The 230,686-nt window shown below is 63.3% G+C and carries 200 protein-coding genes, 3 tRNA genes and 1 other RNA gene (2 of these 204 cut by a window edge); 52 read left to right on the plus strand and 152 right to left on the minus strand.

What is annotated here, in order from left to right; genetic code table 11:
• Nucleotides 1–278: the start of a hypothetical protein gene (locus ACNKU3_RS06425; RefSeq protein WP_418258589.1), read on the minus strand. Its footprint begins 556 nt before the window's first position; the window shows 278 of its 834 coding nt (coding positions 1–278); the start codon lies at nt 276–278; its stop codon lies off the left edge, out of view.
• 357 nt (nt 279–635) lie between these two features.
• On the opposite strand from ACNKU3_RS06425, the gene ACNKU3_RS06430 reads away from it, so the two are divergent.
• Nucleotides 636–878, plus strand: a complete 243-nt coding sequence (locus ACNKU3_RS06430; RefSeq protein WP_418258590.1) for a hypothetical protein — start codon at nt 636–638, stop codon at nt 876–878.
• Between the two features lie 325 nt (nt 879–1,203).
• On the opposite strand, the gene ACNKU3_RS06435 is transcribed toward ACNKU3_RS06430, so the two are convergent.
• The 12 genes from ACNKU3_RS06435 to ACNKU3_RS06490 form a co-directional block, all read right to left on the minus strand.
• Nucleotides 1,204–1,277: transfer RNA gene (locus ACNKU3_RS06435), tRNA-Cys, on the minus strand.
• 26 nt (nt 1,278–1,303) lie between these two features.
• Nucleotides 1,304–1,379, minus strand: a tRNA-Gly gene (locus ACNKU3_RS06440).
• Nucleotides 1,380–1,507: 128 nt separating this feature from the next.
• Nucleotides 1,508–2,074: a CDP-diacylglycerol--glycerol-3-phosphate 3-phosphatidyltransferase gene (gene pgsA, locus ACNKU3_RS06445; RefSeq protein WP_418259026.1), complete on the minus strand. Its 567-nt coding sequence runs from the start codon at nt 2,072–2,074 to the stop codon at nt 1,508–1,510.
• A gap of 2 nt (nt 2,075–2,076) precedes the next feature.
• Nucleotides 2,077–3,918: an excinuclease ABC subunit UvrC gene (uvrC, locus tag ACNKU3_RS06450; protein ID WP_418258591.1), complete on the minus strand. Its 1,842-nt coding sequence runs from the start codon at nt 3,916–3,918 to the stop codon at nt 2,077–2,079.
• The gene (murB, locus tag ACNKU3_RS06455) at nt 3,915–4,943 is read right to left on the minus strand and encodes a UDP-N-acetylmuramate dehydrogenase (RefSeq protein ID WP_418258592.1); all 1,029 of its coding nucleotides are present in this window, start codon (nt 4,941–4,943) and stop codon (nt 3,915–3,917) included. Before murB ends, uvrC begins: the two co-directional genes overlap by 4 nt.
• Complete coding sequence (locus ACNKU3_RS06460) at nt 4,924–5,415, minus strand: low molecular weight protein-tyrosine-phosphatase (protein ID WP_418258593.1); 492 nt, start codon at nt 5,413–5,415, stop codon at nt 4,924–4,926. The genes murB and ACNKU3_RS06460 overlap by 20 nt, the downstream gene beginning before the upstream one ends.
• Complete coding sequence (gene kdsB, locus ACNKU3_RS06465; protein ID WP_418258594.1) at nt 5,408–6,172, minus strand: 3-deoxy-manno-octulosonate cytidylyltransferase; 765 nt, start codon at nt 6,170–6,172, stop codon at nt 5,408–5,410. The genes ACNKU3_RS06460 and kdsB overlap by 8 nt, the downstream gene beginning before the upstream one ends.
• 13 nt (nt 6,173–6,185) lie before the next feature.
• Nucleotides 6,186–7,166, minus strand: coding sequence for a tetraacyldisaccharide 4'-kinase (gene lpxK / locus ACNKU3_RS06470; RefSeq protein WP_418258595.1), 981 nt, complete (start codon nt 7,164–7,166; stop codon nt 6,186–6,188).
• Nucleotides 7,163–9,004, minus strand: coding sequence for a lipid A export permease/ATP-binding protein MsbA (gene msbA / locus ACNKU3_RS06475; RefSeq protein WP_418258596.1), 1,842 nt, complete (start codon nt 9,002–9,004; stop codon nt 7,163–7,165). The genes lpxK and msbA overlap by 4 nt, the downstream gene beginning before the upstream one ends.
• Nucleotides 8,997–9,425: an ExbD/TolR family protein gene (locus tag ACNKU3_RS06480; protein ID WP_418258597.1), complete on the minus strand. Its 429-nt coding sequence runs from the start codon at nt 9,423–9,425 to the stop codon at nt 8,997–8,999. The genes msbA and ACNKU3_RS06480 overlap by 8 nt, the downstream gene beginning before the upstream one ends.
• Nucleotides 9,422–10,045 (minus strand): MotA/TolQ/ExbB proton channel family protein, encoded by a 624-nt coding sequence (locus ACNKU3_RS06485; RefSeq protein WP_418258598.1) that lies wholly within the window; start codon nt 10,043–10,045, stop codon nt 9,422–9,424. The genes ACNKU3_RS06480 and ACNKU3_RS06485 overlap by 4 nt, the downstream gene beginning before the upstream one ends.
• Before the next feature lie 70 nt (nt 10,046–10,115).
• Nucleotides 10,116–12,428 carry a DNA internalization-related competence protein ComEC/Rec2 gene (locus tag ACNKU3_RS06490; protein ID WP_418258599.1) on the minus strand — a complete coding sequence of 771 codons (2,313 nt, stop codon included), beginning with the start codon at nt 12,426–12,428 and terminating at the stop codon, nt 10,116–10,118.
• 135 nt (nt 12,429–12,563) lie between these two features.
• Between ACNKU3_RS06490 and ACNKU3_RS06495 the strand changes: the two genes are divergently transcribed.
• Nucleotides 12,564–13,112, plus strand: a complete 549-nt coding sequence (locus tag ACNKU3_RS06495; RefSeq protein WP_418258600.1) for a DUF2062 domain-containing protein — start codon at nt 12,564–12,566, stop codon at nt 13,110–13,112.
• Here the strand turns inward: ACNKU3_RS06495 and ACNKU3_RS06500 are convergent.
• From ACNKU3_RS06500 to ACNKU3_RS06555, 12 genes are all read right to left on the minus strand, one after another.
• Nucleotides 13,093–14,337: a lipoprotein-releasing ABC transporter permease subunit gene (locus ACNKU3_RS06500; RefSeq protein ID WP_418258601.1), complete on the minus strand. Its 1,245-nt coding sequence runs from the start codon at nt 14,335–14,337 to the stop codon at nt 13,093–13,095. The genes ACNKU3_RS06495 and ACNKU3_RS06500 overlap by 20 nt on opposite strands.
• A complete protein-coding gene (locus ACNKU3_RS06505; protein WP_418258602.1) occupies nt 14,334–15,014 on the minus strand; it encodes an ABC transporter ATP-binding protein in 681 nt (226 codons plus the stop codon). The genes ACNKU3_RS06500 and ACNKU3_RS06505 overlap by 4 nt, the downstream gene beginning before the upstream one ends.
• Nucleotides 15,007–16,269, minus strand: coding sequence for a lipoprotein-releasing ABC transporter permease subunit (locus ACNKU3_RS06510; protein ID WP_418258603.1), 1,263 nt, complete (start codon nt 16,267–16,269; stop codon nt 15,007–15,009). Before ACNKU3_RS06510 ends, ACNKU3_RS06505 begins: the two co-directional genes overlap by 8 nt.
• A 15-nt stretch (nt 16,270–16,284) precedes the next feature.
• A complete protein-coding gene (gene nqrM, locus ACNKU3_RS06515) occupies nt 16,285–16,530 on the minus strand; it encodes a (Na+)-NQR maturation NqrM (RefSeq protein ID WP_418258604.1) in 246 nt (81 codons plus the stop codon).
• 27 nt (nt 16,531–16,557) lie between these two features.
• Nucleotides 16,558–17,652: an FAD:protein FMN transferase gene (locus ACNKU3_RS06520; protein ID WP_418258605.1), complete on the minus strand. Its 1,095-nt coding sequence runs from the start codon at nt 17,650–17,652 to the stop codon at nt 16,558–16,560.
• Nucleotides 17,636–18,859, minus strand: coding sequence for an NADH:ubiquinone reductase (Na(+)-transporting) subunit F (nqrF, locus tag ACNKU3_RS06525; protein ID WP_418258606.1), 1,224 nt, complete (start codon nt 18,857–18,859; stop codon nt 17,636–17,638). The genes ACNKU3_RS06520 and nqrF overlap by 17 nt, the downstream gene beginning before the upstream one ends.
• 15 nt (nt 18,860–18,874) lie before the next feature.
• Nucleotides 18,875–19,483 (minus strand): NADH:ubiquinone reductase (Na(+)-transporting) subunit E, encoded by a 609-nt coding sequence (nqrE, locus tag ACNKU3_RS06530; protein WP_418258607.1) that lies wholly within the window; start codon nt 19,481–19,483, stop codon nt 18,875–18,877.
• 1 nt (nt 19,484) lies between these two features.
• A complete protein-coding gene (locus ACNKU3_RS06535; RefSeq protein ID WP_418258608.1) occupies nt 19,485–20,147 on the minus strand; it encodes an NADH:ubiquinone reductase (Na(+)-transporting) subunit D in 663 nt (220 codons plus the stop codon).
• Nucleotides 20,148–20,149: 2 nt separating this feature from the next.
• Nucleotides 20,150–20,926: a Na(+)-translocating NADH-quinone reductase subunit C gene (locus ACNKU3_RS06540; protein ID WP_418258609.1), complete on the minus strand. Its 777-nt coding sequence runs from the start codon at nt 20,924–20,926 to the stop codon at nt 20,150–20,152.
• Complete coding sequence (locus ACNKU3_RS06545) at nt 20,913–22,106, minus strand: NADH:ubiquinone reductase (Na(+)-transporting) subunit B (protein WP_418258610.1); 1,194 nt, start codon at nt 22,104–22,106, stop codon at nt 20,913–20,915. Before ACNKU3_RS06545 ends, ACNKU3_RS06540 begins: the two co-directional genes overlap by 14 nt.
• A 3-nt stretch (nt 22,107–22,109) precedes the next feature.
• Nucleotides 22,110–23,453, minus strand: a complete 1,344-nt coding sequence (locus ACNKU3_RS06550) for a Na(+)-translocating NADH-quinone reductase subunit A (RefSeq protein WP_418258611.1) — start codon at nt 23,451–23,453, stop codon at nt 22,110–22,112.
• A 271-nt stretch (nt 23,454–23,724) separates the two neighbouring features.
• Nucleotides 23,725–25,197 carry a glyceraldehyde-3-phosphate dehydrogenase gene (locus ACNKU3_RS06555; RefSeq protein WP_418258612.1) on the minus strand — a complete coding sequence of 491 codons (1,473 nt, stop codon included), beginning with the start codon at nt 25,195–25,197 and terminating at the stop codon, nt 23,725–23,727.
• Nucleotides 25,198–25,466: 269 nt separating this feature from the next.
• Here ACNKU3_RS06555 and ACNKU3_RS06560 point away from each other — a divergent pair, with 269 nt between their 5' ends.
• The 3 genes from ACNKU3_RS06560 to ACNKU3_RS06570 all read left to right on the plus strand — a co-directional run bounded on the left by ACNKU3_RS06560 (nt 25,467) and on the right by ACNKU3_RS06570 (nt 32,539).
• On the plus strand, nt 25,467–27,860 hold the full coding sequence (locus tag ACNKU3_RS06560) for a TonB-dependent receptor (protein ID WP_418258613.1): 2,394 nt from the start codon (nt 25,467–25,469) through the stop codon (nt 27,858–27,860).
• Between the two features lie 177 nt (nt 27,861–28,037).
• The gene (mfd, locus tag ACNKU3_RS06565; RefSeq protein WP_418258614.1) at nt 28,038–31,484 is read left to right on the plus strand and encodes a transcription-repair coupling factor; all 3,447 of its coding nucleotides are present in this window, start codon (nt 28,038–28,040) and stop codon (nt 31,482–31,484) included.
• Nucleotides 31,484–32,539 (plus strand): CsiV family protein, encoded by a 1,056-nt coding sequence (locus tag ACNKU3_RS06570; protein WP_418258615.1) that lies wholly within the window; start codon nt 31,484–31,486, stop codon nt 32,537–32,539. The genes mfd and ACNKU3_RS06570 overlap by 1 nt, the downstream gene beginning before the upstream one ends.
• 31 nt (nt 32,540–32,570) lie before the next feature.
• Here the strand turns inward: ACNKU3_RS06570 and ACNKU3_RS06575 are convergent, their stop codons facing one another.
• Entirely contained in the window at nt 32,571–33,314 is a 744-nt protein-coding gene (locus tag ACNKU3_RS06575; protein ID WP_418258616.1) for an S-methyl-5'-thioinosine phosphorylase, read from the minus strand.
• A gap of 304 nt (nt 33,315–33,618) precedes the next feature.
• Between ACNKU3_RS06575 and ACNKU3_RS06580 the strand changes: the two genes are divergently transcribed.
• Complete coding sequence (locus ACNKU3_RS06580) at nt 33,619–33,936, plus strand: DUF6763 family protein (RefSeq protein WP_418258617.1); 318 nt, start codon at nt 33,619–33,621, stop codon at nt 33,934–33,936.
• A gap of 494 nt (nt 33,937–34,430) precedes the next feature.
• Entirely contained in the window at nt 34,431–35,036 is a 606-nt protein-coding gene (lexA, locus tag ACNKU3_RS06585) for a transcriptional repressor LexA (RefSeq protein ID WP_418258618.1), read from the plus strand.
• A gap of 78 nt (nt 35,037–35,114) precedes the next feature.
• On the opposite strand, the gene ACNKU3_RS06590 is transcribed toward lexA, so the two are convergent.
• The 4 genes from ACNKU3_RS06590 to ACNKU3_RS06605 all read right to left on the minus strand — a co-directional run bounded on the left by ACNKU3_RS06590 (nt 35,115) and on the right by ACNKU3_RS06605 (nt 39,156).
• Nucleotides 35,115–35,369, minus strand: a complete 255-nt coding sequence (locus ACNKU3_RS06590; RefSeq protein ID WP_418258619.1) for a hypothetical protein — start codon at nt 35,367–35,369, stop codon at nt 35,115–35,117.
• A gap of 96 nt (nt 35,370–35,465) precedes the next feature.
• Nucleotides 35,466–35,933 (minus strand): DUF6586 family protein, encoded by a 468-nt coding sequence (locus tag ACNKU3_RS06595; RefSeq protein ID WP_418258620.1) that lies wholly within the window; start codon nt 35,931–35,933, stop codon nt 35,466–35,468.
• Between the two features lies 1 nt (nt 35,934).
• The gene (topA, locus tag ACNKU3_RS06600; protein ID WP_418258621.1) at nt 35,935–38,583 is read right to left on the minus strand and encodes a type I DNA topoisomerase; all 2,649 of its coding nucleotides are present in this window, start codon (nt 38,581–38,583) and stop codon (nt 35,935–35,937) included.
• Nucleotides 38,584–38,712: 129 nt separating this feature from the next.
• Nucleotides 38,713–39,156, minus strand: coding sequence for a hypothetical protein (locus ACNKU3_RS06605; protein ID WP_418258622.1), 444 nt, complete (start codon nt 39,154–39,156; stop codon nt 38,713–38,715).
• Nucleotides 39,157–39,508: 352 nt separating this feature from the next.
• Here ACNKU3_RS06605 and ACNKU3_RS06610 point away from each other — a divergent pair, with 352 nt between their 5' ends.
• Nucleotides 39,509–39,943 carry a universal stress protein gene (locus tag ACNKU3_RS06610; RefSeq protein ID WP_418258623.1) on the plus strand — a complete coding sequence of 145 codons (435 nt, stop codon included), beginning with the start codon at nt 39,509–39,511 and terminating at the stop codon, nt 39,941–39,943.
• A 1-nt stretch (nt 39,944) separates the two neighbouring features.
• On the opposite strand, the gene ACNKU3_RS06615 is transcribed toward ACNKU3_RS06610, so the two are convergent.
• The gene (locus tag ACNKU3_RS06615; protein WP_418258624.1) at nt 39,945–40,166 is read right to left on the minus strand and encodes a glutaredoxin family protein; all 222 of its coding nucleotides are present in this window, start codon (nt 40,164–40,166) and stop codon (nt 39,945–39,947) included.
• A 107-nt stretch (nt 40,167–40,273) separates the two neighbouring features.
• Between ACNKU3_RS06615 and ACNKU3_RS06620 the strand changes: the two genes are divergently transcribed.
• The gene (locus ACNKU3_RS06620) at nt 40,274–41,050 is read left to right on the plus strand and encodes a TrmH family RNA methyltransferase (RefSeq protein WP_418258625.1); all 777 of its coding nucleotides are present in this window, start codon (nt 40,274–40,276) and stop codon (nt 41,048–41,050) included.
• A 10-nt stretch (nt 41,051–41,060) separates the two neighbouring features.
• Here the strand turns inward: ACNKU3_RS06620 and ACNKU3_RS06625 are convergent, their stop codons facing one another.
• The 11 genes from ACNKU3_RS06625 to ffs all read right to left on the minus strand — a co-directional run bounded on the left by ACNKU3_RS06625 (nt 41,061) and on the right by ffs (nt 49,809).
• Complete coding sequence (locus ACNKU3_RS06625) at nt 41,061–42,236, minus strand: vWA domain-containing protein (protein WP_418258626.1); 1,176 nt, start codon at nt 42,234–42,236, stop codon at nt 41,061–41,063.
• Nucleotides 42,237–42,252: 16 nt separating this feature from the next.
• Nucleotides 42,253–43,098, minus strand: a complete 846-nt coding sequence (locus ACNKU3_RS06630) for an AAA family ATPase (protein WP_418258627.1) — start codon at nt 43,096–43,098, stop codon at nt 42,253–42,255.
• A 35-nt stretch (nt 43,099–43,133) separates the two neighbouring features.
• A complete protein-coding gene (locus ACNKU3_RS06635; protein WP_418258628.1) occupies nt 43,134–44,669 on the minus strand; it encodes a VWA domain-containing protein in 1,536 nt (511 codons plus the stop codon).
• On the minus strand, nt 44,669–45,040 hold the full coding sequence (locus ACNKU3_RS06640) for a hypothetical protein (RefSeq protein WP_418258630.1): 372 nt from the start codon (nt 45,038–45,040) through the stop codon (nt 44,669–44,671). Before ACNKU3_RS06640 ends, ACNKU3_RS06635 begins: the two co-directional genes overlap by 1 nt.
• Nucleotides 45,041–45,052: 12 nt before the next feature.
• Complete coding sequence (locus ACNKU3_RS06645) at nt 45,053–45,490, minus strand: YcgN family cysteine cluster protein (RefSeq protein WP_418258631.1); 438 nt, start codon at nt 45,488–45,490, stop codon at nt 45,053–45,055.
• Nucleotides 45,483–45,755 carry a YcgL domain-containing protein gene (locus ACNKU3_RS06650; RefSeq protein ID WP_418258633.1) on the minus strand — a complete coding sequence of 91 codons (273 nt, stop codon included), beginning with the start codon at nt 45,753–45,755 and terminating at the stop codon, nt 45,483–45,485. The genes ACNKU3_RS06645 and ACNKU3_RS06650 overlap by 8 nt, the downstream gene beginning before the upstream one ends.
• Nucleotides 45,752–46,870, minus strand: coding sequence for a ribonuclease D (gene rnd, locus ACNKU3_RS06655; RefSeq protein WP_418258634.1), 1,119 nt, complete (start codon nt 46,868–46,870; stop codon nt 45,752–45,754). The genes ACNKU3_RS06650 and rnd overlap by 4 nt, the downstream gene beginning before the upstream one ends.
• 10 nt (nt 46,871–46,880) lie before the next feature.
• The gene (gene recR / locus ACNKU3_RS06660; protein ID WP_418258636.1) at nt 46,881–47,480 is read right to left on the minus strand and encodes a recombination mediator RecR; all 600 of its coding nucleotides are present in this window, start codon (nt 47,478–47,480) and stop codon (nt 46,881–46,883) included.
• A gap of 15 nt (nt 47,481–47,495) precedes the next feature.
• The gene (locus ACNKU3_RS06665) at nt 47,496–47,816 is read right to left on the minus strand and encodes a YbaB/EbfC family nucleoid-associated protein (RefSeq protein ID WP_418258637.1); all 321 of its coding nucleotides are present in this window, start codon (nt 47,814–47,816) and stop codon (nt 47,496–47,498) included.
• 10 nt (nt 47,817–47,826) lie between these two features.
• Complete coding sequence (dnaX, locus tag ACNKU3_RS06670) at nt 47,827–49,614, minus strand: DNA polymerase III subunit gamma/tau (RefSeq protein WP_418258639.1); 1,788 nt, start codon at nt 49,612–49,614, stop codon at nt 47,827–47,829.
• A gap of 98 nt (nt 49,615–49,712) precedes the next feature.
• Nucleotides 49,713–49,809: signal recognition particle sRNA small type (gene ffs / locus ACNKU3_RS06675), an RNA gene on the minus strand.
• 442 nt (nt 49,810–50,251) lie between these two features.
• Between ffs and ACNKU3_RS06680 the strand changes: the two genes are divergently transcribed.
• Nucleotides 50,252–50,770 (plus strand): nuclear transport factor 2 family protein, encoded by a 519-nt coding sequence (locus tag ACNKU3_RS06680; protein WP_418258640.1) that lies wholly within the window; start codon nt 50,252–50,254, stop codon nt 50,768–50,770.
• A 3-nt stretch (nt 50,771–50,773) separates the two neighbouring features.
• Here the strand turns inward: ACNKU3_RS06680 and ACNKU3_RS06685 are convergent, their stop codons facing one another.
• From ACNKU3_RS06685 to ACNKU3_RS06695, 3 genes are all read right to left on the minus strand, one after another.
• The gene (locus ACNKU3_RS06685; RefSeq protein WP_418258642.1) at nt 50,774–51,925 is read right to left on the minus strand and encodes a sulfotransferase family protein; all 1,152 of its coding nucleotides are present in this window, start codon (nt 51,923–51,925) and stop codon (nt 50,774–50,776) included.
• A 306-nt stretch (nt 51,926–52,231) separates the two neighbouring features.
• Nucleotides 52,232–53,797, minus strand: coding sequence for an acetolactate synthase large subunit (locus ACNKU3_RS06690; RefSeq protein WP_418258643.1), 1,566 nt, complete (start codon nt 53,795–53,797; stop codon nt 52,232–52,234).
• Between the two features lie 40 nt (nt 53,798–53,837).
• Nucleotides 53,838–55,280, minus strand: a complete 1,443-nt coding sequence (locus tag ACNKU3_RS06695; RefSeq protein WP_418258644.1) for a coniferyl aldehyde dehydrogenase — start codon at nt 55,278–55,280, stop codon at nt 53,838–53,840.
• Nucleotides 55,281–55,411: 131 nt separating this feature from the next.
• On the opposite strand from ACNKU3_RS06695, the gene ACNKU3_RS06700 reads away from it, so the two are divergent.
• The gene (locus ACNKU3_RS06700; protein WP_418258645.1) at nt 55,412–56,803 is read left to right on the plus strand and encodes an FAD-binding oxidoreductase; all 1,392 of its coding nucleotides are present in this window, start codon (nt 55,412–55,414) and stop codon (nt 56,801–56,803) included.
• Between the two features lie 16 nt (nt 56,804–56,819).
• Here ACNKU3_RS06700 and hisC read toward each other — a convergent pair whose 3' ends face one another.
• The 4 genes from hisC to ACNKU3_RS06720 form a co-directional block, all read right to left on the minus strand.
• Entirely contained in the window at nt 56,820–57,884 is a 1,065-nt protein-coding gene (gene hisC / locus ACNKU3_RS06705) for a histidinol-phosphate transaminase (protein WP_418258646.1), read from the minus strand.
• Between the two features lie 170 nt (nt 57,885–58,054).
• Nucleotides 58,055–58,130: transfer RNA gene (locus tag ACNKU3_RS06710), tRNA-Glu, on the minus strand.
• An 89-nt stretch (nt 58,131–58,219) separates the two neighbouring features.
• On the minus strand, nt 58,220–59,467 hold the full coding sequence (locus ACNKU3_RS06715) for a putative porin (protein ID WP_418258647.1): 1,248 nt from the start codon (nt 59,465–59,467) through the stop codon (nt 58,220–58,222).
• A gap of 125 nt (nt 59,468–59,592) precedes the next feature.
• Nucleotides 59,593–59,715 (minus strand): hypothetical protein, encoded by a 123-nt coding sequence (locus tag ACNKU3_RS06720; RefSeq protein WP_418258648.1) that lies wholly within the window; start codon nt 59,713–59,715, stop codon nt 59,593–59,595.
• A gap of 118 nt (nt 59,716–59,833) precedes the next feature.
• Between ACNKU3_RS06720 and ACNKU3_RS06725 the strand changes: the two genes are divergently transcribed.
• Nucleotides 59,834–59,995, plus strand: coding sequence for a toxin-antitoxin system HicB family antitoxin (locus ACNKU3_RS06725; RefSeq protein WP_418258649.1), 162 nt, complete (start codon nt 59,834–59,836; stop codon nt 59,993–59,995).
• 78 nt (nt 59,996–60,073) lie between these two features.
• On the opposite strand, the gene pstB is transcribed toward ACNKU3_RS06725, so the two are convergent.
• The 24 genes from pstB to ttcA form a co-directional block, all read right to left on the minus strand.
• The gene (gene pstB / locus ACNKU3_RS06730; protein ID WP_418259027.1) at nt 60,074–60,820 is read right to left on the minus strand and encodes a phosphate ABC transporter ATP-binding protein PstB; all 747 of its coding nucleotides are present in this window, start codon (nt 60,818–60,820) and stop codon (nt 60,074–60,076) included.
• Between the two features lie 160 nt (nt 60,821–60,980).
• On the minus strand, nt 60,981–62,267 hold the full coding sequence (pstA, locus tag ACNKU3_RS06735; RefSeq protein WP_418258650.1) for a phosphate ABC transporter permease PstA: 1,287 nt from the start codon (nt 62,265–62,267) through the stop codon (nt 60,981–60,983).
• A 12-nt stretch (nt 62,268–62,279) separates the two neighbouring features.
• Entirely contained in the window at nt 62,280–63,668 is a 1,389-nt protein-coding gene (pstC, locus tag ACNKU3_RS06740) for a phosphate ABC transporter permease subunit PstC (protein ID WP_418258651.1), read from the minus strand.
• An 80-nt stretch (nt 63,669–63,748) separates the two neighbouring features.
• Nucleotides 63,749–64,870: a substrate-binding domain-containing protein gene (locus ACNKU3_RS06745; RefSeq protein ID WP_418259028.1), complete on the minus strand. Its 1,122-nt coding sequence runs from the start codon at nt 64,868–64,870 to the stop codon at nt 63,749–63,751.
• Between the two features lie 167 nt (nt 64,871–65,037).
• Nucleotides 65,038–65,760, minus strand: a complete 723-nt coding sequence (phoU, locus tag ACNKU3_RS06750; protein ID WP_418258652.1) for a phosphate signaling complex protein PhoU — start codon at nt 65,758–65,760, stop codon at nt 65,038–65,040.
• 14 nt (nt 65,761–65,774) lie between these two features.
• Nucleotides 65,775–67,043: a phosphate regulon sensor histidine kinase PhoR gene (phoR, locus tag ACNKU3_RS06755; protein ID WP_418258653.1), complete on the minus strand. Its 1,269-nt coding sequence runs from the start codon at nt 67,041–67,043 to the stop codon at nt 65,775–65,777.
• 21 nt (nt 67,044–67,064) lie between these two features.
• Nucleotides 67,065–67,766 carry a phosphate regulon transcriptional regulator PhoB gene (gene phoB, locus ACNKU3_RS06760; protein ID WP_418258654.1) on the minus strand — a complete coding sequence of 234 codons (702 nt, stop codon included), beginning with the start codon at nt 67,764–67,766 and terminating at the stop codon, nt 67,065–67,067.
• 205 nt (nt 67,767–67,971) lie between these two features.
• Nucleotides 67,972–69,024, minus strand: a complete 1,053-nt coding sequence (locus ACNKU3_RS06765) for a 2-oxoacid:ferredoxin oxidoreductase subunit beta (protein WP_418258655.1) — start codon at nt 69,022–69,024, stop codon at nt 67,972–67,974.
• Between the two features lie 4 nt (nt 69,025–69,028).
• On the minus strand, nt 69,029–70,894 hold the full coding sequence (locus ACNKU3_RS06770; RefSeq protein ID WP_418258656.1) for a 2-oxoacid:acceptor oxidoreductase subunit alpha: 1,866 nt from the start codon (nt 70,892–70,894) through the stop codon (nt 69,029–69,031).
• Nucleotides 70,891–72,678, minus strand: coding sequence for an FAD-dependent oxidoreductase (locus ACNKU3_RS06775; RefSeq protein ID WP_418258657.1), 1,788 nt, complete (start codon nt 72,676–72,678; stop codon nt 70,891–70,893). Before ACNKU3_RS06775 ends, ACNKU3_RS06770 begins: the two co-directional genes overlap by 4 nt.
• A 147-nt stretch (nt 72,679–72,825) precedes the next feature.
• Nucleotides 72,826–73,434: a transglycosylase SLT domain-containing protein gene (locus ACNKU3_RS06780; RefSeq protein ID WP_418258658.1), complete on the minus strand. Its 609-nt coding sequence runs from the start codon at nt 73,432–73,434 to the stop codon at nt 72,826–72,828.
• On the minus strand, nt 73,431–75,464 hold the full coding sequence (gene ligA / locus ACNKU3_RS06785; protein ID WP_418258659.1) for an NAD-dependent DNA ligase LigA: 2,034 nt from the start codon (nt 75,462–75,464) through the stop codon (nt 73,431–73,433). The genes ACNKU3_RS06780 and ligA overlap by 4 nt, the downstream gene beginning before the upstream one ends.
• 11 nt (nt 75,465–75,475) lie before the next feature.
• Nucleotides 75,476–76,693 (minus strand): cell division protein ZipA, encoded by a 1,218-nt coding sequence (gene zipA, locus ACNKU3_RS06790; RefSeq protein ID WP_418258660.1) that lies wholly within the window; start codon nt 76,691–76,693, stop codon nt 75,476–75,478.
• A gap of 12 nt (nt 76,694–76,705) precedes the next feature.
• Nucleotides 76,706–80,203 (minus strand): chromosome segregation protein SMC, encoded by a 3,498-nt coding sequence (smc, locus tag ACNKU3_RS06795; protein WP_418258661.1) that lies wholly within the window; start codon nt 80,201–80,203, stop codon nt 76,706–76,708.
• Nucleotides 80,204–80,366: 163 nt separating this feature from the next.
• Entirely contained in the window at nt 80,367–81,575 is a 1,209-nt protein-coding gene (gene ccmI / locus ACNKU3_RS06800; RefSeq protein ID WP_418258662.1) for a c-type cytochrome biogenesis protein CcmI, read from the minus strand.
• Nucleotides 81,572–82,033, minus strand: a complete 462-nt coding sequence (locus tag ACNKU3_RS06805) for a cytochrome c-type biogenesis protein (protein ID WP_418258663.1) — start codon at nt 82,031–82,033, stop codon at nt 81,572–81,574. Before ACNKU3_RS06805 ends, ccmI begins: the two co-directional genes overlap by 4 nt.
• Entirely contained in the window at nt 82,030–82,566 is a 537-nt protein-coding gene (locus tag ACNKU3_RS06810) for a DsbE family thiol:disulfide interchange protein (protein WP_418258664.1), read from the minus strand. The genes ACNKU3_RS06805 and ACNKU3_RS06810 overlap by 4 nt, the downstream gene beginning before the upstream one ends.
• Nucleotides 82,550–84,529, minus strand: coding sequence for a heme lyase CcmF/NrfE family subunit (locus ACNKU3_RS06815; RefSeq protein ID WP_418258665.1), 1,980 nt, complete (start codon nt 84,527–84,529; stop codon nt 82,550–82,552). The genes ACNKU3_RS06810 and ACNKU3_RS06815 overlap by 17 nt, the downstream gene beginning before the upstream one ends.
• Entirely contained in the window at nt 84,526–84,975 is a 450-nt protein-coding gene (gene ccmE / locus ACNKU3_RS06820) for a cytochrome c maturation protein CcmE (RefSeq protein ID WP_418258666.1), read from the minus strand. Before ccmE ends, ACNKU3_RS06815 begins: the two co-directional genes overlap by 4 nt.
• Complete coding sequence (gene ccmD / locus ACNKU3_RS06825; protein ID WP_418258667.1) at nt 84,975–85,172, minus strand: heme exporter protein CcmD; 198 nt, start codon at nt 85,170–85,172, stop codon at nt 84,975–84,977. Before ccmD ends, ccmE begins: the two co-directional genes overlap by 1 nt.
• 9 nt (nt 85,173–85,181) lie before the next feature.
• The gene (locus tag ACNKU3_RS06830; RefSeq protein WP_418258668.1) at nt 85,182–85,925 is read right to left on the minus strand and encodes a heme ABC transporter permease; all 744 of its coding nucleotides are present in this window, start codon (nt 85,923–85,925) and stop codon (nt 85,182–85,184) included.
• 57 nt (nt 85,926–85,982) lie between these two features.
• Nucleotides 85,983–86,669 carry a heme exporter protein CcmB gene (gene ccmB, locus ACNKU3_RS06835; RefSeq protein ID WP_418258669.1) on the minus strand — a complete coding sequence of 229 codons (687 nt, stop codon included), beginning with the start codon at nt 86,667–86,669 and terminating at the stop codon, nt 85,983–85,985.
• Nucleotides 86,666–87,256: a cytochrome c biogenesis heme-transporting ATPase CcmA gene (gene ccmA / locus ACNKU3_RS06840; protein ID WP_418258670.1), complete on the minus strand. Its 591-nt coding sequence runs from the start codon at nt 87,254–87,256 to the stop codon at nt 86,666–86,668. The genes ccmB and ccmA overlap by 4 nt, the downstream gene beginning before the upstream one ends.
• A 23-nt stretch (nt 87,257–87,279) precedes the next feature.
• Nucleotides 87,280–88,125: a tRNA 2-thiocytidine(32) synthetase TtcA gene (gene ttcA, locus ACNKU3_RS06845; protein WP_418258671.1), complete on the minus strand. Its 846-nt coding sequence runs from the start codon at nt 88,123–88,125 to the stop codon at nt 87,280–87,282.
• Nucleotides 88,126–88,791: 666 nt separating this feature from the next.
• Here ttcA and ACNKU3_RS06850 point away from each other — a divergent pair.
• Both ACNKU3_RS06850 and ACNKU3_RS06855 read left to right on the plus strand, forming a co-directional pair.
• The gene (locus tag ACNKU3_RS06850) at nt 88,792–89,772 is read left to right on the plus strand and encodes a malate dehydrogenase (RefSeq protein ID WP_418258672.1); all 981 of its coding nucleotides are present in this window, start codon (nt 88,792–88,794) and stop codon (nt 89,770–89,772) included.
• A gap of 288 nt (nt 89,773–90,060) precedes the next feature.
• The gene (locus tag ACNKU3_RS06855) at nt 90,061–90,681 is read left to right on the plus strand and encodes a TetR/AcrR family transcriptional regulator (RefSeq protein WP_418258673.1); all 621 of its coding nucleotides are present in this window, start codon (nt 90,061–90,063) and stop codon (nt 90,679–90,681) included.
• Between the two features lie 13 nt (nt 90,682–90,694).
• Here the strand turns inward: ACNKU3_RS06855 and ACNKU3_RS06860 are convergent, their stop codons facing one another.
• Complete coding sequence (locus tag ACNKU3_RS06860) at nt 90,695–93,166, minus strand: ABC transporter permease (protein WP_418258674.1); 2,472 nt, start codon at nt 93,164–93,166, stop codon at nt 90,695–90,697.
• 7 nt (nt 93,167–93,173) lie between these two features.
• A complete protein-coding gene (locus ACNKU3_RS06865) occupies nt 93,174–93,839 on the minus strand; it encodes an ABC transporter ATP-binding protein (protein WP_418258675.1) in 666 nt (221 codons plus the stop codon).
• Here ACNKU3_RS06865 and ACNKU3_RS06870 point away from each other — a divergent pair.
• Both ACNKU3_RS06870 and bioA read left to right on the plus strand, forming a co-directional pair.
• The gene (locus ACNKU3_RS06870) at nt 93,838–94,464 is read left to right on the plus strand and encodes an arylesterase (protein WP_418258676.1); all 627 of its coding nucleotides are present in this window, start codon (nt 93,838–93,840) and stop codon (nt 94,462–94,464) included. The genes ACNKU3_RS06865 and ACNKU3_RS06870 overlap by 2 nt on opposite strands.
• On the plus strand, nt 94,461–95,756 hold the full coding sequence (bioA, locus tag ACNKU3_RS06875) for an adenosylmethionine--8-amino-7-oxononanoate transaminase (RefSeq protein ID WP_418258677.1): 1,296 nt from the start codon (nt 94,461–94,463) through the stop codon (nt 95,754–95,756). The genes ACNKU3_RS06870 and bioA overlap by 4 nt, the downstream gene beginning before the upstream one ends.
• Here the strand turns inward: bioA and ACNKU3_RS06880 are convergent.
• Nucleotides 95,743–96,546: a PhzF family phenazine biosynthesis protein gene (locus ACNKU3_RS06880; RefSeq protein WP_418258678.1), complete on the minus strand. Its 804-nt coding sequence runs from the start codon at nt 96,544–96,546 to the stop codon at nt 95,743–95,745. The two genes, bioA and ACNKU3_RS06880, sit on opposite strands and share 14 nt — an antisense overlap.
• Before the next feature lie 88 nt (nt 96,547–96,634).
• On the opposite strand from ACNKU3_RS06880, the gene ACNKU3_RS06885 reads away from it, so the two are divergent.
• The 5 genes from ACNKU3_RS06885 to ACNKU3_RS06905 all read left to right on the plus strand — a co-directional run bounded on the left by ACNKU3_RS06885 (nt 96,635) and on the right by ACNKU3_RS06905 (nt 103,756).
• Complete coding sequence (locus ACNKU3_RS06885) at nt 96,635–97,516, plus strand: ion transporter (RefSeq protein WP_418258679.1); 882 nt, start codon at nt 96,635–96,637, stop codon at nt 97,514–97,516.
• 66 nt (nt 97,517–97,582) lie between these two features.
• Nucleotides 97,583–98,272: a winged helix-turn-helix transcriptional regulator gene (locus ACNKU3_RS06890; protein ID WP_418258680.1), complete on the plus strand. Its 690-nt coding sequence runs from the start codon at nt 97,583–97,585 to the stop codon at nt 98,270–98,272.
• Between the two features lie 125 nt (nt 98,273–98,397).
• Nucleotides 98,398–98,766, plus strand: a complete 369-nt coding sequence (locus ACNKU3_RS06895; protein ID WP_418258681.1) for a DsrE family protein — start codon at nt 98,398–98,400, stop codon at nt 98,764–98,766.
• 230 nt (nt 98,767–98,996) lie between these two features.
• Nucleotides 98,997–101,477 (plus strand): TonB-dependent receptor, encoded by a 2,481-nt coding sequence (locus ACNKU3_RS06900; RefSeq protein ID WP_418258682.1) that lies wholly within the window; start codon nt 98,997–98,999, stop codon nt 101,475–101,477.
• Between the two features lie 143 nt (nt 101,478–101,620).
• A complete protein-coding gene (locus tag ACNKU3_RS06905) occupies nt 101,621–103,756 on the plus strand; it encodes a YgiQ family radical SAM protein (RefSeq protein ID WP_418258683.1) in 2,136 nt (711 codons plus the stop codon).
• 5 nt (nt 103,757–103,761) lie between these two features.
• Here the strand turns inward: ACNKU3_RS06905 and hrpB are convergent, their stop codons facing one another.
• On the minus strand, nt 103,762–106,317 hold the full coding sequence (hrpB, locus tag ACNKU3_RS06910) for an ATP-dependent helicase HrpB (protein ID WP_418258684.1): 2,556 nt from the start codon (nt 106,315–106,317) through the stop codon (nt 103,762–103,764).
• A 370-nt stretch (nt 106,318–106,687) separates the two neighbouring features.
• On the opposite strand from hrpB, the gene ACNKU3_RS06915 reads away from it, so the two are divergent.
• Together ACNKU3_RS06915 and ACNKU3_RS06920 are read left to right on the plus strand one after the other, a co-directional pair.
• Nucleotides 106,688–108,151, plus strand: a complete 1,464-nt coding sequence (locus ACNKU3_RS06915; protein WP_418258685.1) for an HAD-IB family hydrolase — start codon at nt 106,688–106,690, stop codon at nt 108,149–108,151.
• 134 nt (nt 108,152–108,285) lie between these two features.
• Nucleotides 108,286–109,167, plus strand: coding sequence for a lysophospholipid acyltransferase family protein (locus ACNKU3_RS06920; protein ID WP_418258686.1), 882 nt, complete (start codon nt 108,286–108,288; stop codon nt 109,165–109,167).
• A 71-nt stretch (nt 109,168–109,238) separates the two neighbouring features.
• On the opposite strand, the gene ACNKU3_RS06925 is transcribed toward ACNKU3_RS06920, so the two are convergent.
• Entirely contained in the window at nt 109,239–109,733 is a 495-nt protein-coding gene (locus ACNKU3_RS06925) for a DUF1772 domain-containing protein (RefSeq protein ID WP_418258687.1), read from the minus strand.
• Nucleotides 109,734–109,868: 135 nt separating this feature from the next.
• The gene (locus tag ACNKU3_RS06930) at nt 109,869–110,069 is read right to left on the minus strand and encodes a DUF1289 domain-containing protein (RefSeq protein ID WP_418258688.1); all 201 of its coding nucleotides are present in this window, start codon (nt 110,067–110,069) and stop codon (nt 109,869–109,871) included.
• Nucleotides 110,070–110,414: 345 nt separating this feature from the next.
• Here ACNKU3_RS06930 and ACNKU3_RS06935 point away from each other — a divergent pair, with 345 nt between their 5' ends.
• The gene (locus ACNKU3_RS06935) at nt 110,415–112,895 is read left to right on the plus strand and encodes a cation-translocating P-type ATPase (protein WP_418258689.1); all 2,481 of its coding nucleotides are present in this window, start codon (nt 110,415–110,417) and stop codon (nt 112,893–112,895) included.
• Nucleotides 112,896–113,127: 232 nt separating this feature from the next.
• Here ACNKU3_RS06935 and ACNKU3_RS06940 read toward each other — a convergent pair whose 3' ends face one another.
• The 3 genes from ACNKU3_RS06940 to ACNKU3_RS06950 all read right to left on the minus strand — a co-directional run bounded on the left by ACNKU3_RS06940 (nt 113,128) and on the right by ACNKU3_RS06950 (nt 115,284).
• Nucleotides 113,128–113,379 carry a DUF1272 domain-containing protein gene (locus tag ACNKU3_RS06940; protein WP_418258690.1) on the minus strand — a complete coding sequence of 84 codons (252 nt, stop codon included), beginning with the start codon at nt 113,377–113,379 and terminating at the stop codon, nt 113,128–113,130.
• A 56-nt stretch (nt 113,380–113,435) separates the two neighbouring features.
• Nucleotides 113,436–113,633 carry a CPXCG motif-containing cysteine-rich protein gene (locus ACNKU3_RS06945; RefSeq protein WP_418258691.1) on the minus strand — a complete coding sequence of 66 codons (198 nt, stop codon included), beginning with the start codon at nt 113,631–113,633 and terminating at the stop codon, nt 113,436–113,438.
• 259 nt (nt 113,634–113,892) lie between these two features.
• Nucleotides 113,893–115,284: a M20/M25/M40 family metallo-hydrolase gene (locus tag ACNKU3_RS06950; RefSeq protein ID WP_418258692.1), complete on the minus strand. Its 1,392-nt coding sequence runs from the start codon at nt 115,282–115,284 to the stop codon at nt 113,893–113,895.
• A 233-nt stretch (nt 115,285–115,517) separates the two neighbouring features.
• Between ACNKU3_RS06950 and ACNKU3_RS06955 the strand changes: the two genes are divergently transcribed.
• Both ACNKU3_RS06955 and ACNKU3_RS06960 read left to right on the plus strand, forming a co-directional pair.
• On the plus strand, nt 115,518–116,390 hold the full coding sequence (locus ACNKU3_RS06955; protein WP_418258693.1) for a helix-turn-helix transcriptional regulator: 873 nt from the start codon (nt 115,518–115,520) through the stop codon (nt 116,388–116,390).
• Between the two features lie 4 nt (nt 116,391–116,394).
• Nucleotides 116,395–116,781: a YkvA family protein gene (locus tag ACNKU3_RS06960; protein ID WP_418258694.1), complete on the plus strand. Its 387-nt coding sequence runs from the start codon at nt 116,395–116,397 to the stop codon at nt 116,779–116,781.
• Nucleotides 116,782–116,793: 12 nt separating this feature from the next.
• On the opposite strand, the gene ACNKU3_RS06965 is transcribed toward ACNKU3_RS06960, so the two are convergent.
• Together ACNKU3_RS06965 and ACNKU3_RS06970 are read right to left on the minus strand one after the other, a co-directional pair.
• Nucleotides 116,794–117,966 (minus strand): DUF3089 domain-containing protein, encoded by a 1,173-nt coding sequence (locus tag ACNKU3_RS06965; protein WP_418258695.1) that lies wholly within the window; start codon nt 117,964–117,966, stop codon nt 116,794–116,796.
• Nucleotides 117,967–118,049: 83 nt separating this feature from the next.
• Nucleotides 118,050–118,952 (minus strand): neutral zinc metallopeptidase, encoded by a 903-nt coding sequence (locus ACNKU3_RS06970; protein ID WP_418258696.1) that lies wholly within the window; start codon nt 118,950–118,952, stop codon nt 118,050–118,052.
• Nucleotides 118,953–119,058: 106 nt separating this feature from the next.
• Between ACNKU3_RS06970 and ACNKU3_RS06975 the strand changes: the two genes are divergently transcribed.
• Nucleotides 119,059–120,513 (plus strand): helicase HerA-like domain-containing protein, encoded by a 1,455-nt coding sequence (locus ACNKU3_RS06975; RefSeq protein ID WP_418258697.1) that lies wholly within the window; start codon nt 119,059–119,061, stop codon nt 120,511–120,513.
• A gap of 6 nt (nt 120,514–120,519) precedes the next feature.
• Here ACNKU3_RS06975 and ACNKU3_RS06980 read toward each other — a convergent pair whose 3' ends face one another.
• The 5 genes from ACNKU3_RS06980 to ACNKU3_RS07000 form a co-directional block, all read right to left on the minus strand.
• A complete protein-coding gene (locus tag ACNKU3_RS06980) occupies nt 120,520–121,449 on the minus strand; it encodes a DUF808 domain-containing protein (RefSeq protein WP_418258698.1) in 930 nt (309 codons plus the stop codon).
• Nucleotides 121,450–121,512: 63 nt separating this feature from the next.
• On the minus strand, nt 121,513–123,681 hold the full coding sequence (gene ppk1 / locus ACNKU3_RS06985; protein WP_418258699.1) for a polyphosphate kinase 1: 2,169 nt from the start codon (nt 123,679–123,681) through the stop codon (nt 121,513–121,515).
• 204 nt (nt 123,682–123,885) lie between these two features.
• Entirely contained in the window at nt 123,886–124,284 is a 399-nt protein-coding gene (locus ACNKU3_RS06990) for a hypothetical protein (RefSeq protein WP_418258700.1), read from the minus strand.
• Between the two features lie 472 nt (nt 124,285–124,756).
• The gene (locus tag ACNKU3_RS06995) at nt 124,757–125,626 is read right to left on the minus strand and encodes a universal stress protein (protein WP_418258701.1); all 870 of its coding nucleotides are present in this window, start codon (nt 125,624–125,626) and stop codon (nt 124,757–124,759) included.
• A 64-nt stretch (nt 125,627–125,690) separates the two neighbouring features.
• On the minus strand, nt 125,691–126,719 hold the full coding sequence (locus tag ACNKU3_RS07000; RefSeq protein ID WP_418258702.1) for an AraC family transcriptional regulator: 1,029 nt from the start codon (nt 126,717–126,719) through the stop codon (nt 125,691–125,693).
• A 126-nt stretch (nt 126,720–126,845) separates the two neighbouring features.
• Here ACNKU3_RS07000 and ACNKU3_RS07005 point away from each other — a divergent pair, with 126 nt between their 5' ends.
• Nucleotides 126,846–127,943, plus strand: a complete 1,098-nt coding sequence (locus tag ACNKU3_RS07005) for a PA0069 family radical SAM protein (RefSeq protein WP_418258703.1) — start codon at nt 126,846–126,848, stop codon at nt 127,941–127,943.
• Between the two features lie 36 nt (nt 127,944–127,979).
• On the opposite strand, the gene ACNKU3_RS07010 is transcribed toward ACNKU3_RS07005, so the two are convergent.
• From ACNKU3_RS07010 to ACNKU3_RS07025, 4 genes are all read right to left on the minus strand, one after another.
• Nucleotides 127,980–128,480 (minus strand): PspC domain-containing protein, encoded by a 501-nt coding sequence (locus tag ACNKU3_RS07010; protein WP_418258704.1) that lies wholly within the window; start codon nt 128,478–128,480, stop codon nt 127,980–127,982.
• Nucleotides 128,477–128,737 (minus strand): envelope stress response membrane protein PspB, encoded by a 261-nt coding sequence (pspB, locus tag ACNKU3_RS07015; protein ID WP_418258705.1) that lies wholly within the window; start codon nt 128,735–128,737, stop codon nt 128,477–128,479. The genes ACNKU3_RS07010 and pspB overlap by 4 nt, the downstream gene beginning before the upstream one ends.
• 72 nt (nt 128,738–128,809) lie before the next feature.
• Nucleotides 128,810–129,487, minus strand: a complete 678-nt coding sequence (gene pspA / locus ACNKU3_RS07020) for a phage shock protein PspA (RefSeq protein WP_418258706.1) — start codon at nt 129,485–129,487, stop codon at nt 128,810–128,812.
• A gap of 13 nt (nt 129,488–129,500) precedes the next feature.
• Complete coding sequence (locus ACNKU3_RS07025) at nt 129,501–129,683, minus strand: hypothetical protein (protein WP_418258707.1); 183 nt, start codon at nt 129,681–129,683, stop codon at nt 129,501–129,503.
• A gap of 227 nt (nt 129,684–129,910) precedes the next feature.
• Between ACNKU3_RS07025 and pspF the strand changes: the two genes are divergently transcribed.
• Both pspF and ACNKU3_RS07035 read left to right on the plus strand, forming a co-directional pair.
• Complete coding sequence (pspF, locus tag ACNKU3_RS07030) at nt 129,911–130,924, plus strand: phage shock protein operon transcriptional activator (RefSeq protein WP_418258708.1); 1,014 nt, start codon at nt 129,911–129,913, stop codon at nt 130,922–130,924.
• Between the two features lie 122 nt (nt 130,925–131,046).
• Nucleotides 131,047–132,510 (plus strand): NAD-dependent succinate-semialdehyde dehydrogenase, encoded by a 1,464-nt coding sequence (locus ACNKU3_RS07035; RefSeq protein ID WP_418258709.1) that lies wholly within the window; start codon nt 131,047–131,049, stop codon nt 132,508–132,510.
• A gap of 602 nt (nt 132,511–133,112) precedes the next feature.
• On the opposite strand, the gene ACNKU3_RS07040 is transcribed toward ACNKU3_RS07035, so the two are convergent.
• Nucleotides 133,113–134,969: a beta-ketoacyl synthase gene (locus ACNKU3_RS07040; protein ID WP_418258710.1), complete on the minus strand. Its 1,857-nt coding sequence runs from the start codon at nt 134,967–134,969 to the stop codon at nt 133,113–133,115.
• A 105-nt stretch (nt 134,970–135,074) separates the two neighbouring features.
• On the opposite strand from ACNKU3_RS07040, the gene ACNKU3_RS07045 reads away from it, so the two are divergent.
• The 3 genes from ACNKU3_RS07045 (at nt 135,075) to ribB (ending at nt 138,788) form a co-directional block, all read left to right on the plus strand.
• Nucleotides 135,075–136,097, plus strand: a complete 1,023-nt coding sequence (locus tag ACNKU3_RS07045; RefSeq protein WP_418258711.1) for a GlxA family transcriptional regulator — start codon at nt 135,075–135,077, stop codon at nt 136,095–136,097.
• Nucleotides 136,098–136,437: 340 nt separating this feature from the next.
• Complete coding sequence (locus ACNKU3_RS07050; protein WP_418258712.1) at nt 136,438–137,619, plus strand: thiolase family protein; 1,182 nt, start codon at nt 136,438–136,440, stop codon at nt 137,617–137,619.
• Between the two features lie 53 nt (nt 137,620–137,672).
• Nucleotides 137,673–138,788, plus strand: a complete 1,116-nt coding sequence (gene ribB, locus ACNKU3_RS07055; RefSeq protein ID WP_418258713.1) for a 3,4-dihydroxy-2-butanone-4-phosphate synthase — start codon at nt 137,673–137,675, stop codon at nt 138,786–138,788.
• A 66-nt stretch (nt 138,789–138,854) separates the two neighbouring features.
• On the opposite strand, the gene ACNKU3_RS07060 is transcribed toward ribB, so the two are convergent.
• The 4 genes from ACNKU3_RS07060 to ACNKU3_RS07075 form a co-directional block, all read right to left on the minus strand.
• Nucleotides 138,855–139,916, minus strand: coding sequence for a hypothetical protein (locus tag ACNKU3_RS07060; protein ID WP_418258714.1), 1,062 nt, complete (start codon nt 139,914–139,916; stop codon nt 138,855–138,857).
• 236 nt (nt 139,917–140,152) lie between these two features.
• Nucleotides 140,153–140,551, minus strand: coding sequence for an MAPEG family protein (locus tag ACNKU3_RS07065; RefSeq protein ID WP_418258715.1), 399 nt, complete (start codon nt 140,549–140,551; stop codon nt 140,153–140,155).
• A gap of 32 nt (nt 140,552–140,583) precedes the next feature.
• Entirely contained in the window at nt 140,584–141,279 is a 696-nt protein-coding gene (locus ACNKU3_RS07070; RefSeq protein WP_418258716.1) for a nitroreductase, read from the minus strand.
• A 31-nt stretch (nt 141,280–141,310) separates the two neighbouring features.
• Nucleotides 141,311–142,063: a transporter substrate-binding domain-containing protein gene (locus ACNKU3_RS07075; protein ID WP_418258717.1), complete on the minus strand. Its 753-nt coding sequence runs from the start codon at nt 142,061–142,063 to the stop codon at nt 141,311–141,313.
• 143 nt (nt 142,064–142,206) lie between these two features.
• On the opposite strand from ACNKU3_RS07075, the gene ACNKU3_RS07080 reads away from it, so the two are divergent.
• Nucleotides 142,207–142,677: a YbjN domain-containing protein gene (locus ACNKU3_RS07080; RefSeq protein ID WP_418258718.1), complete on the plus strand. Its 471-nt coding sequence runs from the start codon at nt 142,207–142,209 to the stop codon at nt 142,675–142,677.
• A 12-nt stretch (nt 142,678–142,689) separates the two neighbouring features.
• On the opposite strand, the gene ACNKU3_RS07085 is transcribed toward ACNKU3_RS07080, so the two are convergent.
• The 6 genes from ACNKU3_RS07085 to ACNKU3_RS07110 form a co-directional block, all read right to left on the minus strand.
• Nucleotides 142,690–143,421 carry a hypothetical protein gene (locus ACNKU3_RS07085; RefSeq protein WP_418258719.1) on the minus strand — a complete coding sequence of 244 codons (732 nt, stop codon included), beginning with the start codon at nt 143,419–143,421 and terminating at the stop codon, nt 142,690–142,692.
• A gap of 131 nt (nt 143,422–143,552) precedes the next feature.
• Nucleotides 143,553–146,354, minus strand: a complete 2,802-nt coding sequence (locus ACNKU3_RS07090) for an immune inhibitor A domain-containing protein (RefSeq protein WP_418258720.1) — start codon at nt 146,352–146,354, stop codon at nt 143,553–143,555.
• A 212-nt stretch (nt 146,355–146,566) separates the two neighbouring features.
• Nucleotides 146,567–149,698 carry a bifunctional proline dehydrogenase/L-glutamate gamma-semialdehyde dehydrogenase PutA gene (putA, locus tag ACNKU3_RS07095; protein WP_418258721.1) on the minus strand — a complete coding sequence of 1,044 codons (3,132 nt, stop codon included), beginning with the start codon at nt 149,696–149,698 and terminating at the stop codon, nt 146,567–146,569.
• A 96-nt stretch (nt 149,699–149,794) separates the two neighbouring features.
• Entirely contained in the window at nt 149,795–150,670 is an 876-nt protein-coding gene (gene purU, locus ACNKU3_RS07100; protein ID WP_418258722.1) for a formyltetrahydrofolate deformylase, read from the minus strand.
• Between the two features lie 140 nt (nt 150,671–150,810).
• Nucleotides 150,811–151,044, minus strand: coding sequence for a hypothetical protein (locus ACNKU3_RS07105; protein ID WP_418258723.1), 234 nt, complete (start codon nt 151,042–151,044; stop codon nt 150,811–150,813).
• Nucleotides 151,045–151,184: 140 nt separating this feature from the next.
• Complete coding sequence (locus tag ACNKU3_RS07110; protein WP_418258724.1) at nt 151,185–151,772, minus strand: NUDIX domain-containing protein; 588 nt, start codon at nt 151,770–151,772, stop codon at nt 151,185–151,187.
• Nucleotides 151,773–151,955: 183 nt separating this feature from the next.
• Between ACNKU3_RS07110 and ACNKU3_RS07115 the strand changes: the two genes are divergently transcribed.
• Together ACNKU3_RS07115 and ACNKU3_RS07120 are read left to right on the plus strand one after the other, a co-directional pair.
• Nucleotides 151,956–152,873 carry a hypothetical protein gene (locus ACNKU3_RS07115; protein WP_418258725.1) on the plus strand — a complete coding sequence of 306 codons (918 nt, stop codon included), beginning with the start codon at nt 151,956–151,958 and terminating at the stop codon, nt 152,871–152,873.
• A 133-nt stretch (nt 152,874–153,006) separates the two neighbouring features.
• Nucleotides 153,007–153,567, plus strand: coding sequence for an outer membrane beta-barrel protein (locus tag ACNKU3_RS07120; protein ID WP_418258726.1), 561 nt, complete (start codon nt 153,007–153,009; stop codon nt 153,565–153,567).
• Nucleotides 153,568–153,662: 95 nt separating this feature from the next.
• Here ACNKU3_RS07120 and ACNKU3_RS07125 read toward each other — a convergent pair whose 3' ends face one another.
• A complete protein-coding gene (locus ACNKU3_RS07125; RefSeq protein WP_418258727.1) occupies nt 153,663–154,517 on the minus strand; it encodes a hypothetical protein in 855 nt (284 codons plus the stop codon).
• Nucleotides 154,518–154,900: 383 nt separating this feature from the next.
• Between ACNKU3_RS07125 and ACNKU3_RS07130 the strand changes: the two genes are divergently transcribed.
• Nucleotides 154,901–155,635 carry a hypothetical protein gene (locus tag ACNKU3_RS07130; protein ID WP_418258728.1) on the plus strand — a complete coding sequence of 245 codons (735 nt, stop codon included), beginning with the start codon at nt 154,901–154,903 and terminating at the stop codon, nt 155,633–155,635.
• Between the two features lie 19 nt (nt 155,636–155,654).
• On the plus strand, nt 155,655–156,146 hold the full coding sequence (locus tag ACNKU3_RS07135) for a hypothetical protein (protein WP_418258729.1): 492 nt from the start codon (nt 155,655–155,657) through the stop codon (nt 156,144–156,146).
• Between the two features lie 121 nt (nt 156,147–156,267).
• Here ACNKU3_RS07135 and ACNKU3_RS07140 read toward each other — a convergent pair whose 3' ends face one another.
• From ACNKU3_RS07140 to ACNKU3_RS07170, 7 genes are all read right to left on the minus strand, one after another.
• Nucleotides 156,268–157,563 carry a TRAP transporter large permease gene (locus ACNKU3_RS07140; RefSeq protein ID WP_418258730.1) on the minus strand — a complete coding sequence of 432 codons (1,296 nt, stop codon included), beginning with the start codon at nt 157,561–157,563 and terminating at the stop codon, nt 156,268–156,270.
• A complete protein-coding gene (locus ACNKU3_RS07145; RefSeq protein WP_418258731.1) occupies nt 157,560–158,045 on the minus strand; it encodes a TRAP transporter small permease in 486 nt (161 codons plus the stop codon). Before ACNKU3_RS07145 ends, ACNKU3_RS07140 begins: the two co-directional genes overlap by 4 nt.
• Complete coding sequence (locus ACNKU3_RS07150; RefSeq protein WP_418259029.1) at nt 158,042–158,983, minus strand: TRAP transporter substrate-binding protein; 942 nt, start codon at nt 158,981–158,983, stop codon at nt 158,042–158,044. Before ACNKU3_RS07150 ends, ACNKU3_RS07145 begins: the two co-directional genes overlap by 4 nt.
• Before the next feature lie 72 nt (nt 158,984–159,055).
• Nucleotides 159,056–161,188, minus strand: a complete 2,133-nt coding sequence (locus ACNKU3_RS07155; protein WP_418258732.1) for a glycoside hydrolase family 2 TIM barrel-domain containing protein — start codon at nt 161,186–161,188, stop codon at nt 159,056–159,058.
• Between the two features lie 13 nt (nt 161,189–161,201).
• Nucleotides 161,202–162,644, minus strand: coding sequence for a mannitol dehydrogenase family protein (locus tag ACNKU3_RS07160; RefSeq protein ID WP_418258733.1), 1,443 nt, complete (start codon nt 162,642–162,644; stop codon nt 161,202–161,204).
• A 7-nt stretch (nt 162,645–162,651) separates the two neighbouring features.
• The gene (gene uxaC / locus ACNKU3_RS07165; protein ID WP_418258734.1) at nt 162,652–164,070 is read right to left on the minus strand and encodes a glucuronate isomerase; all 1,419 of its coding nucleotides are present in this window, start codon (nt 164,068–164,070) and stop codon (nt 162,652–162,654) included.
• 10 nt (nt 164,071–164,080) lie between these two features.
• Entirely contained in the window at nt 164,081–164,770 is a 690-nt protein-coding gene (locus ACNKU3_RS07170) for a FadR/GntR family transcriptional regulator (RefSeq protein WP_418258735.1), read from the minus strand.
• A gap of 190 nt (nt 164,771–164,960) precedes the next feature.
• Here ACNKU3_RS07170 and ACNKU3_RS07175 point away from each other — a divergent pair, with 190 nt between their 5' ends.
• Together ACNKU3_RS07175 and uxuA are read left to right on the plus strand one after the other, a co-directional pair.
• On the plus strand, nt 164,961–165,869 hold the full coding sequence (locus tag ACNKU3_RS07175; RefSeq protein WP_418258736.1) for a sugar kinase: 909 nt from the start codon (nt 164,961–164,963) through the stop codon (nt 165,867–165,869).
• Nucleotide 165,870: 1 nt separating this feature from the next.
• Nucleotides 165,871–167,049, plus strand: a complete 1,179-nt coding sequence (gene uxuA / locus ACNKU3_RS07180; protein WP_418258737.1) for a mannonate dehydratase — start codon at nt 165,871–165,873, stop codon at nt 167,047–167,049.
• Between the two features lie 49 nt (nt 167,050–167,098).
• On the opposite strand, the gene ACNKU3_RS07185 is transcribed toward uxuA, so the two are convergent.
• From ACNKU3_RS07185 to ACNKU3_RS07250, 14 genes are all read right to left on the minus strand, one after another.
• Nucleotides 167,099–167,413, minus strand: coding sequence for a zinc-binding dehydrogenase (locus ACNKU3_RS07185; RefSeq protein ID WP_418258738.1), 315 nt, complete (start codon nt 167,411–167,413; stop codon nt 167,099–167,101).
• Nucleotides 167,414–167,517: 104 nt separating this feature from the next.
• Nucleotides 167,518–168,663 carry a hypothetical protein gene (locus ACNKU3_RS07190; protein WP_418258739.1) on the minus strand — a complete coding sequence of 382 codons (1,146 nt, stop codon included), beginning with the start codon at nt 168,661–168,663 and terminating at the stop codon, nt 167,518–167,520.
• 63 nt (nt 168,664–168,726) lie between these two features.
• A complete protein-coding gene (locus ACNKU3_RS07195; protein WP_418258740.1) occupies nt 168,727–169,494 on the minus strand; it encodes an SDR family NAD(P)-dependent oxidoreductase in 768 nt (255 codons plus the stop codon).
• A gap of 52 nt (nt 169,495–169,546) precedes the next feature.
• Entirely contained in the window at nt 169,547–170,011 is a 465-nt protein-coding gene (locus ACNKU3_RS07200) for a hypothetical protein (protein ID WP_418258741.1), read from the minus strand.
• A gap of 34 nt (nt 170,012–170,045) precedes the next feature.
• Entirely contained in the window at nt 170,046–170,810 is a 765-nt protein-coding gene (locus tag ACNKU3_RS07205) for an SDR family NAD(P)-dependent oxidoreductase (RefSeq protein WP_418258742.1), read from the minus strand.
• Nucleotides 170,811–170,849: 39 nt separating this feature from the next.
• Entirely contained in the window at nt 170,850–172,094 is a 1,245-nt protein-coding gene (locus ACNKU3_RS07210; protein WP_418258743.1) for a cytochrome P450, read from the minus strand.
• 344 nt (nt 172,095–172,438) lie between these two features.
• On the minus strand, nt 172,439–173,086 hold the full coding sequence (locus ACNKU3_RS07215; RefSeq protein ID WP_418258744.1) for a TetR/AcrR family transcriptional regulator: 648 nt from the start codon (nt 173,084–173,086) through the stop codon (nt 172,439–172,441).
• A gap of 372 nt (nt 173,087–173,458) precedes the next feature.
• Nucleotides 173,459–174,301 (minus strand): glutathione S-transferase family protein, encoded by an 843-nt coding sequence (locus ACNKU3_RS07220; protein WP_418258745.1) that lies wholly within the window; start codon nt 174,299–174,301, stop codon nt 173,459–173,461.
• Nucleotides 174,288–175,625 carry an MFS transporter gene (locus ACNKU3_RS07225; RefSeq protein WP_418258746.1) on the minus strand — a complete coding sequence of 446 codons (1,338 nt, stop codon included), beginning with the start codon at nt 175,623–175,625 and terminating at the stop codon, nt 174,288–174,290. Before ACNKU3_RS07225 ends, ACNKU3_RS07220 begins: the two co-directional genes overlap by 14 nt.
• 9 nt (nt 175,626–175,634) lie before the next feature.
• Nucleotides 175,635–177,080 (minus strand): aldehyde dehydrogenase family protein, encoded by a 1,446-nt coding sequence (locus tag ACNKU3_RS07230; protein WP_418258747.1) that lies wholly within the window; start codon nt 177,078–177,080, stop codon nt 175,635–175,637.
• Nucleotides 177,081–177,156: 76 nt separating this feature from the next.
• On the minus strand, nt 177,157–178,914 hold the full coding sequence (locus ACNKU3_RS07235) for a thiamine pyrophosphate-binding protein (protein WP_418258748.1): 1,758 nt from the start codon (nt 178,912–178,914) through the stop codon (nt 177,157–177,159).
• A 39-nt stretch (nt 178,915–178,953) separates the two neighbouring features.
• A complete protein-coding gene (locus ACNKU3_RS07240; RefSeq protein ID WP_418258749.1) occupies nt 178,954–179,850 on the minus strand; it encodes an NAD(P)-dependent oxidoreductase in 897 nt (298 codons plus the stop codon).
• Between the two features lie 106 nt (nt 179,851–179,956).
• Complete coding sequence (locus ACNKU3_RS07245; protein ID WP_418258750.1) at nt 179,957–182,293, minus strand: TonB-dependent receptor; 2,337 nt, start codon at nt 182,291–182,293, stop codon at nt 179,957–179,959.
• 247 nt (nt 182,294–182,540) lie between these two features.
• Nucleotides 182,541–183,392 (minus strand): enoyl-CoA hydratase/isomerase family protein, encoded by an 852-nt coding sequence (locus ACNKU3_RS07250; protein WP_418258751.1) that lies wholly within the window; start codon nt 183,390–183,392, stop codon nt 182,541–182,543.
• A gap of 289 nt (nt 183,393–183,681) precedes the next feature.
• On the opposite strand from ACNKU3_RS07250, the gene ACNKU3_RS07255 reads away from it, so the two are divergent.
• Entirely contained in the window at nt 183,682–184,341 is a 660-nt protein-coding gene (locus ACNKU3_RS07255) for a TetR/AcrR family transcriptional regulator (RefSeq protein ID WP_418258752.1), read from the plus strand.
• Between the two features lie 31 nt (nt 184,342–184,372).
• Here the strand turns inward: ACNKU3_RS07255 and ACNKU3_RS07260 are convergent, their stop codons facing one another.
• Nucleotides 184,373–185,308, minus strand: coding sequence for an alpha/beta hydrolase (locus ACNKU3_RS07260; RefSeq protein WP_418258753.1), 936 nt, complete (start codon nt 185,306–185,308; stop codon nt 184,373–184,375).
• 176 nt (nt 185,309–185,484) lie between these two features.
• Here ACNKU3_RS07260 and ACNKU3_RS07265 point away from each other — a divergent pair, with 176 nt between their 5' ends.
• The gene (locus ACNKU3_RS07265) at nt 185,485–187,029 is read left to right on the plus strand and encodes a hypothetical protein (RefSeq protein ID WP_418258754.1); all 1,545 of its coding nucleotides are present in this window, start codon (nt 185,485–185,487) and stop codon (nt 187,027–187,029) included.
• A 91-nt stretch (nt 187,030–187,120) separates the two neighbouring features.
• Here ACNKU3_RS07265 and ACNKU3_RS07270 read toward each other — a convergent pair whose 3' ends face one another.
• From ACNKU3_RS07270 to ACNKU3_RS07315, 10 genes are all read right to left on the minus strand, one after another.
• On the minus strand, nt 187,121–189,112 hold the full coding sequence (locus ACNKU3_RS07270; protein ID WP_418258755.1) for a TolB family protein: 1,992 nt from the start codon (nt 189,110–189,112) through the stop codon (nt 187,121–187,123).
• 236 nt (nt 189,113–189,348) lie between these two features.
• Nucleotides 189,349–190,224 carry a tyrosine-protein phosphatase gene (locus ACNKU3_RS07275; RefSeq protein ID WP_418258756.1) on the minus strand — a complete coding sequence of 292 codons (876 nt, stop codon included), beginning with the start codon at nt 190,222–190,224 and terminating at the stop codon, nt 189,349–189,351.
• A gap of 30 nt (nt 190,225–190,254) precedes the next feature.
• Entirely contained in the window at nt 190,255–191,100 is an 846-nt protein-coding gene (locus ACNKU3_RS07280; RefSeq protein ID WP_418258757.1) for an HpcH/HpaI aldolase/citrate lyase family protein, read from the minus strand.
• 3 nt (nt 191,101–191,103) lie between these two features.
• Nucleotides 191,104–191,685 carry a cysteine hydrolase family protein gene (locus ACNKU3_RS07285; protein WP_418258758.1) on the minus strand — a complete coding sequence of 194 codons (582 nt, stop codon included), beginning with the start codon at nt 191,683–191,685 and terminating at the stop codon, nt 191,104–191,106.
• Between the two features lie 45 nt (nt 191,686–191,730).
• Nucleotides 191,731–192,936 carry a CaiB/BaiF CoA transferase family protein gene (locus tag ACNKU3_RS07290; RefSeq protein ID WP_418258759.1) on the minus strand — a complete coding sequence of 402 codons (1,206 nt, stop codon included), beginning with the start codon at nt 192,934–192,936 and terminating at the stop codon, nt 191,731–191,733.
• Nucleotides 192,933–194,114, minus strand: coding sequence for a CaiB/BaiF CoA transferase family protein (locus ACNKU3_RS07295; RefSeq protein WP_418258760.1), 1,182 nt, complete (start codon nt 194,112–194,114; stop codon nt 192,933–192,935). The genes ACNKU3_RS07290 and ACNKU3_RS07295 overlap by 4 nt, the downstream gene beginning before the upstream one ends.
• 19 nt (nt 194,115–194,133) lie before the next feature.
• Nucleotides 194,134–195,342 (minus strand): FAS1-like dehydratase domain-containing protein, encoded by a 1,209-nt coding sequence (locus ACNKU3_RS07300; protein WP_418258761.1) that lies wholly within the window; start codon nt 195,340–195,342, stop codon nt 194,134–194,136.
• Nucleotides 195,343–195,577: 235 nt separating this feature from the next.
• Nucleotides 195,578–196,507 carry an SMP-30/gluconolactonase/LRE family protein gene (locus ACNKU3_RS07305; RefSeq protein ID WP_418258762.1) on the minus strand — a complete coding sequence of 310 codons (930 nt, stop codon included), beginning with the start codon at nt 196,505–196,507 and terminating at the stop codon, nt 195,578–195,580.
• 51 nt (nt 196,508–196,558) lie between these two features.
• A complete protein-coding gene (locus ACNKU3_RS07310; RefSeq protein WP_418258763.1) occupies nt 196,559–197,461 on the minus strand; it encodes an NAD(P)-dependent oxidoreductase in 903 nt (300 codons plus the stop codon).
• A gap of 74 nt (nt 197,462–197,535) precedes the next feature.
• The gene (locus ACNKU3_RS07315) at nt 197,536–198,393 is read right to left on the minus strand and encodes an FAS1-like dehydratase domain-containing protein (protein ID WP_418258764.1); all 858 of its coding nucleotides are present in this window, start codon (nt 198,391–198,393) and stop codon (nt 197,536–197,538) included.
• 268 nt (nt 198,394–198,661) lie between these two features.
• Between ACNKU3_RS07315 and ACNKU3_RS07320 the strand changes: the two genes are divergently transcribed.
• On the plus strand, nt 198,662–199,306 hold the full coding sequence (locus ACNKU3_RS07320; RefSeq protein ID WP_418258765.1) for a GntR family transcriptional regulator: 645 nt from the start codon (nt 198,662–198,664) through the stop codon (nt 199,304–199,306).
• A gap of 13 nt (nt 199,307–199,319) precedes the next feature.
• On the opposite strand, the gene ACNKU3_RS07325 is transcribed toward ACNKU3_RS07320, so the two are convergent.
• On the minus strand, nt 199,320–200,540 hold the full coding sequence (locus ACNKU3_RS07325; RefSeq protein WP_418258766.1) for a CaiB/BaiF CoA transferase family protein: 1,221 nt from the start codon (nt 200,538–200,540) through the stop codon (nt 199,320–199,322).
• A 76-nt stretch (nt 200,541–200,616) separates the two neighbouring features.
• On the minus strand, nt 200,617–202,185 hold the full coding sequence (locus tag ACNKU3_RS07330) for a sodium:solute symporter family protein (protein WP_418258767.1): 1,569 nt from the start codon (nt 202,183–202,185) through the stop codon (nt 200,617–200,619).
• A gap of 253 nt (nt 202,186–202,438) precedes the next feature.
• Between ACNKU3_RS07330 and ACNKU3_RS07335 the strand changes: the two genes are divergently transcribed.
• On the plus strand, nt 202,439–203,920 hold the full coding sequence (locus ACNKU3_RS07335) for an aldehyde dehydrogenase (protein WP_418258768.1): 1,482 nt from the start codon (nt 202,439–202,441) through the stop codon (nt 203,918–203,920).
• A 54-nt stretch (nt 203,921–203,974) separates the two neighbouring features.
• Here the strand turns inward: ACNKU3_RS07335 and ACNKU3_RS07340 are convergent, their stop codons facing one another.
• The 6 genes from ACNKU3_RS07340 to ACNKU3_RS07365 form a co-directional block, all read right to left on the minus strand.
• On the minus strand, nt 203,975–204,856 hold the full coding sequence (locus ACNKU3_RS07340) for an acyl-CoA thioesterase (RefSeq protein ID WP_418258769.1): 882 nt from the start codon (nt 204,854–204,856) through the stop codon (nt 203,975–203,977).
• 56 nt (nt 204,857–204,912) lie between these two features.
• Entirely contained in the window at nt 204,913–205,836 is a 924-nt protein-coding gene (locus ACNKU3_RS07345) for an oxidoreductase (protein WP_418258770.1), read from the minus strand.
• 72 nt (nt 205,837–205,908) lie between these two features.
• Complete coding sequence (locus ACNKU3_RS07350; protein WP_418258771.1) at nt 205,909–206,694, minus strand: SDR family NAD(P)-dependent oxidoreductase; 786 nt, start codon at nt 206,692–206,694, stop codon at nt 205,909–205,911.
• 46 nt (nt 206,695–206,740) lie between these two features.
• Nucleotides 206,741–207,508 (minus strand): SDR family NAD(P)-dependent oxidoreductase, encoded by a 768-nt coding sequence (locus ACNKU3_RS07355; protein ID WP_418258772.1) that lies wholly within the window; start codon nt 207,506–207,508, stop codon nt 206,741–206,743.
• Nucleotides 207,509–207,553: 45 nt separating this feature from the next.
• Nucleotides 207,554–208,015 (minus strand): hypothetical protein, encoded by a 462-nt coding sequence (locus ACNKU3_RS07360; RefSeq protein WP_418258773.1) that lies wholly within the window; start codon nt 208,013–208,015, stop codon nt 207,554–207,556.
• A gap of 128 nt (nt 208,016–208,143) precedes the next feature.
• Entirely contained in the window at nt 208,144–209,466 is a 1,323-nt protein-coding gene (locus ACNKU3_RS07365) for a cytochrome P450 (RefSeq protein WP_418258774.1), read from the minus strand.
• Nucleotides 209,467–210,183: 717 nt separating this feature from the next.
• On the opposite strand from ACNKU3_RS07365, the gene ACNKU3_RS07370 reads away from it, so the two are divergent.
• From ACNKU3_RS07370 to ACNKU3_RS07405, 8 genes are all read left to right on the plus strand, one after another.
• Entirely contained in the window at nt 210,184–212,232 is a 2,049-nt protein-coding gene (locus ACNKU3_RS07370; RefSeq protein WP_418258775.1) for a TonB-dependent receptor, read from the plus strand.
• A gap of 220 nt (nt 212,233–212,452) precedes the next feature.
• Entirely contained in the window at nt 212,453–214,684 is a 2,232-nt protein-coding gene (locus ACNKU3_RS07375; RefSeq protein ID WP_418258776.1) for an arylsulfatase, read from the plus strand.
• Between the two features lie 176 nt (nt 214,685–214,860).
• Nucleotides 214,861–216,336, plus strand: a complete 1,476-nt coding sequence (locus ACNKU3_RS07380) for an acyl-CoA reductase (RefSeq protein ID WP_418258777.1) — start codon at nt 214,861–214,863, stop codon at nt 216,334–216,336.
• A 107-nt stretch (nt 216,337–216,443) separates the two neighbouring features.
• Complete coding sequence (locus ACNKU3_RS07385; protein ID WP_418258778.1) at nt 216,444–217,799, plus strand: hypothetical protein; 1,356 nt, start codon at nt 216,444–216,446, stop codon at nt 217,797–217,799.
• Between the two features lie 120 nt (nt 217,800–217,919).
• Complete coding sequence (locus ACNKU3_RS07390; protein ID WP_418258779.1) at nt 217,920–218,510, plus strand: TetR/AcrR family transcriptional regulator; 591 nt, start codon at nt 217,920–217,922, stop codon at nt 218,508–218,510.
• A 352-nt stretch (nt 218,511–218,862) separates the two neighbouring features.
• The gene (locus ACNKU3_RS07395) at nt 218,863–220,545 is read left to right on the plus strand and encodes a class I adenylate-forming enzyme family protein (RefSeq protein ID WP_418258780.1); all 1,683 of its coding nucleotides are present in this window, start codon (nt 218,863–218,865) and stop codon (nt 220,543–220,545) included.
• Between the two features lie 78 nt (nt 220,546–220,623).
• Nucleotides 220,624–222,705 (plus strand): FAD-dependent oxidoreductase, encoded by a 2,082-nt coding sequence (locus tag ACNKU3_RS07400; protein WP_418259030.1) that lies wholly within the window; start codon nt 220,624–220,626, stop codon nt 222,703–222,705.
• A gap of 10 nt (nt 222,706–222,715) precedes the next feature.
• Nucleotides 222,716–223,606, plus strand: a complete 891-nt coding sequence (locus ACNKU3_RS07405; protein ID WP_418258781.1) for an LLM class F420-dependent oxidoreductase — start codon at nt 222,716–222,718, stop codon at nt 223,604–223,606.
• A gap of 31 nt (nt 223,607–223,637) precedes the next feature.
• On the opposite strand, the gene ACNKU3_RS07410 is transcribed toward ACNKU3_RS07405, so the two are convergent.
• The 7 genes from ACNKU3_RS07410 to ACNKU3_RS07440 all read right to left on the minus strand — a co-directional run.
• Nucleotides 223,638–225,281 carry an FAD-dependent oxidoreductase gene (locus ACNKU3_RS07410; protein ID WP_418258782.1) on the minus strand — a complete coding sequence of 548 codons (1,644 nt, stop codon included), beginning with the start codon at nt 225,279–225,281 and terminating at the stop codon, nt 223,638–223,640.
• 61 nt (nt 225,282–225,342) lie between these two features.
• Nucleotides 225,343–225,930, minus strand: coding sequence for a carboxymuconolactone decarboxylase family protein (locus ACNKU3_RS07415; protein WP_418258783.1), 588 nt, complete (start codon nt 225,928–225,930; stop codon nt 225,343–225,345).
• A complete protein-coding gene (locus tag ACNKU3_RS07420; RefSeq protein ID WP_418258784.1) occupies nt 225,930–226,376 on the minus strand; it encodes a hypothetical protein in 447 nt (148 codons plus the stop codon). Before ACNKU3_RS07420 ends, ACNKU3_RS07415 begins: the two co-directional genes overlap by 1 nt.
• Before the next feature lie 87 nt (nt 226,377–226,463).
• Entirely contained in the window at nt 226,464–227,228 is a 765-nt protein-coding gene (locus tag ACNKU3_RS07425; RefSeq protein ID WP_418258785.1) for an SDR family NAD(P)-dependent oxidoreductase, read from the minus strand.
• Between the two features lie 45 nt (nt 227,229–227,273).
• Nucleotides 227,274–228,548 (minus strand): cytochrome P450, encoded by a 1,275-nt coding sequence (locus ACNKU3_RS07430; RefSeq protein ID WP_418258786.1) that lies wholly within the window; start codon nt 228,546–228,548, stop codon nt 227,274–227,276.
• A gap of 74 nt (nt 228,549–228,622) precedes the next feature.
• Nucleotides 228,623–229,387, minus strand: a complete 765-nt coding sequence (locus tag ACNKU3_RS07435) for an SDR family NAD(P)-dependent oxidoreductase (protein ID WP_418258787.1) — start codon at nt 229,385–229,387, stop codon at nt 228,623–228,625.
• A 291-nt stretch (nt 229,388–229,678) separates the two neighbouring features.
• Nucleotides 229,679–230,686 carry the 3' end of a TonB-dependent receptor gene (locus ACNKU3_RS07440; protein ID WP_418258788.1) on the minus strand. It continues 1,161 nt past the right edge of the window, so only the last 1,008 of its 2,169 coding nucleotides appear in the window; the start codon falls outside the window, past its right edge — the gene reads right to left on this strand; the stop codon is at nt 229,679–229,681.

Here is a 230,686-nt window from a genome sequence, read left to right on the forward strand (position 1 = left end):
AGTTGCCCGAGGCTGAATATCTGTGCCTCCAGTTGGATCATCAGAAAGTGCGCAAGTAGAAACAGGCTCAGTGCAACCAGCAAAGCCATACGCGCAAGATTGGAAAAGCTTGCAAGGATGAATAGGCTTGCAGCGGTCAATACTGCCGACAAAGCTATCGGGGCACTGAAACCCGCTACATCGACACCCAATGTGATGAACAGGAAATAAATGCAACAGCTGAAAAAAGACGCACAAAGAAGCGCAGGAGAAAATCTCTTATCCGGCAATGTAACCATAGAATGACTCTGTCCTATGGAAATTTTGCTATTGGGAAAGACCGCCAAGGCCAGCTATATCTCGAAAGTTGGCGCTCAGGAAAGAGTAGACCAAATTCTCGCAATTAGGCGAAACCGGTCTTCCGCAAATTACTTGCGTCTGGGATGTGGCAGGTGGCCGCTGTCACCTCAAGGGGGACTCAACATTTCTATAGTGAAGACGCCATTACGCAGTCGCGTACCAGCTGGAAGTAACTCCATAGACAGAAACCCCCAAGCAATACTCCAACATACCGATGCCTCGATCCGAGCGAGACGCTCGCACCGAGACAAAAGGCATGTAGAGCCATCAATGCCCCGGAAACCAACTACCCGGGGATGGAACGCAGCTACATGACTTCTGCCGGCCAGATGACCTTGCTGCTTGAATTGGTGGATGCCACCACGGGGGATGTACTCGCGAGAATCATCGACCCCCAGGCAGACGCCGACGACAACATGTTGACCTGGACCAACAGCGTGACCAACAAGGCGGATGCTGACAGGATCCTGCGGCGTTGGGCGAAAGAATTGCGCGAGGGGCTGGATAAAACCCGCCAATTGCCACCGAGCGGTTCCTGATAGCCCTGGAAGGAGTGCTGCCGTTTCGGCTCGCCCCAGCTGACCAGGCCGGCTGCTCACAAGGGTTTAACAGTACGCAGGGGGCGCATGAGCGTTAGCGCTTCCTGCATACTGGTTTGCAGCTGGTTCTGCACGGCATTCAGAGACAGGCCGGAAGCATCAGTGATCACGCTTGCCGGAAGGTTGTCGCTATTCCACCTCCAGCAAAAGAGACTTGAACTCCTTGTGCGTTGCTCAGGTCGCTGCATTAGCGACGGTGCCCTGTTTGCCTATAAATAACGGGTATTCGAGGAAAAGTTTGGGAGAGGTAAGTATTTGATACGATTGGAGGCTCGGGTCGGAATCGAACCGGCGTACACGGAGTTGCAGTCCGCTGCATGACCACTCTGCCACCGAGCCTTTTGACTGGAACCAGTCGAGGAAGTTGGAGCGGGAAACCGGGTTCGAACCGGCGACCTCAACCTTGGCAAGGTTGCGCTCTACCAACTGAGCTATTCCCGCTTAAGAAGACTGCTGCTTCGCTACTTCTCACTTCCCGATGCGCGGCTGCACACTCGAGAGGCGCTCATTGTATTCATCCGTGGATTAGTGTCAACAGGTATTCCAAAAAAATCTTCCAAGCGCCTGAATCAGAAGGTCTTATCCCGTTCGCGGATGACGATCCAGGCGGCTTTCAGGTACACAAACATGGACCACAGGGTCAGCGCCGCGGCGATGTAGAGCACCACGAACAGCAGAGCCGTTAACCAGTTGCCATCCCTGCTGGGGTCGACGGCCAGCAGGCCGGTAATGGCGACCATCTGGAAGGCGGTTTTGACCTTGCCGATGTAGGACACGGCGACCGAAGTGCGCTCTCCCAGTTCTGCCATCCACTCGCGCAGGGCGGAGATGACGATCTCCCGGCCGATGATCACGCAGGCCGCCAGGGTGAACAGGATGGTGTCGTGGCGTTCCACCAGCAGCACCAGGGCCACCGACACCATCAGCTTGTCGGCCACCGGGTCGAGGAAGGCGCCGAAAGCGCTGGTCTGGCCGAGGCGCCGGGCGAGGTAGCCGTCCAGCCAGTCGGTAATCGCCGCCACGGCGAAGATCACGGCGGCCACCAGCAGGTGATTGCGGAACGGCAGGTAGAAGACCAGTACCAGGACAGGGATCAGGCAGATGCGCAGCATGGTCAACGCATTCGGGATATTCAATTTCACCTGGGTCCTGTCTCCGCCTCTCCTGTGGTATGCAGGTAATCATATATCTGCGCGGCCATTGTGGCACTGATACCGGTAATTTTTCGCAGCTCCTCGACACTGGCGTTCGCCACGCCCTGGGCGCTGCCAAAGTGCCGCAGCAGTTCCCGCCGCCGCTTCGCACCCACCCCGGGGATGTCCTCCAGCAGCGAACGCTGGCGGGACTTGGCCCGGCGCGCGCGGTGCCCGGTAATGGCGAAGCGGTGCGCCTCGTCGCGCACCTGCTGGATCAGGTGCAGGGCCGGGCTGTCGCCGGGCAGCTGGCGCTCCCGGCCGTCCGCGCCTTCCACCAGGGTTTCGAAGCCGGCCTTGCGGGTCACCCCCTTGGCCACCCCGACCACGCGGATGCCGTCGATCTGCAACTCCTCCAGCACCGCCATCGCCTGGGCCACCTGTCCCTTGCCACCGTCGATCAGCAGGATATCGGGCTGCGCCCCCTCCCCGCTCTTCAGGCGCCGGAAACGGCGTGTCAGGGCCTGCTGCATGGCGGCGTAGTCGTCGCCCGCGGTGATGCCCTCGATATTGAACTTGCGGTAGTCGGACTTGCGCGGGCCCTCCTCGTCGAAGACCACGCAGGAGGCAACTGTCGCCTCACCGTGGCTGTGGCTGATATCGAAGCACTCGATGCGCCGGGGCCGGTCTTCCAGCGCCAGCACCTCTTGCAGGGCCGTGAAGCGCCCCTGCACCGTCTCGCGGCCTGCAAGGTGGGCCTTCAGGTTGGTCTCGGCGGTTTGCAGGGCGAGGCGCAGCCAGCGCGCGCGGGCATCGCGCACCTTGCTGCGCAGTTTGACTTTTTTCCCGGCCTGCACCGAGAGCGCCTCCGCCAGGGTCGCACTGTCCTCGGGCGCCTCGTTGACGATGATCTCCCCGGGCACCGGTCGTGCACCACCCAGGTAGTACTGGGGCAGGAAGGCCTCCAGCACCTCGGCCGGGGTGGTCTCCAGTTTCAGTGGCGGGTGGTAGGTCTTGCTGCCCAGCACCCGGGCGGCGCGCACAAACAGCACCTGTACACAGGCGCGGCCGGAATCCACGGTTGCGGCGAGGATATCGAGGTCGCCCTGTACGCCCTCGATTCCCTGTACCGCCTGTACATGCTGCAGTTGGCTGATCTGGTCGCGATACTGGGCCGCCTTCTCGAAGGCCAGTTCGGCGGCGGCCTTTTCCATGTCGTCGGCCAATCGCACCATCAGCTCCTGGGACTTGCCGGCCAGGAACAGCTGGGTGCTGTCCACCTGCCCCGCATACTCGGCCTCCGAGACCCTGTCCACGCAGGGCGCGGTGCAGCGGTCGATCTGGTATTGCAGGCAGGGCCGGGAGCGGTTGTTGAAGTAGCTGTTCTCGCACTGCCGCACCTTGAAGACCTTCTGCAGGAAGTGCAGGGATTCGCGCACCGCCACCGCGCTCGGGTAGGGGCCGAAGTAGCGGCCCTTGCCCTTCTGCGCGCCCCGGTGCAGCGAGATGCGCGGGTATTTGTCGGCGGACACGTAGATATAGGGGTAGGATTTGTCGTCCTTGAGCAGGATGTTATAGGGCGGCTTGTGGCTCTTGATCAGGTTGTGTTCCAGCAACAGCGCATCGACTTCCGTGGTCGTCACGGTGATCTGGATATCGTGGATGCGCGCCACCAGCGCCATGGTTTTTTCGGTGAGGCCGCTGGCGCGAAAATAACTGCCCACGCGGTTCTTCAGGTTGCGGGCTTTGCCCACGTACAGCAGTTTGCCCGCCTCGTCGTACATCTGGTACACGCCGGGACGGGTGGTAAGGTTCTTTAAAAATGCCTTGTGATCGAAGGGGTTCACGGGCGCTTGCCGTAGATACGCGGCTCCATTTCCAGGGTGACTGCGAAGCGTTCACGGACAGACTGCACCACCTGTGCCGCCAGTTGCAACAGCCCCTCGCCACTGTCGCCACCGTAATTGACCATTACCAGTGCGTGCTCGGGATGAATACCGAACTGCCCCTCCCTGTGCCCCTTCCAGCCGGCCTGCTCGATCAGCCACGCGGCGGCCAGTTTTACCCGGCCATCTGCCTGCGGGTAGCGCGGAAGCCCCGGGCACTCGGCTGCCAACGCGTCTGCCCTGCCAGCTTCGACCAGCGGGTTCTTGAAGAAACTACCCGCGTTGGGCTCCCGGGCAGGGTCCGGCAGGCGGCGTCGGCGCACCGCCACAACCGCGTCGAACACGTCCTGCGGCGTCGGCGCCACCACGCCGCGGGCCTCGAGTTCGGTCGCCAGGGCGGGATAGCGGCACTCTGCCGCCGGAATCCTCGGCAACCGGAAATCAACGGCGGTGATAATGACCTTGTCGCGCAGGCGGCTCTTGAACACGCTGTCGCGGTAGCCGAATTCGCAGGCGTCCCGCTCCAGCAGAAGTTTTTCGCCGCTTTCGACAGCCACGGCGTGGACGGCCTCGACAAAACGCTCCAGCTCGACCCCGTAGGCGCCGATGTTCTGCACCGGCGCCGCACCCACCGTTCCCGGAATCAGGGCGAGGTTTTCCAGGCCGTACCAGCCCTGCTGCAGGCTGCGCGCGACCAGTGAATGCCAGTTCTCGCCGGCGCTGACCCGCAGGCGCACGGACTCCGCATCCCCGGCGAGCACGCTCCATCCCGCGGCGTGCTGGTGGATCACCAGGGCCTCGAGGTCGCCGGCAAATACCACATTGCTGCCCTCGCCCAGCGGCAGCGGCGGCAGGCCCTCTGCCCGTGCCCAGGCCAGCGCCTCAGCCAGTTCCGCCTCACCCGCAACCTCTACCAGTGCGGTGGCGCGGGCTTCCAGGGCGAGGGTGTTGAAGGACCTGAGGGATTCAGCGCGCCGTATCTGCACCCAGGATCTCCCGCAACAGGCCTGCGCTGGCATTCTCGACCAGGTCGAGGACATGGTCGAAGCCGTCCTCGCCGCCATAGTAGGGGTCGGGCACTTCCCGCTCCGCCACCTGCTGCGCAAAGTCGAGAAACAGGGAGAGGACGCCATCGAAATGCGCCGGGCGCATCGCCTCCAGGTCGGCCAGGTTCTGCGCGTCCATGGCGAGCACGTAATCGAAGGCGTCGAAATCCGCGGGAATGACCTGCCGCGCCCGCAGGTGGCTCAGGTCATAGCCGCGCCGCGCGGCGGCCGCCGCGGCACGCCGGTCCGCGGGATGACCGATGTGCCAGTCACCGGTGCCGCAGGAGTCGATCTCGATACGTTCGTGGAGCCCCCTCTCGCGCACCATCTGTTCGAAAACACCGTGGGCGGTGGGGGAACGGCAGATATTGCCGAGGCAGACGAACAGGACACGAACCGGCTGGTTACTCATGGCCGGCCTCCACCCGTGCGCGCACCGCGTCGAGGTCCGCCTGGGTATCCACGCCCGCCGGTACGGCCTCGCAGGCCCGGGCGACGTGGATGCGCTCGCCGTTGTACAGCGCGCGCAGTTGCTCCAGTTGTTCCAGCTGTTCCAGCGGTGCCGGCTGCCAGGTCACGTAGCGGTGGAGAAAGCTGGCGCGGTAGGCGTAGATACCGATATGACGGAACCAGCTGCCCTGCGGCATGTCACCGCCACCCGCCGCAAAGGCGTCCCGCGGCCAGGGAATGGTGGCGCGGCTGAAATACAGCGCCAGGCCGTTTATATCGGTCACCACTTTCACCGCGTTGGGATTGGTCAGTTCCTCGTGATCGCTGATCGGCACACACAGGGTGGCGATGCTCGCCTGGGGGTTGCCCTGCAGGTTGTCCGCCACCTGGCGGATCAGCGCCGGCGGGATCAACGGTTCGTCGCCCTGTACATTGACGATGACCTGCTCCCCAGTCCAGCCGCGCTGGGCGGCCACTTCCTGCAGGCGATCGGTACCGGAGGGGTGTTCCGGCGAGGTCATCGCCACCGCCGCGCCAAAGGCCTCGCAGGCCGCCTGGATGCGCGTATCGTCGGTGGCCACGATCACCTCGCTGGCGCCGGCCTGCATCGCGCGTTCCCACACGTGCTGCACCATGGGTTTGCCGGCGATCTCCAGCAGGGGTTTGCCCGGCAGGCGGCTGGAGGCGAAGCGGGAAGGAATGACTACGGCAAAGGACATCGATTGTTCCTGTTCAGGACGTGTTGACGGCGAGCGCTGCGGCCGCCGCGACCAGGTCGTCCGGCAGGGAGGCATCGATACACAGGTACCAGGCATCGTCTCCCGCCAGCGCGCTGCATTTTACCGCGTCTTTTTCCGTCATGAGAATTGTGTGTCCGGCCATCCCGCTAAAATCGCCGGCGCCGAACTGGTGATGGTCGGGAAAGGGATGGGGCCTGAAGGCGATGCCCAGGGCTTCCAGGCTGGCAAAAAACTGCGCGGGCTGGCCGATGCCCGCCACCGCGTCGACCTCCCCCACCCCACTGAACGCAGTCAGCGGCCGCCGTTCAGCGCTGCGGATATTCACCCAGTCGCGGGATTGGTAACTTACGCCGTCGCGCGGGCTATCGCTGCCCCGGTACAGTACATGGTCCACACTGCGCAGGCGCGAACGCGGTTCGCGCAGGGGCCCGGCCGGCAGGCAGAAGCCATTGCCGAGGCCGCGCTGGCGGTCGATGAGGACGATTTCCAGATCGCGCTGCAGGGCGTAGTGCTGCAGGCCGTCGTCGCAGACCACGATATCCACCGGCGCCGACAACAACAGCGCGCGCACCGCTGCGGGGCGGTCGGGATCGATGACCACGGGCACACCGGTGCGCCGGGCGATCAACAGGGGTTCGTCGCCGCACAGTCGCGGATCGCTGCCCGCGTCGACCCGGCGGGGAAACTCCCCGTCCGCGGCGCCGTAGCCCCGGCTAACCACACCGGGCCGCAGTCCGCGGGCCTGCAGCGCTTCGACCAGCGCGATGACCACGGGCGTCTTGCCGGTGCCGCCGACAGTAATGTTGCCCACCACGACGACGGGCACAGGGGCGCGGTAACTGGACAGCAAACCGCTGCGGTAGAACTGGCGCCGCAGCGCGGTGGCGGCGCGAAACAGCAGTTCGAGGGGGCGCAGCAACCAGAGCCAGCCGGCCCCGCGATACCAGGCCGCTACCAGCCCTCGCTCGCTCATGTCGCGGTGAATTCCTGCTGGTAGAGCTGGGCGTAAAGCCCGCCGGCAGCCAGCAGCTCGGCGTGCGGGCCGGTCTCCACGATGCGCCCGGCGTCCATCACCACGATACGGTCCGCGTGCTCCACCGTCGACAGGCGGTGGGCGATGATGATCGTGGTGCGCCCGCTGGAGATGGTTTCCAGGGATTTCTGGATGCGGAACTCGGATTCGTTGTCGAGGGCGGAGGTCGCCTCGTCAAACACGATGATCGGTGCGTCCTTGAGCAGCGCCCGGGCAATGGCGATACGCTGGCGCTGCCCGCCGGAGAGCCCGCCGCCATCGTCGCCCAGCCGGGTCTGCAGGCCCTCGGGCATGGCGCCGATGAAATCCTGGGCATAGGCGGCTTGCACCGCCTTCTCCACCGCTTCCGGGGAGGCGTCGGCGAGGTCGCCGTAGGCGATATTGTTGTAGACCGTATCGTGGAACAGGGTCACCTGCTGGGAGACCATGGCGATCTGCGCGCGCAGGTTGGCCAACCGGTAATCCTCGATGGGGACTTCGTCGAGCAGGATGCTGCCGCTGGAGGGCAGGTAGAAACGCATCAGCAACTGCACGAGGGTGCTCTTGCCGCTGCCGGAGCGCCCCACCAGCGCCACGGTCTCGCCGGGGGCGATTTCCAGGTTGAGGTGCCGCAGCACGTCGACCTCGCTGCCCGGGTAGGCGAAGCTGAGATCGCGCAGGCTGATCCGGCCCTGCGCCCGCGTCACGCTGTAGGTACCGGTGTCGTTTTCAGATTCCATATCCAGCTGGGTGAAAATATCCTCCGCCGCTGCGAGGCCGCGCTGGATCTCGCTCTGGATACCGGTCAGCGAACGAATGGGCTTGCTCAACTGGGCGGCGGCGGTGAGGAAGGCCACCAGCGACCCGGCGGTAAAGCCCGCCATCCACTCCGGCTGCAGGGCGAGGTAGACCAGCATGGCCATGGCCACCGCCAGCAGGGTCTGCACCACCGGCGTACTCAGGCCGTCCAGCAACGCGAGCTTGAGGCTTTGGGCGCGGTTGTAGCCGCTAGCGCGGCGAAAACCCGCCTGCTGCTGGTACTGGCCGCCGTAGATGCGCACCTCGCGGTAGTTGCCGATGCTCTCGTTGGACACCTGGGTCACATCGCCCATGGAGGCCTGGATACGCCGGCTGTAGCGGCGGAAATGCTTGCCGACCACCGACACCACCAGCCCCAGCAGCGGCGCCACCGCAAGGAACACCAGGCACAGGCGCCAGTTCAGGTAGAACATGTAACCGAGCAGGCCTATAACGGTCAGCCCCTCCTGCACCAGGGTGCGCAGGGATTTGGTGACGGCGCCGGACACCTGCTCGACATTGAAGGTGATCTTGGAGATGAGCGCGCCCTGGCTGTGGCGGTCGTAGTAGGCGCTGGGCGCCGCGAGCAACTTGTCGAACAGTTCGCAGCGCAGTTCGTGTATCAGGTTGCGCGCCACGTGGCTCATGAAATAGTTGCCGACGAAATAACCCATGGCCCGCAGGAAGGCCAGCACCACGAGGCAGATGGGAAAGGCAATCCGGGTGAATTCCAGGCGGTCGGTGCCCGGCTCGTAGAACAGCGCGTAGACCGTGCGCGACACCAGCCCGGCGTCCTGGCTGGTCGACTCCCCCAGGGCATCGAGCAGGAACTGCATCATGTCCGCCGCCAGTACGTTGCCGGCGGAATAGACAATGTAGCCCAGCACGCTGAGCAGGAATACCCACCAGTAGGGGGCGATGTAACCCAGCAGGCGTTTGTAGAGCTGCCAGTCGCTCATGTTGCCCTGGCGGTTCACCGGGTTGGGCCTGGCCCTAGCCATCGGAGGCGTCCGAGGGCAGGCGGGTGGTGATGGAAAGGTGCACGAAACCCATCTGGCCGGCGGCATCCATCGCCCGCACCACGTCCTGGTGGGCGGCCTGGGCATCGGCGGTGATGATCAGCGGCATGGTGGTATCGCCGGCGGACAACTTGTAGATGGCCGCCTGCAGGGTGCGCATGCGCGAGTCCACCAGCGCCTGGCCGTTGATGCGGTAGGTGCCGGATTCATCGACCAGGATCTCGATTTCGTCATCGCGGGTTTCCGAGGCCTGGCCTTCGGCCTCCGGCAGGTCGACGCTGAGCTGGGTCTCGCGGGTAAAGGTGGTTGAAACCATGAAGAAGATCAGCAGCAGGAAGACCACGTCGATCAACGGCGTCAGGTTGATATCGACTGCGCCGAGGCGCTGGCGGCGGAATTTCAAGATTTGCCTTCCACGTTGTCTTCACTGTGCAGGGCGTCGACGAGCTTGATGGTCTCCTGCTCCAGTTCAACCACGATGGCGTCGATCTTGCCGGTGAAATAGCGGTGCATCGCCAGCGCGGGGATAGCCACCGTAAGCCCCGCGGCGGTGGTGATCAGCGCCTGGGAGATCCCGCCCGCCAGCACACTGGCGTTGCCGGTGCCCTGGGACATGATCTCGGCGAACACGCGGATCATCCCCACTACCGTGCCCAGCAGGCCGATCAGCGGCGCCACCGCGGCAATCGTGCCGAGGGTGTTCAGGTAGCGCTCGAGGTCGTGGACCACGTGCTCGGCGGCCTCCTCGATACTTTCCTTCATCACGTCGCGGCCGTGGTAGGCATTGGCGAGGCCCGCAGCGAGAATCCGCCCCAGCGGCGAAGACTGTTTCAGGGTCTTCAGCCGGGAGGCATCCATCTCCCCGGCCTTGAGCTGTTTCCACACCGTCGCCAGCAGGTGCGGCGGCGCGATTTTTTTCGGGTTGAGGACGTAGAGACGTTCGATACAGATAGCCAGTGCGACGATGGAACACAGTACCAGCAGTACCATCAGCCATCCGCCAGCGAGCAATAAATCCAGCACAATTACACCGATTCCAGTTATAGTGGCTCAATTATACGCACAGCCCGCAAGCCTCAGGAACCTGGAAAGTTCACTTCCACCAGGTTTTCCCCTCGCCCCGCCAGGACACAACTTCCAGCTCGCCATTTGCCGTTGCGCGCAGGGAAACAGCCCCGTCCAGCGCCGACTGCCGCAGGCTCACTCCCTGCTGTTCGAGCCGCGCCACCACCGCGGGATGGGGATGGCCAAAGCGGCTGGCGTAGCCGGCGCCGATCAATACCACCTGGGGGTCGACAAAGTTCAGCCAGGACTGCGAGGTCGAACTCGCGCTGCCGTGGTGGCCGGCCAGCAACACGTCGCTCTCCAGTGCCCCACCCCAGCGCTGTATTAAGCGGCGCTCCTGCGCCTGGCCAATGTCTCCCGGTAGCAGTATGCGCACTCCCCCGGTGTCGATCTGCAGCACGCAGGAGCGGTCGTTATCGTCTCCGGGAGCGCCATCCAGTGGCGACAACAGGCGAAAGCGGGTACCCCCGGGCCACTGCCAGGCCAGGCCGGCGCGACAGGGCAAAGCCGGACGCGACAGGGACACACCGCCGCCGGTCCACAGCCGTTCCACCGGCAGCGCGTCGATCACATCCGCTGCGCCGCCGCTGTGGTCGTAATCGCCATGGCTGACTATGAAGTCCGCGAGCCTGTCGATGCCGTGATAGCGCATCCAGGGCAGCACCACACTCTGGGCGAGACTGGCGCCAGCGGGATTGCCGCCGCCCGTGTCGTATAACAGGGCCCTGCCGCCGGCGGTAAACACCACCGCGGTGCCCTGCCCCACGTCCAGCAGGTGCAGGGTGGGCCGCGGAGCCAGCCGGTTGGCTGGCTGGCCGAGGGGGAGCAACAGCAGGAGCAGCGCGACCCGTGCGCAATGCCCAACAGGCAGGAACGCGAGGGCGAGAGCGAGAAAACCCAGGGCCGCCGCGGCGCCCCCGCCTGGCAACTGCAGGAAAAGATCCTGCCTCATCGCCACTGCCGCGGCCAGCGATACGCTGGCGTCCACCGGCCAGGCGGCTACCTGCCAGGCACTGTCGGCACCGGGCAGGCCACACCACCACAACAGGGCGCCCAGTAGTGCCAGGGGTACGACCACAATGGCAAACAGGGGCACCAGCACCAGATTCGCCAGCAGCGCCACCGCGCTGGCGCCGCCAAACCACAGTGCCCCGGCCGGCAACATCAGCGCGGCCATCGTCCCGTGTGCCCGCAGCGCACGCCCTGGAGCGGTGCAGTGTCGTCGCCACTGGTCCTGCCACAGCAAGCCGCCGACCGCACCGAAGGACAACCAGAATCCACTGCCCAGCAGGGCCAGCGGCTGCAGGGCGAGCACCAGCGCAGCGGCCACCAGCAGGCCGGTAGCCGCAGCGCTGCGCCGCCAGAGCGAGCGCGCGAGGAGAACCACCGACAACATGCACAGGGCGCGCTGGGCGGGCAGCGCGAAGCCCGCGAGTGCGGTATAGGCGGCCGCCCCGGCCAGCGCCGCCAGCGCCGGCAACGACCGGGCTGCGCGACTGCAGCCGCGCAGTTGCAGGGCATGTGCCGGAATCCGCGCGCCCACCAGCCCGAGCCCGGCCACCATCGCAACGTGCAGTCCGGAGATCACCAGCAGGTGATTGATGCCCAACTGCTGGCAGAGGGTCCACAGCTGGTGGTCGATACCGCTCTTGTCGCCGACGCTGACCGCGCGCAGGACGGCGGCCCCGGGGACGGACAGGGGCGCAGACTGGATCGCCCGGGACAGTTCCTGGCGCAGGTGCCCGATTCCGGAACCAAGGGCCTGCTGAAACAGCCGGCCCTCCCCGGCCACGGCACCGGTGGCGTGTACCGCGGTTACGGCATACCAGCTTTGCACATTGAAGGATCCGGGGTTGGCGAGGCCCCAGGGGTGCCGCAACCGCACCTCGAATTGCCAGCGCTGTCCCGGCTCGATGTCGGCGCTACCGTAGTAGGACAACAGGATGTTGCGCGGCCCCGCGCATGAACCCGGATGCAACGACGCCACCGCGAAATTGAAGCGTTGGCGAGCGGCGCCACCTTCAAGAAGGGTGCGCGCCGGCAGCGACATGACTTCACCGACGACGGTCAGCGGCGCCCGGTTGCACTCGACCGGCAGGCGGGCAGCCAGCAGGCCATGACCGCGCAGGCCACTGCAGGCGAGCGCAAGCAGCAAACCCGCAAGCAGGGCCAGTGCCGGCCGCAGCGACGCGCAGCGGGCAAGCGGCGGGACAGGCAGCGCCAGTAACGCAAGCGCCGCTCCCCCCGCGCCGCAGGCCCAGAGCCAGCTTCGCGACGGCAGGGCCGGCAACACGGCCACCAGCACCATTCCCAGTAACCAACCGGCCATTGCTGTGCGCATCTGGAGAACCTGAGAGCATGGCGGCATAATACCGCCCGGTTTACCACCGCACCGGCCTGCTGCTCAGCGCGGCGCCAGCCCCCAGTGAAACACAGGCCGGGTGTCGCTCAAACGTCAGAAATGGTCACCGGGTCAATGCCGAAAAAAACCCTGAAATCCATGATGCCCACGCCGGAACGCCTGCGTGAAATCAAGTCCCTGGGCATCCTGGGCGATTGGATCTATGCCAACAACCTCTGGCATATCAATCGTTATTCTGCGGCAATGGCGTTTTTCGTCGGGCTGTTTGTGGCGTTCATGCCGATTCCCGGGCAGATGGTACTGGCAGCCGCGCTGGCATTACTGCTGAGCTGTAACCTGCCGATTTCGGTGGGGCTGGTCTGGATCACCAACCCGCTGACCATGCCCGCGATCTACTACCTCGCCTACCGGCTGGGCGCCGCCATCCTGCGCCACCCGGTGAAATTCGTCCACTTCGACCTGAGCATCCACTGGCTCACCCACCAGCTCAGCGAGATCTGGCAGCCCTTCCTGCTCGGCTGCCTGCTGATGGGCCTGTTTTTCGGCTCAATGGGTTATTTCATCATCAATCTGCTGTGGCGAATCCGGGTAAAACGGATGTGGCACCACCGAAAACACCGACGCGCCGCGCGCGACGGTCGCGTCAGCTCCGGTCCTCGCTGAGCACCGCCGCCGGCGCCAGCCTGGCCGCCCGGCGGGCGGGATAAATGGCCGCCAGCAGGCACATCAGCCAGGCGACACCGCCCACGACCAGAAGGTCGCGCCACTGCAGGTCCACCGGCAGGAACGACACCGGGTAGACATCCGTGTTGAGAAAGTGGAAGCCCAGCAGGCGTTCCAGCGCGCTCACCAGTGGCGGCACCACCTGGCTGAGCCCCGCCCCCAGCAGGCTGCCCGCAATCACCCCGACCAGGCCGATCAGGCAGCCCTGCAGGATGAACACCCAGGCGATGTCTGCACGGGAACTGCCGAGGGTGCGCAGGATGGCGATATCACCGCGCTTGTCGAACACCACCAGCACCAGCGAGGACACCACGTTGAAGGCCGCGACGGCAATGATGGAAAACAATAGCAGGCTGACCAGTTCCCGGGAGAGCTGGATCGCCGAGTAGAGATTGCCGTGGGTCATCATCCAGTTGGTGGTGAAATACCCCGGCGGCAGGTCCGCCACCAGTTGCCAGGCCAGTCGAGAGGCGTTGAACAGGTCGTCGGTACTGAGCCGCAGGCCGCTGACCGCGCTACCCAGTCCGGCCAGGTTCGAGGCCGTCGCGAGGTGCAACAGGGCCACCGATTCATCGAGCTCCGTGCCTGAGCGGATCAGTCCCGCCACCGGCATCGCCTGGAAATGGGTCGGGCCATTCTGCCCGGCCAGGCCGTTGCCGGGTACGATGAGGGTGACCTGGTCTCCCGGCCCCACGCCGAGGCGCTCGGCGATGCCGGCGCCCAGTAACACGGAGTCCGCCTGGGTGACGAAGCGCTGGCGCTGCTGCGCTGCGACGTTATCCAGCAGGCGGGCATTTTCCGGGGCGTCCACGGCGATACCGATACCCTTCGCTGTCTCGATATCCTGACCGCGCATGAACAGCGCGTCGAACTCGGTAAAAGGGCTGGCGCTGGTGATCCCCGGCCTGTCCAGCACATGGTGCGCGAGGGAGGTCCATTCCTGCATCGGCTCGTGGCTGTAGAGCGTGATGTGCGGCACCAGGGCGAGAATGCGCTCGCGCATCTCCCGGTCGAAGCCGTTCATCACCGACAGCACGACGATCAGCAGCGCGATCGCCAGGACCAGTCCAAGCATGGACAGCGACGACAGGAAGGTCGAGAGGTGCCCCTGCCCGTGGGCGAAGGTATAGCGCAGGGCGACCCGGCTACGCTCGCCCCAGTTCATTCCCGGGCTTCCAGGCGCCCGTCGCGCAGTTCGAGGGTGCGGTTCATATGCGCAGCGATATCCGGAGCGTGGGTGACCACAATAAACGCGGCACTCGACGCGCCCAGTTCGTCGATCAGGGCCAGGACCTGCTGTGCGCTGTGGGGGTCGAGGTTGCCGGTGGGTTCATCCATCAGGACGCAGGCCGGTTCGGTGACCAGCGCCCGGGCGATGGCAACCCGCTGGCGTTCGCCGCCGGAGAGCTGCGCCGGGCGATGGTCGAGGCGCTGCTCGAGCCCGACCCGCTGCAGCACCCGGGCGGCGCGTTCCAGTGCCGCCGCCCGGCCCTCACCGCGAATCAGCAGCGGCATGGCCACGTTTTCCCGGGCGTCGAACTCCGGCAGCAGGTGGTGAAACTGGTAGACAAAACCCAGCTGCCGGTTGCGCACAGTGCAGAGCTTGCGCTCGGGCAGCGCCGCCAGGTCTTCGCCGCACAGCAGCACCCTGCCAGAACTGGGCCGGTCGAGTCCGCCGAGCAGGTTCAGCAGGGTCGACTTGCCGGAGCCGGAGGCGCCGACGATGGCAATTTTTTCTCCCGGGGCGAGGTCGAGATCGACACCGGCCAGCACCTGGACCACCCGGCTGCCATCCGCGTAACTGCGCGCCAGGCCCTCGCAGCGCAATACGGCCTCACTCATAGCGGAGCACCTCGGCCGGCGCCACGCGCGCCGCCCGCCAGGCGGGATACAGCGTCGCCAGCAGGCTCAGCACCAGGGCGGCGGCCATCACCGCCGCCACGTCGCCCCACTGCAGGACCGAGGGCAACTCGGTGATGAAATACACGCTCGGGTCAAAAATCCTGGTCCCCAAAAGATCCTCCATAAACCGCGTCACCGTCGAAATATTCTGCGCCAGCAGCACCCCCAGGACCGCCCCGGCGGAGATCCCCACCATCGCCAGGGCCAGGCCGTGGCAGATAAAGATCTGCATCACCGCCCCCGCACTGGCGCCCATGGTGCGCAGCACCGCGATATCGCGGCGCTTTTCCGCCACCGACATGACCAGCGTGGAGACGATATTGAATGCGGCCACGGCGACCACGCTCAGCAACAGCAGGCTGACCATGATTTTCTCCATCTTCACCGCCCGGAACAGGGAACCCTGGGTCTGGCTCCAGTCGCGCACGCGCAACTGGCCGGGCAGCGCGTCGGCGGCGGCGTGCAGTATCCCTGGCGCCTCGAACAGGTCGCGGGTGCGCACCTGCAGGCCATCTACCGCGTGGCGCGGACCGAGCAGTCTCTGCCCGGCGGCCAGCCCGATATAGGCCTGGTAGCTGTCCGGCTGCGCGCCCACCTGGAACACCCCGGTGACCAGCAGGCGCTTGCTGCGCGGGAAGGCGCCCAGCGGGGTAACGGTAATCCGCGGCACGGTGACTTCCACGCTGTCACCCACGACGACGCCGAGCATGCGTGCCAGCGAAGTGCCGAGCACGACGTTAAAGTCATCCCCGGCCAGCGAATCCAGGCTGCCCTGCTGCATGCTGCCGGCGATTCCGGACACCGCGGTTTCCAGTTGCGGATCGATCGCGGTCAGTTGCCCCCCGCGCAGGCTGCGGCTATTGGCGAAGATCACCTTGTCACTGATATAGGGCGCCGCGGCCTCCACACCGGGAACCTGCAACAGCGCAGCGGACTGCTCGCGCCAGTCAGCCATACCCCGGGGGCCGGCATCGACATAACCGTGCGGGACGAGGGAGAGAATGCGCTGGCGCAGTTCGCCGGAAAACCCGTTCATCACCGAGAGCACGGCGATCAGCGAGGCGACGCCGAGCACCATGCCGAACATGGAAACCAGGGAAATCAGGGCGGCGAAGCGGTTGCGCTTGCGGCTGAAGCTATAGCGCAGGCCGATAAATGCGGCAAAGCTCCGCTGCGAGTGGCCGCTGGCAGTCAACGCGCGGGCGCCGGATCAGGAACGGCGATCGGCTGGGTAGAAGGAAGCCTTTGCCGGCTCCGGGGATGATTTGCCCTCGCGGGTCTCCTCTTCGCAGCGCTGGGGGTTGCCGCCGCAAATTTCACAGGCCTGGTCGATACCGAGTGCGCCAAGCCCGCCACAGGAACCCTTGATCGGAGCGCGCCCAAACAGCACGCCCACAGCCATGATCGTGATTACCAGGCCGATTACCACTGCACTGATCAGAAATGTCATCATCATTGCGTTCCCGCAAGCCCGCTGCGGGGCTTACTCCGTTGCTGTGAGGTAGGTTTCGAACGCGCTGGTATAGCGGCTCTCAAAACCCTCCCCCTTCCGTTGGATGAAATATACCGCCAGTCCCTGTGCCTGCGCCACTTGCCAGGCTGCATCGGGGCCGAGCACGGTCAGGGCGGTGGCCCAGCCATCCGCCACCATGGTACTAGGGTGGACAACAGTGACCGACACGAGTTCATGGGCCACCGGGTAGCCGGTGCGCGGATCGATACTGTGCGAGTAGCGCACCCCGTCCAGCTCGAAGAAATTGCGGTAATCGCCGGAGGTGGCGACCCCCGAATTACCCGGTTCGATCATGTTGGCGATGTCGAAATGCTCGCTGTCCGGTTGCTCGATGGCCACTCGCCAGGCGTCATTGCGCGGGCTCCTGCCGGCCACCCGCAGCTCGCCGCCCACTTCCACCAGGTAGTCGTGGATACCCTGCTGTTCCAGCCATTCGCAGACCCGGTCCACCGCGAAGCCCTTGGCGATGGAGGAGAAGTCCAGGTAGAGGTCGGCGGTTTTACGCAGTGCACCGCTGTTGCGATCAAATTCGAGCTTGTCCTGCCCCATGCGCTGTGCGGTCTGCGCGATGACCGTTTTCTCCGGCGGGCCATTGACCGGCCCCTGCGGACCGAAACCCCAGAGGTTCACCAGGGGGCCGACAGTAATATCGTAGGCGCCCCTGCTCTTTTCACCGATATCCAGCGCCGCAGCCAGCACCGTGTCGAAATCCGCATCCGGCTTGAACCATTCGCCGACCGGCGACTGGTTGAACCGGGAAATGGTGGAGTCTTCCCGGTAGGTCGACATGCTGTCGTTAACCGCTTCGAGTAGCCCAGCGATGCCGCTGGAAAGTCCGCTCTCGTCGTAGCCGGCACCGTCGTGACTGACCAGGGTAGCGTGCCAGGTGGTGCCCATAGTCGCGCCTTCGAGGCGATAGACTGCGGGCGTGTCGCCGCAGGCGGCAAGCAACGCCAGCAGCGCGCCGAACAGGCACCAGCGCAGGCAAAAAAGCCACTCCGGGGAGTGGCTTTTGCGAGCTGCGCGAGCGCCGTGCGCCACGCGGGGATCAGCCGCCGAAGTCATCGAGCAGGATATTCTCGGGCTCGACACCCAGGTCGGAGAGCATCTGGATCACTGCCGCGTTCATCATGGGCGGTCCGCACATGTAGAACTCGCAGTCCTCCGGCGCCGGGTGATCCTTCAGGTACTCCTGGTAGAGCACGTTGTGGATGAAGCCGGTGAGGCCGGTCCAGTTGTCCTCGGGCTGCGGGTCGGAGAGCGCCACGTGCCAGCTGAAGTTGGGGTTCTCCGCGGCCAGCTGGTCGTATTCCTCCGCGTAGAACATCTCGCGCAGCGAACGTGCGCCGTACCAGAAGGAGATCTTGCGCTTGCTGGAAAGCCGCTTGAGCTGGTCGAAGATATGCGAGCGCATCGGCGCCATACCGGCACCACCACCGATGAAGACCATCTCTGCGTCGGTGTCCTTGGCGAAGAACTCACCGAAGGGACCGTACACCTTCACCTTGTCGCCGGGCTTCAGGTTGAACACCCAGGAGGACATGATACCCGGGGGGATGCCCTGGCTGCCGGGGGGCGGCGTGGCGATACGGATGTTGAACTTGACGATGCCCTTCTCTTCCGGGTAGTTCGCCATCGAGTAGGCGCGGATAGTGGTGTCCTTGACCACCGACTGCAGGTCGAAGAACTTGAAGCGTTCCCAGTCGCCGCGGTATTCCTCGTCGATGTCGAAGTCGCGGTAGTTCACGGTGTGCGGCGGGCATTCCAGCTGCACGTAACCGCCGGCGCGGAAGTCCACATTTTCGCCTTCCGGCAGGCGCAGGGTGAGCTCCTTGATGAAGGTCGCCACGTTGGGGTTGGACTCAACGGTACACTCCCACTGCTTCACGCCGAAGACTTCTTCGGGTACTTCGATTTTCAGGTCCTGCTTGACCGCGGTCTGGCAGGACAGGCGCCAGCCCTCAGCGGCCTCGCGCTTGGTGAAGTGGGTTTCCTCGGTCGGCAGCATGGAGCCGCCGCCCTCATTAACGATGCACTTGCACTGGGCGCAGGTGCCGCCGCCGCCACAGGCGGAGGCCAGGAAGATGTTTGCTTCAGACAGGGTCTGCAGCAACTTCCCGCCGGCGGGAACGGTAATGGTCTTCTCGCCGTTGATCTCGATATTGACGTCACCGCTGCTGACCAGCGCCGACCGGGCGAAGAGGATGATGAACACCAGTGCCAGCACGATGGCTGTGAACATGCCGACACCGAAGACGATGGTTAAATCCATAGTTACTGCTTCCGCTTACAGGTCGATACCGCCGAAGGACATGAAGCCCAGGGACATCAGTCCGGCGATGATGAATGTAATACCAAGGCCCTGGAGGCCGTCGGGCACATCGGAGTACTTCAGCTTTTCGCGGATTCCCGCCAGCGCGACGATTGCCAGCGCCCAGCCGATGCCGGAACCGGCACCGAACACGACGCTCTCGGCGAAACCGTACTCGCGCTCGACCATGAACAGGGAGGCACCCATGATGGCGCAGTTCACGGTGATCAGCGGCAGGAACACACCCAGCGCGTTGTAGAGCGCGGGCACGAACTTGTCGAGGAACATCTCCATGATCTGCACGATCGCGGCGATTACCCCGATGTAGGACAGCAGGCCGAGGAAGGACAGGTCCAGGTTCGGCAGGCCGGCCCAGGCCAGCGCGCCTTCCGCAAGCAGGTAGTGATAGATCAGGTTATTGACCGGAACCGTGATGGTCAGTACCACGACAACCGCGATACCCAGGCCCACCGCCGCGTCGATCTTCTTGGAGATCGCGAGGAAGGTACACATACCCAGGAAGAACGCCAGCGCCATATTCTCGATGAAGATGGAGCGGACAAACAGGCTCAACAGCGCTTCCATGTTACACGCCCTCCTTTACGACAGTGTGCTTGGCGATGACGAAATCGGGCTTTTCAACCTGCTCTTTCTTGACGCTGCGCAGTACCCAGATAAAACCACCGATCAGGAAGAAGGCGCTGGGGGGCAGCAGCAGCAGGCCGTTGGGCACGTACCAGCCACCCTCGGTAACCAGCTTGAAGATCTCGAACCCGAACAGTTTGCCGGAACCGAACAGCTCGCGTACGACGGCCACGCAGATCAGTACCACGGAGTAGCCGAGGCCGTTGCCGATGCCGTCGATGAAGCTGGGCAACGGCGGGTTCTTCATGGCGAAGGCTTCCGCGCGACCCATCACGATGCAGTTGGTGATGATCAGGCCGACGAACACCGACAGCTGCTTGCTGATGGCGAAGGCGTAGGCTTTCAGCACCTGGTCGACCACGATCACCAGCGAGGCGATGATGATCATCTGTACGATGATGCGGATGCTGCCGGGAATGTGCTTGCGGATCAGCGACACGCCGAGGTTGGAGAAGGCGGTTACCGAGGTCAGCGCGATACACATTACCAGGGTGACCTGCAGGGACGAGGTCACCGCCAGCGCGGAGCAGATGCCGAGGATCTGCAGCGCAATCGGGTTGTTCTTGAAAATCGGGCCAGTCAGGGTGTCTTTTACAGAATCCACGATCATGCCTCCCCGGATTTCAGGTTGTGAAGGAAAGGTTCAAAGCCGTTTTCGCCCAGCCAGTAGCGGACCAGCTGGTTGACGCCACGGGTGGTCAGGGTGGCGCCGGCGAGCCCGTCGACGCGGTGCTCGGCATTCGGCGCGGACGGATCGACCGTACCCTTGATGACCTGAATGGCGACATCGTTACCGGTATAGACTTCCTTGCCGTGCCACAGGGACTTCCAGCGCGGGTTGTCCACCTCGCCGCCGAGTCCGGGGGTTTCCTTGTGCTCGTAGAAACCGATACCCGCCACGGTGTTGGCGTCGCCGTTCAGCGCGATAAAGCCGTACAGGGTGCCCCACAGGCCGTAGCCGCGGATCGGCAGGATGATCTTGTCCACTGCGCCCGAGGCGTCCTTGGCCACGTAGACCACCGAATAGTCTTCACGGCGGAAGATCTTCGCCGGGTCTTCCTCCGGGGACAGCGCGGTTGAGCGCTTCGGGTCCTTGGCGGCTTTCAGCTGGTTGTAGCTGTCGGCGCTGACCTCGTCGGTGAACTTGCCGGTGCGCAGGTCGACCACGCGGGCCTCGATGTGCGAGAACTGCTCATCGATACTCTGGCCGGGCACCAGCATGCCCGCTGCGGCGAGGATGTTGCGCTTGCGGTCGAGGGCCTTGTTCTGTTCCTGTACCGGCTTCAGCACCACCGCGGCGGTGGAGACGATGACCGAACAGACGATACACAGCGCCAGGGCGACGATCAGAGTCTTGGAAGTGCTGTCATTAGACACGGGCAAGCCTCCTCTTGATATTCGCCTTGACCACGAAGTGGTCGATCAGCGGTGCAAACAGGTTAGCAAACAGGATGGCGAGCATGATGCCCTCCGGGAACGCCGGGTTAACGACACGGATCAGGACGGTCATGACACCGATCAGGATACCGAAATACCATTTGCCGGTATTGGTCATGGACGCGGACACCGGGTCGGTCGCCATGAACATCATGCCGAAGGCGAAGCCGCCGGTCACCATGTGCCAGTACCAGGGCATGTCAAAGGCCGGGTTGCTGTCGGAACCGATAAAGTTGAACAGCGAGGACAGCGCCAGCATGCCGAGGAACACGCCGGCAACGATACGCCAGGCGGCGATCCGGGTGATCAGCAGCAGCGCGCCGCCGATAAAGATCGCCAGGGTCGAGGTCTCGCCAATGGAACCGGGGATGCGGCCGACGAAGGCGTCCCACCAGGTCAGCTGGCTCTGCAGCGCAGCCATGCCCTGGGAGGCAACCACAGACAGCGGGGTCGCCGCGGTGTAACCGTCAACCGCCACCCATACCGAGTCACCGGACATGGAGGCCGGGTAGGCAAAGTAGAGGAACGCGCGGCCGGTCAGGGCCGGGTTGAGGAAGTTCTTGCCGGTACCGCCGAAGACTTCCTTGCCGATCACCACACCGAAGCTGATGCCGAGGGCCACCTGCCACAGGGGAATATCCGGGGGACAGGTCAGCGCGAACAGGATGGAGGTGACGAAGAAGCCCTCGTTGACCTCGTGGCCGCGCTTGGAGGCGAAGAGAATCTCCCAGGCGATACCCACCACAAAGGTGGTGATGTAGATCGGCAGGAAGTAGACGGCGCCAAACCAGAAGCAGTGCCAGAGGTTGCCGGCGTCATAGCCGCCCAGCAGCCCGATCAGCCAGCCGTGCCAGCCGGCGACGCTGGCGCCGGCGGCCATCGCGGAATTGGCCTGGAAGCCCAGGTTCCACATGCCGTAGAACATCGCCGGGAACGCGGCAAGCCACACCGTGATCATGATGCGCTTGAGGTCTACGCCATCGCGCACATGCGCGGTGGAGCGGGTCACCGACGAGGGTGAATAAAACAGTGTATCGATCGCCTCGTAAAGCGGGTAGAGACTCTGCAGGCGACCACCTTCCATGAAGTGGTGTTCTACATCGTCAAGCATCTTGCGCAGGCCCACGAATTAACCCTCCTTCTCTATGCGGGTGAGGTTGTCCCGCAGAATCGGCCCATATTCGTACTTGCCTGAGCAGACATATGTACACAGTGCGAGGTCTTCCTCCTCCAGTTCGAGGCAGCCGAGGCTCTGGGCCATCTCGGTGTCGCCGACAATCAGCGCCCGCAGCAACTGGGTGGGAAGGATATCCAGCGGCATCACCTTTTCGAAGTTCCCGGTGGGCACCATGCCCCGCTCCGAGCCGTTCGTATTGGTGGTCATCGCTATTGGCCTGGAGCCGAAGAAGCTGGAGAGGTAGATGCCGAGGCTGGAATGCTTGTTCGCGCCCGGCGACAGCCAGCCCATGAACTCGCGGTGGCGCCCTTCGAGCAGTACCGACACCTGGTTGTGGTAGCGGCCGAGGTAGGCGGTGCCGGTGGCAACGCCGCGTCCGCCGAGGACCGAGCCGGAGATAATCCGGTTGTCGCCGCCTTTCAGTTCACCGGCACACAGCGCCTGCAGGTCGGCGCCCATGCGGGTGCGCAGCAGGCGCGGGTTTTCCACCTGCGGGCCCGCCAGGGCGACCACCCGGTCAGTGTACAGGCGGCCGTCGAGGAACAGGCGACCGATGGCAATCACGTCCTGGTAGCCGATCTGCCACACCACGCGGGAGAGGCTCGCGCCTTCCAGCATGTGGATGTGGGTACCGGGCAGTCCCGCGGGGTGCGGGCCGCTGAAGGCGGCGGCCTGGATATTGGCGGCCTCGCCCAGCGACAGCTCGACGCCGGCCTCGTGGCAGACATACAGCTTGCCGCCGGTCAGCCTGGCCAGCAGGTCCTGGCCCAGGGCGAAGGCCTCGGGCTGCTCGGCAATGATCGCAGCGGGGTCTGCAGCCAGCGGGTGGGTGTCGATGGCAGTGACGAAGATCGCCGCGGCTTCGCTGTCAGGCGCCGGCACCTTGCTGTAGGGCCGGGTGCGCAGCGCGGTCCACTGGCCGCTTTGCACCAGCTGGTCGCGAATCGTGGCGGGGTCCAGCGCGGCAGCCTCGGCGGCGCTGTAGGCGCCGAAGGATTCCGCGGCGTCGCCGTCGACCTCGATCACCACCGACTGCAGCACCCGGCGGGCGCCGCGGTTGACGGCGGCGACCACACCGGACGCAGGCGCCGTGTAGCGCACGCCTTCGGTTTTCTTGTCGGTGAACAGGAGCTGGCCAAGGCTGACGCGATCGCCCTCCTTGACCTCCATGGTTGGCTTCATGCCGACATAATCAAAGCCCACCAGGGCGACTGCGCGCGCTGCCGGGGCATTCTCGATAAATTGCCGGGGTGCTCCCTGGATAGGAATATCCATACCCCGTTTGATCTTGATCATACGATCTGCCTACAGAAACTAGAATTTGGGTGGGCAGGAGACGACTTGCAACAACGAGTTCCGGGCGATACTCCGGAACATCTGCTTACTCGAGGGAGCCGCGTCTGCCGTGATCCGGAGGCTGGCGCCAGTGCCGGACTTCAAGACGCGCGCATTATAGGGGAATCACTTGTAAAACGCTACAAAACCTCCGGGCATGACCATGATTTTGCAGCGTTTTATTGGGTGCCGGGTGTAAAATTCACACCGGCACCACTGGAGCAACGGCGTATCAGCCTTCCTTCGGGTAGACGGCGTAGTTAATACCGGCCATCTGCTCGAGGATGCGGTGCACCTGGCAGCTGTAGCCAAACTCGTTGTCATACCACAGGTAGAGGACTGCCTGGTTGCCGTTGACGATGGTGGCCTGGGCATCGAAGATGCAGGCGTGCCGGGAACCGACGAAGTCGGTGGACACCACCTCCGGCGAATTGGAGAAGTCGATCTGCTTGCGCAGCGGCGAGTGCAGCGCCTGGTGACGCATGAACTCGTTGACCTCCTCGGCGGTAGTTTCGCGATCCAGGGTCAGGTTGAGGATCGCCATGGAGACATTCGGCGTGGGCACGCGAATGGCGTTACCGGTCAGCTTGCCCTGCAGGACCGGCAGTACCTTGCCCACCGCGGTGGCGGCGCCGGTCTCGGTCAGTACCATGTTCAGCGGCGCGCTGCGGCCGCGGCGCGAGGCCTTGTGGTAGTTGTCGATCAGGTTCTGGTCGTTGGTATAGGCGTGCACGGTCTCGACATGGCCGGCCTTGATACCGAACTCCTCGAACATCGCCTTCAGCGGCGGCGCGATCGCATTGGTGGTGCAGGACGCCGCGGAAATGATCTGGTCGTCCGGGTCGATGATGCTGTGGTTGATGCCGTGCACCACGTTCTTCAGGTCGCCCTTGCCGGGGGCCGTCAGGATGACCTTTTTCACACCCTTGCTCTGCAGGTGCTTGGACAGGCCTTCCGCGTCGCGCCACACGCCGGTGTTGTCCACCACGATGGCGTCGTTGATGCCGTATTCGGTGTAGTCGATGCTGTCCGGCGAGTCGGCGTAGATCACCTTGACCTCATTGCCGTTGGCCACGAAGGACTGGCGCTCCTCATCCACCCGGATGGTGCCGTCGAAGGCGCCGTGCACCGAGTCCCGGCGCAGCAGGCTGGCGCGCTTGACCAGGTCGTTGGGGGCCTTGCCCTTGCGCACCACGATCGCCCGCAGGCGCAGGCTGTCGCCGCCGTCGGTCTTGTCGATCAGGATGCGCGCCATCAGGCGACCGATGCGGCCAAAGCCGTAGAGCACCACGTCCTGGGGTTTTTCCAGGGGCTGCACGGTGGAACCGATGGCCTCGCCCACTTCCTGGCGCACGTACTCCTCGATGGAGAGACCTTCGCCCTTGCCCTTGTCGTAATAGTTGACGGTGATGCGACCGATATCGATATGCGCGGGACCGAGGTCGAGGCGGGCGATCTCCGAAAGCACCGGGAAGGTTTCTTTCTCGGAGAGTTCATTGCCTTCCACCTGGCGCACGTAGCGATGGATTTTCATCAGCTCGAGCACCGAGCGATTTACCAGGGATTTGCCGTAGATGTAGATTTTGACGTTCTTTTCGCGGGCAAGGGTTCCCACAATGGGGATCATGCCTTCAGCCAGGGCTTCGCGTTGCTTCCAGTCCTTGAAGTAGTCGTCAGGTCGATTGCGCTTGCGGTCGTTCGCCATTACTCCGGGTCCTTCGGGGCCATTTTGGGGGCGCGTATTATCGTCCGATGCCCCGCGCCGTGCAAGCCGCGTATGGGTGAGCCCCCGGCCCGTCCGGGCCTGAGATGATCGTCACATTTTGGCACATATGAATTGACCGCCCCCGGACCGCGTCACTAGCATGACAGCGCACTGACACCAAATGCACTGTCACGCACATCAGTAATGCTCCGGATACCGGGGCGACTACAGGGAAGCGACGCCCCGGCGCCGCACGACAAGGAGAGAACATGAAAAAGAAAAGTGCCAGATTCCTCATCAGTACCGCCATCCTCGCCGCCAGTGGAGCTGGCACCCAGGTCACTCTCGCCCAGGAGCGCATCATGTCCCTCGACGAGGTGATCGTGACCGCGCAGAAACGCGAACAGAGCCTGCAGGACACCCCGGTGGCGGTCACCGCACTCTCCGGTGAGGCGATCAGGGTCAACAAGATCATCGACGTCAACGACCTGTCCGGTCTCGCACCCAACCTGTCGGTGCGCCCCGCGGTAGGCGGCGTCAGCCTGCCGGCCTTCTCCATGCGCGGCATCACCAGCTACGGGGTCGTGGCGGGGTCCGACAAGCAGATCTCCATCTACCTCGACGGCGTCTATATCGGCTCGCCGCGCGCCTCGATTTTCCAGCTTCCGGACATCCAGCGGGTGGAAGTCCTGCGCGGTCCCCAGGGCACCCTGTTCGGGCGCAACGCCACCGGCGGCGCGATCAGCATCACCACCCGCGACCCGGAGGGCGAATTCGCTGCGCGCCAGGCGCTGGGTTACGGTAACCGCGATTACTTCCGCTCCGAAACCTCCGTGGACATGCCCACCATTGGCGATTTCAGCGCCTATTTCTCCTATACCACTGAAGAACAGGACGGCGACATCGACAACCTCGGCGGCGGGACCACCTGGGACCGGACAGCCTTCAACTATGGCCGCGGCACCTCGCCAAAGACCCTCGGCGAAGTCGACACCGAGGGCTTCTTCCTCTCGGCCCTGTACGAACCCACCGACACCCTCGAACTCAGCTACAAGTTCGACTACAGCAAGGACAATGGCTCGCCGCGTGGCAACGCCATCCTCAGTGACTTCGATACCGGCACACTGCCCGTCGAAGGCGCGATCCTGCTCGACCTGTTGTCCCAGGCCAACCCGGACCTGCTGTGGGATGGCAAAACCACCCGGCCGGACGCCGTATCCAACCCCTTCACCCAGTCCCGCGACCAGAAGGTGCGCGGGCACAACTTCACGGTGCTGTGGGAAATCAGTGACGACCTGAGCCTGAAGAACACCCTCGCCTACCGCGAGTCCGACGTGTTCAGTTCCGCCGACATTTCCGGCACCAGCGGCTGGGTAGTAGGCCCGGTAGTCGGCGCAGCGCTCGGCCTGGCGGCCGACACGCCCTTCTGCTATGTCTGTACCGATGCGGTCGGCTACAGCGAACAGTGGAGCAATGAACTGCAGCTGACCTGGGACGGAGAACTCGCCACCATCACCAGCGGCCTGTTGTATTTCGAGTCCGAGGACGAATCCGGCAGCCCGCGCGGCGGCGTGAATACCTACACCTTTGCGATGACCCCCGGCCACGTGCTGCCCCTCGCCCAGGACCTGCTGCCCCAGGGCGCCGAGCAAAGCTACTCGCTCAATGACGCCGAGTCCTACGCCGCCTACGGCCAGGCGGAAATACACATCACCGACGACCTCGACCTGCTGCTCGGCCTGCGCTATACCAAGGACGACAAGTCCGGCAGTTACGTCAACGGTACGCTGGACGCCCCGACCTACCGCAAATTCTCCTACGACGACGACAACCTGAGCTACCTGCTCGGCTTCTCCTATGCGGTCAACAGCGACCTCATGGTCTACGGCAAGTACTCCACGGCCTTCGTTTCCGGCGGTTCCGTGGCGGGCTTCGGCTTCGACCCGGAGGAAGCCGAATCCTGGGAATTCGGCACCAAGGCGGATTTCATGGACGGCCGCCTGCGCGCCAACCTGGCGCTGTTCGACGTGACCTATGACCACCTGCAGTTCGCCCAGTCCGGCACCCTGGTTCCCGGCGCCGAGGGCATCGACGTGCTGGTGGTCGACGGCGGCACCCTCGAGGCCCGGGGCATGGAACTGGAGATGACCGCCCTGCCGCTGGAGGGCCTGACCCTGCAGGCGACGCTCGGCTACCAGGACGTCAAGTTCGCCAAGTACACCGACCTGGTGGCCGCTGGCGCCAACGCCATCGGCCCGGATGCCTACCCGAACTCCTCCATCGAACCGACCCTGGTACCGGAGTGGAACGCCTCGCTGGGCGCCTACTACGACACCAAACCGCTCTTCGGGTCGACCTACCTGTCGCTCGGGCTGACCGGAATCTGGCAGGATGACATTCGCCTGGAGCCCAACCCGGGCCGCGCCGACGCCACGCCCTTCGGCGTCATGGAATTCATTCCCGCCAACTGGGAACTGAACGCCCGCGCCTCGCTGAAAAACATCATGGTCGGCGAGAACTGGAACGGCGAACTGGCGCTCTGGGGCCGCAACCTGACCGACAGTGACGAAATGTCATTCGCCACCAACTTCGGCGCCTTCCCCTCGGGGAGCTTCCAGGTCTCCCGCAGCTACGGCGTGGACCTGATCCTCAACTACCGCTGAGCGCGCGGCTGCCCCGGGGCAGCGCACGCATCCGGCCTTCGTGAAGCGCCCCCTGTGGGCGCTTTTTCTTACCCCTGGGATCGGCAACGCCGGCAAATAAGCGGGCCGCAACTGGCAGGCGGACAAGGGGCCACGCTACAATGCGCGACCCCCGAGCCAGCAAACACTTTTCCATCCATGTTCGAATCCCTGGTAGCAGCAACCCAGTGGCCCGCGACACGCGGCAGCCGCAGCAGTCTCGGCCCGCTCCACGGGGCCAGCGATGCGCTGTGCATCGCCGAACTCGCCAGCCCCGGCCAGCTGCTGCTAGTGATCACCGCAGATACCCACGCAGCGCAGGTGCTGGAGCGCGAACTGCCCTTCTTCCTCGGGAAGGACATCGACATCCTCGGCTTCCCGGACTGGGAAACCCTGCCCTACGACAATTTCTCGCCGCACCAGGACATTATTTCCGAGCGCCTGGCCACCCTGCATCGCCTGCCGCGGGTACGCGGCGGCGTGCTGATCGTGCCGATCCCCACGCTGATGCACCGGCTGCCGCCCACCCACTTTGTCGCCGGCTCCAGCCTGGTGCTGGAAGCGGGCCAGCAACTGGATATCACCGCGTTCCGCCGGGACCTGGAGCGCAACGGCTACCGCAACGTGGAAACCGTCTACGAGCACGGCGAGTTCGCCCTGCGCGGCGCGCTCTTCGATATCTACCCGATGGGCTCGGCGCTGCCCTATCGCATCGACCTGCTCGACGACGAGGTCGACACCCTGCGCACCTTCGACCCCGAGACCCAGCGCACAGTGGAAAAAGTCGAGCGTATCAGCCTGCTCCCGGCCCGCGAGTACCCGCTGGACCCACAGGCCATCAACCGCTTCCAGATGAACTGGTACGAGAGCTTCGACGTCGACCCGGACCAGTGCCCGACCTTCACCGAGGTCAGCGCCGGGCGCAGCCCCGGTGGCTGCGAGTACTACCTGCCCCTGTTCTTCGAACAGTGCGCCTCGCTCCTCGACTACCTGCCCGACAACGTCGCGCTGGTCACCTGCGGCGACCACCACGGCGCTGCGGATCACTTCTGGCAGGAGGTCTGTCGGCGCCACGAGGAATACGGTATCGATCCGCGGCGCCCCCTGCTGCCGCCGGCGCGCTGCTTTACCCCGGTGGAAGAACTCTACCAGCAGCTCAAGTCCTTCGCGGTCCTGGAACTGCGCCAGCGCGCGGACGCGCCGGTGCACCAGCAGGCCAGCACCCTGCCCCCACCGCAGCTTTCCGGCATCAATGGCCTGCAGGCTTTTATAGATGAACACAAGGGACCGGTACTGCTCTGCGCGGAAACCGCCGGCCGCCGCGAGGTCCTGCTGGAATCCCTGCACGAGATGGGGCTGGCCCCGGAGCTGACCGCCGACTGGCACAGTTTCCTCGCCGCCCGCTTGCCTTTCGCGATAGCCACGGCGCCGATCGATCGCGGCCTCTATTTTGGCGCAGGCCTGCCGACCATGGTCTGCGAGAGCCAGCTCTTCGGCAACCGGGTAGCCCAGCGCCGGCGGCGCAAGACCACGGTACAGGGCGCAGCCGAGGCCACTGTCTACCGCGACCTCAACGAACTGCGCGAAGGCGTACCGGTGGTGCACCTCGAGCACGGCGTCGGCCGCTACGTGGGACTGCAGACCCTGGAGGTGGACAACCAGCAGGCGGAGTTCCTCACCCTGGCATACGCCCGCGGCGCGAAACTGTATGTGCCGGTGGCCTCGCTGCACCTGATCAGCCGCTACTCCGGCGCCGACCCGGAGGTGGCGCCGCTGCACAGCCTGGGTTCCGACCAGTGGGAAAAAGCCCGGCGCAAGGCCAGTGAAAAAGCCAACGACGTCGCCGCCCAGCTGCTGGAGGTCTACGCCCGCCGGGAGGCGCGCAAGGGTTTCCAGTTCAGCAACGACGAGGCGCTGTACGCGCAGTTCGCGGCCACCTTCCCCTTCGAGGAAACCCCGGACCAGGAAGCGGCCATCGAGGCGGTACTGGAAGACATGTGCAACCAGCGGGTCATGGATCGCCTGGTCTGCGGCGACGTCGGTTTCGGCAAGACCGAGGTGGCCATGCGCGCCGCTTTCGTCGCCACCCAGAACCGCAAGCAGGTGGCGGTGCTGGTCCCCACCACCCTGCTGGCGCAACAGCACTACAACTCCTTCGCCGACCGCTTCGCTGACTGGCCGGTCAACGTCGAGGTGATTTCCCGCTTCAAAACCGCGGCGGACGTGAAAAAACTCAGCGAGCGGGTCGCCGCCGGCAAGGTCGACATCCTGGTCGGCACCCACAAGCTGTTGCAGACCGATTTCAGTTTCCGCGACCTCGGCCTGCTGATCATCGACGAGGAACACCGCTTCGGGGTGAAACAGAAGGAAGCGATCAAGGCGCTGCGCTCCGAGGTGGACATCCTCACCCTGACGGCGACGCCGATCCCGCGCACACTGCACATGGCACTCGGCGGCATGCGCGACCTGTCGATCATCGCCACGCCCCCCGCCCGCCGCCTGTCCATCAAGACCTTCGTGCGCGAACACAATGTAGCGATGATCAAGGAAGCCGTGCTGCGCGAGACCCTGCGCGGCGGCCAGGTCTACTACCTGCACAACGAGGTGAAATCCATCGAGGAAAGCGCGCGCAAACTGCGCGAACTGCTGCCGGACCTGCACGTGGCGGTCGCCCACGGGCAGATGCGGGAAACCGAACTCGAGCGGGTGATGTCGGACTTCTACCACCAGCGCCACCATGTGCTGGTCTGCAGTACCATCATCGAGACCGGCATCGACATCCCCAACGCCAACACCATTATCATCGAGCGCGCGGACAAGTTCGGCCTGGCCCAGCTACACCAGCTGCGCGGGCGGGTCGGCCGCTCCCACCACCAGGCCTACGCCTACCTGCTGACGCCGCCGCGCTCGGCGATTACCACGGATGCCGGCAAGCGGCTGGAGGCCATCGAGGCCGCCGGGGACCTCGGCGCGGGTTACATGCTGGCTACCCACGACCTGGAAATCCGCGGCGCCGGCGAATTGCTGGGCGAGGAACAGAGCGGGCAGATCCATACCATCGGCTTCAACCTGTACATGGACATGCTGGAGCGGGCGGTAGCCGCCATTCGCCGCGGCGAGGTGCCCGACGCGGACGCCCCGCTGGATGCCGGGACCGAGGTCAACCTGCACCTGCCCGCGCTTATTCCCGAGGACTATCTGCCGGATATCAACACCCGGCTGGTGCTCTACAAACGCATTGCCGCCGCCGCGAGCGCCGAGGCACTGAAGGAGCTGCAGGTGGAAATGATCGACCGCTTCGGCCTGTTGCCGGAGCCCGTGGGCAACCTGTTCCTGCTGGCGCGCCTGCGGCAAAAGGCGGAGGAACTGGGCATCCGCAGCATTGATGCGGGTCCCGAGGGTGGTAATATCGACTTCAAGGAAACCACCCGCGTCAACCCGCTTTCACTGGTGCGCCTGGTCCAGGGCGACCCCAGGGGCTATAAACTGGCCGGCGCCACGCGCCTGCGCTTTACCCGGGAACTGGCTGCAAAACAGGAGCGACAACAATTTATCGACGAGCTGCTCAGCACCTTCGCCCGGGAATCCGCGGAGGCCGCCGCCTGATGTCCCCGTACCGACACTTGTTCAAAGGAGCGCTGCTCGCAGCGCTCGGCCTGTACACCTGCGCCGGTTTCGCGCAGCACGAATCGCGCTGGTACAAGGTCGAGCTGATGGTGTTCACCCACGAAGGCGCCGCAACCGATGAACGCTTCGACCCGACACCGGCGCTCGAGTACCCGCAGCAGTACCGCTTCCTGCTGCACCCGGAGCAGATCCGGGCGCTGGCGGAGCAGCACGACGGCAAGAGCGAACTGGACGACTACGGGCGCCTGACCCTGCTGCCCAACCTGCCCCCGCCGGAGCCGGACACCCCGGACATTCCCTACCGCGACCCCAACGATGCCGCGGTGGCCACAGAACTGCCGTTAACTGCGCCAGCCGTGGACGAGGAACCGGCGGCGGATGAGCCCGCAGCACCGCGGCCGACCCCGTTCATCGCCCTGCCCGCGGCACAACAGGAGTTCCGCGGCAAAGCCGCCTACATGGCGCGGACGGGCGAGTACCGGATCCTGTTCCACGAGGCCTGGGCCCAGCCGGTGATGGGCGAGAACGACGCCATCCCGATCGTGCTCGACCGCTCCGGTGACACCGGCGACTGGCCGGAGCTACAGGGCAGCATCAAGCTGCACGTGGCCCGCTACCTCTACCTGGAAACCCGCCTGTGGCTGAATACCGCCGGCACCTACCTGCCCGGCGACTGGCGCATGCCCGCCGCGCCGCTGGGACCGCCCTCGGTCATCACCGTGGAACCGCCACCCGACCCCAACGAGATTGTCGCCGGGGAAGAATCCAGCCTGGCCGGGGTCACGGTCTATGAAACGGAAGCGCTGCTGGAGCCGGTCGAAGAAGAAGTCCTCGAGCCGCTGTCCCCCTGGCGCCATGCCGTCCTGCTGGAACAGAAGCGGCGGATGCGCAGCCTGGAGGTGCACTACCTCGATCACCCGCTGTTCAGCGTGGTGGTTCGCCTGGAGCCGCTGAACGATGAACAGCTGCGGGCCATGGCGGAGGCGGAGGAACCCCTGCTGCCCGAGGAAGAGGACCCGCTTTCCCTGAATTGACGGCCGCGCCGCACCCCGCGCGGCAGCAGGGTCAGGGCGTTTCCACCACCAGCGCGGCGAGCATGCGAGCGAATGCCGCCGTACAGCCGGCCAGCGCATCGCGCATCGACTCCAGGGTGATCAGCTCGTCACCGAGCCCCGCCGCCGGATTGACCACCATACAGACACTGGCGTAGCGCATACCCAGCTCCCGGGCCAGCGCCGCCTCCGGCATGCCGGTCATGCCCACCAGGTCGCAGCCATCCCGGGCCAGGCGCCGCACTTCCGCGGCCGTTTCCAGCCGCGGCCCCTGGGCGACACCGTGCACACCGCCGTCCACCAGGGACACCCCGGCGTCGCTGGCCGCCTGGCGCAGCGCGGCGCGCAAGGCCGCGTCGTAGGGCTGGGTAAAATCGATATGCTGCAGGTGGCCGCCCGCCCCCTCATCGACCGTGTGCTCGCGGCCCCAGGTGTAATCGATCAACTGGTCGGGCAGCACCAGGGCCCCCGTCACCATCGCCGGCGTGATACCACCCACGGCGTTCAGGGCCACCACCGTATCCACGCCGAGCGAGCGCAGCGCCCAGAGATTGGCCCGGTAATTGATGAGGTGCGGCGGAATGGCCCGCGGCGCCCCGTGGCGCTGCAGGAAAAACAGGCGATGGCCGTGAAACTGTCCTTCATCGATAGGCCGCGACGGCTCTCCCCAGGGGGTCTCCAGCGCATGCCGGTCGACGATTTCCAGGCCCTCGAACTGGTCGATGCCGGTACCCCCGACCAGGGCCAGCACACTCACGGGGTGTCTCCGGCGCGGCAGTCACGCGCGAAGGGGTTTGCAGTGACCCTGAAGGGTGATTTTTTAGACAATTTTTTCATCTGAAGACTTCCGTCACTTACTCGCTGGCTATAAAAAGCCGCCGCGCCGCCCAAGTTACCTGTGCCAACTTTCCGCAAGCTGCTGATCTCTTTTGAAAAGTATTGCACGAAATAAAATTGGAATTTGGACCCGCGATTTTAGACCGATTTCACATAATGGACAGCCCCTGCCAGCGTGATATGTTGGCTCGGCACAGCAGCGATAACAGATTGAGGACCCACTGATGAAAATGCAGAGCCCCGTTATTGGCGCGTGGTACACGGACCGGCAAACCGGCAACCTGTTTGAAGTGATCGACTGGGACCCGACGGCACTGCTGATCGAAATCCAGTACCTCGACGGCGAGGTATCGGAATTTGATCTCGATGCCTGGCGGGAACTCATGCCGGAGCGCGCCGCAGCCCCGGAGGACTGGCGCAGCCCCTTCGAACTGGACGACGAGGACATGCAGGACCCGGACCTGCCGATGCATCCCGAGGACTGGTCCAACCCCCTGAGCTATATCGAGCCCGACGCCATGTATGGCGTGGAAGACCTCTAGTTCACTGCGTACCCGCCCTGTAACGGTGGTAATCACCCCATCCCGTTGATCTGGTGGCCGATTCGCCGAGCGTGAAGCTGTTTCGGTCTGAGGCTGTGGTGGTTCTATCGCCGAGCGTAAGACCGCATCAATCCGCTGGAGCCCTGTCGCGACATGGACGTCCGCATGATCTTCAGCCCATCCTGCACGCAACCCCTGCCAACCCTCCGACCGGCTCCGTTTACCCCCAGGTTTGAACCTTGCACAGCAGGTAGAGCGTGAGGCGGTTTCTGCCCGCTGGAACCGTGTGGCGACATGGAAGTCGCCACCCGAGCCTGCACAGGGATGTGCGCTTTTTGGCGTGTTCCAGCGGGCAGAAACCGCATCGCGCTCGGGAAGCTCCCTGCAAATCCAAACCAAGCCCAAGCCCAAATATCTGTACCACACTGATTGTCTTATCAAACAAAGGCTGTATATAATCACAGCATCTGTATAAACATCCAGCGGAGGGGTGCATGGAAAAGCTGACCGCGCGACAACAACAGGTGCTGGACATTGTCCGGCAGCACATCGACCAGACCGGTTACCCGCCCACCCGGGCCGATATCGCCCAGGAACTGGGCTTCAAATCCGCCAACGCGGCCGAGGAGCACCTCAAGGCGCTGGCCCGCAAGGGCGCAATTGAAATGATTCCCGGCGCCTCCCGCGGAATTCGCCTGCCGGAGACCAACTCCGGCATCCCGATCGTCGGCCGCGTCGCGGCGGGCAACCCGGTACTGGCGGAGGAAAACATCGAGGATTACTGCGAGTTGCCGGCGGAGTTTTTCCACCCGCGGGCGGACTACCTGCTGCGGGTCACCGGGGACAGCATGATCGATATCGGGATTTTCGACGGCGACCTGCTGGCGGTACACAGTACGCCGGTGGCCAATGATGGCGATGTGATCGTGGCGCGTATCGAGGATGAAGTGACCGTCAAGCGGCTGCGCCGCGGAGGTCGCAAGCACATCGTCGAACTACTGCCGGAAAACCAGGACTACGAGCCCATCCGTGTCGACCTGCGCGAGCAGGCCTTTGCCATTGAGGGACTCAGTGTGGGGGTGCTGCGCAGGGGCGTTTGAATGGCGATCCCTCCCCTGTGGCGCCCTGAATACGGGGCGCCCGAAATTCTGCAGTAACGCTGGCGGCCAGATAGCCCGTCAGTGCAGGGTGCGCGAAGCCTCGGTGTAGGACCCGGTTTCGAAACCCTGCTCTTCATCGTCTGCCAGCAGTGCTACTGCTTCGATACCCGCCTGGATCATCACTTTCGCGACCTCCAGGCAGTTATCCATCATGTGACGTTGTGACGCCTCGGAAAAACGTATGGTAAGCAGGGGCTCGGAGCCCTCGTCTGCCGGTTGCAGTACGATTTCACCATCGCCCAGATCTACGATTTCCAGTAAGGATGCGGACACTCAATCAACCTCGATTAGCTGTGGCTGCGATTTCATTCTAACAGCACCCGGCGCTGGTAGATAGGGAACGGCTCATGGGCCGGAAGAAAGGGATGTTCAATACTCGTCGAGGGAGTTGCCCATTCGCTCGAACAGGCCCTGCAGTGCGTTGCACCAGGCTTCCACCTGCTGCGGCGAGGCCTCTGCGGGTGTGCTGGCGAGGTTGTCGGCGTGACGGTTCACGGCCAGCGGCTGCTCGCCCGCGCTGAGCATCTCGGCCAGCCAGCCGTCGCGCTCGAGTTGCTGGCACTCCCGGATCTCACCGGGCAGGACCTTGCCCGCGGGCCGCGGCGGCAGATCGGCACAGTTTCCCGGCGGTAGCGCGGGCAGCGGTTCCTGGCGGGTGATATCGAGCAAAAACCAGCCGTATGCCGCCTGCAGGTGCATCCGCACCGCCGGCAGGTAAGCCTGAGCCAGGGTGCTGGCCGCCACGGACTGGGCGTCGCTGTCGCGACGCCAGGCGGCGCCCAGGATGCGCGCCAGGTACAGGCAGTGATTGGCCTGGCCGCGAGCGGAATACGCCATGTTATTTCGGGGCCCTGCCCCGGCCCTGCTCCACGTCCCAGCGACCGCCGCGATAGAACGCCTTCCAGCCGGTGGCCTTGCCGTCCTCCTCGGTCATCAGGTACTGCTCCTTGGTCTTGCGGCTGTAGCGCACCTGGACCCGGTTGCCGTCGCTGTCCTCGACTGGCGCGGAGAACAGGAAGGCGTACTTGGGGTCGATTTCCTTCTTGTGCGGCAGGATCTCGTCGATGAACGGCGCACGGGTTTCCCGGTTGCGCGGGAACTGGCTGGCGGCCAGGAACAGGCCGGCGGCGCCGTCGCGCAGCACGTAGTGATCCTCGACTTTCTCGCAGGCGAGTTCCGGCATGGGCACCGGGTCCATCTTGGGCGGCGCCGCCTCACCATTACGCAACAATTTGCGCGTGTTCTTGCATTCTTCGGCGGTGCAGCCGAAATACTTGCCGAAGCGCCCGGTCTTGAGCTGCATCTCGGCGCCACACTTGTCGCACTCGATCACCGGGCCATCGTAGCCCTTGATCTTGAATTTACCGGTCTCTATCTCGAAGCCATCGCAGTCCGGGTTGTTGCCGCAGACGTGCAACTTGCGGGTCTCGTCGATCAGGTAGCTGTCCATCGCCGAATTGCACTTCTTGCAGCGATGCCGCTCCAGCAGCTGGCGCGACTCCGCCTCGTCATCGGCGTCCTCGCGGATCGCCTCGTCGCCGGGCACCAGGTTGATGGTGTGCTTGCAGCGCTCCTTGGGCGGCAGGGCATAGCCGGAACAGCCGAGGAACACCCCGGTGCTGGCGGTGCGAATCTGCATCGGCCGCCCGCACTTGGCACAGGGGATGTCGGTCATGGTCGGCTCGTTGGCCTGCATCCCGCCGGGATAGGGCTCCCCCGCCTGTTCCAGCAGCTCGCTGAATTCCGCATAGAAGCTGTCCAGCAGATCGCGCCAGTCGCGCGCGCCCTCGGCCACCTGGTCGAGGCGCTCCTCCATGGAGGCGGTAAAGCCGTAGTCGAGCAGCTCGGTAAAACACTTCTGCAGGCGGTCGGTGACGATCTCGCCCATCTTCTCCGCGTAAAAGCGCTTGTTCTCCAGGCGCACGTAGCCGCGGTCCTGGATGGTGGAGATGATCGAGGCGTAGGTGGACGGCCGGCCGATGCCGCGCTTTTCCAGTTCCTTCACCAGGCTGGCCTCGCCGTAGCGCGGGGTCGGCTTGGTGAAATGCTGGGCCGGGTCGAGCTTTTGCAGGCTCAGTGTGTCGCCGGCTTTCATGTCCGGCAGCACGGTATCCTCGGACTTGCTGCGCCCCGCCGGGGACTGGACCCGGGTATAGCCGTCGAAGCGGATGATCCGGCCCTTGGCGTTGAGCTCGTACTCCCCCGCCTTGACCGTCACCGTGGTGGACAGGTACTGGGCCGGGGGCATCTGGCAGGCCACGAACTGGCGCCAGATCAACTCGTAGAGGCGCTCTGCATCGCGCTCCATCCCGGAGAGGGAATTCTGCGTCACCTTGACGTCGGAGGGGCGGATCGCCTCGTGCGCCTCCTGGGCCCCTTCCTTGGCGCTGTAGCGGTTGGGCGCCTCGGGCAGGTATTTGGCCGGGAAATTCGCCTTGATGTACTCGCGGCAGGCGCCGACCGCCTCGTCGCTGAGGTTGGTGGAATCGGTACGCATGTAGGTGATGTAGCCCGCCTCATAGAGGCGCTGGGCCAGCATCATGGTTTTCTTCACCGAGAATCCGAGGCGGGTGCTCGCGGCCTGCTGCAGGGTCGAGGTGATAAACGGCGCCGGCGGTTTGGAACTGGTCGGCTTGTCCTCGCGCCCGCTCACGGTATAGCTTTGCGCGCCCAGTTCGGCGGTGGCCTTGCTGGCATCCGCCTCGTTGTCGGGACGGAAGTTTTCGCCGTTGTGCTTGCGCACCTGGAAGCGCACGTCCTCATTGCCGCCGGTTTGCAGGTCCGCGTGGATCTCCCAGTACTCCTCGGGGATAAACGCGTGGATTTCCCGCTCGCGCTCGACAATCAGGCGCACCGCCACCGATTGCACCCGGCCCGCGGACAGGCCGCGGGCGATTTTCGCCCACAGTAGCGGCGAGACCATGTAGCCCACCACCCGGTCGAGGAAGCGACGCGCCTGCTGGGCATTGACCCGCGCCTGGTCGAGCTGGGCGGGTTTCTGGAAGGCCTCGGTGATCGCCTTCTTGGTGATTTCGTTGAACACCACGCGCTGGAAACGGGAGTCGTCGCCGCCAATGGCTTCCTTGAGGTGCCAGGCGATTGCCTCCCCCTCGCGGTCAAGGTCGGTTGCGAGGTAAACCGAATCGGCCTTGCTGGCCAGCTTTTTCAATTCCTCGACCACTTTTTCCTTGCCGGGCAGCACCTGGTAATCGGCCTTCCAGCCGTTTTCCGGGTCGATACCCATGCGCCGGACCAGTTGTTCGCGGGCCTTCTTTTTCTTGTGCTCGGCTTTTTCCTCGGGGCTCATTTTGCGGGTGATCGCCGCCTGCGCCGCCCGTTCTTTCGGGTCGGTCGTCGTGCCGCTGCCTGCCGTTGGCAGGTCGCGGATGTGGCCGACACTGGATTTGACAACAAAATCCGATCCCAGATACTTGTTGATGGTCTTGGCCTTGGCCGGCGATTCGACGATTACGAGTGATTTGCCCATTGTGCCCTGCTGATCAATATTTCACCGAGGTCCATCCCTCAACCCCGGTGCCGGAAAAGTGGCATATATAAGTCCCGGCGCGGTCAGGGTCAAGGGCGAATACAGAATCTGGCCGAATCAGTTTGCCCCTCAGGCCGCTTTTTCGACCCCGCTCCAGGCCTCCAGCGCAGCGACGATTGCCGCCACATCGGCCTCTTCGCCGTCCTCTTTCCAGTACGCGCCGCAGCTGCCTTCGTCCTCGCTACAGGCCAGTATCTGCGCGGGAAACCCTTCGGTTGCGGTGGGCACAGGATCGCGGTGACCGGCGCCGCGCCAGTGGCCCGCACCGCCGATCCAGGCCCGCTGGCGGCGCGGTTCGCCCCGCGAAGCGGGCAGGCGCTTGCCGTAATAAATAACCTGCTCGGCGCGCTCGCCTTCCCGCGCCCCCGGCAGGTTGCGGAATTCCACGAACAGGCCGTGTACGGCAGCGTATTCGCGCAGGCGGGCGAGTTGGCGCTGACGCTTGCTGGGCAGGAAGTGGGTCAGTGGCGCCAGGGCCAGGGCTACGACGAAAAGGATTATCAGGTATTTCAACAGATTTGGTTCCATTTCATGGATATTGTGGGCCATCTGTCCGCGTGCACAATTATAGTGGCTGTTCCATTTGATTGAGTTCCGGATTCGCGAGCAATTCCGCCGAACGTGAAGAGTATGCCCGCCGGAACACGTCAAAAAGCGCACATCCCTGTGCAGACTCGGGCGGCGACTTCCATGTCGCCGCACGGTTCCAGCGGGCATACTCTGGCTCACGCTCTACCAGTGGCACGTAATTCAGATCGCGATAGCGATGTATTTCATTTTGTCTTGATCAAGGTCAACTTCACCCCGTTCCCCGGCAGCCGAACTATGCTATAACTTATGCGAAAGTCATAGCCGGAGGCTGAAAATGGCCCACTACAAAAAAATCCTGATTGCCGTTGATCTCAGTGACGAATCCGACCTGGTGGCGCAGCGCGCCCGTGCCGTCGCCGAGGGCGGCGACAACGAACTGCACGTGATTCATGTTATCGAGCCGCTGAGCTTCGCCTACGGCGTGGACATTCCGATGGATTTTTCCGGGTTGCAGGATGAAATCCAGACTCAGGCCAGGCAGCAACTGCAGCGCTTCGGCGCGAAACACGGTATCGACGAGTCACACCAGCATATCGTGCTGGGCCGTCCGGAAGTTGAAATCCATGCCGCCGCCGAGGAGATCGAGGCGGACCTGATCGTGGTCGGCAGTCACGGCCGCTACGGCCTCGCCCTGCTCATGGGCTCCACAGCCAACGGTGTGCTGCACGGCGCCAAGCGCGATGTGCTGGCGGTGCGGGTCGGCGACTGATTCAACCGGCGGCGAGAAACTCCCCCAGCAGGGCTGCGTCGAAGGGCCAGTTGAGTTCGCCGCCGTCCTCCCGCTGCAGCACCGGGATAGTCAGCCCGTAGCGCTCGAACAGGACGTCGGATTCGCTGATATCGACCTCCCGGTAAGGCGCGCCGCTGGCGTCCAGCAATTCTGCGGCCAGTTCGCACAGGTGGCAGGCGGCGGTGCCGTAGAGTGTGAGCATGCGGCTCTCTCCGCTGTTTGATTGGATGATCCCGCGCGGTTGGAACCCGCGCGCCACGGCGCTACCATAGCGCCGCCCAGCGACTTTGCAAGAGCCACCAGCCCCCGATGAACGAATCCAGTGACAGCTACCGCGAGAAAAAAGCGTTCTTTGACCGGGTGCTGACCATCTACGGCCGCAAACCGGTGCTGGAGGCGCTGCGCGACGCCGACCTGCAATGCCATCGCCTGCACCTCGCCGACAGCAACCGCCAGGGCGGGATCGTCGGCGAACTGCTGGCCGAAGCGCGGCGCCGCAATGTGCCGGTCAGCCACCATTCCCGGGACGAACTGGCCCGCATCTCGAAAAACGGCAAGCAGGACCAGGGCGTCGCGCTGGATATCCTGTGCCCGGAGTTTCGCGGCCTCGACGCCTACCTGGCGGAACTGCCCGGGTTACCGCGCCAGCGCATCCTGGCGCTGGACGGCATTACCAATCCGCAGAATCTCGGCATGATCCTGCGCTCGGCCGCCGCCGGCGCCATCGACGCCGTGCTCTGGTCACGCAGGGGCAATGCGGCCCTCGGGCCGCTGGTGATCAAGGCCAGTGCCGGCACCGTGTACAAGGCGCCGCTGGTGCTCTGCGACGCCCTGCCCCAGGCCCTGGAAATGTGCGCCGGGCAGGGTTGCGAAATCCTCAGCCTGCGGGCGGATGCGGTCGAGTCGCTGTTTGGCTACCGCCCCGCGGGACACGCGATCTATGTGCTGGGGAACGAAACCAGCGGGGTTTCCGCGGCCGTTGGGAAACTCGCCAGCCGCGGGCTGGGTATTCCCATGCAGCGCGGCGTCGAATCGCTCAACGTGGCGGTAACCGCGGCGCTGATCGCCTACGCGGAAAACCCCTGAGACAGGCGGATTATTTCGAGAGGTAGCCCATCGCATCCTCAAGGCCCTTCAGGGTCAGGGGATACATGTGCTCTTCCACCAGTTCCCGCACCACACCCACGGACTGGGTGTAGTGCCACTCATCCCGGGGCACCGGGTTGATCCAGGCCACCTTGTCGTAGACCTCGCGCAGGCGGGTCATCCACACCGCCCCGGCTTCCTGGTTCCAGTGCTCCACGGAACCACCGGGCTGCAGGATTTCATAGGGCGACATCGAGGCGTCACCAATGAAGATCACCTTGTAGTCGTGGCTGTACTTGTGCATCACATCCAGTAGCTGGGTGCGCTCGTTGTGCCGGCGGATATTGTTCTTCCACACGCTTTCGTAAATGAAATTGTGGAAGTAGAAGTACTCCATGTGCTTGAACTCGGTGCGGGCCGCCGAGAACAGTTCCTCGCAGACTTTCACGTGGGGGTCCATGGAACCGCCGACATCGAAAAACAGCAGGACCTTCACCGCGTTGTGCCGCTCCGGCACCATCTTGATATCCAGCAGGCCGGCGTTGCGGGCGGTGGAGTGGATGGTGTCGTCCAGGTCCAGTTCATCGGCGGCGCCGGTGCGGGCGAACTTGCGCAGCCGGCGCAGGGCGACCTTGATATTGCGGGTGCCCAGTTCGACGCTGTCGTCGAGGTTCTTGAAGTCGCGCCGGTCCCAGACTTTCACCGCCCGCTGGTTGCGCCCGTTGGGGCCGACCCGGATGCCCTCGGGATGGTAACCCTCCTGGCCGAAGGGCGAGGTACCGCCGGTCCCGATCCACTTGCTGCCGCCCTGGTGGCGCTTTTTCTGTTCCTCGAGGCGTTTCTTGAATTCCTCGATCAGCTTTTCCAGCCCGCCGAGGGATTCGATTTTCGCCTTCTCCTCCTCCGACAACTGCTTGAGGAATTCCGTGCGCAGCCAGTCGTCGGGGATCAGCGCTTCGATGACATCGTCGAGCGCCTCGAGGTTCTTGAAATGCAGGCCGAAGGCGCGATCGAAGCGGTCGAAGTATTTCTCGTCCTTGACCATGCAGGCGCGGCTGAAATAGTAAAAGTCATCCACCGAACCGAACACCACGTGGCGCTGCAGGCCCTCGATCAGGTCGAGCAGTTCCCGTGTGGTCACCGGGACGCCGGCGTCGCGCAGGCCCTGGAAAAAATTGACTAACATGGCGTATCAGGCACCACTAGCGCATTTCGCGGCGGTGCATGAAAGCCAGGCGCTCCAGCAGGTGCACGTCCTGCTCGTTTTTCATCAACGCGCCGTAGAGGGGCGGGATGGCCTTGGTGGGATCGCGCTCCTTGAGGATCTCGTCGGGAATCTCGTCCGCCATCAGCAGTTTCAGCCAGTCGATCAGCTCGGAGGTGGAGGGCTTCTTCTTCAAGCCGGGAATCTCGCGCAGGTCGAAGAACACATCCAGCGCCTCGGCGACCAGGTCCTGGGCGATACTCGGGTAGTGCACGGCGATGATCTCGCGCATGGTGTCGCGGTCGGGGAAATTGATAAAGTGGAAAAAGCAGCGGCGCAGGAAGGCGTCGGGCAGTTCCTTTTCGTTGTTACTGGTGATGATGATGATCGGCCGCTGCTTCGCCTTGATGGTTTCGCCGGTCTCGTAGACGAAGAACTCCATGCGATCCAGCTCGACCAGCAGGTCGTTGGGGAACTCGATATCGGCCTTGTCGATCTCGTCGATCAGCAGCACCACCTGCTCGTCCGCCGCAAAGGCTTCCCACAGCTTGCCGCGCTTGATGTAGTTGGCGATATCGTGGACTTTCTCGTCGCCGAGCTGGGAGTCGCGCAGGCGGGACACCGCGTCATACTCGTACAGCCCCTGCTGGGCCTTGGTGGTGGACTTGATATGCCACTGGATCAGGCGCTTGCCCAGCCCCGCCGCCACCTCTTCCGCCAGCAGGGTCTTGCCGGTGCCCGGCTCGCCCTTGATCAGGAGCGGGCGCTGCAGCGCGACCGCCGCGTTGACCGCCATCCGCAGGTCATCGGTAGCGACATAGCGCTCGGTGCCTTCAAATTTCATGGTGTACATCCCGTGCTAGAACAAAAGTACAAAGGTTACTGAGTGGCAGGGCCCGATTCAAGCGAGGCGCTGTCATTGGCCGGCTGAGCGGCGGACAGGGCCGCCCGCCGCAGTGCGGGATCGGGAGTGGCGCGCAACTGCTCTGCCCGCCTGCGCCAGATCTCCAGCTTGCGCCGCTGGCGCCTGCGCAGGACCAGCCAGAGCAGGCCCAGGCCGGCCGCACTGCAACTGCCGAGCAACAGCAGGGGCAGGCGGAAACCGTCGTATTCCGGGGCGTCGCCCCGGGTCACCAGGGTCGGTTGGCCATCGGCAGAGACCATCTCGAGGAACAGCGGCAACTGCCGGCGAATGTCTCCCGCGGCAAAGTCGACCAGCACCCGGTATTCCCCGGGGGTCTCCAGGGCGGGCAGCACGACGCGATAGCCGCCGTCAGCAGACGCTTCGATCGCCTGGTCCTCGATGCGGCGCAGGGTATCATCCGGGCCGGAAATTACGATATCCACGCGCGGCGCTGCCCCGGGAAATGCCGGGGCCGGCGATTCGCCGGAGGCCGCGAGCTGCAGGCGCAGCGCTACGCTCGCCCCCGCCGCCTGGCGCGAGCCCTGCTCGGGCAGCGCATCCAATTGCAGGCCGGCGCGCAGCAACACCTGGGCCCGGTCACGCTCTGCGACCGCCAGCTGCCAGGTTCCCGGCGCCGGAGCATCGACCGTGACCAGGGTAATGTCCCCACTGTGAATCACCTCGGCGCCCGCTTCAGCTGATACCAGGCTGATGCGCTTCCCCGCCGGGTCGCGCAACGCATCGCCACTGTCGCGTTCACCGCGCAGCAAGAGGCTGATACGCGTCGTCTGCTCATCGACCACAAAGCCGTCGTCCGCGAGCGGCAGGCGGTTAATGTCGGCCGCACGGGTGAGCACCCGCAGGATGTCATCGGGCAGGGTCGCGGCGGTGTCGGCGTGCACTGCCACTCCCCCGGTGGATGCGGCCAGCGCCTGCAGGAAGCTGCCATCCACCTGGTCGGCAAGCGCGATGGTATGCACCGAAATACCCTTTTCATCGAGTTGCGGCGCCAGTTGCTCGAGGACCTCGCGGGCGGCGGCCGCGTTCAGCATGGGGGACCGGGCGACCGTCACCCGCCCGTCGGTCAGCAACAGGAGGCTGGTGCGACGGGTGTTATCGAGTGTGTCGAGATCGAACAGCGCCGCCTGCAGGGCGGCGGGGATATCCCGCTGGCTGCCCCCGGGATGAGCCGGGTAGGCAGCCAGCGCGGCCTTCGCCCGCCGGCGCCAGGCGTCGTCCACACGCCCGTAGGGAACCAGCTCGCTCACCGTATCCGCAAATAGCCAGACACCCGCGCTGGCGCCATCCGGCAGCAGCGCCAGGCCGAGTCGCAGCGCATCCCGGACCTGCTGGCCATCGGGATCCGAGTCGCGCATATTGGCGGAGGCATCGACCAGCAGGCGCAAATCGGCGGCTGCGATAACCGGAGGTGCCCCCGCGGCAACGGCACTGGAAAGCAACAGGACAAGCAGCGCGGGAAGCAGGCTCGGGAAGCCGGCGCGGTGCCGCATCAGCCGCCATCCTCCCCGGCCCCGGGGGCAGTGGACTGGCGGGCACGCCGTAACACGGTGAAACGCAGCAGCACCGCGAGCAACAGTGCGACCAGCGACGCCGCAACCAGCGGCCGCAGGGCGTGTTGGGCGGCCTCCGCGCCGGCGGTCATATACTGGAAGGCCGCCACCACCAGCGCCGGGGCGAAAGTGGTAACGCCTTCCTTGGGGTAGGCGGGGGTCAGCAACAGGGCGGCGCTGAGCAGCACCAGCAGCAGGCTGGGGAAACCCGGCCAGCGGCGCAGCAGCCACCACGCCAGCAGCAATACCGCGAGGGCACCGGCACCGAGGTAGACCGCCATGGCGGTATGGTAGGAACTGTCACTCAGCACTTGTCATCACTCCTATTCCACCCAGGTCACGATGAGTTCCTCGTAACTGTCGGGGTGCACGTTTTGCTCCGGCAGGGTTCGGCCGCGGATCGAAATACCCGCCGAGTGCACCGTTTCCCGCGAACCCGACACCAGGTGATGCCAGTCCGGCAGGCGCTCGCCGCGGGCGCGCAGGCGATAGGCACAAGTGGAGGGCAGCCAGTCGAGATCACCGACCATGTCCGGCACCAGGGTTATACACTCGGGCACCAGCTGCGAGCGCTTGCGGTAGTCGCTGCAGCGGCAGGTCGCTGCATCCAGGAAACGGCAGTGCACCCGGGTATAGAACACTTCACCGCTATCCTCGTCTTCCAGCTTGTGCAGGCAGCAGCGGCCGCAGCCGTCACACAATTCCTCCCACTGCTGCGGGTTCAATTCCGCCAGTGACAGCTCGTGCCACCATTCAGTCACCGGCCTTCTCCCGGCGCAGCAGTTCCTCTGGCGTCGGCGGTATTTGCAGGTAGTAGCCCCGGGCCTCGATCTGCGCCAGCACCTCGGCGGCGTCTGCGCGCGCCAGTTTGCGTCCAGGCTCCAGCATCAACAGCATGATGCTGCGCGGCTCGCCGAACTGCTGCATCAGGGCTTCTGGAATGTCCTCGAAGCCTTTGGCCCGGTCCACGTAGAGGTACATCTCCGCGCGCCGGGAGCTGCAGAAAATTTCCACCAGTCGTTTCACGCGGCAAGCTCCCGCAGGTAGTTGCACAGGGGTTCGATCACCCGCGGCTGGCGCCAGCCCTGCCACTGCGGCGGCTTTGCCGCCCCATCGCGCAACAGTTGTTCGAGGTCCCGGCTGGACAGCAGCATTTGCGGGGCGATGCCGAGGTCCCTGCCGATGTGCTCAAGGCGCTGCTTGAGCTGCTTCAGCTGATCGCGCTGGCGCGCCGCGAGGGGTTCCGGCAGCGTTTCGGGCAGCTGCTCCGGGGACAGGTGATCCTGGGCGGCTACCAGTTCGAGCAGGGCCTCGCCGTGGCGGCGCAGGACCCGCGGGTGCATTTCGACCTTGCCGCGCAGCTGGCCCATGTCCCGCGGTTGCAGCCGGGCCAGTTGCATACAGGCCTGGTCGTCGATGATCCAGCTGCGCGGGCGATCCTCATCCCGCGCCACCTGGTCGCGCCAGTCGCAGACCGCAATCAGGGTCGCCAGCTGCCGCGGGGCGAGCTTCCAGGCCTGCTTGATTCGCAGGTAGTAGCCGCCGACGTCCGAGGCGAGCCCGTTGCAGGCGGCTGCGCCCTCTTCCAGGACCCAGTCGAAGCGATCCTGCTCGCGGCAGCGCTGTGCGAGGATGTGGTAGACCTGCAACAGCCAGATCACGTCCTGCGCGGCGTAGTGGCACTGGGACTCGGTGAGCGGCCGCTGCAGCCAGTCGGAGCGGGTTTCCCCCTTGGGCAGGTCCTCGCCGCACAGTTCCAGCACGGTGTTACGGTAGCCGAGGCCAAAATCCATGCCCACCAGCGCCGCCGCCTTCTGGGTGTCGAACAGCGGTGCCGGCAGGACGCCCAGCCAGCGCTGAAAGACCTCGAGATCCTCGCTGGCCGAGTGCAGTACCTTGACCACGCGGGCATCCTGCAGCAACGCGCGCAGGGGATCCAGTTCGGTGACCTTCAGGGGATCGATGAGCCACGCGGTACCGGCGGCGTCACAGTCGTCAAAGCACAGTTGCAGCAGTGCCACCTGCGGGAAAAAGGTGTTGCGGCGCATGAACTCGGTGTCGACCATCACCGCGCTGCAGCCCTCGGCGCGCGCCAGCAGGCCGGCGAGCGCAGCGTCGGATTCGATTAATTGCCAGTCCATCCAGTTCTTCCTATTCCAGCGGACGGCGGCCGGAGAAGGCATGCGCCAGCGTCGAGCCGTCCACGTATTCCAGTTCGCCACCCAGCGGCACCCCGTGGGCGATCCGGCTGACCTTGATGCCGCGGCTGCGCAGCGCATCCGCCAGGTACCAGGCTGTCGCCTCGCCCTCGACGGTGGGGTTGGTGGCGAGGATAACCTCGGTCACGCCCTCCTCCAGCACCCGCTTCTGGAAGTGATCCAGGCCCAGTTCCTCGGGGCCGATGCCGTCGATCGGCGAAAGGTGCCCCATCAGCACGAAGTACTGCCCGCGATAGCTGCCACTGGATTCGACCGCCAGCACATCCGCCGGGGTCTCCACCACGCAGACGGTCGCCGCATCGCGGCGGGGGTCGGCACAGATTTCACAGACCTCCAGTTCGGTGAGGTTGCGGCAGCGGCTGCAGTGGTCGATGCGCTCGATAGCCTCCTGCAGCCGGCGGGCGAGTTCACCGGCGCCTGCGCGATCGCGCTCCAGCAGGTGCAGGCTCATGCGCTGGGCGGATTTCGGACCCACACCGGGCAGGCAGCGCAGGGCCTCGATCAGGGCCAGCAGGGCGGGACTGAATTGCATGTGTGCGCGGCAACCTCAGAAGGGAAACTTCATGCCACCGGGCAGGTTCAGCCCGGAGGCGAGGCCGGACATCGCCTCGCGGTTGTGCGCCTCGACCTTGCGTACCGCGTCGTTGACCGCGGCGGCCAGCAGGTCTTCCAGCACTTCCTTGTCCTCCTGCAGTACGGAAGGATCGATGGTCACCCGCTTGACGTCGTGGCGGCCGGTCATGACCACGCTGACCAGTCCCGCGCCCGCCTCGCCACGCACTTCGGCATGGGCGAGATTTTCCTGGGCTTTTTGCATGTCCGCTTGCAGTTGCTGTGCCTGCTGCATCAGGTCTGAAAGATTTTTCATTGCTGTGTCCTCACGAATCCAGCGGCGCGATCGAGCTGTGATCCAGCCGCCCGTCAAAACGTGCCATCAGCCCCTGCAGGCGCTGATCCTTTTCGATTTCCTCTACCGCCTGCTGCTGGCGCTCTCCGGCCAGGCGCAGGCGGCGCATTGCGGGGGTCTCCGCGTGCGGCTGGCCGATCTCCACGGTAACCGACAGTTCGCGCTCAAAGTAGTTCTGCAGGGCCAGGCGCAGCTTGGTCTCGTGGCTCTCGTTGAACAGTGCCGCATTACCGGCGTCCAGCACGAAGCGCAGCCGGTTGTCGTTGACGTGGGCCAGGGCCATGTTGCTGGCGACGCTGTGCACCACACCGACCAGCCCCAGCCGGTCGATCAATTCGACCCATTGCTCCGGCGCCACCATCGCCTGCCCTGCGCCCGCTCCCGGGCTGCTGCGGGAGGGCGTTGCCGCCGGCTGCTGCGCCGGCTGCACCGGTGGCGGCGCTGTCGGCCTTGCCAGCTCCGGTACCGCGGGAGGCTGCGCTTCCACAGCGGTTTCGCGCGCCGCCACGGGCGGTTCGGGAACCCGGACCGGCGCGGGCTCCGCCTGTGGCTCAGGGGACTTTTTTAGCGGTTCCGGCGCCTCCCTGGTGGCGGCGCGGGCAGTCTCGGCATTATCACCCTGCGGTGCTGCCGCGGGTCCGGGTTTAGCGGAACCGCCGGGCGCTTGTGCTGCCGACGCGGGACGGAAGGCCAGCATCCGCAGCAGCAGCATTTCGAAACCGGTGCGCGGTTCCGGCGCCAGGCCCATGTCGCGCTTTCCGTTGATGGCGATCTGGTAGTAAAGCTGGGCGTCCTCCGCGGTAATCGCGGCGGCCAGGGCGCTCAAGGCCTCGGCATCCCCCCAGTTGTTGTCTACCGTATCCGGCACCGCCTGCGCCAGGGCGACCCGGTGCAGGAGGGAAATCAGTTCGTCGACACTGTTGTCGAAGTCGGCGCCGTGTTCCGCCATTCTCGCCACAGCGTCCAGCACCGGCCGGGGTTCCCCGGCGGCAATTTTTTCCATGACCTCGTGAATGAAGCCGAGGTCGACACTGCCGAGCATGGCGCGGACATCAACTTCCAGCAGTTTACCCGAACCGAAGGCGATGCCCTGGTCGGTCAGGCTCAGGGCATCGCGCATACTGCCGGATGCGGCGCGCGCCAGCAGCCACAGGGCCGGTTCCTCGAAGCTGATCATCTCCTTGTCGAGAATGTTCGACAGGTGGCCGACGATCTGCTCCGGCGGCATGTTCTTGAGGTTGAACTGCAGGCAGCGCGAGAGCACGGTGGCCGGGAGCTTCTGCGGGTCGGTGGTGGCGAGCAGGAACTTGACGTGGGGCGGCGGCTCCTCGAGGGTTTTCAGCAGCGCGTTGAAGCTGCTGGTCGAGAGCATGTGCACCTCGTCGATGAGGTAGACCTTGTAGCGCGAATTGGTGGGCGCGTACTGGACGTTTTCCAGCAGTTCGCGGGTGTCTTCCACCTTGGTGCGCGAGGCCGCGTCCACTTCCAGCAGGTCGACGCTGCGGCCCTCGGCAATTTCCCGGCAGGCGCCGCACTCGCCGCAGGGCTCGGAACTGACGCCGCGCTCGCAGTTCAGGCACTTGGCGAGGATACGGGCAATGGTGGTTTTACCGACCCCGCGGGTGCCGGTGAACAGGTAGGCGTGGTGCAGGCGGTCGTGGTCCAGGGCGTTGATGAGCGCGCGCAGCACGTGCTCCTGGCCGACCATTTCCCGGAAGCTTTTCGGCCGCCATTTGCGCGCGAGGACCTGGTAGGACATACCCTGTTATCTATTTAACCCAAAGGGTCTGAGGATACACCACCGCCCGCGAGACAGAAACTCCGGCGAGCCGGCAGTGGGCCCTGAAATGGAGATGGCCCAGACAGCCACACCCCGGCACACGAGTCGATAATTACCGTTGCTCCCTTCCGGGCCTGGCGGGGTTCACTACCTATCGTTGCGGGGGGACCGCCTGGGCCACCACAGAACCTGCGCCTGAAATTGCCGGTTGAGGGCCCACCGGCGCAGAGGGCGCGTATTGTGATGGAATCGACCGCGGGCTGCAAGCCGTGAACGCCAATCAAGGAGATAGTGGCTGGATTTGGACCTGGTTGTGGGGTACTCGCCGAGCGTGAAACGGCTCCTGCCTGCCGGAACACGCCAAAAAGCGCACATCCATGTGCAGGCTCGGGCGGCGACGTCCTGTCGCCGCACGGTTCCAGCATTCAGGAGCCGTCTCACACTCTACCCGCGGCACATGAACCACCATTCGACAGTAACTCCGCCAGGGCCTCAGCACTTGACGACGAAGCAATTGACCCCCATTGTAAAACCCGCTTTCTATATTTTGGTGGCTCCGTAAACTGCCACCAGCTCACAAAATAACAAGGGCCGCAGGCCCCGGGAGCCCCAGAGCATGTCGCACGCAGACATCAGCGAAATCACCCAGATCATCAACCTCTACGGTTTCGCCGTGGACAGCCAGCGCTGGGACCTGTTCGACCGGGTATTTACCGAGGACGTGGAGGCTGACTTCAGCGAGCCCGCCCACTGGTACGACCGGGAGAGTTTCAAGCGCGACTTCGGCGCCTTCCACGATCCCTTCGACAGCACCCAGCACAGCATGATGAATCACCTGGTGGACGTGCGCGGGGATACTGCCACCGCGCTCACCAACGGTACCTGGCGGCTGGTGCGCAAGGCCACCGACGGCAACCCGCTGTGGGACGGCAGCGGCTGGTACGACGACCAGCTGGTGCGCACTGCACAGGGCTGGCGCATAAAACGCCGGGTCTGCCGCATCGTCTGGTGGGTGGGCAACCCCAGGGTCAACGAGACCATTCCGGGGGTCGCCTTCGAGCTGGACACGACGGTGTTGCGCCGGGAGGCCGAGGCCCGGCGGGTCAGCTTCCTCAACGCATTGCTGGAGGACTGATTCTCAGCGCGCAGCCGCGATGCCGAAGCGCTGGTTGTAGAACGCGAAGCGCTGCGCCAGTTGCGCGAAATCGATGCCGAAGGTCTCCGGCGGCGTGCGCTCGATGGTGAACTTGTCCCGGGCGTTCTCGCGCCGCCAGTCCTGCATGCGCTCGCGGGTCTCCACAGTGAATTCCTCGCCGAGAAACTCGTAGAGCGCCGCCATTGCCGGGAATGGGTCTTGCTGGAAAGGCGCGAAATGGATATCGAAGAAGCGCGCCTCGTTACCCGCGTCGCGGAAGGCGATCATCCGTCGCATGCCCAGTTCGCAGAAATCGGTCACCTCGGCGCCAATGGCGTGAAGATCGACGTTGTCGCAGCCGTTGCGGCGCAGCTCGAAATACAGGTCCGCCACCGAGGGAATTACACTGCCGATGTCGCGGTGGGTCATCCAGAAGCGCGCGTCGGGAAACACTGCGTCCAGGGCGTCGATAAACAGCGAATGCGAGGGGTTTTTCAGTCGCCAGTTGGTCGGCGGGCAGCGCCACTGCAGGAGCTTGAGCACGCGTTTCACGTAGCGGTAGGTCGACACCAGGTCAGCCTCGTGATTGAGCCAGTGCACGTAGCCGGGGATGTTGCCGAAGGCCTGGAAAATCTGCGACTTGAAATCGAAGCCCATTAAATTCTGGCACTCCATGGGCCCCGTCGCCGTACTCGGCAACATGGCCTTCATCCGCGGGAAATGCTCGTCCCGACGGCGCATCATCTCTTCCGCCCGGGCAATACGTGGATCGTCGTGCTGGGTGGCAAGTTCGGGCGGCGGGCAGGGTTCGTTGGATTCCCAGTTGCGCAGGTAGCGAATCGCCGGGTCTTCCGCCAGCAGGCAGGACAGCGCCGTCGACCCGGTGCGCGGCAGCCCCAGGCCGATCAGGGGCGCGACAATTTCCTGCTCGTCGATTTCGGGGTGCCGCGAATACCAGTCTTCGATCCGCAGGCGATTGCACAACAGGCCGACAATCTGCATGTCGAAGCCCATCTTTCCCGCCGGATTGAAATCGGCCTCCGCGTCAGCCGAGGCGACCAGCCGTTCCAGTCCCTCGCGGAAACTGTCCTCACCGAAATTGTTCAGCCCCGTTGCATCCCGGGCCTGGCCCAGCAACTGCTCTACCCTGTCCACCTGTTGTTGTCCTTATGTCGATGTTTAGCGGAGGACCATGCTAATCCGCGCTCGAAAAAGGCGCAAATCAACCGCGTATGGGAAGTGGCCCATATTGAATCCTCGACGCCGGAGTACTTTACCCGAGCGTGAAACGGGAACTGCCTGCTGGAACACGCCAAAAAGCGCACATCCATGTGCAGGCTCGGGCGGCGACATCCATGTCGCGGCACGGTTCCAGCAGTCAGTTCCCGTCTCACACTCTACCTCTGGCACAAGATTTAAATTGCGCAGCAACTCAGCCTTTACCTGGACTCCGGGATCAACTCAACCCAGCGCCAGTGGCGGCACCCGCGCATCGATCAGGAAAGGCCCGGGCGATGCCAGCGCCCCGGCGAGCAGTGCGTTGAACTCCTCCGCCGTGGTGGCGACGCCCGACGCCACCCCCATGCTCTGCGCCATCGCCGCGAAATCCAGCGCGGGGGAACCGATGTCCAGCAGGCTGGCGGCATTCGGCCCGGGTTTGCCGCCGCGCGCGCCGGTGCGCAGGAATTCCAGTTCCAGGATGCTGTACTTGCCGTTGTTGAGAAGCACCACGGTGATATCGAGCGCCTCCCGGGCCATGGACCACAGCGACTGGATGGTGTACATCGCGCTGCCATCGCCCTCCAGGCAAATGACCTTGCGCTGCGGACAGGCAATGGCGGCTCCGACCGCGACCGGCAGGCCGAAGCCGATGGAGCCGCCGGCTTCACTGAGCCAGTCGTGGGGGCGCGCATTGGCAGTGGCCGGGAAACAGGCCATGCCCGCCGTTATGCCTTCGTCCACCACGATGGCGTCCTCGGGCAGGTAATGCGCCAGCGACTGGGCGATGCTGCCGGCGTCCAGCGGCCCTGCCGGCGGCGGGGGCAATTCCAGGCCGTGGCAGGCCGCCAGCGCACCTTCCGCGTGGCAGGCTGCGGCCAGCGCTGCCAGGGCGCCGTCGATATCCTCCTCCGGCGAGGCCAGTTGCAGGGTCTTGCAGGCGGGCTGGGTGAGTTCGCTGGGAACGCCAGGGTAGGCGAAGAAACCCACCGGCGGCCCGCAGCCCACCAGCAGCACGTGCTGGTAGTCGCGCAGCACGTCGATTGCCATTTCCGCGAGGTAAGGCAGGCGCTCGATGCGCGCCGTACCCGCCCCGCGGCGCACCCGGGCCGGGAAGGTCTCGGTCATCAGGTGCGCGCCGGTCGCCGCGGCGATACGCCCCAGCAGCATGCCCTGCTGCGCGGAGACCTCTCGCCCCCCGGCCATGATCAGCGTGGGTTTGCCGGAACGCAGCAGCGCCGCGGCCTGTTCGATCCGTGCGGCGGGCACGGCAGCGGGCGGTGTGGCCTCCCCGGCCGCATCCGCGCCCCCGGGGTTGTCGCCCCAGGAAACATCCGCCGGCAGAATCAGCGTGGCGATGCGCCCGCTACCCGCCTGGCGCACGGCTTCGGCGCCATCCCGGGCGATATTCGCGGGAGCGACGGAGCTGTGCACCCAGTGCGACACCGGCGCGGCGAGGCCGGCGATATCGGAGGTCAGTGGCGCGTCGAACTGCTGGTGGTAGGTGGCATGGTCCCCCACCACGTTGACCACCGGCAGGTGCGCCTTGCGGGCATTGTGCAGGTTGGCGATGGCGTTGCCGAATCCCGGCCCCAGGTGCAGCAGGGTACTGGCGGGTTTGCGCGCCATCGAGGCATAGCCGAGCGCGGCGCCGCTGACCACGCCTTCAAACAGGCACAGTACGCAGCGCATGCCCGCCACCTCGTCGAGCGCGGCGACGAAGTGCATCTCGGAGGTTCCCGGATTGGTAAAGCAGACTTCCACGCCGCTTGCGACGAGGGTTTTTATCAGGCTCTCGGCGCCGTTCATGGCAGCCTCCTGTCTTCTTGCATGCGGATAAGCCGCCAGTTCAACTCTTCAGTTTCAGCATCAGGCCGAGCAGTTTCTGCGCCAGCCCCTTGTAGGGCGGCATCAGCAGGTCGAGCGTCCTGATCGGTCCCTGGTAGAACACCGGCCGCAGCTTGGAGAAGGTGATGAAGCCCTCGCGGCCGTGGTAATGGCCCATGCCGCTGTTGCCGACGCCGCCGAAGGGCAGGCTGTGCACCGCGGAATGCAGCAGGCCGTCATTGACGGTGACGCCGCCGGACATGGTGTTGTCGATATACCACTGTGCGAGTTCCCGGTCGTTGGAGTACAGGTAAAACGCCAGCGGTCGATCGCGGCCGTCGATATAGTCGATCACCTCCTGCGCCTCGCGGTAGGTTTTGACCGGCAACAGCGGCCCGAAGATTTCCCGCTGCAGGATCTGCATGTCGTCGCTCGCGTCGAGTACCAGGCGCGGCGCCATGATACGGCGCCCGGCGTCGGCGCTCTGCCCCTCGAGTAAATCGACGATGCGTGCGCCCTTGTCCCGGGCGTCCTGCAGGGTCGCCTCGAGACGGTCGAAGGCGCGTTGGTCGATGATGGCGGTGTAATCGCCGTTGTTGATCTGCGGATAGCGGCGCGCCGCCACCCGCTTCGCTGCGGCGACAAACTCGTCGAGTTTGTCTTCCGGCACGAACAGGTAGTCGACAGTGATGCAGATCTGCCCGGCGTTGAACATTTTTACCCACATGATCCGCTCGGCGGCCTTGCGCATGGGGTAGTCCGGCGCCACCACCGCGGGGGACTTGCCCCCCAGTTCGAGGGTAACCGGCGTCAGGTTGCGGGCGCAGTTGGCCATCACCGCCCGGCCCGTGGCGGAAGAACCGGTAAAGAACAGGTGGTCGAAAGGCATACTGGTGAACGCCGGCCCGCGGCCGCCGCCGTCCTCGAAGAATGCCAGTTTGCCCTCGGGGAAATAGCGCGGGCTGATCTCCCTGAGCAGGTGCGCGAGGGTATTCGAATTTTCCGACAGCTTGACCATGGCGGTGTTGCCCGCGGCGAAGATACCGGTCAGCGGTGCGAACGCCATGGAGATGGGAAAATTCCACGGCGCCACCACGCCGACCACCCCGAGCGGCTGGGGCAGCAGGCGGGCCTTTGCCAGCGGGTACTGGGTGGGGTCCAGCGAGCGCTTCTGCGGCCGCATCCAGTTACCGACCTGCTTCGCCGCGTCGAGCAGGCCCTCCTGGTTCATCAGCAGTTCCGCCATCAGGGTTTCGAAGCGGGCGCGGGTGCCGTAGTCGGCATTGACGGCTTCGACCAGCGCCTCGCGATTTTCCACCAGCATGCGGTGCAGGGTTTTCAGGTCCGCCACCCGCTCCTCGCGGCCCGGGTTGCGGTGGGCCCGGTACCAGGCCTGCTGGGCGGTAAAAACCCGCTGGAATTCCTCGGGGATAACGGGATTGTCCGGGGTAAATGGCTGGTTCATGGCATACCCTTCCTGTTACTGCGGGGCCGGCGTGAGCGCCCAGAGTACTACAATAGACCTGCTCCGGTCCGCTGTGTAATGCTGGCGAATCAGCAGGACACGCAGACCACACCCTGCCGGAGGAAAGGCCCATGGACATAGTCGCGCAACTGCGCGCACTGATCGGCGACAATGCGGTACTGGACGCCACCCAGCTCGCCGACCGCAGCGCGGGCATCTGGCGACAGGATCACCTGCGTGCCCTGGCCCTCGCCCGCCCCGCCAGCACCGAAGAGGTGGCCGCAGTCCTGCGCTGTTGCCAGCAGCATCAGCACAGCGTGGTCACCCAGGGTGGCCTCACCGGGCTCGTGCACGGCGCCGACGCCGCTGCCGCGGAGGTGATTCTTTCCACCGAGCGCCTGCGCGCCATCGAATCCATCGACCCGCAGCAGCGCTGCGCCACGGTGCAGGCCGGCGTCACCCTGCAGGCCCTGCAGGAGGCCGTGGAGGATCACGACCTGATGTTCCCGCTGGACCTCGGCGCCCGCGGCAGCGCCACGCTCGGCGGCAACGCCGCCACCAACGCCGGTGGCAACCGGGTGATCCGCTACGGCATGATGCGCGACATGGTCCTCGGGCTGGAGGTCGTGCTGGCGGACGGCAGCGTGTTGTCGAACATGAACCGGCTTATCAAGAACAACGCGGGCTACGACCTGAAGCAGCTGTTCATCGGTTCCGAAGGCACCCTCGGAGTCATCACCCGGCTGGTGCTGCGCCTGCGCGAGGCGCCGCGAAGTCACGACATGGCGCTGGTGGGCGTGGAATCCTTCGACCAGGTGGCCGCGCTGCTCAAGCACGTGGATCGCGGGCTGGGCGGCAGGCTTTCGGCCTTCGAGGCTATGTGGCAGGACTTCTACCGGCTGGTGAGCTCGCCGCCGGCGCAGGGCCGCCCGCCCCTGCCCCAGGACTACCCCTACTATGTCCTGCTGGAATCACAGGGCGCGGAACCCCAGGGCGACCGGCAACAGTTCGAGCAGGTCCTGGAGTCCGCGCTGGTCGAGGGCCTGATTGCCGATGCGGCGCTGGCCAATTCGCAGGCCGACTGCGCGGCGTTCTGGGCCCTGCGCGACGACGTGGCGCAGGTCTTCAACGGCGGAACGCCGCTGATCTACGATATTTCGCTGCCGATCGCGGAAATGGAAAACTACGTCGCCGGGCTCACCGGGGCCCTGGCTGCCAGCGTGCCAGGCCATCGGCTCTGGGTGTGGGGACATCTCGGCGACGGCAACCTGCACCTCGCGGTGCAGCTGCCCGCAAACCAGGCCGAAAGCCTGCGCCCGGCGGTCGAACGCGCGGTGTACACGCCGCTGGCGGAATTCCGGGGCTCGGTTTCCGCCGAGCACGGCATCGGCCTGGAGAAGCGCCCCTGGCTGCCGGTCAGCCGGACGCCGGAAGAACTGCGGGCCATGCACTGCCTCAAACAGGCCCTCGACCCACAGGGCGTTCTCAACCCGGGAAAAATACTCGAACCCGGCCCGGCGTGAGGAATCCCGCTGCCCGCTAGCGCGGCGCGAGAATTCCGGACAGCGCCGAGAGCAGTTCCTGCATCTGTTCGTCGGTGCCGATGCTGATGCGCAGGAACTCGCTGATCCGCGGCTTGTTGAAATAGCGGACGATGATGCCGCGCTCCCGCAGTGCAGTGAACAGTGCCTCGCCGGCGTGATCCGGGTGCCGCGCCAGCACGAAATTGGCCGCCGACGGCAGGACCTCGAAACCCAGTTCTTCAAGCCCGCGCACGGTGAAATCGCGCGTCGCCATCACCCGCCCGCAACAGTCGCGGAACCAGGCTTCGTCCTGCAGCGACGCCAGCGCGGCCTGCTGGGCAATAGTGTCCAGCGGATAGGAATTGAAGGAATCCTTGACCCGCACCAGCGCCTCGATGAGCTCGGCGTGCCCGTAGGCCACGCCCACCCGCAGCCCGGCCAGGGAGCGGGACTTGGACACCGTCTGCACCACCAGCAGGTTGTCGTACTCGGGAATCAATGCCACCGCGGATTCGCCGCCAAAATCGATATAGGCCTCATCGACCAGGACGACCGCGTCGCGGTTGGCGTCCAGCAGCCGGCGAATTTCCGCCAGCGGCAGCAGGACACCGGTCGGCGCATTGGGGTTGGCGATAAGAATAGCCCCGTTGCCGGCGCGATAGTCATCCACCGCTACGCTGAAGTCCTCGCGCAGCGGCACCGGTCTGCACTCGACGCCGTAGAGTTCGCTCCACACCGGATAGAAGCTGTAGGTCACATCGGGGAACAGCAGCGGTGTTTCGTGCTTGAGCAAAGCGGCGAAGGCGTGGGCCAATACCTCATCGGAACCGTTGCCGATAAACACCTGCTCCGGTGACAGGCCTTCGCGGACGGCACAGGCCTCGCGCAGTGCGCTGGAGTCCGGGTCCGGGTAGCGGCGCAGCTGGTCGCCGGTCACCGCCGCAATCGCCGCCAGCACACCCGGGGCCGGGGGATAGGGATTTTCGTTGGTGTTCAGTTTCACCAGGCGCGTTCCCCGGGGCTGTTCACCCGGCACGTAGGGCGTCAGGCGGGACGCCAGTTCACTCCAGAAACGACTCATCGGGGCAACGCCCTCCTCCAGCGAAATGCTGCGCGCAGTGTAACCCGGAACGCCCGGCCAGCAGGAGCCCGCAGAGCGCGGCGCCTGCGAAGCGGAATGGACCAGCCGTCATTTCCCGCCGGATTTTTCCCCGGGCATAAAAAAACCCGGCCTGAGCCGGGTTTTGAATGTGGCATCCCCTAGGGGGTTCGAACCCCTGTTACCGCCGTGAAAGGGCGGTGTCCTAGACCACTAGACGAAGGGGACGCAGTGGTCTGGCCGTTGCCAGAAGCGCGCATTATAAGGAACCAAATCCGCTTTGCAACACCTGTAAACAAATTTATCGCACGAGGGCCTCAATACTTGAATTGGGTATCGACGATAAAGCGATCATAGGACAGTGCGCCACCGCGATCGGCGCGATTCACCTCGCCCGCCTCGTTGTTCAGGTACCAGGTAAAACCGAGCGACCACTGCTTGTTGATACCCATGTTCCCGGTGATGCGCTGGCCCTTGCCATCGGTACCGCCGCCGGCGAAGTCGGAGTCGCTGAGCAGCCCCAGAACCGCATCGGCCTCCAGGTCCTGGTAGGCGTAGCCCACGTCCCAGCTTCCCCAGCCGCCCAGCTTGCCGAGCACGATGCCCGCCTGCCAGCCGTTTTCATGGTCGCTGACATCCTGGTTCTGGACCACGTCGGCATAGATTGTCAGCGGCAAATCCGCCACCGACAGCGACAGTTCCGCGATGGCTTCAATCACCTCGTAGTTGTAGAGGTAGGTGTCGTTGACCGAGCTGTTGCCGTAGAAACTGTCGTCGTAGAACGGCCCGTTGCCGGCGGTGGGAAAATCGAAGTAGCCCAGCGCAGTCGTCAGGCGAGCATCGCCGATCCCGAACACGGTGCCGCCCTGCAGGCCCCAGGCAAACTCGTCGTTACCCGTTGCGCTGTCGCTCTCCAGCCAGTCGCCGAGGAAGTTGACGAAGATACTGTCGTGGCGCCAGGTCGCGGCAATCCCTTCGGGGCGCCAGTCACCGTCCCACATCAGCGCGGAGTCCTCGGGGCGATACAGGGGGTTGCTGAACTTGCCGCCGATGAGCGCGAAGTCCTGCGTGAGGTTCCACTTGGCGTAGGCCTTGTCGAGACGGATTTCCTTGCGGCTGCCACCGCCGCCGAGGGTCTGGTTGCCTGAAACCGGATCATCGCCACCGGTGGACAATCCGAAGCCGACATCCACGTCATTCGGCAGCGCGGCGTTGAGCGAGAGTCGTGCACGTATGCGGTAGCGCTCGCGCCGGTCCACATCCTCGACATCGATGCTCTCGTAGCGGTAGCGGAAATCGCCCTTCATGCCGATGGATTCGGTCCAGGAGGACTGCCGGGCCTCCTCGATACTGGCGACGCGGCCCTGCAACTGCTCGAGATCCTCGACCGGTACGCTGGCATGATCGCGCAGGCGGGCATTTTCCGCCTCCAGCGTCTGCACCCGGGCCTCCATTTCGAGGAACTTCTGCTTGAATTGCTCCCACTCCACATCGGACACGGCGTAAGAGGTACTTGAATAAACCAGGGCGGCACAGGCCGCGAAGACTGCTTTGCGTGCAAACATGATATTCCCCCGTTGAGTGAAACCGCCCGCTTTTCGGTTATTAAATGATCAGGCGTATTACAGGGGGTGCAAGTATTAGCATGGCCGACCGTTCAGTCAACCGAGTAAAAAGGTCGGATTTGGCCTTATTCGACCAGGTTGACGAGCAGCAGCGTCACCAGCAGAAGACCCACCGCTTCCAGCACCAGCAGTTGGACGCCCACTTTCGGTGGCTCACCAAGTTCGTTTTTAGCAGCACGCAGATTCATAGGGAACCCGTTCGCGATATTGGTTGTATATACAAAATATAGACAAAGACAGCCGTGTTTTCAATGTGTATACATGTGCTAAAGTACCGTTCCTTTTACATTTTTCTACTTTTTTGCCATGTCGAAGACCAAGGTGCTGAATATCCGCATCGAGCCGGACCTCAAGAAGAAGGCGAAGAAGCTGGCAGAGGCGGACGGGCGCTCGCTGTCCAACTGGGTCACCAAGCTGATCAGCGACACCGTGGAAGGCGCCGAGAAGGACAAAGACAAAGGCAAGTAGCCGCAGCAAGGCCACCGGGGTAACGGCGGGCTCGCTGCGACGACAGGGCAATGCAGGGGCCGGCAGGCCCCGGGCTGGTTAGCCGAAACGGCCGGTGATGTAGTTTTCCGTCAACTCGTGGCGCGGATTGGTGAAGATCTGCTTGGTCTCCCCCACCTCGATCAGCTTGCCGAGGTGGAAATAGGCAGTGCGCTGGGACACCCGTGCGGCCTGCTGCATGGAGTGGGTGACGATGGCGATGGTGAAGCGCTCCTTGAGTTCATCCATCAGTTCCTCGATACGCGCCGTGGCGATCGGGTCGAGCGCCGAACACGGCTCGTCCATGAGGATCACTTCCGGGCTGACCGCGATCGCCCGGGCAATACACAGGCGCTGCTGCTGGCCGCCGGAGAGTCCCGTACCCGGTTTGTCCAGTACATCCTTGACCTCGTCCCAGAGGCTGGCCCGGCGCAGGCTGTTCTCGACGATTTCGTCCATTTCCACCTTGCTGTGGGCCAGGCCGTGGATGCGCGCGCCGTAGGCCACATTCTCGTAGATGGACTTGGGAAAGGGATTGGGCTTCTGGAAGACCATGCCCACCCGCGCCCGCAGCAGCACGGTGTCCTGGCGGGGGTCGTAGATATCCTCGCCGTCGAGGTTGATACTGCCCTGTACCCGGCAGATCGGGATGGTGTCGTTCATCCGGTTGAGGCAGCGCAGGAAGGTGGATTTACCGCAGCCTGAGGGCCCGATCATCGCCAGTACCTCGTTCTCGGCGATATCCAGCGATACGTCGAGAATGGCCTGCTTGTCGCCATAGAAGACGTTGACGCCCCGGGCGGACATCTTCGGGTTCTTGACGAAGGGATTACCGGTGGTCTGGTGGTCCGCGACGTCTGACTGGCTCTGGATGTTCAGTCCCACCGCTTCGTCGGGGACCCGGGAATCTGTATTCGCATTCATCTGGTTCATCGTCTCGTTGTCCCGCACACTGCGCTCCACGGCATCACTTCGTTTCAAAACGCTTGCGCAGGTAGATCGCCACAGCGTTCATCAGGATCAGGAAGCCCATCAGCACCATAATCGCCGCGGACGTTTTTTCGGTGAAACCGCGCTCCGGGCTGTCCGCCCAGAGGAAAATCTGTACCGGCAATACGGTGGCCGGGTCGGTGACGCCACCCGGCACTTCCATGATGAAGGCCACCATGCCGATCATCAGCAGGGGCGCGGTCTCCCCCAGCGCCTGGGCCATACCGATGATCGAACCGGTCAGGATTCCCGGCATCGCCACCGGCAGCACATGGTGAAACACCGCCTGCAGGTGGGACGCCCCCACCCCGAGTGCAGCCTCGCGGATGGAGGGTGAAACCGCCTGGATCGCCGCCCGGGAGGTAATGATAATCGTCGGCAGGGTCATCAGCGCCAGCACGATACCACCGACCAGCGGGGCCGAGCGCGGCATATCGAAAAAGTTGATGAATACCGCCAGGCCCAGCAGGCCGAATACGATGGAAGGCACCGCCGCCAGGTTGTTGATGTTGATCTCGATGAGGTCGGTCAGCCGGTTGCGCGGCGCAAACTCCTCGAGGTAGACCGCGGCACTCACGCCGATCGGGAAGGCCAGCAGGAACGTGACCATCAGGGTGAACATCGAGCCGAGCAGCGCGGCGCGGATACCGGCGAGTTCGGGTTCGCGGGAATCCCCCGCGGTGAAGAACTGGGTATTGAAGGTGGATCGGGTCCTGCCCTCCTCCCGCAGTTTGTCCAGCCAGTCCATCTGCAGGTCGCTGACCCGGCGCTCGCCCTCGGGCACCTCGCGGCTCACCTGGCCCTTGAGGTAACTGGCCGCCTCGGAGTGGGCCAGCAGCCACAGCTCCTCGCGCTTGCCGAGCAGCGAGGGATCGGCCAGCAGCCGGTCGCGCAGGGCGTACTCCGCCTCCATGCTCACCAGGCGGTACAGTTCACGCTTGTCGCGCCGGCTGCTCACCTCCGGGAACATCTCCCGCAGGGATTCCTTGATCGCCCCCGCATAATCGGCCTTTTCCAGCGCTTCCACGCCAGAGCCCGGTTCGACATCGAGGTTTTCCGCCGACAGGTCGAGGGTAATCCGGACCTGTTGCTGGGTGAACGCCGGCAGTCCCTTGCTGACGATATCGAACATCAGGATAAACAGGAACACGAAACCGAGGGATACGGCCACCCGGCCCATCCACTGGAAACGCCGCTCCCGCGCGTAGCGTTTCTTCAGTGAAGCCTCGATGACCTCGGTGTTTTTGTAGGTTTCCTTGCTCATGATTCTCCGCTATCACTCATACTGTTCGCGGTAGCGCCGCACCACATAGAGTGCGATCACGTTCAGCAACAGGGTGACAAAAAACAGCACCAGGCCAAGGGCGAAGGCGGCCAGGGTTTTCGGGCTGTCGAATTCCTGGTCGCCCACCAGCAGCGTGACGATCTGCACGGTAATGGTGGTCACTGCCTCCAGCGGGTTGATGGTGAGCCGCGCGGACAGGCCCGCCGCCATCACCACGATCATGGTCTCGCCGATGGCGCGGGACACCGCCAGCAGGATACCGCCGACAATCCCCGGCAGCGCGGCCGGGATCAGTACCTTGCGAATGGTTTCATTCATGGTCGCGCCAAGGCCGAGGGACGCTTCGCGCAGGCTGTAGGGCACAGCGTTGATGATGTCGTCGGACAGGGACATGACAAACGGGATGATCATCACCCCCATGACCAGGCCCGCGGCCAGGGCGGATTCCGAGGCGACCGAGAGTCCCAGCGACTCCCCGAGTTCGCGGATGAAGGGGGCGACGGTCAGGGCGGCAAAGAAGCCGTAGACCACGGTGGGCACGCCGGCGAGAATCTCCAGGATCGGCTTGGTCACCGCGCGAAACTGCTTGCTGGCGTACTCGGAGAGATAGATCGCCGACATCAGCCCCACCGGCACTGCGATCAGCATGGCCACGGCGGAGATCAGCAGCGTGCCCACCAGCAGGGGCACGAAGCCGAAGGAGCCGGAGGCGCCCACCTGGTCCGCGCGAATTGCGATCTGCGGGCTCCACTGCAGGCCGAAGAGGAAGTCGGTGACCGGAATCTTGTGAAAGAAGCGCACCGCCTCGAACAGTACCGAAAGCACGATTCCCAGCGTGGTCAGCACGGCGATAAAGGAACAGGCGAACAGCAGGCCCTTCCAGATCGACTCGACCTGGTTGCGCGCGCGCATGGCCGGCCGAATCCGGACAATCACCAGCAGGGCGCCGATCACCGCGACGAGGCAGACCAGCAGCAATTTCAGCTGCCCGCTGGACTGCTTGTAATGGGCATAGTCCCGCGCAGCGGCCAGTTGGTCGGCGGACATCATCGATGCATCCATGCCGCCCGCCGCGTAAGCCAGGATCTGGTTGTAATACAGCCCGAGGCGGCTGTCGCCCAGCGCCTGGACGTCTGCAGGCAGGTCGGCGACCACCAGCCCCCGGATCACCTGGCCTTCCAGCGCGAGCCAGGCCACCAGCACTAGCAGCGCCGGCAAGGCGGCCCACATCGCGGCCAGGTGGCCGTAATGCTTGGGCAGGGAATGCAGGCTGTGCACACTGCCGGCGGCCGTGGCTACGTGGCGGGAGCGCTGCCTGCCGAAGGCGAAGCTCGCGATACACAGGGCGAGCAGGACAAGCAAAAGCGAGGGTGTCTGCATAGCGGACTCTTCAGGTTGGTGGCGCCGCCAGGGGCGGCGCACCGGTTACAGCATAGTTGTGGTTGGTTTAAATCGCCCGCTTACATCGCCAGCGCTTTGAGATTGGCGACATCGTCCTGTACCTGCTCCAGTGCGTCCTCGGACAGGGGGATCAGGCCGCGCTCGGAGAGGTAGCCGTCCTCGCCCATCGCGCGGTCGGAGACAAACTCTTCGGCGAATTCCTTGATACCGGGGATACGCCCGACGTGCGCCGCCTTGATGTAGAAGTACAGGGGGCGGGAAATCGGGTACTCACCGTCGGCGATGGAATCGAAGTCCGGTTCGACGCCCTCGATGATGGAGCCGTGCACCATGTCGGAATTTTCCTCGAGGAAGCTGTAACCGAAAATGCCGATAGCGCTGGGATTGGCCTCGAGTTTCTGCACGATCAGGTTGTCGTTTTCACCGGCCTCGATATAAGCCCCGTCCTCGCGCACGGAATAGGCGATGGCATTGAACACGTCCTCACCGGAGGGCGCCTTGCCCTTGCCGGTTTCCATGGCGCTGTAGAGGGATTCGGGCAGGCCCAGTGTCGCCATTGCCGCCTTGAGCGCGGCGGGATCGCCGGCCTCGATCTTCTTCAGGGCCTTGAGTTCGGGGTATGCGGCGGCGCCGCCACCCAGCGCCAGTTCGGCGAAGGCGTCACGGGTCCCGGAAGTCGGCGGCGGGCCGAGCACTTCGATCTTCACCGCGGGCAGCGCGGGATCGATGTCCTGCCAGGTCTGGTAGGGGTTGGCCACCAGTTTGCCATCCGCACCGGGGACGTCCTTGGCCAGGGCGAGATAGAGTTCCTTCAGGCTCAGTTTGTACTGGGGCGCCTCGCGCGAATTGGCGACGGCAATACCGTCGTAGCCGATCAGCACTTCGACGATATCCTGCACGCCGTTCTTCTGGCAGTCATCGAATTCGCTTTTCTTGATCCGCCGCGAGGCATTGGTGATATCCGGCGTGGAGGTGCCGACACCCTTGCAGAACAGTTTCAGGCCGCCACCGGAACCGGTGGACTCAATCTTCGGGGTCTTGAAACTGGTGGAGCGGCCGAAGCGTTCGGCCACTACCGTGGCAAAGGGGTACACCGTGGATGAACCGACGATACTCACGGTATCCCGGCCCTGTGCCTGTACGGTGAGTGGGGAAATTGCAATTGCGGCCAATGCCACCATGCTCGTCAGTCGTAACTTCACTTGCGGGTGCTCCCATTTTGCGGCGTGGGTGAGCTGGCGCTTTTTCCAGCCCGTGACGCCGGCCAGTCTAGTCAGCAATTGTTACCGTTATATGACAGCGCCAAGTCTATATAATTAAAGGCAATTTTCCAAAAAGAGCAACTGCCTCACTTCTCGTTCACCTTGTCGAGGAAATCCTCCAGGGATTTCTGGTGGCGTACATCGCGGCCGCGTACCAGGTAAATCACGTGCTCGGCGATATTCGCGGCGTGGTCGCCGATGCGCTCGAGGCTGCGCAGCGCCCACATCTCGTTGAGGATGGAACCGATCTGCCGCGGGTCCTCCATCATGAAGGTGACCAGGGAGCGCATGGCGCTGCCGTATTCCTTGTCGACATCGTTGTCTTCCTTCACCACGCTGACCGCCTGGTCGAGATCCAGGCGGGCGAAGGCGTCGAGGGCCCGCCGCAGCATCGCGGCCACGTGGTTGCCAATGGCGCGGATCTCGACGTAGCTGGAGGGCGACGCGCTCTCCTCGGCCAGTCGCAATGCCTGGCGCGCGACTTTCACCGCTTCGTCGCCGATGCGTTCGATATCGGTGTTGATCTTGATCACCGTGATGACCAGGCGCAGGTCGCTCGCCGCGGGCTGGCGCCGGGCAAGAATGGTGGCGCTCTCGTCGTCGATGCGCATTTCCATCTGGTTGACCTCGTGATCGCGGTGGATGATTTCCTCCGCGATACCCGAGTCCCGGGTGATCAGTGCTTCCACCGCCGAGTTGAGTTGCTGCTCCACCTGGCCACCCATCTCCAGCAGGTGATTCTTGATCTCCTCCAGTTCCGTGTTGAACTTCTCGGAAATGTGCTGCTTGTAGTCGTCCTGTTTCAACATCAGTCTCGCCTCCTTCAGGCTCGTCCCGGAAAGACCAGGGTGAACGTGCTGCCCTTGCCCAGTGTGCTCTTGATCTCCAGCCGCCCGGCGTGCGCCGCGGCGACGTGCTTGACGATGGCCAGGCCGAGCCCGGTGCCACCGGTCGCGGAAGACCTGCTGTCATCCACGCGGTAGAAGCGCTCGGTCAGCCGCGGTATGTGCAGCGGATCAATCCCGGCGCCTTCATCGACCACCGACAGGCGATAATCATCGCCCTCCCGCGACCAGGTAGCAAGGACCGGCCGCCCCGCCCGCCCGTATTTATAGGCGTTTATCACCAGGTTCGACACCGCGCTGTAGAGTTCGCGGTAATCGCCCTGGATCCTGTCACTGCAATCGATTTGCAATTGCAGGGGGTTATCGGGATGCAGGTTGGTCATTTCATCCTGCAATTCGTAGAGCAGGCTGCCGATATCCACCTGCTCGTTTTTCTCCTCGCGCTCGGTGGTTTCGATCCGCGTCAGCCAGAGCAGGTCCTTGAGCAGGTTCTCCATACGCTCCGCCTGCCCCGCCATCTGTTCCAGCGCCCTGATATAGGGCGGCGGTAACTTGCTGGTGTCCGTCAGCAGCGTCCCGAGGTAACCGGTTATCACCGTCAGCGGCGTGCGCAGTTCGTGGGACACGTTACCGACAAAATCCCGGCGCATACGTTCGGTGTTGACCCGGTCGGAAATATCGCGAACGAACAGCAGGGTATCGCCCTCGGCAAAGCGCGTCGCCACCAGCATCAGGTGGACCTTGTGCTCGCCGCCGACCTGGAAGGTCAGGGGCTCGCGAAACTCCCCGGCGTGGATATAGGCATTGAAGTCCGGCGCCCGCACCAGGTTGGTCACCGCCTGCCCGACATCCTGGGGATAGCGCAACCCGAGTATCTTGCGCGCCGCATCGTTACACCAGCGAATTGAGTCGCCGTCCTCCAGCATCACTACGCCATCGCGCATGGCGCCAAAGGAATCCAGCAGGTAATCGACCGTCGATTGCAGCTGTTTGATCGAGGTGTTGGCGTGGCGCTCCTGGCGGTAGATATGGCCGACGATATCCGCCCAGTGACCATGCACGTCCGGCAACTTCTGGCTGGAATCCCGCAGCCAGTGTTCCACCAGCCAGGCCTGGTAGCTGGAAAACAGCAGCATCAGGACCGCCGCAACCAGCGCACCAGCCACCGCGCTGCCCAGGTACCAGCCGAGCAGCGCACCAGCCAGCAATACCAGGACAAGATGGCCCAGCGACGAAAACCACTTCATCGGGACAGCCCTTGTGCCAGGTCAGAGGCCCCGCGCGGAGAAACGATAACCGGTGCCACGCACGGTCTGGATGAGGCCGCTGTAATCGGCTTCGTCGGTTTGCAGGGCCTTGCGCAGGCGGCGGATATGCACGTCGACTGTACGCTCTTCCACATAGACATTGGCGCCCCAGACATGATCGAGCAACTGCCCCCGGGTATAGGCCCGCTCGGGGTGAGACATGAAGAACTGCAGCAGGTTGAACTCGGTGGGCCCCATGTCGACCGGATTGTCGGCGACAAATATCCGCCGGCTTTCACCGTCCAGCACCAGACCGTTTACCTCGAGTTTCCCCAGCTCCTGTCCCGGCGTGGAGCGCCGCAACAGGGCGCGAATCCGGGCGATCAGTTCGCGCGGCGCGAAGGGCTTGGTGATGTAGTCATCAGCGCCCACGTCGAGCCCCTGGATGACATTGTCCTCCGCCGTCTTCGCGGTCAACATGATGACCGGCACTTCCTTGGTGGTTTCCTCGCGCTTGAGGCGGCGCAGCAGTTCGATACCGCTGCCTCCGGGAAGCATCCAGTCCAGCAGGATGATATCCGGGCGGTCGTCCACGATACGGGTATAGGCATCCTGGATGTTGTCCGCCTCCAGGACGTTGTAATCGGCGATCTCCAGCGCCATGCGCAACATATCGCGAATGGCAAATTCATCATCGACAATCAGTACGCTACGTTCAGGCATGCCTGCAGTATTTCCTCATGGGCTTGTGGTGCAGGTATTACATGATGAAATTATGACATGCAGATTACAAAAGTGCCTCATCTGCAATATCTGGCAATTTACTGCCCGGGTAGCGGTGATTGCGCGGCTGTTATTGTGGGGTTGCGCGCAACATCACCGCCACCCGGCGGTTTGGAGTGAGAGTGTGCCGGCCGCTCCCGGGTAATCAGCGCAGGCTCGCGTTGATATTGCGCAGCACCTGGTTGCCGGGGCACAGGTCCTCTTCCGCCAGCCGGTTCAGCGGGCGGCGGGAGGTTTCCAGGGTCTCGTGCAGGTCGTGGGAACCCTTGTTCATGTAAATCAGGCCGGTGAGGATCTCGCCGGCACTGCGGTGCCGCTCCATGGTCATCAGCGCCGAGGTGCGATCGAAGGGATCGAGCTCTTCCGACAGCTTGTAGAGGTGGATGGACGAGCCGTCGTGCATGGTGACCTCATGGCTGAAGCCGGGCTGGTAATCGGTGGTGATTTCCTTGTGCATCGGCACGAAATCCACGGTACCCGTCGCTTCCATGTGATCGCGCACAAACTCGTAGCTCTTGGTGGAACCGGGGTTGTTGTTGAAGGTCACGCAGGGTGAGACCACATCGATCAGGGCGAAACCCCGATGCGAAATCGCTGCCTTGATCAGCGGCACCAGCTGGGTCTTGTCGCCGGAAAAGCTGCGGGCGACGAAAGTGGCGCCAAACTGCAGCGCCGCGGCGCACAGGTCCATGGAGGAAAAGGGATTGGCGTCGCCCTTCTTGCTCACCGAACCCTCGTCGGCGGTGGCCGAGTCCTGGCCCTTGGTCAGGCCGTAGCAACCGTTGTTCATGACGATATACACCATGTTCAGGTTGCGGCGCGCCACGTGGGCAAACTGGCCCATGCCGATCGAAGCGGTATCGCCGTCGCCGGATACCCCGAGATAGAGCAGCTCGCGGTTGGCCAGGGCCGCACCGGTCACCACCGAGGGCATGCGTCCGTGCACCGAGTTGAAACCGTGGGACTTGCCGAGGAAATAGGTCGGCGTCTTGGACGAACAGCCGATCCCGGAGAGCTTGGCGATTTTGTGCGGCTCGATCGACAGTTCGTGGACAGCCTTGACGATGGCCCCGGAAATCGAGTCATGGCCGCAGCCGGCGCAGAGCGTGGATATCGCGCCCTCGTAGTCGGCCTTGGTGTAGCCGAGGTCATTGCGCGGCAGTTCGGGATGGCGGAATTTCGGTAACTGGTAGCTCATGGTCTTATTCTCCGGCAGCCCGGGCGGCTTCCTGGGGCTCCTCCTCGATATCGGGTAACTGCATGCGGATCTGCTTGCGGATGTTGCGCGCGCTGATCGGGGTGCCGTCGAAGCACAGTACCGATTTCAGCTTGTCCGGGCCCAGTTCGAACTCGGCCATCAACAGGGTACGCAGCTGCGCGTCGCGGTTCTGCTCGATCACGAAGACCCGCTCGTGGGCATGCAGGAACTGCTCGACCTCGTCGTTGAAGGGGAAGGCGCGTACGCGCATCGCGTCGAGGTGAATGCCCTCCTCCGCCAGCGAATCCAGCGCCTCCACCGAAGCCTGCTCGCTGGTGCCGAAGTACAGCACCGCGATATCGGTTTTCTGCCGTGCGCGCAGGACTTCCGGCCGCGGCACGTGGTCCTTCATCGAGTCCCATTTGCGTATCAGGCGCAGCATGTTGTACTCATAGGCCTCGCCTTTCTCGGTGTAGACAGCGTATTCGTCGCGCGAGGTGCCGCGGGTGAAGAACGCGCCGCGGGTCGGGTGGGTGCCCGGGTAGGTGCGGTAGCAGATACCGTCGCCGTCCACGTCGAGGTAGCGGCCGAACTCGATGCCCTCTTCCAGCTGCTCGGCGGTCACCACCTTGCCGCGGTCGTACTTGCGGCTGTCGTCCCACTCCAGCGGCTCGGACATGTTGTCGTTCATGCCGAGGTCGAGGTCGGTCATCAGGATGATCGGGGTCTGCAAGCGCTCGGCCAGGTCGAAGGCCAGCGCGCCGAAGTCGAAACACTCCTTCGGCGTGGAGGGGAACAGCAGCACGTGCTTGGTATCCCCGTGGGAGGCGTAGGCGCAGGACAGGATATCGCCCTGCTGGGTACGGGTCGGCATGCCGGTGGAGGGGCCGGTGCGCTGCACGTCCACCAGCACCGTCGGGATCTCCGCGAAATAGGCCAGGCCGAGGAATTCGCTCATCAGCGAGATGCCCGGGCCGGAGGTCGCGGTGAAGGCCCGCGCGCCGTTCCAGCTGGCACCGATGACCATGCCGATGGCCGCCAGCTCGTCTTCCGCCTGGACGATAGCGTAGTTGCGCTGGCCGGTGCCGGCGTCGATGCGCAGGCGCTTGGCATATTTTTCAAAGGCGTCGACCACCGAGGTGGACGGCGTGATCGGGTACCACGCGGCGACTGTCGCGCCGCCGTAGATGGCGCCGAGGCCGAGTGCCGTATTGCCGTCGAGCAGGATCTTGTCGCCCACCGCGTCGGCGGTGCGCACGCGAATGCCCAGCGGGCAGTCGATGTTGGCCTTGACGTACTGGTGCCCGAGTTCCAGCGCGTGGATGTTCGGCAGGATCAGCTTTTCCTTGCCCTTGAACTGGTCGGCGACCAGGTCGGTCAGCACCTTGAAATCAATATCCAGCAGGGCTGCGAGGGCGCCGACGTAAATGACGTTCTTGAACAGCTGGCGCTGGCGCGGGTCCTTGTACTGCTCGTTGCAGATGGTGGTCAGCGGCAGGCCGATGATATTCACGTCGTTGCGCACCAGGCGCAGGTCCAGCGGCTTGGTGTTGTCGTAGATGAAATAGCCGCCCGGCTCCACTTCGCGGATGTCGTCGGCCATGCTCTGGGGATTGACCGACAGGGCGATATCCACGCCGCCGCGACGCCCCAGGTAGCCCTTCTCGCTCACCCGCACCTCGTACCATGTGGGCAGGCCCTGGATGTTCGAGGGGAAGATGTTTTTCGGGCTGACCGGCAGGCCCATGCGGAACAGGGCCTTGGCGAACAGGTTGTTGGCGCTGGCGGAGCCGGTGCCGTTGACGTTGGCGAACTTGATGACGAAATCGTTGACCGACTCGATTCGCTTAACGGAAGACTTCATCATCATGCGAGCACCTGCGACGCCTTGCTGACGTTATAGAGAAATTTCTGCATATCCCAGGCGGAGGTGGGACAGCGTTCGGCGCAGAGTCCGCAGTGCAGGCAGACGTTTTCGTCCTTGACCATCACCCGGGTGGTGGGCAGGTCCTCGGAGATGTAGAGGTCCTGTGCGAGGTTGCCGGCGGGCGCGCTGAGGTGCTGGCGCAGCTGCTCTTCCTCGGCGTTGTCGACAAAGCTGATACAGTCGGTGGGGCAGATATCCACGCAGGCATCGCATTCGATACAGCGGGTCTCCTCGAACACCGTCTGCACGTCGCAGTTCAGGCAGCGTTCCGCTTCCTTGTAACCGGTGTCGCGGTCGAAGCCCAGTTCCACTTCCATCTTGCGATCGCGCAGGCTCAGTTCCAGCGGCGCGTGGGGCACCGAGTAGCGCTTGTCCATCTCGATCGCGTTGTCATAGGACCATTCGTGCACACCCATCTTCTGGCTGAGCAGGTTGGTGCGCGGCGCCGGGCGCTCGGTGACCGGCTTGCCCTGGCAGAACAGGTCGATACTGACCGCCGCCTGGTGTCCCTGGGCGACCGCGGTGATGACGTTCTCGGGGCCGAAGGCGGCGTCGCCGCCGAAGAACACCTTTTCGTTGGTGGACTGGAAAGTCACCGGATCCACCACCGGCATGTCCCACTTGCCGAATTCGAGGCCGATATTGCGCTCGATCCAGGGGAAGGCATTTTCCTGGCCGATGGCCATCAGGACGTCGTCGGCCTCCATGAACACCAGCGGTTCGCCGGTGGGCACCAGGCTGCGCTTGCCGTCGGCATCATATCGGGCTTCGACCTTCTCGAATTTCATGCCCTTGAGTTCGCCATCCTCGATGACAAACTCCTTGGGTACGTGGTTGTCGTAGATCGGGATGCCTTCGGACATGGCGTCGTCCTTCTCCCAGGGCGAGGCCTTCATGTCGGCGAAGGGGCTGCGCACGACGACGCGCACGTCTTCACCGCCGAGGCGCTTGGAGGTGCGGCAGCAGTCCATCGCGGTGTTGCCGCCACCCAGCACCAGTACCTTCTTGCCGATCTTGTGGGTGTGCTCGAAGGCCACGCTGGACAGCCAGTCGATGCCGACATGCACGGCGTCGCCGGCCTCTTCCAGCCCGGGCAGTTCCAGGCCCTTGCCGCGCGGCGCGCCGGTACCGACGAATACCGCGTCGTAGCCCTTGTCGAGGACATCCTTGAGACTGGCCACCTCGATATTGAAGGTCGCGTTGATGCCCATGTCGAGGATGTAGTTCACCTCCTCGTCGAGCACTTCCACCGGCAGCCGGAAGGACGGGATCTGGCTGCGCATCATGCCGCCGCCGGCCCACTGGTTGTCGAAGATGTCGATGCTGTAGCCCAGCGGTGCGAGATCGCGGGCTACCGTCAGCGAAGCCGGGCCGGCGCCGATCAGCGCGATGCGCTTGCCGTTTTTCTCCGTGGGAATCGCCGGCATGCGGGCGGCGATATCCGACTTGTCCTTGTTGTCCGCGGCTACCCGCTTGAGGCGGCAGATCGCCACCGGCTCTTCCTCGACGCGCCCGCGGCGACAGGCCGGTTCGCAGGGCCGGTCGCAGGTACGCCCGAGAATCCCCGGGAATACATTGGATTCCCAGTTGACCATGTAGGCATCGGAATAGCGCTGTGCGGCGATGAGGCGAATGTATTCGGGAACCGGGGTATGCGCGGGACAGGCATACTGGCAGTCCACGACCTTGTGGAAATATTCGGGATTGCTGATATCGGTAGGTTTCACGTTACTGCTCGTTGGGGCTTATTGGAAGTGAAGCAATGTTTTATAGGGGCGTAACCCCGAAGATTGTGTCACATTCACCGGCGATTTGCACCCGGCACGGGGTGCAAAAAAGGTTACTTATCCGTCACTTAAGCCAGCCGGGCAAGGCTAGAACCAGCCGAAGAACCAGCCCTTGTCCTTGAGGTCTTCCTCACAGCCGGCGAGCTGGCTCTGGTAGCTGCCCGCGCGCCGCTCGACCTTGCGGGCCACATTCTGCAGCCACTGCTTGGATTTCCAGGTGCCCCGGTTATAGCCGCCATGGCCCTCGTGGTAGGCCAGGTAGAGTCCGTAGGTGTTGTTCGGGCTGATGCCGCTGCGCTTGCCGGACTTGTTGTTATACCAGCCGATGAAATCCACCGAATCGGCAAAATCGTCGCGGTCGGCGCCGTAGCTGCCGGCTTCGCGCTTGTATTCTTTCCAGGTGCCGGTCTTGGCCTGGCTGTAGCCGTAGGCATCGGAGGGACGCGTCCAGGGTATGAAGCCCAGCACCTTGCGCCGCGCCGGCCGCGCCTTGGCCTCGAATTTCGATTCCTGGAACATGATCGCCATCATGGTCGGAATGGGGCTGCCCCAGTTATCCCGCGCCTTCGCAGCGTCGTCGTACCAGTCGTCCTTTTCCCGGAAAATATCGCAGAGGTTGTCCGGGTTGCGCGGCGGCGAGGTGGTGCAACCCGCCATCAGCAGGCACAGCGCGAACAGCAGACCGGTACGAATCAAACCCCACCCCCGAAGTCGCGCAGGCGCAGCATGAAAGTCGCTTCATCGATGACCTCCACTCCCAGCTCCTGCGCCTTGCCCAGCTTGGAGCCGGCCCCGGGGCCCGCGACCACGCAATCCGTATTCTTCGATACGCTGCCCGCCACCTTGGCACCCAGCGCCTGTAGCGCCGCCTTGGCCTCGTTGCGACCCATGGCCTCCAGCTTGCCGGTAACGACCCAGGTCTGGCCCGCCAGGGGCAGCGCCTGCGCTGGCGTGACCTCGATATCGTCCCAGTGCACCCCGGCACTGCGCAAGGCCTGCACCACCGCCATGCTGTGCTGGTCGTCGAAAAACTGGCGCAGGTGGTCCGCCACTACCGGCCCGACGTCCTCCACTTCCAGCAGCTGAGACTCGGAGGCGCTGGCCAGCGCCTCGAAACTGCCGAAGTGGCGCGCGAGGCCGAGGGCGGTCGCCTCCCCCACTTCGCGAATACCCAGAGCGAACAGGAAACGCGGCAGCGTGGTGGACTTGCTGCGCTGCAGTGCCGCCAGCAGGTTGTCGGCGGATTTCTCGCCCATGCGCTCCAGCCCCATGAGCTGCTCCTTGCCCAGGCTGTAGATATCGGCCACGTTTTTCACCAGGCCGGCGTCGACCAGTTGCTCGACCAGCTTGTCGCCGAGGCCATCGATATCCATCGCCCGGCGCGCGGCGAAGTGCCAGATCGCCGCCTTCAGCTGTGCCGGGCAGACCAGCCCGCCGAGGCAGCGCAATACCGCCTCGCTCTCCTCCCGCTCCACGGCGGAACCGCAGGCGGGACAGGACTGGGGAAAACTGACCTCGCGGGCATCCGCGGGACGCTTCTCCAGCACCACCGAAACCACCTGCGGAATCACATCCCCGGCCCGCCGCACCACTACGGTATCGCCGATACGCAGGCCCAGGCGGGCAATTTCATCGGCGTTGTGCAGGGTGGCGTTGCTCACGGTAACGCCGCCAACGAACACCGGCTCCAGCCGTGCTACCGGCGTTATCGCCCCGGTACGCCCGACCTGGAATTCGACATCCAGCAGTTGGGTCATCTCTTCCTGGGCGGGAAATTTGCGTGCGATGGCCCAGCGCGGGGCGCGGGAGACGAAGCCCAGGCGTTCCTGCAGACCGAGGGAATTGACCTTGTAGACGATGCCGTCGATGTCATAGGGCAAGGCGTCGCGGCGCACAGCCAGCTGTTCGTAGTAGGCCTCGCAGGCCTCGATCCCCTCGACAACGCGCATGTCACTGTTGATACGCTGCCCCCATTCGCGCATCTGCTCGAGTATGGCCGACTGGGTGGCGGGCAGGCTGCCGCCATCGACGAGGCCATAGCCATAACAGCAGAATTCCAGCGGACGGCTGGCGGTAATCCGCGGATCCAGCTGGCGCAGGCTGCCCGCCGCGGCGTTGCGCGGATTGACGAAGGTCTTTTCGCCCTGCTCGCGCGCCGTCGCATTGAGCGCCTCGAAGCCGGCGCGTGGCAGGTAGATCTCGCCGCGCACCTCGAGTACCTCCGGGTAGCCCGCGCCGCGCAGGCGCAGGGGGATGGATTCGATGGTGCGCACGTTGGCGGTGATGTCCTCGCCGGTGCTGCCATCGCCGCGGGTAGCGCCGCGCTCAAGGCGACCGCCGCGGTACACCAGGCTGACCGCAATACCGTCCAGCTTGGGCTCGCAGCAATACTCGATCAGGGCGTCCACCGTGCCCAGGCGGTCGATCACCCGACGCTGGAAATCAACCAGGCCCTGGGCGTCGAAGGCATTGTCGAGGGAGAGCATCGGCACTTCGTGACGCACGGTGCTGAAACCGTCCAGCGGGGCCGCGCCCACCCGCTGGGTGGGCGAATCCGGCGTGACCAGTTGCGGGTACTGCGCCTCAAGGTCCTGCAGGCGCGCCATGTTGCGGTCGTACTCGACATCGGGAACCCCGGGATCGTCAAGCACGTAATAGCGGTAGTTCCAGTCCTCGAGCTGCGCGCGAAGCTCCAGCACCTCGGCGCGGATGTCGTCGGTTACCATGGGAGTGGACTTCAGCGCGCCCTGGCCAGCATGCGGCGCTCGAGGTCGCGAATCTGCTGGCGGCTGTGTTCGAGAGACTGCCGGGTGAGCACGCTGCGGGTCTCGTCGAGGACGTCACCACCGAGATTGCGCGCGACCGCCTGGGCGGTTTCCAGCATATAATCGAAGGCTTTCATCATGTCTTCCGGCCCCGGCAGGGTGACGAAAAACACCAGTCCCTGGGTGGCGAAATCAGCCATGTTGTCGATATCGAAAACACCCGGGCGCATCATGTTGGCAACACTGAACTGGATGGCGCCCTTGCCCGCCTCGAATTCGTGGCGGTGGAAGAAATTCATGTCGCCGTAGCGCAGGTCGCAGGCCAGCAGGATATGCAGGATGTCCTCGCCCTTGAATCCGCGCGGGTCCCGGGAGACCACGTTCAACATGAAGACCTCGGATTCCACGGAGCGTGGCAGGCGACCGAAGGGGTCTTCCGCGGGCGGCGCTGCCACCGGCTCCTCCGCGGGGGGCTCCGCCGCCTCGGCGCCGTGCTCTTCCTCCCAGAACAGGTCGTCCACTGGCTCTCGATCACGGTCGCGGCGCGCCGACATGCCCCGGATGAGGCGCTCGCCAAAACCTTCCTTCGGCTTTGCGCGGGGCGACGGCGCCGCCACCGGTTCGACCGGTTGCGCGGGCGCGGCGAGTTCGTCGAATGCAGCGGAAAACCGCGGTTCGACGCGTCGGGGCGTGGCGCGCGGCTGTGGTACAGCCGGCTCCGGCTCTTGCTCAAATACGGGCTCAGGCTCAAATTCGGGCTCGGGCTCGGGCTCGGGCTCGGGCGCCAGCGCCGCGGCAGGTGCCAGTTCCACCTCAGGTTCAGGTTCAGGTTCTGGTTCCGGCTCAGGCGCCATGTCTGTTTCGGGCTCTATCACCGGCGCGAGACGCTGCACGGGAAGCTCGGGTTCAAGCGCCTGCGGGTCCCCGGCGAGCGGGGCCGGGTCGTCAGTGTCCTCGTATAATTCGTCGCCGCGCCGCACCACCCGGGCGCCGCCGTTGGGCAATTCCTTCAGCCATGCCAGCTCGTCCTCGCGGCCGGATCGGCCGTCTTCCAGCCCCGCGGGCTGCAGTTTCATGCGCACGCTGGAGCGTCGTTCGCCCATGACCCGGCGCACTGCGTCCAGCAATACCGCCAGAATCAGCAGCACACCGATAATTACCATCCAGTCGCGTATCGTTAATTCCGCCATTGCCGGGCCCCGTCAGCTTGCCGCCAGTTCCGCCGCCTCGTCCACATCGACGCTCACCAGGCGCGATACCCCGGGCTCGTGCATGGTGACGCCGAGCAGGTGATCCGCCTGTTCCATAGTGATCTTGTTGTGGGTGATAAAAATAAACTGCACCTTACCAGACATCTCCTTCACCATGCGCGCGTAGCGGCCGGTGTTGGCGTCGTCCAGCGGCGCGTCCACCTCGTCCAGCATGCAGAAAGGCGCCGGATTGAGCTGGAATATCGAAAACACCAGCGCGATCGCGGTCAGCGCCTTTTCGCCGCCTGACAGCAGGTGGATAGTACTGTTCTTCTTGCCCGGCGGTCGCGCCATGATCGCGATGCCGGTGTCGAGCAGGTCGTCGCCAGTCATTTCCAGGCTCGCTGAACCGCCGCCGAAGACCCGCGGGAAAAGTTCCTGCAGGCCGCTGTTAACCTTGTCGAAGGTATCCTGGAAGCGGCTGCGGGTTTCCTTGTCGATCTTGCGGATGGCCGCCTGCAGGGTATCCAGCGCGCTCTCCAGGTCTTCGTTCTGGGAATCCAGGTAGGTCTTGCGCTCGGACTGCAGGGTGTACTCGTCGATGGCGGCGAGGTTGATCGGCCCTAGGCGGGCGATGCGCGCGGCCACTTTTTCCAGCCGCTCCTGCCACTCCCCCTGCGCTGCCTCTTCGGGCATTTCGGCGAGCACAGTGTCCAGGTCCTGGTCCGCGTCGCGCAGCTGGCGCTGGATGTTATCGATCTGCACCTGCAGGCTCTGGCGGTTGATCCGCCGCTGTTCCAGTTCGCTGCGCACGCTCTGCGCGCGGTGCTCGATGGTCGCCCGCTGCTGCTCGCATTCGCGCAGCTGGTGTTCGACCTCGGACACCGCCTGGCGGGCCTCGGTCAGTTCGGCCTCGGACTGCAGGCGCAGCTCCAGCTGGGCTTCCAGTTCCTGCTCCAGCCCGTCCAGCGGCGAATCGTTTTCCTGCATCCCGGCGCGCAGCCGTTCGCTGCGCTCGCGCAGTTGCCCCACCTGCCCCTCGGTGCGCTCGATGGTGTCGCGCATGGCGCTCACCTGGGTCTGCAGGGACTGGTGGCGCATCGCCGAGTGGTGGGCGGTGTCCTTGTCGTGGCGCGCCTTCTGGCGACAGGCGTCGAGGCTGTTGCGGGCCTCGTCGCGGGCGGTGAGCAACTCCTCGCGCTGGCGGGAGTCGGTTTCCATGCTCTCGATGGCCTCCGCCAGCAGCTGGCGGGCCTCGGCCACGGATTCCTGCTCCTGGCGAAACTGTTCGTGGGCTTCCTGGATATCCGCGTTGATGCGCTCGCGGCGCGCGGTTACCTGTTCATATTTTGCTTCCAGCGCAGAGCGCTTCGCGCCGAGGTCGGCGTGCTCGCGGGTTACCGACTGCAGCTCGCGCTGGCTTTGTTCGCGCTGGGATTCCAGCTGGGCCAGGGTTTCCTGTGCGGACTGCAGGGCCGCCTCCAGTTCCTCTTCCTCTGCCGCGGCGGATTCGAGTTGCTGTTCCAGTTCTTCCAGCTGCTGCTGGCGCTGGATCACCCCGCCCTGCTGGTCCTCACCGCGGGCTACCCGCAGCCAGTTGGGACCGAGCCAGATGCCCTCGCGGGTGACTACCGATTCGTGGGGCGCCAGCGATGCGCGCAGCGCCAGTGCCTGGTCCAGGTCGTCCGCCGCCTTGATGCCCTGCAGCAGCGCGCTGGCGCGGCCGCCGCTGCGCACCCGCGCGGCGAGATCATTGCCCCCGGCGGGCAGGTCCGCGCCGGCTTCCACCAGTACCAGGCGGCCTTTTTCCAGGCTTGCGAACAGGTTGCCGAGGCTGCCGAGGTCATCGACGCACACGGCCTGCAGGTAGTCGCCGAGCACGGTTTCTACCGCGTGCTGCCAGCCCTCATCGACCTGCAGCTGTTCCAGCAGGCGCGGCTTGTCGTGCAGCTGGCGCTCTTCCAGCCACGCACCCACGCCCTGGCTGGAGTCTTCCCGCGCCGCCTGCTGCAGTGCCTCCAGGGACGCCTGGCGGCCGCGCAGTTGCTGGCTGCGCGAGCGCAGCTCATTGAGCCGGTTGGAGGCACTGGCGCTGCGCTCACGGGCGTCGCTGATGCCGGCGGCGAATTCCTCGGCCCGGCCGCCGTGCGCCTCCATCTGCATTTCCAGTTCCGCCAGCTGTTCCGCCAGCATTTCGAGTTCGCCGTCGTCGCCACCACTGCCGAGGGATTCGCGCTCCGCCTCGAGTTGGACGCTGCGCCCCTGGATACGCTTCAGCACCTGCTCCAGGTGCTGGATCCGCGATTGCTGGACCTCGGCCTGCTGCCGCGGCGCGGCCGCGGACTGGTTGAATTCATCCCACTTCTGCTGCCACAGGTGCATCGCCTCCTCGGCCTGCACCAGCGCTTCGGCGGAGCTCTCTTCCAGCTCCTGCAGCATGGCCAGTTCCGGCTCCAGGGCCTGGGCTTCCTCTTCCCACGCGGCGAGCTTGTCGCGGTCCGTGGCGAACTGGGATTCCGCCTCTACCAGGCTTTCCTCGGTCTGGGCGAGGTCTTCGGCGAGCTGGCGGCTGCGCTCCTTCTGGTGGCGGATGGTCTGCTCGATGCGGGCCACTTCCGAGCCCAGTGAGTAATAGGTGGCCTGCACCTGGTTGAAGGCATCGGTGCGGTCGGTGTGTTCGACCCGGTGCTGCTCGATGGCGGTGTCCACTTGCTGGTGCTCGGCGTGTACCGATTCCAGCTTGACTTCCAGCTCGCCGATCGCCTGCGCCAGTTCACGGATCTGGCCGTCCAGCTCGCGCCACTGCAGGGCCATCAGCTGGGCCTTCAGGCTGCGCTCCTCGGCCTTGTACTCGCGGTACTTTTCCGCCGCCTGCGCCTGCCGCTGCAGGTGCTGTAACTGACGGCCCAGTTCGTCGCGCAGGTCGGTCAGGCGCTCGAGGTTTTCCAGGGTGCGGCGCATCCGGTTCTCGGTTTCCTTGCGCCGTTCCTTGTACTTGGAAATACCCGCGGCTTCCTCGATGAAGACGCGCAGTTCCTCCGGCTTGGACTCGATCAGGCGGGAGATCATGCCCTGCTCGATGATCGCATAACTGCGCGGGCCGAGACCGGTGCCGAGGAAAATGTCGGTGATGTCGCGGCGCCGGCAGCGGGCGCCGTTGAGGTAGTACTCGGACTGGGATTCCCGGGATACCTGGCGCTTGACGGAAATTTCCGCATAGCGGGCGTACTCGCCGCCAACACTGCCGTCGCTGTTGTCGAAGATCAGTTCGATGGAGGCCTGGCCGACCGGCTGGCGGTTCACCGAGCCGTTGAAGATGACGTCGTCCATGGACTCGCCGCGCAGGTTCTTGGCGGAGCTCTCGCCCATCACCCAGCGCACGGCGTCGATAACATTGGATTTTCCGCAGCCGTTGGGACCGACTACAGCGCACATATTGCTGGGCAGGTTCACTGTCGTGGGGTCCACGAAGGATTTGAAACCCGCCAGCTTGATAGACTTCAATCGCATCTAGCTTTAATAACCCGCTGCATCCCTCTGTTTTTTATAGATTTTTTGCGATTTTTACGCCAAAAACCCGTCCCGACAACCACAAGATATAGTGTATAGACTTTAATCTGGTAACACTATGCCTGAACGGAAAAAAGCCGGCAAGCGGCGCCCGCAAGGGTCATCAGGACTGCGGATTGGGCTGCAGGGTGATCGCGACCGGCACGCCAGAATCGTCCGGGACCAGCGGGCCGGCCTGCCCCAGCCAGCTGGCCTTGGCCGCCCCCGGGGTGCCGTCCGGCGATACCTGGACCTCGACCAGCACACTGGCGAAACTGGATATTTTCTGACCAGCCATGCTGTTGCCATCGTCGAGCCGCAGGGTCAGGGGCAATTGCCCGGCAGTGAGGCGCTGTACCGCGATCGGCATGCGGCTGTTGCCGGCGCCGTCGCGGGCCAGCACAAACACTGTCGCGGCGGGGTTGACGCTGGCCCCCGCGGGCAGGTTCACCTGTACCGTTACCCCGGCCGAAGTCTCCGCCGCGGCGACGGCATCCGCCGGCGCAGCTTCCGCCACCGGCTCGCCGAGCCGGGCCCGGGCGGTGCCGATCACCTCGCTGATCATCTGGTGGTTGGGCGAGCCCGGGGGCTCGACGGCCAGCAGGCGCTCCCAGTACGTGATAGCCGCGCGGTACTGCTCCTGCTCGAAGGATGCCATACCCAGCAGGCCCAGGGCAGTGCGCTGGTGCGGGTTGATCGACAGCGCGCGTTCGGCCTGCAGGCGCGCCGTGTCGCTGAGCTGGCGCCCGGCCGCCAGGTAGCTGGCCTGGGCGGCAAAGGCCTGCACCATGGCGTCCCCTGGAGCGGCCTCGCTGAGGGCATCGAAATAGCGGGCGGCGCGGGCGTAATCCTGGTCCTGCATGGCGAAACGGCCCAGCAGCATCGCGTATTCGAGGTTGTCCGGCCGCTGTTCCGCGCGCCGCTCGATGGCGTCCATCAGTGAGTCCAGTTGCGCCGGACTGCTCTGTTCGTCGAGGCTGTTGAGCTGCTGCGCAATCCGAACGTCCGGCGCCGCGCCGAGGGCGAAATACAGCAGGCCGCTGAACAGCGCCACCAGCGGCAGCAACAGCCAGGCGCGGAAACGGCTGACGGCGAGAGTGGCCCCGCTGCTGTCCGCGGCGCCGCCCTGCTCCGCGTCCTCCAGCAGGCGCAGCTTGATATCCTCGACCAGGGCCGCGTCCGTGTCGCCTTCCAGCTCCCGGCGCCGCAGGTGGTACCACTGGCGACTGGCGTCGCGGCTGTCGCCGGAGGCGTGCCTGCCCGCCATCGGCACCAGCAGGAACACTGCACAGAGTGCGAGCAGCAGCCCGCAGGCGATATAGAATCCGCTCATTGTGCCTGCTCCTCGTCCCGCAGCAGCTCATCCAGGCGCTGGCGCTCGTTCGCACTCAGGCCACCGCTCTCCACGCGCTCCCTGCGCCGCAGCGACAGCCAGGCCACCGCGGCGGCCAGCACCAGCAGCAATACCGGCGCCAGCCACAGCAGTGCAGTGGCGCCGGCGAAGCGCGGGCGGTAGCGCACGAATTCACCGTAACGGTCGACCATGTACTTGCGAATCTCGTCGTCGCTGGCGCCGCCCTCCAGCTGCAGGAACAACTGCTTGCGCAGGTCCTGGGCAATGGGCGCATTGGAGTCGGCGATGTTCTGGTTCTGGCACTTGGGACAGCGCAGCTCCTGGCTCAGCGCGTGGTAGCGCTGCTCTAGCTGTGGCTCGCTGAAATCATAGGTCTCGATGACCGCCAGCGCGGGCAGGCAGACCAGCATCAGGAGCGCGGCAACCAGGGGCTTCACAATACGCCTCCGGAGCGCAGCTGGTCATACAGGGGTTTGAGCACCTCGTTCCAGACCCTGGCATCGACTACGCCGACATGCCGATAACGCACCAGTCCCTGCGCGTCCACGAGGTAGGTCTCCGGCGCGCCGTAAACCCCGAGGTCCAGGCCCAGGCTGCCCTCGCGATCAGCTATGGTCGCCTTGTAGGGATCGCCCAGTTCCGCCAGCCAGCGCTGCGCGGCGCCGTCATCGTCCTTGTAATTGATACCGTAAATGGTCACGCCGCGCGCGGCCAGTTCGGTGAGGAAGGGATGCTCGACCCGGCAGGTGATGCACCAGGTCGCCCAGACGTTGAACAGGGCCACCTCGCCGGTCACCGCGTCCCGGTCGAGGGTGCCGCCGCCCAGCGCGTCGAGTGAAAACGCGGGAAGCGGCCGGTCGATCAGCGCCGAGGGCAGCTCCTGCGGGTCCAGTTGCAGTCCGCGCACCAGGAAGGCGGCGAGGACGGCGAACAGGATCAGAGGCAGGAATAACTTAAGCCGCGCCGGCATGCGCACCCTCCAGTGCCTGTGTCCTGCGCTCCGGCTGCATGCGGTAGCGGCGATCGAGGACCGTGGTAAATCCGCCCAGGGCGATCAGGATCGCACCCAGCCACATCCAGCGCACCATGGGTTTGTAATGCAGGCGAATCGCCCAGGCGCCGCCGTCGCCCACCGGTTCGCCCATGGCGACATACAGGTCGCGGAACAGGCCGGCGTCGATGGCGGCCTCGGTCATCACCGAGCCACTGGCCAGGTAACGGCGTTTCTGCGGGGCCAGCCGGGCGATCTCGCGGCCCTCGACCAGCACGGTGAAGCGCGCCTCGTCGGCGACGAAGTTGGGTCCGCGCAGGTTGGCGAGGTCGTCGAAGCGGAATTCATAGCCGGCCAGGGTCTCGCTGTCCCCCGGCGACATCTTGAGGTCGCGCTCGATGGCATACTGGCTGGTAGCGACGACGCCCACTACACAGGCAGCGAAACCGAGGTGGGCGATGACCATGCCCCAGTAGCTGGGGGACAGGCGGCGCAGCCCGCGCGCGGCGCTATCGGCGAGGCGCACCCGGTAGATGAGGTCTCTGGCCAGGCCCAGCACCAGCCAGCCGGCCAGCAGCACGGCCAGCGCCACCCAGATATTGAACTCGCCGCCGAGCAGCGGCAACAGCAGCGCGCAGCCCAGCGCGATAACGCCCGGCAGCAACAGCTCACGCAGCCAGCGCGCGCTGCTGTCCTGCTTCCAGCGCGACACCGGGCCGACACCCATGAAGGGCACCAGCAGCGCCATCAGGGGCACGAACACGGCATTGAAGTATGGCGGCCCGACCGAGTACTTGCCCTGCCCCAGCGCATCCATGATCAGGGGGAACAGGGTGCCGAAGAGCACGGTGAGCGTGGCCACCAGGAAGACGATATTATTCAGCAGCAGCAGGGTTTCCCGCGATACCCAGGCGAAACTCACCCGACTGCTGACCGCCGGCGCGCGCAGGGCGTAGAGCGTCAGGGAACCGCCGACCACGATGCCGAGGAACACCAGGATGAACATGCCCCGCGCCGGATCGGTGGCGAAGGCGTGCACCGAGGTCAGCACACCGGAGCGCACCAGGAAGGTTCCCAGCAGGCTGAGGGAAAAGGCGAAGATCGCCAGCAGCACGGTCCAGCTCTTGAACAGGCCGCGCTTCTCGGTCACCGCCAGTGAATGCACCAGCGCGGTACCGGCCAGCCAAGGCATGAAAGACGCGTTTTCCACCGGGTCCCAGAACCACCAGCCGCCCCAGCCCAGTTCGTAGTAGGCCCACCAGCTGCCGAGCATGATGCCGAGACTCAGGAAGCCCCAGGCGACGTTGGTCCAGGGCCGCGACCAGCGCGCCCAGGCCGCGTCGAGGCGCCCGCCCAGCAGTGCGGCGATGGCGAAGGCAAAGGCCACGGAAAAGCCGACATAGCCCATGTACAGCAGCGGCGGGTGGATAATCAGCCCCGGGTCCTGCAACAGCGGGTTGAGGTCCGCGCCGTCCGCGGGGATTCCGGGCAGCATGCGGGCAAAGGGATTGGACGTTAACAGGGAGAAGGACAGGAAGCCCACCGCGATCGCCCCCATCACCGACAGCACCCGCGCCAGCACCACCAGCGGCAGTTGCCGGCTGAACAGCGCCACCGCCGAAGTCCAGAAGGCCAGCACCAGCACCCACAGCAGCAGCGAACCCTCGTGGTTACCCCACACGGCACTGAACTTGTAGATGGGTGGCAGCAGCGAGTTGCTGTTGTTGGCCACCAGGGACACGGAAAAGTCGTCCTGCAGGAAGGAAATCGCCAGGCAGGTGAAGCTGATGCCGACAAAAACCAGCATGCCCAGCGCCAGGCCCGGCGCCAGTTCCATCGCGCCGCGGTTGTTGCGCCAGGCGCCCCAGGCGGGCACCACGGCCAGCACCAGGGCCAGCGCCAGGGCGAGAATCAGGGAGAAGTGCCCGAACTCGGGAATCATTGGCCGTACCCCTCTGGCTTGCCGCCGGAACGCTCCAGTGCCTCGGCCACTTCCGGAGGCATGTAGTTCTCGTCGTGCTTGGCCAAGACCTCGGAGGCGACCAGTACGCCGTCTTCACGCAACTGGCCGGCCGCCACCGCACCCTGCCCTTCGTCGAACAGGTCGGGCAGGATACCCACGTAGACGACCGGGACCGTGGCGGCATAATCGGTCAGCTCGAAGCGCACTTCGAGGCTGTCATTGCTGCGCTGGACGCTGCCGTCCACCACCATGCCGCCCACCCGGATGGACTGGCCCAGCGGGGCCTTGCCGGCGGCCACTTCGGCGGGCGGGAAAAACAGGTTGATATTGCCGCGCAGGGCGTAGGCCACCAGGCCGATGGCGACAGTGGAAAAAAATACCAGGAACAGGACCAGGTACAGGCGCTGTTTGCGCACCGGATGCATCAGCTACCTCCACCACTCGGGGTGTGCGCGCCGGCACGGCGCAGTTCTCCACTGATATCGCGCAACAGGCGGCGCCGGCGACGCAGGGGAATTATGAGCACCGAGGCCACCACCAGCAGGGCCATGGCGTAGGCTGCCCAGACGAAGCCGCCGTGTCCATCCATTTGCAGGAGCGCGTGGAAATCCTCGAAATACATTCGGCCAGCCTACCCCGCCACGCCCGGCAGCATCTTGCGCACCCAGTTGGCGCGCCGCTCGCGGTGCAGTATTTCAGCCCGCATGTTGAGCAGCAGGGCACAGGCGAACAGGGCGTAGAATGCGATGATCATCAGCAACAGTGGATACAACATGCTTGCGTGAATACTGGATTCGCCGGTGAATTTTATAGAGGCGGGCTGATGCAGACTGTACCACCAATCCACCGACTTGTAGATGATGGGAATGTTAACCGTACCCACAAGGCTCAATACCGCGCAGGCCTTGCCCGCGGCTTCCTTGTTGTCGAAGGCCTCGTAGAGCGCCACCACGCCGAGGTAGAGGAAGAACAGTACCAGCATCGAGGTGATGCGCGCGTCCCATACCCACCAGGTACCCCAGGTCGGCTTGCCCCAGATGGCGCCGGTGACCAGCGCGAGAAAGGTAAACGCCGCGCCCACCGGTGCGCAGCACTTCATGGCCACATCGGCCATTTTCATTTTCCAGATGAGGCTGATGGCGCCTGCGGTGGCCATGACGTAATAGCCCGCCAGCGCCACCACCGAGGCGGGCACATGGATATAGATAATCCGGTAGCTGTTGCCCTGGCGGAAGTCCGGCGCGGTGAACAGCAGGCCCCAGACCGCCCCGCAGACCAGCGCGAGGAGGGTCGCGGGCAACAGGAAACGCAGGATTGCTCCGGAGATCGCGTAGAGCCAGGGAGGGGAACCGAGTTTATGGAAGAATGTCCACATAGCGCGTTGGATTATACCGGGGCCGCTTGGCCGGACAACTGAAAACTACCGCCTTGCTCAGGCATCGATGCTGATCCTCAATCCCGCCGCGATGGCGAATGGCGCGAGCGCGATGGACAGGCAGAGCATCGCGCCGAGAATTGCCAGGTGCGGTCCGACGGGAAACCCCTCCGCCGCGGCCCGCACCGCCGCGCTGCCAAAAATGAGCACCGGAATATAGAGCGGCAGAATCAGCAGCGAGATCAGCACCCCACCCCGCTTCAGCCCCACGGTCAGCGCCGCCCCGATCCCGCCGACCAGGCTGAGCACCGCGGAACCCAGCAGCAGGCTGGCGAACAGGGTCGGCAGGGCCGCGCCGGGTAGTCCCAGCATCAAACCGAACACCGGCGAGGCGATGGCCAGCAGGACCCCGGTCACCAGCCAGTGCGCGACCACGTAGGCGAGCACAGAGAAATACAGCGGCTGTGGCGATAACAGCAGCTGTTCGAGGCTGCCGTCATCGAAATCGCTGCGAAACACCGTATCGGAGGTCAGCAGGCTGGACAGCAGGGCGATGATCCACAGGATACCGGGCGCAAAGGACGCCAGCCGGGCCGGGTCCGGCCCGAGGCCGAGCGGGAACAGGGCCACCACCATCAGGAAGAACAGCAGGGGATTGGCGACCCCGGCGGGCCGGCGCAGGGCCAGCACCAGCTGCCGCTGCAGCAGGCGCCGGCAGAACGTGGGCGTCGACAGCCCGCTCACTGGCGCAGCCCCTCGCGCAGGCACAGCCGGTACAGGACGTCGACCGGCCGCAGCGCCTGGTGCGAGGTGAGAACCACACAGCCCCCCTGCCGCGCGTGTTCGGCGAACACCTGTTCCAGCGCAGCGACACCGTCGACGTCGATGGCGGTGAAGGGTTCATCCAGCAGCCACAGGGGGCTGTTACTGAGGTAGAGCCGCGCCAGGCTGACCCGGCGCTGCTGCCCGGCAGACAGGTTGTGGCTCGGCACATCCTCGTAGCCGAACAGGCCGACCCGTTCCAGCGCCGCATCGATCGCGGCCAGCGGGTAATCGCCCTCGCCCGCCGCGTGCCAGGCGAGATTCTCGCGCGGCGTCAGCAGGCTTTTTACGGCGGGCTGGTGCCCGAGGAATAGCAGGGGCGCGCAGCGCTCCACCGCGCCGTCGAAACCGTAGCGGGACAGGCCGGCGAGAATCCGTAACAGGCTGGTTTTACCCGCGCCGTTGACGCCCTCGACCTGCACCAGCTGGCCGGGCCGTAGTTCGAAACTGAGATCGCGGAACAGCTCCCGCCCGCCGCGGGACAGACCCAGCCCCTGTGCGCGTAACATCACCGGGGCTGCGGCCTGATTCGTCAGAGGTTCACCACATTGACGACGGGGATGTGCAGGCTGGTGTCGATCTGTTCGGCCCGCAGGCTGCGGAAGTCGAACAGCTCGCCATCGGCCAGCTGCGAGGGCGCGACGTTGGCAATACTGCGGAAAATGGTCTCGGTGCGCCCGGGGTACTGGCGCTCCCAGTCGAGCAGCATCTTCTTCACTTCCTGCCGCTGCAGGTTTTCCTGCGAGCCGCAGAGGTTGCAGGGAATGATCGGGAAGGCCTTGTAATCGGCGTAGCGGACGAGGTCTTTCTCCCGGCAGTAGGCCAGCGGGCGAATGACCACGTTCCGCTTGTCGTCGGAAAGCAGCTTGGGCGGCATGGCCTTGAGGCTGCCCTGGAAGAACATGTTGAGGAACAGGGTCTCGACGATGTCGTCCCGGTGGTGGCCCAGCGCGATCTTGGTCGCACCGATGTCCTGGGCAAAACCGTACAGGCTGCCGCGGCGCAGGCGCGAGCACAGGCCGCAGGTGGTTTTGCCCTCGGGCACCACTTCCTTGACGATGCTGTAGGTGTCCTTTTCCAGGATGTAATAAGGAACACCTATATCTGTCAGGTAGGCCGGCAGCACATCCTCGGGAAAACCGGGCTGCTTCTGGTCGAGGTTGACGGCCACCAGCTCGAAATTCACCGGGGCGCTCTGCTGCAGGTTCATCAGGATATCCAGCATGGCATAGGAATCCTTGCCGCCGGACAGGCACACCATGACCTTGTCGCCCTCCTCGATCATGTTGTAATCGACGATGGCGTTACCCACGTTGCGCCGCAGGCGTTTCTGCAGCTTGTTGAACTCGGTTTTTTCCTTGCGTGACAGTTCGCGCACGTTGCTGGCCGTTAGTACTTGATTTGGCGGGCATTTTACTTGCTGGGTGGCGGTGGGGTCCAGTGGTAAGAGTTCTCACCAACTGCATTCGGACTATCTGTTGCTCCCCCCCGGGTACCTCAGGCTCTTTCGGTGCCATGAAATCGGGCCAGAGCGTGTGGTATTGCCTCGCCGGGACCGCCAAAAAGCGCACATCCATGTGCAGGCTCGGCCTCCCGGAGCGCCGGCCGGGCCCTCCATGGCCTCGGACGCCCCGTCGAGGCAATACCACACGCTCTGTCCCTCGCTCCGCACTCAAGATTCCACGCTTTACCTTTTTTGCAGGATTGACTCACCACATGGTTTCGGATTTTGCGCAACGGGTAGGAGTGGATACGGAAAAGGGCCGGTCGAAAACGTCTGAGGCCATGGATGGCCGAAGCCGAGCTGCCAGGGATGGCGCTTTTGCGGTTTTCGACCGGCCCTTTTTCGTAGCCGCGCCGGGACTCTCGCACACAACCCTGCCCACCCTGCAGACCAACGCAGATTTCAGAAACGGAGTGTCATTTCGCAGCAAATTTGGACATACAGAAGGACTATCGGGAACACCTTGTATTTTCAGCGGAATGCTCACACAATGTGCGCCCCGAAAACCCCCACCGATCCACCAACGAGGAATCGAATCCGATGAAAGCACCCGTACGTGTGACCGTCACCGGAGCGGCAGGCCAGATTGGCTACGCACTGCTCTTCCGTATCGCCTCCGGCGCCATGCTCGGCGACGACCAGCCCGTAATCCTGCAACTGCTGGACATCACCCCCGCCATGGAAGCCCTCGAAGGCGTAAAAATGGAGCTCGAGGACTGTGCGTTCCCGCTGCTGGCCGGCATCGTCTGCACCGATGACCCGAACGTCGGCTTCAAGGATACCGATTACGCACTGCTGGTCGGCGCCCGTCCCCGCGGCCCCGGCATGGAGCGCAAGGACCTGCTGGAAGCCAACGCCGCGATCTTCTCCGTACAGGGCAAGGCGATCGACGAGAACGCCAGCAAGAACATCAAGGTGCTGGTTGTCGGCAACCCCGCCAACACCAATGCGCTGATCACCCAGCGCAATGCGCCGAGCATCGACCCGCGCAACTTCACCGCGATGACCCGTCTGGACCACAACCGCGCCAAGACCCAGATCGCGCTGAAAACCGGCAAGACTGTCAACGACGTGACCAACATGACCATCTGGGGCAACCACTCCGCCACCCAGTACCCGGATCTGTTCAACGCTGTGGTAGACGGCCAGAAGGCCATCGACCTGGTCGACCAGGCATGGTACGAAGGCGAGTTCATCCCCGTGGTACAGCAGCGCGGCGCGGCCATCATCAAGGCCCGCGGCGCGTCTTCTGCCGCCTCTGCCGCCAATGCCGCCATCGATCACATGCGCTCCTGGGCGCTGGGCACCGAAGGTGACGACTGGGTTTCCATGGGCGTCTACTCCGACGGTTCATACGGCATTACCGAAGGCCTGATCTACTCTTTCCCCTGCCGCTGCAAGGACGGCGCATGGGAAATCGTGCAGGGCGCGGAAGTCGGCGAATTCAGCCAGGCCAAGATGAAGGCCACCGAGCAGGAACTGGTCGAGGAGCGCGACGCGGTTCAGCACCTGCTGCCGTAAGCGCCCAACGCTACAGCAAAGGCGTCACTTCGCAGGAAGTGGCGCCTTTTTTGTGTTTCGTTGGCTCAGGGGTTATCCCGCCGAGCGCGAACCAGAACATCCCTGCTGGAACACGCCAAAAAGCGCACATCCATGTGCAGGCTCGGTCGGCGACGTCCTGTCGCCTCACGGTTCCAGCAGGGATGTTCTGGCTCACACTCTACCTTTCGCACCCTGTCAAAAACCCGGTGACTAGCCGAAACCTACACACATGGACTTGCCGCGTGAATACTGCTCTAATGCGGCACCATGAGTGACCCCGCCCCCACCAGGAACTATCACCACGGCAACCTGCGCGCCGAGTTGATCGATACTGCCATCGCCCAGCTGGATGAAGGCGGTGTCGAGGACCTCAGCCTGCGGGCGCTGGCCCGTGCCGTCGGGGTATCCCAGACCGCGCCCTACCGCCACTTTGCGGACAAGGGCGAGCTGCTGGCGGCGATCGCGGCGAAGGGTTACCGCGACCTCTTCCAGTCCCTGAGCGAAGCCCGCGAGGCGGCCGGAGCGTGTCCCAACGGCCAGATCAGGGCGCTGTCGCAGGCCTATGTGCAGTACGCGGCGGACAAGCCGCAGATGTTCAAGCTGATGTTCGGCCCGGCGGTACAGCCCGCGGCGCGTTACCCGGAACTGCGCGAAGCCAGCCGGCAGACGCTGCAGCTGGTGCAGCAGATCATCCTGCAGGGCATTTCCGAGGGGCTCTACGTGCAGGACGCGGACCCGATGTACCTGGCCAACGCGGCCTGGGCCAGCATCCACGGGCTGGCGACCTTGCGGGTCGATGCCCCGGAGCTGTTCGAGCGGCATATCGACCTCGGCAAGCAGATTGAACTCGGGGCGAAGACCTTTATCGCCGGCATCAGCCGGAGCTGATCCCGCCCGACCGCTACAGTTCCCGCAACACAGCCACCGGCGGTGTCGTCACTACCCGGCGCGCGCTGTAGACCCCCAGCACCCCGATCAGCAAGCCACCCGCGGCAAGGCCCAGCGGCCACAGCCAGGGCGAGGGTGTGTAGCGCATATCCAGCGCGATTACCTGCAGCAGGGCCACGGCGATCTCCGCGGCCCCCACCGCCAACAGGCCGGCGCACAGGCCGAGGGCGATGAATTCGATGGCCAGGGCGCCCAGCAGCAGGCCGCGGCCGGCGCCGAGGGCGCGCAATACGGCGCCCTCCTGCATGCGGGTGTCCATGCTGGCCTGCACCCCCGCCACCAGCACCAGCGCCCCGGTGGCCAGGATCACCAGCAATACCAGTTCCACTGCCGCCGAGACCTGGTCGACGATGCCGCGCACTTCGTTGATCACCTCGTCCATTTCGATCACCGTGACCGTCGGGAAGCGGTGCAGCAGCTGGTTCAGGAACAGCTTGTCGCGGGCGGCCAGGTGGAAGCTGGTCATGAAGGTTGCTGGGAAGCGCTCCAGCAGTCCCGGTGGAAACACCAGGAAGAAGTTGGGCCGCATCGACTCCCAGTCCAGCGCGCGCAGGCTGGCGACGGTGACGTCCAGGGACTGCTCGCCGATGCGCAGGCCCAGGCGGTCGCCCACCTCGAGCCCCATGCGCTCGGCGTAGTCGCGCTCCACCGACACCTGCGCTTCCGCACTGCCCTCCTCCCACCACTGCCCGGCGACCAGTTCATTGCCCTCGGGCAGGGTCGCCGACCAGGTCAGGTTACTCTCGCGCTGGTGCGCTTCGCCTTCGGCGACCTCGTCCGCGGAGGGCAGCGCCACGCCGTTGATCGACATCACCCGTCCGCGCACCATGGGGAACAGGGGCTGGCTCGGGATCTGCCGTTGATCCAGCATCGCGCCGAAGGCCGCCTGCTCGTCCGCGGCGATATTGATGGCAAAGTGATTGGGCGCGTCGGCGGGCAGTTGCATGCGCCACTCCTCGAGCAGCGAGGTGCGCACCAGCACGAGGACCAGCACCAGCATGATGGCCATGCCGAATACCACCACCTGCAGGGCATTGGCGGCGCCGCGCCGCTGCAGGTTGGCAAGCCCGAGACGCCACAGGCTGCCCGCGTGCATCCCCAGCATGCGGCCGCCGCGCAGCAGCATGAGGGCGCCGGCGAAGCCCAGCAGTACCACCATGCCGAGCCCCGACACCACCGCCAGGGTCAGCTGCCAGTCGCGGCAGTACCAGAGCATCAGGCCGCAGACCGCCAGCAGGCCGACCAGGTAATCGGTGGTGGAATGCCGCAGGGCGTGGGGCATATCCCGGCGCAGCACCCGCAGGGGGCTGGCAAGGGTAAGCCGGCGTATCGGCGGCCAGGCGAAACTGAGAATGCAGACCAGCGCGGTGGCGCCGCCCACCAGGTAGGGCTGCAGCCCGGAATCTCCGGGCAGAATCGGTAGCTGTGCCGCAAACAGCCGGAAGAACAGCGCCTGCATGCCCCAGCCGAGGCCACAACCCACAGCAGTGGCCAACAGTGCGAGCATCATCAGGCTGCGCCCGTAGAGCCAGCTTATATCGGCCGCGGTGGCGCCGAGGCTCTTCATGACGGCGACATAATCCGTGTGCCGCTCACTGAAACGACCCGCCGCCAGGGCGATGGCGACGCCGGCGAGGACCACCCCGAGGCTTCCCGCCAGCAGCAGGAAGCGCTCCGCCCGCTCCAGCGCGCTGCTGACCCGCGGCTGGCCGTCCTCCAGGTCCAGCAGGCGCTGGCCGGGTTCCAGCCGGGGCAGCAGGGAGGCCTTGAACTGTTCGAGCAGCTCCGGTGGACCCGCATACAGCTGGCGGAATTCGACCCGGCTGCCGGGCTGGACCACGCCGGTCGCGGCAATATCGTCGATGTGCATCAGGGCCCGCGGGCCGTAGCCAAAATTGCCCGCGCCCTGGTCCGGTTCGCCGCGGACGCTGCCGCTGACGCGCAGGCTGGTATCGCCCAGTTCAACGCGGTCCCCCACCGCTACGCCCAGCAGCGGAAACAGGCGCGAATCCAGCCAGACCTCCCCGGGAGCCGGCCCGCTACTGGCCACCACGCTCTCGCCGAAGGGCACGCTGGAAAAGCGCAATTCACCGCGCAGGGGGTAACCGGCGGATACCGCCTTGACCGAGGCGAGGTGCATGGCGTCGCCGGCGCCGAACAGCATCGAGGGAAAGCTCAGGGTGCGCGCCGTCGCCAGTCCTTCTGCCCTGGCCTCGTCCAGCCAGGCCTGCGGCGCCGGAGTCCCCGAGCGCAGCACCATGTCCGCCGCCAGGAAGCGGTGGCTCTCCTGTTCCAGCGCCGACTGCAGGCGGCTGGTGAATACACTTATCCCGGTGACCAGGCCCACCGCCAGTACCAGCGCCATCGCCAGCACACCCAGCTCCCCACCGCGCCATTCCCGCGCCAGCATGCGCGTCGCCGCCATCGACATCTCAGGCGGCCTCGACGATGGCGCCGGCGTCCAGCGTGATGCGCTGTTCGCAGCGGGCGGCGAGTTTTTCGTCGTGGGTCACCAGCACCAGCGTCGTGTTCTCTTCGGCGTTCAGGCCGAACAGCAACTCGATCACCTTCGCCCCGGTGGCGGTGTCCAGGTTTCCGGTGGGCTCGTCGGCGAAGAGGATCGCCGGGCGCGCGGCAAAAGCCCGGGCGATGGCCACACGCTGCTGCTCGCCGCCGGACATCTGCCGGGGATAGTGCTGCATCCGAGGGGCGAGACCGACCCGCTCGAGAAAATGCTCCGCCTGCTGCCGCGCGTCGGACTGGCCGCGCAGTTCCAGCGGCAACATGACATTTTCCAGCGCGGTCAGGCCGGGCAATAACTGGAAGGCCTGGAACACGAAACCGACGGAGCGGGCGCGGAAGCGGGCCCGCCCGTCTTCGTCCAGCGCACCGAGATCCTGGCCATCGACCACGACGCTGCCCGCGCTGGGCTGGTCCAGGCCCGCCAGCAGGCCCAGCAGGGTGGACTTGCCGGATCCGGAGGCGCCGACGATGGCGACCGAGTCGCCCCCCTTGATTTCCAGAGTTATCCCTTTCAGTATCTCCAGCTCGCCACCGCCGATAGATACCTTTTTGCGAAGATTTTCAGCCTTGATCATGCAGACTTTTTCCTACCTCGTTACCGCCCGGCGAAGCCTGCCGACCGTGTTTTTCCTCTTGTGCCTGGCCGCCGCCAGCCACGCCAGGGCCACTACGCTGCTGGTGCTCGGTGATAGTATCAGCGCCGCCTATGGTATGTCTCTGGAACAGGGCTGGGTCAGCCTGCTGGCCACGGAATTGCCGGACACCGAAGTCGTCAATGCAAGCATCAGCGGCGAAACCACCGGCGGTGCCCTGCGCCGCCTGCCCGAACTGCTCGAGCGGCACCGCCCGGATGTCGTCCTGATCGAACTCGGCGGCAATGACGGCCTGCGCGGCTACCCCATAAAGACCCTGCGCGAGAACCTGGGTTCCCTTGCCACCCTGTCGCAGGAGGCGGGCGCCCGGGTGCTGCTACTGCCCATGCATATTCCGCCGAACTACGGCCGCCGCTACAGCGAAAGTTTTCACCAGAGCTATGCGGAGGTAGCCGATGCCACCGACAGCCAGCTGGCGCCTTTTATCCTCGACGGCATTGCGACCCAGGCCTCACTGATGCAGGGCGATGGCATCCACCCGCGCCCGGAAGCACAGCGCCAGATGCTGGACAATGTATTGCCGGCCATCCGCGAGGTACTGCCGTGAAGCACGCTGAATCCGAATCCCGGCGCCTGCAGCGCCTCGACCGGGAACTGGTCTGGCACCCCTATGCCGCCTCGCCCCCGCGCGGAGAAATCTTCCCGGTTACCGGCGCCAGTGGCGTGCGCCTCACCCTGGCGGACGGTCGCGAGCTGATCGACGGCATGGCCTCCTGGTGGTGCGCCATCCACGGCTACAACCACCCGGTCCTGAACCGCGCGGTCCAGCGGCAGTTGCAGGACATGGCCCATGTCATGTTCGGCGGCCTCACCCACCCCCCCGCGGTCAAGCTGGCCGAGCTGTTGGTGCGCCTGACACCAGAACCCCTGGAGCGGGTGTTCTTCTCCGACTCCGGTTCGGTCGCGGTGGAAGTGGCCCTGAAAATGGCGGTGCAGTACCAGTTCGCCCGCGGCATGCCGCGCAAGCAGAAAATGGTCGCCCTGCGCGGCGGCTACCACGGCGACACCTTCGGCGCGATGTCGGTATGCGATCCGGTAACCGGCATGCACCACCTGTTCGGCGAGGTCCTGGCGCGCCAGCACTTCGTTGCGGCGCCGGAGACGCCCTTCGGCCAGCCCTGCCCGGAAGCGGAAATGCGCGAGATCTCCGACCTGCTGGCGGAACACCACGACGAAATAGCCGCGGTGATCCTGGAGCCCGTGGTGCAGGGTGCGGGCGGGATGCATTTCTACTCCGCCGACTACCTGCGCAAACTTCGCGCCCTCTGCGACGCCTTCGACGTCCTGCTGATCTTCGATGAAATCGCCACCGGTTTCGGCCGCACGGGCAAACTGTTCGCACTGGAACACGCGCAGGTCGCTCCCGACATCCTCTGCCTCGGCAAATCCCTGACCGGCGGTTACATGACCCTCGCGGCCACCCTGTGTAGCGAAGAGATCGCTACTACCATCAGCCAGGGCGAAGGCGGCGCCTTCATGCACGGCCCGACCTTCATGGGCAACCCCCTGGCCTGCGCCACCGCCATCGCCAGCATCGAGCTGCTGATCTCGCAGCCCTGGCAGCGGGAAGTCCAGCGCATCGAGAGGGCCCTGCAGGAAGGACTGGCGCCGGCCCGCAGCCTGGCGCAGGTGACCGATGTGCGCTGCCTCGGCGCCATCGGCGTGATCGAACTGAAGCAGGCGGCGGACCTCGCCACGGTACAGGCGAAATTCGTCGAACACGGCGTGTGGGTGCGGCCCTTCGGCCGGCTGGTGTACTGCATGCCGCCCTTCATCATGAACGATGCGGACATCGCCCGCGTCACCGCGGCAATGGTGGCGGTGGTCAGCGAGCTGTAGGCAGCCCGACCATCCCCTGCATATAGGTGACCGCCCGGCCGGACATCAGCACCCTGGCGCCACGCAGTTCGCAGTCCAGTTCCCCGCCGCGCGCGGAAATCTGCCGCGCCCGCAGATGGCTTTTGTCCAGTTGCCGCGCCCAGTAGGGTACCAGTGCGCAGTGGGCGGAACCGGTGACCGGGTCCTCGTCGATACCGATGCGCGGCGCAAAAAAGCGCGAGACAAAATCGCAGTCCTGCCCCGGCGCCGTGGCGATGACATTGCTCTCGCAGGCGGTTTTCAGGGCCCCGAAATCCGGGGCCAGCGCTGCTACATCGGCCTGGCTGGCGTAAACCAGCACCAGCTTGGAGCCGCCCGCGACCCGGCAGGCGGCCTGCGGTACCGGGCTGCCCAACACTGCGGCAATGGTCCTGTCCACGGCAACTGCTTCCAGGTCGTAGGCGGGAAAGTCCAGGGTGATCGCGCCGCCGCTGCGCTGCACCCGCAGGGCCCCCGAGCGGGTGTGGAAGACCAGGGCCTCCCCGGCATAAGCCAGGTGTTCGATGAGCACGTGGGCGGTGGCCAGGGTCGCGTGGCCGCAGAGATCGACCTCCGCAGCAGGCGTGAACCAGCGCAATTCGTAGTCCGCCCCCCGGGCAACGAAAAACGCCGTCTCCGGCAGGTTGTTCTCCGCGGCAATAGCCTGCATCACCCCGTCGTCCAGCCACGCTTCCAGCGGCATGACTGCCGCCGGGTTGCCGCCGAAAAGCGCCGAGGTAAAAGCGTCCACCTGGTAGATGGGATATTGCACGAGCGTCTCCCGTTTTGCGCGTTGTGCCAAAAGAAGCGCTTTACTATAGTGGCTGCTACGCTCCAGCGACAGTGAAAACGACGATCCGATGTCCACCCGAGAACAGAGTGCCCTGCAGCGCAAATACTACGAAGTGATCTTCGGCACGGAGACACCCGCGGGCAAGTGGTTCGACCTGATCCTGATCGCCGTCATCCTGAGCAGCGTGCTGATCATCCTGATGGACTCCATTCCCCGCTACCACAGCGCCTACGGCACGGCGTTCCTGCGCATCGAGTGGTGTTTCACCGCCATTTTCACCATCGAGTACCTGCTGCGCCTGTGGTGCGTACCCAACCGCAAGGGCTACGCCACCGGTTTCTACGGCGTGGTGGACCTGCTCGCCCTGCTGCCGACCTACATTTCCCTGCTGGTACCGCAGGCGGCGCCCCTGCTGATCATCCGCCTGCTGCGCATCCTGCGGATCTTCCGGGTCCTGCGGCTGCTCGCCCTGCTCGACGAGGCCAACGACCTGGCCGGCGCGCTGCGGCGCTCGGCGCGCAAGATCTTCGTCTTCTTCACCATCATGATCATGCTCGCGACCATCTTCGGCTGCCTGATCTACGTGATCGAGGGGCCGGAACACGGCTTCAACAACATCCCGCACAGCATCTACTGGGCCATTGTCACCATAACCACGGTGGGCTACGGTGACGTGACCCCGCAGACGCCGCTCGGCCAGGTACTCTCCTCCATCGGTATGCTCATCGGCTATGCGGTGATCGCGGTACCCACCGGCATCGTCACTGCGGAAATGACCCGCTCGCAGTTGAAGGACCGGGCAATGCGCCTGCGCAATTCCCGCAACTGCACCACCTGCGCCGCGGTGGAAGTGGACCCCGAGGCCTATTACTGCAGGAAGTGCGGCAGCCTGCTGCCGCCGCCGGGCCATGCCGCGCCGGCACCGGTGGAACCGGCCAGCGACGGATGAAGGATGCCTTTCCCCGTGCACGGCGGGACTGCACAGTAACCACCCGGTCAAACCAGCGGGGACGACATGTTTGATTACGGCGAAGCCTGCCCTATCTCGATGGCCACCTCGGTGCTCTGTGAGCGCTGGACCCTGCAAATCGTGCGCGAGCTGTTTTTCGGTTCTACCCGCTACTCGGAAATCCAGAAATACATTCCCAACCTGTCGCCCTCCCTGCTGCGCGACCGACTGCGCTTCCTCGAAGAGCAGGGCATCGTGCTGCGCAAGCGCTGCGGCTCCGGCAACCGCTTCGAATACCACCTGACGCCCTCCGGCAAGGCGCTGGCGCCGGTACTGACCGAACTGGGGCGCTGGGGTATGCGCTACGCCAGGGAAGGTATGACCGACAAGCAGAACACCATCTCCGGCCTGATGCGGGATTTTGCCGGCGGCATCAATGTCGAGGAACTGCCCTCGGGCGACACTGTCGTGCAGTTCCACCTGACCGACCTCAAGGACGACCCGAAGCGCTATATCTACATCCGCGACGGCGTCGTCCAGGAATGCGCCCAGGACATGGGTTTCGAGGTGGACGTCTACATCACTTCGACCCTCCCCACCCTGACCCGTGTCTGGTACGGTGAAATCGATATCCACCGCGCCATCGACGCGGGCCTGGTCAAGCTGGTCGCCCCGCCGGTGTACCAGAACAACCTGCGCCGCTGGCTCGGCATCAGCTCGTTTGCCACCGACAACCCGCGCATCTTCGCCAGCTGAGTTACTTCAGATTCTGTAGCGGCTTGCTACAGTTTTTGCCGTACCCGGCAGCGCCGCCCCTCCCTAGACTTGCCTGCAACCGGCCAATACCGGTAGCGGAAAACGAACTGGAAGGAGCACACAGCATGAATAACGAAACCACAGACCTCATTATCGTCATGACCAAGGGCATCTACGACGAGGTGTCTTCGGTGGGCCTCACCATCGCCAACGGCGCGCTGACCTCGGGCAAGACCGTCGGGCTGTTTCTCACCAGCAGCGCCATCGACCTGGTGCGCAGGCGGGGTATCGAGCACACCCACGTGGCGCCCATGGACAGCCTGAAGAGCCTGCTCGAGGACTTCATGGCCCGCGGCGGCGACGTCTGGGCCTGCCCGCCCTGCACCACGGCGCGCGGCTACGACCAGGACAGCCTGATCGATGGCGTGGTCATCCACGGCGCCAGTGTCATCATGGAGCGTATCGGCAAGGGAGCCGCCACCCTGACGTTCTAGAATGCACGCGTGCAATATGCAGCGCAGGGGCCGGCACCCGGCCCGGTTCCTGCCCTGCCCCGGCACCGGCTCCGGGCACTGGCACACTGCGGCCCGTGAATGAAAACAGGCTCGCAAGACACTTCGGGATGTAGTGTCGACCGCCGACTTATGCCTTAATATGCCCCCATAACAACTGAATTCCGGCCTGAGCCGGGACCGACGATACCAAGTCAAGCAGGGGCACCTCTATGAAGAACTTCAACAAGGCGGTGCTGGCCACCGCGGTTTGTCTCGCCACATCCGCAAGTTGGGCCCAGTCCACCCTCGAAGAGGTCGTAGTGACTGCGCAAAAGCGCACGGAGAACGTCCAGGACGTTCCCATCGCCATCAGCGTGTTCTCGGCGGAGAACATTGAGGATCTCTCCGCCCGCAACCTGACTGACCTCGGCCGCTTCACTGCAGGTGTGGAGATCGTTAGCCTGGAAACCCTGCAACCCACTTACTCGATTCGCGGCATCGAGACCAACGACTGGACCGTCGGCTCTGACCCCGCCATCGCGGTCTACATCGACGGAGTCTACGCCGCCCGGGGCGCCGGCGCGGAAGTCGCGCTGGTCGACCTGGCGCGTATCGAGGTCCTCAAGGGCCCCCAGGGCACCCTGTTCGGCCGCAACGCCACCGGAGGTGCGATTCACCTGATCACCGAGAAACCGGTCTTCGAGCAGGAGGGCCGGGTAAAACTCTCGCTCGGCAACTACCAGCGGGTGGACGGCGAGGTCACCTGGAACCAGCCGCTGACCGACGACCTGGCGCTGCGCGTGGTCGCCTTCTCCCGGCAGCGCGACGGCTTCGTCGAGAACCTCGGCGACGAGGACCTCAACAACGAGGACAAGCAGTCCATCCGCGGCAGCCTGCTGTGGAACGCCTCGCCGGATACCGAGGTGCTCTGGCGGGTCGAGTACAGCGAACTCGACCAGCACTCCGCCGCCCACCAGACCCTGATCCCGCCGGTATTCGAGAACGCCAACCCCGGCCGCAAGTACTCCGACTTCGGCAAGATCCACACGGATTACATCAACCTGGAAAAACGCGAGCTGTTCGCCACCTCCCTGGAGATCAACCACAGTATCGGCGACAAGACATTCACCTCGATCACCGCCTGGCGGGAATTCGAGACCGAATTGGACGAGGACCTGGACGGTTCCAACAACCTCGATTATCAATTCGATTCCAACAACCCGGAGGAGAACGACTACTTCTCCCAGGAGTTCCGCCTCACCGGGGCCAGCGAGCGCCTGAAGTGGACGGTGGGCGGCGTCTACTCCCGGGAGCACGTGTCGCATGAGACCACGGCTATCTTCAATGTCAGCACCCTGGAGAGTTTCGCCTGGGCGGAGTTGCTCAAGGGCGCGGGATCGACGACCTCGGATACCTTCCTGTCCAACTTCGCCGGCCAGAGCCAGGAAGACCTGGACTACCTCGCCGGCCTGACCAACACGGAAATCGAAGTGCTGCTGCCGGACTTCCGTGCCCAGCAGCAGGCGATCGGACGCGACGGTATCGCCGCATCGTCCTTCGTCTGGGCCTTCCTCGCCGACCAGGGCACCCTGGGCCTGTTCGGTATTTCGGAAAACCCCCTGGTGGGTATCTTCACCCAGATCCTGCCGGACCTGCAGCCGCGCATCGCCGCGTACGAACCCTGGATCGAAACCGTCGACTCCTCCGGCACCTACGCCAGCTACGCGGTCTACGGTGACGCCACCTACAGCCTCACCGACAACCTGAACCTCTCCGCTGGCCTGCGCTACACCTACGACGACAAGGAGTTCAGCCTGTACACGGCCTACCAGAACACCATCGTCGGCGCGCCCTTCGGCCTCGCCTTCTACAACAACGGCCAGCCGGTGCTGGACGCCACCCAGTCCGACACCTGGGACAACCTCTCCGGCCGGCTGGTGCTCGACTACGTGGCGGATGATGACCTGATGTTCTACGCCAGCGTCGCCACGGGCTTCAAGTCCGGCGGTTTCAACAGCCTCAACTTCGGCCCGGACATCGACACCTCCTATGACGAGGAAAAGGTTATCAACTACGAACTGGGCATGAAAAGCCAGTTCCTCGACAACACCCTGCAGTTGAACGTCTCCACCTTCTTCTATGACTACGAGAACCTGCAGGAGCTCAAGCTGCTGGGCCAGCCGGTGCCCTCCTACAACCTGCGCAACTCCGACGCCGAGGGCTACGGTGCGGAATTCGAGGGCTTCTGGCTGGCGACGGACAACCTGACCCTGTCCGGCAACTACAGCTGGTTGAAAACCGAGTACACCAAGTTCCGCATCCTGGAGGCCGCCGGAGAAACCGAAGAGGATGACCTGACCGGCGATCCGCGCGTCGGCACCCCGGAGAACAAGTTCAACCTCTCGGCGGAATACCGCATCGGGCTGGGCGACTTCGGCGACCTGATCCCGCGACTGGATTACACCTGGAGCGGCAAGCGGGTGGAAAGCCTCACCGACCCGACCCGCGAGGTGGATTCCTTCTACCTGCTCAACGCCCGCCTGACCCTGCAGCCCGAGGGCGGCGACTGGGCAGTAGCCCTGTGGAGCACCAACCTGACCGACGAGGAAGTGTTCGGCGCGTTCGGGGACAACGGCGACGCAGTCGGTTCGCTGACCGGTGCCCGCCTTCCACCGCGCATGTACGGAGCTGACTTTATCTATAATTTTTAATTAGTTAAAAAACATACTTAATCTTACTAATAGGATTAAGAGGGCCCGCCGGCGGGCATATTCACTGCCGCCGGCGCTGCCCCAGCCCCACCGCTTGCGCTATAATCGCGCGCCCTGGCACCCGCGCCTGCTAAGCTGCACCCATGACCACGTCGACCTCCATCGCCACATCGCCGAAGCCGCTCTTCGCCTACCGCAAATTCTGGGCCGAGTGTTTCGGACCCGCCCCCGAGCTGCCCATGTCCCGCGCGGAGATGGACGCCCTCGGCTGGGACTCCTGCGACATCATCCTGGTAACGGGTGACGCCTACGTCGATCACCCGAGCTTCGGCATGGCGGTAATTGGCCGGGTGCTGGAGGCCCAGGGCTTCCGGGTGGGCATCATCGCCCAGCCGGAGTGGGACAGCGCCGAGCCCTTCAAGGCGCTGGGCAGGCCCAACCTGTTCTTCGGCGTCGCCGCGGGCAACATGGATTCCATGATCAACCGCTACACGGCGGACCGCAAACGCCGCAACGACGACGCCTACACCCCGGATAACGTCGGCGGCAAACGCCCGGACCGGGCGGTCATCGTCTACAGCCAGCGGGTGCGCGAGGCCTACCGGGACGTGCCGCTGGTCATCGGCAGCATCGAGGCCAGCCTGCGCCGCATCGCCCACTACGATTACTGGAGCGACAAGGTGCGCCGCTCGATCCTGCTGGATTCCCGCGCCGACCTGCTGCTCTACGGCAACGCCGAGCGCGCCATCGTCGATCTGGCCCACCGGCTGGCGGGGGGCGAGCCGATCAACAGCATCCGCGACCTGCGCGGCACCGCCTATGTGCGCAAGCGCATTCCGGACGACTGGCGGGTGGTGGATTCGACCTCCATCGACATCGTCGGCCCGGTCACCCCGCACCCCGACCCCTACGCCATGACCCAGAGCGCCGAGTGCGCCAGCGACGAAGTCAATGTCGAGGTCGGCGCGGACGTGGTGCGGATCCTGGATGTGGCGACCGAAGACGAGCGGCCCGCTGTGGTGCGCATCCCGTCCTACGAACAGGTAAAGGACGACCCCGCGCTCTATGCCCACGCCTCGCGCATCCTGCACAAGGAGACCAACCCGCACAACGCGCGGCCGCTGGTACAGGCCCACGGCGACCGCGAGGTCTGGCTCAATTCGCCGCCGATTCCGCTGACCACCGACGAACTGGACTGGGTCTTCGAGATGCCCTATACCCGCCTGCCCCATAGCGGTTACGGCGAGGCGCGCATCCCGGCCTACGAGATGATCCGCCACTCGGTGAACATCATGCGCGGCTGTTTCGGCGGCTGTACCTTCTGCTCCATCACCGAACACGAGGGGCGCATCATCCAGAACCGCTCCGAGGAATCGATCCTGCGCGAGGTGGAGAAAATTCGCGATACATCCCCCGCCTTCACCGGCGTGATCTCCGACCTCGGCGGCCCCACCGCCAACATGTGGCGGCTGGCCTGCAAGAGCCCCGAGATCGAGGCGAAGTGCCGCAAGCTGAGCTGCGTGTTCCCGGGTATCTGCAAGAACCTGAACACCGACCAGAAGCCGCTCATCGAGCTCTACCGCAAGGCCCGCGAACTGCCCGGCATCAAGAAGGTACTGATCGCCTCCGGACTGCGCTACGACATCGCCGTGGAGACTCCCGAGTACGTCGAGGAACTGGTGACCCACCACGTCGGCGGCTACCTGAAAATCGCCCCGGAGCACACCGAGGAAGGCCCGCTGTCGAAGATGATGAAGCCCGGCATCGGCACCTACGACCGCTTCAAGGCGATGTTCGAGAAATACTCCCGGGCGGCGGGCAAGAAGCAGTACCTGATCCCCTACTTCATCGCCGCCCACCCGGGCACCAGCGACCAGGACATGATGAACCTGGCCCTGTGGCTGAAGCGCAACAGCTTTCGCGCCGACCAGGTGCAGACCTTCTACCCCTCGCCGATGGCCAGCGCCACCGCCATGTACCACAGCGGCAAGAACCCGCTGAAGAAGATCAGCCGCGACAGCGAGCCGGTGGCGGCGGTGAAAGGTCTGTCACAGCGGCGCCTGCACAAGGCCTTCCTGCGCTACCACGACCCGGACAACTGGCCGGAACTGCGCCGCGCCCTGAAAAAAATGGGCCGCAGCGACCTGATCGGCAACGGCAAGGTGCACCTGGTGCCGCCGCGGCAGCCGGGCAAGCGCCACCCGGTGGTGGAGCCGCAAAACCACTTCGCCACCCAGCACACCGGCCTGCCGCGCAATCCCGGACGCCGCCGCAAATAGCGGGGTCAACCCGTCTCCATGCGCCGCTTGGTATGCCGCGTGGCCACCGCTTCCAGTGGATTTTCAGGCCAGGGGTGCTTGGGATAGCGCCCGCGCATCTCCCGGCGCACCTCCTGGTAGCTGCCGCGCCAGAAGCCGGCGAGATCCTGGGTGACCTGCAGCGGCCGCCCGGCCGGTGACAGCAGGTGCACCTGCAGGGCGATGCGCCCGTCGGCGATGGTCGGGGTCGCCTCGCAGCCGAACATCTCCTGTAACTTGACCGCCAGCACCGGCGGCGACTGGCTGTAATCGAGCTTGATACTGGAGCCCGAGGGCACGCCAAGGCGCTCCGGGGCGAGACGCTCCAGTTCCAGCGGCAGCGGCCAGGGCAGCAGTGCCTGTAACATGGCCCGCAGGTCGAGCTGGCGAAAATCCTCCAGCCGCCGGACCCCGTCCAGCCAGGGCGCCAGCCAATCCTCCAGCGAGTCGAGCAGCGCCCGGTCGGACAGGTCCGGCCAGGGGTTGCCTTCCGCTGCGGCGTGGGCCTGGTGCAGCAACTGCACCCGCGCCCGCCACTGTTGCAGGCTGTCATCCCAGGGCAGCAGGGAGAGGCCGCGACGGCGCACCACCCCCAGCAGGGCCTCCCGGCGGGCGTCCGCCGGCACTTCGGCCAGCGGGCTGCGGGACAGCTCGATGGCGCCGATCCGGCGCAGGCGATCGGCGACGAAGCGCCCCTCGCGGTCATTCCAGTCGACCACGTCCTCCTGGATCACCAGCGAGGAGAGCACCGACTCGAGATTTTCCGGGTTCAGCGCGGCGGCGCTGTAGATCCGGTCGCTGCTGCCCCCCGCGAGGCCGCCGAGTTCCGCCACCGCCAGCCAGGCTTCCCGCGCCAGCGGATCGGTCTCCCCGAGAACCCCGCTGCGGCCGTTGGCCAGCAGGTATTCGACACCCCCGCCGCTGCGGCGGCGGGCGATGCGGTCGGGCCAGGCACTGGCCAGCAGGATACCCGGAACGTCATCCGGCATGACCAGCACGGTCAGTTTGCGCGGCTTGTGCACCTCCCCGGCAATCCGTGAATAGCGCTGCGCCTGCTGCCAGATCTGCCGGTACCAGGCGCCCGCGCGCGGCGGGCAGTTGCGCTGGCCCATGAGCACCGCAAGAGTATCGCCGATATCTGCGCCGTGTTCCCCGGCGAAGGGGTTGCGCTCCGCCAGCACCGCCGCCAGCAGGCAGGCGGTTTCACTGGCCTGGATGTCGCAGCCGACCAGCAGCATATGCGCGAAGCGCGGGTGCAGCGGCACCTGGGCCAGGCGCACGCCGTGGGGGGTCAACTGGAAGCGACCCTCCCCCGGACGGATCAGCGCCCCGATCTGTTCCAGGACCGCCAGCGCCTGCTGCCAGGCCGCTGCCGGCGGCGGGTTGAGCCACTGCAGTTCAGCGGGGTCGCCGACACCCCATGCAAACAATTGCAAAGCGAGCGGCGCCAGGTCGGCCTGCTCGATTTCCGGCACCGCGTGGGCGACCAGTTGGGTGTCCTGCTCCTCCGACCACAGCCGGTAGCAGTGGCCGGGGCCGAGACGCCCGGCCCGGCCCTGGCGCTGGGTGGCCGAGGCCCGCGACACCCGCCGCGTCACCAGGCGGGTAACGCCGGTGGCGGGATCGAAGCGCGGTTCGCGCACCAGCCCGGCGTCGACCACCGCGGTAATCCCCTCGATGGTCAGGCTGGTCTCCGCCACGTTGGTAGAGAGCACGACCTTGCGCTCTCCCGGGGCAGAGGGCGCAATCGCCGCGCGCTGGCGCTCCAGGCTGAGCCCGCCATAGAGCGACTCGACGCGCACATCCGCCGGCAGGCCCTGCAGTTCCCGTCCCACCGCATTAATTTCCCGCTGCCCGGGCAGGAACACCAGCACGCTGCCGGCCTGCTCGGAAAGCGCCCGGCGCACCGTGGCGGCGACCGGTGCGGCGATTGCGTCGCGCAGCTTCTGCGGACCCTGGAACACGGTGGTCACGGGGTACAGCCGCCCCTCTGACGTCACTACCGGGGCATCGCCGAGCAAGCCCGCTACCGCCTCGCCGTCGAGGGTCGCGGACATCACCAGCAGCTTCAGCGGCGGCCCCTCGCGGAACAGCTCGCGCCCCTGCAGGCACAGCGCCAGGCAGAGGTCGGCATCGAGGCTGCGCTCGTGGAATTCGTCGAAGATGACCAGCCCGATATCCTCGAGCCCGGGGTCCGACTGCAGGCGCCGCGTCAGGATGCCCTCGGTCACCACTTCGATGCGGGTCGCCGCTGAGGTCTTGCTCTCCATACGGATGCTGTAACCCACGGTTTGCCCCACCGCTTCCCCGAGCAGCTCGGCCATGCGCGTCGCCGCGGCCCGGGCGGCCATCCGCCGCGGTTCGAGAATGACGATGCGCCTTCCCGCAAGCCAGGGGGAGTCGAGCAGGTAGAGTGGAACCAGGGTGGTCTTGCCCGCGCCCGGCGGAGCCTGCAAGACCACTTCGTGACGATGCGCGAGCGCCGTGCCGAGAGCATCGAGCACGGCACCGACGGGGTATTGCGAATAATCCGGGGGCTGCATCCCGTTATCTTAGCCGAGGCCACGGATACTCTCTAGCCATCCACCTCGACGAGCCCCCGCGACAGGGTTATAAAAAAAACATGTGATTGTTTTTCTCGTCCGATGTGGCGCGTCCGGACGCGCCGGCGCACCGGATTGGCGCACAGCAGGCGCGGCAACTGCGGCGCAAATTGCACTGAATTCAGCCACTGTCGCCACTTTGTCATACACAGGACCGATAATCGGTTATCTGGCAAGGTTTTTGCTGAACAATATTTGAACAGCGGAATTGCCAGCTTACTCCGGGACAAGCCCTGACCGGGGCTGGCAATGGCGGACGACAAGGCGACAAGGCCTGGGGTGCCGCCGAGAACCCTGCATGGTGAGCGAAATGAGAAGCATCGATTCCCACCTCGAGAAGATTTCTCGCAGTGCCGAACCGGCACTGTCCCGGGTCGCATTTTTTGATCTCGACCGGACCCTGATCGCCGGTTACTCGATTTTTGCGATGGCGATCGAGACTGCGCGCCACGCGGCGACCCAGGGCGACTGGAAACAGGCGACCAAACTGCTGCGCGACATCCTCAAGCAGAAGTCGACCAGCGCCGGCGGCAACTACCACCAACTGGTCAAACGCATGGCCACGGCACTGACCGGGGTGGACGAATCGACGCTGAGTAAACTGGGTGAGAAAGCCTTCAACAACAGCCTCGCACGCAACCTCTATCCCGAGGCGGTCGGCCTGATCGAGGCCCACCGGGCGGCGGGCGACAAACTGGTCATCGTCACCGCCGCCAGCCACTACCAGGTCGAACCGGTGGCGCGCATCCTGGGTATCGAGGAAATCTGCTGCACCCGCCTGGAAGTCCAGGACGGCCGCTTTACCGGCAAGGTTATCTCCCCCCTGTGCTATGGCGAGGGCAAGGCGCTGGCGGCGCGCCGCGTGGCCCGGCAACACGGTAGCAAGCTCAAGGATTGCTGGTTCTACAGCGATTCCTCGGCCGACCTGCCGCTGCTGAAAAAGGTCGGCCATCCGGTAGCGGTGAACCCCTCGGAAAAACTCGCGGTGCACGCGCGCAACCAGCGCTGGCCGCAACTGAAGTTCGACAGCCGCGGCATGCCCAAGCTGGAGAACCTGGCCCGCACCGCGCTGGTAATGGACTCGCTGATCGCCACCACCGCTTTCGGCGCCATCAGCCGCCGCCTGGGCGTGAGTCGCGGCGGCACCGCCAATCGCATGATCCGCATGGTCGGTGACATCACCGCCAACCTCGCCGGGCTCGAGTTCGATATCGAGGGCTACGACAACCTGCACCGGGAACGTCCGGCGGTCTATATCTTCAACCACCAGAGCCTGCTCGATTCGGTGGTCATGGCGCGCCTGCTGCGCGACGACGTGGTCGCCATGTGCAAGCGGGAAATGGCCTCGATGCCGATACTCGGACCGATGCTCAAGGAAGTGGACACCATCTTCGTCGACCGCAGCGAACGCGACCAGGGCGAGGTGCTGAAACGCGCCCTGGATGTTCTCGCCAGCGGCCGCTCGCTGATCGTCGCCCCGGAGGGCACCCGCAGTACCCTGGGTGACATACAGCCCTTCAAGCACGGGGCGTTCCTGCTGGCCAAACGGGCCGGCGTTCCGATCGTGCCGATCGTCCTGCACAATGTGAAGGACGCCATGCCGAAAGGCGCCTTCCTGGTTCGCCCGGCGCGCATCCGGGTGAGCGTGCTGGAACCGATTCCGGCCAACTCCATCGGCAGTATCCGCGGTGCCTGTCGCAACCTCGAGGATACCTACCAGCAGGTACTGGGCAACTCCCGCGAGGCCGCCCTGCCCCACAGGCTCAGCGCATGAACGACGGATCACAGGGCTTTCGCGCCGCCGCGGCAGCTCCCGGCCCGAAAGTCGCAAACGGCGAGAATTCGCGTTCACCCGGCGCCCGGGCGCACTATAATCAGCCCAAACTGTCAGCCAAAAGTAGCCCAGCAATGCCCAAGAACGCGCGCAAACCCTCCGGTATCCACCACGACGAGTTCCTGCAGACCCACATCGAGGAAATCCTGCAGGTGAGCAAGCCCGAGGGCCTGCACATCGACCTGTTTTGCAAGGCGGTGAAAAAAGTGTTCGACCCGCACATCGTCGGCGCGGAAAAGATTCCCGACGGCCCCTGCATGTTCGTCGCCAATCACTCGCTGTTTGCCCTGGACGGCTACATCCTGGGACCGCTGATGTACCGGGAACTGAACCGCTTTGCCCGGCCGATGCTGGATCGCTTCCTGCTGGAAATCCCCCACCTCGGCGACGCCTTCGTCGGCTTTGGCTCGGCCCTGGGGCATCCCGAGGTCTGCTCGGCCCTGATGCGCGAGGGTCACGATATCCTGCTGTTCCCGGGCGGTGCCCACGAGGCGGTGAAACCCGCCAGCGCCCTGTACCAGTTGCAGTGGCGGGAACGCTACGGCTTCGTGCGCCTGGCGGCGCAGCACGGCTATACCATCATGCCCTTCGGCATCGTGGGTCCGGATGAAATGTACGGCCACCTGATCGAGGGGGAAGACCTCCCCGGCTCACCGCTGGGCCTGCTGCTGAAACGCCTCGGCATACTCAGCGAAAACACCCGTGCCGACCTCCTGCCACCGATCCCGGTCGGCGCGCTCGGCACCCTGCTACCCAAGCCCCACCGCTGCTATATCGGCTTTGGCAATCCGGTAGACCTGTCGCACCATGGCGGGCGCAAACCGACCCAGAGGACCCAGGAAAAAATCCGCGCCGAGGTCGCCGCGGAAATCGAGGAAGTCCTCGCCGACCTGCTGGTCACCCGGGCGCGCAATCGCAGCAAGGAAGGGCTGTTGCGGCGCGTGTTGACGATTTGAGGCGAGGCGCGCACAACACCCGCGCCCTCCACTGCATCAAATCCGGCGTGCCGGTTGGAGTTGCCCCGCCGTCACAGCCTGAATGCCAGGCTTATCAGTAACAGCGATACCGCACAGGCAATGGCCGTCCTGATTCTGTTCGACCTGTTCCAGCGGGCTTCAAACCCGCTGCGAGCCTCGCTGAGTTCAGCGTCACTCAGACTGTGAACCACACACTTCTGCAGCCGGTTATTCAGCGGCAGGTGCACAAAGATTGTCAGGAATTGCACACCGGCGAGGTAGCCGGCGGTGGCCAGTAGCAGCAGGAACAGCTCTGCGCCATAAAGTTCCGCCACGCCATTGAAGGCGCAGACGATCAGTGAAACCGCAGACCCGATCCATACGAATACAAATATCGGTGAATTCTGCTGGATTACCCGGTCGGTTACCTGGAAAGCCCTGATGAACTGAGCGTCGTCCAGGCTGCGAAGGCCGGGCATTATGACAATCGCATAGGCGAACAGGAAACCAGCCACCAGCGAGCACAGGAAAGCCGACAACACCAGGGTTACGCCGAATACGCTCATGAACCTGATCCCCACTTCCGGAAAGGGTATTTCAGGGACAGTTTAGACAATTACCGCTAAACCGGTGGGCGCCCCTGGGGGCGACCGGCATCCGGCCGGGAACCGGGTTATGGCCCAACTCGCTCTGGGACCCGGTTATTGCGGGTAATCCTGTTGACGCAGTTCGGCTTGCTGCAGGATGGCCCTGCGGGCTTCTACATCAAGCTTTCGCCAGGCAGCAATCTCATCGGTGGTGCGAAAACAGCCACCGCAGACCTTCGAACCCTCGATCAGGTTGCAGATATGCACACAGGCTGATACCAGCTTCTGCTCTTCAGTTTTATGCCACTTCGTCATAGACACCGGATGCCTGCATACAAGCGAAGCGCTGAGCTTATGGAAAGATGCCCGGGATGTCCAAGCAATCACCGGTTCCACTGGCCCTGGCGGCGCTCGAACAACACTGGTAAACGTCGAGCCCCTGTACTCTGCCGCTGGGCACCCTGGTTGAAAGTTGCCCGGAAAAGTTGGACGCTAGCGCTGTTTCGAGCGAACCGAGCGGGAAGCTGTGCCACTGCGCAACGGCAATCAATGCATGCCTGAACCCAACACCAGCAGCGTGCCGGCCAGCTTCACCGGCAAGCGAGTAAAACCCGATCGCCCCCCGGAAGCAGGCGTCGACCTGCCCGGCTGCAACTGAACGTGCGCCACAGCGCCCCCAGCGAGGGCATTGCCCACCCCGGCGACAGCGAGAACGGCCTGAACAGCGCAGAGGTCGAGGCCCGCCGCAGCCAGTTCGGGACCAATGCCATCCTGGAAGCGACCACCGCCGGCTGGCGCGAGGTGCTGGGCGACAGCGCCCGCGACCCGATGATCTGGTTCCTGGTGGGAATTTCCGTGCTGTTCTTCGCCCTGGGTGATATCACCGAGGCCATTGTGCTCGCGGTCGCGCTGGTACCGATTCTCGGCATGGACGCCTGGCTGCACCGGCGCACCCGGGCCAGCATGGAAGGCCTGGCGGGGCAGCTGGCCGTCAGTTGCCGGGTGATCCGCGACGGCGTCATTTGCGAACTGCCGAGCGAGGAACTGGTGCCGGGGGACCTGGTGGTCGTGGGCGCCTCCGAGTCCCTCCCCGCGGACGGGATCATCGTCGCTGGCAGTGATTTGCAGGTCGAGGCGTCTGCGCTCACCGGCGAGTCCCTGCCACTGCGGAAGGCGGCCCTGACGACGATTTCCGGGGACAGTATCGACGATGTGTCCTGGGGAGCGGCGGGCACCCGCCTGCTGACTGGCGAGCTGCGCCTGCGCGTGGTGCACACCGGGGCCGACACCCTCTACGGCCAGATCGTGCGCCTGGCCAGCGCCGGACCGAGGGACCCCACCCCGATGCAGGCGGCGTTGCGCAATCTCGTCAGCACCCTGGTCGTCGCCTCCATCATTATGTGCGTGGCGCTTGCCGTGGCGCGCTACCACCAGGGCCACGGCCTGCTCGACGCCCTCCTGAGCGCCGTGACACTTGCGGTGGCTGCGCTGCCGGAAGAATTTCCCGTGGTGTTTACCGCCTTTCTCGGCGTGGGCGTGTTTCGCCTGGCCCGCCGCAAGGCGCTGGTACGCCGCGCCGTGGTGGTCGAGAACATCGGCCGGGTCACGGCGATCTGCACCGACAAGACCGGCACCCTGACCGAGGGATCACTCGCACTGGTACACCTGTGCCCCGCGACCGGACTGGCAGAACAGGAACTGCTCGGCATCGCCGCCGGCGCCAGCCGGGCGGACAGCAGCGACCCCATGGACCTCGCCATCCTGTCCCGCGGTAGCGCTGCCGAGGGCGCGCGCCTGGCAACCTTCCCCTTCAATGAGCAGTCGCGCCGCGAAGTGTCGGTATACGACATCCCCGGCAAGGGCCGGCTGGCCGTGTGCAAGGGGGCGCCGGAAACCGTGCTGGCGATGTCCACACTCGATGAGACACAGCGTGCGAACTGGCTCGCGCAGGCGGAACAACTGGCCGCCGACGGCCACAAGGTCCTCGGCTGCGCACGCCTTGCAATCAGCGACTGGCACGGCGGCGAGCCGGACCGCGATTTTACCTTCGCCGGCCTGTTCGCCTTCGAGGACCCGCTGCGGCCGGGGGTCAAGGAAGCCGTGACGCAGGCACGGGATGCGGGAATCCGGGTGTTGATGGTCACCGGCGACCATCCGCGCACGGCGGTGGCTATCGCCCGCGAACTGGGGATGGGCGACCCGGAACCACGGGTGATCAGTGGCGATGAACTGGCACTCCGGCTCGAACGCGAGGGCGTTGCCGCCATCAGCGGCATCGACGTGGTCGCACGCTGCCTCCCCGCACGCAAACTCGACATCGTCAGCGCACTGCGCAGCAGTGGTGAAATCGTCGCGGTAACCGGCGACGGCGTCAACGACGTGCCCGCGCTACAGGGAGCGGATATTGGTATCGCCATGGGCGAGCGCGGGACCCGCTCGGCGCGGGAAGTGGCGCCCATCGTCCTGCTCGACGACAATTTCCGCACCATCGTCGACGCGATTGCCGAGGGCCGCCAGCTGTTCAGCAATCTCCAGCTCAGCTTCGCCTACCTTTTGATGATCCACCTGCCGCTGGTGCTGACCGCCGCCTTTATCCCGTGGCTGGGTTACCCCCTGCTGTACCTGCCCATCCATGTGGTATGGCTGGAGCTGATCATTCATCCCACCGCACTGCTGGTGTTCCAGCAGTTGCCCGCGAAGGGACCGCTCGCGCCACTCGACAGGTCCGCCAGGCCGCGGTTTTTCAATCTCCGCCAGTGGCTGGTGATCGGCGTCACCGGTGGCCTGCTGACGGTACTGGTCGGCGCGGGTTACGCGTACAGCCTGGGCCCGGGGCAGAATGTCGAGCACGCGCGCACCATGGCTTTGTTGAGCCTGATCGTCGCCAGCGCCCTGGTCACCGCGGCCCTCAGCGGGCTGGGTACCCGCAGCGCCTGGATTGCGGTGGCAGCCACGCTGTGTTCCGCACTGGTCCTGATTCCACTGCCATCGCTGGCCGCCCTGCTGCATCTCGAACCGCTGCATGTCGACGACTGGATACTGGCGACCCTCGGAGGGTGTTGTGTCGCCAGTGTGGGCTTGTTGTTCCGCCCTGTCCGGCGCCGCCGCCAGGGGCCGGGAGGCAGTTATCGCCCCGGGTAAAACGCAACAGTCGGCACTGGCGTCGTTGCTCGATATACCGTGATGAATTGCCTTCCAGCGTCCCTTGACCAACGGGATTCAGGGACACAGTAGTTACCTTGCCCGGCAAACACACAAGCTGATACAGGCAATCGAATGGAACTAGATATCGATCACTTTAAAGGAGGCGTCCCAAACAACATAACGCTGCCAACCGGGGTACGCTGCAGTCGCCTCCGACTGCCCGATCCTACTATGCGTTTTGATGAGCACAACCATTTGGCTTTAGTATTCGCTCGGTCGAGGGAGGATTCATTTCCAGGAGATGCGCAGGCCGGATTGGGCGCTGGACAAGCCCGCCCCCGCAATTGGGGCAGACCTTCCCAAGCACTTCCCCTGCGCAGCGGGTGCAGAATGTACACTCGAATGAACATATCATGGCCTCTGCGGATTCAGGCGGCAGATCCTTATCGCAGCATTCACAATTGGGTCGTATTTCCAGCATCTGTGGTCTCGCTCTTGGTACGTATCGCCAGCAGCAGGGACGCGTTATCTGCCCGATCAGTAAGCTTCATTTTCGGTGTGGACACTAACACTTAAGTGCCCCTCCATATCCAGAGTCACGCTGAAAACAATTGGCTGGCAACAAACCTGACAATCTTCTATGTATTGCTGCCCCGCCTCCTGGTGATCGATCAGCACTTCAATGCTTTCACCACAGTAGGGGCAACTCACCACGTTTTCTTGCAAGAACTCCATTCCTTATCGAATCACTGTGAGCCTGGGGCAAATAACAGTTAAGTAAATTGAGGAGTCTTTACGGCCTCCGTCCCGGATTGTGGTTTGGGTAAGTTGAAGAAGTTTAGTCATATCAACATCCTGTCGATCCCGATATTGCGTAGAAAAGTTAATCATCAGACCGCACGGAAATCATATTCGATTAAATGACGGACTTGACCGACCCATTGCCATACCAATGCAGGCGGACTGCATGCAGCCAAATGCGGCCGACCCCCACTCAGCGAAACGTAACCTCGCTGTTCAACAATTGATATAGAACTGCCGTGTATACCGCTACATTCTGCGCCAGCGCCTCCGGGTCGACTTTATCCAGGGTGTCATCCGCGGTGTGGTGCAGGTCGAAATAATCCCAGCCGCTCTGCAGCAGGGTGAACACCGGCACGCCGGCTTCGCGCACGTACTTCAGGTCCGGGCCGCCGCGGGCATTGTTGTTGCCCGGCCCAACGCCAAAGCCGCGCAGGGGAACGCCCAGGGCCTGGGCGGCTGCCAGTGTCGCTTCGCTGGCGCCGGTATCGAAGCGCCAGATGCGGTCCGCGCCGAAATCCGATTCCAGCGCGGCGACGTGATTCCCCAGTTCATCCGCATGTCGTTCCGCGTAGGCCTTGGCCCCGGCCAGCCCCACCTCTTCCGCGCCGAACAGGACCACACGCAGCGTGCGCTGCGGCCCGCCCTTGAGCGCATCCATCTGGTACTTGGCTGCCGCGGTTACGATGGCCACGCCAGCGCCGTCGTCGACCGCGCCGGTACCCAGGTCCCAGGAATCCAGGTGGGCGCCGACCAGGACGATTTCATCTGCCGCGTGATGTCCGGGAATCTCCGCCACCACATTGCCCGAAGTGCCCTCCGCGCGGGTCCTCGGCGTCAGCACCAGGCGCATCCGGACCGGTTCGCCGCGGCCGAGTATGCGCTGCAACTGGTCCGCGTCCGGCGCCGCCAGCGCAGCGGCCGGCACACCGGGATCATCGCCGGGCTCGGTGACCCGTCGCATCTGCCCGGCGTGGGCAAAGCGGTGGCTGCTGGTGCCGACGGAGCGGATAAGCACCGCCAGCGCACCTTTTTCTGCCGCCAGATAGGCTGCCAGCCGGCGCTTGGCGGCGGCCACCCCGTAGCCGGAACCATCCTGGGTGCGGGTCATCACCTCGTCGACAAAGACGATCCTGCCCTTCAGGGCCTCCGCCGGAGTGGCTTCCAGTTCCGCCACCGAGGCTACCGCGAGTACCTCGCCGCTTACGCCCTCCTCACCGGTGGCCACGCTGCCGCCGAGCGCGGTGATGGTCAGCGCCTGTGGAAATGGCGCGACGATTTCCGCGATTTCGCGGCCCCGCTCCCACACCGGCAACGCGAAGGGTTCGATACGGACATTGCGAAAGCCCAGCTCCCTGAATTTCGCCACTGCCCAGTCGCGCGCCCGCGCCTCGGCCTCGCTGCCCGCCAGGCGCGGCCCGACCTCCGTGGTCAGCGATTCGACGATGTCATAGGCCAGCGATTCTGCCTGGGCCTGCCGCGCCAGCTGTTCGGCCCGGGCCTGTAGTTCGGTGGGTTGGGCCAATGCCAGTATCGGGAAAACTGTGCTGCCGGCGAGGAGGAGGCAGCTGAGGGTACGTCGCATATGAAGTCTCCGTCTGCCCCCCGATACTACATGCGGGGACAGCGGGAAAAAAGCAAAACAGCCCAGGGGGAATACATCGCTGCTTGCGACGAATTCCACGCAGGCACAAGCGCGAATGAACCTGCGGCCTTCCGGCTCTCCGCGCCACGGGAGGGGAATCCCAACGCACATTCGGCATGTGCCACCGCCGGGCAATTCCCTATACTGTTGCCTTCGCAACCGGGAAATCGAGCATGCAAGACACGCCGGACAAGTGGCCGTTTCGCTGGGACCTGCTGCTGCGCTACCGCTACATCGAAACCATCGCGCTGTGGGAGGGCCGACTGACCACCCGGCACCTGTGCGATACCTTCGGCATCGGCCGCCAGCAGGCCAGCAAGGACATCAACAACTACAACCGCGAGGTCGGCCCGGGCAACCTCGAGTACGACAAGTACCTGAAGGGCTACAAGCCGACCCCCGCCTTCCAGCCCAGGGTGACCCGCGGCCTGGCCGACGAATACCTGCACCTGGTCGCGCGCAACAACGAACTGATGAACATGTTCGAGTCACTGGCGCTGGGCACCCGCAACGTGGAAGTCCTGCTGCAACCGGTGCGCGACGTCAAACCGGAAACCCTGCGACCCATCCTGCTGGCCGCCCGCCAGCAGCGGCGCCTGGATTGCGACTATGTATCGCTCAACCACCCGGATCGCGAGGGCCGCATCATCGTGCCGCATACCCTGGTGTATACCGGCCTGCGCTGGCACGTGCGCGCCTGGTGCGAAAAGAACCAGGAATACCGCGATTTCGTCCTCAGCCGCTTCCGCGATGTCCCCGAAATCATGGACGAGTCGCCCCACGGTGTGGAGGGCGACAGCGACTGGAACAGCCGGGTGACCATTCGCATCACCCCCCACCCGGGCCTGACCGCGGAACAAAAGGAAGTGATCGAGGTCGATTTTGGTATGCAGGATGGCGCCCTGACCATCGACACCCGGGGCCGCCTGGTCCCCTACGCGCTCAAGTTGCTGCGGGTAGACCCCCACGATGAGCGCGCGGAGCCCATGGCCCAGCAGATCGTGGTGGCCAACCGCGAGGAACTGCGCCCCTGGCTATTCGGATAATGCAATGACTGACGAGAACCCCTACCCCGAGGCCTACAGCGAACAGGGGCTGAAGGAAAAACTGGCCGGCTACGCCAAAAGCGCGGGTCGCGAGGTGGTGGAGAAAGTCCTGCTGCTCTACTACGCCCTGCAGCGCGCCGACACGCCAACCTGGGCCCGCGCCACGATCATCGGTGCGCTGGGCTATTTCATCGCCCCGCTGGATGCGATTGCCGACTTCACCCCCCTGCTCGGCTACAGCGACGACCTGGGGGTACTGGCGCTGGCGCTGGCCACCGTCGCTTCGCAGATCGACGAGGACGTCCGCCACAAGGCCGCGGCGAAACTGGAAAGCTGGTTCGGCACAGCGCCTGCGCCGGCGCAGCCAAACGACGCCGCCGAAGATACCTGATAGCCCGCGAACCTAGCGGTTGGACACCCTCAGGGTGCTGTAATTGCGTGAGCGCAGCAGCGCATTCTCCCGTACTGACTGGTAAAACAGGCTGTAATCGATCAGGTGGTAATCCTGCCTCGGGTCGGTACTGGCCTCTGCAAAAACGCCGTCACCCTGGGCTGCCACCCGCAGCAGGCCATGGTCACAGGCCGCCCAGGTCCAGTGTTCCAGCAGGGGCGGCAGCGATGCCAGTGCCACGTCCGCGGGCACGTTCAACAGGGTGTTGAGCAGGCTGCCGCCGGGCGAGACATACAGCGCCCCGGGGTTTTCCGCCGCGGCAACCCGCGGCCCCTCGCGCTCCCAGCTCAGGGGGTTGGTACACAGCAGGTCCTTGCCGTCGGCCACTTCAATGCCCGAGGGATACCAGTGCGGCACCCCGCTGCGCCGCACACCCTCCTCGCCGTAGGTCGACCAGTGCACCACACAGCCGGTGTCGCTGGCGGATTCGCAGGGCGCGATGTGCCGCAGGGTGCGGCCAAAGGTATCCAGCGGCACCCAGTAGCCCACCAGGTAGGCCGCCACCAGGCGTTGCTGCAGCGGCCGGCCATCGACGTGCTCGGCCAGCAGGCGCAGGGCGTGGTAGGTGCCCTGGCTGTGACTGGCGATAATAAACGGTCGCCCGTGGGTGCGCGCCAGGAAGGCGTCGAAGGCGCGCTCGATATCGGAATAGGCGAGTTCCAGCGCGGCGGGCCCATCGCTCCCCTCGCGGTCGAGGAAGCTCCACAGGGTGGCCTGGCGGTAATGGGGCGCATAGACCTCGCAGCAGAGGTTGAAGGCGCTGGCCTGGGCGCCCAGGATGATGTCCACCATTTCCCAGCTGCGGGTATCCGGGAGCAAGGGATCGTTCCACGTGGCGCTGCTGATGTAGGACGTGGGGTGGATAAAGAAGACGTCGATCGGGGCGGGGCCCTCGCGCGCAGCTTCTCCGGCCGGGGTCAGTTCGGCGGCGCTGGCCTTGCCCGGCCAGGCGGCCCAGAAACGGCGGTCGGCGTAGTCCGGCGCCGTGCCGGCGGGCGAGCGCGCAAAGGGCTCGGAGGGCTCGATGTAGTAGGCGAAAACGTCTTCGCTGCGGATTCCCAGGGCGAAGCAGATTGCAGCCACCGCTGCCACCGCGGGCAGTAGCAGCAAACAAAACTTCTTCATAAATTCATGCGATAGTCACGTTTTTGTAACATTGCGCATGGTATCAGGCGGCCCGCCCGACAAGTGTGAAGCTTTTATGAAATTCAGGGCGCGCCGGCGAAGGTATCGCAATTATCCAGCAGTCCGCCCTCGAAACCGCGCCGGAACCAGGTCACCCGCTGCTCCGAGCTGCCGTGGGTAAAGCTGTCGGGCACCACCTGGCGCCCCGCCTCCCGCTGCAGGCGGTCATCGCCTATCGCCGTCGCCGCCCGCAGCGCTTCCTCGAGGTCGCCCGGGTCGAGCAACTGGCGCTGGGTATTGGCCGCGTGCCCCCAGATGCCGGCAAAGCAGTCCGCCTGCAGTTCCTGGCGGACGGACAGCGCATTGACGTCGGCCTGGCTGCGGCCGCGCCCCAGTTGCTGCACCTTCTGGCTGATACCGAGCAGTGTCTGCACGTGGTGGCCGACCTCGTGGGCCAGCACGTAGGCCTGGGCGAAGTCCCCCGGGGCACCGTGGCGCTGGCTGAGGTCATCGAAGAAGCTGAGGTCGATATACACCTGCTGGTCGCCGGGGCAGTAGAACGGCCCCACCGCCGAGCTGGCCAGGCCGCAGGCCGAATTCACCCGGCCGCTGAACAGGACCAGGGTCGGGTCGCGGTACTGCAGGCCGTTAACGCGGAAGATCTCCCGCCAGGTGTCCTCGGTATCCGCGAGGATCACCGAGACGAAATCCGCCCGCTGTTGCTCCCGCTCACTGAACTGCGCCGGCGAACCGCCCGAGTTGCTCGCGCCGCCGCCGGCCAGCAGCGACAGCACGTCGATGCCCAGCAGTTTGCCACCAAAAATAACCACCACGGCGACGATCAGGATGGTGCGCCCGGTCTTGGTCTTCAGCAGTGCCGGCAACAGGCGCAGCACCATGGGCGCGGCCCCCGCCGCTGACGCCGGTGGCGACTCACCGCGCCGGTCGTCCACGTTGTCACTTCGCCTGCCGTCTTTCCAGCGCATGTCATATCTCCTTCAGGTGCCCTAAATCTAGCACCGGGGGAAAAACTGGCAAGCGAATCCCCTTCCCGCTAATCTGGCCCTGCCACTACCGGGGAATTCGAAGAGCATGAGCATACTGATCGGCGGCAACGACAACGGCCAGGTATTTCTCAATCCGCGCTACGCCAACCGCCACGGGCTGGTCGCCGGCGCCACCGGCACCGGCAAGACCGTCACCCTGCAATGCCTGGCGGAAGGCTTTTCCGACATCGGCGTCCCGGTGTTTCTCGCCGACGTCAAGGGCGACCTCTCCGGCCTCTGCCAGCCCGGCAGTCCCCACCCCAAAATCGATGAACGGGTAGCGAAGATCGGCATCGCCGGTTTCCAGCAGAAAGGCTACCCGGTGTCCTTCTGGGACCTGTTCGGCAAGCAGGGCGTACCGGTGCGCTCGACCGTCAGCGAAATGGGGCCGCAGCTCCTCTCACGCCTGCTCGACCTCAACGAATCCCAGGAGAGCGTCCTGACCCTGGTCTTCGAGTTCACCGACAAGGAGGGCCTGCTGCTGCTGGACCTGGCCGACCTGCGCACTTCGCTGGAATTCCTGGCGGAAAACAGCAGCTCGCTGAGCACCGGTTATTCCGTCTCCAAGGCCTCGGTCAACGCCATCCTGCGCCGCCTGCTGATGCTGGAGCGCGAGGGTGGCAGCCATTTCTTCGGCGAACCGGCGCTGGAATTGCAGGACTTCATGCAGAAGGACCGCCAGGGCCGCGGGGTGATCAACGTGCTCGCCGCGGACAGCCTGATCATGCAGCCGCGGGTCTATTCCACCTTCCTGCTGTGGCTGCTGTCCGAACTGTTCGAGACCCTGCCGGAGATCGGCGACCCGGAGCAGCCGGTGCTGGTGTTCTTCTTCGACGAAGCCCACCTGCTGTTCTCCGGGGCCTCCCGCGCGCTGCTGGAAAAGATCGAGCAGGTGGTGCGCCTGATCCGCTCCAAGGGGGTGGGCGTGTACTTCGTCACCCAGAGCCCCTCGGACATCCCCGATTCGGTGCTGGCGCAACTGGGCAACCGGGTGCAGCACGCGCTGCGCGCCTACACCCCGAAGGAGCAGAAAGCAGTGAAAGTCGCGGCGCAGTCCTTTCGCGAGAACCCCGGGCTGGACACGGTCACCGCCATCGGCGAACTCGGTGTCGGCGAGGCCCTGGTATCCACCCTGCAGGAAAAGGGCATCCCCGCGCCGGTAGAGCGCGTGCTGGTGCGCCCTCCCCACTCGCGCATGGGCCAGGCCACCCCCGAAGAGCGCAAGCTGCTTCTGGACAACGACCCCAACCTGCGGCGCTACGGCCAGGCGGTGGACCCGCGCTCGGCGCATGAAGTGCTGGGTGAACGCACCCGCAAACTGCAGGAGCAGCAGGATGCCGCGGAACTGGAAAAGCGGGCGCGCAAGGCCGGCAGCGGCGGTTCCCGGCGCAGCAACCGCCAGGGCATTGGCGAGGCCTTCCTGAAGAGTTTCGCCCGCAGCCTGGGCTCCGCCAGCGGCCAGAAACTGCTGCGGGGCATACTCGGTTCGCTGCTGAAATAGCCGCCTTCAGGCAGCCGGGCGCAGCAGTTTCTGCACCCCGGTGACCACCGCGACCACCACGGCGCCCGCCAGCAGGCCAACCAGCACGCCCGCCAGGGTCGGCAGGATGGCCCCTGGCAGCGAAGGCAACTGAGCCGCGAATGCCTCCACGCCATGCCCGAGCGGTGGAATGCCGTGCAGCAGGATACCGCCGCCCACCATGAACATCGCCACGGTGCCGACGACGCCCAGGCCCTTCATCAGCTGCGGTGCGAAACTGACCAGCCCGCCGCCCAGGCGGCGCTTGCCGCGCACCCAGGCGCTCTCCCCCTCGCTGCGCAGGAGGTAGAAGCCGATATCATCCAGCTTGACGATGCCGGCGACCAGGCCGTAGACGCCCAGCGTCATGACCACTGCAATGCCCGCCAGCACCCCGACCTGGGTGACAAACCCGGAATCGGCGACGATGCCGAGGGTGAGGACGATGATTTCCGCGGAGAGAATAAAGTCTGTGCGTACCGCGCCGCGGATTTTCTGTTTCTCGAACTGCACGATATCGACCGCCGGGTCTTCCAGCTGTTTTACCAGATCCGCGTGCTCGTCCCTGTCCTCGGCGGCGCTGTGCAGGAATTTGTGGGCGACCTTCTCGAAACCCTCGAAGCACAGGAACAGCCCCCCGGCCATCAGGGCCGGCGTGATCAGCCAGGGCGCGATGAACGACACCAGCAGGGCCAGGGGCACCAGGATCAGCTTGTTGAGCAGGGAGCCCTTCGCCACCGCCCAGACCACGGGGAGCTCGCGCTCCGCCCGCACCCCGGTCACTTTCTCGGCGTTGACGGCGAGGTCGTCGCCGAGCACGCCGGCGGTTTTCTTCGCCGCGACCTTGGTCATCATCGAGACGTCGTCGAGTACCGAGGCGATGTCGTCGATCAATACCAGCAGACTGCTTCCCGCCATTACCTGTTCCCCTTCCCGAGCCCTGCGGCAAAGGCGCAGTCTCTCACAGCAGCGCGGCGAAGTTCAGCCCTGGGGCTGCGCGGGCACCACCGGCTTCTTGCGCCGCCGCTTCGCCGGCACATGCATGCGTGACTTCGGGTAACGCGGCAGTTTGCCGGTGGAGAGGTAGCGGTGAATGGACTCCTGTGAGCGGATATGCGCCACCTTCTTGCTCTCCGGAACCAGCTGGTTGACCTGGTCGCGGTCGATAACCCGCGCCTTGACGTTGTCGTTCCACTGCTGGTCGAGCACGTTCTGGATAATGAGCTGGGCGTCCTTGTCGTGCACCGGCGCCATCACTTCCACCCGGAAATCCAGGTTGCGGGTCATCAGGTCGGCGGAACTGATCAGGTAGCGCGGGTTGCCGCGGTTGTAGAACACGTAGACCCGCGGGTGCTCGAGGTAGCGGTCGACGATACTGATCGCCTCGATATTCTCGGACAGCCCTTTAATACCCGGCAACAAGGAGCACATGCCGCGCACGATCAGCTGCACCTTGACCCCCGCCGCGCTCGCCTCGTAGAGCTTTTTGACCAGGTCGTTGTCGACCAGGTTGTTGCACTTCAGGGTCATTTCGGCGCGATAGCCGGCGTTGGCGTTGGCGATCTCCTGGTCGATGAGCGCGGTGATGCCGGAGCGGGTGCTGTGCGGCGATACCAGCAGTTGCTTGTATTCCGGGCGGCGATAGGTGTACTGCAGGAAGTCGAAGACGTTGTAGACGTCGCGGCCGATCTGCTGGTCGTAGGTCAGCAGGGTGAAATCGGTGTAGATGCGCGCGGTTTTCTCGTTGAAATTGCCGGTGCCGATGTGGCTGTAATAGCGGACCGTGCTGTTCTCCTTGCGCTCGATGAGGATCAGCTTGGAGTGCACCTTGAGGCCGGCGATCCCGAATATGACGTTGATACCGCTGTCGGTGAGTCGCTGGGCCCAGTCGAGGTTGGCCTGCTCGTCGAAGCGCGCTGCCAGTTCCACCATCGCCAGCACGCGCTTGCCGTTGTCCACCGCGTTGACCAGCGCATCGATGACCCGCGAGTTCTTCGCCACGCGGTACAGGCAGATCTTGATGTCGGTGACGTAGGGATCCAGCGCTGCGGTTTTCAGCAGGTCGATCAGGTAGTCGAAGGGATGATAGGGGTAGTACAGCAGTACATCCTTCTCGCGGATGGTGTCGAACAGGCTGCCCGGCTGGTCCAGCCGCGGCACGTGTACCGGCGGCAGGGGCCGGAATTCCAGCGACTTCGACCCCACGTTGGGGAAGCCCATGAAATCCTTGGAGTTGTGGTAGCGCCCCCCGGGCATCAGGCTGTCGTACTTGCCGAAGCGGAAGCGGGCGCTGAGGTAATCCAGCAGGCGCGGCGGCATCCTGGCGTCATAGACCATGCGCACGGCATCCGCCTTGCGCCGCTGCTTGAGGCTTTTCTCGATCTTCTCCATCAGGCTCTGGGTGATGCCGGTATCGATTTCCAGCTCGGCGTCGCGGGAGACCTTGAAGCAATAGGCGTGGGCCTCCTGCATCGGGAAGATCCCGCGGAACACCTGCGGCAGGCAGGCCCGGATGATGTTGTCCAGCACGATAAAGACCTTGCCGCCGCGCTTGCCCTTGCGCTGGGGAATCTGCACGAAGCGGTCCAGGCGATCCGTCGGCACCTCGACCACGGCGTAGCGGTAACTGTCGCCGTCCCGAATATCCACGGCGAGGTACAGCGACTCGTCGTTCAGCGCAGGCATCGGCCGGCCGTCGCGAATCAGGATGGGATCCAGTTCCGGCAGCACCTTGCTGGTGAAATAGGCCTGTACGAACTGCAACTGGCGCTCGTCCAGCTGGCGCTCGTTGATCAGGTAGATACGCTTGTCAGCGAGTTCGTCCATGATCTGCTGGTAGATCTTGTCGAACTCCCGTTGCAGTGCCACCACCCGGCTGAGAATGGCCGCGAGCAGGTTCTTGAAGTGCTGTTTGTCCGTCCCCGAGGCGACGGAAATCAGGCGGCGCACCTCCGCCACCCGGACCCGGAAAAACTCGTCGGAGTTGTTGGAGAATATCCCCAGGTAACGCACGCGCTCGATCAGTGGTACCTCGGGATCCGCCGCCTCCTGCAGCACCCTGGCGTTAAACGATAACCAACTGAGTTCCCGCGGAAAAAACTTGTCGTGCTCACGCAGGTCGACAACCCGCGTCTTGACTGGATTAGACATTGACGTCCCCGTTCTGCCCCAGGCGGAGAATCTAACATTGCGGCCTGCATAACAGTATTACAGAAATATGACCGGGTTGCTGGCCGCGCTGCAGGTTTGTGAAAAAGGGAACGAAAAAAAGCCCGGTTGTTCCCCGTTACAGCTGGGGCCGGGCCAAGGTAGGGATCTCTTACTCAAGATTCCCCAAGGGGACTGTCAGCCGCTTCAGGCGGCCTCGGCGATCTCCGGATACTGGCGACACACCGCTTCAAAACTGTAATCTTCCATGCCCAGGGCGCGCAGTGCCGGCAGGACATCGTCCTGGCTGTTGGCTTCCAGCCGCTTGCGCAGGGTCGGCAGCAGGCCGACGCGCCTTACCATCTGCCAGGTGCCGGTCGCACGGGTGCGCTTGCCGCGCATTTCGCTCATCGCCTCTTCGTAGGCATAGATGGCCTTGACTGCCGCGAGCTCCGCCTCGTTCTCGGCGCCGTAGCTTTCGGCGCGCAGGTCCACTGCCCGGCGGTAGGCCTGTACGGCCAGGTCCGGGTGCCCCTGACGCTGTGCGTTGCGGGCAAATACGTAACAGAGTTCCGGTTCGCGGATACGTTCTACAAGTTCGTGCATGGCTGCTCTCCTTTTCTCCCCTGGGGCGTATGGCCCCTCGCTATGGTTCCCATGGTAGGGGTCGGCAGGCAATTTCCACATGGCAGTTCACGCCAACGGCATGGCCGCTGGCGTCAAGCGTCTTGATGGGGCGGCGCACGCGGTGAATTGACCGCGACGGCAGGCCTGGGTGCGCCTCGCGGTCAACAGGGGGATATGGCGTGGGCCGGCCGCTGCCGGCAGTGGGAAACGGCGGGGGCTCGACATCGGCCAGGGGATTCAGGGGTACTGTGGGGGGAGCAGTGGCGAAGGCTGCGCCACTCCAAAAAAGCCCGCCAGCCACTGGCGTGGGGGGCGGGCTAATAGCCGTATGTTTCGGGGCAGAAACATCGGCCAGGGGACGTGATAGCACCTGCAGGAAGCAGCGTGCTAACTAAAAAAATAGCCTGCGATTGCAAAATAGCAAATTTTTGGCTGAATATTTTTTAATCAATTATGGCCGGATGGCGAGGACGTCCGTTTTCAGGTGCTGCAGCACCCGTTCTGCTGTATTGCCGATCAACCGCGCCTTGATCCCCTTGCGCCCCACGGTCCCCATCACCACTAACTGGGCGCGGCGCGCGGCGGCCTCACTGGCGATCACCTTCTCCACCGGGCCGCGCTTGACCTTGAAGGCCCGGGCCGGGATAGAGAATTTCTCCGCCAGGGATTTTACCTGCGGCGCCATCGCCGCGCGCGCATCCGCAACATAGCTGCGGGTGTCCACCAGGTCGAGTTCGCGCAGCAGCGCGGGCACTTCCACCGCGCAGATGATTTCCAGCTTCTCGTCCATGGCCAGGGCCAGCGCCTGGGCCGTCGCCAGGATGGTTTCGTTGAGCTGTTTCTTCACCTTGCCGGAACTGGCCAGGTCCAGCGCCGCCATCACCGGGTGAGTCCGTCGCCACTGGTTCTCCGCGACGATCAGGACCGGCGCCGCACAGTTGCGCAGGAGCGCCCAGTCGGTGGAGGTGTGCACCAGGGTTTCAGTGCGCCTGCCGGTCTTCACCACGTAGCTGTACTTACCGGACTCGCAGCGCGCGCAAACCCAGGGAGCGACGTCCTTTTCCCAGAGCACCCGCAGGCTGACTTTCTGCCCCTCGGCGGCGTTTTTGTCGATGAAACCCTCCAGGGTCTTGCGACGGCGTTCAAGCAGGCCGCTTTTGACCGCGGCCTTGCCGTTGCCCTTGAGCTTCAACTGCGCCAGCGGCGCGTACTCGAAGGCGACGACCTCGGCTTCCTGGCCCAGCAGGGCCGCCATACGCAGCCCCCGCGGCAACGCGCAGCCCTCACCCTTCTGGTCGGCGATGATCAGAACTTTCCCCATGCTGTGACTCCTCTGGCGTGTCGGCACCGATTATAGGGCCTGCCCCGGGGGATTCCAGCGGGATTCACTCCGCGGCGCGGGCGGCCTCGCGAAATTCGGCGGGGGCCAGCCCGGTCCAGCGCTTGAAGGCGCGGGAAAAGGTACTGGGCTCGGAAAAGCCGAGCAGGTAGGCAGTCTCCACTACCGAGCGACTGCCCTGGTTGAGGTACTTGCGCGCCAGTTGCAGGCGGGTGTCCTGCAGCAGGTCGGAAAAGCTGGTGCCCTCTTCCTTCAGCTTGCGCTGCAGGGTGCGGTTGCTGACGTGTAATTCATCGGCGACCTGCTGCTGGCTGGGCGGGCCGTCGGGCAGCAGTTCGAGGATTTTGTCGGCCACGTCGCGGGCGGTGGAGCGGCCGAGAAAATTTTTCAGGTAGGCCTCGGAAATTTCATCGTTGGCCCTGGCCAGCGCCGGGTTGCCGGTCACCAGCGGCTCGATGATGTCGGGGCGGTACCAGCTAAGGGTGCAGGTATCGCAACCGAAGGCCACCCGGCTGCAGAGCATGGACTCCCAGCGCTGGGGATTTTCCGGCTCGGGCCGGTCCAGGCAGACCCCCGCCGGAGCGATGAACTCGCCGAGCACGAGGTTGCACATGCGCACCACCGAACCCACCATGTAGTCGCGGTTGACGTAGCCCTTGCTGTCACCGAGCAGCGGCTTGCCGAATTCGATATGCACCAGGTCGGCCTCCTCGCGCATGCGGATATGGGCCGAGGTGCTCACCAGCTTGCCGAAGCGCACCAGCCGCTGCAACCCCGCGTACACGGTGTCGCTGGCCAGCCACGCCAGGCCCAGGCCGCGCAGGACCTGTGGCCGCAATTGTTCCGCGGCTACCAGCCCGAAAGCCTCGTCGCCGGTGATCTCGACACTGTAGTCCATCAGCGCGGCGAACCGGGTATTGGGAATACGCCAGTCCGGATCGGCCAGTTTGGCGGCGTCCAGTCCCACATGGGACATGACCTCCAGTGGTTCCAGGCCATAGAGGCGCAATGCCTGGGCCACCGGCAGAACCGATGTTCCCAGCACCGAGTGTCGCAGCGCTAGTGGTGCGTTCATTCCCTGTCCCACGGAATCCTTTGCGCCTAATAGTAGCGTTCGCGAGGGGCCCAGACCACCCGCCGCCGCTTGCGTATTCAGCGCCGAAGAGATACTGTATTTATATACAGTTATCCGGAGAGCGCCATGGCAAAGGGCGAGGTTCCCATCATCGCGCAACAGGCCCATCACCGCGGCCGCGGCGCCCTGAGCAATGCCCCCAGTCGTTACCAGGGCACCGCGGTAGCCTGGGACGACGGCGTCATTGGCCCGAGCCCGGTCACCGAATGCCGGGCGGTGACCGCGCGCAGCATCATCAGCCGCAACCGCTCCCCGGACCTCCCGTTCAGCCAGTCGATCAATCCCTACCAGGGCTGTGAACACGGCTGTGCCTACTGTTACGCGCGCCCCACCCACGCCTACCTCGACCTCTCCCCGGGCCTGGATTTCGAGACCCGGCTTACCTACAAGCACAACGCGGCCGACCAGCTGCGCCAGGAGCTGGCAAAACCCGGTTATCGCTGCGAATCCATCACCATCGGCGCCAACACCGACCCCTACCAGCCCGTGGAAAAGGAGCACCGGATCACCCGGCAGATTCTGGAAGTGGCCTGTGAAACCCGCCACCCCGTCGCATTGATCACCAAGGGCGCACTGGTAACCCGGGATATCGACCTGCTGTCCGACCTGGCCCGCGATGGCCTGTGCAGTGTCATCATCAGTGTGACGACTCTCGACGCGGACCTGAAACGCGCCATGGAACCCCGCGCCGCATCCGCTGCCGCGCGGCTGTCCGCGATCAGCGAACTCAGCAGCGCCGGCGTGCCGGTCTCGGTGCTCTTCGCACCGGTCATTCCCGGCCTCAACGACAGCGAAATGGAAGCGATACTGCAGGCAGTGGCGGCCGCCGGGGCCGCCGCGGCCGCCATGCAACTGCTGCGCCTGCCCCTGGAGGTGGCGGGGCTGTTCCAGGAATGGCTGCAGCAGCACTACCCGCTGAAGGCGGCGCACGTCATGAGTCTCGTCAGGCAGTGTCGTGGCGGCCGCGACAACGACAGCCGCTTCGGCCAGCGCATGCGTGGCCAGGGGCCGTTCGCGGAATTGCTGGCGCAGCGCTTTCGCGTCGCCTGCCGCAGGCTGGGATTGAATGCGGGGGAGCCACGCGCGCAACGCACCGACCTGTTCCGGCCGCCGTCGCGTTCTGCGCGCCCTAACGACAGTCGCCAGATCGACCTGTTCGGCTGACCTGGCGACGTTTTTTTTGGGGGGGGGCAGCGCGCCCTAGAGCCGGGAGAACTCCCGGTCCAGGTTGAAGCGCCGGGAGGTCACGTAGGATTCCATGTTTTCCACCCGCCGCAGCGCATCGTCGAGCCGCTCGCGGGCGCGGTTCAGGCGCACGGTGCCGGGCTCCGGGTAGCGAAATGCCCGCCGCGGCCGGTAGTCGTGATAGCGCTCGTCGTATTCCATCGCCACGCTGTCGTCAGTGTCATCGCCCTGCGCCGCACCGCCGTAACGGCTGGGCTGGGGTGACAACAGGATCCAGGCCGCCAGGTAGGCCCACAGGGCCAGCGTGCCGGTAAACAGGAATCCGCCGACCCACATCAGGCGCATGACCCAGTGGGCGATATCGAAGTGGTCCGCGAGCCCGGCGCACACACCGCCGACCTTGCCATCCCGGGTATTGCGGTACAGGCCCATGCCCCAGCCCCGCGCGCGGCTGCGCTTGAAGCTCTTGCGCTGACGCCGGCCGTTGCGTGAGTTGTCGCGATCGTAACTCATCATTGTCTCTCCTCTTGCACCCGCTCGCGCACGGAGTCCCGCCATTCGGGGTGATCCGCATCCAGCAGCGATTCCAGGGTGGCTATGCGCTCGGTAAGGGTGTCGACCGTCTCCAGCATGTGCTCGACGGTTTCGCGGTCCTCCGCCGAAAGGCTGCGCGAGGAACGGCGCATGCTTTGGTAGTGCATCACAATCCAGACCGGCGCCACGATCACCATGAACAGGATTGTGGGCACGAACAGGAAGTTCCAGAATTCCATCTACTTGTCCTTTGCCAGGCCAGCTGCGGGAATACGCATGCTGCCATTAAAAGTCCAGCACACCAACCGCTGTCAGCCGTCGCTGCGCTTGTTCATTTCCGCCTTCAGGCGCTCGATCTCGTCGCTGATGCGCTCATCCTCGGCCAGGGCCTCGATTTCCGAGGCGAGATCGCCGGGGACATCGCGCCCGAGGTCCATGGATTCCAGCTGGCTTTCCATGTTGTCCATGCGCCGCTCGTAATGCTCGAAGCGGGCAAAGGCGTCATCGAGGGCCTCGCGCTGGATCTGGCGTTTCACCTTGATCCGCGATTCAACCGTGCGGCTGCGCAGCGCCAGGGCCTTCTGCTTGGCGCGGGCGTCGTTCAGCTTCTGCTGCAACTGGGCCACCTCGTCGTTGAGCTGGCCGATGTGGTCGTCGGCCGCCTTCAATTCGACTTCAATGGCGGCCACTTCCTCCTCGATTGCGTGCTTTTCCTGCAACGCGGCGCGGGCGAGATCCTCGCGGCCCTTGCTGATCGCCAGTTTGGCCTTGTCTTCCCAGCTGGCCGCGTCGGCCTTGACCCGCTCGAGCTTGCGCACGGCGGTCTTGCGATCCGCCAGCACCCGGGCGGAGGAGGAGCGGACTTCGACCAGCGTGTCCTCCATCTCCTGGATGATGAGGCGAATCATCTTCTGCGGGTCTTCCGCCTGGTCCAACAACGCGTTGAGGTTGGAATTGATGATGTCTGTCATACGGGAAAAAATGCCCATACCTGCTCTCCTGTTACTTGTTGCCCCGCGCTTGCGCGGAATCGGCCGGACTGGCCAGCCAGTTGATTAACTCGATCACCACGACGATCTGCAGCAAACTCAATGCGCCGGCGGCCGGATTGACCGCGATGGCGGTCATGGCGCACAGCACAAGCAGCGCCGCGTAGACCATCAGACGTTCACCGAAACTGTGCATACCCTACTCCCTACTGCTGGTTTTCCATTCCCCGCGGATCCTCTGCCCCGCCAAACGCGGGTGCGGGATATCCGCCTGTTTCCCCTTGTATTTCAGCTTCCGTGCCAGAACTGTTTTTCCCATAACTATCAATGTGTTACGGAGATACAGGCAATTTTCTCCCGATATATAAGGTAATTTATACCTTTTTATAGGGCCATTTATACCTATTCGGGTATTATTAGCCTATGAAGCGCAGCAACGACAATATCATCGGCAATTCACCCGCCCTGGCGGACGCCCTGGACCACATTTCCCAGCTCGCGCCCATCTCGCGACCGGTGCTGATCCTCGGCGAACGGGGTACGGGCAAGGAACTCGCGGCGCAGCGCATGCATTTCCTGTCGCAGCGCTGGGACGCCCCCCTGCTCAAGGTAAACTGTGCGGCGATGGCCGAAACCCTGCTGGAATCGGAACTGTTCGGCCACGAACCCGGCGCGTTCACCGGCGCGACCCGCGCCCACATCGGGCGCTTCGAGCGCGCCGACGGCGGCAGCCTGTTCCTCGACGAGCTCGGCACCATGTCCGCCCGCCTGCAGGAAAAACTGCTGCGCGTCGTGGAGTACGGCGAGTTCGAACGCCTGGGCGGACAGAAGGCCATTGCCGTGGACGTCCGGGTGATCGCCGCCACCAACGCGGACCTGCCTGCAATGGCCCGCGCCGGCAACTTTCGCGCCGACCTGCTCGACCGGCTGAGTTTCGACGTGGTCCACCTGCCCCCCCTGCGACAGCGCAGCGAGGATATCGCCGAACTGGCCAATCACTTCGCCGTGCAGATGAGCGCGGAACTGGGCTGGGAGCTGTTTCCCGGATTCAGCCCGGCGGCCTTCGACACCCTGCTCAGCCACGACTGGCCGGGCAATGTGCGCGAGCTGAAAAACGCGGTGGAGCGCTCGCTGTACCGCTGGGGCACCGCCGAACTGCCGGTCGACGAAATCGTTATCGATCCCTTCCAGCAGCCCTGGGCCGAAGCACCCGCCGCAGCGGCGACCGCACCGGACACAGCAACGGCGGCGGCGCCGGAACGACAGGTCGACGACCTCAACGCCCATATCAACGCGGTGGAGCGCCAGTGCCTGGTATCCGCCCTCGCCCGCCACGACCACCACCAGCGGCGAGCCGCCGACGCCCTCGGCCTCAGCTATGACCAGATGCGCGGCCTGGTGCGCAAGCACAAGCTGTCCCGGCGGCAGCGAAACTAGTACCAAAGTGACATGGCGGGCTATTTTCTTGCCCTCGCCTTCCCCCCCGAGGGTATGTTTGGAGTATAGTTGCGCCCTTACTATTCCAACCCGAATGAACCCGATCGAAAAAGGACGCCGAGATGACACTGCCCCTGTCCGACCCGCAACTGCTGAAAACCCAGGCCTTCATCAATGGCGAGTGGGTGGACGCCGACGACGGCGCGACCTTCCCGGTGCGCAACCCGGCCAACGGCGAAGTCATTGCCGAGGTCGCCAAGGTCGGCACCGCGGAGACCGCGCGCGCCATCGCCGCGGCGGAAACCGCCATGCAGGCCTGGAAGGTGCTGCCGGCCAAGGCCCGCGCCAATATCATGCGCAAATGGTTCGACCTGATGATGCAGCACCAGGAAGACCTGGCCATCATCATGACCGCCGAGCAGGGCAAGGTGCTTGCCGAGTCCCGCGGTGAAGTCGCCTACGGCGCGGCCTTCGTCGAGTGGTTCGGCGAAGAGGCCAAGCGCATCGACGGCGACGTCATCCCCGGCCCCTCCCCCGACAAGCGTATCGTCTGCATCAAGCAGCCGGTCGGCGTGGTGGCGGCCATCACCCCCTGGAACTTCCCCAACGCGATGATCGCGCGCAAGGCCGCCCCGGCCCTGGCCGCCGGCTGCAGCATCGTCATCAAGCCCGCCACCGAGACCCCGCTCTCTGCCTTCGCCATGGCGGAACTGGCTTCCCGTGCGGGCGTGCCCGCCGGCGTGATCAACGTACTCGCGGGCAGCAGCAGCCAGATCGGCGCGGAGATGACCTCCAACCCCATCGTACGCAAGCTCACCTTCACCGGCTCCACCCCGGTGGGCAAGCAACTGGAAGCCGAGTGCGCGGCGACCATGAAGAAAACCTCCATGGAACTCGGCGGCAACGCGCCCTTCATTGTCTTCGACGACGCAGACCTCGACGCCGCGGTGCAGGGCGCCCTGATTTCCAAGTACCGCAACTCGGGCCAGACCTGCGTCTGCTCCAACCGCCTGCTGGTCCAGGACAGTGTCTACGACGCCTTCGTGGAAAAACTGGTCAAGGCCACCGCGGAATTCAACGTGGGCAACGGCATGCAGGACGGCATCACCATCGGTCCGCTGGTCAATGCCCAGGCGGTCAACGATGTCGATGAACTGGTACAGGCTTCTGTCGGCGCCGGCGCGAAGGTCGCCCTGGGCGGCGGACGCCACGACCTGGGCGAGTGCTTCTACCAGCCGACCATCCTGACGGAAGTGACCTCGGAGATGGCGGTGTTCCGCAACGAGATCTTCGGCCCGGTCGCGCCGGTGGTGCGTTTCTCCACCGAGGAAGAAGTGATCGCCATGGCCAACGACACGGAGTTCGGGCTCGCCTCCTACTTCTACACCCGCGATATCGGCCGTATCTGGCGGGTCGCCGAGGCCCTGGAGTACGGCATCGTCGGCATCAACGAGGGCATCATCTCGAACGAGATGGCGCCGTTTGGCGGGGTCAAGGAATCGGGTTCCGGTCGCGAGGGCTCCAAGTACGGGATCGACGATTACGTCGAGATCAAGTACATGCTGATGGGTGGGCTGGACCGCTAAGCCCACTTCTTTTCCAGTCCCGGGCTGGGCGCTGGACCTTCTGGTCTGGCGTTTCGGCCCAGGGCGATATTTCTACCCCCCATACTCTTTTCTCGCTCCCCGGTCTTCCGGTTGCCTCGATTCTTAATTCCGGCATGGGCACCATGATGCCGGGATGTTGCTGGTTCCGTTAGGCTGACTTGGGAGCGCTGTATCCCGGGATTGGTCGATTCGATTGGCTTGGGAAAGGTACGCTGTAGCCCGGGTCGCCGCCCGAGAAAGGCCTGGCCGGGACCGCCAAAAAGCGCACATCCATGTGCAGGCTCGGCCTCGGACATCCATGTCCTCGGACGCCCCGGCCAGGCCTTTCTCGGTCGACACCCCTAACTGAGTGCCACCCCCGGAGCTAACGAAGTGCAAACTGTTCGATCGGTTTGAGCGAGGATCGGGTGCGAGATAGTGCTGCGCGAAAACGTCTGAGGCCATGGATGGCGCTTTTGCGGTTTTCGGGCTGCACTATCTCGTGCCCGAGCCGTCAATAGAACTACCACCCACGAATGTGAACCCGAAGCTAGACCACTTCGGGAATATTCTAAAGTTCAAATACCAGGGTAAAAGCTCAATCAGAGCTTCATGTCGTCGAACGGATTCGGCAGGTCGAGGTTCACCGGCAGGCCGCCGACGCTCATCTGCCGCGGACCCAGGTCGACGTCGCCATCCAGCAGGACGCCGTAGTCGAAGTGGTAGACCGGCTCGCGGGTGCCCGCGATCATGCCCTCGTCGTGGTCGTGCTGCGCTTCGCGGACCTTTTCGTTGGCAGCTTCATAGTTGCGCCATTCCTCCGCGGAATAGCGCTGCTGCAGCATGCGGCGGGTGATCGCCGGGCTGAGCATGGTGGCGGAGGCGTTGTTGCCGCCGAAGCCCTTGGAGTTGATGATCGCGTAGGCGGACTGCTCCGGGTCGAAGTGGCGGTGTTCGCGGCTGAAGGCCAGGTGCTCGGTGCTGACGTCCGCGGCAAGTTCCTCGATGGTGGTGATGCCGGGGAGGACGCCGTGTGCCCACATGCTGAGGGTCGCGGTGACCTGGTCGCCGGATGCCGCGCCCAGGGAGTGGCCGAGGTAGCATTTCAGGGCGGTGACCGGCCATTGCTCGATACCGAAGGCGCCGGCAACGCGGCTCATGATCTCGGATTCGGTGACGCGGTTCTGCGGTGTACCGGTGCCGTGGGCCTGCACCATGCCGCCGTGGCGCAGGAGGTCCTCGCCGAGCATCGCCCGGGTGGCGGCCAGCGCCCGTCCCATGGTGATGTAATTGCCGACACCGGGGCCGGAAATGGATTTCTTGAAGCCGTCGGCATTGACGAAGACTTCCGGCGCGGCGCCGAAGATTGTCGCGCCCAGTTCCATCGCCAGTTCGTCGTCCATCAGGATGATCATCTGCGCCGACTCGGCGATGGTGAAACCGCAGTTGTTGGAGAACGGCCGGCAGGCGCGGCGGTAATCCAGCTCTGCACCGGCGTCGAGGCCATCGAGGGCGCGCAGTTCCTTGTCCGAAGCCAGCGCGCCCATGGCGTAGTAACCCTCCATGACTTCCGGGTGGATGGGCGCTTCCGCGGCGCCGACGAAGGCCACCCGCGCGCGACCGGCACGGATATCGGCGATGCCGTTTTTCATGTTGTAGAGGAAGGAAGCGCAGGCGCCGGCGGTCGCCCCGGTGGAGCCCATGGTGCCGAGGATGTAGCCGTTGATGAAGTCCGAGGGCATTTCCACCAGGCTGAGGGGGCAGTACTTGGAGGTCACCCGCTTGCCGATATAGCGCGACTTGAGCAGGCCGCCGGCGCCGAAATTATCCAGCTGGCCCATGGCGCTGCCGGCGTAGACGCTGATCTGGTCCGCGGGCACCTTCTGGCGAATGGTTTCCCAGTCGATGCCGAGGTAACCGAGAGTGTCGGAGGCTGCACAGACCGTCATCTGCAGGCCGCGGGGATGGCTGCGGGAGGCGTAGAGCTTGCCGGGTTCGTAACCGGTGGGAAGCTGGCAGGCGGCTTTCACCTCGAACTCGCGCTCGGTGGGCAGGAGGAATTCCTGCTGCCCCTGGATATTCACGTTGACGTGGGTAACCGAGGTCGGGGTGATCTTCCAGTTGGGCGGGATGTCGTCCGGCAGGTGGCGACGCTCGATATCGAAGGTCACCGGGTGGCCGTTGCTCTCGGTGGGGAAACGCTGGTTCCAGAGCACGGCGTCCACGTCGAAGTGCTGCGACTCGATGCGGCGAATCAGGGTGTGGTCGAGAATGTACTGTTCGCGGTCGAGGGGATCTGCAATACCCATCATGGCGCCGAGGGCGGAGAGCGTGCGCTCCTGGGTCGGGCGCGCCATCGCGCCATAGGCCATGCGCGCAACGCCGTGGTGACCGGATGTCCGCCCCGCCCCGCTGAAGCCACCGAGACTGACGATAACCGGTAAACGCTGCCTGCCCATGTACTGCTTCCCTGAATAAAACTTTAAAGATGGATAAAACAAGTCTACGGCGAGGGGACCGGCAAAACGAGGCTGTATCTGCCATAATTTATGGCATTATTGACAATGGACCCACCCGCCGTGTACCGCATCGCCGCCCTTCTCTATCCACAGGCCCTGGCTACCAGCATCACCCTGCCGCTGGAGATCCTGCACGCCGCGGCGCAGATGGCGCGGGTGCGCAGCCGCCACAGCCGCGGGGTGGAACTGAAGCTGGCGGCGCACGAGGCCGGGCCGGTGCAACTGTTCAGCGGCATCACCCTGAACGCCGACCTCGACGCCAACAGTCTCGGCGCACAGGACCTGCTGATCATTCCCGGTATCTGGCGCGACCCGCAAACCGTCATCGCCAGCACCCGCAACTGGGGCGGTCGGCTGCGCGAACTGGCGCAGAACGGCACCCTGGTCTGTGCGGTGGGCACCGGCACCTGCCTGCTCGCGGAAGCCGGCCTGCTCGACGGACGCCCCGCCACCACTCACTGGAATTACTTCGACCACTTCGCCCGGCGCTATCCCCGGGTGAACCTCAAGTCCCGCCACCTGATCACCCAGGCGGGCAATATCTACTGCGTCGGCAGCGTGAATTCGATCGCCGACCTGATGGTCCATATCGTCGAGGGCTGGTACGGCCACGGCATCTCCCGCGCCGTCGAAAACCAGTTCTCGCCGGAAATTCGCCGCTCCTTCCGCGCCGCCGCCTACCAGACCGGCACCGACACCAGCCACCACGACGAGGCCGTACTGCAGGCCCAGCAGTGGCTGCGCGACAATCTCTCCAGCGGCGCGGATATCGCCAGCCTCGCCGAAAGGCTCGGGCTCAGCACCCGCACCCTCAACCGTCGTTTCCGCCTCGCCACCGGCAGCAGCCCGCAGCAGTGGCTGCAGCGGTTGCGGGTCAACGAGGCCCGCGACCTCCTGCGCCACAGCAACCTCTCGGTCGGCGAGATCGCCTGGCAGGTCGGTTTCCAGGATGTCAGCCACTTCGGCAAGCTGTTCCGCCAGCACGCCGGGATCAGTCCGGGGCGCTATCGGGAAGCGGTGCGCGGGAAGCTGTTCGCGCCGGAGACCGGCACCACAGCGGGGTCGTGACTTTCTCCTGAACATTGCACAGGCCGGAACAGCGACCCCACTCCATCTTGACCGATTCCCAATTTGAATTTCGCGCTGCAGTTAGAGTGTGAGACGGAACCTGCCCCGCTGGAACCGTGAGGCGACAGGACGTCGCCGACCGAGCCGGCACATGGATGTGCGCTTTTTGGCGTGTTCCAGCGGGGCAGGTTTCGTCTCGCGCTCGGCGGCCGAAGCACCAGAAGAAGACTCCGGGAGAGCCTCCACACCCACCAGACGCAACTTGAGGAAAAGCCCCGCCTGTGGCTAAATGAGCGCCCCTTGAAATATCCCCCAATCTCCCACAGAGCGATAGATCGGTATGAGCGAAGAAACGGTAGTCATCGTCAGCGGCGCCCGCACCCCTATGGGCAGCCTCCTGGGCGGCCTTTCCACCATGACCGCACCCCAGATGGGCTCGGTAGCCATTGCAGAAGCCCTGGAACGCAGCGGCATCGCACCGGCGGACGTGGATGAAACCTTCATGGGCTGCGTGCTGCCCGCCGGCCTCGGCCAGAGCCCGGCCCGCCAGGCCTCCCTCGGCGCCGGCATCCCGAAGTCCACCGGTGTGGTTACCCTGAACAAGGTCTGCGGCAGCGGCATGCAGGCGGCCATGTTCGCCCACGACAGCATCAAGGCAGGCACCAACAAGATCGTGGTCGCCGGCGGCATGGAGAGCATGAGCAACGCCCCGCACCTGATCAAGGACGCCCGTGGCGGTGTGCGTAACGGTCACAAGTCGCTCTATGACCACATGTTCCTCGACGGCCTGGAAGACGCCTACACTGGCGGCGCGATGGGCAGCTTTGCCCAGAAGACCGCCGACGACCGCGGCATTACCCGCGAGCAGATGGACGCCTACGCGATCGAGTCCCTGAACCGCGCCCGCAGCGCCATCGAAAGCGGCGCCCTGAAGGCCGAAATGGCTCCGGTAACGGTCAAGACCCGCAAGGGCGACGTGCTGGTCGAGAACGACGAACAGCCCTACAGCGCTGACCCGGCCAAGATTCCCAACCTGCGCCCGGCCTTCGCCGCGGACGGCACCATCACCGCGGCCAACTCCAGCTCCATTTCCGATGGCGCCAGCGCCCTGGTGATCACCAGCGGCAGCGAAGCCGAAGCCCGCGGCCTCAAGCCGATGGCGCGCATTCTCGGTCACAGCCGTCACAGCCAGGAGCCCAGCCTGTTCACCACCGCCCCGATCGGCGCGGTCAACAAGCTGCTGGCCAAGCTGGACTGGACCGTCGACGACGTCGACCTGTGGGAAATCAACGAGGCCTTCGCCATGGTCGTGATGATGGCCATCCAGGACCTCGGCCTCGACCACAGCAAGGTCAACGTCTACGGCGGCGGCTGCGCCATGGGTCACCCCATCGGCTCCACCGGCTCGCGCATCATCGTCACCCTGATGTACGCCCTGCAGCAGATGGGCAAGAAGCGCGGCATCGCCACGCTGTGCATCGGCGGCGGCGAAGCCACCGCGGTCGCCATCGAGCTGCTTTGACCTGACTGGCGGGCGGGTCCTGCCCGCCCGCTGCATTGCAACACGGAGCCACCATGGCACTGAGCAGTATCCCGGACATCCTCGACGACATCCGCGCCGGCCGGATGGTCATCCTCATGGACGACGAAGACCGCGAGAACGAGGGCGACCTGATCGTCGCCGCGGAAGCGGTGACCCCGGAAATCATCAACTTCTTCGCCAGCGAGGCCTGCGGGCTGATCTGCATGCCGATCACCGAGGAGCGGGCGCGGCAGTTACAGCTGCCGCTGATGGTGCGCGACAACCGCTCCCAGCACGAGACCAACTTCACGGTCTCGATCGACGCCGCGGAGAAAATGGGCCCCGGCATCAGCGCGGCACAGCGCGCGCACACTGTCCTCAAGGCAGTGGCGCCCAACGCGGTACCCGGCGACATCGTGCAACCCGGGCATATTTTCCCCCTGGTCGCCAAGCCCGGCGGCGTGCTGCGCCGCGCCGGCCACACCGAGGCCGGCGTCGACCTGGCCCGCATGGCGGGCTTCGAACCCGCGGCCCTGATCGTCGAGATCATGAACGAGGACGGCACCATGGCGCGCCGCCCGCAACTCGAGGTGTTCGCCGAGAAACACGGCCTGCACATCGGCACCATTGCCGACCTGATCCAGTACCGCGCCCTGCACGAGCAATCGGTGGAACTGCACAGCAGCAAAGCAGTGGAAACCGAGTTCGGCCCCTTCGAACTGCACACCTTCCACGACCTGATCGACGACACGGTGCACTATGCCCTGAGCTGCGGCACGATCGACGAGGCGCGGGACGTACTGGTCCGCGTGCAGGGCATCAATACCCTGCGCGACGTGCTGGGCACCCGTATCGACAGTTCCAGTTCCGGCTGGTCCTACCGCCGCGCCATGCAGAAGGTGGCGGAAGAAGGCTGCGGCGTGGTGGTCCTGCTCGGCCAGCCCACCAGCACCGAACAGGCGCTGGCGGAAGTCGCCCGTTTCCCCGAACCCGCGCGGGTCACCGGCGGGGCGGATTCGGCAGGCCAGACCAACTACCGCCTGATCGGTACCGGCTCGCAGATCCTCAAGCGCCTCGGCGTGGGCCGCATGCGCCTGATGTCAGCGCCGATCCACTTCAACGCCCTCTCCGGTTTCCAGCTGGAAGTCACCGACTTCGTCGAGCCCTGAGCCTCGGTACAGCCGGCGGCTCTCGCGAGTGGCCGGCTGTCGCCCACACCAGCCGCGGGCAATTTTCTAGGCGTATCCCTCGGCCATCTGCTTGCCGGTGGCGGATCGTTCGATCATCCCGTAGGCGGTCATGCCGTCCCAGGTGTAGCGCGCGCCGCCCTGTTGCAGGGTGAAACCGGGCGCGCCCAGTGCGGCCATGTCGGGGTTGTTGACGCGGAAGGTCGACAGGCAGGTTGTGCCGCCAATGCGGTGGGTACCGAGCTCGGACTCCAGCTCCAGCGTAACGTCGTCACCCTCCGCCAGCACCTGCTGGATGTAGGGAATCCGGGTCGCCCGCGCGGGGTACATCCTGCCGTCCACCACCACGTAGGCGATGTTGTACTGGGGCGCCGTGTCACTCGCGGGATAGGCAATGGTGCCGAAGGCGCGGCCGTCGGGAAACACCGCAGACTGCCAGCAGTGGCCGCGAAAGGCATCCAGGGGTCGCACGCTCTGCCGCTTGATCCGCGAGCCCAGCAGGTTGAATTCACGGGTCGTCCCGTCAATGGTCAGTTCGCCCTGCCCCCGGCAGAGGTGTTCGAGGCGCCAGCCGATGCCCATACTCTGGGCATCGTCCTGTTCTTTCTTCGACATTTTCGCCACTTTCTCCGGCGAATAGTCCTGCACCCAGGCCGGGGTTTCCATCACCAGTTCCACTTCCAGCTTTACCGGAATGAGCTTGCTGCCGGTAAGCGGGCCCTGGACCAGTTCCTCGATGGTCCCCTCCTGTGGCGTGCCCTCGTAGACCATGTGCCAGCGGCGGAAGGGCTCCAGGCACTGGAAGGTCACGGGACCGGCGCCGAACACCGAGGGTTTGCCGGCCGGGCCCATGACATCCGGTGCCGGTCCGCGCCCGGCGTCGAGCAGTACCCTGCCGCCCTCGAGGGCGAAGTTGCAGTGGTAGAGACGGTTATCCCAGGAGTGGGCCTCGCCCTCGATGCCAAAACGGGGGAAGCCGAACTTGCCGTTTTCCTCGAACAGCCAGACCGAGGTGCTCTCGCGCATTTCGGGGTTGTCGGGGCAACTGGGGAAGAAGTAATCGTGTTCGGGGGTGAGACCGTTGGTCATCTGTTCCAGGGTCAATGGCATTTTGTTCGGCTCCGTTTTCTTTTATGTGCGAGGCTGCTCTTGTGGATAAAGCACGCTGTAAGTCGGGTCGTCAGCCAACACCGCTCGTGCCGGGGTGGTATTGGCCGACGCCCCTGGCGCTGTGCCGCCCGAAAGGCGACGGCGTACGATTGATGATTTCGTGTGCCCGGGCTCCAGTCTGCCCGAGCAAAAGTCTGGAAACAAATTACAAGCCAGTAAGCCTGCCGCACGCTGGCCTAGGCAACCAGCGCCACCCAGGCGAGATACACTGCCAGCACAATGCCAAAGATATACGTGAGCAATGCGCCCAGGAAACGCAGCGGATGCGGCTTGTTGATCGTCGGCGACAGCAGCAGGCCGAAGTAGATCATGTAGCGGGCCACGGTCACCAGGACCATGCAGATCACCAGCCAGAACGGCGGGTTGTAGGCGCCCAGGATGTAGATGAGCAGTGCGATGACCGGCGCGTATTCGACGGTGTTGCCGTGGGCGCGCACGGCTTTGTGCAGGATGTTCGAGGGATCGTCGGGGTAGCCCTGGACGATGCCGGTACTGGCCCGGGCCATGGATACGCGAAAGCCCGCGGCGATGGTCAGCAGGGCCAGGAGTGCAACACAGAGCAGTGGGATATTCATTTTTGTTCTCCGCGGTTGTGGGATTTATCAGTTTATTGGTGAAAGGTGACCACTGTGGAAAGCTCGGCGCGAGTAGTCTGGCATTCATTGACCGGCGCGCTCCAGTCAGGATAACCGAAGGAAATACCGAACAGGAGTTTCAGCCCCGCTTCCACGCCGAGGATTTCGCGCACCGGTTCGGCGAGAAAACCGAGCGATGTTTGCGGGCAGCTGCCGAGGCCGTGGGCGGTGATCGCCAGCATCAGGTTCTGGGCGTACATGCCGACATCCGCCGCTTCGCGCAGGCCGAAAACTTCCGGGAGAAACAGGAAGGCGACGTGCGGCGCGTCGAAGAAACGGAAGTTCTGCCGGAACTGGGTATCGCGCCCCTCGCGGTCGCTGCGCGCGATACCCGCTGCTGTGTAGAGTGCCTGCGCAGCGGCGTGCTGGCGTTCCCGGAACACGCCGGGATAGGTGCCGTCATAGGGATAATCCAGGCTCAGGTCGCCAACGGCAAAGGCTTCCGGCAGTGCCTTGCGCAACGCTGCCAGGGTGCCACCGGAGGCGACGTGTACGCTCCAGGGCTGGGTATTGCAGTTGCTGGGCGCCCGCTGGGCGGCGAGAAAGATCCGCTCCAGCACAGCGGGTTCGACAGCTCGCGGTAAAAAAGCGCGGATGGAGCGGCGCGCTGTCACCAGCTGCTCAAAGGCCGCCATATCGCCCTGCGCCATGCCTGTGGATTCCTGCACTGTAACTGTTCTCCCCCGGGTCCCGGCGGACTCACTGCACTTCAATGGTCACTGGTATCCAGCGGTTGAGTATGTAGTCCAGGGTACCGTTGCTGCGCATCAGTTGCAGGCTGCGGTTCAATTCCCCGGCGAGCGCCTGGTCGTCCTTGCGCACTGCCCATGCCAGCATTTCCTCGGTCAGCGGCCGGTACATGCTGATCAGGTCCTGGTCCTGCTTGCTGTTGGCCAGCTGCCAGCTGGTGGGCGCGTCGTGGATGTAGATATCGATCAGGTTATTGCGCAAGGCCTGGAAAGCTGCCGCGGAGTCCGCAAAGAATTTTATCTCGGCATCCGGCAATTCCCGCGCGGCAAAGGCTGCACCGGTGGTATCCGGTTCGACGCCGATGCGCACCCCTTCGCGGTAGATCGCCCAGGGCTGGGAAAAGCTTCCCACCTTGTCGCGGTGGATGATCGCCATCTGGCCAACCCGCAGGTAGGGTTCGGTAAACTGGACCTCGCGGCTGCGCTCGGCGGTCGCGCTGAGACCGGACATGATCACGTCGATCCGGCCCGCCTGCAATGCGGGGATCAGTTCCGCGAAGGGCAGTTCCACGATGCGGACTTGCCGCGAGAGGATTTTACCCACGGCCCTGGCATTGTCGGCCTCTACCCCGAACACTTCGCCGCTCTGCCTGAACGCCAGCGGTGGGTAGTCGGTGGTCATACCGACGCGCAACTCGCCTGCCGCCGATGCCAGCAGGGGAAAGCACAGAATCAGGACCAGGGCGGATATTATTTTCCCCATGAACACTCCTCGAGCGGGTTTATTTTCCGGCCATGACTTTACCACTCATCGCGGTCTCGCCAAACCGCGAAACTGAAAAGTGTGCTTGGGAACTGTACTTCCCTGCCGTAGAATGGGGCGAAAACCCTGTCACGCATGTAAAGATGAGCTCACCCGAAACCCTCACCCGCAAACTCCTCGAAGACTGGCTGGCAGAAGCCCGGGTCGAATTTCACACCTGTGACCAGTGCCCTGGCCTGCACCTGCCGATCCTCCAGGATATCGAAGGCGTCATCGACAGCCGGCTGTTTCTCGAGCCCTGGGGGTTATTGCTGACCACCGAACTGGAAATCCGCCCGATGGCCCTGCTGCCGCTCGCGGCGGACCTGGGCAGGCTGTGCATGGATTACCCGACCCTGAAAATGTTCCAGGACGTGGTCGACGATGCGACGCCGCAGCTGGTGGTAGCCAGCCCGCAACTGGGCGCCGCGGGGCTTACCCTCGAACAGTTCGCGACTTTTGTCGGCACTACCGTGGCCGCTACGCGAAAAGTGGCGGAGGAATGCCTGCAGCTCAACTACCTGTTCGCCCCGGCCGATCCCAGCCTCACACCGGGCTCCCACGCCCTGCACTGAGAACAGTCGCGACTACCCGGATTGCGAACGCAGGCCCGAAGGCCCGGGATTGTAGGACAACTTGCGCAGGGTCTCCGTCTCGATTCCGACCAGTTGCTCATAGAGCAGGCCGCGGCCGACAAGGATAGCCGGCATCACCCAGATCAGCGGAATGCCGAACAGGACCAGTGAGCCCAGCACCGCGAGTACCGCAATACAATCCAGCGCCAGCACCCGGAACCAGCAGCGATGAATAATTCGCCAGGACTGTGCGATCGCTGCAAACGGACCACACTGCTTGTCGACGGCGATCGGGATGGCCAGTTGGAAGCTGACCGCGAGATAGATGCCCGGCAATACCAGCAACAACAGGCCGAGGAAGATCAGGATGTGGGAGAAGATACTGACCAGCAACAGCTTGAGGGTGTAGCCGTACCAGTACAACAGGCTCCAGAATCGCGGGTGGTTACCCCGCGCGAAGGCGACACCAGCCACCCACAGGCCGCCGACCATCGGCAACAGCACAATGGTTTGCGCGAGCTCATCGAGGAACCCCGGGTAGGTTGAAATCCCGAAAATTTCCTGGGTGCTGCCAGGTTCAGCGCCGCCCAGCAAGGTAAAGGCGGCGGTGAGTATGACCGCGCTACCGATGAACAGCAGCCAGCAGGCACAGGCTTCCAGTTTGCAGGTAGAACCAATCCGCCAGGACTCACGGACGATTTCGCGGACCGAGAAAGACTGCTGGGTCGCGCCGCTGGCTCCCACGCTTGCTTCCCTCTCCCTGGATGAATGGCCTCCTTGCTGCTGGTCCCTGTGCATTCGGGGGGGCAGGCCTTGAGTCGCTGCTACGCTGATGGCGCCATTTTATGCCAGCTGCGACCGCTAATCGACCCCCGTCAATTCCACTGATACTTCACGGTCGCCACGCTATCCACCGCTGCGTTTTCCCCGGGCGCCGCCAGCTCGAAGCTGAAACCGTCCGTGGGAACAGCGGCACCGCCGAAGGGCAGGTGCGGATTGAGGTAACGCTCCGGGTGCTGGTCCGAGAAACTGCTCACCGCATCAAAAGTAGTGCTTTCGCGTACCTGCATCTCGCCACCCACCGGCCGGTAGATTTCCAGGCCACGCGGGAACGGCTGGAGAGAGAATGGGGCATCCGCCGCATGGTCGGACCGCAGCCGCCTGTCATAGAGCCGGTACTGGGTCTTGCCGTCGCGAATACGCAGGTCGTAGTAGGTACTGGCGCTGAACAGGGCGTCCTTCTCCGGGCCGGGCAGGTATTCATTCTCGATGGTGTAGCCGTACATCAGCTTGTGGCCCTGCCAGGCGACCTGTTCCACCGGCGGCTTACCATCCACCAGCCATTTCCCGCAGGACTTGCGACCTTCCGCTGAGACGTCGGACGAATAGTAGTCCGGCCGTCGTTCGTAACACATGACATCGATAAAGGCGCTTTCCAGCAGGGGCTGGGCGCTGTCGTCCAGCTCCCACCAGGTCCAGCCATCGCGCTCCTGGAAATACTTCGCCGGCAACACCGGCACATTGAATTCCTGGGGAATGGCGTCAACCACCAGCAGGTAGCCATTCCCCGGTCCGAACTGGGCGGGGTCGTTCTGGCTCCACAGGTAGGCGCCGTTGTAGTACCACATCAACACACCCGGGCGGTAATTGGCGGTCACCGCACTCATCCCATGCTCCGGATCGGGATAGAACTTGAAGATGGGATCGCCGAGAACGGCGTCGTAGTTGGCCACTGCTGCAAAGTCGGCGTAGGGATCGCGGTATTCGAGCAGGTAGTACTGCGGCACCGTCAGGTGGTGGTTGCCGCCCGACAGCGTAAAACCGGTGTTTTTCCAGTCAGTGATCGCGGGCTCCTCGAACGTCTCCAGGTAGTCCAGCGCCGGCAGGGCAATATTGTCCACCAGCGCCCCATCCTCGACCGCCGCACCGTCGGTAAAATAGGTGATGCGAATATCGACCGGAGCGCCGCGAAATTCCTCGAGATCGAAGGTTGCGTGTACCCACTGGGCGTTTTTGCAGGGGTCGACAGAACTGTCGCCGATGCTGTCCTCAGCGAGCTTGCGCTCCCTGCCCGGGTCGCAACCGGCTGCGTTTTCCACCTTGCCGTCGCCATCCATGTCGCCGCTCAGGCCGGTAAATCCGGGCAGGTAACCATTGCCCTCATGTCCCTTCTGCGAGGGCATGACACTGTGCCGGTCGTCCACCCCTTCCTTGTCCGTCGGCAGCAGCCGCCGGTAGGGTTCGCCGACCCGTGCCGCTTCCACATAGAGGTAATCCCATTCCGCCTCGATACGGAACCACAGGTCCATGGACAACTGCAGCGCCTGTCCCGACGGGACCCCGGACAGGTCAAACCGGCGCGACAGGCTGCGGTTCATGTCGTTACCCTGGCCGGTATAGGCGGCCTGCCTGGCGTTGCCCGCCTGCAGGGGGCCGAGGTGCAGGTCGCGGTACTTCGGCGGCAGGATCACCATTGCCGCGTCGCAGGCTGCCCCCCCGCCACTATCGACCCCGTTCCACTGGTTCATCACCTTGAGTTCGATACTGCCGGATTTCTCGCCCCCGAACCGGGGCGGCTTCACGATGCAGGGTTGCATCCAGCCCAGTACCATGCGGCTCCAGGCACTCATTTCCTGGGGTACCGGACTCCGGGTGCTGGACATGGCGTCCCATGAGCCGGTCGAATTGTTGGTCTGGCGGGCGTAGATATCGGGAAGCCCGAGGGAGTGGCCAAACTCGTGTATGAACGTGCTGACGTCGGTGTACTCCGACTGCATGTTGAAGTCCAGCAACCACAGGCCGTCCCCGACCTCTATCCCGCCGCGGACATTGCGGACTCCCGCGATCTCGGGACCGCTGTCGAGGTTGTACAGCAGTGACGAGCGATGTGGCCAGATGCGATCGGCACAGGCTTTTTCCTCGTCCGAGAGCGATTCGAAGGCGTCGGCAGGCGACTGCACGTTGAGTTTTTCATCGAGCTTGTACAGGCCCTGGCAATCGGATTGTCCCTTGCCGGCCACGATGACCACGAAGTGATCGATGTAGCCGTCCGGCTCATCGCGGTTGCCGTCATCGTCGAAGTCGAGAGGATCCCACTGGTCGTAGTCGCGCCAGGGAAAGTCGGGATAGTCCCGGTAGGCGACCTTCAGGGCATCCACGACCACGTCGTCGCTGTTGATGTCGTTGCGCCAGATACCGTCGCTGCTCTGCACCGGCCGGCCATAGAAATGCAGGGGGCGATCAAGCTGGACCACGGGCAAGATATCGCCGGTGACGTTGTAGCGGCCGCGCGACTGGTGGCGGTAGTAATGCGAGAGCGTTTTGGCCTGCGGGTTGCCGGTCCCGCCGCCAAACAGCAGTTCCTCGAACCAGGACTGGTTTTTGGCGTCCTGCTGCGGATCCCCCGCGAAGCGGTCGAAGCCCTTGTCGGCAAAGCTGACCGGCAGGATCAGCAATTTGTGGGGACGCTCTGCCGGCGCGAACACCGGCCGGATTGCATCGCTCTTGATTTGCGGGTGACCGAGCAGGTCGAAACGGTAGGCCGCAAGGTCTTCCACCATCTGGATGGCAGCCGGGTCCACGGCGTCCGGGTCCTGGGCGGCGTTGGCGACCCCGCAAACACCGAACTTCACGACCACACCGCAGATCATCAACAAAGATACACGCAACAACCTCATCGGGCTGGTCTCCTGAACGTACTGTGCGGAATCGGAACGAGGTTTCCCGGTTGCAGGGGATACCGCAAACGAAAATGTCCTACCGGATCTGGTGAAAAATCGTCCACATGCAACTTCGCTGGAAAACTCCCGAGTCTACCAGCTGGGCTGCCCGAATTCGGCGAAATTTTACCCCTATTTGGGCAGGTACCAACCACCCGTTTCCCAGCCGGTCAGCGGTCCCGCAGGCTGAACAGCGCGGTATTGCCGCCCCGGGCAGTCATATCCTCGGTACGGGTACACTCCGTGGCAAAGCGCAGCAGGTAGTGCGGTCCACCGGCCTTCGGCCCGGTGCCGGACAGCCGCTGGCCGCCGAAGGGATTTACCCCCACCACCGCCCCAACCATGTTGCGATTGATATAGGTATTGCCGATACGGGTGGATTCGAGCACCTCGCGGGCGAAGCCGTCGATGCGGCTGTGCACCCCCAGGGTGAGGCCGAAAGCGGAGGCGTCGATATCCCGGAGTACCCTGCCGATTTCCCCCGCGCGATAGCGCGCGACGTGCAGCACCGGGCCAAACACTTCCCCCGGCAGGCTGCCGATGCCCTCCACCCCGAATACCCGCGGTGGTACGAACCAGCCGGCGGCGTGCTGCGGTAACGTTTCGCAGGCGGCGAGGCACCTCCCCGCCTGCGTCAGCTGCAGGCAGTAGGTCTCCAGGCTATCGCGCGCCTCGCGGTCGATTACCGGACCGATATCCGTCGCCAGGTCGGCGGGATCGCCGATAGCCAGCTCGGCCATTGCGCCGCGGAGCATCTCCAGCACGGGATCGGCGATGTCCTCCTGCAGGTAGAGAATGCGCAGCGCGCTGCAGCGCTGGCCGGCACTGTGAAACGCCGAGCGGATCACGTCGTCGACCAGTTGCTCCGGCAGCGCGGTGGCATCCGCGAGCATGGCGTTGAGCCCGCCGGTCTCGGCAATCAGCGGGATAATCGCGCCGTCCCGCGCCGCCAACTGCCGATTGATGGCCGCGGCGGTGGCCAGGCTGCCGGTAAACGCCACGCCGGCGAGGCGATCATCCGCCAGCACCTGCCGGCCAATTGCCGGGCCGTCACCCGGCAGCAGGTGCAGCACTTCGACCGGGACGCCGGCTGCATGGAGCAGCCTGACGACCCGGGCCGCAACCAGCGGTGTCTGCTCTGCGGGTTTGGCCAGCACCGCATTTCCCGCCATCAGCGCCGCAGCGACCTGGCCGGTAAAAATCGCCAGTGGGAAATTCCACGGGCTGACACAGAAAAATACGCCCCTGCCGTGCAGCGACAGGCGGTTGCTCTCCCCCGCCGGCCCCGGCAAATCCCGCGGCGCCAGTGTCACCCTGCCCTGGGCCGCGTAATAGCGGCAGAAATCCACCGCCTCGCGCAGCTCCGACAGCGCGTCGGGCAGGGTGCGCCCGGCTTCCCGCACCAGCAGCCGCAGCAATTCGTCGCGGTGCTGCTCGAACAGGTCGGCCGCGCGCTCCAGGCACCCGGCGCGCGAATCTGCACCACTGCGGTCCCAGTCGCGCCAGGCTCGCGCCGCGCTGGCCATGGCGGTATCGATCGCCTGCGCAGCGGCGGGCACGACTTCACCGAGCGTTTCCCGGGCATCTGCCGGTGAGGTGATGGCATCGCCGGCGCCCCCCCAGTCCACGCCGTCGACAATCGGCGCCGCTGACAGCGACCCGGGGGAAGCACTGGAGACGGCCTTTAACAGAGGGGGGACGACCAGGGGATCCGCGAGGTCCAGGCCGGCGGAATTGCGCCAGGGTATGGCCGCGGTGGCATAGAGGTCTGCGGGCCGGGGAATCTGTGGATGGCGCCGGGACTTGAGCGCAGTTGTGGCCGCAACCGGGTCCTCCACCAGCTGCGCAACCGGCACCTGGGCATCGAGGAAGCGATTGACGAAGGAACTGTTGGCACCGTTTTCCAGCAGCCGCCGCACCAGATAGGGCAGCAGGTCCCGGTGGCTGCCAACCGGGGCGTAGATGCGCACCGGCTGCGCCGGCAGGTCCTGCGCCAGGGCCTCGTAGAGCAGGTGTCCCATGCCGTGCAGGCGCTGGAATTCAAAGTCCCCCGCTGCCCCGGCCAGCGCCAGCACCTGCCTGACCGTGTGGGCGTTGTGGGTGGCAAACTGGGGGTAGATGGACCCGGGGCATTGCAGCAGCGTCTGCGCACAGACCTGGTAGGACAGGTCGGTGTGGCACTTGCGGGTAAATACCGGGTAATCCGCCAGCCCCAGCTCCTGGGCGTGCTTGATCTCGCTGTCCCAGTAGGCGCCCTTTACCAGCCGGACCATGATCCGCCGTTTGCTGCAGCGGGCCAGTTCCAGCAGCCAGCGCGCCACCGGCACCGCCCGCTTCTGGTAGGCCTGCAGGACAAACCCCAGCCCCTGCCAACTGGCCAGCGCCGGGTCATGGGCCAGCGCCTCGAACAGGCTCAGCGACAGGTCCAGGCGCTGGCTTTCCTCGGCATCGATGCTCAGGCCGATGTCGCCTTCGCGAGCCAGCAGCGCCAGCGCGCGCAGGCGCGGCAGCAATTCCGCGACAACGCGCTGCTGCTGGGCGTACTCGTAGCGCGGGTGCAGGGCCGACAGTTTGATCGAGATGCCGTCGGCTGCGTACACGTCGCCGCGTTTGCCCGCGGCAATCCGTTCGATAGCGTGCTGGTAGGCGTCAAAGTAACCTTGCGCAGCAGCGGCTGTCCGGGCTCCTTCGCCGAGCATGTCGAAAGAATATCTCAGCGCCGCGCCCCGGTTACGGGAGGAATGGGACAGCGCCTCTTCGATGCTGCGACCGAGCACGTACTGGCGACCGAGAATGCGCATCGCCTGCATTACCGAGGCCCGCACCAGGGGTTCGCCGAGGCGGTTGACCAGCCGTTGCATCCAGGAGTCGGGGTCGCGCTCGATGGCGGGGTCGAGACCGATCACCCGGCCAGTCAGCATCAGCCCCCAGACCGAGGCGTTGACGAACGAAGAGGTCGATTTACCGCGGTGGGCGGCCCAGTCGCCGCTGCGAATCTTCTCCGCAATCAGGCGGTCGGCAGTGGCGTCGTCCGGCACCCGCAGCAGGGATTCCGCGAGGCACATGAGCGCGATCCCCTCCTGGTTGGAGAGGCCAAATTCCATCAGGAAGGCGTCCAGTGTGCCGGCCCGGTGGCTGCGGCTGCGGCAGCGGTCCACCAGGGCGGCGGCCTGCCGGCACACCTCGCCTCGCGCCTCTGCGTCCAGGCGGGCAGCCGCCAACAGTTCACCCACGACCCGGGATTCATCGGCGCACCAGGCGCGACGAATCGCCAGGCGGATTGCATCGAGTTCATCGGGCACGGCGTATCCTCCAGTGCACCGGGCTATTTTCAGCACCACAGCGCGGGCTGTCTATCCCCCGCGGGGATAGTGCCGCTCAGTAGGCCGGCAGCGGAATTACAGGATTACCGTGCGCTGGCCATTGAGAATGACCCGCTGTTCACAGTGCAGGCGCACGGCGTTGGACAGGGCGGTGGATTCGATATCGTGCCCCAGGTGCACCATCTGTTCGACCGAGATTTCGTGGTCGATAGGGCGTACCTCCTGGGCGATGATCGGCCCTTCGTCGAGGTCCCGGGTGACGTAATGGGCGGTCGCACCGATCACCTTGACGCCGCGCTCGTAGGCCTGGTGGTAGGGTTTCGCCCCCTTGAAGCCGGGCAGGAAGGAGTGGTGGATATTGATCGCCCTGCCCTGCAACTGCTCGCAAAGACCATCGGACAGGATCTGCATGTAGCGGGCCAGCACCAGCAGGTCGCCGCCCGCTTCCCCGAAGATCCGCATCAGCTCGGCTTCCTGCTGCAATTTCGTGTCTGCGGTCACCGGCAGGTAGTGGTAGGGCAGCCCGTACCACTCGACCAGGGCCCGGCAGTCCTCGTGGTTACTGACCACGGCGACGATATTGGCCGGCAATGCCCCGGCGCGCCACTTGGTCAGCAGGGCGCTGAGGCAGTGGTCATATTTCGATACCGCCAGCACCAGTCGCGGGCGGTCGGCCGCGCAGCGCAGGTTGTACTGCATGTCGAGTTCCCTGGCGAGCGCTTGCAGGCGCTGGTTGAAGACCTCGAAACTGACATTCATGGCACTGATGTCGAATACGCAGCGGAGGAAAAATGTGCGGCTGACGGGATCAGAATAATTGGATACTTCGGTGATATTGGCGCCAACTTCATAGAGCAGGCCGGAATAAAGCGCCACCACGCCGGTGCGATCAGGGCATTTGAAAGACAGGATATAAGCGTTGCAAGCATCCGCTTCGGCGGCTGTGGACATCGGCGGTGTTCCCGGCACTGGTTGGGGGGTGGCTATTGTTCCAAAGCCGGGACCGCCACGTAAAGGCCTGTCTGGCCCGGGTTGGGCAGCGAGTGACGATGGGTAACTGTTACAGCGGCGTTACAGTACGACTACAGGGTTCAGATTTCCCCGTTGAAAGCGACCCGCTTGCTGTCGAGTTCCGCGCGCAACCTGTCTACGCGCCGCTGAAGCTCCCGCAACTGCCCCTCTGCGCGTGCCAGGTGGTATTCGAGTTCCTCGACCTCCTCTGCACTGGCCTGGGCAGCGAATACCCGTTCCCGGTTATGGTAGCTACTCAGGACAGCATTAATGCGCTGTTGAATGGATTCAACTGTTGGTTTTTGTTCTGCCACGGTAACACCCCGCATGCGGCTTGGTTTATCAGCTTTTGCCCTATGCCTCACTGGTCCTGATTATTTTTTGTACTATCAGGACCATAGCGCATTGGCGAGACAATGCAAGCATCAATCGCAGAACTCAATTACAGGATATTTCAGCCGATGCGCACGCGCCTGAGGCCGCGCTGCCCCAATTCGGTCTCCCAGAGCCCGAATCGACCGCTTTCCAGGTCGTCGTAGGCCTGCAGGATATGTTCATTGACTTCCGGGTAGGCGACCTCGTCCCAGGGCACCTCATCCCGGGCGAAAAAGCCACAGGCCATGGACTCCGGCCCCGGGGAACAGTGTTCGGAACCCACCCGGGTGACATAGGCGAAATACACCTGGCTGAAACTCACCAGCGTACCCACCATGTAGAAGCGCAGCCTGTCCTGTTCCAGCATGACCCCCGCCTCCTCCCGCACCTCGCGCACGGCCCCGTCTTCCAGCCGCTCGCCGTTTTCCAGGAACCCGCCAGGTATCGCCCACAGGCCACGTCGCGGAGCGATAGCCCGCTGCACCCACAACAGGCGCTTGCCACAAGCGACAAAGCAGTTGGTGACGATCATCGGGTGGTCGATATGAATCTTGCTGCACCGGGGACAGATCCAGTGCCTGCGCAACTCCCCGCCGACTTCGTGCCGGATGAGCGGGCTGGCGCAGTGGGGGCAGAACTTCAGGATGGCTGAATCGGGCGGTGTCAATGCGGGTCGGACCATGGCACGGGTAACTGGGAAAACTATAGCATGGCGGATTCACTATAAGTCTGCGGGACTACTGGATTTCAATTGCGTCCGGCATATACTTGCTGAAAGCGCCGCAAGCAGACGGCGCGGGTGGTACCACTTTCCTGTCCGTATTGACGTATCCCTGAAGGAAATGCGTCCGTGCAATCTTTTATCCGAATTGTCGAAATCTGGACTCCCGATGCCGCCGGTGAACGGCTGGAACTGAAAGCCGGTGCCTACGGCAACCTGTCGGCATTTTCCCGCCACAGCGAAAACCTGACCTTTGCCCCCGGGCAGGGCCTGCCCGGACTCGCCTGGCAGGCCGGTATGCCCATCGTCATGCGCGACCTGAACCGGGCGGATTTCCTCCGCGCCGGCCCGGCCGGCGAAGCTGGCCTCACCGCCGGTATCGCCATGCCGATATTCCAGGGCACGGCGCTGCGCGCGGTGCTGGTATTCCTGTGCGGTAACCACGGCCACAGTGACGGCGCCATCGAAATCTGGAAGGACGACGAACTGAGCGGCCAGTCATTCATCGACGGCTATTACGGCAACCTCCGGCACTTCGAACGCCAGTCCCGCAGTATCAAGTTCCCCATGGGCTGGGGCCTTCCGGGCATGGTGTGGAAGACGGCGGAACCGCAGGTTGTCGATGTCGGCAACACCAACGCCTTCCTGCGCTCCCAGGCCGCCCTGGAGGCGGGTATTTCCACCGGCATCGGCATTCCCCTGAACTCCAACCGCAATGTCGATGACATTGGCTTCGTGGTCACGTTCCTGTCTGTGCGCGCCAATCCGATCGCCCGCAGTTTTGAGGTCTGGCGCGTTACCGACAACGGCGGTGCCCTGTTTTTTACCGTGGGCTTTGACGACAGCAGGAGCGGCATCACCGCATCGCGCGACTGTTCGCGCCGCCTGCTCAGCGGTGAGGGCACGGTTGGCGCGGCGCTCCAGTCGGGCATGCCGGTGATCGAACAGCGCGCCCTGGAACACGAGGGCACGGAGCTGCTGAACCAGCTGGCCATACCGGTGTTTTACCAGGAGGAATTGCGGTCCGTCGTGTGCTTCCGTTTCTAGCACCGTCAGGCATCCACCACCTGCCCGCATGGTCATGGAAAATTCACAGTAAATGCCGATTTCCCCGTCGGCTGTCATGCGCTGTTGCTATACTTCGCCGCCATAACATCACATCCACCAGGGAACCAGAATCATGAAACACGCCAGAATAGCCGCCCTCGCGCTGGGCACAGCGTTCATCGCCAGCTTCCCCCTTGCCAGCCTCGCCGACGAAGGCCTGATGCTCGGCGCGGGTGCCTACTACACCCTGGTCGACGACGAACTGCGCGGCAAGCAGGATTTCAACGACGAAGCCCAGGCCATCATCGACGATTCCAGCTACGGCCTGAACGCCGCCATCGGCTGGCGCTTCAACAACTGGCTCGCCATCGAAGGTGGCTACTGGTACCTCGGCGAAGTGGAGTCAGACGACCTGGACTCCGGCAACAAGATCGATGTCGAAACCGACACCTTCCACGCGGGCGCGATGGTATCGGTGCCGCTGTTCATTTTCGATATCTATGCCCGCGGCGGCGTCGCCTTCTGGGACGCGCAGGCCGACCGCGGCTTCGACGACGACGGCACGGACCCCTATTACGGCATTGGCGGCGCCCTCAACCTGGGCGGCAGTATCGACCTCTACGCGGAGTGGGTGCGCTTCCAGCTGAACACCGATATCGACACCTTCGGCATGGGTGTGCGCTTTACCTTCTAAGCCCCATCGTTCGGCGCCCTCCCCGGCCCGCGCCGGGGAGCAGTCCATCCATCGGTGCCGCAGCAGCCTGCTACCCGCTGCGCTGGGTCATCGACTCAGGCTATCTGGATCGCCTTGTAGGCCAGCATCGATGAATCCCACTGCCGCTCCACCTCGAACTGGTAGTCGGCGTAATCCGATCCGAATACGTTGTCCCGATTGTTGCCGGTATCCTTGGCCTGGCCGGTGTAATCGGGGTTATTGAGATAGATGTCGTTGCACAGGTCATCGTCGAAGCAGAACTGGGTCACCAGGGCCTCCGAGTTATTCCTGACGATACGCACATGGATATGCGTAGTACGGCTGGCATACCAGCCGGGGAAGCAGCACTTGAAGTACACCAGGCCGTTGGCATCGGTGGTCTGCACGCCGCGGAACCAGCGCGAGGCCAGCGCGCCTGAATCCCCGCCCGTGCAATAACCGGAGTTGAAGCTGCGGGTGTTGGCGCTGCCGGTGGTATCGCCAGAATAGATACCCTCCCAGTTGACGAACCAGATCTCGATATTCGCATCCGCAATCGGTTCACAGGCCTGGTCGACAAGTTTCAGCACCAGCGCCATGGGCACGCCCGGTTCACCTGCAGAGATATCCTGTGCAAACTCGTCGGCCTGGAAATAACAGGGTCCCAGGGTGTATTCACGGGTCAGGGTACAGGTATTGCCGAGACCGCTGGCAAAGGGATCGGAGGGTGGAAAGTCGGCCTGCATGGCGGAAGTTCCGCCACTCAACCAGTCGCTGTCATTGCTGACCGCCTCTTCCCCAGAGCTATCCGTGGTGTCGTCCGCCGTGGCCCCGGTACCGGTCGCAGCGGAAGCATCGCTGGCAGCAAGACCGGCAGTTGCACCACCACCGCCACCGCCGCCACAACCTGCAAGTGGCAACAAGGGAACGAGTGTGACAGTAGCTGCCATCTTCTGCAGGAGTTTCCTGCGCGCTAACAACAGATCATGGGGAGGCATGGGTTCACCTGTAGCTGGATTGTCGGGGAAGTCGAGAATCCATGCTATGCGAAACCCAGCAGTTCACTGGACAGCAGATGGGTTAACAAACGTGAAGAATTGTAAGAGGCGGATGTTTGTGCTCGACACCGGAAAGCGAATCAGGCGGTGGGAAGAGCCGGACCGGGTGGGCGCCCTCGCAGTTCATCGCTACCCGACAGCATTTCATCGCTTCCCGTCTTGATGGTTCGCCGGACTCGTATACGATTGGCGCCACCTTGACGGTCCGCCGGGCTCGTCTACGATTGGCGTGTGCCTTTGCGGCATACTTTCCCGCCCACCGGAGGGGCTACACCATGGATACCCGACCCAAACTGGCCTCACCCGGTGAGCCCAGGGCATTCGGGTACCAGGCGCTCGGCGCACTGGCGGTGCTGGCCTGCCTGTCGGCCTGCAACGCAATATCACCCGCGCGGATGGCGCTGCCGGAGGAATTCAGCGCCAGGGCAACTGTGCGCGAAGCCCACGGCATTGGCGGAGGCACCCAGGGAACGTTTCACCTTGGCGGGATGGAAGGCTCCTACCGCCGCTCGGCCTCGCGCCTCGAGGTATTCGACGTCTATGATGGCCGTTCCGCGTCCGTTGACTTCACCTTCGGCAGCGAGCGGGCGGCGTGTATTGCGAAGGAACGCCAGCTGAATTTCAAGACCCTGAACTTTTCCCCCAAACCGATGGCCTATGCCTGCACGTTTACCGGGCCGGAAATGGCCGCAGCATCCAGCCTGGAACTGCAGGAATCCCGGGAAGGCGCGTCCGGCGCCTTCGGCCAGCGGCAGCGATTGGGCGCAATGGAATACCCGAACGGCCAGTTGATGATCCGCTCGGTACACGCAATCGACGGCAGTGCTTTCGAAGTCAACCTGCCCATCGGTTACACCTTCGACCACGACGGCCGCATGGTCGGCGCGGTTGAAATAAACGGTGGCATCACCCTGACCCTGGATACATCAGAGTCCCCCGAAGTGCTGCGCTCCGCTGAACTGGCGGCGCTGGCACTGGGCCTGCTCTGGGATACCGGCGAATACGATTAACAATACACAGGAGAAAACCATGCTGTTTCACGCTTCAATACCCGCAGAAAACTGCGAACGCGTCGCCCAGGTACTGGCCGAAATCTGGCAGGGCTCATACGCCCCCTTCCCGCCCTGCCCGGGAGGCTATATCGCCATGGCCGGCGATGACCGCGGTACGGAAATCGAGGTCTTTCCCTGGACCTGCGAGAACCACATCGGCGAGGTGGAACTGGACATCGTGCCGCGCACTGCAGGCAACGGGCACTCGGCCTGCCACCTGGCCGTGGCGACGCCGCTGGAGGAAGAAGATATCCTGGCCATTGCTTCCCGCGAAGGCTGGACGGCCCGGGTCTGCGACCGGGGCGGCTGCTTTCACGTGATCGAAGTGTGGCTGGAAAACCGTTTCCTGGTGGAGGTGCTGACGGCGCCTATGCAGGCGGAGTACGTGGCGTTTCTCAAGCCTGAGGTGTGGGAAAAAACCTTCGGTGGCGTGCGGATGGCGAATTCCATCGCGCGCCTGACAGCCTGATCTCTGGTAAATTTCAATATCAGTTACCCCGGGGCGTCGCCACGCAGGGAAATGATTTCACTGCTCAAAATGTCGGAAACGCGCGGATCGGCGCCCCCTTTCATTCAGGATTTCCAGCTTCTCAGTCTGCCAGCCCGAACAGGCGCGGCAGCCACAGGGCGGTTTCCGGCACATACGTCACCACGATCAGGGCGAGGAACATCGCCAGGTACATCGGCAACAGCGGGCGCACGATTTCGCCGATGCGGGTACCACCTATCGCACTGCTGACAAACAACAGGCTGCCCACCGGCGGGCTGCACAGGCCAATGCACAGGTTCATCACCAGCATGATGCCAAAGTGCAGTGGCGACATTCCCAGTGCTGTCGCCACGGGCAGAAATATAGGGGTGAACACCAACACTGCCGGAGTCATATCCATGAAGGCGCCGACCAGCAGGAGCACCAAGTTGATCATCAGCAGGATGAGCAAGGGATTGTCGGAAAACCCCAGCAGCGTCTCGCTGATCAACTGGGGTATGTTCTCGTAGGCGAGAATCCATGACAGGCATGTCGAGGTCGCGATCAGCAGCATGACCACCGCCGTGGTCTCTGCTGACTTCAGCAGGATGCCCGCGATTTCTCCCGGCGCCACCTCGCGATAGACCAGCACTGCCAGGACGAACGCATAGATAACCGCGATGGCGCCGGCCTCTGTGGCGGTGAAGGCGCCGCCGACGATGCCGCCGATGACCAGTACGATCAGCATCAGGCTGGGCAGGGCCGAGAAACTGGCGTGTGCAACTTCCGCGGCCGACGAGCGGGGCCCGCCGCGCAGTCCGGCGCGCCGCGTGTACAACAGGCACACGCCCATCAACGCCAGCGCCAGCAGGACGCCGGGAACATAACCACCCAGGAACAGCGCCGCGACAGACACCCCGCCGCTGGCCACCGCGTAGACGATCAGGATATTGCTGGGCGGGATCAGCATGCCCGTGGTCGAGGCCGCAGCGGTCAGCGCGGTCCCGAATGCCCTGCCGTAACCTTCCCGGCGCATCTCGTCGATCATCACGCCACCCACCGCAGAGGTAGCAGCAATGGCTGAGCCGGAGATTGCGCCGAACAGGGTGCAGGCAACCACGTTGACCAGCGCAAGACCTCCGGGCAGCGCACCGACCAGCGCGCGGGCGAAATTCACCAGACGCCGCGCGATTCCCCCACGGGCCATCAGGTTGCCGGACAGGATGAACAGCGGAATGGCCAGCAGCGCGAAACTGTTGATCCCCCCTGCCATGCGCTGGGCCATGGTGGTAAGCGCCGGGACAGGATCCACGGACAGCAACATGGTGCACAGGGTCGCCAGGCCAAGTGCGAAGGCAATGGGTACGCCGATGGCCAGCAACAGGGCGAGTGTCGCGCACAGCAGCAGGAAACTCATCGCACATCACTCCGCAGGGCATCGTTGATCTCGGCGCAGGCGTACAGCGCTACCAGCAGCCCGCTCAGCGGAATCACCGTGTAGACAAGCGCCATCGGCACACCCATGGCTGCGGATACCTGCTGCAGCTCCCAGGTCAACGCGACCAGGCTGCCCCCCCCGAGCACCGATACCAGCAGTGCGAAAACCAGCACCAGCAGCGCGATCACCGCGCGCTGCACCGCCCTGGCGGATTTGCCCAGGCGTCCTTCCAGCAAGTCGATGGCCATGTGTGCGCGGCAGCCGTACGCATAGGCTGCGCCGAGCAGGCCAATCCACACCAGCAGGTAGCGCGCCAGCTCCTCCGTCCAGGAACTGGGATCGCCGAGCAGGTAACGCGACACCACCTGCCAGGTGACGCAGGCCACCAACAGCAGCATCAACAGCGCCAGCACGCGCTGCAACACGGCATCCACGGGGGTGATGATTCGGCGGAAACTCACGGCATCCCCCGGATAGTGCTCAGGAGGTCGCCCAGTGGCGTACCGCCCCAGGCGGCGTACATGGGCTCCACCGCAGCGCGGAAAGCCGCCTTGTCCGGGTGGATGATTTCCACCCCCGCCGATTTCACTGCGGCCATCGCTTCCTGTGTCGCTACCCGCCACAGTTCGCGTTCGTATTGCGCAGAGGCATCCGCCGCGGCCTGCAACCAGGTCTGCTGCGGCGGCGAAAGGCTCTGCCAGACGTGCCTGCTCACCATCAGCACGTCGGGTACGAAAGTGTGTTCATCGAGGCTGAAATACCGCGCCACCTCGAAATGTCGCGACAAATAAAAACTCGGCGGGTTGTTCTCCGCGCCGTCGACGATGCCTTGCTGCAGCGCCGTATATAATTCCGCCCAGGCGATCGGGGTGGCTGCGGCGCCCAGCGCCTGGATCATCTGCACCGAGGTCTTGCTTTTCTGTACGCGGATTTTCAGCCCGGCGAGGTCGGCGGGCGTATGCACCGGCTGGTGCGTGGTATAGAAGCTGCGGCTGCCGGCGTCGTAATAGGCGAGTCCGCGCAGACGCACCTGCTCCAGCGACAACAGCAAGGCCCTGCCGTGCTCGCTGTCAAGGAAACGCTGGAAGTGCGCGGCGTCGCGAAACACGTAGGGCACGCTGAAGATCTTCATTGCCGGCGCGAAGCTCTCCAGCGGACTGGCGGAGACCTTGGTCAGGGCGATGCTGCCCACCTGCAGCAATTCGATCAGGTCGCGCTCGGCGCCCAGTTGCCCGGCGGGATGGATATCCAGTTGCATCGCCCCGCCGGACTGCTCACTGAGTACCTCACCCATGTAGACCATGGCCTTGTGTACCGGATGGTTGGTGTCCAGACCGTGGGCGAGCTTCAGGCGCAGCGCATCCGCGCCGCGAATGCCGCAGGCGGCGAGCGCTGGCAGCGCAGCGCCCGTCAGCAGGCCGCGCAGGAACTGCTTGCGGCTGACTCCCAGCGGCGGGCAGCTCACCCGGGTCTATTTCCCGGATTTTTGCGCATAGAAATCACGCAACACGAAGAAAGCCTGCTTGCGTTCTCCGGTCTCGGATACCAGGCCTTTGCGGTTGTACAACTCCTGGATGCCGTTGAGCGGGCGCATGGCGGAGCGGAAGTCCTTCAGTACCCAAGGGGATATGCCCTGGACGAAATCGCTGCGGCCGAGCATGTCGAGTTGCTTCTCGTAGACCTTCGCCTGGTACTCCTCCGACCAGATGGCACCCGGACCGTGTTCGGAGACGAAGCCCTTCTTCGCGCCGGCACCAAACTCCGAGATCACGATAGGCTTGCCGAAGGCGTTGCGGAAGCGCACGTCCTTCATGATGTTCAGCATGGTGCGGCGGGTGGTCGCCTCGTCCACCGGCAGCACGCGAGACAGGCCGGCGGAGTAATACCAGCCGAAGTACTCGTTGTAGCCGATCAGGTCGACGACCTCGCCCAGCGGGTCGCGCAGCATGACCTCCAGTTCACCGTGCAGGACCTTTTGCACCGCGTCATCGTCGCCGATCATTTTCTTCGCCATGCCCGCCAGTTGCTGTTTCACCTTCGGGTCGGTGACCTGCGGGTCGAAGAGCAGCTCGGCGACCAGGCGCTTGAGGATCTCCTTGAACTCGGCGGGGTCGCCCACCAGCGCCGAGGCGATCGGGCGGGCACTTTCATCCAGGCTGCGCGCCTGCTCCGCCAGTTGCGTCAGGAACGCCAGGCGTTCCGGTGATTGCGGCATGCTCTCGTTGGACACGGACCAGAAGACGATGGAGGCGCGGTTGCGGTCGCGGTCGATGTTATCCCTGACCATGCCCAGCGCCTGTTGCAGGGTATCCGGGTTGGCCCAGTCGATCAGCGAGACGATGGGGATTTCGCTCCACACCATCAGGCCCAGTTCGTCCGCTACCCGCAGGGTGTGTTCGTTGTGCGGGTAGTGCGCCAGGCGCACGTAGTTGGCGTTGAGTTCCCTGGCCAGGCCCAGGCTGGCCTCGGCGTCGGCACGGTCGTTGGCCATGCCGGGTTTGAGGATGGATTCGTCGTGCAGGGCAACGCCGCGCAGGTAGACGGGCTTGCCGTTGAGCAGGATCTGTTTGCCCTCGATGGCGATGGTGCGGAAGCCGATGCGATCCACCACCTGCTCATCGCCGTCGCTCACCGCCACGTCGTACAGGCGGGGATGTTCCGGCGACCACAGGTCCAGCTTCGCCGTGAAGCTGAAAGTCGCGCGGCCATTGGCGTCGGTGCGGGCACTGGTGTGCACCCCGGCCTCGTCGATATCGACCTTTATTTCGCGGTTGGCTGCCTGCGGGCCATCGAGTTGCACCCAGCCATCGACGCGACCGCTGGCGAGGTCGGCGAGGTAGAACTGGTATTGCCGCGCGTAGGTCGCCGGGACCGTCACCAGGTCGACGTCGCGAATGATCCCGCCGTACTTGAAGAAATCCGAGGTGCGCTTGGTCGGGATGGTGGAATCGTCCAGGTAGGCATCCACTCGCACCACCAGGTAGTTGCTGCCGTCTTTCGCGGCGTCGGTGACGTCCACGTTGAAGGCCGTGTAACCACCGCGGTGGGTGGCCAGGGGTTTGCCATTGAGGTAGACATGCGCCTTGTAATTGACGCCGTCGAAATGCAGGTAATAGCGTTTGCCCGCAGCCTTCTGCAGGTCGAAATCGCGCTGGTACCAGACGATATCGCGGTAGCGGTACAGGCGCTCGTCCTGGGTGTTCCAGTCGCCGGGAACCTCCAACTGGCGGCGCGGGTCGAAGCTGAACTCGACCAGTTCCATGCCGGTCTGCGGTTCCGGCGGCGTATAGTAGGCGGTGCCGAACAGACCCTTGGCCCCCATACTGTGCTCGTCGACCACGACATTCCACGCACCGTTCAGTGTTTGGTGCGCGCGCCCGTCGACGTTGGTCATCAACGGGTCCGGCGACGGCAGATCCTGGACCAGCCCGCCAAACAGTTCCGAGACGTCGTGCTTCTCACCCTCCTCCCCGGTCAACATCGACGCCACCCGCGCTTTCTGGGCAGCGGCGGCGTCCTCGCCGGGCGTGGGTTGGGCCGCCAGCAGCGGACCGGAAGCCAGCGCCAGCAGCGCAGTGAGCAAACAGTGTCCGGTAATTTTCATGTCGTACCTCGTTTTATTCTTTATGCGTGAATTCCGGAATCGCCAGTAGCGCATCGGGGCCGCCCTCTGCCAGGGACTGGCAGTGCTGCAGCAGCGTTGTCATCTGCGCCGGAATGTCCGTCGCCGCCAGGCCCAGGCAGGCAAGCAAGTCCGCCAGGCGCGATGCGAGTGGTGCGTCGCTGTTGCGCAGCTGCGTCAGTGCCGCGCTGCGCGGGTCTTCCAGCGCCAGCCCCGTGCACAGCACGTAGTGACACCAGGCCGCCAGCGCGCGCAATAACAGGGTATCCGCCGGCAGGGTTGCCAGCGTGGGCAACCAGCGCTGGCGGATTTTTTCCGTACCGTCCATGGCGATCTGCGCGCAGCGGTGCTGCAGGTGTGGATTGGCGAAGCGCTGCAGCAGTTGCTCGCGGTAGGCGTCCAGGTCGAAACCCGGAGGGACAACCAGGGCGGGTGCCAGCTCCTCGCGCATCAGGCGCTCGATAAATTCGCGCAACCTGGCATCGGCCATGACGTCGGCGACGGTTTCCAGTCCTGCGAGCAGGCCGGCGTAGGCGATCGCCGAGTGCGCGGCGTTGAGCAGGCGCAGCTTGATGGCTTCATAGGGGCGGATGTCCGCGACAAGGCGCACGCCCGCCGCGGCCCAGTCTGGTACGCCCGCGGCAAAGCGCTCCTCGATGATCCACTGGGTGAAGGGTTCGGTGGCCACCGCCGCCTCGTCCCACAGCCCCAGCCGCTGCGCCTGGCGTTCGCGGCCCGCCGCATCCATGGCCGGCACGATGCGATCGACCATGGAACAGGGGAAGCGCACCGAACTGTCCAGCCAGTCCAACAGGTGGGGCCAGGCAATCGCGGCGTAACTGCGCAGGGCCCGCGCCAGCCGCGCGCCGTTTTCCGCGAGGTTGTCGCAGCTGATCACGGTCAGCGGCGCCCCACCGCTGTCATAGCGGCGGGCCAGGCCGCGGGCGAGAATGCCGATCGCGGTGCGCGCCAGCTCCGGCGCGGCCAGGTCCGCGCGCACCGCGGGCAGTTCGGTATCCAGTCCGTCGCCGTCGAGGCAGTAGCCTTTTTCCGTCACGGTCAGGGTGACGATGCGAATGCCGGGGTCGGCGAAGGCGGCATCCAGCGCGGCGGGTTCCTCGGGCGCGACGATCACGCCGGTGAGCGCGCCGATCACCCGCAGCTGGTCCCCGTCGCCTCCCCGGCTCCACACCGAGTACAGCAGGTCCTGCGGACGCAGCTGGCGCGCCACGCTGTCGCCGCGCATACACACGCCGATAATGCCCCAGTCACCGCCGCCAAGGCGCAGGGCGGTGTCGGTATACACCGCCTGGTGCGCACGGTGAAAGGCGCCGAGGCCAAGGTGCAGGATGCCGGGCCGCAGGGCGGCGCGATCGTAGGCGGGGGTGATGACCTTGTCCGCCAGGTCGGCCAGTGACTCGGTGCTCAGGCGTTCCACGCTATCCTCAGAGCCGGTAGGCGCGCTTGGCGAGGTGGTAAGCGAGTTCCGCTGCCAGCTCGCGGGCCTCGTCCATGCGCAAGCGGTGTTCCGCCACCAGCTGCGCGAGGAAGCGACAGTCCATACGCCGGGCCACGTCGTGCCGCGCGGGTATCGAGAGAAATGCGCGGGTGTCGTCGTTGAAGCCGGCGGTGTTGTAGAAACCGGCGGTCTCGGTGATCTGCTGGCGGTAGCGCAGCATGCCCTCGGGGCTGTCGTGGAACCACCAGGGCGGACCGACCAGCAGCGACGGATAGTGGCCGGCCAGTGGCGCGAGTTCCCGTGCGTAGGTGGTCTCGTCAAGGGTGAACAGGATCAGGCGGAAACCGGGTTCGTCACCCACCCGGTCCAGCAGTGGTTTCAGGTTGCGCACGAACTCACAGGGCAGCGGGATGTCCGCGCCGCGGTCGCGTCCGAACGCGGCAAACAGCCGCGGATTGTGGTTGCGGTAGACACCGGGGTGCAGTTGCATCACCAGCCCGTCGTCCAGCGACATCAGCGCCATCTCGGTCAGCATCTGGCCGCGGAAGCGCTCGGCCTCCTCCGGCGTCAGCGAGCCTTGCAGCGCCCCCGCGTAGAGCTGCTCGCACACGGCGGGCGACAGGTCCTCGGTGCGCGCGCTGGGATGACCGTGATCGGTGGAGGTCGCGCCGAAGCCCTTGAACCAGGCGCGCCGCTCCCGCAGCGCCGCCAGGTAGCCGCGGTAAGTGCCGCAATCCTCGCCGGCCAGTTCGCCCAGCCGCTGCACATTGGCGGCAAAGCCCTCGTACTCCGGGTCCAGCACCGGGTCGGGTCGGAAAGCTGTGATCACGCGGCCATGCCAGGGATCGCCGGCGAGTTTGCGGTGCGCGTCGAGCGGGTCCAGCGGCGATTCGGTGGTGGCGATGACCTCGATATTGAAACGCTCGAACAGCGCGCGCGGCAAAAATTCCGGCGATTGCAGCGCCGCGTCGATGCGGCGGTAGATTTCCTGCGCGTTCGCCGCGCACAGCGGCTGGTCGATACCGAACACTTCAACCAGCACATGGTCCATCCACAGGCGCGACGGCGTGCCGCGAAACAGGTGGTAGTGACCGGCGAAACGCTGCCAGACCTGTGCCGGGTCGCGCTCGACTGCCTCGTCCCCAGCCGCGGGAGCAATGCCCAGCGAGGGAAGGCGCAGGCCCTGGCTGCAGAGCATGCGCAACAGGTAGTGATCCGGCTGCACCAGCAGCTCGGCGGGATTGGCGAAGGGCTGGTTGTCGGCGAACCAGCGCGGGTCGGTGTGGCCGTGGGGGCTGACGATGGGCAGTGCGCGCACCGCCTCGTAAAGCTCCGTTGCAATCGCCCGCTGTCGCGGGCAACTGGCGAACAGGCGCTGCGGGTGCAGTACGGGTTCGTCGCTCAATGCCGCCCCCTCACTCCGCCGCCATCAGCGTATCGACCACACGCTGCAGGTGTACGGTCATCGCATCCCTTGCCGCCGCGGCGTCGCGCGATTGCAGCGCGCCGAGGATGCGCTGGTGGTCCTCGATAATCGGCCGGCTGCCCTCCAGCCGCACACGCTGGTGGAAGTGGGTGCTGATCACCGAGTCGTTGCGCAACTGCCAGAGCCAGTCCACGGTGGAAGCCAGTACGGAGTTGCCCGCCGCCTCGGCGATCAGGCAGTGAAAGCGCTGGTCGGCGGCCTCGGTCATGTTCTCCTGCAGGTTCTCCGCGGCCATCTCTTCCAGCAGTTCCGCCAACCTGGCGAGTTGCGCGCTGGACGCGCGCTGCGCCGCCAGTGCGGCGCACTCGGCCTCGACCACACGCCGTGCCTCGAGTATCTCGAAGGGCCCCGCGCCTTGGTCCAGCACCGGCTGACCGGCGGCGGAATCGGTGGCGGCAACGTACACCCCGGAGCCGGAGCGAATCTCCACCAGCGCGGCGATCTCCAGCGCGATCATCGCCTCGCGGATGGTCGGGCGGCTGACGCCGAAGCGCTCGGCGAGATCGCGCTCCGAGGGCAGGCGCTCACCCGGTGCCGGCGTGCCGGTGCGAATCGAACGCCGGATTTGATCGGCGACCTGCATGTAAAGGCGCTGCGGTTTTACAGTCTTGATCTGCATTCAGCTCACTTGATTTCTTATCGTGCCCGGGGCCCGGCCATGCTATCGATGGAAAACCCAGAGGTATCGACCGTACTTGCGCTCTGGCGAGCGCTGGTGCAGACTCGCCTCTGGTAAAGTGGTCAGGCCAATTAGACAGAGTGGCCACCCCACTGTCAAGTCACGACGAGTCAGTCACGAGGAACCGGGAGTGCCCGACAGACCCACAATCTGCTGCGCCGGCGAGGTGATGCTGGAGTTCGCCCCGACCGGGGAACCGGACTGTTATCGCCGTGGTATCGCGGGTGACACCTTCAACACCGCGGTCTACCTGTCGCGGCTGGGCTGCCAGGTGAGCTACCTGACCCGCCTGGGCGCCGACCCCGCCTCGACGCATATCCTCGCCGCCCTGCGCGACGAGGGTATCGACGACAGCCTCATCCTGGCTGTTCCCGGCCGGCAGCCGGGTCTCTACCTGATCGACAACGACCCGACCGGCGAGCGCCGCTTCAGCTACTGGCGGGATCACAGCCCGGCGCGAGAGACTTTCGACACCCCGCCGTCGGTGCCAGCCGGAGACGCGTTCTACTTCAGTGGCATCACCCTGGCGGTGTGCCGCAGCGGCCTGCACAACCTGGTGGAGGTGTTGCGGGGCCTGCGCGAAGCCGGTACCCGCATCGCCTTCGATCCGAACTACCGCCCTGCCCTCTGGCGGGAACCGCAACAGGCGCGTTCATGTTACGAGGCAGTACTGCCGCTGTGCGATATCGTACTGCCGACGCTCGACGACGAGTCACAGTTGTGGGGCATAAACGACGTCGGCCAATGCGCAAGTTTTCACCGGCAGTTCGGTGTTCGGGAGCTGGTCATCAAGGCGCCAGACCTCAGCGCACACGGCTTCTGCGACGAGCAGGCCGCGGTGTGCGCGGCACAGCCAGTTTCCGCCGTGGATACTACAGGTGCCGGCGACGCCTTCAATGCGGGCTATCTCGCCGGACGGCTGCGCGGACAGGTAATCGACGCCGCCATTCGCGCAGGCCAGGCGCTGGCGGCGGCTGTGGTGCAACATCGCGGCGCGATCATCGCGCGCCAGGCTTTTGAATTCGAGGAGTACAACTAGCATGCTGCAGACATGGCGATGGTTCGGACCGGACGACACGGTCACCCTGGAGCGGATCGCCCAGGCCGGGGCAACCGGCGTGGTCACTTCGCTGCACCACATTCCCACCGGCGAGGTCTGGCCGCTGGCAGAAATCGAATTGCGCAAGCGCGAAATCGAGGAGGCCGGACTGAACTGGTCCGTGGTAGAGAGCGTACCCCTGCACAATGACATCAAGACCCGCAGCGGTGACTACCAGCGCCATATCGACAATTACTGCGAGACCCTGCGCAACCTCGGCGCCGCGGGCGTGCAGGTCGTCTGCTACAATTTCATGCCGGTGGTCGACTGGACCCGCACCAACCTCGACTACACCCTGCCCAACCGCTCGCGCGCGCTGCGCTTCGAGATCACCGATTTCGCCGCCTACGACGTCTACCTGCTGCAGCGCGCCAACGCCGAACAGGACTACACGCCGGACATCCTGGCGCGGGCGAAACAGCGTTTTGATGCCATGAGCGATACCGAGCGCGACCTGCTGGAGAAAAACATCATAGCCGGGCTGCCCGGCGGCGAAGGCAGCTACGACCGTGAAGGCATTCGCGATGCCATCGCCCAGTTCATCGCACTGGGCGAGGACGGCATGCGCGCCAACCTGCTGGATTTCCTGCGCGAAATCGTCCCCGTGGCCGAGACCGCCGGCGTGCGCATGTGCATCCACCCGGACGACCCGCCCTTCTCCCTGTTCGGCCTGCCGCGGGTGGTTTCCACCGCCGACGACGCGCGCACCCTGCTGGAAGCGGTGCCCAGCGACAGCAACGGCCTGACCCTGTGCGCCGGTTCATTCGGCGCCCGCGGCGACAACGACCTTGTCGCCATGGCGCGCGAGTTTGGCCCGCGCATCCACTTCGTCCATCTGCGCAACATTCGCCGTGAGCAAGACGGCTCTTTCTACGAATCCGATCACCTGGACGGCGACAACGACATGGTCGGTCTGATCGGCGCGCTGCTCGACGAAGAGCGCGCCCGGCAGGCCAGTGGCCGCAGCGACCGTATCGCCATGCGCCCGGACCACGGGCACCTGATGGGCGAGGAACTGGGACAGGCGGGCGTGCGGCCCGGCTACTCCTACCTCGGGCGACTGAAGGGACTGGCGGAATTGCGCGGGGTGATTCACGCGCTGGAATCACTCCGCAACTGAGTGTGGTACGCAAAGCGCTGATAGTGCGAGCAACCGCCAATCGCAGACGTCAGTACATCACCACGCGGCGTATGGATTCTCCCCTGGCCATCAGGTTTACAAAACCCACACACTCGAAACTGTAGTCCGCACCCCCACCTGTCAGTTCCACAAGATGAGCAACAGGGTCGCCCTCGACATCATTCGGATTGACGAAGTTCGACCTACCGAATTTCGCGGTCAGTTCCTTGCGATCATCATTAATATTCACGCCGATGATCCTGTCGGCGCCGACTATTTTTCCGGACCGAGCAGAAGATGAACCACGGGGTGGCCCTGGAGACAATGGCCAGCAATTTCTGCAGTACGGGCCACTGGAGCACATTCGATCAGACAACGGCTCGGAATTAACTGCGATTGCGGTCAGGCACTGGCTGCAGCGGCTTGGGGTGAAGACCCTGTTATATGAGCCGGGGAGCCCATCAGCCGTCAGGTCAGCGTCGGCTTCAATCCAGGTGTGTAATTTAAGTGATTGCCCAAGCTGAGGAACGTGGACGGGTATGCCTTCCACAGTACAACGTTGGAGCTGCAGAAACCGCCGGTGAGCTCTATCCTTTTTCCGGATTCATAGGTAAAGCTCCCCTCTACCAGATCCATGTCGAGCATGAGGTTGGGTACATCGGCTTGCAGATCCTGGCCCTGGGTCAAACAACTACAACCACACACTTTCCCCAGCATTTCCAAAGTTCCCGCTTCGACCCGAGCGGTTATCCTGTACGTGGTAGGAATAAAGGTCCCGATCTGGGCGAGATAAGCCCAGTCGTCGTGTTCGATATTGAATTCGCCGACCGCGAAGTGTTGCCCTTCATCGAAGAGATACAGGGACAAGTCCTTGTCCTGGCTGAGCTTCATTTCGCACAGGTTGCCCTGCAACTGGTCGAAGTAAAACATTACAAGATCGCACCAGCCGCCGGCTTCGACGTTACTCTGGTCCGGGCAGTAGAAGCGCTCGCGGCCACCAAACCCTTTTACCGCTATTTCCTTGCCCTTGATGGTCAAACTACCCTCGATACGCCCCGCCCAGTTGTAGCCCTGGGCGCGCATGTGGTCGACGTAAACGTGCAGCTTTTCCTTCCCGTACCACATGGGATAGCCTTCACCGTAATGGGTCAATTCCGCACGGATATCCATCTCCCTGTCGTAACAGGTGACTTTCCAGGTATGATCTGTGCAGTCGCATTCCAGGTGAAATTCATCGATCTCTACGACAACGCGGTTATTCGCATCATCGCGCTCGACACTGAGTGCGCCGCCGGGGAAAGGGTGATAAGAGGTACTGACTACCTGCTCGAAATCAGCGACCTTGTAGATTGTCCCCGCCGGTGTAAACACCCTGCCCTTGTGCGTGCGGCAGCCGAAATTCCACATGTCCATGGGTTGCTTGCCAAACGGCATGGCGCCGAAGGTACCCAGTTTGTTGAATTTCGCGACTCCCAGGTCGACCCAGTAGTCGTTCCCCTCCTGATCCCTCAGGTGGCACATGAACCCCCAGTCCATGAATGCGTGTTCTGTCGCGTCTTCGGGTAACAGATGTGCATCTTCTTCAAGTGTCACTTCCGGGTTCTCTACCAGCACTGGCAAATCCCTCCGCTCTGATCGTCATGTGAAATAGGAAAACCGCACTGCCGCCGGGTGAATTTACAGCGACATTCCACCCGCAACTTCGATGATCTGACCCGTGACATATCCCATCCGGTCGGACACCAGTGAAACCACAACCCCTGAAAGATCTGAAGGTATACCCAGTCTCCGTAGCGGGGTTGTCTGCTCAAGATAGGTCCGGATGTCCTCGTTCGCCCGGATGTCCGCATTGGCATCGGATGCGATGAGACCGGGGGAGACACAATTCACGGTGATATTGCTCGGCCCAAAATCCTTGGCCAGGATGACAGTGAGCTTTTCCACTGCGGATTTGCTGATAGCATAAACCGCGTAGTCCGGCAGCGCTGTACGCGCGCCTAGCGAGCTGGTGAATATAACGCGGCCGCCCGGGCGAATTCGCGGCTTCAGTAGCTTGGTCAGGTATAGCGGACCGCTGAGGTTATCGCCGATGACCTTGTTGAACAGCTCCTCGGTGGTATTCTCGATGTTGGCCTGCGGCGAGCCACCCGCATTGTTGACAAGGATATCCAGGCCATTGCTGCCGGTACGTTGGGTAAGGCCCTCGTCAAGCGCGGCAACCAGAGCTTCCGCGGCGGCATAGCTCCCCTGCGCACCCTTGATCAGAAACGCCTTTCCACCCTTAGCCTCGATCGCCGCAAGTGTTTCCTCTGCTGCTGCGTCGTTGTTGGCATAATTGATAGCGACCACTGCACCCAATTCGGCAAGGTCCTCCGCAACCGCGCGACCAAGGCCCCTGGAAGCCCCGGTCACCAGAGCAGTTTTACCCTCTAAAAATTTATCCATATTCGAATCCTGATTCTTGCGAATGTTTACCCGGCCCGTCCGGGAGCCCTGACTATCTGTCGTATGCCTCGCCTTTGACCGCCTCTCCGGGAGAGGCCTGGAGGTAGACGTCGAGGTGTCGGATCTTGCCAGACTCGTCGAATTCGTAGACGGATACGGAGTTCACAGCCTGCTGCTCAGCACCGAGGTTGACCCTCTCCTCCAGCTCCAGGAATACGACGTTGTCATATTCGGATACACGCTTGAAGGAACCCTCCCAGTGCTGGGACGGAGCCCAGGCCTGGAGAAATCCGACCATATCGTTGAACGTCATGACTTCCTTGAAGTTGCCCACACGTTCGAAATCATCGGTCACGAAATCCTTGAGGCCGAGCCATTCGTCCGGGGAGTAGTCGCCGGCCTCCTTGGAACGATCCATCAGGCGCTTCTGGAACAGGCCATACTCAATCGCAGTGCGTGCATTACCGGTATAGCGCTCTGCCGCTTCTGCGATGTCTTCAAATACTTTAGCTACCATCATCCTTTCCTCTGTTTAATGCTGTGACAGCGGCTCAGGGCCGCATGGTGGTCCCACCGTCGATGCTGATTACCTGGCCCGTAATGTACGAGCCCTGGTCCGAAAGAAGCAGTGCACCCATGGCGGCGATATCTTCGGGGTTGCCCACGCGTGATTTGATCGCGGCGGCGGCCTGGGCCCATCCGATCATTTCCTGCGGAACCAGCTCTGCAATACCCGGATGCAGCGTGAGCGCAGGGGCGATGGTGTTCGCCCGGATTCCCGACTGGCCGTAGCGCGTGGCGACATGCCGCATGAGCGCCTGGCCAGCCGCCTTGCTCATCGCGTACGCCACCTGTGCCGGTGTCGACGCATTGGCGGCCGCGGAACTGGTGTACACGATCGACCCCGCTCCGCGCTCGATCATGGCGGGCAATGCAGCACGCGTGCACAGGTAATAGCCGCGCGCATTGATGCGCTGTGTCTCGTCGTAGATTTCCAGCGGCAGCTCAAGAATGCCGGCCCCGGGATCGCAGTCGCCCAGAAACGCGAAGTTGGCGTGAAGTCCATCCAGTCCGCCGTAGGTCTCTACGCAGGTGGCCACCGCTGCCGTCGCTGAGGCTTCGTCCGAACCGTCCAGGTGTATGGCGAGGGCCTCACCGCCCGCGTCCTTGATTGCCGCTACAGCGGCTTCTGCTGATGCTGTATTGATATCCCCCAGCACGATGCGGGCGCCTTCGGCCGCATAGCGCGTCGCCAGTCCGGTACCAATGCCGCCGGCACCGGCCACCAGGATGACTTTTCCGTCCAGGATTCCCATAGACACATTCCTCTTTGGCGTGCGTTTTACCGCGTTCGATTATTGTTTGCTGAACTCGAGATGCACCTCGCAAAGCGCACGCTGGGTATAATTCGCCTCGTATTCGTAGTGGCGATTGCCCGCCGCACCGTGCTTGTCTTCGTTGATGCGCAGATCCGAGGTGCGATCGAGGATATGCTCAGCGGCCAGCTTGGCTTCAGCCCTGGCGAGCGCCGCGCCGATACACATGTGGATACCCTTGCCGAAAGCCAGCTGGGTCTGAAGGTTGTTGCGGTCCAGGCGAAACTCATCCGGCGACTCGAACATACGAGGGTCCCGGCGCATTGCGCTCTGCACCAACATGATGACGGTGCCGGGCGCAACGTCCTGGTCGCCGACCCTGGCATGGCGTTTGGCCAGGCGGAAATGGGTCTTGGTCGGGCCATCCAGCCGCAACACCTCCTCGACCACCGCCGGAACCAGGCTGCGATCGGCTCGCACCTGGGCCTGCAGCTCGGGCTTCTCTGCCAACGTCTTCATCAGCGCGGCGATCAGGCGGACTGTGGTGTCCTGTCCCGCGCCGAAAACGACGGCGGCGTGGCTGACAATATCCACAATATCGGGCAGTTCGCCGTCCCGGTATCTCGCCTGGGCGAGCTGGGTCATCATGTCGGGGCGCGGATTTTCGCGACGATCCTGTATGTAGTTGAAGAAATGCATGCCAACCTCGACCATCGGATTGTTCTCCAACGGCTCGTCACCGCCGATCTGTCCGGGTAGCGGACCGAACAACGGCAGGAACTTCGCGTGGTCTTCCTGGGGAACCCCGAGGATGTCGGCGATGGTCATGGTTGCCAGCGGGTGGGCAAATTCCGAGACCGCCTCAAACTTGCCCTTGTCGATGAATTTGTCGATCAACGCCTGTACCGAGCTGGCGATAAAGGTTTCAGTTTCCTTCAGGCGCTTGGGGGTCAGTAAACCGACCAGTAACGAGCGCGAACGGGTGTGCTCCGGAGGATCCTGCGTCACAAGCATGGAACCGAAGGACATTTCGCTGCGGTAGTTCGCGATCTGCTCAGTGATGTCGTCGCCTTCCGGCTCGAAGGGCAGCGGAGGGAGTGGACCGGTTGCCGAATTGATCGAAGAAAATGTATCGTGATCGCGCAATACGGCCACGCCCTCCTCGTAACCCGTCACCGCCATCACATTGTGTTTGGGCAGGTAGACCACCGGGCCCTGCTCGCGCAGGTATTCAAAATAGGGATAAGGATTTTCTACCAGGTCGAGGGCCTGGAAAAAGTCCACTTCGCTGAAATTCGTCATCGTCATTACTCTCAAAGCCACTTCATGCGGAGCGTGCAAACGCGTGTGATGTTTTTTCGTGCGGCACACATTAGAGCCAAGAACGAGCCAAGTCAATCCTTATGGTTTATTTATTAGACCAAGTGGTATAGTCGATGTGCGCCATCGGATCACGCTGCACCCGAATCCCCTGGGTTTTGTCGGATGCGCGCTGATGTACCGGGCCGCTGCTTTATCCGAGACAGGGTCCGGGGCTGATAAATGACTGCGGGATCTTAGCCGACTTGCACGATCGGCAATTGGGCCATGGAGGACTGCGCTCTGCTAAATCTAGCCAAGCCGCCTGATTATTCCGAAGGTGCCATTGATGCGACAATGGGCTCCACGTCGTTGTTGGAATCTCCCCGAGATTCGAAATGTCGCAGGGATTCGTCGACGAGTCGTTCCGCCTCCTCATGACCGACATGGATTCCCAGGGTTGCCTCCTGTACGACCAGGCGGGCCAGGCTGTTGGTAAGGATTGAAACCAGTTGGGGAGACAGCCGCGGCACAATGCCCCTCGCTTCAAGGTGTTTCTGTATGGCTTCGGTTTCCAGCGCGCGTATGGCTATGGCATTGGCAGCGATTTCTTCCCGGATGGTCTCGTTGTGATTGGCCAGCGCCATGAATTCCAGGCCGAGCCTCGTCGAATTCTCGTCACTGACGAGTTCCCAAAGCCCCCTGATCGGGTGGTCTGAATGCAGCGCATCGTTCAATCGGTCACAGTAAGCCTGGTTGGAGCGTCGTAGCAGCGCAAGCAACAGTTCATCCTGGGAGCCGAAGTAGTAAAAGACCGCCTGATGGGTCATTCCTGCGCGGCTGGAAACTCGGCGCACCGTCGCCGCCGCGTAGCCTTCTTCACGCACAACTGACTCGGCGGCGTCCAGCAATTTTTGCCGTACGTCCGGGCGTTCGACATAACGTTTCTGTTTCTTGACCTTGGTACCTGCTGCCATTGAGTCCTACCTGTGAGTGGGATAGACTTCTTAGTGAGCGAAGCCACTGACCGATGTTACCGCGGGGAGCCGCCAAACTCGGAATCTGTCGAATGCCGGTGCCACAAACCACGCGTACGCACTACCCACCATTCTGGCTGACCTGCACATTTCGTCGTCGTGTATGGTCGGTCCTGTTGATAAGCATACGACCGTTCGGTTTAATTAACATACCGAATGGTCGGTGTATATTAGCACCGACGCAACCCGCTTGAAATATGCGATTTGGAGCGACCAATTCCGGCTCCAGGGTCCGCTGGCCTCGCTGAACCGGACAGGATTACCTGCCACCAGGGCTATTGATGGATATTCACGTGCCGGGAACAGGTGCTGTCAGGAACGCAGTTCGCTGATGTATGACCTGACCGACGAGCGCTGTAGCCGCCTGACTATCGAGTAGGTGTTAAATATTGCTATTGTCCCGCTTGACTCGTAGCGGCTAATCGCCGCCCGGAATGCGGGTCTAGCGCGAGTGCGCGTGAGCCAGTCTTGCACCCCGGGAAAGGGGGCAAGCGGATAGTGCATATGGCCCATCCGGTGCAGGTTTACTACCCAGGAGATATCTGCCAGCCCGAATAGCTGCCCGCTTAGCCATCGGTGGGTTTCAAGCCTGGCTTCGAGGGAACCTAGCATGTCTTGTGCTTCTTGCGTGGCGAGACTGATTCGCTCGTGAGCAAAGCCCTGGCTCGACGAGAACTCTCGCATGAAGCCTGCCAGCTCGGAATTTCCCGTACCATTTGTGTAGTCCTCAAGCTGCCGCTCGTTCATTCTCCGCAAGGGCTTGAACAGGAATTCATGGGTCAGTAGCTTGAGTGCCGCCTGGAAATGGGAGGAGTGCTGCAGGCTTTCCTCGAGATAATCCCTGTCCATGCCAGCTTCAGGCGTAAGCGCAGACCCGCCGAACTGTTCGTCGACATAGCGAATGATGTCGTTCGACTCGACAATGGTTATGCCGTCGTGCACCAGCACCGGGACCACTCCTTTCGGATTGATAGCGACGAACTCCGCTGTCGCGTTCTCGCACTTGATCAGGTTGATATGGTGGCTGGTCCAGCCGACGCCCGTTTCCTCCAGCGTAAACCTGACCCGCTGCGAACAATTCGAGGTGGCGAAATGAAACAGGTGGACACCCCTGAGAGCCCGTATATCATCGCGCTGCGTTTCAATAACCGGCATGGTTGCGGGATCCAATGGACAAGGTTGCCGGGTGGTAGCGGCCGTACCTGCGCATTCCCCACAGGCCCAGCGCAAAACAGGCCATCGGCAGGCCCGCAATCAGTGAACGCAGCCGCGCCAGGCTCTGCGGATCGTTCTGCGCCTGGGGCCCCGGATCGAAACCGGTCAACGGCAGCACCAGGAACATCAGTGCCACGGCCAGCGCCGAGGCGACCTTGCTCGTAGACTGCAGCAGTGCCACGTAAACACCGGTCCGGGCCTGGCCAGACCCGGTATCGATATCCTTCAGATCCGCGATCATGGCCTGCGGCAGAAACACCGCCGCGCCGTTGATCGCACCCAGCAGCATGAAACATGGCAGCGTGAGGTGAACGTTGCCGGCGGGGATCAGCAGGAACAGGGGCTGTACAAGGATCTGGAAGAGCAGCACCAGGCAGAATGTCCGGTGCTTGCCTATTCTCACCGCCAGGTACCTTATCAGCGGCAAAAACAGCAGCCCGGAAAACAACATGGGTACTACCGCGAGCGTCGCCCATTCTCCCAGGCGCAGGACGCTCTCCACATAGAACAGCAGTACGCTGGACATTGCCGCGATACCGAGCAGCACACCCACATTGCCCAGGAGCAGCGCGCGTAGCGCGGGATTTCGCAGCAGTATGGTGAGCACATCGTTCCAGCGGTAGGTGTGATCGGCATCCAGTCGCGAATGCCCAACCGGAGTACAGAAAAATGTCGCCATCATCAGCACAGGTAGCGCTACCAGGACAAAAAGCCCGATAAAGTTGATCCTCCCTGACTCACTGACGCCGGCAAATTGATCACTGAGCACAGGGATGAATACCACGACGAGCCCCCCGACAAGTGCCGCGAACTGCCGGAAGGCCGCGATTCGTGAACGCTCGTGGTAATCGTCGGACAATTCCACTCCCCAGGAGATATGCGAAATAGTTAGCAGGGTCCAGCCGACATAAAGAATCAGCATCCAGGAGGCAAAGTAAGTCCACTCGACCTGGCCGGGTGGGAAGAACACCTTATAGACGCCGATCATCATCAGTGGCAGGGAGAGCAACAACCAGAATCGCCACCTACCCCGTTCCGGACCGAAGCGCTCGGTGATGATACCGGCTATCGGGTCGGTGACGATGTCCCACAATTTGGCGAGGCCAAAAATTATCCCTACCGTCGTAAGGCCGAGCCCCATTTCGCCCGCATAAAACGCCGGGATATATACAACCAGTGGTGTGAGGAATGCCGACATCGGTATTTCCAACGATGCGAATGCCGCCAACCTGGCCGGGCCGATCCTCTTTACTATGTGATTCACTCGACAGTTCTATCGCTTCACGTAAACGGTCTTCTCGTCCTGGAAAAACTGTATTCCAGAGCTGCCTGCCTCCGGTAGGCCGAATCCGGACTCCTTGATGCCACCAAAACTGAATTGCGGTTCCTTGTAGGCCGAGTGCATGTTGATGTGCGTGACTCCGCTTTCAATCTGCTCGGCAAAGTCGAACGCACGGTCGAGGTCAGCGGTGAAAACAGAGGATGACAGGCCGTAGGGAACGTCATTGGCAAGAGCCACCGCATGTGAATAGTCTTTTGCAGTTTCTATTGCCAAAACGGGACCGAAAACTTCCTCCCTTGCCAGGTCGAGACCAGGGCTATCCAGTTCAAAAATCGTCGGCGCGACAAAACATCCGTGCTGCAGTAGGTCATCCATGATCCGGCCGCCACCCAACAACAACCTGGCACCCTGCTGATTCGCAGTATCTATATGCCGAAGCACCGAAGCCAACTGGGTCTCTCCGCAGACAGGACCCATGGTAGCTGCTGCGTCCACACCCGGACCGGGTACAATGTTCCGCACTCGCTCGAGAATTTTCTCCAACAGTGCATCCCTGATTCTTTCTTCCACGATCAACCGACTGGTGGCGGTACACCACTGGCCCGCGCAGGAGTAGGCGCCAACGACGACCTGTTCGGCGACCAGTTCGAGGTCCGCATCGGCGAGGGCGATAACGGGATTCTTGCCACCCATCTCGAGCTGGGTACGGACAAACCCGGGCGCGGCCGCCTGTGCAATCGACCTCCCCACGCTGGTGGACCCGGTAAAGGTAACCGCGCGCACCGGCCCGCATGCCACCAGCGATTTACAGAGTTCACCGCCAGAGCCGGTTACGAACTGCAGGACATCGGAAGGTAATCCGGCCTCGGTCAGGATATGCACGACCAGTTCTCCCACGCCGGCGGTCTGGCTGGCCGGCTTCAGTACGGCGGTATTACCCGCCATCAGCGCGGGAATCAGTTTTCGGAAAGGCACATTGAAGGGAAAATTCCAGGGGATGATGACGGATACCACACCGATGGGTTGCAAACGGGTGATACCCCATGCCGAGCCCTTGTGCGACTGGTTGGCCCTGCCGAACTGCCGCTCACCCTCTCCCACCTGAAATTCGAGTTCGGCAATCGTGCTGTCGATCTCGGTTAGCGATTCGGAAAACAGCTTGCCGTTCTCGCGGGTAATCAATCGGGCAATCTGTTCTCTGTGGGCGTGGACGAGCCGGCCCGCCTCACGCATGATCAGCGCTTTTTCCGCTACTGGCACCTTGCGCCACCTGGCCTGTGCCCGGGCGGCAGATTCGACAGCCTTCAGCACGTCCCGTGAACTGGACAGCGGGTAGCGATGTACAACGTCCCTCAGGTCTGCCGGATTGGAGATCACGAAGTCGCGGCCGCTGCGGGAATCACACCAGGCGCCATCGATGCGGTTCTGGTTGCGCAAGACAAACGTCATCTCATCGACCCGGCGGGCCTGGAACCCGGCAGTGGCAGGTAGCGGCTTGAGAGCAGCACGGACATCAGGCCTCGCCCGAGAGCCACTCGGCAACCTTGCCACTGCGTAACGCATTCCAAGCTTCGATCCCTGGCGGCCAGATATTCGAATCGGGATCGATTACACAGTGAATGACCGACACCTTGCCAGAAGCCAGCGAACGATCCAGCGCCGGCTGGATGTCCGGTGCCCGGGTAACGAACTCGCCGTGTCCGCCCATCGATTCGCAGACCTTGTCGAAACGGAGTTGCTCCGCATTGAAAACCTTGAACCAGGGTGCGTCCCTGCCCCAGGTGCGCCGTTGGGCCGTTTTCTCCATGCCCCACGCCCCGTCCACCATCACCACGCAAACAACGGGAAGATTCTCCCTGATTGCCGTTTCCAGCTCCTGGATGTTGAAACAAAACGCGCTGTCGCCAGAGACACAGCACACTGGCCGATGCGGGAAAGCGAGCTTGGCGCCCAGAGCATAGGGCAACCCCGTCCCGAGGTGCCCATAGTTGGAGGACTGCAGGACCGATCGCTCCTGCCTCGCGCTTGCATACTGAATGCCCCACCAGTTGGTATTGCCGCCATCAAGGGCAAAAATAACGTCGTCGCCGAAATAGCGGTTGACCTCCCTGACCGCGGCACCGATGCACATAGGCTCCTGCATATTCTCAGCCACCTCATCCAGCCCCTGGCGCCACTGGGACTCGATCTCCTTGTAGCCGCTGATTTTCTCATGCGGCGCCCGCGGTCCCGTCATTTTCCTGACCGCACTTATCAACTGCTGGAGTACAGCTTTGGCATCGCCAACCAGTCCGACATCGACGGGCCGGTTGAGGCCGATATTGTTCGGCTCCGAATCTATCTGGATGGTTTTCGCACTATTTGTGTCTGGCCAGAGAGGCGGCTGCCCAAACCCGCTGAGCTCCCCCATCCTGGTACCTATGACCAGCAGCACATCGGCCTCCGTGTTCGCAAGGAAAGCCGCCGGCGAGAGCGTGTGCAGGGCCAGTGGATAGCAGCAGGGAACAACCGCGGCGCCGCGCGCTGTCTTGGTAACGGGCATGCCAAGATATTCCGCGAGCTCGCGCACTTCGGCTCCCGCCCCGGCGCGCTCGCAGCCATTACCGACGCGAATCGACACAAGCTTCGCCCCGGTGAGCAGCTTGGCCGCCCTTTCGATAGAGCCTGCCTCCGCGGTCTGCCTGAACATTGCGGTGGTGCGATATCGTTCCGGCTCGATCAACGCCACAGCACCGGGGTCCCCATAGGCGTCGAGTACATCTTGGGGGATCAGCAAATGTACTGGCCCGGGCCTCCCGCTCAGGGCTACACGAAACGCGTGTCTCACCATATCCGGGATTCGCTTCCAGTGATCGATCCTGCCGCTCCACTTCACCGCGGCCTTGAAGTAGCCGAGTTGGTCGCCGACCTGCATTGCCGCCTGGTGGGCGTAGGAGTCGCCAATATCGCTGCGCCGCGTTGTCGTAATTGCCACTACCGGGCTCCCCTCCGCCTCTGCGCAGATCAGGCCGGAGAGAAGATTCGCGGCACCCGGTCCCGCACAGGCCATGACCACCGCGGGCCGACCCGTCGCCCGGGAATAGCCGTCGCACAGATGCGCTGCCGCCGCCTCGTGCCGCGGCACGACCAGGCGAACGCCCAATTCATCGCCAAGGCGTTCCAGTGGTTCTAGAAACGACATGTATGTCCCGTCGGTAATCGCATGGACATGCTCGATCTTTTCCATTGCGAGAGAGCGCAGGAGCAGCTCACCACCTTTTATCTCTTTCAATTTACCCTCCTCTAAAACGTCTGTATTCGGCGGCGGTCGTCAGGACAAGGGCTCGTGATGGTCCAGATTTGCCCTCGACCGGGTCACTTCGTGGATCGCGCTCCAGTCGAGGTCCCGGTAACCGGATTCGATTGCCTCGATCATCTTCTCCTCGACGATCTCCCCGATATCGAAGTTGGCGCCGTAATTCGCAGCGGTATCCAGCATCAGTTTCACGTCCTTGAGCCCGCCCGTCATTTGGAACCCGCCATCCCCGAACTCGCGCTTCCTTATTTTTTCCGCATACATATGCAACACCGGGAATCCGTAGATGACCTTGAAGAAACCCTCCACTTCCTCGAGATTCAGGCCCGCCTTGTCACAGCAGGTATAGATTTCACTCATTAGCTCGATACTGGAGATTACCGCGTAGTTGAGGCAGAGCTTCATGGTCGCGGCATGACTCGGCAGGGTTCCGACCGGTAACACCATGCTGGTGAAGGTATCGATTACCGCTCCGGCGTTTTCGAGACCTGCGCCTGATCCGGCAACAAGAGCGATCAGCGACCCGTCGGCAGCCGCATCCGGCCGCCCGAGTACCGGGCATGATACGTATTCCGTTCCAGCCTCCCGGTGCATCTCCAGCAGTTGGTCGGCCAGACCCGGAGATATGGTTGTCACACAGATGTGGCATGCGCCCTTTTTCATGTTGGCAATCATCCCGTCATCGCCCTGTACGATCCCGAGAATGGACTCGTCATCCATGAGGCTGGTTACTACCACATCCGCCTCATGGACCGCCTCGCTCACGGTTGGGGCCGCAATGGCCCCTCGCGCAGCCAGTTGACGCGTCTTTCCTGCCGTCCGATTCCAAACAACAAGATCGAGACCGGCATCGAGTATTTTTGCCGCCATCCCCGAACCCATTTTCCCCAAACCAAGAAACGCTACTTTCATGACATCACTCCGAATAAATACTGCATTTTTTTTGCCGCCATACCGGGAGGATCAGCCTGTGGCCCGCTCCAGTGTGTGCAGGAAAACTCCACAAACAGGTTACGGTTTACATCCGGTATGAAAATTCCAGGTAGAGTTCACGCCCTGGCTGGACCGAAGCGAAATAGGCTTCATCTACCAGGGGAGTACTGTTTGCGAAGAACGGCACCCGTTCATCCGAAAGGTTCTTGCCCAGCAGCGACACCCTCCAGCTGTCGCTATCCGAGCCCACCCAGCAGAGAGCATCCGTCTTGATGTACGAACCCAGCCGGAGGTATGGGTCGTTGGTTATCGACATGTAGTAGGAGTCAGAATAATTGGAGGTGACCCGCACACCGAATTCCAGGTCGTTGGAAAAACTGTGTACGTATTCCACATAGGCGTTGGCACTCCATTCAGGCGCCTGCCGAAGTTCGTCACCCGCGGCATTCCGGGTATTGTCCGCATCGCAATCCGGTTCGCGACTTTCACCAACCGAGCAGCTCGCCCCGGGATAGTCGTCGTATTTGGCATCGAGGTAACCCACTGCGCCGCCGACTCTCCAGTGGGAGTTGATTGCATACACCAAGTCCGACTCGAAACCCTCGATCGTGGCTTCCGCGGCATTGTTGGTAATGAACGTATTGGCGGTCGCATCCCATGCGCTGACCTGCAGATCCTTGAAGTCCGTACTGAATGCTGCGATGTTCCATCGAAGCTGATCGTCCAGAAAGGACAACTTCGCACCCACTTCAAAGCTCGTCGCCTCCTCTTCGTTGTACTCAAAACTGATACCTTCCAGGTCTCCGGCATTAAAACCACCAGCCTTGGTAGCCTGGGTCCAGCTTGCATACAGCATCCCCGAGTCGCTGATATCCCACTGCACTATGACCGATGGGTCCAGGTTGTCTTCATTGCGCATGGAACTGTTGGCCCAGTTATTGGCGAACAGGTCGGCGATCGGATTGAAGCCCGGACTGCCTGGAGGTTGCCCGCCAACGACTGTCGAACGGTCGGTAGAAAGCAGTGTCAGGGAACCGTCCGCCTCCTTGTTTTCTGCGGTATAGCGCAGACCGAACGAGGCGCGGAACCGGTCGGTAATATTCCATGTGACCTGCCCGAGCACCGAAATGGCCTCGGTCGTTTGCGAAAAATCGTCGATAGGCAGAAAATTGAAGCTGTCGAACCCCGCGAGCTCACCGGCGCTCACGACGGAATCATTTTTCCCGATGTCCAGCTCCGACCACAGGTAATACAGGCCGAACAGGTAATCGATGGTCTCCCCACCTGGGGAGACATACCTCAATTCCTGGGTGAACTGGTCGAAGCTCTCGTCCTCGTCTTCGTCCCCAAATACGACGAAGTCCACGGGGCGAAAAGCCTGTGTCAACAGCCCGTAACTGGTGTACGTCAGGTAGCTTGTAATACTGGTAAATTCGCCCCCGTTGTTAAACTCCCGGTCGAAGGCTGCCGACAGGATATCGATGTCGGTACCCGCTTCCGGACGCTTGTTGGTGACCAGGACATTCCCCTCATTATCTACGGTCAACAATTTGCCGTTCGAGATGACATCATTAGTGACAAAATCGAAGTCGGGGTCCTCCGACAAGTACTCGGCCGTCAACGCGTCTGCCACACTCTTCTGGAACAGGTATGGGCCGAATTCGGTACCGAATTGCTTCGCTTCCTGACGGCTGTAGCGCAGCAGCAGAGATGAATCCGTCGCCGGTTCGTACATCAGGCTGCCCTTGAAACTGAGGTACTCCGACTCGTTCTGGTTCTCTCGCCCGGTGCGCGGGAAGTCAAGGTAGCCGCCCGTCTCCTGGTACTTCACGACAGCCCGCCCGGACAAATTATCGGTCATCGGGCCCGATACGTAGGCCTCACCGGAATACCCCTCGTTCTCAAACTCGTAGCTGGCAATCACCCCCGCTTCGAACTCTGCAGTGGGCTCTTTCGAATGGATATTTATCGCCCCGGCTATGGAATTTTTGCCGTTGAGAACACCCTGGGGACCCCTCAGGACCTCGATGCGCTCCACGTCGATAAACGTAAGGTTGTACAGACGGCCCCGGGATATGTAGACATTATCTGAAAACACACCTACTGACTGTTCGAAAGCAGGATTTCCCGTAGCGGAAAACAAGCCTCGGATACCCAGGGCCTTGTCCAGACCCGGGCTTGAAATGAACTCGACGTTCGGCAGGTCCGGGACCAGATTCTCGAATTTATACAGTTGACGCGACTCCATCATTTCACCACTGACTGCGACCATGGAAATCGGCACATCCTGGACCGACTGTGTCCTCAGTTGCGCAGTGACAAGCACTTCCTCCAGTTGCATGGTCTGCGCCATCCCCCCGAAAGAAGCACAGAACGCCATCGGCAGGAATAGCAGCGGCGCCTTAGCACGTTTATTTTTCATAGCCCTACCTGTTTATAGTTATCGGTGGCTGGTGACATGGACATATTCATAACACGTTATGATTTAATTCGCAACGCGTTCCGATTAAATTTCATTGCCGCTGGCTCCGGATCAGGCGCAGGGTCGCCCCCCGCCACCGCCAGCCGGCAGACAGGCCGAAGCCAGTGGCAGGGTTCAGCCGGCCACCAGCCTGGACGAGGGTGGACGGAGGGTCTGGGAAGCAACGCCGTAGCGATGCGGGTCGCGGTTATTCGTTCACATCCACTCCAAATGAATCCGCGACGTCATCCACCCGGGTCCTCGAGTGCACGAACTCTTTCTTGGCGACATGACCGAACATCTGGGTACCGAAGCCCCCGTCGAGGTCATCGGCGACACGCTGTTTCCACGGCCTGCGAACAATCTGGGACGAGAGCCGGCGAATCACCCGCTTCTGCTTCATGATGCTATCGGCGATCTCGTAGGCGCGATCCATGAGAGAATCCCGCGACACGACTTCATTGACCATGCCGTATTCGAGCGCCCTTTTTGCATCGATCACTTCACTGGTGAGCAATGCATAGGCAGCGCGCTTCACACCGAGTATCTCGATGAAACAGCTGTGGATGCCGTCACCCGGGACAGAACCGATGGCATAGTGAGGATCCCATATGATGGCATCCTCACTGCAGATCGTGATATCGCACATCAACACCATCTCGGTATGCGCACCCGGGCCGTTGAGCACGCCGATGGTCGGGATTTCGAAGTCGTTGACCAGTGAACTGACGTTGACTCTGCCGTCCTTGTAGGCGTACTCATAGGCCCAGTACTCGAGGTCCGCCTCCTCCAGCGCAAATCCGTCGGGATCGATACCGGCAAGGAATGATTCCCCCGTACCGGTAAAGATCATCAACTCGTTCTTCGGGTCGGACGCCACGACCTTGAGCGCCTGGCCTATCGCCCGGTGGCTTTCCACACTCAACTGGTAGGGACCGTCCCGCGTGTGCAGGCGCATGGTCACGACACCGTCCTCGCGGCGTTCGATCTTGAAATGTTCGGAGAATGTCTGGCGATAGAACTCCAGTTCCGGAGTGGGGACAAAGCTGGTTAACGACATCGGTCTGCTCCAGGGTCGATATTATCTTGTTCTCGGGGACGCGCCTGTGCCGGCTGCCACACCGCGCGCCGGCACATATTCGTAACACGTTATGATTTAGTTTACAATGTGGTTTGCCAGATGAATACGGACGCGGCGCAGTTCCGATACGGCACCCTTGGTGAGGGGATAAGCGAGGTTTACACTGGGTGCCCGGTGAATTTGAATTGCGGCCCCGGGGTCATGCAATGAACGACGGTGTCGCGCAAACGTTAGTTCTCGCCGCAATACCGTGTTATTGGAGGATCAATTGGTCGACAACGAAAAACAGCTGACACCGAGACAGCGGGCCAGACGCAAAGCCATCCTCGACGCTGTCCGCTTGCAGCTTGCAGAGGACGGCTACGAAGGGTTGAGCATGCGCAAGGTGGCGGAGCAGGCAAGTGTCTCCCCCAGCACCCTCTATGAGATCTACCAGAGCAAGGAACACCTGATTCTCTATTCGATCGCGGAAAGCATTCGCAATCTGGGGCTCGAGGAAGACCAGTACGAACCCGGCCTTGAGCGCTTCCTGCACAGACTTGAATCGATCGCGAGTTTCTTTGTCAGCGATGCGGATACCGGACTCGCCGTGGCCAAGGTCTTTCTGCGTGCAGACAAGGATTCGCCGGCGAATGAAGTGTTCCTCGTGAACGCCATCGAAGCCCGGAAAACCTCGCTGCTCGAAATGAAGGAAATGAAGCAGTTGAAGCGGGGAATCGATGTTGAGTTTCTTTCCAGGACCCTGGTTGCGCTGACCTGGGGCACCGCAATCCTCTGGGCCAGGGGCTTCATCACGAGCGCCGGCTTTCAGGGCGAACTGATTCGGGGCTCCATGTCGCTGGTACAGCCCCAGGTAAGCAGGAGCGCCGCAAAACGGGTCGCGGAGATCATCGACCTGTACACTCCCGCGGAATTGCACGAACACTGACACCTGGGGAGCGGCGTACTGACCGGCAGTGTTATTCAGACGGCCTGGGGGCAGTTTCCGTCCAACCCTGTTGATCCAGCCACCCGCCGAACAGCGCCATCCACCGGTCTGCAGCCTGGCGATGTTTCACCGCGCCAAACCCATGGCCCCCCGAGGCAAAAATATGCAATTCGACCGGCAGGTCCCGTAGCGACCAGGCCGTATACATCTCCACGCTTTTTGATGGGGGCACTACAGTGTCGTCCTGGGCGTGCACGATGAATAGCGGAGGCGCGTTCGCGGGAACGGCCTCGCGCGGCATGGCGCCATAAATTGACGCTGCCACATCGGGCATGGCATCGGCATCTCCCTCCGTGACAACACCCATGGTAGTCATGGCTCCCGCGGAGAACCCGACCATGCCGATACGCCGGGGATCGATGTTGTAGTCAGATGCCTTCGCCCTCAGGTAGTGCATCGCCTGCACGGCATCGGCCAACGCAATTTTTCGCCCGGGCTCGAGGGCTTTGGCCCGGGAGTCGAAGTCCTCCCCCTCAGGGGTGGAGGCAGGTTCTGCAGACAGGGCATCGCGACGCACGCGGTATTTCAGTACAAATGCGGTGATTCCACGTGCCGCAAGCCACTCGGCTACCATCGTGCCCTCCTCTATCATCGCAAGCCCAGTGAACCCACCCCCGGGACAAACCACCATGGCATTGCCATTGGCGTGACCGGGTTCAGGATAAAACACCGTGAGCGTGGGTACCGTCACATTGGTCACAGAACGCTTGCCCGAAAATTCGGCCCCTTTCCAGGACTCGGTACCCGGCGCAGCGCCCGGCCAGATAGTTATGGCGTCGTGCCCCAGGGTGGCAGTCCGGACGTCGGCCCGGGCGCTATCGACTGCAATTGCGATCGAGCCGAAATACAGGACGATCAGCAGCAGTAACGAATCGCGATTACTCGCGTTGAGCGCTGTTCGAATCATGTCATTACCCATGCGGTCAGGTGATTGAAGACAGGTATACGCCTGGGGAGTTTGTTCCAGTGCAGGAAAGGATGTAGGATTGGCTGTGTGAGACTGTAAACGTTATCATTTTACTAATCATACACGCCGAATCTGTTTTCAAACAACGAAAATGATTCCGCTGAATGCGGAGCTGCATGAAGCCAAATTCCCTTGTCATTCCAGCTTTACTGATCGGCGTACTGACCGGTTGCGGCCAACACGGGCAATCGTCGCAGGCAGCCCTGCCGCTCGCCCCCGAGTCGATGCAAATGACAGCGAGGATCAGCGATCGATTCCTGTCCTATAACGTCGAAATGGTCGAAGTGACGGGGGGGCGATTCTGGGCGCCCTACATCAACGGCGAGCCCGCAAAGGGCGAGGATCGCTATGAATACCGGCCGCCGATCGACCTGACGGACATGCGGCTGATCAAAATGGCCGCTGCACTGGCGCCCGCCTACGTACGCTTTAGCGGCACCTGGGCCAATGCCACCTGGTTCGCGGACAGCGACGAGGCACCGGTCAAACCGCCAGCAGGCTTCGATGCGGTACTCACTCGCGAACAATGGCGCAAAGCGGTCGCGTTTGCGGACTCGGTCGACGCGGAAATCCTCACCTCACTGGCTACAAGCGCCGGGGCAAGGGACGAGAGCGGTATCTGGCAGCCGGATAATGCGGAGCAACTGATAGCCTACACCCGAAGCCTGGGAAGGCGTATTGCCGGCATTGAATTCGCCAACGAGGCAAACATGATTGGCCTTACCCAGCCTCCGGAGGGATATACGCCCGCCGACTTCCGCCGCGACTATGCGATTTTTTATCACTGGCTGAAACAGTCGTCGCCGGAAACGATAGTACTTGCCACGGGCGCGGTTGAAATGGGTGAGCCGATGAGTACCATGGCCTATCTTTTCGGTGGCGAGACGTTCAAGCCCGATCAACTGCTGGATAAGGACTCTCCCCAACCGGATGAATTTTCATTCCATTATTACGGGGCGTCGTCCCAGCGCTGCCATATTCCCCTGTTGGGAAGCCAACCGTCCGACGCATACGATCCCGATTTTTTCGCGGGCATAGACGATGGTATCCGCGCGGCGAAAGCACTGCGCGACCGCTATGCACCGGCGGCGTCGCTGTGGATCACAGAGAGCGGTGAAACCGCCTGTGGCGGCAATCCCTGGGCCACGACCTTTGCCGATGTCTTCCGCTTCCTTGACCAGTTGGGAAGGTCTGCCCGACAGGGAGTACAGGTATTCGCGCACAATACACTTGCGGCGAGCGATTACGCCCTGCTTGACGAGCACACGTTCGCGCCGCGCCCCGACTACTGGGCCGCATGGCTGTGGCGCAACCTGATGGGCACGACGGTACTGGATCCCGGTGCGGACGCGGCGAGCTCGAATATCTATGCTCACTGCAATCGCGGCATTCCAGGCGCCGTCACCGTGCTGGCAATCAATCCAGACCAGGACGCAGCGAAACGGATCTCCGTGGATTTCCCGGGTGAACGCTATACGCTAACGCAGGCCGCGGGCTATTCTCATGGCGCCGCACTCAATGGCGTGACCCTGGAACTGCTCGAGGGCGACAGCCTGCCCGAACTGGCGGGCAAGTACTTTACACCGGGAGAAATCACACTCGAACCCGCCAGCGTCAGCTTCCTGGTGTTTACGCAGCTGTCGAACGCCGCATGCCGCTAGGCTGAAGCGACCGGATTGAGCGCGGCGGGCCCGCCCGCGGAGATTCCCTCGAACTGAACCGGGCGAGGCTGGCCGAGCGCTGAGACCGGCCTCACTCGGGCGAATTGAATGTCATTCCATCCAGCGTTGTCGTCAGCGTCCCGGAGAATTGCCCGGCCGCCCCGAGACTCTTCAGGGTCACTACAAAACCACCGGGTTCTCTGGTCTTGCGGCTACCCTCGTGCAGTCCGCTGAAGGTGAGATCCGCGTGCCACGTGATCGTGGTACCGCCGGTTCCGGAGTTGCGCTCGCCGGATTCAGTGCCATCGATGAAATTGACGCCGTCCGCGCTGTAATTGCTGTAAATCACTGACACGGAAGTGACCTCCATCTCTCCCGGGTTGAAGCGGGAGGGGCCATCGGTGACCACAACCTCAGCCGAACCGCTCTCCCCCATCAGAACATAGTTGCCGCTGGGCACAATCTTGCGCACGGGAGGCAACGGGTCGCCGAACGTATACGGCGTGCCCCACGGCACCTCGTCGGGCACGGGGTCCGGGTCCGGCTGCGGCCGCGGCTCGCTGGGTTCGCGGTCCGTCAGCCGGGCAATCATCAGTCGGGAGTCACGTCCTCCCGGCTCGGTCGAGGGCGGGCACTCCGCCGGCTCGGGATTACAGCCCCTGCGCTGGTAGTACACCACCGCGGTGCTGTCCGGCGACCACGCCGGATCGGCACCGCCCAGCCACAGCGGGTCGCTGATGCTGCCGCTCCCCGCGTCGGGGTCGCCTCCGGCGTTGAGTTGCTGGCCATCGTGTATCTCGGGATCGTCCACCGCGTGCACTTTTTGCAGATCGATCAGGTAAGGCTGCAGGAACGAGCCCCTCGCCGGCAGCGTATAGATGCCGGAAATGGACTCCGCAATCGCGAGGTCGATGAGTGGCGGTACGCCGATACCCGCACTGGCGAAGTACAGCCTGCCGTCGGTGCCGGCCGGGCTGGCCCCGGGATAGCCGGTCTCCTCGGTCACCCGACCGTCCATGATGACCAGGGATTTTCCGTCGGGCGAGATGTTTGCGGGATCGGTGTAGGCGGGATCGCGGGTAAGGCGCCGGGATGCGCCGGTCTGGAGGCTCGTCGCGAAGATATCGTAATTGAACGAGTCCTGCGTACCGATACCCAGGGTTTCCTTCCCATCGGGTGTGAATCCGCGGAATTCGCCGATCACGCCGGCGGGCGGCTCGAACATCAGTTCGCCCGGCGATTTGATGCTGAAAAAGCGACCGGACTTGCCGAGTTCGGGACTGAGCAGGAACGACACGTTGTGAAGTTCGTAACCCGGCGGCCCGAAGTTGGGAGCGGGATTGAATTCCAGCCGCCCGAAAGCGGCGAACTGGGTGGCGCTGGAAAGATCCGACGTGAGGAACAACTGGTTCCACCCCAGGTGCACATTGTCCAAGTGCAGCCGCAGTTCCCGCATGATCCGGAAGTTCAGGAAGGGCGAGATGATCGGGTAGATATGCGTGCTTTCGGGTGTGCACGCGGTGTCAGAGACCTGGTGCGGGCTGCAGTCGAGGATATTGGTACCCATCTTGACCCGCATGCCATCGTGGAAGGCTTCCGGGTAGGTGTTGTCGTTGGGGTTGTTGATGCCGACCTTGTTGGCGTCGGGAATACCACAGGTGACACAGCGCCAGCCATCGCCATTATCGAAGGTCGAGCCGTCCGTTTTCACCAGTATGAGTTGGCCGCCACTGTAGATACTGGCCGGATCGGGCGCTTCGGGCGCACCGGCGAACCTGATGGAGACATAGACCTGCTTTCCGTCAGGAGTAAAGGTTCTCGCGCCGTCGATGCCATCGCGCCCGAGGCTGATGCAGCCGGTGCCGTTGGGGTTGATCGACGAAGTACAGGAACCGGCGTCGCTCGAGGGCGCGGTCGGTGGCAGGGGGAGCGACTCGATGACGACTGTCTCTGGCTCATTGACTGCCTCGGATTTGTTGTTGTGGCCATCGCTGTTACATGCGGATGTAATAATGCATAACGGTACCCAGCACGAGATGCGGACCAGGCGTGCTATTTTTATCTCTCTGAATTTTTTCAACATATTGAAATCGATCCTTGCGGCCATTGCCGTTCAAGTGCCGCTACTATACTAGTTCGCCAGATCTGAATGCCCCTGCACTCAAGGTGTGAGTGGGAGTAGAGAAGTGAGGGGTGGGGAGCGAGCGCCGAAGGCCGCAGCGGTGCAGATCAGTCGCCCTGGCTGGTCATGCCGGCGCTCTGTCCCGCTGACTGGCCGAACCGGCCGATCGATCCAGTCGCGGCGCGATTTCTGGTCGGTTATTTTGCGGCCCCAGGCTCCAGGAGGTTGGCGCGCACGCGATCCAGTTCTTCGTCGGTAACCCCCAGCTCATCCCGGATATAGGCCATCACCGAGCCGTGCTCCTCCTCGATAGCCGCCAAAGCAGCTTCCAGATAAGCGGGGTTGGAGGCGAGCAGCGGCGCGGTGAGCGCTTTGGGCATGGTCGTCATCATGGACTGGGCACTGCCTTCCTCGAACTGGTAGCCGTTGCCACCAAGCACGGCAATCTGCTGGTACTTACCGGACATCGCGTAATCCTGCAGGATCACGTCACGCGGCACACCCAGCGCGGTCAGGATCAACGCAATGCCCAGTCCGGTACGATCCTTGCCTGCGGAACAGTGCACTACCAACGGCAGGTTGCCATTCGCGATTTCCCCGAAGATTACCGAGTAGTGAGCAGACTGCTGTTTCGGCAGCGTGCGGTACTGCTGAATCATCACCTGCTCGACATCCTCCGGGGTCAGCCCTTTCCTGGAGAAAAGCTGCGTCAGGCCTGCCAGCATGTCGCCCTGGGAGTAACTCCAACTGAGGATTTCGGCCTCGCCGGCTTGCCACATGGTGGGCTCTGCCGCGCGTTCCTCGTTGGTTCGCAGGTCGGCGATGAGTGCGATATTCCGGTCGTGCAGGAAATCGAAGTCTCGCCCGGTCAATGCGTACAGCGTCCCCGAACGATAGAGCTTCCCCCACTTTACCTGCTCAAGATTGCCAGCCGGGTAACCGCCCACATCGCGAAAATTGCGCCCACCCTCGAGGGGCAATACACGTGAATAGTTCTCGGCAACAGTCCCCGCAAAGCTTCCCGGGCTGAACAGTACTGTCGCGAGCAAAGCGGCACTTAGTAGCGCTCTCATAAGGCAATCCCCATTATTCAAAAATATTTCTTATCGCCGAGTGGAGTCGGAAAGGTCCACGCCATCGCCGGCGCTGCCGGCCAGGCAGCTTTCGATAATCCGTTCAGCCTGGAGCAGAATAGGCCTGTCGATCATCTTTCCGTCAACCGAGACGGCGCCGCCATTGCTCGACTTTGCCGCGTCGATCACGCGCCTCGCCCATTCGATTTCCTGCGCCGACGGTGCGAATGCCGAGTTGACCGGGTCTACTTGTCGCGGGTGAATGCACAGCTTGCCGCCGAAACCCAGCGATCTCGATCGCAAGGCCTGCTGCCTGATCAGCTCAACATCGTTGAATTCCACGCTGACGCCATCGACCGGCGGCAGCAACCGCGCAAGGCAGGATTCGAGCACAATCCGGTTGCGCACAGATGTAAGCGCCTCGCCATCGTCGCTGATTCCGCTCTCGAGACTGAAATCCACGCTGCCAAACGCCAGTCGCTGCACCTGGCCTGCGGCAGTGATCTCCCGCAGGCCCATCACACCTCGCACGGTCTCGACCAGGGCAGTGACAGGCCTGCCGGGCAATCTGCCGGCGACATGCTGCACGGCCTCCACTTCCGCCTTGGGCAGCATCAGCCCCGCCCCGGGGAATTGCGCGAGCAAATCGAGATCTGCAGCGAACCATTCCGACTCCATGCCGTTGATCCGCACCGTGGTTGGCACACCGCGGGCCAGCCAGTCAGCCGTGGCCTGCCGCGCTTCCTCCTTGTTATCAAACGCCACGGCATCCTCGAGGTCGATCACCACCTCATGGGCACCCGCCGCGGCGGCCTTTTCGAATCGCTCCGGGCGATCGCCGGGGACGAACAACAGACTGCGCGCTATCGATGCCATCGGCTAGTTGAACTCGACATCGGTGGACGTGGTAACCACGCAGAAACGCCGCAGGCTGGTCATAGCGATATCGTGCTCTTCCGTCGTCAGGCCGCAACTGCAGTCTTCCAGCAAATGCATCTCGTAGTCGCGGTCATGCCCTTCGCGCACCATCGCCTGTACCACGGCATTGGTGGAAATACCCGAACAGTAGATCCTGCCGATGTTTTGCGCGCTGAGTATGGCGTCCAGGGTGGTGGCGTAGAAGGGACTCACCCGGTGTTTCACGATATCGAAGTCTTCATTGCGCTGCCCGAGGTCGGGGTGGGTTTGCGTGCCCCACTCCCCCAGCTTGAATATGCCGTTTTTGCGGGCGGCGGAAAAAATGGGTGAATTCGGCGGGCACTCGCGGTAATCGGGGGAAAAACCCACCCGTACAAATCCCACCAGCACACCCGCGGCGCGAGCCTTGTCGATCGCCGCGCGGGTATTGGCGACAATATTGCGCGCCCTCGCCTGCTCCCCGTAGGGTCCATTGCCGTTGGGGCCATCGGGGTGAACGAGATCGTTCATCATATCGAGAACGAGATAGATGGAGTTGCTCATGCAATCAGCCTGTGCCTGTCAGCTTGGTAATGAACGCCAGGGAGCCTAGAAAATGACTTCCCGGGCCTCGAGATCTGCGCGTGCATCACGGTTCATCCCCAGCAGTTCACCGAAGACGTAGTCTTCGTCCTGGCCCAGTTCGGGCGTGCCGCGATGGATGCCCACGGCACCGGTTTTGGAAAAGCGCGCCGGGAAGCCCACGGCGAACCGCCGATCCACGCTGGGGTCATCGACCGACACCAGGGTACCTCGCTGGTGCAGGTGCTCGTCGTCGGCGATATCCTGCATGTTCAAGGATACCTGGGCGCACACGCCCACCGCCTGCAACTTTCCGGCAAGATTATCAGCATCGAAGTGCGACAACCACTGGCTCATCTGCCGGTCCAGGCTCTCGCGATTCTCGCGCCGGCCATGTGCGCTCGAAAACTCGGGCCTGACCGTTTCGACCGCGACATCCAGGACCTCAAGCAGCTTGTGCCACTCCGCGTCGTTGCGCACCGCGATGCTCAGCCAGCGATCCGGCTTTGCGGTTTCGTAGACACCGTGCGGCGCCATGCCGGGGTCGCCATTGCCCGGACGCTCGGCCTTCAGGCCCATGCTGGCCATCACCAGTGCATCGCCCACCATTGCGGAAGATACCTCCCGTGCCGCGAGGTCGATGTACTGCGGCTTACCCGTGCGCCTGCGCTGGTGTAATCCGGCGAGTATCGCCACTGCGGCATGGTATCCCGAGGTGTGGTCCATCACGTGCCGTATCTCGACAGGGGGACCATCGGGGTAGCCAGTCATCCAGCCGAGGCCACCCCAGGCACCGAACAACGGCGCATATCCGGCGAAATGGGAGTCGGGACCGGACTGACCGGAGGAGGACAGCGACAGCATCAACAGGTCGGGACGCACTTTGACCAGTTCGTCGAAGCCGAGGCCCAGCCGCTTGAGTACACCCGGGCGAAAACTCTCGGCGGCGATGTCGGAGACCGCGACAATTCGCCTGGCGATCTCCACCGCTTCCGGCTTTTTCAGGTTCAGGCGTACCGAGAGCTTGTTCGACGCCACCTGGTCGAAGGTCGCCGCTGTCATTCGCCCGTAGACCGCGTGGGGTTTGCGGAAGGCGTCCGGCCGGGTGCGGCTTTCGATCTTGATACACTCCGCACCGAGTTGCGAGAGCACGTGCGTGCCGAAAGGTCCCGCCGCGTGAATGGTGAAATCGGCGATTCGAATACCTTTGAGCGGCAGTGTCGGTGCACTCATGCCCGTGCTTCCTCCAGGATTTCGGATCCAGTGAAGCTACCCAGCGCCGGCACCCCGGAACGGAAGTGCAGCGGTGTGGTGGCGAATTGGAACGGGGCCAGCAGGATGTCCGCCTGCTCGCCGCTCGGCAGCATCGCGGGCTGGAACAGCGCGCGGGAGCGTTCGTGCTCTCCCTGCAGCACATCTTCGGGAGTACGGTACTTGGCGGCCGGCACACCCAGTTCCTGCGCCGCGGCCACGATGTCCTCGACCTTGCGTACGGCCATCCACTCGCGAACATGCTTGTTGATTTCATCACCGCGACGGCTGCGCTCCAGCGGGTCCTGCAGGGCTTCATCCAGCGCCCACTCCGGCTCGCCGAGGAGTTTCACCAACCCCTGCCACTGGCGGTCTTCCAGGGTCAGCAATTCCAGGTATCCGTTCTCCGTCTCGAACACCCCACCGTAGCGGAATTTTCGTGTGGATCGGTGTTCCAGCGAGCCATCGCCCAGTCGCTGCAGGGCAAAGGCGCCGCACAACAACATCGCGTCCTGGCTGGAAACATCGATGTACTGGCCGCCGGTTTCACCCGCACACCAGAGCGCCGACAGCGCCGAGATCGCAGCCACCAGGCCGCTCTGGTATTCGGCGAAATGCCCGTACATCTTCAGCGGTGCCCGCTCTGGAAACAACTCGTGCGAGTAGCCGTTGGGCAGCAGGAAACCCTCGCCCGCGGCATGCACGAGATTGACTTCCTCGCCGTCCCAGTCGGCCTTGCAGCCGCTGGCGCCATAGGGCAACACACTCACGTGCACCAGCCCGGGATAGGCCTCCGCAATCGAGCCTTCGTCGAGGCCAAGGCGGGGCCTGCGAGCCCGGGGGGTGTCGTCGATCAGGATATCGGCTGTTGACAACAGCTGCCGCAGTACCGATTCACCGGCATCGCTGCCCAATTCGCAGATGGCACTCTGTTTACCCACCGCGAGGTAGGCGAACAGTGCACTTTCACCTCCGCTGTCATCCAGCAGTGGTGGCGCATGGCGCAGCAGCGAGCCTGCAGCGGGTTCCAGCATGATGACGTCGGCGCCCATGGTGGCGAGCAGGCGGCCCGCGTAGGCGGCGGCAACGCCGCGGGAGATCTCGATAACGCGGCAGCCCGCCAGGGGCAGGCTGCCTGGCGATGCGTCAGTGTTCAGCATCGTCGGCCGTCCCCCGGAATCAACGGATAACCGGCAGTTCGAGGTCGCAGCCGGAGCCGTCGAGGAATGCCGGCAGGCTGACATCGCGGGAAGGCAGCGCAACCGTCGCCAGCCCCGGGGTGGTCACTTCGCCGCGCTGGTTCTCCGCGGCAATCTCGATATCCACCAGCGGGGTGTTGTCCTTGACGTACTTCTTGACGACCTTGCCCTTGCAGAAGGTGGTGTCGCCCATGATATTGAAGCGGCGCATCTGGGTGCGGATGCGCTTGAGCACGCCTGCATCGCCCATCCAGTTGGTCACCAGCGAACACATCCACGCGGAGCGCTGGGGACCGTAGTCATAGGTGCCAGGTACGCCCACGTCCTTGGCCGTGGATTCGCGGTGGTGGCCGATGCCGGTGTATTCGACGCCGCCGCCGGCCTCCGGGTTGCGGAAGAAGTGGCCCGGGTGCTTGACCGCGCTTTGCAATACGACGCCGTGGGTGTGGCCACGGCCACAGCCGACCAGGAAGCCCATGGTGTCCATCAGCGACAGCGGCCCACGCGCGATCGTCGGCAGTTCCTCGCCCTCCTGCACATCCTCCCAGTAGCGGGTGTGCTCGCCGCGAATGTTCTTCACTTCGTCGAGCACCATCTGGTCGATGCGGTCGTGCTCTTCGTTGGTGTACTCGTGGGTTTCGATTTCCTTGTACTTGCCAGTATCGCGAGCGGCCTTGCGCTCGTGGCGGGTACAGGTGCCGAGCGCCCGCGCAACCAGTTCGCTGCGCTGGTTGTAGTAGCAGGCCTCCACGTACTGCAGTACCAGGCGGCCGGAGAATTTGCTCTCCTTCTCTTCCACCCCGACCACGCGTTCGATCGCGGTGATGCGGTCGCCGGGGCGGATGTGGCGGAACAGTTCCCAGTCATTGCCGGCGTAGAAACCGTGAACGCCGGACAGGCCCCAGCGGGTGCGGCCGAGCCAGCCGAAGGCCATGGGAAAGTTGGGATGGGCAATCATGGTGCCGTAGCGACTGGCGGGGCCGTAGCCAGGATCGCGATACAGCGGATTGAGGTCGCCGATGCCGTTACACCAGTTGCGCAGTGTATCCGCGGTCGCGTCCTGCAGGTAGGGACCCTCCGGTCGCAGTTGCAGACCGATCATCGCCCTCGCCTTGGCGATGGCCTCATCGGTTATCTTACCTTCGGCGGGTGCTCCGCCGACGTTGCTTTGCTCAGCTGCTTCGCTCACTGCGTCTCTCCGTAAAATGTCGATTCGTGGATGGGATATATCCATTCGTCACGCTGACGAACCGCCGCGACGGTGTCAGGCTCGCCCGGGCTGGATAAAACCTGTCGGATGGCAACGACGGTGACCAGATTGCCTCGAGCCGACAGCCACCGCCTCTTAAATGCATAATGCATTATATTTACTTTGCCGTCAACGTAACTGGAATTCCTCACCGCCAGACAGCCTCTGCTTTGGCTCAGAAAGGCAATGCCAGGCCCGGCCGAGGCCAGTCCACCGCCAGCAACTGCCCATAGCCGGACAGGGTGATATAAGCAGTTTCCCGCCGCGGGCCGCCAAAACAGATATTGGTGCAATAGCCCTCTGGCGCACGGTGAAACTCGAGCAACTCCCCCGCCGGGGAAAACACGCTGATGCCCCCATGTACCAGGGTCGCGACACAGATATTACCGTTCTCTTCCACTGCCAGCGAATCGAAGCGCTGGTAGCCGGGCAATCCGTGGACCAGCTGCCCGCCATTGGGCGACGGCCACTCCTCCAGTGCAACTTCTCCCGGCCCGGTAACGGGATACTGCCAGAGCCGGCTGGTTTCGGTTTCCGATACGTATACCGTGCTGCCGTCAGGTGACAGCCCTACGCCATTGGGAGTCAACAGGTGGTAGGCCACTCGCCGGATACTGCTGCCATCCGCGGCAGCGTAGTAGAGCGAGCCGTGCATCAGGCAGTCGGGTAGTTTCTTGCCAAAATCGGTAAACCAGAAACCGCCCTGCGAATCGAACACGATATCATTGGGGCCATGCAGCAACTCGCCGTCGCAGACTGTGTAGAGCTCTTCAACCGCACCGGTGTCCAAGTTAACCTTTTGAATCGAGCCACCGGTGTAACCCTCGGGGACGCCGGTGGGGCGGGAATAACCGTTGTCAGTGCGCCAGGCAAAGCCCCCGTTGTTGCAAACGTAGCAGTACCCGTCCGGCCCAATGGCCGCGCCATTGGGGCCACCACCCAACTCGGCTACCACGTGTTTGCGCCCATCAGCATCCACCCGGGTAAGCCGCCCGCCCATGATTTCCACCACCAGCACACTGCCGTCGTCGAGCGCTACCGGCCCCTCAGGGAATTCCAGTTCGGTGTTGAGGAATTTGCCTTTCAACTCGAGTTGCCTTGTCATGTTCGCTACTCCATTCCTGGTTTCGATTGCGGATAACGCGGCGTCGCCGCGCTATTCCAGCGGAATATCGCGGTCGATCACTTCGATTACCGAGGGGAAATAGCGTCCTGACCAACCATTCCTGGCGGTGGCGTCGTAATAGGACTGGGCGAGTTTCGCCACACGCGCTGACACGCCGACCTGTTCGGCAAGTTCCAGCACGTAACTCAAGTCCTTGACCGCGTACTCCGGCGGAAAAGCCTTTTCCGGAAACTCCCTCGGCAGCAGGGACTTCGGGCCGTGATTGCGCAGTGCAAAGCTGTCGCCGGATCCCTTGGAAACGCCCTCCAGCAACAGTGCGGGATCGACTCCAGCCCGCTCGGCGACCACCATCATTTCCGCCAGGGCCAGGGTGTTCTCGAACACCAGGGCATTGTTCGCGAGCTTCACCACCTGCCCGCAGCCGACGTCGCCACAGTGAGTGAGGTCGGTACCGATATAGCGCAGAAGTGGTTCCAGCCGGTTAAAAAGTGCCGGCGACGCGCCGACCATGATACTGAGTTCTCCGCGTCGCGCCGCCTCGCGGGTGCGGGCCACCGGTGCGTCGGCGAAGCCGACACCGACCTCGGCCAGTGCCCGGGCGACCGTGCACGCGGCCTGGCGCGTAGTGGTGCTGAGGTCCACGACCACATCCGGTTTGTGCGCACCCGACAGCAACCCGTTTTCACCGAGGCAAACCGCCTCGACCTGGGGGCCGCCAGGCAGGGATAGAAATACGATATCCGACTGTTCAGCCAGTTCGGGAAGCGACGCGGCCCAGCGGGCGCCGGTGCCCTCGAGATTCTCGAATGCCGCGGGATAGACGTCGTGGGCTATCACTGTGCCGGGATGCTTTTGCGCCATGTTGCGGCACATCGGTCCGCCCATGACGCCCAGTCCCACAAATCCCAGTACGGGCGTCTTATCTTTATCCATGGGGTAATACCTCGCTCGACAGCGTGTGCCGAAAAACCAGTTACATTATTGTCCTGTCCAGAATCGCTGCCGACTCACTCTCCAAAAACCGCGCTCGCCTGCATCGCCAGTTGGCCTTCTGGCCCTCGCGCCCAGACCTCCAGCGCATTCTCACCCGAGCGGCGGGCCTCCAGGGTGAACGCGCGATCGACGAACAGCGGCGCGACCGCGCGGAAGTCAAACTGCTGCAGGCGCCGCCCCGCGGCGTGCTCCAGCGCGAATTGCTGCAACAGGGTCGCGGTCAGCGGCCCGTGGACGACCAGTTGCGGGTAGCCCTCTTCATGCTGCGCGTAATCGAGGTCGTAGTGGATGCGGTGGCCGTTAAAAGTCAGCGCGGAATAACGGAAAAGCAGGGTCGTATCCGGCGTCACATCGCGCGTCCACTCGGCCACCTCCTCGTAGACCTTCGGCGTCGCGGGAGCAGTCCCCGGCGGCGTGGCTTCCTTGTAGACGATATCCTGCTGCTCGACGATACAGGGACCGCCGGCGTCACTGATCGTGTGCTCGACGGTGACAAAACACAGGGCGCCAGCCTTGCCCTGCTTGCTGGCTACGCTGAGAATCTCGCTGCGCCGGGTGGCTTCGGCGCCGACCGGCAGGGGGCGCTGGTAACTGATACGACTGCCGGCCCACATACGCCGCGGCAATGCCACCGGCGGCAGAAAGCCGCCCCTGGCCGGGTGTCCGTCCGCGCCGAGTTCACTGCGCCGCACGACGGCATTGAAATACATCCAGTGCCAGCCAGGCGGGAGCGCATCGCCGCTGGCGGGCGCCACGGCCAGGTCGAGGGTGGCCGCCATTGCACGTACCGCCGGTTCGGCGAGGATTTCAGCGCAGGTCTCCTCGCGCCCGACCCAATCCTGGTAGGGGTTTTCCACTGCCTGGGAACTCATATGCCTGCTGTCGCCTCCTTTGCCCCTCGCGGCAACGAGTGCTGCGATTGCCCTGAGGGAAATATAATATATTATGCATGATAATCGACGTGCGGATCATACTCCGATGGGCGCCCCGCTTTGTCAAGGAAATTGACACATAGGCCCCCGGGCGACTGGGCCCCTGCCGGGAAACCGTGTCCCGGCAGCGGTTTGCACCTAAATAATAGCGATAACAGGAGCGCACCGTTAGAATGCATGATTCGACATTTGCCGGAGCCAGTAACAGATGATGGACTACAGGACCAAGGAGGAGCAGGTCGCCGACTACCTCCGGGAAAACATCATCTCGGGCATGTACCCGCGCGGCTCGCGCCTGAAACAGGCGGAGATCGCCGAGGAGCTCGGGCTCAGCATCACCCCGGTGCGCGAAGCGCTGAAAATGCTCGAGGCCGAGGGCTACATCACCCGCGACTCCTACAAGGGCGCACAGGTGGTGCCCTTCGATGCCGAGGCCTCCGGGGAAATCCTGCAACTGCGACTCATCCTTGAAGCCCGCCTGGTGCAGGGCGCGTTGGAGAAAGTATCGGGCAAGGACATCAAGGAACTGCGTGCGCTGGCCACCGAGTTCGAGGAGGCCTTCGCCAGCGGCGACCGGCCCGCCGCCCGCGGCATCAACTACCGCTTCCACCGCAGGCTCTACGACATTGCCGACATGCCCCACACCCTGCACTTCGTGCAGATACTCTGGGCCCGCTATCCCTTCGACCTGATCAACGCCGCCAGCGGCCGCGGTGAGGATGCGGTGCGCGAGCACGAGGAAATCCTCGACGCCTTTACCGCCCGCGACACCTCCGCCGCCATGCTGGCGATGCGCAACCACATCGAGTCCGGCTGGGACGTGCTGAAAAAGTCCGAGGCAACGGCGGACTGAATCGGGCCCGGCTTCAGCCGGGCTTGCGCACCTTCGCCCAGCCGAACTCCTCGGGGTTTGCGAGCTTGACGGCAGAGCTCTGCAATAGCGCTTCACAGTCCTCGCTGGAGTAACCCAGTTCCTGCAGCAGTTCCACGGTGTGCTCGCCAAGTTCCGGCGGCGGCAGGAAATCCCGGTCGGACACCGGTCCCGGAAATTCAGGCACCTCGAACTGCAGGCCGCGGAACGACAGGTCCCTCAGCTTGCCGGGATGGCGCGCCTGTGGTGCCTCCAGCACCCGCTCCAGCGGCATCACCTCGGTAAAGCCCACGCCGAACTGTTTCAGGCGGCTGGTGACGTCGGCGTAGTCCAGGCCGGACACCGCAGTGCGCACCGCAGCCTCTACCCGCTCGCGCTGCTTTTTACGTTCGCGCAAGCGGTCCAGTTCCGGGTCGTCCTGCTCCGGCATGTCCAGCGCCCGGGTCAGTTTCTTCCAGTGCGCATCGGTAATGACCAGCAGGTACACCCAGCGACCGTCGGCGCTTTGATAGGCGCCGTAACCCGGCATGGCGAATTCGCCCCCCGCCTCTTTTTCCGGCCGGCCCAGCAACTGGGTCTTCAGTTGCATGCCCGCGAGATCCCGCGAAGCGAGGTGCAGGCCGGTCTCGTAAAGGCCGATTTCGATATCGCGGTCCTCCGGCGCCGTCGGCGGCCCCATCAGGGCGGACATGATGCGAATGACCGCGTAGGTGCCGGCGAACTGGTCGTGGTAGGAGGGCCCGAGGCGAGTCGGGCGGCCGTCGATGCGGTGATCTGCCATCACGCCCGTTGCGGCCTCCGCTACGGGGTTGGTGGCGAGATCATCTTCCTGGGGACCGGCGGCATAACCGCGGATGTGGCAGTAGATGATGGACGGATTGATCGCCGCGATATCGTCGGCCGCGACCTTCAGCTTGCGGGCGGAGGCCGGGGCCAAGTTGTGGATGAATACATCCGCCGTGGCAATCAGCTTGTAGAAGACCTCGATCCCCTCCTCGCTGGCCAGGTTGATGGCGATGTCCTTCTTGCCGTAGCTGTACGCGATGAGCGTGCCGCTGGGGCCACCGCGCACCAGCGCGCGGGTGGTATCGCCGCCCGGCGGCTCGACCTTGATGATTTCCGCACCCAGTTGGGCGAGGATGTGGGTCGCAAAGGGGGCCGCGACCATGGTGCCCATTTCGATAACGCGCTTGCCCGCGAGGGGTTGGTGTGCCATGAAGTCCGTCCGATTCCAAAATAATGCATTTTACATTATCTGCGAGGAAGGACAATCCCGATACCGGGACAGGCGGCTAACCGAAGACCTCCTCCAGGTGGGCCGTCGGCAATTTCACGCTGACCAGCGACACCAGTGCCGTCAGCACGATGCCCATGATCTCACCCAGCACAGCGCAGGTATAGGGATTCGGCGCCTGCTGCTGCAGCCAGGCAGCGGTGGTCTGCAGGGCTCCCGGCGCGAACCACCGGGCATCGATCAACCCGCTGTGCAGGATGATAAAGGCCACCGCCCCGGCGATGAAACCCGATATCGCCCCCGCGGTGGTCGTGCCCCGCCACAGCACCCCCAGGATCAGCGGCCCCGCCAGCGCAGCCATGAACCCGCCCAGGCCCACCCAGACCAGCAGCAGCACATTCATGGAGAGGAACTTCCAGGCCAGCATCGCCGAGAGCAGCAAGGTGCCGAGCGTCGCCCAGCGGCTGATCAGGAGCGTTCTGGCCTCGATCGCGGCCCCGCTCCAGTCCCGGTGAATTCGCGGCGCGATCGAGCAGCGGTAGATGTCGTTGGCAACGACCTGGCTGCTGGAAATGATCAGGCCATCCGCGGTGGACATCACTGCCGCCAGTACGCCAACCCCCAGCAGGGCCGCCATCCAGGTGGGGAACAACTCGATGAACAGTGCCGGGATCGCCTGGTTGCTGCCGCCGACCGCCGCGAGCAGGTCATCCCCGAAAATTGCCCGCGCCAGCAGGCCGCCGAGGCCGATGGCAGGCAGGGTGAGGCCCATGGCGAAGGCATAGACCAGGAAGCGTGAACGCTGGGCGTCCTGCCGCAGCGCCCAGAGTTTGTTGCCCAGGTGGGGCAGTAGACCCAGGGGCACCGTAGAGATGGCGAGACAGGCCACGGACCACCAGGAGTTCACCAGCGCCGAGTCCGGGTTGAGCGCACCCACCAGTTCGGGGCCCTGCGCCCGCAGGCGCTCGACTACGCCGGGCAGCCCCCCGGGCACCCCGTAACCGGTAAAAAACAGGACCAGGACCAGCAGCGCCAGCAGCAGCATCAGCATGCCCTGTACGCCGTCGGTGAGGATATCCGCGTGTGCCCCGCCCGCCATCACGTATACCAGCAACACCCCACAGGTGATGGCTATCGCCCAGGCCGGCGGCAGCCCCAGCATCCACTGGAACAGCACCAGGCAGGAAACCAGCTGCCCTGCAAGGTAGAAGAATAGAAGCAGCGAGAAACATGCCACCAGCAGGCGCAGGAACTCCGACTGGTAGCGGTCGCCCAGGTACTCGGGGATGGACCGGCTGCCAAAGGCGGCCCCGCCCCGCGCCACCATGGTCATGCACAGCCAGACGCCCACATACACGCCCACCGGATAGAGAAACAACACCCACATCGCGGACAGGCCGGTGGTGTAGGCGATGCCGGGAATACCGATGAATGTCGCGCCGCTGGCGGTGGTGGCGGAGAATGCGAAGGCCAGGAACAGGGGTCCGTAACCACCGCGCGCCGTGGCGAAGTCGTCAGCGTTGCGAACCCGGCGCTGGCCGAGGTAACCGAACAGCAACATCCCGCCGATGTAGAGGAGCAGAAAGCCCCAGGACCAAAACAGCAGGTCACCGTCAATATTGTTCATGCTATCGTCGCCTGATTATTCTGTCTGTTGCAGTCGATCGATTGGTCGGGCGCCTCGCCCCCGCCATTGTCGCGCATCGGGAGTCGAACGGCGATGCGACCTTGTCCCGTTTCCCGTCGAACATGTATCATGCATCATGCACGAATAATTCCAGACTATGCAAGACTGGTTGCGGCGCCCGCCTCCGGGCCAGCCAGGACCAGGGGCCAGTGCGGGCTCAACCGCTGTGCCTTACCGGGAGGAGCACGATTCCATGAGCGAGCAATACCAGATGTACATCGATGGGCAGTGGCGGGACAGCGCCAGTGGCGAAACCATGGCCTGTATCAACCCCTTCGACCAGAGCGAGTGGGCACGCATACCGGTGGCCACCAGCGGCGATGTCGAGGATGCCCTGCAGGCCGCTCGCGCTGCCTACCACAGCCACTGGCGCCACACCTCCCCCGGCACCCGCGCCGGCCTTTTGAACAAACTCGCCGACCTGATGGACGCCAACGCGGACCGCCTGGCGCTGCTGGAAACCACGGACAACGGCAAGGTCATCCGCGAAACCCGCTCACAGGTCGGCTACGCCGCACGCATCTTCCGCTACTGCGCGGGCTACGCCGACAAGCTTCACGGGCAGGTCGTTCCCCTGGACCAGAAGGACGTGATGGACATGGCGCTGCGCGTGCCCTACGGCGTGGTGGCGGCCATCACCGCGTGGAACTCGCCCATCGCCATACTCGCCAACAAGCTCCCCGCGGCGCTGGCCACGGGTAACTGCGTGGTCGTCAAACCCTCAGAACACGCCTCGGCAACCACGCTGGAAATTGCCAGACTGGCAGACCAAGCGGGATTCCCGCCGGGGGTGGTCAACGTGGTCACCGGCGCGGCGGAGGTCGGCAGGGCGCTGGTCGGGTCCGATCTGGTGGACAAGATCAGTTTCACCGGCAGTCCCGGCGTCGGGCGCCTGATTGCCGAATCCGCCGGCCGCAACCTGAAACCCGTGTCGCTGGAACTGGGTGGCAAATCCCCCAACATCATCTTCGCCGACGCCAATTTGGACAAGGCCGTGGTCGGTGCACTGGCGGGCATTTTCGGCGCCACCGGACAGACCTGTATCGCCGGCTCCAGGCTGCTGGTGCAGCGCCCGGTTTACGACGAGGTGGTGTCCCGCCTCGCCGCCCGCGCCGGGGATATCGTGCTGGGCGACCCGCGCGATGCGGCGACGGAGATGGGCACCGCCGCCAACCAGCCGCAGTTCGAGCGCATCATGGCGTTTATCGAAGCGGCCAGGGCGGACGGTGCGACACTGGTCGCCGGGGGTTCCGCGGCCCGCGAGGGCAAACTCGCCAGGGGACTGTTCATCCAGCCGACGATTTTCGCCGATGTCGACAACAAGATGCGCGTTGCGCAGGAGGAAATTTTCGGCCCGGTGCTGTCGGTCATCCCCTTCGATACCGAAGAAGAAGCGATTGCAATCGGCAACGACACGCCCTTCGGCCTCGCCAGCGGCGTCTGGACCCAGGACATCTCCCGCGCCATGCGCATGATGCGCGCGCTGGATAGCGGCGTGGTCTGGGTCAATACCTACCGCACCTCCGCCCCCCAGGCGCCCTTTGGCGGGATGAAAGCCAGCGGATTTGGCCGCGAGCGCGGCGAGGCCGGCCTGCTGGAGTTCACTACACTTAAAAACGTAATGATCGACTACTCCACCGATGCGCGTGACCCGTTCACGATGAAATTCGGTTAACAGGCCACTGGGCCCCCGCTGCGACCACGTTGCGGGGCGTCCGCGCCCGGGTGGTCAGGCCCGGTCGCGAATCCCGACCATCAACTCCTGGATCACCGTGGCGACCAGCTCACCGTCCCGGTTATAGATTGCGCCACGCGCCAGCCCCCGGCCGCCGCCGGACCAGGGGCTGTCGGTTGTGTACAACAACCATTCGTCGGTTTTTGCCGGCTGATGGAACCACATACTGTGGTTGAGCGTCGCGATGATCATGCGCTCGAGTTCCAGCGGGGACAGGTGGGATGCGATAGCCGCAGCCCCAAGGCGATAGTCCGAGAGGAAGGCGAGCATGCAATCGTGCTGGTCCTGCAGGGACAGGCCCCCCGCGGATGGCATGCGGAACCAGTAATCCCGCTGCGGGCCCGCGCTGCGATCGAAAAATACTTTTTCCATGTCGACAACGCGCACGTCGACGGGAAAGGCCTGGGTATAAGCCGCGACGACGATTGCCGGCAGTTTTCCGGCGTTCTTCCTTACAAACTCGATTTCAGGCACCAGGCCTTCGGGAGGGGGCACTTCCGGCGCCGTGGAAAGTTGATGTTCCAGCCCCGGACCTGCAGCGTTGAATGCGCACAACATGTCCAGGATAAGCTTGCCGTCCTGGACGCCCGTGACCCGGCGGTTGGCGAAACGCTTGCCATCGCGCACGATTTCCACGCGATATTCGACGGGCTTCCTGGAACTGCCGGGACTGGGAAAACAGGCGCTGCAGTTGTGAACCGGCCAGGGCGGTGTTGTCTCCTGGGCGGCAGCCAGGCCCTGGGCCAGCAACTGGCCACCAAACATCATGCCGACCTGGTTATCCTGGTTGTAGCAATTGCGAAAGTGGTTCTGGTCCAGTTTTTCCAGCGCCAGCAGTGCCTGCGCTACCTCGGAATCCGGAATGTTTGAATCCAATTTTTTATTTCCTTGCTAATGGGTGTGCAGGTGGGTCGTCCGCCTTGTCATTGAATTCACATGGCCTTGTCGATGCATTCACCCCAGCTTACCCGGGTCAGGTCTTCCGACAGTGACCAGAGTTTGCGCGCTGCGGCAATATCAAGTGCCTTCTGGTGTGGTTTGACCTTCACGGGTGCGCCACGCATTTCCCAGAGTCCGCCCGGGCCAAAATAGTCACCGGGCGACACATTGCGATCGAACGCCGCGCGCAGCGTCGGAAGCGACCCCTGCTCTGCCGTCTGCGCCACCACACCGGTGATCAACGCGCCTATCGTCGAATGGCGCGCAAGGTCGGTTTTCGTCACTCCGGGGTGAGCGACAGTCACCAGCGGGGCATTCTCCCGCCCTTGCAGTTTCTCGATAAGGCCTTGCGCAAACAGAAAGTTGGCAAGCTTGCTGTCGCAGTAGGCACTCCCGGGACTGTACTTGCGCGTCTCCCAGTTCAGGTCGGCAAAGTCCAGGTTTCCCTGTTTATGCGCGAGGCTGGATAACACCACGATACGGGATCCCGCGGCTTTTTCCAGCAGAGGCAGCAAGTACAGGGTCAGCGCAAAATGCCCGAGATGATTGGTGCCGATTTGCATCTCGAAGCCGTCGGCGGTCTTTTCGTAGGGACACATCATCACACCGGCATTGTTGATCAGTAGATCGACCCGATCACATTCGGACTGCAGCTGTCGGGCGAATGCCTCCACCGATGCCAGGCTGGCAAGGTCCAGGATCCTGACTGCGACCCGCGCGGAGGGATTTCCGCGAACGATCTCCTGCGCCGCGGTTTCACCTTTCTCCCGGTTGCGGACCGCGAGGATGACCGAGGCGTTGGCGTTCGCCAGCAGCCTCGCGTTCTCCTTGCCGATACCTGTGCTGGCGCCGGTCACAACGACGACCTTACCCGCCATGTCCGGAATGTCTTCCGGGCCCCACTTTTCTGTTTTCATGACATCTCCGGAAATTTTTCCACCTGTACGGCAACGCCGGTTGCCGGGCGGGCAAGCCTCATCGGGATGCGATCACGCACTGATCCAGGCGCCGCCATCCGCGTGCAGATTCTGGCCGGTGATCCAGTGGCTGTCATCCGACGCGAGGAAAACAAAGATCGGGGAGACATCGTTGAACGGGTCGCCAATGGTACCGAAGGGATTGGCCTTGAAGGCATCCGTTACCCAGTCCAGCGCACCCGGCGTCTTTTTCAGGCTTTCCAGGTTGCCGGTGACATTGTCTGTCCAACCGCCGGGGCAAACCGTGTTGACGCGAATGTTGTGTTGCCCCCACTCCCTGGCCACTACCCGCGACAGCCCGCGGATGGATTCCTTGGAAGCCGCATAAGCAGCGTAATGGGGCGTGCCTTCGATACCGGCCTTGGACGCGACGTTGATAATGGACGCGCCTGCGCCCGGCTTGTCCTTCATATAGGGAAAGCAGAGCTTCATCATGTGCCAGGAGGCGTACAGCGAGGTTCTCAGCTCGATGTCGAGGTCGTCGATCGTCTGTTCGAGAAACGGCCGGATTTCGGTTATTTTGTGTGCGTTGTTTACCAGGGCATCGATGGTTCCGAAGCGATCCACGGTCGCAGCCACGAAAGATTTCAGGTCATCGACATCGCCCACGTCACAACGCTGCGCCGAGACCTCCACCCCCATGTCCTCGCAAAGCTGCCGGGTTTCCATCAACTTGTCTTCCCGGACGTCGCATATCGCGAGACTGGCGCCCTCCTGGGCGAAGCGCAGCGCGTGCTGTTTTCCCAACCCGCTGGCCGAGCCCGTGATTATTGCGATTTTTCCCTGAAGCTTAGCCATGCCTTACTCTCCTTTCCTATCAGCATAAACGAACGAAACCAGCCAGCTACAAGGACATTCCTCCGCTGACCTCAATAATTTGGCCGGTAACATAGCTCATCTTGTCTGAAATCAAGGAGACGACTACACCGGACAGGTCGGAAGGAACTCCGAGTCTGCGCAGCGGGGTGGTCTGGAGAAGGTAGTTTTTCATTTCTTCATTGGCACGCACATGGGCATTCGCGTCCGACGTAATGAGGCCTGGAGAAACGCAATTCACCGTGATGTTTCTCGGCCCCAGTTCCTTGGCCATGATTACGGTCAGCTTTTCCACCGCAGCTTTACTGAAGGAATATACTGCGTAGTCGGTAAGTGCCGTACGCGCGCCGAGCGAGCTGGTAAATATCACCCGGCCACCATCACGCAACCTCGACATCAACAACCGTGAAATGTGGAAAGGTCCGCTCAGGTTGTCAGCGAGTATTTTGTCGTAAACGTCGGGGGTGCTGTTCTCGATATTGACCTGGGGGCCGCCACCCGCATTGTTGACAAGAATGTCCAGCCCCGTGCTGCCTGTACGCTCCTGAAACTGCTCATCAAGCCGGGAGGCGAGTTCCTGAGCGGCGGCAAAGCTTCCCTGGGAGCATTTTATCAGGAACGCCTTCCCTCCCCTGGATTCAATTGCCGCCAATGTTTCATTTGCAGCGGCGTCATTGTTAGCATAATTGATAGCCACCAGGGCACCCAAATCAGCCAGATCCTCGGCCACGGCGCGACCGAGACCACGTGAGGCGCCAGTCACCAGGGCTGTCTTGCCCTCCAGAAATCTGTTCATACATTGCTCTCCCAATCCAGTCGATGGAAACTTTCCCCTGCCTTGCTACTCGTAGGCTTCACTTTTCCTGACTTCGCCCGGCAGTGCCTGCAGGTAAACATCGAGGTGCCTGATCTTCCCGGCCTCGTCGAATTCATACACCGTAACGGAATTGACCGCCTGCTGATCTTCACCGAGGTTGACCCTCTCCTCGAGTTCCAGGAATACGACGTTGTCGTATTCAGAGACACGCTTGAAAGAGCCTTCCCAGTGTTGGGTGGGTGCCCACGCCTGGAGGAAGCCAACCATATCGTCGAAGGTCATGACTTCCTTGAAATTGCCAATCCGCTGAAAATCATCGGTGACGAATTTCCTGAGGCCCAGCCATTCATCTGGCGAATAATCGTCCGCTTCCTTGGAGCGGTCCATGAGCCGCTTCTGGAACATGCCGTACTCGATGGCCGTTCTCGCGTTTCCCGTGTAACGTTGCGCCGCAACAGCAATCTCATCAAACACTTTTGCAACCATTTTCAGTTCCTCTACCTGTTGAATAATTTTACTTATCGATGGACGCAGGACGGTATCGGCACCTTCGCCCTAAAATGTCATATCACGAACCGTATTCCGGCAATACGGCCCCGGCTTCGGCCCGGAAGTCACGCTTTGCAGAAGTCGATATGGATATTCTGCAGGGCCCGCTGGGTGTAGTTTGGCTCATAGTCGTAGTGGCGCCTGCCAGCGGGTCCGTGACTGGTTTCGTTGATACGGATGTCGGCCATTCGCGCAAGAATATGTTCCAGAGCCAATTTTGCCTCCGTCCGGGCCAGGGGTGCGCCGATGCAGGTGTGAACTCCCTTCCCGAATCCCAGTTGCTGCTGTATGCCCTTCCTGTCCAGGCGAAATTCGTTCGGAGCATCGAATTTGCGCGGATCCCGACTCATCGCCCCGAGCGTCAGCATCACCACGGTGCCGGCGGCGACTTCAACATCGCCAACAAGTGACTTTTTCCTGGCGAGCCGATAGGTCGATTTGACCGGGCCATCCAGGCGCAGCACCTCTTCGATAAACGCAGTGTAGAGGCCCTTGTCCTCTCTCAATTGCTGTTGAAGGCGAGGATTTTCACCCAGGGTTTTCATCATCGCGGCAATGAGGCGAACCGTGGTGTCCTGCCCTGCCCCATACATCGTCGCGGCGTGTGTTGTAATGACTTCCAACGGGGGCAATTCACCATCGGTGTAGGTAGCCTGTGCCAGCTTGGTAAGCACGTCATCCCTCGGATTCGCGCGTCGATCACACAGGTACTCGTAGAAATACACTCCCACTTTCATCATCGGGTTATTTTCCACCTCGTCATCGCCCCCGATGCGACCGGGTAGCTTGCCCAGCAGTGGCAGGAACTTCCCGTGATCTTCCTCCGGCACCCCCAGAAGGTCTGCAATAGTAAAAGTGGCCAGGGGGTAGGCAAACTCGGAGATAGCTTCCAGATGGCCGCGATCGATAAATTCGTCGATCAAGCCCTCTATCGTTTTTTTGATGAATTCCTCATTCTCTTTCATGCGTTGCGGGGTCAGCAAACCGACCAGCAGTGATCGCGACCGGGTATGCTCGGGCGGGTCCTGGGCAACCAGCATGGAGCCGAAGGCCATATTGGGCCGATGTTGCTCCAGTTGTTCGTTTATATCGTCGCCCACGGGATCGAAGGGCAGAGGGGGGAAGGGCCCTGTCGCGGAATTGATCGACGAGAATGTGTCGTGATCACGCATGACCGCGACCCCTTCATCAAATCCGGTTACCGAGACCACGTTGTGCCTGGGCAAGCGGACCACAGCCCCCCGGGACCGCAGGTACTCGAAGTAGGGATACGGGTCCTCGACCAAGTCGAGGTCGTTAAAAAAATCCACATCGTCAAAATTCATAAAATCCTCCTGGGTTTGCCGGTTTTCAGGAATTTCTTCAGGCAAATCCTCGAGTGCACCCATGGAACCGGACACCCGTAAGATACGCCGGTTTGCTGTCCAGCAACTGTGCTGGGAAGGGAAGACTGGCCCAACATCCCGACGGTTCCTTCTCCGTCCCGGCGATAACCCGCGGGCCTGCTGATATGACCCCGGCTCGAGCAACCGTTTTCAGAATACGGAAAAGCAACCGCCTGCCAGACCCGAACGTGGCCATGACACCATGACGTATCCATGAGGACGCGAAGCAGCAAATCATAAACTACCGTCAATGACACATAAAATGCATTTTACATTATTATCTCGCCTGTCAGCTAAAACCGAAAACCCATGGATTCGGGGATCCGGTTCTGGCATCGGTTACCATCGATCAAATGCGCGCCATCTTTCACCGGTATATCGCCATATTTCACCGGTATATGAAGCTCGTGCCCGAGGCCCTTCACCCCCTCACAGTCGGCATTCTGTCGGGACTCGCAAGGACGAAAAAATGCTTTACGCGATATGGGATAGCATAGATAATGCATTATGTATGGTCAAGAGGCCAGACTCGCCCATCTACCGGGATCGGTTACAAAGTGTACCGGGATCGGTTACATAGTGCTGGAAATCCATAATTCATAACACTTTTCAGAGGCACACATGCGCAATAAAAATCAGCCGTCGCAGGCTCCGGAACATACTCAACAAAGGGCACCCCGCTCTTTCACACGTACAACAATCTCCGCGGCTGCACTCGCCATGGCATCCGGCGTCTCAGCAGGCGCCCACGCCCAGTCTGACAATTCGGCAAGACTCGAAGAAGTGGTGGTCACCGCCCAGAGACGAGCTGAGGGTCTGCAGAGCATCCCTATCAGTATCGCGGCGGTCACCGGTAACGACCTTGCGGATATGGGCATCACGGGGTTCCAGCGCTTATCGGAGGCGGTGCCGGGCCTGTACCTCGACCGGCCTTCTTCTGCTATTTCCAGCGGCCTGTATATTCGCGGTGTCGGCACGGCAGGTACCTCTTCGGCCGGACAGTCAGTCGGTGTCGCTGTCGACGGCGTTTACATCATTCGCCAGGGGGCGGTTTTCAACGAATTGATGGACATCGATCGGATCGAGGTGCTGCGCGGCCCGCAAGGTACGCTGTTCGGCAAGAACACCACCGCCGGGGCGATCAACGTGATCACCCGTGATCCCGAAACCAGCAAATTTTCCGGCAGTATCCAGGGCGTCCTGGGCAATCTCGACGACAAGGAAGTGCGGGGTATCATCAATATCCCGCTGATCAAGGACAAGCTCGCTTTTCGCCTGGCCGGCTTCGTGGCCGAGCGGGACGGTTACACCAAGAACGAATTCATCGATGAGCGTACCCGCAACGTGGACCGGGACGGATATCGCGCCAAACTGCTATGGAATGTGACAGATGACTTCCAGCTCAAGGTGTCGGCGGAGGGTATCGACAACAAGATGGACATGGACCAGGCGAACACCACAACCGGCATTGGCTTGGGTAAATACCTGCAACAGCACGGCTATGTGTCCGAGGACATCGAGCGCTACACACTGCACATGCAATGGGATGTCCTGAATCACACGATTTCGACAATCTCATCCTATGATGATACGGTGCCGATCCTGTTCAACGACTTCGATGAAACACCCGTTCCCATCGCGCTGCTGAAGAATGACAGCACCACCAAGGTCACCACCCACGAGATCCAGTTGGCCTCGGACTTCGACGGACCGCTCTCCTACATCGCGGGTTACTTTTACCAGAAGGAAAAGCTGGATAGCCCCACCACGATAAATGGCAACCTGGTCGCCTACACCGATCGGGACCAGGACAGCTGGGCCGTATTCGGCACGATGAACTACGAATTTAACGATCAGTGGACTGGCAGTGTTGGCGTACGTTATACCGAAGATACCAAGCAGGGTAGTAACGTCATATTTTCAGGCGACAAGAATTTCAGCAAGACCACGTATTCGACCAAGCTGATGTACCAGCTGAACGTCGACATGATGCTGTACGCCTCCTATGGGACCGGTTACAAGGCGGGCGGCATCAACAACATCAGCAATCCGGCAGAGGCCGACAAGGCATTCTGGGACCCAGAAACCACCGACGCCTACGAACTGGGTATCAAGAGTGAATTCCTGGACAACAGGTTGCGCCTGAACGCCGCGGCCTTCTACCAGACCTACAAGGATTTCCTGGTTTCCCAGAGTATTCCCGGCGAGGTAAGGTCTGTCGTTACCAATGCCGCCGAGGTGGAGTCGAAGGGGCTTGAAGCAGATTTTACCGCCCTGGTGAACGACAAGCTCACGCTGAACGGCAGTATCACCTGGGTGCAGTCAGAGTACACCGACAATAAAAACCAGTCCTGCGTAATACCGACCTATCCGGGCTGTGTAAACGGCTCCCGTGATATCTCCGGCGAGACCCTGGATCACGCCCCCGAATTCAGCGGCAACCTGGGGGCAGAATGGCGCCAGCCCCTGCCGTACATGGACGGCACCGACTGGTTTGCGCGCATGGACGTGATCTACCGTGGCAGCCAGAACCTCGAGGTCTGGTTGCCGAAGGAGACCAAGGAAGACGCGTATACCCTGATGAATGGCCGGCTCGGCCTGGAGGGGGAGCGCTGGAAAGTGACCGGGTGGGTAAACAATCTCGCAGACGAGGAATACCGGCTCAGTGCCTACTGGAGCATGGATCCCCTGGGCAGGGGTACGCCCTATTTCCATGAGATCCCCAATCTGGAAAGAACCTACGGCATTACCGTGGACTGGAATTTCTGACACAAAGGCGCCCCCGGATTCCGCTGTGAACTGGCAGCACTGCGTGGCAGTGCTGCAAATTTCCCAGCGGTTATCCGGGGAATTCCCGCTGCCCCCGAGTGCCCGCAGGATACGCTGACTGGCAGGAGGCCGATAAAATTCACATAAAAAGCAATGATGGAGTTTTCACCCCATGACGCCACAAAAGTCTGAATTTCCTGCCTCAACCAAGATAACCTTCTTGCTTTTTCTATTGCTGGCGACCATCGCAGCCAATGCGGCCACAGCCGCTTCGACGGCGCAAGAGCAGCCGCAGGCCCGCCCCAACGTACTGTTGTGGATGCTCGACGACGTAGGCTACGCCCAGCTTTCCAGCTATGGCGGCCTGGTGGCGACACCCAATATCGACAGGATTGCACAGCGGGGCCTTCGCTATACCAATTACCACACGGCGCCGATTTGCTCGGCAAGCCGGGCGGCTATCCTGAGCGGGCGAAACCCGCACACCGTGCATATCGGCGGCCACGCCGTGGCGCCTCGCCCCTACCCCGGGTACGACGGCCAGATCCCGCGTTCCGCGGGCAGTATCGCCGCCAACCTGAGGCTGGCTGGCTACCGCACATACGCACTGGGCAAGTGGGACCACATACCCACGGGCGAGGCCACCCCCGCCGGCCCGTTCTATCACTGGCCCACCGGCCAGGGTTTTGACCGCTTCTACGGTTTTCTTGCCGCCGACGCCGACAACTGGAACCCGACACTGATTCGGGGGGTCGAGGCGATCGACGCTCCGACGGGCACCTACCACCTCGACAACCTGCTGGCGGACCAGGCTATCGCGATGATCGACAGCCGTGACTCCAGCAGCCAGCGCGCACCGTTCTTCATGTACTGGGCGACCGGCACCGCGCATGCGCCCCACCACGCTCCGCAGTCATGGATAGACCGCTACCACGGCAAGTTCGACATGGGCTGGGACAAGGCCAGGGCAGCCATCCTCGAAAAGCAGATAAAAAACGGCGATTTTCCCCCGGGCACCGAGTTGGCCCCACGGCCCGAAGGTATGCCGGCCTGGGATAGCCTGGACGCGGACGCGAAAAAAATCTACGCGCGGCAGATGGAAGTCTTTGCGGCCGCCCTCTCCCACGCCGACGAACAGTTCGGGCGTATCGTCGACGCACTCGAGGCCAGGGGCGAGCTCGACAACACGATGATCATCATCACCTCCGACAATGGTGCCAGCGCGGAGGGCATTTACCACGGCCTGTACAACGAAGCCCTTCTGGGTTCCGCCCGGCAGGCGAGCGTAGCGGAGAACATGCGTTACTACGACCGCTGGGGCGGGCCTGAAACCTACCCGCACTACAGCTTTGGCTGGGCGGTGGCAGGCAACACGCCGTTCCGTTACTACAAGCAGACAGCCCACGAGGGCGGAATTCACGTACCGCTGGTCGTGTCCTGGCCCGGGGGCATCGCCAAAGCCGGCGAATCGCGCAACGAGTTCGTCTACGTTGCCGACATCGCGCCCACGATCCTCCAGGCAACGGGGGTCGAGCTCGCCGCAACGGTCAACAACGTCAAACAACAACCCATGGACGGCCGCAGTTTCGCCGACACCTTCGCCGACACCTTCGCCGACAGGAGTGCGCACCACAAACGCTCGCAATATTTCGAGATGTACGGCAACAAGGGCCTGTGGTCCGACGTCTGGTCCATCGTGACCACACACCGGACGAAAACCTGGGACACCATGGACAGCTCGCCGGTGGACGAGCCCTGGGAGCTCTATGACCTCGACAATGATCCGGGGCAGGTGCACGACCTTGCGGGCCGGTTTCCGGACAAGGTGGCGGAACTGGGCGGGATATTCGAAGACCAGGCCAGGCGCTATCACGTCAACCCGATTGGCAATCTGAGCGACGGGGCGGCCGAGTCGATGCGCAGGGCCCGGGAGGCCTTCCAGCGAAGAGGCGGCAGGTGGCAATTCAGCGGGCCCGTCGGCAATATTCCGCCCCAGGTCGGGCCGCCCGTCGCCGCCCTCGGCTACACAATGACCGCGGAGCTGACACTGCCGGACGACGGGGCCTCCGGCCCGGTCTTCGCGGTCGGCGGACAGCTCGGCGGGGTCGGGCTCTATCTCGACGAGGGAAAACCCACGGTGATCGTGAACTCGCTGGGCGGCGACTCGAAACACCTGGCGTCAGCCACGCGGCTGCCAGCCGGAAACGTATCGCTGGAACTGGTCTTTACCAATGTGCAGGGTTCAGCGGACCACGACGTCAGTATCCGGGCAGGTGGCAAGGTCCTTTCCGAAGGGCGCATCCAGCAGCAGATGCCGGTCACCTTCGGCCTGTCGGAAACCTTCGAGGTGGGTGTCGATCACGGCTCGCCACTGCTGAAGGGCGCCCAGCCGGGCAAACCGTTCGCCGGATCGATACACCAGGTAGTTTTTGATTTTTCCTCGGCTCGATAGAACCCGTCGAACAGGACACGTATCCCGAAGCGCTTCGCCGGTGCGATGCCCCGTGTAGTGCTTGCATTTTATGTTCTATGTAATATCATATCTTACCGACGATACAAGAGCCGGTACCAGCGCGCGACGGTGGAACCGACAGCCCCGATAACCAGACATCACGCGAGGTACACCGCATGCCCGGCAAACTCAAAGAAGTCGAACAACACGATGCGCCAGCCATTGCCGCGCCTTTTTTTATCCGCGGCAAACTGGTTGAGGGGACAGAGCATCGCCACCGGTCCCGTGACCTGAACGCCGACTTCCTCTCGCCGGCGCTGGATGCCAACGCAATTGTGACGCCGCGCTCCGAATTGCCGCCGCTGCTCGACGTGAAGGTAAGCGAGATCATCGATTTCCTGGTTGAGACCGGTAAACGCCTGACCCTGGACAGCAATCCACACCTGCGACAATGTCTTGAATTGCTTTCCGCCACCAACCCCCTGCCCCGCCGTGTCGTCGAGAATCTTTACAACTCCGCGCCGGAAATGTTGAAGCGCGGATCGCTGGAGGGCATGATTTCCACCAACTTCGATAACCCGGCCATACTCGACGGCTGGGTTCAGGAGCGCAGCGATGGCCGCGGCAACACCGGCTCCCTGCGCGCCTACCCGCCGCGAATGATTCACATGCTCGCTGGGAATTCGCCGGCCGGATGCATCGCGTCGATCGCGCAGGGTGCGCTGGTCAAGGCGGTCAACGTATTCAAGATGCCCTCCAGCGACCCGTTTACCACCGTCGCGGTTCTCAGGACGATGGCGGAGATAGATCCCGATCACCCGGTAGTGCGCTCCATGTCGGCAGTTTACTGGCGCGGCGGTGACCAGGCGCTGGAGCGAACGCTCTACCGTCCGCAGTATTTCGATCGCATCGTGGCCTGGGGCGGTGGCGACGCCATCAAGAATGTCATCGGCTACCTTGGCCCCGGCATCCAGCTTGTCTCCTTCGACCCCAAGACCTCGATCTCGATGATTGGCCGGGAAGGCTTCGAAACGGCCCAGAGCATCGCCGACATGGCGGAGCGCACCGCGGCCGATACCACCGTGTTCAACCAGGATGCCTGCATCGCCAGCCGCTTTGTGTTTGTGGAGGGAGAGCGGGAAAAGATCGAGGAATACTGCGCCCGCCTCGCCGAGCGCCTTGCCGTGGACCGCGCCTTCGCATCTGCGGATGCGCCGCCGCTGCCCGCGGAGACGCGCGAAGAAGTCGAGGTGCTGAGCGCGATGGGAGAAGTGAAGGTCTGGGGGAAAGGGGATGGCAGGGGCATGGTCATCCTGTCCGACCAGCCCGTGGATTTTCATCCGACCAACAAGACGTCCAATGTCGTGATGGTCGACAAGCTCGAAGACGCCGTGCGCTACGTGAACGTGGCGACGCAAACCATAGGCGTGTGGCCGCCGGAGCGAAAAATCGATTTGCGCGACCGCCTGGCCAGTGCGGGAGGCCAGCGAATCTGTCGCCTCGGAACCGCATGGGGGCATGTTCCCGGCGGCCCGCACGATGCCATGTTTGCGTTGCAGCGATTCGTCAAATACATCGGCGAGGACGATATCGTGAATATGGAAGTCAACCCCGAGGTCGAACAGGCAGCCTCCCTCGCCGGCACCGGCTGAGCAAGGAACGGCGCCGGTCGGCGCTTTGACGGCGTTTGCTTTTTGTATCGGGGGCCCCGCGCACTCCCGTCCCCCGAACGATACCAGACAGAAAAAGGAACAGGTAAATGGGTGAGATAACAGACATATTGCTCGGCTATGCAAACATTGATTCCGGCCTCGATATACCTTACGAGGAGGTTCGTGAACTGCAGCTTGCAGCGATTAACGAACGCTTCCAGGAGGAGGTCGACAATATCAAGCTGGTGTCCATGCGCGCCGCTGACGCCAACATATCCGAAATACGCAGCCTGGAGGATATCGTCCCCATGCTGCTGCCGCACACGGCCTACAAGAGCTATCCGGAAAGTTACCTGTCCGGTGGGAAATGGGACAAGCTGACTCGTTGGCTCAATACGGTCTCGGCCCGCCCTACCGACGGCATCAGCCTGGAAGGTATCGAGGACATCGACGACTGGGTGGAGCGGCTGATGGAGGGTGGACACTATGTCTCCTGCTCCAGCGGCACCACCGGCAAATCGGCGATGCTGGACGCCTCGGAAAAGGACATGGAGTTCGGCAAACAGAATATCGTTCGCGCCTACTGCTGGGGTGCAGGCGTGGAAGCCGCACCCGAGTACCACGTATTCGGGCTCGCACCGGTGGCCCAGGTGCCGAAAAACACCGCCCTGGGCGATGCCTTGAAGAAAACCTTCAGCGCACCTGGCGTAGAGCCCTTCCAGTATCCCGTGCCGCCTATCACGGTCGGCTCCATGACCAGGATGATCACTCTGCGCAAGGCCATGGCGGACGGTACTGCGCTGCCGGGAGACTTTGCGGAGTTCGAGGCGACCTCGGCGGCGCGGCAAAAAACGGTAGAAGAAGCGGTCGGTCTCAGTGCAGACGCGCTCATCGAGGCGCGCCATGAGAAAATATTCCTCATGGGCATGTGGACCAGTTTCCACGCCATCGCTACTGAAGTCCGCAATCGCGGCTACAGCGCGAAAGACTTCCACCCGGGCAACCTGATCTACGTCGGTGGCGGTCTCAAGGGGGCGCAGCTTCCTCCCGACTACCGGGAGTTTTTCTACGACACCTTCAATATCAAACCCGAGCGGAATTTCATGATGTATTCCATGCAGGAGATCAATACCTCGATGCCCCGCTGCCAGGAAGGTGGCCGCTACCACATTCCGCCGTGGCTGGTCTGCCTGCCGCTCAACAAGGAGGGTGACGAGTTGCTGCCGATTCACGCGGGCCAAGAGGTCGAGGGGCGCGCTGCGTTCTTCGATCTGTCGCTCGACGGCCGCTGGGGTGGTATCATTTCAGGCGACAAGATCGAGGTCGATTTCAGCCCTTGCCAATGCGGCGCCAGGTCTCCGTCCATTCGGGATAACGTCGTCCGCTACTCGGACCTGCAGGAGGGCGACGACAAGATCGGCTGCGCCGGCACCGTGGACGCCTACGTCAGGGGACTCTCGTAACAATATTTCCGGCTTTCTTTGCGTGCGGGCCCGGCAAATTCTACCGGGCCGGTTAGCGGCCCCGTTTACAACTGCGGTTCCTTGGCCGCAGGGGCATTGGGTAACAGGGGAAAAGAATCCTTGGCCAGACCGCGCACAACCAAACCGTCCAAACCCGACGACGCGCGAGTGCACCGTTCGATCCAGGCACTGCGCGAAGCGTTCCTTGAACTGATTGAACAGAAAGCCCTGGCGGACATTTCCATCCGGGAGATAACCGACACCGCCGGCGTCAGTTACCCGACTTTCTTCAGGCGCTTTTCCGGCAAGGAAGAGTTACTTGAAGATATTGCTACCAGCGAAGTCCGGCATCTGCTGTCGTTGGGTAGAAATTCCATTGCAGGCCGAAAACGTGCTGGCTCGGGGGAACACCTGTGCAACTACGTTCAGGAACACCGCAAACTCTGGACGACACTGCTGACCGGCGGGGCGGCTTCGGCCATGCGCGAAGAATTCATTCGGGTCGCAGGGGAGATGAGCCAGGCGGGACCACGCGCCAACCCCTGGTTACCGCTCGACCTGGCCGTCCCTTTCACAGCCAGCTGCATTTTTGAAATTCTCACCTGGTGGATGCGCCAGCCAGAGGATTACCCGCTCGAGAACGTCATCAAATTGCTGGATGCACTGGTGATAGACACTCTGGTCCGCCCGCGCGGGATTTCCCTGGATTAGGCCCGGGCTGAGAGTAAACCTTTTCCTACCCGTCGGCATGAAATCTCCGCCGCCCGCGCTTCAGGGCCGCAGGTAAACCGCTCGCGGCGATTCACGAAATGCAACAGACACAGCGCGCGGAAGGTGCCGGGTATTTTTCCCCGGCGCTTGTTTCCCCGAGGTGGATAACCGCTATACTCTGGACCAGAACCTGCGCTTGCAGCTGTGATTTTGGAGTTGGGCTCACCCGGAGTCCGATGTCGCCAATGCTGCAGCAATGGCCCCGCCCTGAGGCTGGCCGTGGCGCGGAGGTTGTCAGGTAACACAACATTCGATGGGCCGGCCGCGCCGGTCAAAACAGGATTTTCCTATTTTGAAATCCTCAAGCATGACCGGGCTGTCAGAATTTTCCGGCCAGCCACTGGAAACCGAAGCCGGGATCGGCAGCCTGACACTGCCCGGATTCCTGTACCAGCTGGCGGATACCTACGGTAGCAACGAGGCGCTCAGGTGGCGCAAACCCGACGGTTGTGTGCACAGCTGGAGTTTTGCGGCAATGCTCGCGGAATGTACCCGTGTAGCCAGCTCGCTACTGGCGCAGGGAGTAGGCAAGGATGCCCGCGTCGGCGTATTGATCAGCAACCGTCCCGAATGGATCTTCAGCGCATTTGGCGCATCCATGGCCGGGGCGGTCGTTGTCGCCATGAATACGTTCTCTACGCGGCAGGAATTGCGCTACCAGCTCGAGATAGCGGACGTGGACACCCTGATCATCGAGGCTGCCGTCGCTTCCAGAAACTTTGTTGAGGATATGCTCGCACTGTGCCCGGGGCTGGCGGCAGCCGCGCCTGGCAAGCTGTACTGCGAGGAACTGCCCTTCCTGCGCAAGGTGGTCTGCGTGGACGGGCGGCCGGTTGCCGATGGTATCCAGGGTTGGCAGGCTTTCCTTGCAGCTGGAAGGGCAATCCCGGATGCGATCACCAGGGCTACCGCCGCATCCGCCTGCATGGCGGACCCTGGCCTGATTTTCTTCTCCTCCGGTTCGACAGCGTTACCCAAGGCCATCCAGCAGACCCACCGCGCCGCCATGCTGCAGTGCTGGCGTCTTGGCAAGTGGTACGAATTTGACGGAGCTATCAGGACCTGGAGCGCCAACGGATTTTTCTTTTCCGGCAACTTCGCAATCACTTTCGGCAGCCTGAGTGCCGGCAACTGTATCGTATTGCAGCGCTATTTCGACCCGGATGAGGCGCTGGAGCTGTTTCAGAGCGAACAGGTTGCATGCGCCATCGGCTGGCCCCACCAGGAAGCGCGGCTGCGAGAGTGCGCGGGCTGGGAGCAGGCTGACCTTTCCGCGCTTCGTTACGTGGATTGTGAAGGGGCACTGGCGACTCACCCCACGATAAATACCGGTTGGCGCTACCCCTGGGGGTATGGCTGCACCGAGACATTCACAGTGGTGACCGGCATGGCCGGGAGTGAAATCGATGGCAGGACCTACGGTCCCGTACTGCCCGGGAACACGATCCGCATTGTCGACCCGGAGACCAACGAGATTCTACCGCTGGGTGAAACCGGGGAAATCGCGGTCAAGGGCCCGACGCTGACTCCAGGCTACCTGAAAATTCCCCCCGAGCAGTTATTCGACAACGAGGGCTTTTACCACACTGCGGACGCCGGCTATTTCACGGCCGATGGCCGCCTGTGCTGGGAGGGCCGGATGGGCGATATTATCAAAACCGGCGGGGCCAACGTCTCTCCCACCGAGATCGACGCGGCGTTGTCGGGTCACCCCGCCATCATGCAGGTTGCCACCGTTGGTGTACCCCACGAATCCCTGGGTGAAATCGTGGCTTCCTGTGTCGTCCTTCGTGACGGCCACACACTGGACGGTGAGCGCCTGAAAAAGTACGCGAAAACCTTGCTGGCGAGCTACAAAGTCCCGCGACAGGTCCTGTTCTTCAGCGACGGGGAATTGCCCATGACAGGCAGCAACAAGGTCCGCCGCCGGGCTCTGCAAAAGCTGGTGGCGGAGCGCCTGAACCGCGCCACATGACGGACATCGGCAGCATGCGAATTCAGGCTGACATCAATCGGTCGACACGCTGTAGCAAGAGACTAGAGGGCCATGACAATGCACAAAAAATATCCCAATGTCTTCAGACCCATCGAACTCGGGCCCATATCGCTGCCAAACAGGTACTATTTTTCACCCCACGGGCTACCGCTATCGGTCGGGTACAGCCCGTCGAATGACCTCGTCGCCTATTACACCGAGCGGGTAAAGGCCGGCGGATGCGGACTCGTGATTCTCAGTTGTCCGGTGCATCACCGGGGACGTGCCTACCAGCCGACACCTTACCCCGCGGAAAGCATCACCGGCTTTCGCGCCCTGGCAGACGCCGTCCACGCTGCCGGCGGCAGGATTTTCGCCCAGTTGTGGTACAACTGGAACGCGCCCGGGCACTGGCAACCGCTGGCCCCTGCAGCGCCGACACTCGCCCCTTCCGCCTCACAGTACGCCATCGGCGGTATGAGTGTGGGTACTCGCGCGCTCACGGGGGAAGACATCCGCCTGATGGGCGAGGCGCACCGACAGTCTGTCTCGAATCTTCGCGCTGCGGGCTTCGACGGCATAGAAATCCACGCGTCGCACTCCGGCATGATTGAGCAGTTTCTCTCCCCCTACTTCAATCATCGCGACGATGACTATGGCGGCAGCCTGGAAAACCGCATGCGCCTGCTGGTAGAAACCCTGGAAACCACGCGCCAGGCCGCCGGCCCGGAGATGGCCGTGGGGATGCGCTTCAATTGCGACGAACTCGTCGATGGGGGCTATCACACCCGCGAAGCCAGCCAGGTGCTGGAAAAAATTTGTGCGCGGGGTTTGCTGGATTTCGTCGATCTCGATATCGCCATGGAACCGCTCCAGCTCAAGTACGGCATGCCATCGGTCTTTATCGATGAACATGTCTACAAACCCTATGTGGAAGCGGTTCGCGGCGCCGCCGGCGATGTTCCGGTACTGAGTGTCCTCGGCAGGGTGACGCGCATGTCGGACGCCGAGTCCGCCATCGCGGCCGGGGTCTGCGACCTGGTCGGCTCGACACGGGAACTGATCGCGGAGCCGCACTTCGTCAAACATGCCTACGAGGGCACCGAGGAACTCAGCCGTACCTGTATCGCCTGCAACTGGTGCCTGGGAGGCATGGCAGACGGCGCATTCGGTTGCACGATAAATCCCGCGAGCTATCGTGAACGCCTGTGGGGCGTGGCAAGCTTCACGAGCGCCCCCCGGCGAACCAGGGTGATCGTCGTGGGCGGCGGGCCGGCAGGCCTGGAAGCCGCCAGGGTCGCCGCCCTGCGCGGCCATCAGGTCACGCTCTTCGAAGCACGGGACGCACTGGGTGGCGGCCTCGAACTCTGGGCGCGGTTGCCGGGGCGGGAGTTCTATCGCCACGCCGTGGAGTGGTGGGAGCGGGAACTCGCGAGACTCGGCGTCGAGGTTCGCAAAGGCGCCAGGGCTTCGGCGGACACCATCCTGCAACAGTCACCCGGCGCGGTGATAGTGGCGAGCGGAGCCCTGTTCAGCCGCGGCGGCCGCAGCAGTGTCGTGGACCGGGATATCCCCGGCGCCGACAGAATCCACGTCCATTGCCCGGAGGATGTTTTACTGGGTAAAACGAGGCTTTCCGGCAAGGTTGCCGTTGTCGATGGCGAGGGGACACATGCCAGTGCCGGGGTTGCAGAACTGCTCGGCCGGCAGGGCGCGGAAGTCGTCATGATTTCATCCGCGTATGCCCCCTATTCCCACCGGGTGTTGTTCGCGTTCGAGGGTGAATCAATTGCCCAGCGCATGGCAGAGGCGAATGTCGCCCACCTGCCCGCCACATGGGTTCGCAGCATCGGTGCGAGCCATCTCGCACTGTTCGACGTGAACAGCGGGCGCGAATCCACCCTGAGCGGCATCGACGCGGTCGTGCTGGCGACAGGACGACTACCTGTCGATGAATTGAGCCTGGCGCTCGAAGGCAAGGTAGCGCAGCTTTTTACCATTGGCGACGCACTCGCGGTGAGGCCATTCGCGGCAGCGGCCTATGAGGGACAGAAATTTGCGCGGCTGATCGGAGAAACCGGCGCCCCGCATAGCGTGTCACAGGCCTATTTCCGTGACGATGACCCCGCTGTCTACCCCACCCCGGCAGGACAAAACTAAGGAGACGACCATGCAGGTAGGAGCAATTTTCCCGCAGACGGAAATCGAGGCCGACGCGGGTGCAATCCGCGAATTCGCGATTGCTGTCGAGGAAATGGGGTATACCCACATAACAGCCTACGACCATGTGCTGGGCGCCAATACCGCGAGTCGCCCCGACTGGAGCGGGCCGTACCGCCTGGAAACCTCGTTCCAGGAACCGCTGGTGCTGTTCTCCTTCATGGCGGCGGTCACCTCCAGAGTCGGCTTTTTCACCGCCATCCTCATCCTGTCGCAGCGCCAGGCTGCACTGGTGGCGAAGCAGGCCGCCTGCCTCGACATCTACTGCGAAGGCAGGTTGCGCCTGGGGGTGGGGACCGGCTGGAACGAGGTCGAGTACGAGGCGCTCGGTATGAGCTACCCCGAGCGCGGCAGGCGTATCGAGGACCAGATCGAGGTATTGCGTGCCCTGTGGAGCCAGGAGGCCGTCAGTTTCGATACCGAGTTCCACAAGATTACTGACGCCGGCATCAATCCCCTGCCGATACAGCGACCGATCCCCATTTGGCTGGGGGGCGGCAGCGACCGCCCGATGTTCGGCACGCGCGCCAACGAGAAAGTCATTCGCAGAATTGCACGTATCGCCGACGGATGGTGCCCGATGTGGCAGCCCGGCCCGAGGGCCGACGAACTGATGCAAATCTTCAGGGGCTATTGCAATGAATACGGACGCGACCCCGCTGACATTGGCATCGAGGGTTCCTACGTGGCAGCCCTGGGCGAGCAGGACAACTGGTCCGAGGGCATCGCGGCCTGGCGCGCGGTGGGTGCCAGCCACTTGTCGATTATTACCATGAACGAAGGCCTGAAAGGCGTGGAGGAACACCTGCGGCGCCTGGAAGAATTTCGCTCGGTGTTGTAATTCCCGCTTCCGAGCGAAGAGGGGTGCCCGGTCACCCCTTGTCCGCGGCGCAGTTCGCCGCGATAAAGCCAAACACACTCGAGCAGCCGATGCTCTGGCCCGCACCCACGTAATGCGGTCCGCACAGCGAGGCTGCGGAATTGCCTGCGGCGTACAAACCGGGTATAGCCGAGCCATCCGGCCGCAACACTTCTGCGCGCTCGTTGGTTACCGCGCCGCCACAGGTGCCGACGTCGCCGGGGTACAGGGGCGCGGCCCAGAATGGCGGATTCTCGATAGTACCGAGGCACGGGTTGGGCCTGTTGGCGGAGTCGCCGTAGTAGCGATTGTAGGCACTGGCGCCCCGGCCGAAGTCCTCGTCCCGGCCCGCCGTTGCAAAGTGGTTGAACCGCGCAACGGTTTTTTCAAGCCCCGCGGGATCGATACCGCACTGCGTGGCCAGACCGGCAATGCTGTTGTCCTGCCGGATACAGCCGCTTTCCAGCCAATCCGCTGGCATTTTCCCGGGAAACTTCAGCGCGAACATGTACTTTTTGCGCGCTCGGGCATCCATCACGACCCATGCGGGGATCGCTGGCGTCTTCGCGTGACGCTGGTACATCGCCCGGCCGATTTCCATGTACGAGTTGGCCTCGTTGACCATGCGTTCACCCGCGTGATCGACGAGAATGCCGTGGGGCCTGGCCAGTTCGGGAATAATCTGTTCTATTCGCTCCGGGCCAACCCAGGTGGGCACCCACCAGGCCTCCTGCATCATCGCGAGCCCCGCCCCGGCGCGCCGCATTACCTCGATCGATTCGCCGGTGTCACCCGGGTTTGCGTGGGTCCATGCATCGCCAATCGGGTGGCGCTGATGCTGCTGGCGCATGGGCGCGTTGCGGGAGAAGCCACCGGCGCAGATCAGGACGCCGCGTGGAGCCGCGATCGTCATCGACTTGCCGTCGCGGTGCACATGAATACCTTCCACCTTGCCACCGCGCAGATCGAGATCGTGCAGGCCCGTCTCCGTCCATATCTCGACACCGAGCCTGAGGGCGATCTCGAGCATTCTCCCCTGCAGCGCACCGCCACTACCGAAGACCTGCCTCCCGGTGAGCCGGGCGGCAACCAGGCGCGCTCCTACCCGGGCGAGCATCCACTTCCCGGCAAGCGTCGTCCCCGCCGACATCAAGCGCGCGCCCTCGGAGGTGCGCACGGGAAGCGCGACATACGGCAGCCGCAGGCGGGACTTCCAGCTGCCCAGGCGATTGGCATTGTACAGTTCAGCCTGGATGGACCGGCCGGCACCATTGCCTCCCGGGAGAGTATCGTAGTAATCGCTGTACCCCGGGCAGCGCAGGTACTGCATGCCTTGCGCTTCCATCAAATCCATCATCGGGGCGATGTTGTCCACGTACGCTTCTCTGCGCGCCGGGGTCGAGAAGCCCTCCTCCGGCCCGACGAAATTCGCCAGGTACTCGAGGGCCTGCTCGCGGGAATCGGCGATACCCTCCCGCCGCATCAACGGGTTGTCGGGTAACCACATCACTCCCCCGGACATCACTGAAGAGCCGCCGACAAGCGCGGTTTTCTCTATGAGGAGCGGATGCAAGCCATTGAGCCTGGCAGTGATGGCGGCCGCCAGGCCCCCTGCACCACTGCCGACGACGACGAAATCAAAAGCGCTGCCGGACATGGTCTTTGCTCGCTTGCCAGTCGGGTTTTATTCGGTGCCAGAGCGGCCGCCCGGTCGCCAGTTACGGCGCACCGTGCTCCGCCGCCAGTTCGAGGAGTTCTTCCTTGCGCTCGACACCAGCGGAGTTCATGACGCCAGCCACCATCACGTAACAGCCTACAGTAAACATGAAGTCGAGTAATTGCTGCCTGTTCCACTGGGCGGCGAGCGCCTGCCAGTTGTCGTCGCCGATACGCTTCCGGTGTACCAGCTCGTCCGTCGCCCGTATTACCGTGCGCTCGAATTCGCTGAAATACGGGTCCTCGGCGCCGATCTTGATGGGCCCGAACATATCGGTCGACAGGCCGCAGCGTTGACTGGTCCTGAGGTGGCTGGACCACATGTAGGTACATTTGCAAACCCATGCTGTGCGCATGATGGCAATCTGGCGCTGCTTTACCGGCAGGCTGTTGTCGGTCAGCAGATGCACATTCAGCGGCGAAAATGCGTTGGCCAGCGCGGGGTGATGGGCAAAGGTCAACAGCACCGGGTTAGAATCGACGTTATTGAAAAAACCGTCGCTCCACTGGGCAAAAAAAGCGTCGGTTTCCTCGGTGAATTCCTCCCGCGTTATCTGCGGGAGGCGGGCTGGAGGATCAGGCTGGATCACTATTTGTTCTCGGTGCCGAGAATCAGCACATTGTCGACGTCCTGTACCTGCTGCATGTAGACCCTCAGCGCAGTCACTTTATCGTCGTCATTGAATTCGAAAACGGACATCGTGTAGATGACGTTCTCACCGTGGGGTCGGGTAATGGTTTCTTCCAGTTCCTGGAAGACGATGTTGTTGACCGAATTGATGTAGCGCAACTTGTCGGTCCAGATTGAAGTACCTGCAAACTGGAGATACTTCTCGAGGCACAGCGGCCAGTCCGCTTCATCCTTGAACACTCCGATACGGGTAAAGTTCTCCTTGTCGATCACATTGGCAATCGGGTCGAAGTCCGCTTCAGTACAGGGCCTGTCCTGGGTATCCCTGGTAATCTTCGCGTAGTCTGCAGACCACTGGCGGACAATCTTGATCAGGCGTTCGGACCGGTCTTGGGTATCGTTCATTGGCTTTTGCTCCTGTTATCGGTATTCGGTTTCCCGGTATGATCATTCCCCGTGGGGCACGCGGCTCACGGAAATTGGCTCTGAAATTCAGGCTCGCATGGTTGTACCGCCGTCCACGCAGATCACCTGGCCGGTGATGTAGCCGCCTTCGTCGGACAGCAACAAGGCCCCGAGGGCGGCAATATCCGTGGGCCGGCCCGTCCGGCTCTTGATGCTGGCACGCGCGCAACACATCGCGAGTAATTCCTCAGAGATTTCCGCCTCTGCGGCGGGATGCAGTATGAGCCCGGGCGCTATGGTGTTGGCTCTCACACCCTGCGGTCCGTAGCGCGTCGCGACGTGACGCATCAACGCATGACCTGCAGCTTTACTCATCGAGTAGGCGACCTGCGCCGCGCCTCCGGTGTAGGCGCCAATGGAACTGGTATACACGATGGAGCCGCCGCCTGCGGCTAACATAACCGGTAGCGCGGCGCGGGTACACAGGTAATAACCCCTGACGTTGACCCGCTGGGTGAGATCAAAGGTTTCCAGAGGCAGTTCGAGAATTCCCTGTTCGCGATTGCTGTCCGCCAGAGATGCGAAATTGGCATGCAATCCATCAAGGCCGCCAAGCTTCTCCACGCAGAAGCTGACGGCCGCATTCACGGAATCCTCGTCGGACCCGTCGAGGCGGATGCTGGCGGCAGAGTGGCCGGCGTCATTGATCGCCTGGACTACCTCCTCGGCTGCGGCGAGGTCGATATCACCCAGCAGCACCCGGGCGCCCTCTTCCGCGTAGCGTCGCGCAAGGCCGCCGCCGATGCCACCGGCACCGGCGACGAAGATCACTTTGTTTTCCAGTCGTCTCACGGGATTCAGCCTCTTTTTCTGGTTGATTTACGCGGGTGACCGACCTCAGGGGCTCAACAGCAGGTGTACGCCCTGAAGTCCGCGGGCGATATAGCTGGACTCGAACTGCATGATTCGATTGCCAGGTTCGCCGTGCACCTTCGGGTCCAGTGTTACCCCGGAACAATGTTCCAGGAACCGCCCGATCACGACACCGGCCTCCATCCGCGCCAGCGGAGCTCCCGCACAGGTATGCGTGCCCCGGCCAAACGCGACGTGCTGGCGGACACCCGGGCGGTTTAACTGAAACTCATCGGGATTATCCCACTGTTGCGGGTCGCGATTGGCTGCCTCGAAGGCGACAACGACCTTGGTCCCCGCGGGGACTTCGACATTGCCAATGGTGGTATTCCTGCGCGCCAGCCTGAAGGTTGCCTTGGTTGTGCCCTGGAGGCGCAGGACTTCCTCGATGAACGCGGGAATCAGTTTCCCGTTTTTCCGCAACTGCTGCTGGACATCGGGCAAATCCGCGAGGAAGTAAAGGCAGGTGGCGAGGAACTTGGAACTGCTCCCCCGTCCACCGACAAACATGAACATGGCGAGCTTCACTATTTCCATCAGCTCCGGCGTCGATCCGTCGGGGTAGGTCGCGGTAGCCAGTTCGTGCAGCACATCAGGTGCAGGGTTGGCCCTTCTATCCCTGATGTAACGCTCGAAAAAGTCCGACATGTAGCCAAAGTGCGGAACCAGAGTTTTTACATCGTCCGGATCCACCTTCGAGCCAATCGGGGGAGAAGCGGCTATCACTTCCATGAACAGCTCGCGGTCTCCATCGGGAATACCCAGCAGGTCGGCGATGACGCCTGTCGCGAAAGGCAGGGCAAAGTCGTTGATGACTTCGCAACTACCGCGGGAAACCAACCCGGTCAGCAGGCTCCCCGCTTGTTCGTACATGAAGGCCTCATTGGCCTTGAGGCGTGAAGGCGTGAACAGCCTGTTCAGGATGGCGCGGTTTGCTGAGTGGAAGTCGCCGTCATAACTCACCAGCAGGTCGTCCGGCGTTCGACACGCCTCGATCTGCTCCGAGATATCGTCACCCTCGGGCTCGAAAGGCAGCGGCAGGCCGGCGCCGTAGGGGGAAAAACAGAAAATCGAGGAAAAATCCCGGGGATTCCTTACCACCTCGATACACTCCTGGAACCCCGTGACCATCAGGTAATCCCTGCCCGGAACTGCATACACCGGTGAGCGCGCCAGGCAATGGCGGAAGTACTCGCGGGGCTCGTTCAGAATTTCTTCGTCAGTGAAGTAATCGCGATCCTCAATATTCTGTGCAGTCATAAGTCGTGCTCTCTAATTGCCGGTGTCGAAACCGGCAGCGTTGGTCGCTGTCGGGTGCATGTGAGGTCTCACCGTCAGAAAAACAGCCCTCCACTCACCTCGATAACCTGTCCGGTAACATAGCCCATCTGTGGTGAAGCGAGAGACGTGGCGACGCCTGAAAGGTCGGATGGCTCACCCAGCCGGCCCAGTAACACATTTTCCTCGAAGTGCTTTCTGGCGACCGGATCCGCCCGCAACTCCGCGTTGGCGTCGGAGGCAATCAGGCCGGGCATGATGCAATTCACCGTGATACCCCGATGGCCCAGTTCCTTGGCCATGACAAATGTCAGGGTTTCAATCGCCGATTTGCACATGGCATAAACCACGAAGTTGGGACGTGAATGCCGCGCACCGAGAGAGCTGAAGAAAATGACCCGGCCGTTGTCGCGCAATTGGGGCTTCAGCACCTTGGTCAGGTAAAACGGCCCGCGCATGTTGTCCGAGACAATCTGCTCGAAGATTTCAGTCGTCGTGTCATCGATAGCGGCCATCGGACCACCACCGGCATTGTTCACCAGAATATCGAGTCCGGTGCTACCCGTGCGCTCCATTAGCCCGGCATCGAGCCCGGCCTTCAACTCTTCCGCGGACGCCAGGTCCACCTGGGGGCACTTGACCAGGAAGGCCTTCCCGCCCTCGGCTTCAATCATGTCCAGGGTTTCGCGAGCGGCCGCGTCATTGCGCGCATAGTTGATGGCGACCAGGGCACCCTGCTTCGCATAATCGACCGCAACGGCGCGCCCGAGTCCGCGGGAGCCTCCCGTGACCAGCGCCGTTTTTCCTTCCAGTACTCCCATTTATTTCTACTTCGCTACTGCGAAGCCTCCAGCTGATTATGTTATCTATGCTACACAGTATAGCATAGATTGGCGAGACGATTTGTGTCAAACAAGCTCGGTTCGCCCGGGCTCCGGTAGTGTAGTGCATGGCCGGGGGAAGCGGGCTGGCTGGCGCAACGGACAGCAGCGCACACAAATGACGCCGGCCCGGGATTCGTTTACCGGCTGCTTGCGGGCATCAAAAACCCCGCCTCCTCACGGAAGCGGGGAAAATGAAAAGCCTGCACTCACGCAGGACCTGGCCCTGCCCTAGAATTCCCAGATCAGGTCCACGCCCCATGTTCTGGGCGCTGACGGCGACTTGCCCACGTAGCCAAGCAAGCCATCACTGAGGTCGAAACCGCTATTATACCAGAGCTCATCGGTCAGGTTCTTGCCCCAGGCGGCGACGGTGATGTGGGTGTCGCCCCATAAGGGAAGTTCTTCCAGCGCTATGCGCGCATTGATGGTGTCATAGCTCGGTGCGACGTTGCCATCGACCAGGTTGGGTCCGTTGGCGGTAAGCAGGAAGTAATCGTCGACCCAGCTGTAATCGACACGCATCACCAGATTGCCGCCAAACACATCCTCGACCTGGTAGCGACCATAGAGGTTAAAGGTATTCTTCGGCGCGTGAGCCCAGTGATTGTTGCTCAGGTCCGTTCCATCCACGGCGATATATTTCTTGTACTGCGGGTCGAGGTAGCCGTATCCACCGCCGACTTCGAAGCTGTCGGTGACCATCGCAGTCGCCTCGAGTTCGAGACCGGTGATCTCGGCATCGCCGGCATTGTCGATGTTGTTGGAGCCGGTCTCGGTCAGCTGGTTGACCTGCAGGTCGCTGTAGTCGCTGTAGAACAGTGCGCCGTTCAGGATCAGCCGGCTGTCCAGCCAGGTGGACTTCCAGCCCAGTTCATAGGTGTACACCGTCTCCTCGTCGTAACCCGGGTAGAAATACTGGGGGTCTGCCTGCCGCGCGTTGAAACCGCCGCTGGAATAACCCTTGGATACCTTGAAGTAGGTCATCAGGTCGTGGGACCAGTCGTAGCTCAGGCTGAGGGTCCCCGACAGATCGTCGTAGTCCTTCTGTGCATTCGGGTTAATGGACTCGGAAACAACCGGCCCGCCGCCCAGGACTTCGAGAATCTGCCTGTTCGACATCGACCTGTCTTCCTGCGTGTAGCGCAAGCCGAAGGTGAAGTCCATTTTCTCGGAGAGGCTGTAGGTGCCCTGGCCGAACACGGCCCAGACCTCGTTCTTCGCCGATGCCCCCGAATT

The organism is Haliea sp. E17 (assembly GCF_048323675.1).
Classification (GTDB): domain Bacteria; phylum Pseudomonadota; class Gammaproteobacteria; order Pseudomonadales; family Halieaceae; genus Mangrovimicrobium.

Bases quoted from the DNA above. Each gene is read 5' to 3' on its own strand.
- ACNKU3_RS06430 (WP_418258590.1), top strand. From the start codon at position 636: ATGGAACGCAGCTACATGACTTCTGCCGGCCAGATGACCTTGCTGCTT.
- ACNKU3_RS06460 (WP_418258593.1), bottom strand. From the start codon at position 5,415: ATGAGTAACCAGCCGGTTCGTGTCCTGTTCGTCTGCCTCGGCAATATC.
- kdsB (WP_418258594.1), bottom strand. From the start codon at position 6,172: ATGTCCTTTGCCGTAGTCATTCCTTCCCGCTTCGCCTCCAGCCGCCTG.
- lpxK (WP_418258595.1), bottom strand. From the start codon at position 7,166: ATGAGCGAGCGAGGGCTGGTAGCGGCCTGGTATCGCGGGGCCGGCTGG.
- msbA (WP_418258596.1), bottom strand. From the start codon at position 9,004: ATGGCTAGGGCCAGGCCCAACCCGGTGAACCGCCAGGGCAACATGAGC.
- ACNKU3_RS06490 (WP_418258599.1), bottom strand. From the start codon at position 12,428: ATGCGCACAGCAATGGCCGGTTGGTTACTGGGAATGGTGCTGGTGGCC.
- ACNKU3_RS06495 (WP_418258600.1), top strand. From the start codon at position 12,564: ATGCCGAAAAAAACCCTGAAATCCATGATGCCCACGCCGGAACGCCTG.
- ACNKU3_RS06500 (WP_418258601.1), bottom strand. From the start codon at position 14,337: ATGAACTGGGGCGAGCGTAGCCGGGTCGCCCTGCGCTATACCTTCGCC.
- ACNKU3_RS06505 (WP_418258602.1), bottom strand. From the start codon at position 15,014: ATGAGTGAGGCCGTATTGCGCTGCGAGGGCCTGGCGCGCAGTTACGCG.
- nqrM (WP_418258604.1), bottom strand. From the start codon at position 16,530: ATGATGATGACATTTCTGATCAGTGCAGTGGTAATCGGCCTGGTAATC.
- ACNKU3_RS06520 (WP_418258605.1), bottom strand. From the start codon at position 17,652: ATGACTTCGGCGGCTGATCCCCGCGTGGCGCACGGCGCTCGCGCAGCT.
- nqrF (WP_418258606.1), bottom strand. From the start codon at position 18,859: ATGGATTTAACCATCGTCTTCGGTGTCGGCATGTTCACAGCCATCGTG.
- nqrE (WP_418258607.1), bottom strand. From the start codon at position 19,483: ATGGAAGCGCTGTTGAGCCTGTTTGTCCGCTCCATCTTCATCGAGAAT.
- ACNKU3_RS06550 (WP_418258611.1), bottom strand. From the start codon at position 23,453: ATGATCAAGATCAAACGGGGTATGGATATTCCTATCCAGGGAGCACCC.
- ACNKU3_RS06555 (WP_418258612.1), bottom strand. From the start codon at position 25,197: ATGGCGAACGACCGCAAGCGCAATCGACCTGACGACTACTTCAAGGAC.
- ACNKU3_RS06560 (WP_418258613.1), top strand. From the start codon at position 25,467: ATGAAAAAGAAAAGTGCCAGATTCCTCATCAGTACCGCCATCCTCGCC.
- mfd (WP_418258614.1), top strand. From the start codon at position 28,038: ATGTTCGAATCCCTGGTAGCAGCAACCCAGTGGCCCGCGACACGCGGC.
- ACNKU3_RS06570 (WP_418258615.1), top strand. From the start codon at position 31,484: ATGTCCCCGTACCGACACTTGTTCAAAGGAGCGCTGCTCGCAGCGCTC.
- ACNKU3_RS06580 (WP_418258617.1), top strand. From the start codon at position 33,619: ATGAAAATGCAGAGCCCCGTTATTGGCGCGTGGTACACGGACCGGCAA.
- lexA (WP_418258618.1), top strand. From the start codon at position 34,431: ATGGAAAAGCTGACCGCGCGACAACAACAGGTGCTGGACATTGTCCGG.
- ACNKU3_RS06595 (WP_418258620.1), bottom strand. From the start codon at position 35,933: ATGGCGTATTCCGCTCGCGGCCAGGCCAATCACTGCCTGTACCTGGCG.
- topA (WP_418258621.1), bottom strand. From the start codon at position 38,583: ATGGGCAAATCACTCGTAATCGTCGAATCGCCGGCCAAGGCCAAGACC.
- ACNKU3_RS06610 (WP_418258623.1), top strand. From the start codon at position 39,509: ATGGCCCACTACAAAAAAATCCTGATTGCCGTTGATCTCAGTGACGAA.
- ACNKU3_RS06615 (WP_418258624.1), bottom strand. From the start codon at position 40,166: ATGCTCACACTCTACGGCACCGCCGCCTGCCACCTGTGCGAACTGGCC.
- ACNKU3_RS06620 (WP_418258625.1), top strand. From the start codon at position 40,274: ATGAACGAATCCAGTGACAGCTACCGCGAGAAAAAAGCGTTCTTTGAC.
- ACNKU3_RS06625 (WP_418258626.1), bottom strand. From the start codon at position 42,236: ATGTTAGTCAATTTTTTCCAGGGCCTGCGCGACGCCGGCGTCCCGGTG.
- ACNKU3_RS06630 (WP_418258627.1), bottom strand. From the start codon at position 43,098: ATGAAATTTGAAGGCACCGAGCGCTATGTCGCTACCGATGACCTGCGG.
- ACNKU3_RS06635 (WP_418258628.1), bottom strand. From the start codon at position 44,669: ATGCGGCACCGCGCCGGCTTCCCGAGCCTGCTTCCCGCGCTGCTTGTC.
- rnd (WP_418258634.1), bottom strand. From the start codon at position 46,870: ATGGACTGGCAATTAATCGAATCCGACGCTGCGCTCGCCGGCCTGCTG.
- recR (WP_418258636.1), bottom strand. From the start codon at position 47,480: ATGCAATTCAGTCCCGCCCTGCTGGCCCTGATCGAGGCCCTGCGCTGC.
- ACNKU3_RS06665 (WP_418258637.1), bottom strand. From the start codon at position 47,816: ATGAAAAATCTTTCAGACCTGATGCAGCAGGCACAGCAACTGCAAGCG.
- dnaX (WP_418258639.1), bottom strand. From the start codon at position 49,614: ATGTCCTACCAGGTCCTCGCGCGCAAATGGCGGCCGAAAAGCTTCCGG.
- ACNKU3_RS06680 (WP_418258640.1), top strand. From the start codon at position 50,252: ATGTCGCACGCAGACATCAGCGAAATCACCCAGATCATCAACCTCTAC.
- ACNKU3_RS06690 (WP_418258643.1), bottom strand. From the start codon at position 53,797: ATGAACGGCGCCGAGAGCCTGATAAAAACCCTCGTCGCAAGCGGCGTG.
- ACNKU3_RS06695 (WP_418258644.1), bottom strand. From the start codon at position 55,280: ATGAACCAGCCATTTACCCCGGACAATCCCGTTATCCCCGAGGAATTC.
- ACNKU3_RS06700 (WP_418258645.1), top strand. From the start codon at position 55,412: ATGGACATAGTCGCGCAACTGCGCGCACTGATCGGCGACAATGCGGTA.
- hisC (WP_418258646.1), bottom strand. From the start codon at position 57,884: ATGAGTCGTTTCTGGAGTGAACTGGCGTCCCGCCTGACGCCCTACGTG.
- ACNKU3_RS06715 (WP_418258647.1), bottom strand. From the start codon at position 59,467: ATGTTTGCACGCAAAGCAGTCTTCGCGGCCTGTGCCGCCCTGGTTTAT.
- ACNKU3_RS06720 (WP_418258648.1), bottom strand. From the start codon at position 59,715: ATGAATCTGCGTGCTGCTAAAAACGAACTTGGTGAGCCACCGAAAGTG.
- ACNKU3_RS06725 (WP_418258649.1), top strand. From the start codon at position 59,834: ATGTCGAAGACCAAGGTGCTGAATATCCGCATCGAGCCGGACCTCAAG.
- pstB (WP_418259027.1), bottom strand. From the start codon at position 60,820: ATGTCCGCCCGGGGCGTCAACGTCTTCTATGGCGACAAGCAGGCCATT.
- pstA (WP_418258650.1), bottom strand. From the start codon at position 62,267: ATGAGCAAGGAAACCTACAAAAACACCGAGGTCATCGAGGCTTCACTG.
- pstC (WP_418258651.1), bottom strand. From the start codon at position 63,668: ATGCAGACACCCTCGCTTTTGCTTGTCCTGCTCGCCCTGTGTATCGCG.
- ACNKU3_RS06745 (WP_418259028.1), bottom strand. From the start codon at position 64,870: ATGGTGGCATTGGCCGCAATTGCAATTTCCCCACTCACCGTACAGGCA.
- phoU (WP_418258652.1), bottom strand. From the start codon at position 65,760: ATGTTGAAACAGGACGACTACAAGCAGCACATTTCCGAGAAGTTCAAC.
- phoR (WP_418258653.1), bottom strand. From the start codon at position 67,043: ATGAAGTGGTTTTCGTCGCTGGGCCATCTTGTCCTGGTATTGCTGGCT.
- phoB (WP_418258654.1), bottom strand. From the start codon at position 67,766: ATGCCTGAACGTAGCGTACTGATTGTCGATGATGAATTTGCCATTCGC.
- ACNKU3_RS06765 (WP_418258655.1), bottom strand. From the start codon at position 69,024: ATGAGCTACCAGTTACCGAAATTCCGCCATCCCGAACTGCCGCGCAAT.
- ACNKU3_RS06770 (WP_418258656.1), bottom strand. From the start codon at position 70,894: ATGATGATGAAGTCTTCCGTTAAGCGAATCGAGTCGGTCAACGATTTC.
- ligA (WP_418258659.1), bottom strand. From the start codon at position 75,464: ATGGTAACCGACGACATCCGCGCCGAGGTGCTGGAGCTTCGCGCGCAG.
- zipA (WP_418258660.1), bottom strand. From the start codon at position 76,693: ATGGCGGAATTAACGATACGCGACTGGATGGTAATTATCGGTGTGCTG.
- smc (WP_418258661.1), bottom strand. From the start codon at position 80,203: ATGCGATTGAAGTCTATCAAGCTGGCGGGTTTCAAATCCTTCGTGGAC.
- ccmI (WP_418258662.1), bottom strand. From the start codon at position 81,575: ATGAGCGGATTCTATATCGCCTGCGGGCTGCTGCTCGCACTCTGTGCA.
- ACNKU3_RS06810 (WP_418258664.1), bottom strand. From the start codon at position 82,566: ATGCCGGCGCGGCTTAAGTTATTCCTGCCTCTGATCCTGTTCGCCGTC.
- ACNKU3_RS06815 (WP_418258665.1), bottom strand. From the start codon at position 84,529: ATGATTCCCGAGTTCGGGCACTTCTCCCTGATTCTCGCCCTGGCGCTG.
- ccmE (WP_418258666.1), bottom strand. From the start codon at position 84,975: ATGCATCCGGTGCGCAAACAGCGCCTGTACCTGGTCCTGTTCCTGGTA.
- ccmD (WP_418258667.1), bottom strand. From the start codon at position 85,172: ATGTATTTCGAGGATTTCCACGCGCTCCTGCAAATGGATGGACACGGC.
- ACNKU3_RS06830 (WP_418258668.1), bottom strand. From the start codon at position 85,925: ATGTGGACATTCTTCCATAAACTCGGTTCCCCTCCCTGGCTCTACGCG.
- ccmA (WP_418258670.1), bottom strand. From the start codon at position 87,256: ATGTTACGCGCACAGGGGCTGGGTCTGTCCCGCGGCGGGCGGGAGCTG.
- ACNKU3_RS06850 (WP_418258672.1), top strand. From the start codon at position 88,792: ATGAAAGCACCCGTACGTGTGACCGTCACCGGAGCGGCAGGCCAGATT.
- ACNKU3_RS06855 (WP_418258673.1), top strand. From the start codon at position 90,061: ATGAGTGACCCCGCCCCCACCAGGAACTATCACCACGGCAACCTGCGC.
- ACNKU3_RS06860 (WP_418258674.1), bottom strand. From the start codon at position 93,166: ATGGCGGCGACGCGCATGCTGGCGCGGGAATGGCGCGGTGGGGAGCTG.
- ACNKU3_RS06870 (WP_418258676.1), top strand. From the start codon at position 93,838: ATGCAGACTTTTTCCTACCTCGTTACCGCCCGGCGAAGCCTGCCGACC.
- ACNKU3_RS06865 (WP_418258675.1), bottom strand. From the start codon at position 93,839: ATGATCAAGGCTGAAAATCTTCGCAAAAAGGTATCTATCGGCGGTGGC.
- ACNKU3_RS06885 (WP_418258679.1), top strand. From the start codon at position 96,635: ATGTCCACCCGAGAACAGAGTGCCCTGCAGCGCAAATACTACGAAGTG.
- ACNKU3_RS06890 (WP_418258680.1), top strand. From the start codon at position 97,583: ATGTTTGATTACGGCGAAGCCTGCCCTATCTCGATGGCCACCTCGGTG.
- ACNKU3_RS06895 (WP_418258681.1), top strand. From the start codon at position 98,398: ATGAATAACGAAACCACAGACCTCATTATCGTCATGACCAAGGGCATC.
- ACNKU3_RS06900 (WP_418258682.1), top strand. From the start codon at position 98,997: ATGAAGAACTTCAACAAGGCGGTGCTGGCCACCGCGGTTTGTCTCGCC.
- ACNKU3_RS06905 (WP_418258683.1), top strand. From the start codon at position 101,621: ATGACCACGTCGACCTCCATCGCCACATCGCCGAAGCCGCTCTTCGCC.
- hrpB (WP_418258684.1), bottom strand. From the start codon at position 106,317: ATGCAGCCCCCGGATTATTCGCAATACCCCGTCGGTGCCGTGCTCGAT.
- ACNKU3_RS06915 (WP_418258685.1), top strand. From the start codon at position 106,688: ATGAGAAGCATCGATTCCCACCTCGAGAAGATTTCTCGCAGTGCCGAA.
- ACNKU3_RS06920 (WP_418258686.1), top strand. From the start codon at position 108,286: ATGCCCAAGAACGCGCGCAAACCCTCCGGTATCCACCACGACGAGTTC.
- ACNKU3_RS06925 (WP_418258687.1), bottom strand. From the start codon at position 109,733: ATGAGCGTATTCGGCGTAACCCTGGTGTTGTCGGCTTTCCTGTGCTCG.
- ACNKU3_RS06930 (WP_418258688.1), bottom strand. From the start codon at position 110,069: ATGACGAAGTGGCATAAAACTGAAGAGCAGAAGCTGGTATCAGCCTGT.
- ACNKU3_RS06940 (WP_418258690.1), bottom strand. From the start codon at position 113,379: ATGCTGGAAATACGACCCAATTGTGAATGCTGCGATAAGGATCTGCCG.
- ACNKU3_RS06945 (WP_418258691.1), bottom strand. From the start codon at position 113,633: ATGGAGTTCTTGCAAGAAAACGTGGTGAGTTGCCCCTACTGTGGTGAA.
- ACNKU3_RS06950 (WP_418258692.1), bottom strand. From the start codon at position 115,284: ATGCGACGTACCCTCAGCTGCCTCCTCCTCGCCGGCAGCACAGTTTTC.
- ACNKU3_RS06955 (WP_418258693.1), top strand. From the start codon at position 115,518: ATGCAAGACACGCCGGACAAGTGGCCGTTTCGCTGGGACCTGCTGCTG.
- ACNKU3_RS06960 (WP_418258694.1), top strand. From the start codon at position 116,395: ATGACTGACGAGAACCCCTACCCCGAGGCCTACAGCGAACAGGGGCTG.
- ACNKU3_RS06965 (WP_418258695.1), bottom strand. From the start codon at position 117,966: ATGAAGAAGTTTTGTTTGCTGCTACTGCCCGCGGTGGCAGCGGTGGCT.
- ACNKU3_RS06970 (WP_418258696.1), bottom strand. From the start codon at position 118,952: ATGCGCTGGAAAGACGGCAGGCGAAGTGACAACGTGGACGACCGGCGC.
- ACNKU3_RS06975 (WP_418258697.1), top strand. From the start codon at position 119,059: ATGAGCATACTGATCGGCGGCAACGACAACGGCCAGGTATTTCTCAAT.
- ACNKU3_RS06980 (WP_418258698.1), bottom strand. From the start codon at position 121,449: ATGGCGGGAAGCAGTCTGCTGGTATTGATCGACGACATCGCCTCGGTA.
- ppk1 (WP_418258699.1), bottom strand. From the start codon at position 123,681: ATGTCTAATCCAGTCAAGACGCGGGTTGTCGACCTGCGTGAGCACGAC.
- ACNKU3_RS06990 (WP_418258700.1), bottom strand. From the start codon at position 124,284: ATGCACGAACTTGTAGAACGTATCCGCGAACCGGAACTCTGTTACGTA.
- ACNKU3_RS06995 (WP_418258701.1), bottom strand. From the start codon at position 125,626: ATGGGGAAAGTTCTGATCATCGCCGACCAGAAGGGTGAGGGCTGCGCG.
- ACNKU3_RS07000 (WP_418258702.1), bottom strand. From the start codon at position 126,719: ATGAACGCACCACTAGCGCTGCGACACTCGGTGCTGGGAACATCGGTT.
- ACNKU3_RS07005 (WP_418258703.1), top strand. From the start codon at position 126,846: ATGGCAAAGGGCGAGGTTCCCATCATCGCGCAACAGGCCCATCACCGC.
- ACNKU3_RS07010 (WP_418258704.1), bottom strand. From the start codon at position 128,480: ATGATGAGTTACGATCGCGACAACTCACGCAACGGCCGGCGTCAGCGC.
- pspB (WP_418258705.1), bottom strand. From the start codon at position 128,737: ATGGAATTCTGGAACTTCCTGTTCGTGCCCACAATCCTGTTCATGGTG.
- pspA (WP_418258706.1), bottom strand. From the start codon at position 129,487: ATGGGCATTTTTTCCCGTATGACAGACATCATCAATTCCAACCTCAAC.
- ACNKU3_RS07025 (WP_418258707.1), bottom strand. From the start codon at position 129,683: ATGCACAGTTTCGGTGAACGTCTGATGGTCTACGCGGCGCTGCTTGTG.
- pspF (WP_418258708.1), top strand. From the start codon at position 129,911: ATGAAGCGCAGCAACGACAATATCATCGGCAATTCACCCGCCCTGGCG.
- ACNKU3_RS07035 (WP_418258709.1), top strand. From the start codon at position 131,047: ATGACACTGCCCCTGTCCGACCCGCAACTGCTGAAAACCCAGGCCTTC.
- ACNKU3_RS07040 (WP_418258710.1), bottom strand. From the start codon at position 134,969: ATGGGCAGGCAGCGTTTACCGGTTATCGTCAGTCTCGGTGGCTTCAGC.
- ACNKU3_RS07045 (WP_418258711.1), top strand. From the start codon at position 135,075: ATGGACCCACCCGCCGTGTACCGCATCGCCGCCCTTCTCTATCCACAG.
- ACNKU3_RS07050 (WP_418258712.1), top strand. From the start codon at position 136,438: ATGAGCGAAGAAACGGTAGTCATCGTCAGCGGCGCCCGCACCCCTATG.
- ribB (WP_418258713.1), top strand. From the start codon at position 137,673: ATGGCACTGAGCAGTATCCCGGACATCCTCGACGACATCCGCGCCGGC.
- ACNKU3_RS07060 (WP_418258714.1), bottom strand. From the start codon at position 139,916: ATGCCATTGACCCTGGAACAGATGACCAACGGTCTCACCCCCGAACAC.
- ACNKU3_RS07065 (WP_418258715.1), bottom strand. From the start codon at position 140,551: ATGAATATCCCACTGCTCTGTGTTGCACTCCTGGCCCTGCTGACCATC.
- ACNKU3_RS07075 (WP_418258717.1), bottom strand. From the start codon at position 142,063: ATGGGGAAAATAATATCCGCCCTGGTCCTGATTCTGTGCTTTCCCCTG.
- ACNKU3_RS07080 (WP_418258718.1), top strand. From the start codon at position 142,207: ATGAGCTCACCCGAAACCCTCACCCGCAAACTCCTCGAAGACTGGCTG.
- ACNKU3_RS07090 (WP_418258720.1), bottom strand. From the start codon at position 146,354: ATGAGGTTGTTGCGTGTATCTTTGTTGATGATCTGCGGTGTGGTCGTG.
- purU (WP_418258722.1), bottom strand. From the start codon at position 150,670: ATGTCCACAGCCGCCGAAGCGGATGCTTGCAACGCTTATATCCTGTCT.
- ACNKU3_RS07120 (WP_418258726.1), top strand. From the start codon at position 153,007: ATGAAACACGCCAGAATAGCCGCCCTCGCGCTGGGCACAGCGTTCATC.
- ACNKU3_RS07125 (WP_418258727.1), bottom strand. From the start codon at position 154,517: ATGGCAGCTACTGTCACACTCGTTCCCTTGTTGCCACTTGCAGGTTGT.
- ACNKU3_RS07130 (WP_418258728.1), top strand. From the start codon at position 154,901: ATGGATACCCGACCCAAACTGGCCTCACCCGGTGAGCCCAGGGCATTC.
- ACNKU3_RS07135 (WP_418258729.1), top strand. From the start codon at position 155,655: ATGCTGTTTCACGCTTCAATACCCGCAGAAAACTGCGAACGCGTCGCC.
- ACNKU3_RS07140 (WP_418258730.1), bottom strand. From the start codon at position 157,563: ATGAGTTTCCTGCTGCTGTGCGCGACACTCGCCCTGTTGCTGGCCATC.
- ACNKU3_RS07155 (WP_418258732.1), bottom strand. From the start codon at position 161,188: ATGAAAATTACCGGACACTGTTTGCTCACTGCGCTGCTGGCGCTGGCT.
- ACNKU3_RS07170 (WP_418258735.1), bottom strand. From the start codon at position 164,770: ATGCAGATCAAGACTGTAAAACCGCAGCGCCTTTACATGCAGGTCGCC.
- uxuA (WP_418258737.1), top strand. From the start codon at position 165,871: ATGCTGCAGACATGGCGATGGTTCGGACCGGACGACACGGTCACCCTG.
- ACNKU3_RS07185 (WP_418258738.1), bottom strand. From the start codon at position 167,413: ATGTGCTCCAGTGGCCCGTACTGCAGAAATTGCTGGCCATTGTCTCCA.
- ACNKU3_RS07195 (WP_418258740.1), bottom strand. From the start codon at position 169,494: ATGGATAAATTTTTAGAGGGTAAAACTGCTCTGGTGACCGGGGCTTCC.
- ACNKU3_RS07200 (WP_418258741.1), bottom strand. From the start codon at position 170,011: ATGGTAGCTAAAGTATTTGAAGACATCGCAGAAGCGGCAGAGCGCTAT.
- ACNKU3_RS07205 (WP_418258742.1), bottom strand. From the start codon at position 170,810: ATGGGAATCCTGGACGGAAAAGTCATCCTGGTGGCCGGTGCCGGCGGC.
- ACNKU3_RS07215 (WP_418258744.1), bottom strand. From the start codon at position 173,086: ATGGCAGCAGGTACCAAGGTCAAGAAACAGAAACGTTATGTCGAACGC.
- ACNKU3_RS07220 (WP_418258745.1), bottom strand. From the start codon at position 174,301: ATGCCGGTTATTGAAACGCAGCGCGATGATATACGGGCTCTCAGGGGT.
- ACNKU3_RS07240 (WP_418258749.1), bottom strand. From the start codon at position 179,850: ATGAAAGTAGCGTTTCTTGGTTTGGGGAAAATGGGTTCGGGGATGGCG.
- ACNKU3_RS07245 (WP_418258750.1), bottom strand. From the start codon at position 182,293: ATGAAAAATAAACGTGCTAAGGCGCCGCTGCTATTCCTGCCGATGGCG.
- ACNKU3_RS07250 (WP_418258751.1), bottom strand. From the start codon at position 183,392: ATGTCGTTAACCAGCTTTGTCCCCACTCCGGAACTGGAGTTCTATCGC.
- ACNKU3_RS07260 (WP_418258753.1), bottom strand. From the start codon at position 185,308: ATGATTCGAACAGCGCTCAACGCGAGTAATCGCGATTCGTTACTGCTG.
- ACNKU3_RS07265 (WP_418258754.1), top strand. From the start codon at position 185,485: ATGAAGCCAAATTCCCTTGTCATTCCAGCTTTACTGATCGGCGTACTG.
- ACNKU3_RS07270 (WP_418258755.1), bottom strand. From the start codon at position 189,112: ATGTTGAAAAAATTCAGAGAGATAAAAATAGCACGCCTGGTCCGCATC.
- ACNKU3_RS07275 (WP_418258756.1), bottom strand. From the start codon at position 190,224: ATGAGAGCGCTACTAAGTGCCGCTTTGCTCGCGACAGTACTGTTCAGC.
- ACNKU3_RS07280 (WP_418258757.1), bottom strand. From the start codon at position 191,100: ATGGCATCGATAGCGCGCAGTCTGTTGTTCGTCCCCGGCGATCGCCCG.
- ACNKU3_RS07285 (WP_418258758.1), bottom strand. From the start codon at position 191,685: ATGAGCAACTCCATCTATCTCGTTCTCGATATGATGAACGATCTCGTT.
- ACNKU3_RS07290 (WP_418258759.1), bottom strand. From the start codon at position 192,936: ATGAGTGCACCGACACTGCCGCTCAAAGGTATTCGAATCGCCGATTTC.
- ACNKU3_RS07295 (WP_418258760.1), bottom strand. From the start codon at position 194,114: ATGCTGAACACTGACGCATCGCCAGGCAGCCTGCCCCTGGCGGGCTGC.
- ACNKU3_RS07305 (WP_418258762.1), bottom strand. From the start codon at position 196,507: ATGACAAGGCAACTCGAGTTGAAAGGCAAATTCCTCAACACCGAACTG.
- ACNKU3_RS07310 (WP_418258763.1), bottom strand. From the start codon at position 197,461: ATGGATAAAGATAAGACGCCCGTACTGGGATTTGTGGGACTGGGCGTC.
- ACNKU3_RS07315 (WP_418258764.1), bottom strand. From the start codon at position 198,393: ATGAGTTCCCAGGCAGTGGAAAACCCCTACCAGGATTGGGTCGGGCGC.
- ACNKU3_RS07320 (WP_418258765.1), top strand. From the start codon at position 198,662: ATGATGGACTACAGGACCAAGGAGGAGCAGGTCGCCGACTACCTCCGG.
- ACNKU3_RS07325 (WP_418258766.1), bottom strand. From the start codon at position 200,540: ATGGCACACCAACCCCTCGCGGGCAAGCGCGTTATCGAAATGGGCACC.
- ACNKU3_RS07330 (WP_418258767.1), bottom strand. From the start codon at position 202,185: ATGAACAATATTGACGGTGACCTGCTGTTTTGGTCCTGGGGCTTTCTG.
- ACNKU3_RS07335 (WP_418258768.1), top strand. From the start codon at position 202,439: ATGAGCGAGCAATACCAGATGTACATCGATGGGCAGTGGCGGGACAGC.
- ACNKU3_RS07345 (WP_418258770.1), bottom strand. From the start codon at position 205,836: ATGAAAACAGAAAAGTGGGGCCCGGAAGACATTCCGGACATGGCGGGT.
- ACNKU3_RS07350 (WP_418258771.1), bottom strand. From the start codon at position 206,694: ATGGCTAAGCTTCAGGGAAAAATCGCAATAATCACGGGCTCGGCCAGC.
- ACNKU3_RS07355 (WP_418258772.1), bottom strand. From the start codon at position 207,508: ATGAACAGATTTCTGGAGGGCAAGACAGCCCTGGTGACTGGCGCCTCA.
- ACNKU3_RS07360 (WP_418258773.1), bottom strand. From the start codon at position 208,015: ATGGTTGCAAAAGTGTTTGATGAGATTGCTGTTGCGGCGCAACGTTAC.
- ACNKU3_RS07365 (WP_418258774.1), bottom strand. From the start codon at position 209,466: ATGGGTGCACTCGAGGATTTGCCTGAAGAAATTCCTGAAAACCGGCAA.
- ACNKU3_RS07370 (WP_418258775.1), top strand. From the start codon at position 210,184: ATGGCATCCGGCGTCTCAGCAGGCGCCCACGCCCAGTCTGACAATTCG.
- ACNKU3_RS07380 (WP_418258777.1), top strand. From the start codon at position 214,861: ATGCCCGGCAAACTCAAAGAAGTCGAACAACACGATGCGCCAGCCATT.
- ACNKU3_RS07385 (WP_418258778.1), top strand. From the start codon at position 216,444: ATGGGTGAGATAACAGACATATTGCTCGGCTATGCAAACATTGATTCC.
- ACNKU3_RS07400 (WP_418259030.1), top strand. From the start codon at position 220,624: ATGCACAAAAAATATCCCAATGTCTTCAGACCCATCGAACTCGGGCCC.
- ACNKU3_RS07405 (WP_418258781.1), top strand. From the start codon at position 222,716: ATGCAGGTAGGAGCAATTTTCCCGCAGACGGAAATCGAGGCCGACGCG.
- ACNKU3_RS07410 (WP_418258782.1), bottom strand. From the start codon at position 225,281: ATGTCCGGCAGCGCTTTTGATTTCGTCGTCGTCGGCAGTGGTGCAGGG.
- ACNKU3_RS07420 (WP_418258784.1), bottom strand. From the start codon at position 226,376: ATGAACGATACCCAAGACCGGTCCGAACGCCTGATCAAGATTGTCCGC.
- ACNKU3_RS07430 (WP_418258786.1), bottom strand. From the start codon at position 228,548: ATGACTGCACAGAATATTGAGGATCGCGATTACTTCACTGACGAAGAA.
- ACNKU3_RS07435 (WP_418258787.1), bottom strand. From the start codon at position 229,387: ATGGGAGTACTGGAAGGAAAAACGGCGCTGGTCACGGGAGGCTCCCGC.